175 protein-coding genes and 9 pseudogenes (2 of these 184 running past the window's edge) are annotated in these 230686 nt (G+C 58.3%); 61 read left to right on the top strand and 123 right to left on the bottom strand.

The window, feature by feature from the left end; all coding sequences use genetic code 11:
* The 5 genes from ACLH0J_RS19520 to ACLH0J_RS19500 form a co-directional block, all read right to left on the bottom strand.
* Positions 1-4413, bottom strand: the 5' portion of a protein-coding gene (locus tag ACLH0J_RS19520) for a hypothetical protein (RefSeq protein ID WP_411388590.1). 300 nt of this gene lie to the left of the window's left edge; only the first 4413 of its 4713 coding nucleotides appear in the window; its start codon is at positions 4411-4413; its stop codon lies beyond the left edge, outside the window.
* A gap of 141 nt (positions 4414-4554) precedes the next feature.
* Positions 4555-6225: an ATP-binding protein gene (locus tag ACLH0J_RS19515; protein WP_411388589.1), complete on the bottom strand. Its 1671-nt coding sequence runs from the start codon at positions 6223-6225 to the stop codon at positions 4555-4557.
* Positions 6222-7724: an ATPase domain-containing protein gene (locus ACLH0J_RS19510; protein WP_411388588.1), complete on the bottom strand. Its 1503-nt coding sequence runs from the start codon at positions 7722-7724 to the stop codon at positions 6222-6224. The genes ACLH0J_RS19515 and ACLH0J_RS19510 overlap by 4 nt, the downstream gene beginning before the upstream one ends.
* Positions 7725-7876: 152 nt before the next feature.
* Positions 7877-8935: a tetratricopeptide repeat protein gene (locus ACLH0J_RS19505; protein WP_411388587.1), complete on the bottom strand. Its 1059-nt coding sequence runs from the start codon at positions 8933-8935 to the stop codon at positions 7877-7879.
* A gap of 70 nt (positions 8936-9005) precedes the next feature.
* Positions 9006-9899, bottom strand: coding sequence for a bestrophin family protein (locus tag ACLH0J_RS19500; RefSeq protein WP_411392860.1), 894 nt, complete (start codon positions 9897-9899; stop codon positions 9006-9008).
* Between the two features lie 217 nt (positions 9900-10116).
* On the opposite strand from ACLH0J_RS19500, the gene ACLH0J_RS19495 reads away from it, so the two are divergent.
* Genes ACLH0J_RS19495 through ACLH0J_RS19480 form a run of 4 tightly spaced genes read left to right on the top strand, consistent with a single transcriptional unit; the run spans position 10117 to position 14005 of the window.
* Positions 10117-10884 (top strand): SDR family NAD(P)-dependent oxidoreductase, encoded by a 768-nt coding sequence (locus ACLH0J_RS19495; protein ID WP_411388586.1) that lies wholly within the window; start codon positions 10117-10119, stop codon positions 10882-10884.
* 11 nt (positions 10885-10895) lie between these two features.
* Positions 10896-12080: an acetyl-CoA C-acyltransferase gene (locus ACLH0J_RS19490; protein ID WP_411388585.1), complete on the top strand. Its 1185-nt coding sequence runs from the start codon at positions 10896-10898 to the stop codon at positions 12078-12080.
* Between the two features lie 12 nt (positions 12081-12092).
* Positions 12093-13220, top strand: coding sequence for an acyl-CoA dehydrogenase (locus ACLH0J_RS19485; RefSeq protein ID WP_411388584.1), 1128 nt, complete (start codon positions 12093-12095; stop codon positions 13218-13220).
* An 11-nt stretch (positions 13221-13231) separates the two neighbouring features.
* Positions 13232-14005, top strand: coding sequence for an enoyl-CoA hydratase (locus tag ACLH0J_RS19480; RefSeq protein WP_411388583.1), 774 nt, complete (start codon positions 13232-13234; stop codon positions 14003-14005).
* Between the two features lie 74 nt (positions 14006-14079).
* On the opposite strand, the gene ACLH0J_RS19475 is transcribed toward ACLH0J_RS19480, so the two are convergent.
* The 12 genes from ACLH0J_RS19475 to arnC form a co-directional block, all read right to left on the bottom strand.
* A complete protein-coding gene (locus ACLH0J_RS19475; RefSeq protein WP_411388582.1) occupies positions 14080-15231 on the bottom strand; it encodes an acyl-CoA dehydrogenase family protein in 1152 nt (383 codons plus the stop codon).
* Between the two features lie 3 nt (positions 15232-15234).
* Complete coding sequence (locus tag ACLH0J_RS19470; protein WP_411388581.1) at positions 15235-16338, bottom strand: enoyl-CoA hydratase/isomerase family protein; 1104 nt, start codon at positions 16336-16338, stop codon at positions 15235-15237.
* A 140-nt stretch (positions 16339-16478) separates the two neighbouring features.
* On the bottom strand, positions 16479-17189 hold the full coding sequence (locus ACLH0J_RS19465) for an HPP family protein (protein WP_411388580.1): 711 nt from the start codon (positions 17187-17189) through the stop codon (positions 16479-16481).
* A gap of 174 nt (positions 17190-17363) precedes the next feature.
* Entirely contained in the window at positions 17364-17531 is a 168-nt protein-coding gene (locus tag ACLH0J_RS19460; RefSeq protein WP_411388579.1) for a hypothetical protein, read from the bottom strand.
* A gap of 286 nt (positions 17532-17817) precedes the next feature.
* Positions 17818-19440: an ArnT family glycosyltransferase gene (locus tag ACLH0J_RS19455; protein WP_411388578.1), complete on the bottom strand. Its 1623-nt coding sequence runs from the start codon at positions 19438-19440 to the stop codon at positions 17818-17820.
* A gap of 1 nt (position 19441) precedes the next feature.
* Positions 19442-20821 (bottom strand): UDP-glucose dehydrogenase family protein, encoded by a 1380-nt coding sequence (locus ACLH0J_RS19450; RefSeq protein ID WP_411388577.1) that lies wholly within the window; start codon positions 20819-20821, stop codon positions 19442-19444.
* Positions 20818-21219: a 4-amino-4-deoxy-L-arabinose-phosphoundecaprenol flippase subunit ArnF gene (gene arnF, locus ACLH0J_RS19445; RefSeq protein ID WP_411388576.1), complete on the bottom strand. Its 402-nt coding sequence runs from the start codon at positions 21217-21219 to the stop codon at positions 20818-20820. The genes ACLH0J_RS19450 and arnF overlap by 4 nt, the downstream gene beginning before the upstream one ends.
* Positions 21216-21563 carry a 4-amino-4-deoxy-L-arabinose-phosphoundecaprenol flippase subunit ArnE gene (arnE, locus tag ACLH0J_RS19440; RefSeq protein WP_411388575.1) on the bottom strand — a complete coding sequence of 116 codons (348 nt, stop codon included), beginning with the start codon at positions 21561-21563 and terminating at the stop codon, positions 21216-21218. Before arnE ends, arnF begins: the two co-directional genes overlap by 4 nt.
* Positions 21560-23215, bottom strand: a complete 1656-nt coding sequence (gene arnT, locus ACLH0J_RS19435) for a lipid IV(A) 4-amino-4-deoxy-L-arabinosyltransferase (RefSeq protein WP_411388574.1) — start codon at positions 23213-23215, stop codon at positions 21560-21562. The genes arnE and arnT overlap by 4 nt, the downstream gene beginning before the upstream one ends.
* Complete coding sequence (gene arnD / locus ACLH0J_RS19430) at positions 23212-24096, bottom strand: 4-deoxy-4-formamido-L-arabinose-phosphoundecaprenol deformylase (RefSeq protein ID WP_411388573.1); 885 nt, start codon at positions 24094-24096, stop codon at positions 23212-23214. The genes arnT and arnD overlap by 4 nt, the downstream gene beginning before the upstream one ends.
* Complete coding sequence (arnA, locus tag ACLH0J_RS19425) at positions 24096-26087, bottom strand: bifunctional UDP-4-amino-4-deoxy-L-arabinose formyltransferase/UDP-glucuronic acid oxidase ArnA (protein ID WP_411388572.1); 1992 nt, start codon at positions 26085-26087, stop codon at positions 24096-24098. Before arnA ends, arnD begins: the two co-directional genes overlap by 1 nt.
* The gene (arnC, locus tag ACLH0J_RS19420) at positions 26084-27115 is read right to left on the bottom strand and encodes an undecaprenyl-phosphate 4-deoxy-4-formamido-L-arabinose transferase (protein WP_411388571.1); all 1032 of its coding nucleotides are present in this window, start codon (positions 27113-27115) and stop codon (positions 26084-26086) included. The genes arnA and arnC overlap by 4 nt, the downstream gene beginning before the upstream one ends.
* A gap of 414 nt (positions 27116-27529) precedes the next feature.
* Between arnC and ACLH0J_RS19415 the strand changes: the two genes are divergently transcribed.
* Entirely contained in the window at positions 27530-28342 is an 813-nt protein-coding gene (locus tag ACLH0J_RS19415; protein WP_411388570.1) for a M949_RS01915 family surface polysaccharide biosynthesis protein, read from the top strand.
* 108 nt (positions 28343-28450) lie between these two features.
* Positions 28451-29365: a tyrosine recombinase XerC gene (gene xerC, locus ACLH0J_RS19410; protein WP_411388569.1), complete on the top strand. Its 915-nt coding sequence runs from the start codon at positions 28451-28453 to the stop codon at positions 29363-29365.
* Between the two features lie 15 nt (positions 29366-29380).
* Here xerC and ACLH0J_RS19405 read toward each other — a convergent pair whose 3' ends face one another.
* Positions 29381-30589, bottom strand: a complete 1209-nt coding sequence (locus tag ACLH0J_RS19405) for a multidrug effflux MFS transporter (RefSeq protein WP_411388568.1) — start codon at positions 30587-30589, stop codon at positions 29381-29383.
* A 157-nt stretch (positions 30590-30746) separates the two neighbouring features.
* Between ACLH0J_RS19405 and ACLH0J_RS19400 the strand changes: the two genes are divergently transcribed.
* A complete protein-coding gene (locus tag ACLH0J_RS19400; protein WP_411388567.1) occupies positions 30747-32360 on the top strand; it encodes a methyl-accepting chemotaxis protein in 1614 nt (537 codons plus the stop codon).
* An 85-nt stretch (positions 32361-32445) separates the two neighbouring features.
* On the opposite strand, the pseudogene ACLH0J_RS19395 reads toward ACLH0J_RS19400, so the two are convergent.
* Together ACLH0J_RS19395 and ACLH0J_RS19390 are read right to left on the bottom strand one after the other, a co-directional pair.
* Positions 32446-33273 (bottom strand): annotated as a pseudogene (locus ACLH0J_RS19395) (DUF4238 domain-containing protein); the annotation flags it as partial.
* A gap of 21 nt (positions 33274-33294) precedes the next feature.
* Positions 33295-34457 (bottom strand): IS3 family transposase gene (locus ACLH0J_RS19390; protein ID WP_340135116.1). Its coding sequence is split into 2 segments (ribosomal slippage): positions 33295-34205 and positions 34205-34457, totalling 1164 coding nucleotides; the frame shifts between segments, so codons are not numbered across the junction.
* A gap of 567 nt (positions 34458-35024) precedes the next feature.
* Here ACLH0J_RS19390 and ACLH0J_RS19385 point away from each other — a divergent pair.
* Positions 35025-36152 (top strand): integrase, encoded by a 1128-nt coding sequence (locus ACLH0J_RS19385; RefSeq protein ID WP_073663301.1) that lies wholly within the window; start codon positions 35025-35027, stop codon positions 36150-36152.
* A gap of 277 nt (positions 36153-36429) precedes the next feature.
* Positions 36430-37722 carry a tyrosine-type recombinase/integrase gene (locus ACLH0J_RS19380; RefSeq protein ID WP_028688854.1) on the top strand — a complete coding sequence of 431 codons (1293 nt, stop codon included), beginning with the start codon at positions 36430-36432 and terminating at the stop codon, positions 37720-37722.
* Positions 37723-38500: 778 nt separating this feature from the next.
* On the opposite strand, the gene ACLH0J_RS19375 is transcribed toward ACLH0J_RS19380, so the two are convergent.
* Entirely contained in the window at positions 38501-39847 is a 1347-nt protein-coding gene (locus tag ACLH0J_RS19375; RefSeq protein WP_023629719.1) for an MFS transporter, read from the bottom strand.
* Positions 39848-39920: 73 nt separating this feature from the next.
* Positions 39921-41210: a salicylate 1-monooxygenase gene (salA, locus tag ACLH0J_RS19370; protein ID WP_024075419.1), complete on the bottom strand. Its 1290-nt coding sequence runs from the start codon at positions 41208-41210 to the stop codon at positions 39921-39923.
* Positions 41211-41337: 127 nt separating this feature from the next.
* Between salA and ACLH0J_RS19365 the strand changes: the two genes are divergently transcribed.
* On the top strand, positions 41338-42240 hold the full coding sequence (locus tag ACLH0J_RS19365) for a LysR family transcriptional regulator (RefSeq protein ID WP_023629248.1): 903 nt from the start codon (positions 41338-41340) through the stop codon (positions 42238-42240).
* Between the two features lie 73 nt (positions 42241-42313).
* Here the strand turns inward: ACLH0J_RS19365 and ACLH0J_RS19360 are convergent, their stop codons facing one another.
* Positions 42314-42541 carry a DUF2790 domain-containing protein gene (locus ACLH0J_RS19360; RefSeq protein WP_023629249.1) on the bottom strand — a complete coding sequence of 76 codons (228 nt, stop codon included), beginning with the start codon at positions 42539-42541 and terminating at the stop codon, positions 42314-42316.
* Positions 42542-42697: 156 nt separating this feature from the next.
* Complete coding sequence (locus tag ACLH0J_RS19355) at positions 42698-43633, bottom strand: LysR family transcriptional regulator (protein WP_023629250.1); 936 nt, start codon at positions 43631-43633, stop codon at positions 42698-42700.
* A gap of 147 nt (positions 43634-43780) precedes the next feature.
* Between ACLH0J_RS19355 and ACLH0J_RS19350 the strand changes: the two genes are divergently transcribed.
* Together ACLH0J_RS19350 and ACLH0J_RS19345 are read left to right on the top strand one after the other, a co-directional pair.
* Positions 43781-44842, top strand: a complete 1062-nt coding sequence (locus ACLH0J_RS19350) for an HlyD family secretion protein (protein ID WP_023663266.1) — start codon at positions 43781-43783, stop codon at positions 44840-44842.
* Positions 44832-45908 (top strand): DUF2955 domain-containing protein, encoded by a 1077-nt coding sequence (locus tag ACLH0J_RS19345; protein ID WP_078451698.1) that lies wholly within the window; start codon positions 44832-44834, stop codon positions 45906-45908. Before ACLH0J_RS19350 ends, ACLH0J_RS19345 begins: the two co-directional genes overlap by 11 nt.
* A gap of 222 nt (positions 45909-46130) precedes the next feature.
* Here ACLH0J_RS19345 and ACLH0J_RS19340 read toward each other — a convergent pair whose 3' ends face one another.
* The 10 genes and pseudogenes from ACLH0J_RS19340 to glaH form a co-directional block, all read right to left on the bottom strand.
* Entirely contained in the window at positions 46131-47582 is a 1452-nt protein-coding gene (locus tag ACLH0J_RS19340; RefSeq protein ID WP_023630205.1) for an aldehyde dehydrogenase, read from the bottom strand.
* Between the two features lie 368 nt (positions 47583-47950).
* Positions 47951-48343: pseudogene (locus ACLH0J_RS19335) on the bottom strand (methyl-accepting chemotaxis protein); the annotation flags it as partial.
* Positions 48344-48882: 539 nt separating this feature from the next.
* Complete coding sequence (locus ACLH0J_RS19330; RefSeq protein ID WP_024075421.1) at positions 48883-49599, bottom strand: ABC transporter ATP-binding protein; 717 nt, start codon at positions 49597-49599, stop codon at positions 48883-48885.
* Positions 49599-50357 carry an ABC transporter ATP-binding protein gene (locus ACLH0J_RS19325; RefSeq protein ID WP_023048108.1) on the bottom strand — a complete coding sequence of 253 codons (759 nt, stop codon included), beginning with the start codon at positions 50355-50357 and terminating at the stop codon, positions 49599-49601. Before ACLH0J_RS19325 ends, ACLH0J_RS19330 begins: the two co-directional genes overlap by 1 nt.
* Entirely contained in the window at positions 50354-51307 is a 954-nt protein-coding gene (locus ACLH0J_RS19320) for a branched-chain amino acid ABC transporter permease (protein WP_024075422.1), read from the bottom strand. Before ACLH0J_RS19320 ends, ACLH0J_RS19325 begins: the two co-directional genes overlap by 4 nt.
* Positions 51289-51600, bottom strand: a pseudogene (locus ACLH0J_RS19315) (endonuclease); the annotation flags it as partial. The pseudogene ACLH0J_RS19315 and the gene ACLH0J_RS19320, both read right to left, overlap by 19 nt.
* A 786-nt stretch (positions 51601-52386) precedes the next feature.
* Positions 52387-53838: an NADP-dependent succinate-semialdehyde dehydrogenase gene (gene gabD, locus ACLH0J_RS19310; RefSeq protein ID WP_024075423.1), complete on the bottom strand. Its 1452-nt coding sequence runs from the start codon at positions 53836-53838 to the stop codon at positions 52387-52389.
* A 109-nt stretch (positions 53839-53947) separates the two neighbouring features.
* Complete coding sequence (locus ACLH0J_RS19305; protein ID WP_023048105.1) at positions 53948-55315, bottom strand: aspartate aminotransferase family protein; 1368 nt, start codon at positions 55313-55315, stop codon at positions 53948-53950.
* Between the two features lie 238 nt (positions 55316-55553).
* A complete protein-coding gene (gene lhgO, locus ACLH0J_RS19300) occupies positions 55554-56783 on the bottom strand; it encodes an L-2-hydroxyglutarate oxidase (RefSeq protein WP_023048104.1) in 1230 nt (409 codons plus the stop codon).
* An 84-nt stretch (positions 56784-56867) separates the two neighbouring features.
* A complete protein-coding gene (gene glaH, locus ACLH0J_RS19295) occupies positions 56868-57845 on the bottom strand; it encodes a glutarate dioxygenase GlaH (RefSeq protein ID WP_023628647.1) in 978 nt (325 codons plus the stop codon).
* Between the two features lie 192 nt (positions 57846-58037).
* On the opposite strand from glaH, the gene csiR reads away from it, so the two are divergent.
* Positions 58038-58757: a DNA-binding transcriptional regulator CsiR gene (csiR, locus tag ACLH0J_RS19290; protein WP_023048102.1), complete on the top strand. Its 720-nt coding sequence runs from the start codon at positions 58038-58040 to the stop codon at positions 58755-58757.
* Positions 58758-59134: 377 nt separating this feature from the next.
* On the opposite strand, the gene ACLH0J_RS19285 is transcribed toward csiR, so the two are convergent.
* The 12 genes from ACLH0J_RS19285 to ACLH0J_RS19230 all read right to left on the bottom strand — a co-directional run bounded on the left by ACLH0J_RS19285 (position 59135) and on the right by ACLH0J_RS19230 (position 76144).
* Entirely contained in the window at positions 59135-60094 is a 960-nt protein-coding gene (locus ACLH0J_RS19285; RefSeq protein ID WP_411388566.1) for a helix-turn-helix domain-containing protein, read from the bottom strand.
* A 97-nt stretch (positions 60095-60191) separates the two neighbouring features.
* Positions 60192-62282, bottom strand: a complete 2091-nt coding sequence (locus ACLH0J_RS19280; protein ID WP_033902869.1) for a hydantoinase/oxoprolinase family protein — start codon at positions 62280-62282, stop codon at positions 60192-60194.
* A 35-nt stretch (positions 62283-62317) separates the two neighbouring features.
* Positions 62318-64063, bottom strand: a complete 1746-nt coding sequence (locus ACLH0J_RS19275; RefSeq protein ID WP_033902868.1) for a hydantoinase B/oxoprolinase family protein — start codon at positions 64061-64063, stop codon at positions 62318-62320.
* A gap of 300 nt (positions 64064-64363) precedes the next feature.
* Positions 64364-65737: a group II intron reverse transcriptase/maturase gene (gene ltrA / locus ACLH0J_RS19270; protein ID WP_049950174.1), complete on the bottom strand. Its 1374-nt coding sequence runs from the start codon at positions 65735-65737 to the stop codon at positions 64364-64366.
* Between the two features lie 499 nt (positions 65738-66236).
* On the bottom strand, positions 66237-67409 hold the full coding sequence (locus tag ACLH0J_RS19265; protein ID WP_031637015.1) for a porin: 1173 nt from the start codon (positions 67407-67409) through the stop codon (positions 66237-66239).
* A gap of 153 nt (positions 67410-67562) precedes the next feature.
* The gene (locus ACLH0J_RS19260) at positions 67563-68924 is read right to left on the bottom strand and encodes a purine-cytosine permease family protein (RefSeq protein WP_033902867.1); all 1362 of its coding nucleotides are present in this window, start codon (positions 68922-68924) and stop codon (positions 67563-67565) included.
* Between the two features lie 646 nt (positions 68925-69570).
* Positions 69571-70515 carry an electron transfer flavoprotein subunit alpha/FixB family protein gene (locus ACLH0J_RS19255; protein WP_023662939.1) on the bottom strand — a complete coding sequence of 315 codons (945 nt, stop codon included), beginning with the start codon at positions 70513-70515 and terminating at the stop codon, positions 69571-69573.
* On the bottom strand, positions 70516-71280 hold the full coding sequence (locus tag ACLH0J_RS19250; protein WP_023048095.1) for an electron transfer flavoprotein subunit beta/FixA family protein: 765 nt from the start codon (positions 71278-71280) through the stop codon (positions 70516-70518).
* 56 nt (positions 71281-71336) lie between these two features.
* A complete protein-coding gene (locus tag ACLH0J_RS19245; protein ID WP_023048094.1) occupies positions 71337-72575 on the bottom strand; it encodes a CaiB/BaiF CoA transferase family protein in 1239 nt (412 codons plus the stop codon).
* 26 nt (positions 72576-72601) lie between these two features.
* Complete coding sequence (locus ACLH0J_RS19240) at positions 72602-73804, bottom strand: 3-oxoadipyl-CoA thiolase (protein ID WP_023048093.1); 1203 nt, start codon at positions 73802-73804, stop codon at positions 72602-72604.
* Between the two features lie 9 nt (positions 73805-73813).
* Positions 73814-75355 carry a 3-hydroxyacyl-CoA dehydrogenase gene (locus tag ACLH0J_RS19235; RefSeq protein WP_023048092.1) on the bottom strand — a complete coding sequence of 514 codons (1542 nt, stop codon included), beginning with the start codon at positions 75353-75355 and terminating at the stop codon, positions 73814-73816.
* A 3-nt stretch (positions 75356-75358) separates the two neighbouring features.
* A complete protein-coding gene (locus ACLH0J_RS19230) occupies positions 75359-76144 on the bottom strand; it encodes an enoyl-CoA hydratase (RefSeq protein ID WP_023628973.1) in 786 nt (261 codons plus the stop codon).
* Positions 76145-76380: 236 nt separating this feature from the next.
* On the opposite strand from ACLH0J_RS19230, the gene ACLH0J_RS19225 reads away from it, so the two are divergent.
* The 4 genes and pseudogenes from ACLH0J_RS19225 to ACLH0J_RS19210 all read left to right on the top strand — a co-directional run bounded on the left by ACLH0J_RS19225 (position 76381) and on the right by ACLH0J_RS19210 (position 79564).
* The gene (locus tag ACLH0J_RS19225; RefSeq protein WP_023048090.1) at positions 76381-77247 is read left to right on the top strand and encodes an IclR family transcriptional regulator; all 867 of its coding nucleotides are present in this window, start codon (positions 76381-76383) and stop codon (positions 77245-77247) included.
* 61 nt (positions 77248-77308) lie between these two features.
* Positions 77309-78463 (top strand): acyl-CoA dehydrogenase family protein, encoded by a 1155-nt coding sequence (locus ACLH0J_RS19220; protein ID WP_023048089.1) that lies wholly within the window; start codon positions 77309-77311, stop codon positions 78461-78463.
* A gap of 214 nt (positions 78464-78677) precedes the next feature.
* Positions 78678-79133, top strand: a pseudogene (locus ACLH0J_RS19215) (IS5 family transposase); the annotation flags it as partial.
* 233 nt (positions 79134-79366) lie between these two features.
* The gene (locus ACLH0J_RS19210) at positions 79367-79564 is read left to right on the top strand and encodes a tautomerase family protein (RefSeq protein ID WP_023048087.1); all 198 of its coding nucleotides are present in this window, start codon (positions 79367-79369) and stop codon (positions 79562-79564) included.
* 39 nt (positions 79565-79603) lie between these two features.
* Here the strand turns inward: ACLH0J_RS19210 and ACLH0J_RS19205 are convergent, their stop codons facing one another.
* Positions 79604-80548: a LysR family transcriptional regulator gene (locus ACLH0J_RS19205; RefSeq protein ID WP_023048086.1), complete on the bottom strand. Its 945-nt coding sequence runs from the start codon at positions 80546-80548 to the stop codon at positions 79604-79606.
* A gap of 88 nt (positions 80549-80636) precedes the next feature.
* Here ACLH0J_RS19205 and ACLH0J_RS19200 point away from each other — a divergent pair.
* The 3 genes and pseudogenes from ACLH0J_RS19200 to ACLH0J_RS19190 form a co-directional block, all read left to right on the top strand.
* Positions 80637-81281: pseudogene (locus tag ACLH0J_RS19200) on the top strand (NADPH-dependent F420 reductase); the annotation flags it as partial.
* An 83-nt stretch (positions 81282-81364) separates the two neighbouring features.
* Positions 81365-81769, top strand: a complete 405-nt coding sequence (locus ACLH0J_RS19195; protein WP_023048084.1) for a DoxX family protein — start codon at positions 81365-81367, stop codon at positions 81767-81769.
* Between the two features lie 291 nt (positions 81770-82060).
* Positions 82061-82235 (top strand): annotated as a pseudogene (locus ACLH0J_RS19190) (transposase); the annotation flags it as partial.
* A gap of 308 nt (positions 82236-82543) precedes the next feature.
* Here ACLH0J_RS19190 and ACLH0J_RS19185 read toward each other — a convergent pair.
* A complete protein-coding gene (locus tag ACLH0J_RS19185) occupies positions 82544-83338 on the bottom strand; it encodes an SDR family NAD(P)-dependent oxidoreductase (protein ID WP_023628975.1) in 795 nt (264 codons plus the stop codon).
* Between the two features lie 94 nt (positions 83339-83432).
* Positions 83433-83789 (bottom strand): putative quinol monooxygenase, encoded by a 357-nt coding sequence (locus ACLH0J_RS19180; RefSeq protein WP_023048080.1) that lies wholly within the window; start codon positions 83787-83789, stop codon positions 83433-83435.
* A gap of 162 nt (positions 83790-83951) precedes the next feature.
* Between ACLH0J_RS19180 and ACLH0J_RS19175 the strand changes: the two genes are divergently transcribed.
* From ACLH0J_RS19175 to ACLH0J_RS19155, 5 genes are all read left to right on the top strand, one after another.
* Entirely contained in the window at positions 83952-84851 is a 900-nt protein-coding gene (locus tag ACLH0J_RS19175; protein ID WP_023048079.1) for a LysR substrate-binding domain-containing protein, read from the top strand.
* 462 nt (positions 84852-85313) lie between these two features.
* Positions 85314-86129, top strand: a complete 816-nt coding sequence (locus tag ACLH0J_RS19170; protein WP_023048078.1) for a DODA-type extradiol aromatic ring-opening family dioxygenase — start codon at positions 85314-85316, stop codon at positions 86127-86129.
* Positions 86126-86797 carry an alpha/beta hydrolase gene (locus ACLH0J_RS19165; protein ID WP_023048077.1) on the top strand — a complete coding sequence of 224 codons (672 nt, stop codon included), beginning with the start codon at positions 86126-86128 and terminating at the stop codon, positions 86795-86797. Before ACLH0J_RS19170 ends, ACLH0J_RS19165 begins: the two co-directional genes overlap by 4 nt.
* A 9-nt stretch (positions 86798-86806) precedes the next feature.
* Complete coding sequence (locus ACLH0J_RS19160; RefSeq protein ID WP_223194054.1) at positions 86807-87139, top strand: ArsR/SmtB family transcription factor; 333 nt, start codon at positions 86807-86809, stop codon at positions 87137-87139.
* Positions 87140-87149: 10 nt separating this feature from the next.
* A complete protein-coding gene (locus ACLH0J_RS19155) occupies positions 87150-87434 on the top strand; it encodes a LysR family transcriptional regulator (protein WP_071576115.1) in 285 nt (94 codons plus the stop codon).
* Between the two features lie 298 nt (positions 87435-87732).
* On the opposite strand, the gene ACLH0J_RS19150 is transcribed toward ACLH0J_RS19155, so the two are convergent.
* Complete coding sequence (locus ACLH0J_RS19150) at positions 87733-88722, bottom strand: site-specific integrase (RefSeq protein WP_023628979.1); 990 nt, start codon at positions 88720-88722, stop codon at positions 87733-87735.
* A 117-nt stretch (positions 88723-88839) separates the two neighbouring features.
* Between ACLH0J_RS19150 and ACLH0J_RS19145 the strand changes: the two genes are divergently transcribed.
* Positions 88840-89958, top strand: a complete 1119-nt coding sequence (locus tag ACLH0J_RS19145; protein ID WP_028688847.1) for a site-specific integrase — start codon at positions 88840-88842, stop codon at positions 89956-89958.
* 329 nt (positions 89959-90287) lie between these two features.
* Here the strand turns inward: ACLH0J_RS19145 and ACLH0J_RS19140 are convergent, their stop codons facing one another.
* From ACLH0J_RS19140 to ACLH0J_RS19125, 4 genes are all read right to left on the bottom strand, one after another.
* Positions 90288-90521, bottom strand: a complete 234-nt coding sequence (locus ACLH0J_RS19140) for a hypothetical protein (protein WP_023048074.1) — start codon at positions 90519-90521, stop codon at positions 90288-90290.
* 232 nt (positions 90522-90753) lie between these two features.
* The gene (locus ACLH0J_RS19135; protein ID WP_023628980.1) at positions 90754-91998 is read right to left on the bottom strand and encodes an ATP-binding protein; all 1245 of its coding nucleotides are present in this window, start codon (positions 91996-91998) and stop codon (positions 90754-90756) included.
* A gap of 240 nt (positions 91999-92238) precedes the next feature.
* Positions 92239-92439 (bottom strand): hypothetical protein, encoded by a 201-nt coding sequence (locus tag ACLH0J_RS19130; protein WP_370694611.1) that lies wholly within the window; start codon positions 92437-92439, stop codon positions 92239-92241.
* A gap of 401 nt (positions 92440-92840) precedes the next feature.
* Positions 92841-93278 (bottom strand): hypothetical protein, encoded by a 438-nt coding sequence (locus ACLH0J_RS19125; RefSeq protein ID WP_023628983.1) that lies wholly within the window; start codon positions 93276-93278, stop codon positions 92841-92843.
* 82 nt (positions 93279-93360) lie between these two features.
* Here ACLH0J_RS19125 and ACLH0J_RS19120 point away from each other — a divergent pair, with 82 nt between their 5' ends.
* Positions 93361-93651 (top strand): helix-turn-helix domain-containing protein, encoded by a 291-nt coding sequence (locus ACLH0J_RS19120; RefSeq protein ID WP_023628984.1) that lies wholly within the window; start codon positions 93361-93363, stop codon positions 93649-93651.
* Positions 93652-94548: 897 nt separating this feature from the next.
* Here ACLH0J_RS19120 and ACLH0J_RS19115 read toward each other — a convergent pair.
* The 10 genes from ACLH0J_RS19115 to ACLH0J_RS19070 form a co-directional block, all read right to left on the bottom strand.
* Positions 94549-94866, bottom strand: a complete 318-nt coding sequence (locus ACLH0J_RS19115; protein ID WP_024075430.1) for a DUF3325 family protein — start codon at positions 94864-94866, stop codon at positions 94549-94551.
* Between the two features lie 72 nt (positions 94867-94938).
* Positions 94939-96474, bottom strand: a complete 1536-nt coding sequence (tnpC, locus tag ACLH0J_RS19110; protein WP_033902866.1) for an IS66 family transposase — start codon at positions 96472-96474, stop codon at positions 94939-94941.
* 63 nt (positions 96475-96537) lie between these two features.
* On the bottom strand, positions 96538-96873 hold the full coding sequence (tnpB, locus tag ACLH0J_RS19105) for an IS66 family insertion sequence element accessory protein TnpB (protein WP_033902865.1): 336 nt from the start codon (positions 96871-96873) through the stop codon (positions 96538-96540).
* On the bottom strand, positions 96870-97190 hold the full coding sequence (tnpA, locus tag ACLH0J_RS19100; protein ID WP_071576116.1) for an IS66-like element accessory protein TnpA: 321 nt from the start codon (positions 97188-97190) through the stop codon (positions 96870-96872). The genes tnpB and tnpA overlap by 4 nt, the downstream gene beginning before the upstream one ends.
* Positions 97191-97353: 163 nt before the next feature.
* A complete protein-coding gene (locus ACLH0J_RS19095) occupies positions 97354-98184 on the bottom strand; it encodes a PepSY-associated TM helix domain-containing protein (RefSeq protein WP_196448527.1) in 831 nt (276 codons plus the stop codon).
* An 11-nt stretch (positions 98185-98195) separates the two neighbouring features.
* Positions 98196-98336, bottom strand: coding sequence for a PepSY domain-containing protein (locus ACLH0J_RS19090; RefSeq protein ID WP_196448528.1), 141 nt, complete (start codon positions 98334-98336; stop codon positions 98196-98198).
* Positions 98323-98712 (bottom strand): PepSY-associated TM helix domain-containing protein, encoded by a 390-nt coding sequence (locus tag ACLH0J_RS19085; protein ID WP_090515957.1) that lies wholly within the window; start codon positions 98710-98712, stop codon positions 98323-98325. The genes ACLH0J_RS19090 and ACLH0J_RS19085 overlap by 14 nt, the downstream gene beginning before the upstream one ends.
* A gap of 278 nt (positions 98713-98990) precedes the next feature.
* Positions 98991-99149: a TonB-dependent receptor gene (locus ACLH0J_RS19080; protein WP_023628987.1), complete on the bottom strand. Its 159-nt coding sequence runs from the start codon at positions 99147-99149 to the stop codon at positions 98991-98993.
* Positions 99150-100611: 1462 nt separating this feature from the next.
* Positions 100612-101472 (bottom strand): TniB family NTP-binding protein, encoded by an 861-nt coding sequence (locus ACLH0J_RS19075; RefSeq protein ID WP_024075431.1) that lies wholly within the window; start codon positions 101470-101472, stop codon positions 100612-100614.
* The gene (locus tag ACLH0J_RS19070) at positions 101469-103286 is read right to left on the bottom strand and encodes a Mu transposase C-terminal domain-containing protein (RefSeq protein ID WP_024075432.1); all 1818 of its coding nucleotides are present in this window, start codon (positions 103284-103286) and stop codon (positions 101469-101471) included. Before ACLH0J_RS19070 ends, ACLH0J_RS19075 begins: the two co-directional genes overlap by 4 nt.
* Positions 103287-103606: 320 nt before the next feature.
* On the opposite strand from ACLH0J_RS19070, the gene ACLH0J_RS19065 reads away from it, so the two are divergent.
* The 5 genes from ACLH0J_RS19065 to ACLH0J_RS19045 are packed head-to-tail and all read left to right on the top strand — an operon-like array spanning position 103607 to position 108877.
* Entirely contained in the window at positions 103607-104860 is a 1254-nt protein-coding gene (locus tag ACLH0J_RS19065; protein WP_176999818.1) for a tyrosine-type recombinase/integrase, read from the top strand.
* 11 nt (positions 104861-104871) lie between these two features.
* Positions 104872-106392 (top strand): tyrosine-type recombinase/integrase, encoded by a 1521-nt coding sequence (locus tag ACLH0J_RS19060; RefSeq protein ID WP_411388565.1) that lies wholly within the window; start codon positions 104872-104874, stop codon positions 106390-106392.
* A complete protein-coding gene (locus ACLH0J_RS19055) occupies positions 106379-107398 on the top strand; it encodes a hypothetical protein (RefSeq protein WP_411388564.1) in 1020 nt (339 codons plus the stop codon). The genes ACLH0J_RS19060 and ACLH0J_RS19055 overlap by 14 nt, the downstream gene beginning before the upstream one ends.
* Before the next feature lie 4 nt (positions 107399-107402).
* Positions 107403-108473 (top strand): hypothetical protein, encoded by a 1071-nt coding sequence (locus ACLH0J_RS19050; protein ID WP_411388563.1) that lies wholly within the window; start codon positions 107403-107405, stop codon positions 108471-108473.
* Between the two features lie 8 nt (positions 108474-108481).
* The gene (locus tag ACLH0J_RS19045) at positions 108482-108877 is read left to right on the top strand and encodes a hypothetical protein (RefSeq protein WP_411388562.1); all 396 of its coding nucleotides are present in this window, start codon (positions 108482-108484) and stop codon (positions 108875-108877) included.
* 105 nt (positions 108878-108982) lie between these two features.
* On the opposite strand, the gene ACLH0J_RS19040 is transcribed toward ACLH0J_RS19045, so the two are convergent.
* A complete protein-coding gene (locus ACLH0J_RS19040) occupies positions 108983-109432 on the bottom strand; it encodes a hypothetical protein (RefSeq protein ID WP_411388561.1) in 450 nt (149 codons plus the stop codon).
* Positions 109433-109517: 85 nt separating this feature from the next.
* Between ACLH0J_RS19040 and ACLH0J_RS19035 the strand changes: the two genes are divergently transcribed.
* Both ACLH0J_RS19035 and ACLH0J_RS19030 read left to right on the top strand, forming a co-directional pair.
* Positions 109518-109799, top strand: coding sequence for a helix-turn-helix domain-containing protein (locus tag ACLH0J_RS19035; protein WP_411388560.1), 282 nt, complete (start codon positions 109518-109520; stop codon positions 109797-109799).
* Positions 109800-109904: 105 nt separating this feature from the next.
* The gene (locus ACLH0J_RS19030; RefSeq protein ID WP_411388559.1) at positions 109905-110105 is read left to right on the top strand and encodes a hypothetical protein; all 201 of its coding nucleotides are present in this window, start codon (positions 109905-109907) and stop codon (positions 110103-110105) included.
* Between the two features lie 285 nt (positions 110106-110390).
* On the opposite strand, the gene ACLH0J_RS19025 is transcribed toward ACLH0J_RS19030, so the two are convergent.
* Positions 110391-114620, bottom strand: coding sequence for a radical SAM protein (locus ACLH0J_RS19025; RefSeq protein WP_411388558.1), 4230 nt, complete (start codon positions 114618-114620; stop codon positions 110391-110393).
* Positions 114621-115272: 652 nt separating this feature from the next.
* Here ACLH0J_RS19025 and ACLH0J_RS19020 point away from each other — a divergent pair.
* The 3 genes from ACLH0J_RS19020 (at position 115273) to ACLH0J_RS19010 (ending at position 120235) form a co-directional block, all read left to right on the top strand.
* Positions 115273-117618 carry a DEAD/DEAH box helicase gene (locus tag ACLH0J_RS19020; RefSeq protein ID WP_411388557.1) on the top strand — a complete coding sequence of 782 codons (2346 nt, stop codon included), beginning with the start codon at positions 115273-115275 and terminating at the stop codon, positions 117616-117618.
* Positions 117575-118546 carry a hypothetical protein gene (locus ACLH0J_RS19015; RefSeq protein ID WP_411388556.1) on the top strand — a complete coding sequence of 324 codons (972 nt, stop codon included), beginning with the start codon at positions 117575-117577 and terminating at the stop codon, positions 118544-118546. The genes ACLH0J_RS19020 and ACLH0J_RS19015 overlap by 44 nt, the downstream gene beginning before the upstream one ends.
* An 81-nt stretch (positions 118547-118627) precedes the next feature.
* Entirely contained in the window at positions 118628-120235 is a 1608-nt protein-coding gene (locus ACLH0J_RS19010; RefSeq protein ID WP_411388555.1) for an LA2681 family HEPN domain-containing protein, read from the top strand.
* Positions 120236-120610: 375 nt separating this feature from the next.
* Here ACLH0J_RS19010 and ACLH0J_RS19005 read toward each other — a convergent pair whose 3' ends face one another.
* The 3 genes from ACLH0J_RS19005 to ACLH0J_RS18995 all read right to left on the bottom strand — a co-directional run bounded on the left by ACLH0J_RS19005 (position 120611) and on the right by ACLH0J_RS18995 (position 124271).
* Positions 120611-121681 (bottom strand): UvrD-helicase domain-containing protein, encoded by a 1071-nt coding sequence (locus ACLH0J_RS19005; protein WP_411388554.1) that lies wholly within the window; start codon positions 121679-121681, stop codon positions 120611-120613.
* A complete protein-coding gene (locus ACLH0J_RS19000; protein WP_411388553.1) occupies positions 121674-123275 on the bottom strand; it encodes an ATP-dependent nuclease in 1602 nt (533 codons plus the stop codon). Before ACLH0J_RS19000 ends, ACLH0J_RS19005 begins: the two co-directional genes overlap by 8 nt.
* 411 nt (positions 123276-123686) lie before the next feature.
* Positions 123687-124271 carry a hypothetical protein gene (locus ACLH0J_RS18995; RefSeq protein ID WP_411388552.1) on the bottom strand — a complete coding sequence of 195 codons (585 nt, stop codon included), beginning with the start codon at positions 124269-124271 and terminating at the stop codon, positions 123687-123689.
* Between the two features lie 182 nt (positions 124272-124453).
* Here ACLH0J_RS18995 and ACLH0J_RS18990 point away from each other — a divergent pair.
* The 6 genes and pseudogenes from ACLH0J_RS18990 to ACLH0J_RS18965 all read left to right on the top strand — a co-directional run.
* Positions 124454-125616 (top strand): IS3 family transposase gene (locus tag ACLH0J_RS18990; protein ID WP_340135116.1). Its coding sequence is split into 2 segments (ribosomal slippage): positions 124454-124706 and positions 124706-125616, totalling 1164 coding nucleotides; the frame shifts between segments, so codons are not numbered across the junction.
* Between the two features lie 241 nt (positions 125617-125857).
* On the top strand, positions 125858-129676 hold the full coding sequence (locus ACLH0J_RS18985) for an NACHT domain-containing protein (protein ID WP_411388551.1): 3819 nt from the start codon (positions 125858-125860) through the stop codon (positions 129674-129676).
* On the top strand, positions 129663-131960 hold the full coding sequence (locus ACLH0J_RS18980) for an AAA family ATPase (RefSeq protein WP_411388550.1): 2298 nt from the start codon (positions 129663-129665) through the stop codon (positions 131958-131960). Before ACLH0J_RS18985 ends, ACLH0J_RS18980 begins: the two co-directional genes overlap by 14 nt.
* A 2-nt stretch (positions 131961-131962) precedes the next feature.
* Entirely contained in the window at positions 131963-132904 is a 942-nt protein-coding gene (locus ACLH0J_RS18975; protein WP_122711523.1) for an HNH endonuclease, read from the top strand.
* 230 nt (positions 132905-133134) lie between these two features.
* Positions 133135-134004 carry a hypothetical protein gene (locus tag ACLH0J_RS18970; RefSeq protein WP_122711522.1) on the top strand — a complete coding sequence of 290 codons (870 nt, stop codon included), beginning with the start codon at positions 133135-133137 and terminating at the stop codon, positions 134002-134004.
* Positions 134005-134391: 387 nt separating this feature from the next.
* Positions 134392-134753, top strand: a pseudogene (locus ACLH0J_RS18965) (IS3 family transposase); the annotation flags it as partial.
* An 86-nt stretch (positions 134754-134839) separates the two neighbouring features.
* Here ACLH0J_RS18965 and ACLH0J_RS18960 read toward each other — a convergent pair.
* The 5 genes from ACLH0J_RS18960 to ACLH0J_RS18940 form a co-directional block, all read right to left on the bottom strand.
* The gene (locus tag ACLH0J_RS18960) at positions 134840-137005 is read right to left on the bottom strand and encodes a hypothetical protein (RefSeq protein ID WP_122711521.1); all 2166 of its coding nucleotides are present in this window, start codon (positions 137003-137005) and stop codon (positions 134840-134842) included.
* Positions 137002-138186 (bottom strand): hypothetical protein, encoded by a 1185-nt coding sequence (locus ACLH0J_RS18955; protein WP_159957525.1) that lies wholly within the window; start codon positions 138184-138186, stop codon positions 137002-137004. Before ACLH0J_RS18955 ends, ACLH0J_RS18960 begins: the two co-directional genes overlap by 4 nt.
* 683 nt (positions 138187-138869) lie before the next feature.
* Complete coding sequence (locus ACLH0J_RS18950) at positions 138870-139868, bottom strand: hypothetical protein (protein ID WP_411388549.1); 999 nt, start codon at positions 139866-139868, stop codon at positions 138870-138872.
* Between the two features lie 3 nt (positions 139869-139871).
* Positions 139872-141836: a hypothetical protein gene (locus ACLH0J_RS18945; RefSeq protein ID WP_122711518.1), complete on the bottom strand. Its 1965-nt coding sequence runs from the start codon at positions 141834-141836 to the stop codon at positions 139872-139874.
* 1 nt (position 141837) lies between these two features.
* Positions 141838-144078 carry a sugar kinase gene (locus tag ACLH0J_RS18940; protein ID WP_411388548.1) on the bottom strand — a complete coding sequence of 747 codons (2241 nt, stop codon included), beginning with the start codon at positions 144076-144078 and terminating at the stop codon, positions 141838-141840.
* Between the two features lie 357 nt (positions 144079-144435).
* Here ACLH0J_RS18940 and ACLH0J_RS18935 point away from each other — a divergent pair, with 357 nt between their 5' ends.
* From ACLH0J_RS18935 to ACLH0J_RS18925, 3 genes are read left to right on the top strand one after another with little or no spacing between them, the layout of a single operon-like run.
* Positions 144436-145605 (top strand): PD-(D/E)XK nuclease family protein, encoded by a 1170-nt coding sequence (locus tag ACLH0J_RS18935; protein WP_122711516.1) that lies wholly within the window; start codon positions 144436-144438, stop codon positions 145603-145605.
* Between the two features lie 49 nt (positions 145606-145654).
* A complete protein-coding gene (locus ACLH0J_RS18930; RefSeq protein WP_411388547.1) occupies positions 145655-146470 on the top strand; it encodes a hypothetical protein in 816 nt (271 codons plus the stop codon).
* A 5-nt stretch (positions 146471-146475) separates the two neighbouring features.
* Entirely contained in the window at positions 146476-147093 is a 618-nt protein-coding gene (locus ACLH0J_RS18925; protein WP_122711514.1) for a hypothetical protein, read from the top strand.
* Between the two features lie 713 nt (positions 147094-147806).
* On the opposite strand, the pseudogene ACLH0J_RS18920 reads toward ACLH0J_RS18925, so the two are convergent.
* From ACLH0J_RS18920 to tssA, 25 genes and pseudogenes are all read right to left on the bottom strand, one after another.
* Positions 147807-148306: pseudogene (locus ACLH0J_RS18920) on the bottom strand (2-keto-4-pentenoate hydratase); the annotation flags it as partial.
* A 42-nt stretch (positions 148307-148348) separates the two neighbouring features.
* The gene (locus ACLH0J_RS18915; protein ID WP_411392919.1) at positions 148349-148492 is read right to left on the bottom strand and encodes a hypothetical protein; all 144 of its coding nucleotides are present in this window, start codon (positions 148490-148492) and stop codon (positions 148349-148351) included.
* 18 nt (positions 148493-148510) lie between these two features.
* Positions 148511-149296, bottom strand: coding sequence for a flagellar basal-body rod protein FlgG (gene flgG, locus ACLH0J_RS18910; RefSeq protein ID WP_411388546.1), 786 nt, complete (start codon positions 149294-149296; stop codon positions 148511-148513).
* A gap of 80 nt (positions 149297-149376) precedes the next feature.
* The gene (locus ACLH0J_RS18905; RefSeq protein ID WP_411388545.1) at positions 149377-150348 is read right to left on the bottom strand and encodes a flagellar hook protein FlgE; all 972 of its coding nucleotides are present in this window, start codon (positions 150346-150348) and stop codon (positions 149377-149379) included.
* Between the two features lie 373 nt (positions 150349-150721).
* On the bottom strand, positions 150722-151876 hold the full coding sequence (locus tag ACLH0J_RS18900; protein WP_411388544.1) for a DUF2235 domain-containing protein: 1155 nt from the start codon (positions 151874-151876) through the stop codon (positions 150722-150724).
* A gap of 116 nt (positions 151877-151992) precedes the next feature.
* Entirely contained in the window at positions 151993-152865 is an 873-nt protein-coding gene (locus ACLH0J_RS18895) for an ADP-polyphosphate phosphotransferase (RefSeq protein ID WP_411388543.1), read from the bottom strand.
* A 120-nt stretch (positions 152866-152985) separates the two neighbouring features.
* Positions 152986-153693: a response regulator gene (locus ACLH0J_RS18890; RefSeq protein ID WP_411388542.1), complete on the bottom strand. Its 708-nt coding sequence runs from the start codon at positions 153691-153693 to the stop codon at positions 152986-152988.
* Positions 153626-156796, bottom strand: a complete 3171-nt coding sequence (locus ACLH0J_RS18885) for a response regulator (RefSeq protein WP_411388541.1) — start codon at positions 156794-156796, stop codon at positions 153626-153628. Before ACLH0J_RS18885 ends, ACLH0J_RS18890 begins: the two co-directional genes overlap by 68 nt.
* A complete protein-coding gene (locus tag ACLH0J_RS18880; RefSeq protein ID WP_411388540.1) occupies positions 156793-160734 on the bottom strand; it encodes a type VI secretion protein IcmF/TssM N-terminal domain-containing protein in 3942 nt (1313 codons plus the stop codon). The genes ACLH0J_RS18885 and ACLH0J_RS18880 overlap by 4 nt, the downstream gene beginning before the upstream one ends.
* Entirely contained in the window at positions 160734-161402 is a 669-nt protein-coding gene (locus ACLH0J_RS18875; protein ID WP_411388539.1) for a DotU family type IV/VI secretion system protein, read from the bottom strand. Before ACLH0J_RS18875 ends, ACLH0J_RS18880 begins: the two co-directional genes overlap by 1 nt.
* Entirely contained in the window at positions 161399-162781 is a 1383-nt protein-coding gene (tssK, locus tag ACLH0J_RS18870) for a type VI secretion system baseplate subunit TssK (protein WP_411388538.1), read from the bottom strand. Before tssK ends, ACLH0J_RS18875 begins: the two co-directional genes overlap by 4 nt.
* Positions 162782-162844: 63 nt before the next feature.
* Complete coding sequence (gene tssJ / locus ACLH0J_RS18865; RefSeq protein ID WP_411388537.1) at positions 162845-163462, bottom strand: type VI secretion system lipoprotein TssJ; 618 nt, start codon at positions 163460-163462, stop codon at positions 162845-162847.
* Between the two features lie 195 nt (positions 163463-163657).
* Positions 163658-164065: a DUF4150 domain-containing protein gene (locus ACLH0J_RS18860; RefSeq protein ID WP_152740310.1), complete on the bottom strand. Its 408-nt coding sequence runs from the start codon at positions 164063-164065 to the stop codon at positions 163658-163660.
* 13 nt (positions 164066-164078) lie between these two features.
* Positions 164079-164726, bottom strand: a complete 648-nt coding sequence (locus ACLH0J_RS18855; RefSeq protein WP_152740309.1) for a DUF3540 domain-containing protein — start codon at positions 164724-164726, stop codon at positions 164079-164081.
* A gap of 9 nt (positions 164727-164735) precedes the next feature.
* Positions 164736-165686: a pentapeptide repeat-containing protein gene (locus ACLH0J_RS18850; RefSeq protein ID WP_152740308.1), complete on the bottom strand. Its 951-nt coding sequence runs from the start codon at positions 165684-165686 to the stop codon at positions 164736-164738.
* Positions 165679-168306: a DUF2169 domain-containing protein gene (locus tag ACLH0J_RS18845; RefSeq protein ID WP_411388536.1), complete on the bottom strand. Its 2628-nt coding sequence runs from the start codon at positions 168304-168306 to the stop codon at positions 165679-165681. The genes ACLH0J_RS18850 and ACLH0J_RS18845 overlap by 8 nt, the downstream gene beginning before the upstream one ends.
* Positions 168303-171002 carry a type VI secretion system Vgr family protein gene (locus tag ACLH0J_RS18840; RefSeq protein ID WP_411388535.1) on the bottom strand — a complete coding sequence of 900 codons (2700 nt, stop codon included), beginning with the start codon at positions 171000-171002 and terminating at the stop codon, positions 168303-168305. The genes ACLH0J_RS18845 and ACLH0J_RS18840 overlap by 4 nt, the downstream gene beginning before the upstream one ends.
* Positions 171003-171050: 48 nt before the next feature.
* The gene (gene tssH, locus ACLH0J_RS18835; protein ID WP_411388534.1) at positions 171051-173771 is read right to left on the bottom strand and encodes a type VI secretion system ATPase TssH; all 2721 of its coding nucleotides are present in this window, start codon (positions 173769-173771) and stop codon (positions 171051-171053) included.
* Positions 173772-174779: a type VI secretion system baseplate subunit TssG gene (tssG, locus tag ACLH0J_RS18830; RefSeq protein WP_411388533.1), complete on the bottom strand. Its 1008-nt coding sequence runs from the start codon at positions 174777-174779 to the stop codon at positions 173772-173774.
* Positions 174743-176458 carry a type VI secretion system baseplate subunit TssF gene (tssF, locus tag ACLH0J_RS18825; RefSeq protein WP_411388532.1) on the bottom strand — a complete coding sequence of 572 codons (1716 nt, stop codon included), beginning with the start codon at positions 176456-176458 and terminating at the stop codon, positions 174743-174745. Before tssF ends, tssG begins: the two co-directional genes overlap by 37 nt.
* A 3-nt stretch (positions 176459-176461) precedes the next feature.
* Positions 176462-176881 carry a type VI secretion system baseplate subunit TssE gene (tssE, locus tag ACLH0J_RS18820; RefSeq protein ID WP_231998145.1) on the bottom strand — a complete coding sequence of 140 codons (420 nt, stop codon included), beginning with the start codon at positions 176879-176881 and terminating at the stop codon, positions 176462-176464.
* 70 nt (positions 176882-176951) lie between these two features.
* The gene (locus ACLH0J_RS18815) at positions 176952-177440 is read right to left on the bottom strand and encodes an Hcp family type VI secretion system effector (protein WP_411388531.1); all 489 of its coding nucleotides are present in this window, start codon (positions 177438-177440) and stop codon (positions 176952-176954) included.
* Positions 177441-177599: 159 nt separating this feature from the next.
* Positions 177600-179084, bottom strand: a complete 1485-nt coding sequence (gene tssC / locus ACLH0J_RS18810; RefSeq protein WP_411388530.1) for a type VI secretion system contractile sheath large subunit — start codon at positions 179082-179084, stop codon at positions 177600-177602.
* Positions 179085-179087: 3 nt separating this feature from the next.
* Positions 179088-179585: a type VI secretion system contractile sheath small subunit gene (gene tssB / locus ACLH0J_RS18805; protein WP_411388529.1), complete on the bottom strand. Its 498-nt coding sequence runs from the start codon at positions 179583-179585 to the stop codon at positions 179088-179090.
* 98 nt (positions 179586-179683) lie between these two features.
* On the bottom strand, positions 179684-181234 hold the full coding sequence (gene tssA / locus ACLH0J_RS18800) for a type VI secretion system protein TssA (RefSeq protein ID WP_411388528.1): 1551 nt from the start codon (positions 181232-181234) through the stop codon (positions 179684-179686).
* A 62-nt stretch (positions 181235-181296) separates the two neighbouring features.
* On the opposite strand from tssA, the gene ACLH0J_RS18795 reads away from it, so the two are divergent.
* A complete protein-coding gene (locus ACLH0J_RS18795) occupies positions 181297-181620 on the top strand; it encodes a hypothetical protein (protein ID WP_411388527.1) in 324 nt (107 codons plus the stop codon).
* Positions 181621-181685: 65 nt separating this feature from the next.
* A complete protein-coding gene (locus ACLH0J_RS18790; protein WP_411388526.1) occupies positions 181686-182741 on the top strand; it encodes a helix-turn-helix domain-containing protein in 1056 nt (351 codons plus the stop codon).
* Here the strand turns inward: ACLH0J_RS18790 and ACLH0J_RS18785 are convergent.
* The 4 genes from ACLH0J_RS18785 to glgA all read right to left on the bottom strand — a co-directional run bounded on the left by ACLH0J_RS18785 (position 182735) and on the right by glgA (position 189795).
* Positions 182735-184012, bottom strand: coding sequence for an MFS transporter (locus ACLH0J_RS18785; protein WP_411388525.1), 1278 nt, complete (start codon positions 184010-184012; stop codon positions 182735-182737). The two genes, ACLH0J_RS18790 and ACLH0J_RS18785, sit on opposite strands and share 7 nt — an antisense overlap.
* Before the next feature lie 281 nt (positions 184013-184293).
* Entirely contained in the window at positions 184294-185616 is a 1323-nt protein-coding gene (locus tag ACLH0J_RS18780) for a chloride channel protein (protein ID WP_411388524.1), read from the bottom strand.
* Positions 185617-185776: 160 nt separating this feature from the next.
* Complete coding sequence (gene ppsA / locus ACLH0J_RS18775) at positions 185777-188215, bottom strand: phosphoenolpyruvate synthase (protein ID WP_411388523.1); 2439 nt, start codon at positions 188213-188215, stop codon at positions 185777-185779.
* Positions 188212-189795 (bottom strand): glycogen synthase GlgA, encoded by a 1584-nt coding sequence (glgA, locus tag ACLH0J_RS18770; protein WP_411388522.1) that lies wholly within the window; start codon positions 189793-189795, stop codon positions 188212-188214. The genes ppsA and glgA overlap by 4 nt, the downstream gene beginning before the upstream one ends.
* A gap of 446 nt (positions 189796-190241) precedes the next feature.
* Between glgA and ACLH0J_RS18765 the strand changes: the two genes are divergently transcribed.
* Positions 190242-192029: an EAL domain-containing protein gene (locus tag ACLH0J_RS18765; protein ID WP_411388521.1), complete on the top strand. Its 1788-nt coding sequence runs from the start codon at positions 190242-190244 to the stop codon at positions 192027-192029.
* Here the strand turns inward: ACLH0J_RS18765 and glgP are convergent.
* Positions 192026-194527, bottom strand: a complete 2502-nt coding sequence (gene glgP / locus ACLH0J_RS18760; RefSeq protein ID WP_411388520.1) for an alpha-glucan family phosphorylase — start codon at positions 194525-194527, stop codon at positions 192026-192028. The genes ACLH0J_RS18765 and glgP overlap by 4 nt on opposite strands.
* Positions 194528-194579: 52 nt before the next feature.
* Positions 194580-195791 carry an acetate/propionate family kinase gene (locus tag ACLH0J_RS18755; protein WP_411388519.1) on the bottom strand — a complete coding sequence of 404 codons (1212 nt, stop codon included), beginning with the start codon at positions 195789-195791 and terminating at the stop codon, positions 194580-194582.
* A 3-nt stretch (positions 195792-195794) separates the two neighbouring features.
* On the opposite strand from ACLH0J_RS18755, the gene ACLH0J_RS18750 reads away from it, so the two are divergent.
* The 3 genes from ACLH0J_RS18750 to ACLH0J_RS18740 all read left to right on the top strand — a co-directional run bounded on the left by ACLH0J_RS18750 (position 195795) and on the right by ACLH0J_RS18740 (position 198168).
* Positions 195795-195959 carry a hypothetical protein gene (locus ACLH0J_RS18750; RefSeq protein ID WP_411388518.1) on the top strand — a complete coding sequence of 55 codons (165 nt, stop codon included), beginning with the start codon at positions 195795-195797 and terminating at the stop codon, positions 195957-195959.
* A 97-nt stretch (positions 195960-196056) separates the two neighbouring features.
* A complete protein-coding gene (gene arcD, locus ACLH0J_RS18745) occupies positions 196057-197550 on the top strand; it encodes an arginine-ornithine antiporter (protein ID WP_411388517.1) in 1494 nt (497 codons plus the stop codon).
* A gap of 75 nt (positions 197551-197625) precedes the next feature.
* Positions 197626-198168: an Hsp20/alpha crystallin family protein gene (locus ACLH0J_RS18740; protein WP_411388516.1), complete on the top strand. Its 543-nt coding sequence runs from the start codon at positions 197626-197628 to the stop codon at positions 198166-198168.
* A gap of 234 nt (positions 198169-198402) precedes the next feature.
* Here ACLH0J_RS18740 and ACLH0J_RS18735 read toward each other — a convergent pair whose 3' ends face one another.
* Both ACLH0J_RS18735 and ACLH0J_RS18730 read right to left on the bottom strand, forming a co-directional pair.
* A complete protein-coding gene (locus tag ACLH0J_RS18735) occupies positions 198403-198657 on the bottom strand; it encodes an Lpp/OprI family alanine-zipper lipoprotein (RefSeq protein ID WP_411388515.1) in 255 nt (84 codons plus the stop codon).
* Positions 198658-198768: 111 nt separating this feature from the next.
* Entirely contained in the window at positions 198769-199428 is a 660-nt protein-coding gene (locus tag ACLH0J_RS18730) for a c-type cytochrome (protein ID WP_411388514.1), read from the bottom strand.
* Positions 199429-199576: 148 nt separating this feature from the next.
* Between ACLH0J_RS18730 and ACLH0J_RS18725 the strand changes: the two genes are divergently transcribed.
* Positions 199577-200944, top strand: coding sequence for an erythromycin esterase family protein (locus ACLH0J_RS18725; protein ID WP_411388513.1), 1368 nt, complete (start codon positions 199577-199579; stop codon positions 200942-200944).
* 5 nt (positions 200945-200949) lie between these two features.
* On the opposite strand, the gene ACLH0J_RS18720 is transcribed toward ACLH0J_RS18725, so the two are convergent.
* From ACLH0J_RS18720 to groL, 6 genes are all read right to left on the bottom strand, one after another.
* Entirely contained in the window at positions 200950-201645 is a 696-nt protein-coding gene (locus ACLH0J_RS18720; RefSeq protein WP_411388512.1) for a phosphoribosyltransferase, read from the bottom strand.
* A gap of 46 nt (positions 201646-201691) precedes the next feature.
* Positions 201692-202576: a universal stress protein gene (locus ACLH0J_RS18715; protein ID WP_411388511.1), complete on the bottom strand. Its 885-nt coding sequence runs from the start codon at positions 202574-202576 to the stop codon at positions 201692-201694.
* 37 nt (positions 202577-202613) lie between these two features.
* On the bottom strand, positions 202614-203000 hold the full coding sequence (locus tag ACLH0J_RS18710; RefSeq protein WP_411388510.1) for a hypothetical protein: 387 nt from the start codon (positions 202998-203000) through the stop codon (positions 202614-202616).
* 58 nt (positions 203001-203058) lie between these two features.
* The gene (locus ACLH0J_RS18705) at positions 203059-203610 is read right to left on the bottom strand and encodes a Spy/CpxP family protein refolding chaperone (RefSeq protein WP_411388509.1); all 552 of its coding nucleotides are present in this window, start codon (positions 203608-203610) and stop codon (positions 203059-203061) included.
* A 112-nt stretch (positions 203611-203722) separates the two neighbouring features.
* A complete protein-coding gene (locus ACLH0J_RS18700) occupies positions 203723-204283 on the bottom strand; it encodes a nitroreductase family protein (protein ID WP_411388508.1) in 561 nt (186 codons plus the stop codon).
* A 36-nt stretch (positions 204284-204319) separates the two neighbouring features.
* Positions 204320-205939, bottom strand: a complete 1620-nt coding sequence (gene groL, locus ACLH0J_RS18695) for a chaperonin GroEL (protein ID WP_411388507.1) — start codon at positions 205937-205939, stop codon at positions 204320-204322.
* Between the two features lie 222 nt (positions 205940-206161).
* Between groL and ACLH0J_RS18690 the strand changes: the two genes are divergently transcribed.
* Positions 206162-206659 carry a BCAM0308 family protein gene (locus tag ACLH0J_RS18690; protein ID WP_411388506.1) on the top strand — a complete coding sequence of 166 codons (498 nt, stop codon included), beginning with the start codon at positions 206162-206164 and terminating at the stop codon, positions 206657-206659.
* A 19-nt stretch (positions 206660-206678) separates the two neighbouring features.
* On the opposite strand, the gene mgtA is transcribed toward ACLH0J_RS18690, so the two are convergent.
* Entirely contained in the window at positions 206679-210269 is a 3591-nt protein-coding gene (gene mgtA, locus ACLH0J_RS18685; protein WP_411388505.1) for a magnesium-translocating P-type ATPase, read from the bottom strand.
* 159 nt (positions 210270-210428) lie between these two features.
* On the opposite strand from mgtA, the gene ACLH0J_RS18680 reads away from it, so the two are divergent.
* On the top strand, positions 210429-210992 hold the full coding sequence (locus ACLH0J_RS18680; protein ID WP_411388504.1) for a GNAT family N-acetyltransferase: 564 nt from the start codon (positions 210429-210431) through the stop codon (positions 210990-210992).
* A gap of 17 nt (positions 210993-211009) precedes the next feature.
* Here ACLH0J_RS18680 and ACLH0J_RS18675 read toward each other — a convergent pair whose 3' ends face one another.
* From ACLH0J_RS18675 to ACLH0J_RS18650, 6 genes are all read right to left on the bottom strand, one after another.
* The gene (locus tag ACLH0J_RS18675; RefSeq protein WP_411388503.1) at positions 211010-212698 is read right to left on the bottom strand and encodes an HAD-IIB family hydrolase; all 1689 of its coding nucleotides are present in this window, start codon (positions 212696-212698) and stop codon (positions 211010-211012) included.
* Positions 212686-213375: a dienelactone hydrolase family protein gene (locus ACLH0J_RS18670; RefSeq protein WP_411388502.1), complete on the bottom strand. Its 690-nt coding sequence runs from the start codon at positions 213373-213375 to the stop codon at positions 212686-212688. Before ACLH0J_RS18670 ends, ACLH0J_RS18675 begins: the two co-directional genes overlap by 13 nt.
* A gap of 246 nt (positions 213376-213621) precedes the next feature.
* Positions 213622-214701 carry an NAD(P)H-hydrate epimerase gene (locus ACLH0J_RS18665; protein WP_411388501.1) on the bottom strand — a complete coding sequence of 360 codons (1080 nt, stop codon included), beginning with the start codon at positions 214699-214701 and terminating at the stop codon, positions 213622-213624.
* A gap of 80 nt (positions 214702-214781) precedes the next feature.
* On the bottom strand, positions 214782-216209 hold the full coding sequence (locus ACLH0J_RS18660) for an NAD(P)(+) transhydrogenase (Re/Si-specific) subunit beta (RefSeq protein WP_411392859.1): 1428 nt from the start codon (positions 216207-216209) through the stop codon (positions 214782-214784).
* A gap of 18 nt (positions 216210-216227) precedes the next feature.
* The gene (locus ACLH0J_RS18655; protein WP_411388500.1) at positions 216228-216569 is read right to left on the bottom strand and encodes an NAD(P) transhydrogenase subunit alpha; all 342 of its coding nucleotides are present in this window, start codon (positions 216567-216569) and stop codon (positions 216228-216230) included.
* Positions 216566-217681 carry an NAD(P) transhydrogenase subunit alpha gene (locus ACLH0J_RS18650; protein ID WP_411388499.1) on the bottom strand — a complete coding sequence of 372 codons (1116 nt, stop codon included), beginning with the start codon at positions 217679-217681 and terminating at the stop codon, positions 216566-216568. Before ACLH0J_RS18650 ends, ACLH0J_RS18655 begins: the two co-directional genes overlap by 4 nt.
* Positions 217682-218119: 438 nt before the next feature.
* Here ACLH0J_RS18650 and ACLH0J_RS18645 point away from each other — a divergent pair, with 438 nt between their 5' ends.
* Positions 218120-219007 (top strand): response regulator transcription factor, encoded by an 888-nt coding sequence (locus tag ACLH0J_RS18645; protein WP_411388498.1) that lies wholly within the window; start codon positions 218120-218122, stop codon positions 219005-219007.
* Here the strand turns inward: ACLH0J_RS18645 and ACLH0J_RS18640 are convergent.
* Both ACLH0J_RS18640 and ACLH0J_RS18635 read right to left on the bottom strand, forming a co-directional pair.
* Positions 218979-219659 carry a BON domain-containing protein gene (locus tag ACLH0J_RS18640; protein ID WP_411388497.1) on the bottom strand — a complete coding sequence of 227 codons (681 nt, stop codon included), beginning with the start codon at positions 219657-219659 and terminating at the stop codon, positions 218979-218981. The two genes, ACLH0J_RS18645 and ACLH0J_RS18640, sit on opposite strands and share 29 nt — an antisense overlap.
* Before the next feature lie 115 nt (positions 219660-219774).
* Positions 219775-220695 carry a universal stress protein gene (locus tag ACLH0J_RS18635; protein WP_411388496.1) on the bottom strand — a complete coding sequence of 307 codons (921 nt, stop codon included), beginning with the start codon at positions 220693-220695 and terminating at the stop codon, positions 219775-219777.
* A gap of 293 nt (positions 220696-220988) precedes the next feature.
* Here ACLH0J_RS18635 and ACLH0J_RS18630 point away from each other — a divergent pair, with 293 nt between their 5' ends.
* Positions 220989-221636 (top strand): BON domain-containing protein, encoded by a 648-nt coding sequence (locus tag ACLH0J_RS18630; protein ID WP_411388495.1) that lies wholly within the window; start codon positions 220989-220991, stop codon positions 221634-221636.
* Between the two features lie 87 nt (positions 221637-221723).
* A complete protein-coding gene (gene ftsH / locus ACLH0J_RS18625) occupies positions 221724-223544 on the top strand; it encodes an ATP-dependent zinc metalloprotease FtsH (RefSeq protein WP_411388494.1) in 1821 nt (606 codons plus the stop codon).
* On the opposite strand, the gene ACLH0J_RS18620 is transcribed toward ftsH, so the two are convergent.
* On the bottom strand, positions 223545-225914 hold the full coding sequence (locus ACLH0J_RS18620) for a phosphoketolase (protein WP_411388493.1): 2370 nt from the start codon (positions 225912-225914) through the stop codon (positions 223545-223547). It lies immediately after the preceding gene.
* 255 nt (positions 225915-226169) lie between these two features.
* Between ACLH0J_RS18620 and ACLH0J_RS18615 the strand changes: the two are divergent.
* The 3 genes and pseudogenes from ACLH0J_RS18615 to ACLH0J_RS18605 all read left to right on the top strand — a co-directional run.
* Positions 226170-226460: pseudogene (locus ACLH0J_RS18615) on the top strand (cyclic nucleotide-binding domain-containing protein); the annotation flags it as partial.
* 85 nt (positions 226461-226545) lie between these two features.
* The gene (locus tag ACLH0J_RS18610) at positions 226546-228900 is read left to right on the top strand and encodes a site-specific integrase (RefSeq protein WP_058410473.1); all 2355 of its coding nucleotides are present in this window, start codon (positions 226546-226548) and stop codon (positions 228898-228900) included.
* Positions 228897-230686, top strand: partial view of a tyrosine-type recombinase/integrase gene (locus ACLH0J_RS18605; protein WP_033988177.1) — the 5' portion only. 313 nt of this gene lie beyond the right edge of the window; the window shows 1790 of its 2103 coding nt (coding positions 1-1790); its start codon is at positions 228897-228899; the stop codon falls past the right edge of the window. Before ACLH0J_RS18610 ends, ACLH0J_RS18605 begins: the two co-directional genes overlap by 4 nt.

Below are 230686 nucleotides of genomic sequence, written 5' to 3'. Positions count from 1 at the left end.
GCCAGACTCCGTAATGTCCGCAGTATTGAACGTGGCGTTGAGACTGTCCGGTTTGATTCCCATGATCTCCAGATAGCGTTGTGAATAATTTGTGCCGCCCCTACGGTTGGTGGTGGCTTGCACAGCGTCGAATACTGCAGGCGTAAAGGTTTTTTCCGCCTGGCCCACACGCAGCGAGGCCTCGTAACAGATCAGGCCTTGATTCTCAGGAACATTCCCCAAAGTGTCCCAATTCTTTATCAACTCAGCGTTAGACATCGGCGCTGCGCCGGATGGGGTAATGGGGGCGTCATACAGTGCGTTGACGTCGGTGCTGAACACGCTGTTTTTTTGTTGCCAGGCGTCGTCATGGTCAAAAACCTTAAACTCCAGTTTGTTGGGGTCGGTGCTGTGGGTTCTATATTGCGGCGTCAATTTTTTATCGCGGGTCAGTTTTTCCAGGCCTTTTTCCATGGCTTCGGCGCTTGGGAACTGGGCGAGGCCATGATTGGGGTCATAAAAGTAAAAGGTCTTGCGAGTGCCATCGACTCGTACGCCGGCCGCCATGGCGTGGGCGGGAGAGTCGATCATGACTGACTTGGAAACATCCGAATCGGCCAGTTCCTTGACCATCCCCTTCAACGACACCTGGCGTGTGGGTTGCCCGGCATGGAAGGCGGCCTGACTGCCAACTTGCGTCTGGATTTTGCTCAACCGGGCAATGAACGCTCTGGAGGCCGGGTCCGCTGGAAAGGCCGCCGCGGTGAACATGTTTTTGATCAGTACCTGCTCTTTCCCGTGTGCCATTGCGGTAGCCATGGCCCGTGAAAGCGCGGCGCACTGGCCGTCCGACAATTGCGCTGTCTGAGAAAGATAGATGACCTGTGGCATGGGGATGACCTCGCCGAAGCGCGGTTCGATCGCGTCGATAAACCTGGCGCTGCCACTGCGGCCGAATTCGTAGGCAATGTCATCGTATTTCTTGACCAGCATCCCGATCTGCTCGGCGGTGAGGTCTTGGTTGTTGGCCAGCTTCATGACGTCTTCGGCTTTCATATGCTTGGAAACCCCCTTGATCGTCTGAGGGTTTCCAGAGAGGTAGCCGCGTTCGAAGGCTTCCTTCTCAGGCCCGTTTCGATGGGCGTTCACGGTTTTTTTCCAGTGAGTGACAACGTCTCCAGACACTGTCGAAGCGGTGCCGTTCGCGGTGACCCACTTGCCCAACTCCTGCGAGTTGAGCTGCGCTGACGGCACAAAGTCCTTCAGCGCCGGGCCGTACGCTTGTCCTGTGATGGGGCTGTAGTGATGCCATTTCCCGTTTTGCAGCACCACAGGTCCCTCCAGAATCTCGTTGTTAACCTTGAAGGTTCCCATCGAGGAAGCATCGAAGCGTTTGCTGGCGTGCAACAGATCATAGCTGCCGGCCGAATGGGTCAGCTTCTTGAAGCCCTGGGAGGCTGCCTTGAAGCCGCTTCTCCCGACTTTCACAGCCCCTTTGACCAGGTCGGGGATGCCATCCACGGGGTTGAGGGCGCCGATTGCCGCACGTCCGAGAATCTTGGCGCCATGCACGACTTTGCTGAACGCCGAAGCCCCGACCGACAGCACCTTGGCACTCTTCGCGGCGGCGCCGGCCCCGATGACAAAGCCGAACACATCCAACGACAGATCCAGAATGCCCTCGCCGATATTGCCATTGCTGAAGTTGACGATCGCTGATCGGAGCGGAATCAGGTTAAGCATGAATTCGTATGCTTTTTTGTAAAACGGCGTTTCGGTATTGAAGGTGGTCTGCCCCATGGCCTCCTTTCGAAGTTCACTAATGTTCATATTTTTGACGTACGCATCCGCGAGGTATGAAGTCCTCTCGCTATTGAAGCTATCGGGTGTGGCGCTGCTTCCATTTCTCGCGTCGGTCACGCCGGATGAGTACTCGCCTGCCCCCCTGACTTCCACAAGCTTTCTGCCGGGATGGGTGTGATTGAGCGGGAATTTCCCAGGCCGAAAATCCCCCAGGTCAGTCCGCTCGACGATTCGATCCTGTTTAAGATCGACTTCGTACGTGTGAATCTGTCCGTCGTGCTCGGTCTTGATCAGCAGGTTGTTGTTTTCACGAGGCAGGGTACTGACCCTCAAGCTATAGGGGGTGTAAGTGAGCTGATCTTCACGAACGATCGTGACTTTGCCATATTCGAGGTTCCTGCGAATCTCGATCGGTTGTCGCGCGATCAAGTTTCTGAGTTGAACTGAAATACCGGTTTCAACGGAATCAACGTACTCGCGGAAGCTCTTTTTGAATTCGTCGGATATGTTTGGAAGGTGCTTTATCTTCGCGAGGACTGCGTCGATATCGACATCGGGGGACTCGGAGATAAAGCGACTGGCAGAAGGCCGGTCCGATGTTGTGCGAAAAAGCGCCGTATAGAAGGCGTCGTAATGCGGGGTGGGTGCGCCACTGGCGCTTCTGCCGTCCATATACAGGTCCAGCACCGAGTAAGGCCCGGGAAAATCCGCTACGGAGGGTTCCAGGGTGATGCAATGCTTCTCGAACAGTGCCGGGTCCATGTCCGGGAAGGCTTTTCTCAAATGTGCCAATGCCATCTCTTTGGCCACCGGCATCGGTGTTCTAAGCGCTTCGGATGCAGTTTTCAGCTTGGCGATACGCGCGTCGTACGCCTTGCTCACCTCAGCCATCTGTGCCTCGGTATGAGAAGGCATACCGTTCACGGCACCCCAATCCTTGAGTGCTTCCTGTTGTGCAGTGTATTCGATGGCGCGTTCACGGGCTGAGATCGGCGCAATAGAGGCTTGCAGCATCACTTGACTGTAACTCATCGTGGCGGTCGAGCCCGGCGCTTGTGCTTCCAGGCGCCTAACGGCGGTGGCAAGCGCCACCCAGCTGTGGGAGCCGAAGGTCACCTTGTTGGGGATATCCTTGACCAACAGTTCCGGCGCGCGGCTGGCCAGGAGTAGGTGGGTCAGAAGCCTGGCGGTTTCCGGCGAGGATGCTCTACCAGTCTCGTCCATATCACGGACGACTGCTTCAACGATGGCTGATGCGCTCTTGCCGTAGCTATAGGGTGTGCGCCACCACGGATACGACTCGATGTGGCTTTTTGAATCTCGTAGCGGCGATTTCATATCAACGTTCAATGCGGCCAGTAGCCAATCGTTGACGCTCCCTTTGACAGACTTTGCGTCGAAGCTGGCCTTGATCGCTTCGCCCAGCGCCTGGCCCCGTTGCGACTTGATCAACTGGTCGAGGGTCTGTCGTGGGTTTTGCACATCGGAAGGCTCCAGCTTCTCCCCTCCTATCAGGTAATCCAGCACGTTTTTGTAGGGGGCCAATTCAATGTCGCCAAACTTACCGAAACGAATATTGGCCTGCAGTTGCCGCTGGCTGGTGATGTCCAGCGGCACCGGCCATTTGAATGCACCGCCGTAGTTGCCAAACGTCGCGCTTTTCGGCGGTGGGGTGAACAGGGCGGCGGCGAGGTTATCCACCTCTGCACGCGTCTTGGGGATATCCAGGTCGTTTTCCTGCAGATACTGCATGAGGCTGGCCTCGCCCCAGTGGCTGAGGTGCTCGGTTGGAAAGGAGCTGTGGGGATCGACCTGCAGGGTGGGCTTTTGCAAATAGGAGTGAATCTCCTGTTCGTACAGGCTGCCGGTCTCCAGCCGGGTCGCCATTTGCTTGAACTCCCGCGCAGCAGTGAGCCGGGTATTTTTATCGCCGACGCTGTTCTTTTGCCTGAGGAGTTCCTCTTCGTTGCGCAGCGCCTTTTGCGCCGTTGGGATCGGCCAGAATGTGTTATGGCGCTCCAGTTCATCCGCATGGTCGCGGCTCTGTTGCGGGTTTTTGTATTCGGGCTGGTAGTAGAAATTCGTGATCACGTCCAGTGGCGCACTGGTGCTGTCTCCAGAAAGCGGTGGCTTGAAGAATGATGGGCCGCCACGTCCGTTGACGACTTTTCCTGCTTCGATGATCGGTCCACTCAATTGCGACCAGGCTTGGTCATTGGCGCGCAAGAGCGGGCCTGACGCCCGGAAGCGTTGGATGCCATCGGTGATTTCGCCACGCTCGGGAGAGATGAGCAGCGAGCTTTTATTCATGCTAGCGGACGTCAGCCACTCATTTACATCCTGGGATCGTATGGCACGCCCCAACTGAGCCCACCACTGGCCGAACGTTGAGTGTGGGGGGATGTTGTCGACCATGATCTCGCGGTCATGCTGGGGGTCGCCCGTCTTGCGCCGCAGGGCCTTGGTGTACAGCGATAGCAGTTCGCGGTCGCCGGCAGCACGGCTGGTGTCAGCCGGTGCGGTGGGGACGTCGGCGCTTTGCGCGTGGCGTGTTTCAGAGGGTCGCTGATCGACAGTTGAAGTCAGAGACGCAGGGCGTGGAGTATTTAAAACAGTGGCAGAATTAATCATCCTACAGCTCTTCAGGTCATTTTGAGGGGCGCCCGGGATAAACTTCGTCTCCCGATACATAGCCTTAATGTCTGAAAAGCGTTTAGCGATTCCAATTCGCCCCGTGTCCAATCGTGTCTGGATCAACCGCGCCGGATCAGTTCACGCCTGAATCATCTCCCTGACCTTCGCCGTCAACAAATCAAAGGTGAACGGCTTGGTGATCAACTGCATGCCAGGGTCGAGAAAACCACCCCGCACGGCGGCATGCTCGGCATATCCGGTGATGAACAACACCTTCAGGTCCGGCCGAAGCTGCCGGCCGATTTCCGCCAGTTGCCGACCGTTCATACCCGGCAGGCCGACGTCGCTGATCATCAGGTCGATACGCTGGTCGGACTCGATGATCGGCACGGCCGCATCGGCGTCGCCGGCCTCGACAAAGGCGTAGCCCAGTTCCTTGAGTACCGCACTGACCAGCACGCGCACAGCCGGGTCGTCCTCGACGATCAGCACGGTTTCGCCCGCATTGGCGAACGGCAGCAGCGCGGGGTTTACCGCCGCACCGGTGACGACTTCGCCGATGAAACGCGGGAGGAACAGGCTCACGGTGGTGCCTTTGCCCACTTCGCTGTGAATCGTGACATGACCACGGGACTGACGGGTGAAGCCGTAGATCATCGACAGCCCCAAACCGGTGCCCTGGCCGATGGGTTTGGTGGTGAAGAACGGGTCGAAGACACGGCCCATCACACTTTCCGGAATGCCGCAGCCAGTGTCGCTGACACTCAGTTCCACGTAATCGCCGGGGCTGAGGGTGCCGTAGGCAGCGGTGAAGACGCTGTCCAGATGGCGGTTGGTGGTCCCGACGGTGAGCTTGCCGCCACTGGGCATGGCGTCCCGTGCGTTGATCACCAGGTTGAGCAGGGCACTTTCCAGTTGGTTGGGGTCGGCCTCGGCGGTCCACAGTTGATCGGTGAGGCGCATCTCCAGGGTGATGCTTTCGTTGATGCTGCGTTGCAGCAGTTCGCCCATGGAGGTCACCAGTTGGTTGATCTCCACGGGTTTTGAATCCAGCGACTGGCGCCGGGAAAACGCCAGCAGGCGGTGGGTGAGGCCGGCGGCCCGGTTGGCCGAGGTCACGCCCAGGTCGATCAAACCGTCGAGGTCGTCGAGTTTGCCGCGAGCGATGCGCCTGCGCAGCAGCTCCAGGCTGCCGATAATCCCGGTGAGCATGTTGTTGAAGTCATGGGCGATGCCCCCCGTCAACTGGCCGACGGCTTCCATCTTCTGGGATTGGCGCAAGGCCTCTTCGTTACTGCGCAACTGGGCGGTGCGCTCTTCGACTTGCTGTTCAAGGGTTTCGAGGGTGCGCTGCAACCGTGCCTCGCTCTCGCTCAAGTCGACCAGCCGATCCCGCGCTTCATATTGCCGACGCCGACCGCGCAGGGCGGCGCTGATCAAGCTGATCAGGGTCACGGGATGGAAAGGCCGCTCCAGGAAGGTCACGTTGCCCAGCAAACCACTGAGGTGCGATGAGCCGTTCTGTTCGCTGCCGCCGTGATGGGTCATCAACACGATGGGCAGGTCGGACCAGGCGGGCTGTTGATGCAAATACTCGAGCAGCGGCTGAAGATCCTCGCCGCGCAAGGCTTCGGCGGCGATCAGGAGTAAGCCTGCACCGTTGCTCAACTCGTTACACAAGACCGCAAGGCTGCTGGCAACGACGCCGCTGTAGCCGGCTTCGTTGAGCATCATCAAGGCCAGCGCGCCGTCGCGGCCCATCGGCGCAAGGACAATGGCGCGCTCGGAGACCGGTGCCAGGGCCGTCACACGCCCTCATCCTTGAGCAAGGGCGAACCGGCGCCCATGTAGGTGGGAATGCCGCGCAGTACGCCCTGGAAGTTGTCGAGCGGCTCGCCGACCGTCATGCCGTTGCTGCCGATGCGGTATTCGCGAATGGTGGCTTCGTGGGCGCCTGTGCGTTTCTTGATGATCGAGATGGCGCGGCGCACCTTGCCCAAGGCCTCGAAGTAGCGCAGCAGGATCACGGTGTCCGCCAGGTAGGTGATGTCGACAGGCGCCTGCATATCGCCGACCAGCCCGTGCTGCGCGACCGTCATGAACGTCGCCGCGCCTCGTCGGTTGAGGTACAGCAGCAACTCGTGCATGTGCAGGATGAGCGCGTTTTCTTCCGGCATGGCGGCCTGGTAGCCGTTGATGCTGTCGATGACCACGGTCTTGATCCCGCGTTCGTCCACGCAGCGGCGTACACGGTGGGAGAATTCGCCGGGCGACAACTCGGCCGCGTCCACCTGTTCGATCAGCAGGTTGCCGGTGGCCTGCAGGGCGTCGAGGTCGATGCCCATGTTTTTCATGCGTTCGAATAGCAGGCCCAATTCTTCATCGAAGATAAACAGCGCGGCCTTTTCACCCCGCGCCACGGCGGCGGCGGCAAAAATCATCGAGATCAGCGATTTGCCGGTACCGGCCGGGCCGAGGATCAGGCTGCTGGAGCCGGTCTCGACACCGCCGCCCATCAAGGCGTCCAGTTCGCGAATGCCGCTGCTGAGGGTGTCGCGCACGTAGCCACCGCGATGCTCGGCCGCCACCAGGCGTGGGAACACGTGAATACCGTCCTGCATGATGCTGAAGTCGTGGAAACCGCCGCGGTACTTCTGGCCCCGGTACTTCACCACGCGCACCCGGCGACGTTCGGCGCCGTAGTTGGGGGTCAGTTCTTCCAGGCGAATCACCCCGTGGGCCACGCTGTGCACGGTTTTGTCGAGGGATTCGGTGGTCAGGTCATCCAGCAGCAACACGGTGGCGTCGTAGCGCACAAAGTAATGCTTGATCGCCAGGATCTGCCGGCGATAGCGCAGCGAGCTTTGCGCCAGCAGGCGGATTTCCGAGAGGCTGTCGATTACCACGCGTGTCGGCTTGACCCGCTCGACCACTTCGAAAATTTGCCGGGTGGCCTCGCCCAGCTCCAGGTCGGAGGAGTACAGCAGGCTTTGTTGGTGCTCGGCGTTGAGCAGGCTCTCCGGCGGCGTCAGTTCGAAAATATGGATATTGCCATCCAGATGCCAACCGTGGGACTCGGCGCCCTGACGCAATTCACGCTCGGTTTCGGACAGTGTGATGTACAGCGAGCGTTCACCGCTTTTCGCCCCGGCCTGCAGGAAATGCAAGGCTACGGTGGTTTTCCCGGTGCCGGGTTCGCCTTCCAGCAGGAACAGGTGGCTGCGCGATAGCCCCCCGGCAAGAATGTCGTCAAGGCCTTCAATGCCGGTGGCCGCTTTTTCGGTTAACTGCGCGTTGGATGTAGACAAGAAGTGCCCTCAGGTCACAAACGAATAGAGGATGCGCGGCGTTTATTACGGACGCGCCATGTTCTCTTGACCTTTGCGCTTGACGGCGGTTCAACCTGTTGCGGGATTAATGAGGCCGGCGGCACGCTTTGCAAAAAAGCTGCATGAACGACCTACAGGCCTTGTTGCAGGGCCGGATCGTCGGGGTTCAGTTGCTCCAGTTGCGCGAGCAACACCTGCACATTCTGCAACTGGCCGCTTTCTTTCCAATAGTTGACGAGCAGCACCCGCGCCTTGCGGTTGGCTGGGTGGCGCTGGACGATTTCCTCCAGTTGGCGCTGGGCGGCTTCCAATTCCTGCTGAGCATGCAGGGTGGTGGCCAGGTCGTAGCGATAATCCTGGTTGTCCGGCTCAAGCTCGACGGCTTTGGACAGGCCGAGCAGCGCGTAGGGCCGTTCGCCATGGTGCAGCAGCCACATGCCCAGGGCGTGTTGCAGGTAGGCCGATTCGGGATGCGCCGCCAATTGCCGCGCCAGCAGTTGGCGGGAGTCGTCGGTCTTGCCTTGTTTGTCCAGCAACTCGATCTGCGCCACCACGGCTTGCAGGTTGTCCGGTTGCAAGCGCATCGCCTGCTCCAGGGCATGTTGTGCGTCCGGCAACAGGGCGCTGTGGATGTACAGGCGTGCCAGTTGAATCCAGCCCTCGGCCGTTTCGGGCTGGGCTTTGAGCTTTTTCACGTACTCGTCGAGCACCTGCTGCAACGGCCCGAAGTACAGGCCCAAGGTGTCGGGGGACAGACCAAGCAAGGCATCGGCGGCGGCAAATCGTACGCTCTGTTCGGGATCGTCCAGTACCGGGCCGAGCAACAGCGTGCGCTGGCCGGTGGGAACCAGTCCCACAATGCTGCGAATGGCGGCCTCGCGGACCCGTGGTGATTCGTTGCTCAGGTCGTTATCCGCAAGTTTCAAGGCTTTGGGGCTGGGGTAGTTGGGCAATTCGACATGCAGGGCGGCGCGGCGCTCGGGGGACAGGTCCGGCCGGCCCAATTGCTGGTACAACACACGCGCCGCGCCCGGCTCGCCGTTATGCGCCTGTTTCAAGGCTTTGGCATAGCCATGGGCAATGGCGGGCGGCACGGCCTGCGGAGCGGAGCGGGAGACATACCAGGTGATCAGCGCAATAAACAGCAGGGCGCACAGGCCGACGATGGCGTAACGGCGTGACTTGGGCATTCAGGCGTCCGAAAGCGTGGGAAGCAAAGTGATCAGCTTCGGTCAGACCACGGTGAGTGTCAAACCCCTATCAGGTGAGCACGTATTCCACCGGTTCCAGCGCTGGTGGCAAGTCGGTTTCGCCAAGGGCAGCCAGCACCTCGCGCTCGACGGTGCGCAGGAGGGCATTGCAGGGTAGATCGTTTTCGTCGAAGCCGAAGGGGTCTTCCAGGTCATCGCCGATTTCATCCAGGCCGAAAAAGGTGTAGCTGACGATGGCGGTGAACACCGGCGTGAGCCAGCCCAGGGGTTCGGCCATGGCGAACGGCAAGAGAATGCAGAACAGGTAAATGGTGCGATGCAGCAGCAAGGTGTAGGGAAAGGGCAGCGGGGTGCCTTTGATGCGCTCGCATGAGGCCTGGACCTGGCTGAGGCTGACCAGGCGCGTTTCCAGTTGCGTATAGCGCCATTCGCTGAGCACGCCTTGCTCGGTCAGTTCGGACAACCGCGCGCCGACGTTTTGCAGCACGCGATCGGGCAGGTTGGGGTGGTTGGGTTGCACTGCGGTCCAGGGCGTTATCGCCTGGCGTTCATCCTCATGGCGCAAGCGTGCGATCAGGCCATGGGCAAACCCGCACACGCCGCGCAGCAGGCCCGCGCGCTCTATCGGGTCCTTGAGTACCTGGGTCTCACGGATCAGCGAGCGCACCTCGATGATCATCTGCCCCATCTGCTTGCGGCCTTCCCACCAGCGGTCATAGCAGGCGTTATTGCGAAAGCTCATGAAGATCGACAACGACAGCCCGAGCAACGTGAACGGCGTGGCGTTGACCTTGGAGAAGTACGCCGGGTGCAGCGTCTCCACCAGCACGATCACCGAGGCCAGCAAGGTGACAAGCAGGCTGCGCAGGGCGATGCGCTTGGCAATCGAGCCCTTGAGGGAAAACAGGATACCCAGGAGGTTGGGTTTGGGACGCACGATCATCGGGGCGGGGACTTCTTCGGTGGCGCAGGCCATCAGGTTAGAAGCTTGCGCGAATCACGTCCAATCGCTTGGGCCGACCGAGCGATCAGCGGGGTCGATGATTGGCCAAACCAGTCAGTCAGGTTGAAGGCTTTGACCATTGCTGCTGCCGCGCCGGGGAGCGACTATTTCGTCGATTGTGGACTGACTCGATGCGTGCTCTAAGGAAACAACAATAATGCAAATTGAGAACAAGGTTTTTCTGGTCAGTGGTGGGGCTTCCGGTCTCGGCGCGGCCACCGCTGAAATGCTGGTAGCCGCCGGCGCCAAGGTGATGCTGGTGGATCTGAACGCCGACGCTGTGGCGGCCAAGGCCAAACAGTTGGGCGACAACGCGCGCAGTGCCGTGGCGGATATCAGCCAGGAAGCCGCGGCCGAAGCGGCAGTGCAAGCCACCGTGGCGGCCTTCGGTGGCCTGCATGGGTTGGTGAACTGCGCCGGGGTGGTACGCGGTGAGAAAATCCTCGGCAAGAACGGTCCCCATGGACTGGCCAGTTTTGCCCAGGTGATCAACGTCAACCTGATCGGCAGCTTCAACCTGCTGCGTCTGGCGGCGGCGGCCATTGCTGAAACCGAGGCCAATGCCGATGGCGAGCGCGGCGTGATCATCAACACCGCCTCTGTCGCAGCCTTTGACGGGCAGATCGGCCAGGCCGCGTATGCGGCGTCCAAAGGCGCGATCGCCAGCCTTACGTTGCCCGCCGCCCGTGAGCTGGCGCGCTTTGGTATCCGCGTGATGACCATCGCTCCGGGCATTTTCGAGACGCCGATGATGGCGGGCATGACCCCGGAAGTGCGCGATTCTCTGGCCGCCGGCGTGCCATTCCCGCCACGTCTGGGCAAACCCACCGAATACGCCGCGCTGGTGCGGCACATCATTGAAAACAGCATGCTCAATGGCGAGGTGATCCGTCTCGACGGTGCCTTGCGCATGGCAGCCAAGTGAGGAGCACTCCCATGAACGACCCTATTGTGATTGTCAGTGCCGTGCGCACGCCCATGGGCGCCTTCCAGGGCGACCTCAAGGGCTTGACCGCGCCACAGCTCGGTTCGGCGGCGATCCGCGCGGCCGTCGAGCGGGCCGGCATCGCCAGCGACGCGGTGGATGAAGTGTTGTTCGGCTGTGTACTGCCTGCGGGTCTGGGCCAGGCGCCGGCGCGTCAAGCCGCCCTGGGGGCCGGGTTGGATAAGTCGACGCGCTGCGCCACGCTCAACAAAATGTGCGGCTCGGGCATGGAAGCGACGATCCTGGCCCATGACTCGCTGCTGGCAGGCAGCGTCGATGTGGTCATCGCCGGGGGTATGGAAAGCATGTCCAACGCGCCATACCTGCTGGACCGTGCCCGCAGCGGCTACCGCATGGGCCATGGCCGCGTACTCGACCACATGTTCCTCGACGGCCTGGAGGATGCGTATGACAAAGGCCGCCTGATGGGCACCTTTGCCGAAGATTGCGCCGCGAATAACGGCTTTACCCGCGAAGCCCAGGACGCGTTCGCCATCGCCTCCCTGACCCGTGCGCAGGAGGCGATCACCCAGGGCAACTTCGCCGCCGAGATCGTTCCTCTGCAGGTCACCGTGGGCAAGGAACAGCGCACCATCCTGCACGACGAACAACCGCCCAAGGCCAAGCCGGACAAGATCCCCAGCCTGAAACCGGCGTTCCGCGAAGGCGGTACCGTGACGGCAGCCAATTCCAGCTCGATCTCCGACGGTGCGGCCGCCTTGCTGTTGATGCGCGAGTCCGAGGCGCACAAGCGCGGGCTCACGCCGCTGGCGGTGATCAGTGGGCATGCGGCCTTCGCCGATGAGCCCGGATTCTTCCCGGAGGCGCCGGTGGGGGCGATTCGTCGATTGATGAGCAAGACCGGCTGGAGCGTCGATGAGGTCGATCTGTTCGAAATCAATGAAGCCTTCGCCGTGGTCAGCCTGGTGACCATGAACAAGCTGGACATCCCCCATGCCAAGGTCAATGTGCACGGTGGCGCCTGCGCCCTGGGCCACCCGATCGGTGCTTCTGGCGCACGGATTTTGGTGACCCTGCTCTCGGCCCTCCGCCAGAAAGGTCTCAAGCGCGGCGTCGCCGCCATCTGCATTGGCGGCGGTGAAGCCACGGCCATGGCCGTCGAATGCCTGTATTAAGGATGCTGCCCCATGCTGCCCAATGACGAACAGATGCAAATCAGCGAAGCCGCCCGGCAATTTGCTCAGGAGCGCCTCAAACCCTTCGCGGCCGACTGGGACCGCGAACACCGCTTTCCCAAGGAAGCCATCGCAGAAATGGCCGAACTGGGCTTTTTCGGCATGCTGGTGCCGGAACAGTGGGGTGGCAGTGACACCGGCTACCTGGCCTACGCCATGGCCCTGGAAGAAATCGCCGCTGGCGATGGGGCCTGCTCGACCATCATGAGCGTGCACAACTCGGTGGGCTGCGTGCCGATCCTCACGTTCGGCAACGATCAGCAGAAAGCGCAATTTCTTACCCCGCTGGCCAGCGGCGCCATGCTCGGCGCGTTTGCCCTGACCGAACCCCAGGCCGGCTCCGACGCCAGCAGCCTGAAAACCCGCGCCCGCCGTGAGGGCGATCACTACATATTGAACGGCTGCAAACAGTTCATCACTTCCGGGCAGAATGCCGGCGTCGTGATTGTGTTCGCCGTGACCGACCCAACCGCAGGCAAGCGCGGTATCAGCGCGTTTATCGTACCGACGGATTCGCCGGGCTACACGGTGGCGCGGGTCGAGGACAAGCTGGGCCAGCATGCGTCGGACACTTGCCAGATCCTCTTCGAAGACGTCAAGGTGCCGCTCGCCAACCGTCTGGGGGAGGAAGGCGAGGGCTACCGCATCGCCCTGGCCAACCTCGAAGGCGGGCGTGTCGGCATTGCCTCCCAATCGGTGGGCATGGCCCGCGCCGCCTTTGAAGCCGCGCGCGACTACGCGCGCGAGCGCGAAAGTTTTGGCAAGGCCTTGATCGAACACCAGGCCGTGGCCTTCCGCCTGGCGGACATGGCCACGCAAATCGCGGTGGCGCGGCAAATGGTGCAATACGCCGCCACCCTGCGTGACAGCGGCAAGCCGGCGCTGGTCGAGGCCTCCATGGCCAAGCTGTTCGCCTCGGAAATGGCCGAGAAAGTCTGTTCGGCCGCCTTGCAAACCCTGGGCGGTTACGGTTACCTGAGCGACTTTCCCCTGGAGCGGATCTACCGCGATGTGCGGGTCTGCCAGATTTACGAAGGCACCAGCGATATCCAACGCATGGTCATCTCACGCAATCTCTAAGGAGCTGTTACATGAGTTACGAAACCATTTTGCTTGAAGTCCAGGACCGTGTCGGTCTGATTACCCTTAATCGCCCCCAAGCCCTGAACGCCCTGAATGCGCAGCTGATCAGTGAGTTGAACCAGGCGCTGGACAGCCTCGAATCGAACCCGCACATCGGTTGCATCGTGCTGACCGGCTCGAAAAAAGCCTTTGCTGCTGGCGCCGATATCAAGGAAATGGCCGAGCTGACCTACCCGCAGATCTATATCGACGATTTGTTCAGCGATGCGGATCGCGTGGCCAACCGTCGCAAGCCGATCATCGCCGCTGTCAACGGCTTCGCCCTGGGGGGCGGCTGTGAACTGGCGCTGATGTGCGACTTTATCCTCGCCGGCGACAGCGCCAAGTTCGGCCAACCGGAAATCAACCTCGGGGTGCTGCCGGGCATGGGCGGTACCCAACGCCTGACCCGTGCGGTCGGCAAGGCCAAGGCCATGGAAATGTGCCTGAGCGGGCGCTTTATCGATGCGGTCGAAGCCGAGCGTTGCGGGATTGTGGCGCGCGTCGTGCCGGCCGATGAGCTGTTGGATGAGGCCTTGAAAGTCGCCACGGTGATTGCCGGTAAATCGGTGCCGATCAGCATGATGGTCAAGGAAAGTGTGAACCGCGCGTTTGAAGTGAGCCTGTCCGAAGGCGTGCGCTTTGAGCGCCGGGTGTTCCATGCGGCATTCGCGACACAGGATCAGAAGGAAGGCATGGCGGCGTTCGTGGCCAAGCGCGCGCCTGAGTTCAAGGATAAGTAAGCGATCTCCGCTCACCGAAGAGCTAAATGTAGGAGGGGGCTCGCTCCCTCCCACATGGGTTCTTGGCCTGTCAGTTATAGCTGATAATTTTTCAGTTCCCGCGCAATCACCATCCGCTGAATCTCGCTGGTCCCTTCATAGATTTGCGTGATCCGCGCATCCCGGTAGTAACGCTCCACCGGGTAATCCTCCAGATAGCCGTAGCCACCATGAATCTGCATGGCCGAGGAACAGACCTTTTCGGCCATTTCCGAGGCGAACAGCTTGGCCTGGGAGGCTTCCGACAGGCACGGTTTGCCGGCACTGCGCAGCCGTGCGGCATGCAGGATCAACAAGCGGGCGGCATTCAGGCGGGTTTGCATGTCCGCCAGCAGGTTGGCCACGCTCTGGTGCTCGATGATCGCCTTGTCGAATTGCACACGGTCTCGGGCATAGGCCAGCGCTGCTTCAAAGGCGGCTCGGGCGATGCCAAGTGCCTGGGCGGCAATACCGATGCGGCCGCCTTCCAGGTTCGACAGCGCGATCGCCAGGCCCTTGCCGCGTTCGCCCAACAGGTTGGCCTCGGGCACGCTGCAGTGGTTGAGGGTCACGGCGCAGGTGTCCGAGGCGCGAATGCCCATCTTGTGTTCAGTGCGGTCGACCACGAACCCCGGCGTGTCGGTGGGTACCAGGAACGCGGAAATGCCTTTCTTGCCCAAGTCTGGATCGGTCACGGCAAATACGATCGCCAGTTTGGCGCGCTTGCCGTTGCTGACAAACTGCTTGGCGCCATTGATCACCCATTGGCCGTCGCGCAACTCCGCGCGGGTGCGCAGGTTGTGGGCTTCGGAACCGGCCTGGGGTTCGGTCAGGCAGAAGCAGCCGATGGCCTGGCCGCTGGCGAGGTCAGCCAGCCAGGTCTGTTTCTGGGCGTGTGTGCCGTAGTTGAGGATCGGCCCGCAACCCACTGAATTATGGATACTCATCAGCGCGCCGGTAGCGCCGTCGCCGGCGGAAATTTCCTCCACGGCGAGGGCATAGGCGACGTAATCGACGTAGGTACCGCCCCATTCTTCCGGCACCACCATGCCCAGCAGGCCCAGTTCGCCCATCTTCGCCACGAGGGCGTCGTCGATCCAGCCAGCTTTTTCCCAGGCTTGGGCATGGGGGGCGATTTCACCTCGGGCGAAGTCGCGGGCCATGTCACGAATCATCACTTGTTCTTCTGTGTATTCAATGTCTTGCATGGGTTATTTACCAACCTGCTCGAAGTTATGGAAGAAGCTTTCGACATGGTTTTTGTCCAGTCCATGGAGCGTTGGCGGGTTCCAGTGCGGGGTTTTGTCCTTGTCGATGATCAGGGCGCGGACGCCCTCGATCAGGTCGCCGCGCTCGAACCACTGGCGGTCCAGGTGCAGTTCGAGGGCAAAGCAGCGCTCCAGGGGCAGGTGCCGGCCTCGGCGCAACATTGCCAGGGTCACGGCCATGGCCAGGGGCGAGCGGGTTTGCATGAGATTGGCGGTGGTCAGCGCCCACTCATGGCTGTCGGCAACGGTGACTTGTTGAAGTTGTTCGACGATGCTTTCAATGTCCGGCAGGGCGAAGAAGTGGTCGATGGCCGGGCGTAACGCCGCCAGCGGCGCGTCGGGCAATTGCTGCACGGCCAGCTTGGCCAGCACCCCTTGCAGGTCCTTGAGCGCAGAGTCTTGCCATTGCAGGCCATCGAGCTTCTGGTCCAGGTCGGCGAGCCTGGCGCTCTCCAGGTACCAGTCGGCCAGGCCGCAGTACAACGCGTCTGCCGCACGAATCTGTACGCCGGTGACGCCCAGGTAGATCCCCAGCTCGCCGGGGATACGCGGCAGGAAATAGCTGCCGCCCACATCGGGGAAATACCCGATGGCCACTTCCGGCATCGCCAGGCGGCTGCGTTCGGTGACGACGCGCAAATCCGCGCCTTGCACCAGGCCCATGCCGCCGCCCAGGACAAACCCGTCCATCAGCGCCAGTATGGGTTTGCGATAGTGGTGGATGGCCAGGTCCAGGGCGTATTCCTCGACGAAGAAATCCTCGTGCAGGGTGTCGCCGCTTTTAAAGCTGTCGTAGAGGGAGCGAATGTCGCCGCCGGCACAGAAGGCCTTTTCACCGGCGCCGCGCAACACCACGGCGTAGACCTCGGGATCTTCGGACCAGGTCTGCAGATGCTGCGCCAGGCTGCGGACCATGTTCAGGGTGATGGCATTCAAGCCGGCGGGACGGTTGAGGGTGAGGTGACCGATATGGTTGCGGATCTGGGCCACCACCTCTTCTTGATGTGTATCGGCGTGGCGTGCTTCGGTTGAAACCTGAGCAGTCATCTGTAACTCCCTGCTTTTATTGTTCTTTATCAAGATGTTCGCGGGCGAATCGTCTCGCGATCGTACCAGTGCAAATTTGCTCAGTACAACCCGGAATCCTGCAGGTCGTTCTTGCATTTATGCAGAGAGTCTACGCAGCCTCAGGGCACGCGGCTTGCCAGCACTTCGCCGATGCTGCGCCGCCGCGCGTGGGTTTCCGCTGCGTGAATCAATTGCTCCAGTTCCGTGGGCGCTACGTCGTAAAACTGTTCCATCTCGGCCAATGCCAGCTTGAGGTCGGCAGCCGTCACCGCAGGGTTTGGGCCGGCAGTGGGGCTCTTCAAGATCGTCACTGACGCCTCTGCGACGCCCTTGGGATAGCGCGTTCGCGTCGCATTGTTATAGGCCAGCGCAAACACCAGCAGGGTGCCGGCGCCGAGCAGCACCGCCCCCAGCTCCTGCCAGCCGAGGGCGGCGGAGGCCGGGTCGGCCAACACCAGGGTCATGGCCAGGCCACCGGCGGGTGGGTGCAGGCAGCGCAGCCAGCACATCAGGATCAACGCCATGCCGGCCGCCAGGCAGGCACTGCCCAGGGTCCGCTCGAGCACGCGCGCGACCAGCAACGCCACGACACCTGCGCACAAATAACTGCCGATGATCGACCAGGGTTGAGCCAGCGCACCGGACGACACGGCAAACAGCAAGACCGCCGAAGCCCCCAGCGGACCCAGCAGGTGCAAGGCCACCTCCATGCCAAACACTTGGGCACATAGCCAGACACTGAACAACGTACCCACTGCCATACCAAGGGCGGCACGGCCCCATTCGGTGGGACGGGTATTGATAGCGGCGGGGAACCAACGAGCGGACATTGAAGAGGAATCCATAAACGGCGGACAAAAAAAAGGCTTGTCTGGTTGCCCGGAAAAGCCCTTTGAACGTTCCAAAATCTGGGGGAGGAACGGGTGCAGTGTGCCGCGCGGGCCCGTGCGGTGCCAATGCATATTAATGAGGGTTTAATGCAAAATTAATGGATTCAACGCGTTTCAGCCAAAAGGGATCGAGCAGATCACGGAGGTGACCGGTATGTTCAACTCCCCCAGCACGCGGTTGTGTGTCTCTTCGTTGAACATCCGGTTGAGCAGGTTCGCTTGCAGCCCTGGATCGCTGGCCAACGGCCCTTTCAGCGCCACCAAGGCATCGCGCAGTTCCATCAGCCTGTCAAGGCGTGGGACGGGGATATAGCCCACATGTATTTCGTCGCGGCTATCACGTGAAACCTCATCTGGCACGGCTTTGTTCCTCTTATGAAATAGGCCGCGGTGGTGGCGGCGGCCTATAGCGTCCTTGTTGTTATCCATGACCCGTGGCGGTAAATCGTTACCGCATTTGGCTGTTGAGTTTACATTTGGGTTTCAGGCACGGGAAAGTGAAATGACACCAGTCATTACGCATAGATGTGTAGGAGTTTTCTGCGCCGCGAATGCAGGCGCAGGAGGATCAAGGCTTTGGCGTCTGGGCCAAGTGCAGCAACACGTAGGGGTTACGGTCGAACTCACCGGTCAGGGTTGGGGTGATGGAACGAAAGCGCGGGTCTTTCAAACTCTCGTAATCCGCCGCGCTCATCACCAGCCAGGCCGGGCCTTGCAGCGGGGTCAGGTCGGAGGGTTGCTGGGTAAACAACGGCACTTGGTCGCAGTCGAGGTTGACCATGAACTTGATGGCCTTGGCGTCTTTGCCCAGCCCGTGCAATACCACCGGTGCACGCTGTTGCGTGACCTGCTCATGCACCTGCAGCGTAAAGGTGCGGGTGTCGTAGATGCTGCGCTCCACCGGCTCGACCACGCCAATATAGGTGGCCCACACCGCCAGCACGCCTGCAAACGCCGGCCCCACCGGTCTTAGACGCGGCCTGAACAATGTCAGCAATGCAACCGCCTGCAGCGCCCCAAGCACGCCGATCATCAGCCCCAGGTGGCTCAATTGTTGCGGGTAGCGCCCTCGTGCGAACAGCAGCACGCCGATCAAGAGGGCCGGAAGCAGCGTCCATAGGCCCAGCATCAGCCCGCGCAACCACGCGAACAGTCGGCCCTGCGTGACCTGGAACGGGTAGGCCGCGATGATCGCCGCCATGGGCAACATCGGCAGCACATAACGGGCCTTCTTTGCCTGGGGAATCGACAGCCCCAGCATCACCAGCAAACCAGCGGCCGCGCAATACAACACCAATTGCAGGGCCGGCTGCGGCGCATGCCGTCCGCCCAGCGCCACTGCCAGCAATACCAGCAGCGCCACGGGATAAGCCAGGGCGTAATTGCCCAGCGAACTGGTGAAGTAATACAGCGCGCCGCTGGAGCCTTCGCTGCCATCCATGCGTCCGAGGAACTGCATGCGAATCACGTCCTGCATGAAACTTTCGCCGCCGCTGAGCTTGGCCATCAGCAACAGCAGGCCAACACAGGCCACCAGTAGCGCCAGGGCCAGCAAGCCGAAACTGAACAACTGGCGCCATTGCCGGTTAATCAGGTAGTAGCTGCACAGCATGCCCGTGGGGATGACTAGACCAATCGGTCCGCGAATCGCAAAGCCGATGATCAGTAGCAGGTACAGCCAGTGCAGGCGTTTACCCGCACCGAAATGGTCATGGGCATAGCCCAGGTAAAACACCGCCAGGGCGATGGCCGCGAGCATCTGGTCGAGGGACACCGCGCGGGTTTCGCTGATAAAGGTGCTGCTGAGCAACAGGATCGCAACGCTCAGCAGTCCCCAGCGCCGGGAGTAGGGCGCCGTCAGGCGGTACATCAGGGTGACGATCAGCGCGGATGCGATCGCCGTAGGCAGCCAGGCCGTGAGGCTGGTGACCTGCCCAAAAGGCCACGACAGCAGCCAGGTCAGCAGCGTCGAGGTGGCCAGGTAATCGGCATAGGGCTGCCCGTAGGTGGTGGGAAAAAAACTTGGCCCATGGCGCAGCATCTCCTTGGCAAACAGCACGAAGCGCGAGTCGAAGCCGATAATTGCCTGGTGCCAGTTGCCGGCGATAAACAGCAACAGCGCCAACAATCCCAAACCGAGGGATTGGCGGCGGATGGTTGCATTCAACAGAGGCGGTTGAACTTTGTTCACGTCAGGCTTCCACGACTCGTGGCACCCACTGTTGCTGGGGAATCGGCAACTGGCAGGAATCGCCGCGGCCCATCGGGAAATACTGGAAGCCTTTGCGCGCCAGGCGTTCGCCGTCATACAGGTTGCGGCCGTCGAAGATCACCGGGGTTTTCAGGCGCTGAAGGATGAGGTCAAAATCCGGCGCCTTGAACTGCTGCCATTCGGTGCAGACAATCAGCGCGTCGGCGCCCACCAAGGTGGATTCCGGCGTGCCCATCAGCATCAGTCGTGGCTCGTCGCCGTAGATGCGTTGGGTTTCCTGCATGGCTTCCGGGTCAAAGGCGCGTACGTTGGCGCCGGCGGCCCACAAGGCTTCCATCAGCACGCGGCTGGGCGCATCGCGCATGTCGTCGGTGTTGGGTTTGAAGGCCAGGCCCCACAAGGCGAACGTCTTGCCGTTGAGGTTGCCCTTGAAGAACGCATTGAGCCGTTCGAACAATTTGCTCTTTTGGCGCTGGTTGATGGCTTCCACGGCTTCCAGCAGGTCGCTGGAGCAGTTGGCCTGCTTGGCACTGTGGATCAGCGCGCGCATGTCTTTGGGGAAGCACGAACCGCCGTAGCCGCAACCGGGGTAGATGAAGTGATAGCCGATGCGCGAGTCGGCACCGATCCCCAGGCGCACGGCTTCGATGTCCGCGCCCAGGTGTTCGGCCAGTTCGGCGATCTGGTTGATGAAGCTGATCTTGGTCGCCAGCATGCAGTTGGCGGCGTATTTGGTCAGCTCCGCGCTGCGCAGGTCCATGAAGATGATGCGGTCATGGTTGCGGTTGAACGGCGCGTACAGGTCGCGCATCACCTCGCGCACCTCTTCACGCTCGCAGCCGATGATGATGCGGTCCGGGCGGCGGCAGTCCGAAACGGCGGAGCCTTCCTTGAGGAATTCCGGGTTGGAGACGATATCGAACTCCAGATGCCGACCAACCAGGTTGAGGGCTTTTTCGATATGGGCGCGCAGGGTGTCGCCAGTACCGACCGGTACGGTGGACTTCTCCACCAGGATCACCGGGTCGATGCGGTGACGGGCCACGGCATCGCCTACCGACAGCACGTATTTGAGATCGGCCGAGCCATCTTCATCCGACGGCGTGCCCACGGCGATGAACAGCACTTCACCGTGTTCGACGGCGAGTTTTTCATCGAACGTGAAGTGCAATCGACCGCTTTCCAGGTTTTCCTTGACCATCGCGGCCAGCCCAGGCTCGAAGATACTCACGTGGCCTTGCTGCAACAGCTTGACCTTGTTTTGATCGACGTCCATGCAGATGACATCGTGGCCGACTTCCGCCAACACAGTGGCCTGCACCAGACCGACGTAACCACTACCAAATACGCTGATTTTCATGGGGCTTTCCTGGGACTTGTAGCGCTAGCACGACGAGAGTTGATAACCAGTACACCGAGGATGACCAAGGCCACCCCCAGGGTTTTTGATACGGAAAAATGTTCGTTGAACACCGGCAGGCTGGCGGCGAGCAGGTACACCAGCGCGTAACTGATGCTCAGCAGCGAATAGGCGCGGCCCAGGGGCAGGTGCTTCAGCGCACCGAGCCAGCAGAGCATCGACAGGGCATAGGCAAGGATCGCCAGGATCACCACGCCGAGGGCGCTCAGGTCGATGTGGGCGCTGAGCCATTCGTTGGGCTGCGGCAAGCGCGTCATGCTCCAGCGCATGCCCAACTGGGCGGCGCTGACCAGGCCGACGCTGCCCAGGGCCAGTGCAAAGCCTCGGACTCGGCTCATACGTGGCGCCCCAGCAGCACGACACCGCCAATCACCAGCGCCACGCCAAGCCAGTGGCGGCGGTCGATGGGCTCATGGAAGACAAACCGTGCCACCAGCGTGACCAGTACAAAGTTCAGGCTGAGCATGGGGTAGGCAACGCCGACCTCCAGGCGTTGCAACACCAGCAGCCACACCAGCAGGCCCAGGCCCAGGCACACCAGCGCCGACCACAGCCAGGGCGAGCGCAGTTTTAACGCCCAGCCTTCAGGCAGGTCACGCCAGCTTTCCACCGCAAATTTTTGCGAGACCTGACCCATGCAGGTCAGCAGGCAGGCGGCCAATAACAGTAACAAGGTGATCAAGGTGTCACCTGCGCAAAAATCAGAATCACGATATTGCCTTGCTCGTAGTGCTGACCGTCATTGGGCAGCAAAGCAATTTCGGCCTTTTCATCGTCACCTTTAACGCGCATTACCACGCCAACCGGGCCTTTTTTGCGCGCTTCGCTCATCCACGCCTGGATTTGGGTGGTGTCGACCTTGTGATGGCTGGCATCCGGGTAAGCGAGGCCGTATTTCACTTCACCAACGGTGTTGTAGAGCGTCACGTCCGGGCGTTGCAGGCGCCACGCCAGCGCCGATGCGGCGCCCAGGTCGTTGCTCAGCAACGCCGTGGCCGGACGCAGCTCTGGCAGGTGGTCGATGATGAACTGATCCGGGGTCTTGTTATAGACCACCGAGTGCGGCAATGCGGCCGGCAGCAGGGCGACCATCAGCCAACTGCCGATGATTGGCGCCGCCCACAGCTTGGAAGGGCGCGCGGCCTGCAACAGGTTGACGAGAATCCAGCCGAACAGGAATGCAAATACCAGCACCAGGCTGAGGGTTTCCTGGCCGTGTTCATACACCGGTTTCTTCAGTTGGAGCCAGCTCAGCGCAAGCAATGCCACGATGCCGATGACCAGGTTCAGCCAGCCGTTGATGCGCAAGGCGCGGTCACGGCCCTGGGCCAGTTTGACGGCCAGGGTGTGGCCCATCAGCAAGGCCAGCGGCAACAGGCACGGCATGATGTAGGACGGCAACTTACCTTTGGCCAGGCTGAAGAACGCCAGGGGCATCAGCAGCCACAGCAAGATAAACCCGATTTTCGCACTGCGTTTTTCCAGCCACGCCTGCTTGAGGGTGGATGGCAGCAGCGCCACCCACGGCAGGCTGAAGGCGATCAGCAACGGCACGTAGTACCAGAACGGTTCGGCATGCTGCGCGTCGTCACCGGCGAAGCGCTGGATATGCTCGTGCCAGAAGAAGAAATGCCAGTAGTCCGGCTCTTGCAGGTGCACGGTCAGGGCCCACGGGGCACTGACGACGATGGCAACCACCACCGCAACCACGCCGTAGCCTACGAGCTCGCGAAAGCGTTTCTGCCACAGGGCGTAGGGCAGGGCGATCAACACCGGCAGCAGCAACGCCAGGAAACCCTTGGTCATGAAGCCCATGCCACAGGCAAATCCGAGCAGTGCCCACGACCACAACCGACCGCTGCGGTTGGTGCTGTCGAAGCAAAACCACAAGGCCACGCCCGTCAGGTTGACCCAGAAGGTGAACTGCGGATCGAGGTTGGCGTAACCGCCCAGGGCCGCCACGCTGACAAAACTCATGTACAGCACGGTGCTGATCAGGCTTTTTTGCGGGTCATTCCACAGTCGGCGCGACACCAGGTACACCAGCAGGATGCTCAGGCCGGTGCTCAAGGCTGAAGCGAAGCGCACACCGAACAGGTTCTGTCCGAAGATTGCCTGGCCCAGCGCGATCATCCAGTAACCCGCCGCCGGTTTTTCGAAATAGCGAATTCCCATGAAGTGCGGCGAGGCCCACTTGCCGGTCAGCAGCATTTCCTGGCTGATCTGCGCATAGCGGGTTTCATCTGGAATCCACAAGCCATGGGTGGTCAGCGGCAGCAGATAAAACAGCGCAAACGCCAGCAGCAGCAAGGGCTGCGCCCAACGGCCGATCATGCCTGCTGCACTCCGAGCCAACCCTCACGGCCGCTCAGGGCGCCACGCACCAGTTGTTGCTGGGGCAGGGTGGAAAGGTCCGCCGGCAGCAAGTCGCCCAGCGGTTTGAAGTCGATGCCGCGCTGCCCTGCCTGGGCTAGCAACTGGCGAAAATCGTTGGCCATCAGAATCCCTTCTACTTCTGCGTGGATCGTGTAGACGTTGAGCTTCGATTCGGTGAATCGGTCAAGAATGAAGCCATTGAAATCTTTGGCGGCCACCACCGGCCCGACGACTTCGTCGAAGGTCGGGAGGTCCACCGGAATTTGTGGGGTGCCCGCGCTGCCATCGGCCAGGGTCGGACGAAACAGGCTGGCGCCCCGGCAATCGCTGTTGTAGCGAAAGTTGAAACCTTGCTTGGCTTGCACCACACGTTCATCGGCGCGCCAACCGGCGGCCGCTGAACAGTCGATGCGTTCACCGAGGATGTCGCTCAGGGTGTCCACACCGCGTCGAATCTGCTCGATCAGTTGCGCGTCGCTCCAGCGTCCGGCGTTGGCCTGCCAGCCATGGTGATCCCAGGCGTGCAGGCCGACTTCATGCCCGGCAGCCTTGGCCTGGCGCATCAAGTGCCCCAGGTCGCGGCCGATCGGCTTGCCCGGCCAGGCGGTGCCGGCGAGCAAGATGTCCCAGCCATACAGGCCGGCGGCGTTGGAGCGCAGCATCTTCCACAGGAACTGCGGGCGGATCAGGCGCCACAAGTGGCGCCCCATATTGTCCGGCCCGACACTGAAGAAGAACGTCGCTTTTACCCCGGCTTCATCCAGGGACTCGAGCAACCGTGGCACGCCTTCACGGGTGCCTCGGTAGGTGTCGACGTCGATGCGAAGACCTGCCTGCATTAACGTTTGTCCGCGATTTCAAGCATGGCTTCACGCAGGAAGAAATCCAGCGTATTGCCAATGGTCTCGCTCATCTCCACGGTCGGCTCCCAGTTCAGCAGGCGCTTGGCGTTTTCGATGCTCGGTTTGCGGTGTGCCACGTCCTGGTAGCCGGTGCCGTAGAACGCCTTGCTTTCGACGTCGCGGAAACCGGCGAACGGCGGGAAGTTGCTGCGCAGCGGGTGAGCTTCGAACTGACGCAGCAGCTCTTCGCCCAACTGACGGATGCTGGCTTCGTTTTCCGGGTTGCCGATGTTGATGATCTGGCCGTTGCAGACGTCATTGTCGTTATCAATGATGCGTGCCAGGGCTTCGATGCCATCAGCGATGTCGGTGAAGCAGCGTTTCTGCTCGCCACCGTCGAACAGGCGGATCGGGGTGCCTTCCACCAGGTTCAGGATCAGTTGGGTGATTGCGCGTGAGCTGCCGATACGCGCCGAGTCCAGGCGGTCCAGGCGTGGGCCCATCCAGTTGAACGGACGGAACAGGGTGAAATTCAGGCCCTTGGCGCCGTAGGCCCAGATCACGCGGTCGAGCAGTTGCTTGGAGACCGAGTAGATCCAGCGTTGTTTGTTGACCGGGCCGACCACCAGGTTGGAGGTGTCTTCGTCGAAATACTGGTCCTGGCACATGCCATAGACTTCGGAGGTCGACGGGAAGATCACGCGCTTGTTGTACTTGACGCAGTAGCGCACCAGCTTGAGGTTTTCTTCGAAGTCCAGTTCGAACACACGCAGCGGGTTGCGGGTGTATTCGATCGGGGTGGCGATGGCCACCAGTGGCAGGACCACGTCGCACTTCTTGATGTGGTACTCGATCCACTCGGTGTGGATGCTGATATCGCCTTCGACGTAATGGAAGTTCGGGTGGCTGCGCAGACGCTCGATAGCGTCGGAGCCAATGTCCAGGCCGTAGACTTCGTAACGGTCGTCACGCAGCAGGCGCTCGGACAGGTGGTTACCGATAAAGCCATTCACACCCAGGATCAGCACGCGGGTGCTACGTGGCTTGCGGCCGGACTCGGCGCCGCGCAGCACGGAACCGTCGACCAGGCCCAGTTCGTTGGCCAGGGATGGGCCGGCCAGGTACAGGCCGTTGTCGTTGCGCTGCCCGAACTTGATCACCAGCGAGTCTTCACCGCACGCGATGCGCAGCGGGTTGACGCTGATCACACGGCCAGGCGCCAGGCCTTCGTTACCCTGGACCACTTCGGCTTGCCACACGATCAGCTTGTGCTCGCCCACGGCGCAGAAAGCGCCAGGGTACGGTTGCGTCACGGCGCGTACCAAGTTGAACAGCTCTTCAGCCGGTTTTTGCCATTCCAACTTGCCATCCGCTGGAGTGCGGCGGCCGAAATAAGTGGCCTTGCTCTCGTCCTGGGCGGTTTCCGCCAGTTTGCCCGCAGCCAGTTGTGGCAAAGCGTCGCGCAGCAGGCTGCTGGCGGCGTCACGCAGTTTGGCATGCAGGGTCAGGCCAGTGTCGGAACGCTCGATCACAACTTTTTGCTGGGCCAGGATCGCGCCGGCGTCGGCACGCTTGACCATACGGTGCAGGGTCACGCCGGTTTCGGTTTCGCCTTTGACCAGCACCCAGTTGGCCGGTGCGCGGCCACGGTATTTCGGCAGCAGCGAGCCGTGCAGGTTGAATGCGCCTTTGCTGGCGGTGGCCAGCAGGGCTTCGCTCAGCAGGTTGCGGTAGTAGAACGAGAAGATGAAGTCCGGGTTGAGCTTGGCGATTCGTTCGATCCACAGCGGGTGGTTGGCGTCTTCGGGCGCGTGGACTGGAATGCCATTGCGGGCACACAGTTGGGCAACAGAGCCGTAGAAGTTGTTTTCCTTGGGATCGTCGGCATGGGTGAACACGGCAGCGATGTCGTAACCTGCGTTGAGCAGCGCTTCAATCCCGGCACAACCAATATCGTGGTACGCGAATACAACAGCTTTTGAACTCATGAGTGGACCTGATCGGCAGAAGTGGAGGAATGAGAGGATGGCAGCCCGTCAACGACGACCACGGGTGCCGGTGCTGCCGGTTGGTTGCGCAGCACTTTTTCAATAAAAAAGCGCGGGCGTGCGCGCACATCGCTGTACATGCGGCCCAGGTATTCACCCAAGAGGCCCATGCCGATGAACTGGCCACCGGTGAACACGAACAGCACCGCGAACAGCACGAACATGCCATCGCCGGCCCATTGGGCGCCAAAGGCCAGGCGCAGGACGATCAAGGCGAAGGCGAACAGCATGCCCAGCGCCGCCAGGCTGAAGCCGACGATGGAGAGCAGGCGCAGTGGCGTGGTGGTCATGCAGGTCAGCAGATCGAACATCAGGCTGATCAGGCGCATCGCGCTGTACTTGGATTCGCCGTGTTCGCGCTCGGCGTGGTGCACCGGGATTTCCGTGGTGTGGCGAGCGAAACCGTTGGCCAGGATCGGGATAAAGGTGCTGCGCTCGCGGCAGGCGAGCATGGCGTCGACGATGGTGCGGCGGTAGGCGCGCAGCATGCAGCCGTAGTCCGTCATGGCCACGCCGGTGGAGCGTTGCACGGCCAGGTTGATCAGGCGCGACGGCCAGCGGCGAAAGGCCGAGTCCTGGCGGTTGTTGCGCACGGTGGCGACCACGTCATAGCCCAGGGCGGCTTGTTCCACCAGACGCGGGATTTCTTCCGGCGGGTTCTGCAGGTCGGCGTCCAGGGTGATCACCACGTCGCCGCGGCACTGTTCGAAACCGGCCATGATCGCCGCATGTTGGCCATAGTTGCGATTGAGGATCACCGCGACCACGTTGCTGCCGTCTTCGGCAGCGGCGTCTTCGAGCAACTGGGCGGATTTGTCGCGGCTACCGTCATCCACCAGGATGATTTCGTATTCGTAAGCCAGTTGCTGACACGCTGCACGCGTACGGCGCAGCAATTCAGGCAGGCTCTCTTGTTCGTTGTAGACCGGGATAACGATCGACACGCAATGAATAGGGTAGGGTTTCAAAGATTCATGACCTCAGGTTTAGAGCAACTAGGCGCTTGAAAACAACAGCAATCATTGGGCAAAAGCCTGGAACGCAGATGAGAAGAACGACGTTGAAGTGTTTGCATAATCAAAAGGTTAGACGGCTTAACAGGTTTTGGTCTGAAGTTCTGCGTTAAAGATTAAGCGTAAAAATGTTGTACCGATATGAAAGGCAGATGAAAAACTCGTTTATTTGACAGGTAGACAGCTAGGGTTCAGCAAAACAATTAGCGCATCAGCGGGTTAAGTTGGCGGGCGAAATAAGAACTGTTTCCCGGAGGGCTGAGTTCAACTTGGAGGCGCGCCGTCGGCCCCTGAATGTTATTGAAGAATCTTCTCTGCAATGCCCTCCAAGTGCCGGTAAAGTAAGCGCTCTCTTGCCAGGGTACTCGGATGAATAGCGTGCAGCTTTTACGCGGCCAGTTGCGGCCAGTGTTGATGGGGTTTTTGATGACCGTGGCGTGCGTCACGACGGTGCGGGCCGATGACGGAGTGGCACTGACCGACATTGACCAGGTGCCGGAGGGCGTTGAAGTGCGTGGCAAGCAGATCGCTGCGTATACCTGGGATGACCGCCAGGGCAAGAACCTGCTGGTGCTCGCCGAGCAGGTTGGCGAGCGGGACGATGACGGTACCCAGTCGGCGTTCGTGTATGCGGCCCAGTACTTGATCGACGGCAATCGCCCCAAGCGCGTGTGGATGCTCTACGACGATGTCCAGCATTGCGAATTCGATGCGTCCTTGCGCTTCGACAGGGCCGCGACAAAGGTCACCGACCTCGCTGGCGACGGCATCACCCAAGCCACCGTGGGCTATTCGCGGACCTGCACCAGCGATGTCAGCCCCAATGAATTCAAACTGATCATGCATGCCGGCAAGTCGCAGAAGTTCCGCTTGCGCGGCGTTGACCGCGTCGGTGCCAGTTGGTGGGACGAGGAGGCCGGGGCCCTGCGTGGCATGCCGTTGCCCAAGGACTGCAGCGTGGCCGGCCAGCAGGCGCTGGTCAGCCAGTACAAGGAACAGGGCACCGAGTTGCCCTTGCCGGGGTGCTATGGCGATGAGAAAGACTTTGCCAAGGCGCCGGAAGCCTACCTGACGTTCATGCGCCAGCACTGGTTCGCTCTGATGCAGAAACAGGACGCCGAGTGGAGTCAGACCCAGACCCAGCCGCCAGCGCCCACCGAGGATGACGATACCGCCCCGTGACTTTGTGCCAGGGCGGGTCCTGCGTTAGACTCGGCCCTCGCCAACTCACTAAATATCTCGATTAAACATATAGTTACTTGAGGTATTTAATCCAAAGGCTGATCTACCTTGACTGAGTCTATCCGCAACCCGCTGACCCTTTACCTCACCCGCCTGGCGCCCTCCAGCCAACTGACCATGCGCTATGTGCTGCAGGATGCCGCCGATCGCCTGGGCTTCGAGGACATCAACCTTGAAGAGATCGACTGGCACCAACTGCAGCCCGAACACGTCATTGCCCTGGTGGCCGCCTTGCGCGAGGACGGTTATGCGCCGAATACCTCGTCGTTGTATGTGAATGCGGTGCGCGGTGTGATGAACGAAGCCTGGCGGTTGAGCCTGATCAGCCAGGACCATTTGCTGCGCATGCGCACGGTCAAGGCCACGCCCGGCACGCGACTGGGCCAGGGGCGCAACCTGCGACGTACGTTGATCCGCGAAATGATGGACGTCTGCGCCGCCGACCCACGCCCCCAGGGCCTGCGGGATGCGGCGGTGATCGGCATTCTGTATGGCTCGGGCATGCGCAAGTCGGAATCGGTCAACCTCGACCTGGCGCAGATCGACTTCCAGGAGCGCAGCTTGCGCGTGATCGGCAAGGGCAATAAGGAGCTGATCAAGTACGCGCCGGATTGGGCCTTCGCCAAGTTGCAGGCGTGGCTGGCATTTCGGCGCGAACAGCTCAAGGACGGCGAGCAGGACGATAGCTTCCTGTTCAATCGCATCCGCCGTGGCAGCCATATCACCCGGGAACGCATCACCAAACACGCGATTTACTACATCGCCCGCCAGCGCGGTGAGCAAGTGGGGGTGAAGATCATGCCCCATGACTTTCGACGTTCGTTCATTACCCGGGTGATCGAAGAGCATGACCTGTCGATCGCGCAGAAACTGGCGCATCACACCAACATCCAGACCACCGCCAGCTATGACATGCGCGACGACAATGAACGGCGGCGGGCGGTGGATCGGTTTGATTTGTAGGCTCGGGGGCGACAATCAGGAGGAGGGCGGGGCGCTCGCCAGATGCGCCGGCAGGCGCCGCAACGTCCACATCACGGTCAGCATTGCCGCGACTGCACACAGTGCGATGCCGATCAGCATCGGTGCTGGCGTATGGTCGGCAAACACGCCGACCAGGGTCATGGACGCAGCGGCGGTGATCATCTGGATCGCGCCGAGCAAGGCCGATGCAGAGCCAGCCACTGCGCCATGATCCTCCAGAGACAGTACGCCGGCTGCCGGCAACAGCAAACCAAGAAAGCCGAAGCCGACAAACAGCAGCGTCATCATCGCCGGCAGGCTATCAATCCACAGTGTGGTCGCTGCCAGCAGGGCCATGATGGCGGCGACGGCTACCACCGACCAACGAATCAACGGCGCCAGGCCGAAGCGCGCGCTGAGGCGGGCGGTGAGTTGGCTCATGGCAAAAAACGACGCGGCATTGAGTGCAAAACCCAGGCTGAACTGCGTGGGGGTCAGGCCGTAATGCTCGATGTACACGAACGGCGCGCTACCGATAAACACGAAAAACGTCGCCAGGCCAAACCCGCTGACCAGCGACAGGCCGGTAAAAACCGGGTCGCGCAACAATGCGCCGTAGCTGCCGAATGCGCTGCCCAGGGTCTTGTTCAGGCGTCGTTCGGCCGGGTGGGTTTCGGGCAGTTGCAGGATGGTCATGACCAGGCAGGCGACGGCGACCACCGCGAGGACGGCAAACACTTCGCGCCAACTCCACAGTGAAATCACCAGGCTGCCGGCCAAGGGTGCGAGGATCGGCGAGACACTCATCACCAGCATCAGCAAGGCCATCAACCGCGCCGCCTCATGCCCGGTGTAGAGGTCGCGCACGATCGCCCGGGGAATCACCATGCCGGCGCACGCGCCAAATGCCTGCAGGGCGCGAAAGCCGATCAACACCTCGATGGTGGGGGCCAGCGCGCAACCCACACTGCCCACGGCAAAGATCACCAGCCCCGCATAGATCGGCGGCTTGCGCCCGAACACATCACTGATCGGCCCGTAAAACAGTTGGCACACACCGACGATCATGAAAAACACGGTCAGGCTCATTTGCACCGCCGCCGGCGAGGCCTGCAGGCTCGCGCCCAGGGTGGGCAGGGCGGGCAGGTAGATGTCGATGGCGAAGGGGCCAACGGCGGTGATCAACCCCAGCAGGAGAGCGAGGTGGGCAATGCTTCGAGGCATAAACGATTCCGGTCAGGATAAAAGTCGGACAGATTAAGGGAATCGCGCAGATTCCCAAACTTGGTCTTCACTAACAGGCAACTGTTGCCGATAACACAGCTAATGCCGCTCAAACGGTTGGGCGCCCAACGGGCAATCCAAGTACAGGGATACCAGTATGACGATCAAATTACGTTTGGTTCTGTTGATTGTGACTGGGCTGCTCACTGCTTTGGTCATGAGCCTAGCCAGTTACGTGGGTAATACGCGCATGAGCCAAGCCGTTCAGGCCAACGAGGTCAGCATGACGGTGCTGCGTAACCACATGGAAGCCGACATGATGCACGATGCCCTGCGCGCAGACGTGTTGTCGGCGCTGCTGGTGGGCTTGGGTAAAAGCACCAGCACCAGGGCCGAGGTCACCCGCTCGCTGCAGGAGCATGCCGAACACTTTCGGCAGGTATTAGACGAAAACCTCAAACTGCCGTTGGAAGTCACGCTCAAGACCAGCCTGGAAAAAATCAAACCCAGTCTGGATGTCTATATAAGTACCGGCGAGCGCATCGTCGCGCAGGCCTTGGACAATCCGGAAGCCGCCCGCGGGGAGTTGGAGACGTTCAATCAGGCATTCAGCCAATTGGAAGAACAGATGGCCAGCTTGAGTGAGCTGATCGAAACCAATAGCCAACAGACCGGTGAGGGCACACGGCACACTATCAGCAGCGCCAACTTCACTCTGGTTGCGGTACTGGTCGCCAGCCTTTTATTGCTGCTGACTCAGGGCCGCTGGGTGCTGTCGAGCATCATGGGGCCGCTGGGAACCGCCAGCCGGATAGCCGCCAGTATCGCGCGCGGAAACCTGAGCGAACCGATTGTCGAACCACGCGGCAAGGACGAGGCCAGCGCATTGATTCGCAGCCTCATCTCAATGCAGCGGGACCTGCGCAGCATGATCGAAGTGGTGCGCAGCAACGCCCATGAGGTCAATGGTATGAGCGAACAGCTGAGTCATGGTTGTCATGAAGTGGCAGGCAGCAGCCAACAACAAAGCGCTGCGGCCAACACCATGGCTGCTGCCGCGAGCGAAATGACCGCCAGCATTGAAGAAATCACTCAGCATGCCGCGCGGGCCCTGGATGTGGCCAACCAGGCTGAGGCCTTGGCCAAGGATGGCGGTCGAGTGATTCACCAAGTGGTCAATGATATGGATGGTATTGCCCGTTCAGCGCAGCGCTCGGCCCAAGTCATACGCACCCTGGACAAGGAGTCCGAGGCAATTTACAGCATTATCCAGGTGATCAAAGGGATCGCCGACCAAACCAATCTGCTGGCACTGAACGCCGCCATTGAAGCCGCCCGTGCCGGTGAACAAGGACGAGGCTTTGCCGTGGTTGCCGATGAAGTGCGCAGCCTGGCGGGACGTACCAGCGCGTCGACCCAGGAAATTGCCAGTATGGTTGGACGTATCCAGCAGAACACCCGAGAAGCCGTGACCAGCATGGAGGAGGGTGTCGCTCAAGTGGACAAGGGCATGACGGTGACCGCCGACGTCGAACGCGCAATCCAAGAAATTTTGCAGGCGACACTCAACACCACGGAGTTGGTGAACGACATTTCCCGCACGATCAGCGAGCAGAGCCTGGCAAGCAATGAAATCGCCCATCAGGTGGAGATGATTGCGAGTATGTCGCAAAGCAATAGCCGCGTGATTGAAGTGACCGCCTCGACGACAGACGAGTTGTCTCACTTGGCCGAAAAACTGTCGAAGTCTGTGGGGCGGTTTCAGCTTTGATTATTACGCTTAATTATAACTAAACTAAATGACTATTTAGAATAGTTATAATTAATAGGAATATACCCCGCAGGAGAGGGCATACTCAAAGAACATTCGGCAGGCTCGTGCCAGTCAGGATTCGGTTGTCTGGGCCTATGAATTCGAATTCATCGCTGTGAGCATAAATCTGTCTAGTCGCATCGCGGATAGTTCTGCTGTTAAAAGCGGCAACAGCTTCTCTGTCTAATGAAACCATTCTTTCTGTGGCCTCATAATCACCGATTACAGCAAGACTTTTATTCAGTGGAATAAATACTTTCACATCTTTTGACGCAAACCCAAGCCCCCAGCCATCGTCAATTCTAGATGCGTGAGGTATGAGGTGTACGGGGTAATCTGAGGTGATAAACCCTGGTGAATCATCGCCGGCTTTAAGAAAAATCCATTTTCGATCGAGCAGGCATTGATGAATATCTCCAATAATATTCAGCTCCAGTGACGCATGTTTAGATGTATTCATCTCTAACGCGGCAGCAGCCCCAGGTGATTTCAAGCCTTCCTGTCCCAGTGCCGAGATAATAAGTATCTGGTGAAGAGGTTGGACGCTCTCGGCAAATGACTGCCTATCACGTGGATTTCTAGTCGCGAAAAGGGAAAAAAGCAGCAGGACAGCCTTCCGATCCATCGCATTTGAAAAGTTACCGCATTCTAAAACTCGCTTGAGTGCAGCAAGCGAAGGTCCCTCAAGCTCGCTTGCATAGGCCTTCTCAAGAATATTGGGATCTGAATGGCCGTGTAACCGGTTAAAGTGATCCTCTCCAGCGACCTTTTTCACGTTTTGCGGAAATCCTTTTTTGGCATCAAGGTCAACGCAATGGACGACATCATGCTTGCCTGATTTCGCAAAACCTCTCAAATATCCAGCTGAAACATAGTGGTGGTAGTGTAGTGGTCAACTAATCCCGGACACGACGTTAAGTTTTTTCTCGGCCTGAGCCGGTGGCAGCCCACCATTAAATTGGTGCGGTCGAATCCAGTTGTACCGGTGCATCAAAAAATGGCTGATATCCCGCTGAGCTTGTTGGACGGTCGTGTAGCCCATGGTCGGTATCCACTCGGTTTTCAGGCTCCTGAACACCCGCTCCATCGGCGCGTTATCCCAACAATTTCCTCGCCGGCTCATGCTCTGACGCATGCGATATCGCCAAAGGCGCTGACGAAAACTCCGGCTTCCATATTGCGAGCCTTGGTCGGAGTGGAACAGCAAACCCTGAGGCTTCCCTCGCTGCTCGTAAGCCATGTCCAAGGCCTTGATGACCAAGTCGGCATCCGGCTTTCCCGACAATGCCCAGCCCACAACACGGCGGGCAAAAAGGTCCAGCACAACCGCCAGATACTGCCATTTCCCTTGAGCCCAGATGTAAGTGATATCGCCACACCAGACGTGGTCAGGAGCGGGCACATCAAACTCCCGGTTCAAAATATTAGGAATGTCGGGCCGCTCGACCGTCGCCTTTTTGTAAGCATGCGATCCCGGCTGTTTGCTGACCAACTCCAGCTCGCGCATCAGGCTGCGCACTTTGAATCGCCCGATCTGCTCGCCGTCGTCCTGCATCATGGCCATGATGCTACGGCTACCGGGAGCACTGCGGCCTTGGGTGAACAACTCGTTCACCCGACTGCGCAATCGAAGGCGTTCTACATCCGGTGTGCGGCGCCTGAGACGCCGAGCGTAGTAGCACGAGCGGGTCACTTCAAACACCATGCACAGCCAATCAACCGGCTCGTGGATGCTCAACTGGTCAATCAGCGCGAACGCTCGAGATCTTCCGACATCAAGAGCGCGGTAGCCTTTTTTAAGATCGATTTTTCCCGCTCAAGGCGAGCAATTCGGGCTTCCAGCTCTTGGATTTTCTGCTGCTCCGGGGTCAGCGCTTTGCTCTGCGGGGTGACGCCCGTGCGTTCTTGTTGCACCTGGTCGACCCATCGGCGCAAAGCCGACTCCCCGATACCAAGCGAGCGGCTGGCCTCAATGAAGCTGTAATCCTGCTTGAGAACGAGGTCGGCAGCCTCGCGTTTGAATTCAGGGGAAAAGGTACGGCGTTGTTTGGTCATCTGACACCTCGTTCTGGCGAGCATTCTCGCCTAAATGGATGTCCGGAATCATTAGACCACTACATAGATCGGTTCGTTCATATCAGACTCATGTTCGTTGCCATTCGATTTATTGAAGGTAACTCATGTGCCTGATTTTCGCGTCCGCGAAAACGACGGTAGCAGGCAGCGCCAGGCTTAAAATCTGACCGGCAGAGCCCCCCAGCTCCGTATAGGACGGTTCGCGTAATGTATATTATGTTAAACCAGATGCCATGTTAGAAATGTTCATGTGGCTCATAAGGTACTTGTGACGCCTGATGAAAAAGTAGAAAATGACTGATTAAAAAAAATACCAAGATATCAGTGAGATGCAGCATTCTCCGCTGTCAAGGTTTCCCTTGCCCCCCCTCGTTAACGGTTAAAAAAGGAGAATCCTGATGAGGCTTTTGCCTGTTTAAAAAGCCTAAAAAGAAGACTAAATACTGTGCTATTTTTCAAGAGTACTCGTGACTTCCTTTTAGACCAATGGGATCGTCAATGTCAAAAGTCATAGACCCTCGGCCTGTCCTTGCTGGTCCCGAAAGTATGTCTCTCGATCTCGGGCTGTACTACGCTCGCTACCCCTGCATCGAAGCCTTCCTCAGTAGTCTCTCCGCTAATCTTGATGTAGAAACGGACTTAAAATGCGCTATCCGCTTTCTTGCATATCATAGTCACCCGCTTGGAACCTTTAATAATTACCGAACATTCGTTGAACGTTTGCTCCTATGGAGCTGGATTGTCGCCGAAAAAACTGTACTGACACTAGATAAAGAGACGTTTACGAATTTTATTACTTTTTGCAAGATGCCACCTTCAAATTGGGTTGGATTTTCTACAACCGCTAGATTCGCTCAAGTCGATGGTAATTCGGTTTTCAATGAATCATGGCGGCCTTTCAATATTCGAGCATCTAAAGATGTAGGGGCGCGCAGCCCTAAAGTGGAAACCTTGCGTTTCATTCGTAGCGTTTGTAGTTCATTTTATGGTTTTCTCTGCGAGGAAGATGTGATAGCGATAAATCCAGCTATATCATCACGAACTTTCTATGGAAGAGGAATGCGCGCTACTTACCCTGTGGAACGATATTTAACTTCCGAGCAATTAGGTCAGGTTCTGCAAGCGCTAGAATTTCATGCGCTGGGTGATCCTGCTGGTGAGCGTGCTCTTTTTATAATAGCAGCAACGACTCTTATGTGTTTGCATGCTGCAGACCTTGCAAATGCTGATAACTACTGCCCATGCATGAATTGCTTTGTTCTAGACGATGCCAGATGGTGGTTGATACTAGAGGCGCCAGGTCGGCTGCTAAGGAAAGTTGAAGTCACTCCAGAGTTCCTGCCCTACTTGAGACGCTATCGAAAAAGCCGAGGACTACCCCCGTTCCCAGAGCAGAACGAAGAAATCCCTATCTTGGAGGCTAGTCACGGGCGCCCCGGTCTTTCCGTGCGACAAATACGAAGCATTGTTAAAGAAGCGCTTATGAAAGCTCATGCAAGCATTACTTCTACAGACAAAGGCGGTGAGCACTGGAATATCCTGCTTGGTGGCAGTATGCGTTTTTTGAAAGAAAGCGGCGCAAAGATTCGTGCGCAAAGCTTCCGCCCTGCCGAGTTGCAGAAATATCTAGGCATTTTCAGCTTGGCTTATACCTATGGAAGGTATTATGGTTGATAGAGCGTTCCCCGCTAGCTTAAATTCCTGGCCTATAAGCTTCTCTGGCGGGACGCCCGGCAGACTCATTTCTCCCATTTAAAAATCCGACTCCAATCGTAACTGCATGTTATTAAACGTATTATTTGTAAGGATCATGGGGTTACAGATTTTAAGAAGGACAGCGAGGATTGATCGGAGAAATCTAAGCAATATCCGATAATCACCAGACCCGGATATTGCTCTATACTACGCTGAAAGACCGATATAGACGCATTCGCCCAGGTTGAACCACTTCATGTCGCAGCATCCCCAGCCGCTTTTCGAGACCTTTGATCGCTTCCACGAACTCAACTTTCTTCACCTCAATGGCGAGCTTCCAGCGGTTCGGGACTTCCTCCATGGTTGTGCCGATGAGCTCCAGGCCGTCGAGGGCTATCGCGCCGTTCGGGGATTTCTGAAGTCCTACGCCGGCAACGAAGCCACGTTCAACTCCTATCGAACCCACGTCGAGCGGCTGCTGCTCTGGTCCCTACTGGTGGCTGTCAAGCCCCTTGTTGAACTGCGTCGCCGGGACGCCGAGGCCTTCATGGAGTTCTGCCTCAACCCGCCCGCCGACTGGATAGGTCCGGTCGTAAAGTCCCGCTTCCTGCGCGTGGGTGGTCGCAAGAAGCTCGACACGGACACCTACATCGTCAATTTGCAATGGCGACCTTTCAGTCACACTGTGGCCAAGCGCGAACGCAAGATTGCCGAAGAGGCCGTTGCCGCCCTTCCCTCCCGTCCCTACCGCTTGTCCCAGGGATCGGTGGCTCAGGTATTCGCAGTCTGCGGCAGCTTCTTCCAACACGCGATTGATGAGGGTCTCACCGAGGTGAACCCCTTCCGGGCGGTAAAACAGAAATCCATCTACAAGCAACGCAACACCTTGGATGTGGCGTCACGTTCCCTGACTCCGCTGCAGTGGAGCTACGTGATCGAGACTGCCGAGCAGATGGCCGCGACCGACCCGACACACGAACGCACTCTGTTCATCGTTGCGACTCTGTTCTCCATGTACCTGCGAGTCTCCGATCTGGTCGGGCGTGACAACTGGACGCCTACCATGGGCGACATCCGCCGCGATAGCATGGGCAACTGGTGGTTTCATGTGGTGGGCAAAGGCAACAAGGCCGCCAAGATCAGCATCCGCGACGAATACATCCAGAACTACCTGATACGCTATCGCCAGCATTTACAGCTCTCCCCCCAGCCATCTGCCCACGAGAAAACACCGTTGATCAGTTCCCTGAAGGGGCGTGGTGGGCTATCTGATCGACATATTCGCCTGCTGCTCCAAGGGCTATTTGATCGCGCTATGGGGCGTATGGCTGAGGAAGGCTGGAGCGATGACGAAATAGACCAGTTGCGTTCAGCTTCACTGCATTGGTTACGCCACACCTCCGCAACCTTTGATGCACCATATCGAGAGATGAAGGACCTCCAGGCTGACCTTCGTCACAATAGTCTCAGCACTACCCAAAATACGTACTACAACTCGCTGGACGAACAACGGGCACACTCGGTGAAAAGCCTTCCAATCAGACGTTAGACGCCCATTAAACACACACTTGTTTAGCCATCGCGCATAGCTTGAGAACGAGAAAATTTTCCTTGGCTCAGGTGATGGGTGAGTTATGCAACCAGCGCATGCTCGACCTCGACTCGCGGACATGCCATCTGCTTGCTGGCGCGTTTCTGCGCCAGCAAGAAATCAGGAGGTCGCGCTTCCGTCGTCATTGAAAAAGTCATCACGGGAGATGCGTCCGAAATCGCTGAGGTCTTGGTCTTACTGGTCTTCAGCGACCGTCTCGAAGATCGTCGATCATTGCAGCCTTCGTGCTGTACTTGGCTCCGAGATGTACCAGCCTCTCGATGTTCGCGGCAGTGAAGAACTGGTGGCCGGCAGCGATGACTCTCTGTGCTTTGATAATCCCGTGCAGGACTTCACCCACCCATTTCGCAGGCTGCGATCTTCAGGCGTTGGGGTTCGACAAGGCCCGGTCTCATCGTACGGGGCGTCCTGATTATGATCCGGCTAATCTGCTCAAGATCTGTCAGTACGGCTACGTGCAGCGCAACCGTCACGTTCATTGAAAAGTATGGATGTGATGACCGGCGCCTCAGCACCTGCTAACCATCGAGTTGGCAGCCGCTTCGAGTCTCAAGGCTTTCTCATGATCCAACGCCTAGCCTAGGATCCGACTACGCACAGCGGATCGGCATCTATAGCAGCCGAGACCATGGTGGTTCCATATGCCGGTTGCGAGCGGTCAACCAGAGCACCACACCCGACATGGGTGCGGTGCTCAGTTCCTGATAGCAGTGGATCAGCCGGCAGTCGATTCCAGAGGTTTCTCCATCAGCGTGCAGACCTGACCCGGCCGGTGCCAGAGAAAACCCATAATGGCGGCGGCGCCCACCAGCCCCGGCAGCGCGAACGCCAGAAAGCTCGCCTGCAACGGCAGTTGCGCGGCGTGCAAAGCTCCGCCCAGCAACGGGCCGATGATGGCGCCAATACGGCCAATTCCCATCGCCCAGCCCAGACCAGTGGAGCGGATATGCGCGGGGTAAAATTGCACGGCGCAGGCATTGGCGAGGATCTGCGTACCGATAGTGCAGGCCCCGGCCACGCCGATCAGCAGGTAGAGCACCGGCAGCGGTGACTTCAGCGCCAATAGACTCAGCGACAGCGCACCGGTGGCGAAGAACGCCAGGAGTACCCGACCCAGGCCTATGCGATCTCCCAGCCAGCCGCCGCCGATTGCCCCGAAGATGGCGCCGAAGTTCAGCACCAGCAGGAACGCCAGGCTGGAGTTGAGGCCGTAGCCGGCAGCGTTCATAAGCTTCGGCAGCCAGGAACTCAGGGCGTAGACCATCAGCAGGCAGCAGAAGAAGGCCACCCAGAGCATCAGCGTTTTCAGTGCGCGACCATCCTGGAACAACTGGGAGATGGCCACCTTGCCCGCCTGCCCCTTTGCCAGATTGAGCCGGTCGTGCATTTTGGGCACGTAGTCGGGCTCTGCCCTGGCCAGCAGCTCTTTGGCGCGTTCGACCTCCCCCTGGCGCAGCAGGAAGTTCAACGACTCCGGCAGCTGGCGCACCAGCAACGGCAGCACCAGCAGCGGTACAACCGCCACGAAGAACACCGATTGCCAGCCCCAGCTGGGCATCAACGCCATGCCCAGACCCGCAGAGAGCATGCCCCCCACCGAGTAACCGCTGAACATGATCGCCACCAGGGTGCTGCGGATTTTCTTCGGCGCGTACTCGTTCATCAGCGCCACCACATTGGGCATCACCCCACCGATACCAAGCCCGGCGAAAAAGCGGCAAATGGCAAACTCCTCGGGAGTGCGCGCGAATCCGTTGATCACGGTAAAACCGCTGAACAGGACCACACAGGTCATGATGGTCTTGCGGCGCCCGATCCGGTCCGACAGTGGGCCGAAGAACAGTGCACCGAGCATCATGCCCACCAATGCGCAGCTGCCTAGCAGACCGGCCTGCAGCGCAGAGAGGTTCCAGGCTTGCATCAGCGACGGCAGCACCACGCCGTAGATAACCAGATCATAGCCATCGAAGATAATGATCAGCGCGCACCAGAACAGCACGCGCCCGTGAAAGGTATTGAAGCGGGCCCCGTCAAGCAGGGCGGAAACGTCGATATCACGCATGGCATAGCTCTTCTTGTCATTGTTATAGAGCCGGAACCGGCATCGAGGCCGATTCCGGTAGAACGACGCGCAACTAGGCGCAGTGGCTCAGGGCTGTCCAACCTAGTCGAGCGCGGGCATCTCGCACGTCAGCGTCGAGGTCGTGGTTCCACAACCAGTCGAAGCGGCTAGCCAAGGTAGCTCCCAGCGCCTGTTTGTCATCACCCACTGCCGGGTCACGCAGTTCGTAAAGTTCACCGGCTTCCCAGGAGGTACGCTGCACGCGGCAGGCACGCGGGCGGCGCAAGGCGTCGTAGGCAGCCAGCAACTCATCGAGGTTGCCGCGACTCACCTGAACATCTCCCAGCAGGCGGGCGAGGAAGTAGGCGTCCTCGAGCCCCTGCCCTGCCCCGGCGCCCTGGTGCGGCAGCATCGCGTGGGCGGCATCGCCGATCAGCGCCACACGGCCGTGGACATAACCAGGTAGCTCGGCGAGGTCGTGCAGAGCCCAGTAGGTTGGCGAGGGAATGCACTCCAGCAGGATTCGCGCAGCATCGCCCCAGCCGACGAAGGCGTCGAGCATCTCACGCTGGCTGGCCTGACGAACCCAGGGCGAATTCTCGGGCCAGGTGGGCGCGGGCTGACTGCGGTCAGATACGAAGGCCACCACGTTGATGATGCGCCCCCGCTTAACCGGAAAGGTAAGGATGTGGCCATCCAGGCCCAGGTACATCTGCGGCACGTCCACCAAGTGCTCGTCAACGCCAGCGGCACGGTAGGCCTCGCGCAGGTGCAGGCTATCGATCATGCCACGGTAGGCGCAGGTACCACTGAAGCGCGGCACGGCGGGCGGGGCCCCGATACCCTCGAGGACATGGCCACGAATAGCCGATTTGATGCCATCGGCGGCGATCAGCAAGTCACCGCGATATTCACTACCGTCGGTAAAGCGCACACAGGCCTCATCGCCGTGCTGCTCCACGCCCACGGCGCGCTTATTGAATCGGGCAATGCCCTCCGGCAGTCGGCTGGCGAGCACGTCGAGGAAATCCGCCCGGTGCACCGAAGACTGCCCCACGCCAGGAGCCACGCTCGCGCCAATGTAACCGGCGTCGACGCTGCGGCGCCATTCGAACCACACGTCCTGCCAGGGCTCGGGGGTGCGATCGGCAACCTGGGCGTAAGGCTCTGCAATGCCGAGACCGGCAATGGCTCGCACCGCGTTAGCACCGAAGGAAACGCCCGCTCCCACCTCACCGAAGGCCGGTGCGGATTCGAAGAGCTGGACGTCGAGATGGGAATGGCGGCACAGATCCAGTGCCAGGGCGACGCCGGAAATACCGCCGCCGATGATGCCGATACGCAGGGCAGGCTTGGTGATCATGTTTGTACCCATGATGTTGTTGTTGGAGTGAAGTCATCATGGGCGCACGAGAAATATTGATAAATACCGCAGCCTGCATACAAACTATTTCAAACCTGAATATTCCTACCAACCTATGAGGCAGACCATGGACCTGCGCGACCTGGATCTGAACCTGCTAGTGGTGTTCAACCAGTTGCTGATCGACCGCCGCGTCTCCACCGCCGCGGAAAGCCTGGGTCTGACCCAGCCCACCGTGAGCAACGCCCTCAGGCGCCTGCGTACAGCCCTGCAGGACGACCTGTTCGTGCGTACCTATCAGGGTATGGAGCCTACCCCCTACGCCCAGCAACTTGCTGAGCCAGTGTCGCTGGCCATCCATACCCTGCGCGAGGCGCTGAGTCGCCAAGACAGTTTCGACCCGCTAACCAGCGAACGCACCTTCACCATCGCGATGACCGATATCGGTGAAATCTACTTCACCCCGCGCCTGATGGATGCCCTCTCCCGCCTGGCACCAGGCTGCCGCATCAGTACCGTGCGCAACACCTCCGTATCCCTGATCGAGGCGCTGCAGAGCGGCACCGTCGACCTCGCCGTAGGCCTGCTGCCACACCTGCAGGCAGGCTTCTTCACTCGCCGTCTGTTCCATCATCGTTACGTATGCATGTGTCGCAAGGACCACCCCGTCACCAGCGAGCCGCTCACGCTGGAGCGCTTCTGCGCTCACGGTCATGTGCGGGTCATCGCCGCCACCACCGGCCACGGCGAAGTGGACGCACACATGGCGCGTCTGGGGATAGAGCGGGACATCCGTCTCGAAGTGCCGCACTTCGTCGCTGTGGGCCATATTCTCCAGCGCACCGATCTGCTGGCCACGGTACCCGAGCGCTTTGCCGAGTGCTGCGTCCAGCCCTTCGGTTTGGTGGCCCTGCCCCACCCCGTGCAGCTACCGGAAATCGATATCAACCTGTTCTGGCACGCCAAGTATCACCGAGACTCCGCCAACCGCTGGCTCAGGCAACTGATGTTCGAGCTATTTGCGGACTGACGGCGCCCGAAGTGCCTGACAGCCCATTGCCTGCCATGAGGGATCGGGCTGACTGCCGAGTCCTGCGACGGACTCAATACACGCAGCTCTCGCCCTGGCGCAGATACACCAGGGTATGGATCTCGCCGTGTGAATCCTCATAGACCATGGTCGCCTCGCCCACCTCACAGCCCTGAGGCATCTCGATCGAAATGACCCTGGCGACATCCATGGCCTGGCCATAATGGTATGGCTGCGCATCGTCGGCGACTGCCCACTGAGCGACAAGTGTCACGCCGATCATCCAGTATCTTGCTTTCATGCTGCACCTCGTAATGACTCGATGAGCATCAGCTTAAGGAGTGGTTCCGGCAAGAAACAGCGAACTCCAGGCAAGGTAGTTTTGCCTTTAGCGTAATAATCGAAGAGCGCTAAGCGACAGGGCATCAACCCTGGCCACACCGGTTTGCTCCCAGGGTCACGCCCAATAGGTGGGGTTTTCCACCAGGGTTCGATTACCGCGGAATACCAGGGGTAATTGCTCCTTGAGGAACTCCACCCAGGTTCTCACCTTGGCATCGAGAAAGCGCCGCGACGGGTACAGCGCATAGATACCCCGCTCGTGCAGGCGATGTTCGGCCAGCAGGCGTACCAGTCGGCCCTGTGCGAAGGCCTTGGCCGCTATCAGGTCCGGCAGTACGCAAATACCCATACCCTCTCCTGCCGCCTGGGCCATCGCCTCGGCGACGTTGACCTGAAATGTTTCTCCCAGACGGATCGCCCGCTCGACGCCGTTGTCGGTAAAGGTCCAGCTGTCGCCAAAAACCGGGTCGAGCAGGCGCAGGCAGCGATGCTGGCTCAGCTCGTCGAGAGTCATCGGAATACCGTGCTGCCCCAGGTAGCTCGGCGCCGCACAGACCACGCTGTAGGTAGTGCCGAGCAGTTGAGCGACCAGTTCGGAGTCGGGCAACTCCCGGGCCAGAGTAATGACCACATCCTGCCCCTCCTCGAGCAGGTCAGGGTGGCGCTGGGAGAGCGTCAGCTCAAGGTTCACTTCCGGGTAGAGCTCGCTATAGCGGGCGGCCAAGGGTGCAAGTAGATGGGTGCCCAAACCGGTGATCGCGTGCACCCGCAGGCGCCCCCTGGGCATCAGGTAGGCACCACCGGCCTCGGCGCCAGCGTCTTCCAGCTCGCTGAGAATATGCCGACAGCGCTCCAGGTAACGGCTGCCTACCTCGGTCAGCCCCAGCCGGCGGGTGGTACGTTGCAGTAGGCGTGCCTGCAGATGACTTTCGAGTTCGGACACCTGCCGCGACACCTGCGCGGTGGACAAGCCCAGCGTCTGTGCAGCAGCCGTGAAGGTGCCCGCGTCCACCACGCGAGTAAACACCCGCATTGCCTGAAAAACATCCATCTGACTGTTACCTATTTAGTAAGTGTTCTTTGCATAAGACGGCTATTTTTGCATGAAAGCATGGGAAATATACTGCCGCCTTCGCGGGCCGGCCCGGACTTTCCAGCGTGCGCCCGTCCCCCGACGCTTTGCTTAACCGAGGTATTCATGACTCCCGATCAACGATTTGCCCGCTGGGTTCAAATCGCTATCTCGGCCCTAGCCTGTTGCTTCATCTACTTCCTAACCGCCGACCTGAGCATGCCGTTGACACCACAGGCGCAGTTGACCCGACCGGTACTGAAGGTCGCGCCGCGGGTCGCAGGCCAGGTCAGTGAGCTGGCGGTGAGCAATAACCAGTACGTACAACCTGGCCAGTTACTGTTTCGCCTCGATCCGCAGCCATTCGAGCTGGAGGTGCAGCGGGCCGAGTTGGCGCTCGAACAGGCACACCAGGACAACACTGAACTCGATGCCCTGCTGGCCGCCGCCCGTGCCGAGGTCAGCGCGGCCCAAGCCAAGTCGAACGAGTCGGGCGCTCAGGCCCTACGCCTGTCGCGCCTGCTCGAACGCCAGCATGTCTCGCGCCAGGCCTACGATGCGGCCGAAGCGCAGCATCTGATGGCCCAGGCCCAACTGCGTACGGCGCAGGCCAGAGTCCGTGAACTGCAGGCCCGTCGCGGCGGCGCCGACGGTGCCAATCTACGGCTACGCCAAGCCCGCAATGCACTGCTCCGGGCGCACCTGCAGCGGGACTACAGCGAGGTTCGCGCCGAACGTGGCGGCGTGCTCAGCAACCTGCAGCTCACCCCCGGCACCTTCGTCGCGGCAGGAACGCCGGTGGCCGCTCTGGTCGAGGACCGCCTGGACATCATCGCCGACTTCCGCGAGAAGTCCCTGCGCTACATCGGCGTCGACACCCCAGCCGTGGTCGTATTCGACGCCCGTCCAGGCGAGCTGTTCAGCGCCCGGGTCAGTCATTTCGACGCCGGAGTCCGGGAAGGCCAGATCGATGCCAACGGCGAGCTGGCAACGCCCGCGCAATCCGAGCGCTGGGTTCGCGACGCGCAACGACAACGCGTGCACCTGGCACTCGATGAAGAGCTGCCGTTCCTGCTGCCCACCGGGGCTAAGGCCACGGTTCAGCTGAAGCCCTTCGACAACCCGCTGGTGAACCTCGCCGCTACGCTGCAGATCCGCCTGATCAGTTGGTTGCACTATGTCTACTGAACCCTCCGCGGCGGCACACACACTTGCCGAAAGGGCCACAGCGCCCCGTTTGTCACTGGGCAAGAACGACCTGCGCCAGTGTCTGCGCATCGCCACTGGCGGCAGTCTGGCCTTTGTCCTGTGCAAGCTGTTCGACCTGCAGTACGGTGCCTTCTTCTGCGTCTATCCGATGCTACTGCTCGGCCTGGTGCCGCGCCTGACTGCCCACCTGATGCGCCAGTTCTTCACCCAGGGACTGGTCGTCAGCCTGGAGGTCGCGTTGCTCTACGGTCTGTTCGGCGGCCGACCGCTGCTGATGATTCCGCTGGTGTTCTTGCTGTTTCTCTACCGTTTCGCGCTGATGGCCAGCGGCCCGAACTTCCTGTTCGGCGCCCTCGGCGCAGTATTTCTGTCGATCCAGCTGAACTTCGCCAGCTACCCGCACACCGACGTCATCGCCATGCTTGGGAGCAATGGCCTGGCCATCGTGCTGGCCGCAGCGATCGCCGTGCTGATGTTCTACCTGTTTCCCGACTGCGAGCCGCGCCCCGCACGCACGCCGCCGCCCAAAGACCGCGCCAGTCGGCGCCACGAGGCACTGCTCGGGGCAACGGTGGCGACGCTGTCGTTCAGCGTATTCCAGTGCCTGGATCTGCAGGACTCGCTGTCGGCTCAGGTCGCCAGCATCCTGCTGTTGTTTCCCATGCACTGGAACGGCTCACGCTTCGCCGGCCGTACCCGTGCGCATGGCACCCTGCTCGGCTGCGTGATTGCCCTGCTGATCATGCTGCTGCTCTATGATCACCACGACCTACTGCCGCTGGTCGCCCTGCTGCTATGGATCGCCGCCATGGTCTGCGCGCGCTGGCACATGCTGGAAAAGGGGGTGCCCGGCGTCGGCTTCGGCGCTTTGACCACCCTGGCCATCCTGTTCGGCCAGTCGCTTACGCCCAGCCACGACATCATATTTGCGACCCTCTACCGGCTGAGTTCGGTGTGTGTCTCGGTGCTGTTGACCCTGTTCGTCGTGTTCATGGTGCACCGCTTGCTCAACCGCTTTGTCACTACTCGCCACAGCAGCCATTGAAGCCAACAGCTGCGGCCACGGCGATTGTCAGATCAGCGCGCGTTTTTCCTGCTCGTACACAAAGCCGGCGACCGCGCACCGCTACAATTTGTTATCACGCGTGCAACACTTTCGCGGCAAGACGCGCTTGGCCGTGGATCCGAGCGTTTTACGATCATCTGGGAGAAATGATGCGAACGCGCGTGAACCGGCGAATCCACTTGCTCCGCCGGCCCCGAAACATCAGAAGGGATAAGGCTGATCAGATGGCTCAACAGTGACCCACTTGATTTCTGTGAACTCGTCAATCACAGCGCTTCCATCGAAACGGCCGTATCCACTCTGCTTCATACCACCATAGGGGGCCTGCGCTTCGTTTTGTACGGTGGCGCCGTTGATGTGGACACAACCTGCATCCAACCGACTTGCCAGCTCAAGCGCTTTGGAGACATTGGCGCTGAAAATTGCAGATGAGAGGCCATAAGCCGTGTCATTGGCCACTTCCAACGCCTCCTCTGCCCCGTCGACACGAACGATCGTGGTAATAGGACCAAAGGTTTCCTCGTCGTAGATTTCCATGTCCTTGGTCACGCGGTCGACTAGCGTGGGCTGCATCAAGGCACTGTCGGCGATACCGCCCGCGGCGATGACAGCCCCTTTGCCGAGCGCATCTTCGATCAGATGGTTGATCCGCTTTACCGAGCCCTGGGCGATGACCGGTCCGACTACGCAGGTCGGAGATGCGGTGGGGTCGCCAAGCTCCAGTTTGCCGATTCGCTCGGAAAACTTACTCACGAATTCGTCGGCAACACGCTGATCGACCACGAAACGCTCGGTCGACATGCAGATTTGCCCTTGATACAGGAACGAGCCGAATACTGCGGCATTCACTGCGCCGTCGATATCGGCATCCTCCAGCACTACGAAAGGAGCCTTGCCACCCAACTCCAACAAACAGCGCTTGAGATGGGACGCACAGGTTTCGGCGATCATGCGGCCGACCTTGGTGGAGCCCGTGAAGTTGACCCGGCGCACGGTATCGTGGGCCACCAACGCTTCGGTGACAGCCGATGCGTCTTCGGGCGCGGTAATCAGGAAATTGAGCACACCCGCCGGCAGGCCTGCCTCAATGAAGGCATCGGCCACAAGGGCATGAGTGCGAGGACTGTTTTCCGAGCCTTTGAAGATCACGGTATTGCCGCACGCCAGCGGATACGCGATAGCGCGAGCCCCCAGGATCACCGGCCCATTCCACGGCACAATGCTCAGCACGGTGCCCACCGGCTGGCGAAGCGTCAACGAGAAAGCGCCAAGCTTATCGGTTGGAATCGTCTCACCCTTGATTTGAGTAGTGAGCGCTGCAGCCTCGCGCAGCAGATTCGCCGATGCACCTACGTTGAACTGCGCCCAGAGCTGCGATGCGCCAATTTCCTCAGCCATGATCCGGCAGAATTCCGACATCTTGGCCTCGAGGACATCCGCTGCTGCGAGCAGGAGACGACGCCGCTCGGTCGGTCCGGTCTTGGACCATTTGCGGAATGCTCGCTCGGATGAGGCCGCGAGCCGTTTTGCGTCTTCCAGGGTGCAGGCAGCCGCAGTGCTGACCAGTTTGGCGGACACAGGGTCAAGCCGTTGGATCGTCTTGCCTCCGGTAGCGTCCAGCTTGATATTGTCGATTACCAGTTGTGCACTCATTTCTAGACCTTTTAGACAGTAGGAAAATTGTGTGACGCGACCGCATTCAGTCGGCAGCTCCGGGCATACGCAGAATGGGACTGCGCTGCGCAGCTGCGTCAGTGATTGCGCGACTACGCGTAGCCGGATCTGCTACCCGGCTATTGAAGATGGGCGTTGTGCCCACCCTGCGAGCCAACTCCAGGCGAGAAGGCATCACGTCCACGGCAATGGCGGAGTCATGCGGCCAGGGCCGCTTTCCAGCCTAAACGGCTGTAGGCCAAGTTCAGGTCTTGCTGCAGATCGTGATTCCACAGCCAGTCGAATCGGCTGACGAAGACTGCGTCACAACGATGGGGTCGCAAGGTGCCCACTTCAGCGATAGCCCGCTAACCCAGCAGCTCGACCATGTCCTGGGTCAAGGTGCGCTGCTCATTCAGGCGCCGAACGATGCGCTCGACCGTCTCCAGCCGCACCGCGGCGCCGGCACGCATCTCTGCCATGGCGCCCAGGGCCGCGGCGGACTTCTCCAGGCCGGTGCTGGTGGACTGGCCGATGTGTTCGACTCCCGTCCGCGCCTCCTGCGCCGACTTCTGCAGGCTGCCGGCGATCTGCTGGATCTCGCCGCTGGACTCGTTGGCGCGCTGGGCCAGGTGACGCACTTCGTCGGCGACTACGGCGAAGCCGCGGCCATGCTCACCGGCGCGGGCCGCCTCGATGGCCGCGTTGAGCGCCAGCAGGTTGGTCTGCTTGGCGATGTCCTGGATGCTGCCGACGATGGCGCCGATGCGCATCGACTGTTGCGACAGTTCGTCGAATACCTGATCGATGGTGCCCATGTAGCCGGCCAGCTCGCGGATCGCCGCCTCGCAGGCCTGGATGCTGGCGGCGCTGAACTGCACCTTTTCTCCGCCCGCGCGCGCCAGTTCAGTGGCGAAGAGCATGTCCTGCTCGGTGCGCAGGATGCTCTCGAGCAACTTCGCCAGGGGTGCGCGTAGCGGCAGGCCAGGGTCGGAAGGCGGCTCGGGAGCAGGCGCCGCCAGCAGCACCGGCGGTTCAGGCTCAGGCGCCGGTGGCGGCGCTGGCGCTGGCGCTGGTGGCGGCAACTCGACCAGGATCGGCGGCAACCTGTGGTAGAGCAGGCCGGCCAGGGCGACGCCGGCCAGCGCCAGGGCCGCCAGTGGGCCGTGCAGGCCGCTGTCCAACAGCAGCAGGCCGGCTGCGGCCAGCGCCGCCGTCGCTTGCAGCAACGCCGCCAGCGGCTTCTGCCAGTTTCGGGCAGGGGCGTCGGTCTTCTCGTTCATCGTCAGTCTCCCCGGCGTCACAGGCCAATATGTTCCTGGAGGATCTGCGGCTGGCACTTCAGCTCGACGCTGGGCCCGTCGAACACCACCCGTCCCTTGACCATGATCATGCTGCGGTCGGTCAGGTCGAGCAGCACGTTGACGTTCTTGTCCACCACCAGAGTGGCGATACCGCTGGCCTTGATCAGGCGGATCACGTCCCAGATCTCCTTGCGGATCAAGGGCGCCAGGCCCTCGGTGGCCTCGTCGAGGATCATCAGTTCGGGGTTGGTCAGCAACGCGCGGCCGATGGCGACCATCTGCTGCTCGCCGCCGGAAAGGTTGCCGCTCAGGTGGGAGAAGCGCTCGGCCAGGCGCGGGAAGGTCGCCAGCACCCGCTCCAGGTTCCAGTCGCGGCGCCCGTCCAGGCCCGGGCGGGCGGCCATGATCAGGCTCTCGCGCACGCTCAGGTTGGGGAACATGCCGCGGCCCTCTGGCACATAGCCGATACCGCGGCGGATGATCTGGTGGGTGGCGCGGCCGCTGCAGCGCTCGCCGCGGATCAGCACCTCGCCGCGGCGCGCCGGCGTCAGGCCGAGCAACGAGCGAATGGTGGTGCTCTTGCCCATGCCGTTGCGGCCCATCAGCGCCAGGGTCTCGCCCGGCTGGATCTGCAGGTCGACGCCATGCAGCACATGACTGTTGCCGTAATAGGTGTGCAGGCCGGTGGCCTGCACCAGGGCTTGTGCGCTCATCAGAATTGCTCCTCGCCGTCGCCCAGATAGGCCTGCTGTACCGCCGGATCGTTGCGCACCTGGTCCAGCGGGCCACTGGCCAGCAGCTCGCCGTTGACCATCACGGTGAGACGGTGGGCGATGCTGAACACCGCATCCATGTCGTGCTCGACCAGGACCATGGCGTACTGCTGCGACAGTCTGGCGAGCAGTTCGACCACCCGCGCCGATTCGTCCTTGCCCATGCCGGCCATGGGTTCGTCGAGCAGCAGGAAGCTCGGCTCGGTGGCCAGTACCATGCCGATCTCCAGTTGGCGTTGCTCGCCATAACTCAGGGCATCGGCCAGGGTGTCGCGGTGGGCGGCCAGGCCGCAAAGCTCCAGCGCCCGTTCGGCGCGCTCGCGTACCTCGACATAGGCCTCGCAGCGGCGGAAGAAACGAAAGGAGTTCTTCAGCCGCGACTGCGCCGCCAGCCAGCAGTTTTCCAGGCAGGTGAAGCTGGGAAAGATGTTGGTGCGCTGGAAGCTGCGGCCGATGCCCAGGTGCGACACCCGGTTGGGCGCCAAGCCGGTGATGTCGCGGCCGTGAAAGAGGATCTGCCCGGCGCTGGGCTGAAGATGGCCGGACAGCAGATTGACCATGGTGCTCTTGCCGGCGCCGTTGGGGCCGATGATCGCGTGTACCTCGCAGGGCGCCACGCTCAGGGAAATGTCGTTGACCGCACGCAGGCCGCCGAAGGCCTTGCTCAGTCCGCGGGTTTCTAGAACATGGGCGGTCATACGCCGGCCTCCTTCTTCATCGCGTCGGGGGTGGATACCGTACTTGCGTCGCAGGCCGTGGCTGTGCGCCGGTCGCAGAGCTGCAGCAGCAACCCGGCGAGACCGCGCGGCAGCAACAGAACCATGGCGATGACCACCAGCCCCATGGGCAGCTCCCAGTGCGGGGTCAGGCCGGCGAACAGATGGTGCAGGCCCTCGAAGGCGAAGGCGCCGAAGATGGCGCCGAACAGGCTGCCCATGCCACCGAGGATGACCATCACCAGGGCGTGGGCCGAGAGCTGCCAGCCGACCTGGTCGGGGCTGACGAAACCGTATTGGGTGGCCGAGAGCATGCCGGCGTAGCCGGCGATGGTGCCGGCAATGACGAAGGCCGCCAGCTTGTAGAACAGCGGGTTGTAGCCCATGGAACGGACCCGTTCCTCGTTGTGCTTGATGCCCAGCAGCACCCGGCCGAACGGCGCGCGCAGGAAGGTGCGCAGCAGCAGATAGACCAGCACCAGGGAGCCGAGCACCAGGTAGAACAGGCTGCGCGGGTTCTCCAGGTCGAGCAGATGCACCCCGGCGATGGCCACCTCGGGCTTGAGGAACAGGTAGATGCCGTCCGAGCCGCCGGCGAAGGCCGAGTCGTGGAACAGGTAATAGAGCATCTGCGAGAAGGCGATGGTCGCCATGATGAAGAAGATGCCCGAGGTGCGGATGATCAGCAGGCCCATCAGCAGCGCAGCTGCGGCGCTGACGCCCAGGCACAGCAGCAGCGCCAGCCAGAAGTTCACCGCCTCGAACTCCGGGGCGAACAACACCAGGCTGTAGCCGGCGATGCCGAAGAAGGCCGCCTGGGCCAGGCTGACCATGCCGGTCACGCCCACCAACAGGTCGAGGCTGAGAGCGACCAGGGCGAGAATCATGATGTGGGTCAGTTGCTGCAGGTGGAAGGATACTGTCGATCCCAAGCCATAAGCAATTGCTGTTGCTGTTGCTGTTGCTGTTGCTGACAGGACATGGACATGCCATAGCGATCCTACGTGTAGAAGGTCGGGCAAGCGACCAAGCCTTTCACTTCATCACGCGGCACTGCTGCTCGCCCTACGAAATCAATGCGGGTACTACACGTTCCGTAATAAGGGACTGTGGCACCATGCCATAAAGGAAGTTGCTTCGCCTCACCGACTGACGGATAGCGGTTGGTCAGGTCAACTTTCATGGCACGGAAGACGGGGTCACCAGCTACGCAGTTCTTACGACCTTATGTGCCTCTGCTTGAAGATTTCTGCCAGTGGCTATTACGACTGGAGGGATCGTGATCCAAGCCCCGAATGCTCGCCTGATTGCGACCGAGCGAATTCAATGATGGTAAGTACGCCAACGGCCTGCTTTGCCAACTGCCCTACCCGACCGATGACACGCGTTTGATCATTGCAGCGGCACAGGAGGGAATCAAAAGGCTGTAACGAGAGGGTTTCAGCTATGCCAAAGCCCAAGTGTTGCTGCTAGACCTGTGTAAGCGTGATGAGTACACACAGGATCTATTCGCACAGGAACAGCCAGCTCGAACAGAAAAGCTAATGAGCACATTGGATGCAATCAACGGTCGCTGGGGCGCCTTAAATCATCGCACCAAACCATCTTAGAGAGAGTTCACCGTCGCCCCTAACATGGCATAGGTGATGGATATCACCTTTATCCATACCAGCAGGACTGGCTGTGAAGGCAGCATTACTTCGCCTAATCTAGCGCGGCGGGATTAAAAAGGCGCAGAGCCTAGGTGTAGGACTCCGCGCAACGCTCAATCGTTAGAAATGTTAGGCACCTAGCTCGAACAGGGGGCGCTGTCGACGCGGATACAGGCCTCCAGACTCTGGTTGCGCGGCAACAGCCGTGAGAAGTAGACGGTGACGTAGAAATAGCCCGCGTCAATCTTTGTCTGCGCCACAACCGATGTAGCATGCCCGGGTTTTATAGACCGGGCCAAGATTAATGATGCTCGCCAAGTGGGGCCTGAGCGAGAATCACGTGCCTATTCGCCGGGCTCTTAGATACCACCCAGGCAGAGGTACTTGATCTCCAGGTAATCCTCAATGCCGTACTTGGATCCTTCGCGACCCAGGCCGGATGCCTTGATACCACCGAAAGGCGCAACTTCATTGGAGATCAGCCCAGTATTGACGCCGACCATACCGTATTCTAGGGCTTCGGCCACACGGAACACGCGCCCCATATCGCGGGCATAGAAGTACGAGGCCAGGCCGAACTCGGTGTCATTGGACATCGCGATCACGTCGGCCTCGTCCTTAAAACGGAACAGCGGCGCCAGCGGACCGAAGGTTTCTTCCTTGGCTACGGCGGCGTTATTCGGTACGTCAATGAGGATGCTCGGCTCGAAGAAAGTGCCACCGAGGGCGTGCGGCTTACCACCAGCGAGTAGCTTGGCACCCTTGCTAATGGCGTCGGCAATGTGCTCCTGGACCTTGGCCACCGCCTTGGCATCGATCAGAGGGCCGGTGGTGATACCTTCGTCCAAACCGTTACCAATCTGCAACTTAGCTACCGCGATTTTCAGCTTCTCGGCGAAGGCATCGTATACGCCGTCTTGGATATACAGGCGGTTGGCGCACACGCAGGTCTGGCCATTGTTGCGGTATTTGGAGATCAGTGCGCCTTCCACTGCCTTATCAAGGTCGGCATCATCGAATACGATGAACGGCGCGTTTCCGCCCAGTTCTAGCGACACCTTTTTAATGTCCTTGGCACATTCGGCCATTAGCTGGCGACCAATTTCGGTGGAGCCAGTAAAGCTCAACTTGCGCACGATCGGGTTGCTAGTCAGTTCGCTGCCGACTTCGCCAGCACTGCCAGTGATTACACTGAACACGCCTTTGGGGATCCCGGCACGCTCGGCCAGCACTGCCAACGCCAGCGCCGAATAAGGCGTTTGCGACGCTGGCTTGAGCACCATGGTACAACCGGCGGCCAGGGCCGGGCCGGCTTTACGGGTGATCATGGCTGCCGGGAAGTTCCAGGGTGTAATCGCTGCCGTTACGCCGATGGGCTGTTTGATCACGATCAGGCGTTTGTCCGGTTGGTGGCCGGGAATTACGTCGCCATACACGCGCTTGGCTTCTTCGGCGAACCACTCAAGGAAGGACGCCGCGAAAGCAATTTCGCCCTTGGCTTCGGCAAGTGGCTTACCTTGCTCCATGGTCATGAGACGACCCAGGTCGTCCTGGTTTTCAATCATCAGTTCAAACCAGCGGCGCAGTTTGTTGGCGCGGTCTTTAGCTGTCAGTGCACGCCAGGCTGGCAGGGCATGATCTGCTGCTTCGATGGCTCGACGGGTTTCCGCTGCCCCCATCTTCGGCACACTACCCATAACTTCGTTGGTGGCCGGATTGGTGACCTGAATGGTCTGGCCGCTGTCCGCGTCCAACCAGGTTCCGTCGATATAAGCCTGTTGGCGGAACAATTGGGTATCTTTGAGTTGCATGGCGTGCTCCTTCGCAGACTGCATTCAGTGCTGCTCAGCTATTTTCCAAGCTATGAATTTAAGCCGAGGAGAGCCACATAAAAGCAATTCTCTCCTCCCCCGGATTGATCTAACCAACCCACTGAGTGGTGTCGTCCAGCGCCCTGGCAAAGCGCTCTACAATCATTCCGACTTCCTGTTCGTTGACGATTAACGGCGGGCAGAAGGCCACGGCATCACCCATGGCGCGAGTAATCATGCCGTGTTCCTGGGCTCTGCCGGCCATGTAGCGTCCGAGGGTGCCTAGCGCCTGATACGGCGCCTTGCTCACGCGATCGCCAACTAGTTCTACCGCAGCGATCAGTCCACAACCGCGAATTTCGCCCACCAAGGGATGATCGATGAAATGCTGTAGGCCGCTGCGCAACAACTGGCCCATTTGCGCCGCATGCTCGACCAGGCTCTCCTCTTCAATAATCTTCAGGTTCTCCAAGGCCACGGCAGTAGCTACCGGATGACCGCTGCCGGTGAACCCATGCCCAAGCGCGCCAAGCGCTTGGCTCTGATCAGCGATGCCCTCAAATACTGGGGCATTGATCAGAATCGCCGCTATCGGCTGATAAGAAGATGACAGTTGCTTGGATAACACCATGATGTCCGGCTGGATACCAAAGGTCTGGCTGCCAAACATCTGCCCGGTACGCCCAAATCCACAGATTACCTCATCGGCGATAACCAGGATGTCGTACTTACGGCAAACTTTCTGGATCTTCTCCCAGTAGGTACGAGGCGGCACTATGACACCGCCAGCGCCCATCAATGGCTCGCCAATGAACGCTGCGATAGTCTCCGGGCCTTCGGCGAGAATCTTCTGCTCGAGCTCGACGGCAAGGCGGTCAGCGAAATGCTCTTCACTTTCACCGGCAAGGGCGAAACGATAATGGTGCGGGCAGCCGACATGCAGGAAGCCTGGAAGCGGCAGGTCGAAACCGCGCTGGTTGCCTGGAAGGCCAGTCAAGCTTGCGCTGGCGACGGTGATGCCGTGGTAGCCGTTGACCCGACTGATGAACTTCTTCTTGGCTGGTTTGCCTAGAGCGTTATTGAGGTACCAGACCATCTTCACTACAGTATCGTTAGCCTCGGAACCGGAGTTGGTGAAGAACACCTTACTCATAGGCACCGGCGCCATCTCGATCAGCTTTTCGGCTAACTCGATACTCGGGCGATGCGATTTGTGACTGAACAGGTGATAAAACGGCAGGGTGTTGAATTGCTGCTCAGCTGCCTTGATCAGACGTTGATTGCTAAAGCCAAGCGCGGCGCTCCACAACCCAGCCATCGCCTCGATATAACCCTTGCCCTGATCGTCATAAACATAGATACCCTCCCCGCGCTCGATGATCAGCGGGCCAAGCTCCTGATGAAGGCGAGCATTGGTGTAGGGGTGCAGTTGATACTGAATGTCTTTTTCTGGCAGCGAGGATACTGACTGGTTCATGGGGCGCTCTCAATATGACTAACAAGCATGGTTTCTGGGAGTAGCCTTATAAGTAGGCATCCGGCTTTTGATCACAATCACACACTTCAATTCGGTAACGAGTTCAGTAACGATGACTTGGCTCGGGGACGTTAAGTGCACTAGCCGATAGCCTATTAGACTGAGCCGGTGCGGGGCTTGTCGTCTTGCGCACAGTCTTGTTCGTTCCAGTGCACTGCCGAATTCGCCCCGCACTGCCTCATGCGGGATGTTGGTTTTTTACAAACCTGGGTAGCCCCTGCAGCTGTGCATCAATCTGCTTGATGATGTAGGCGCCTATGGGAATTGCAGAGGTAGCCGCCGGCGATGGTGCATTGCAGACGTTGACGCTACGGCGGGTATTGCGGAACAGGAAGTCCTCGATCAACTTGCCGTCCGCTGAAACCGCTTGGGCGCGGACGCCGGCCGGGTAAGGCTTGAGATCCTGCAGCGTTAAGCTGGGGCAGTACTTGCGTACTTGCTGTAGATAACCACGCTTGAACAGCGAGTTTTTCATCTCGATCAGGCCGGGCCGCAGATTGTCCTTGAGCACTTTAAGAATGCCCGGATTGGTGAGCATTGCGAACGTGTCGGACAAAGATATGTCACGCTTGCGATAGCCCTCACGCTTGAGTGCCAGCACAGCATTGGGACCGACTGTCACACTGCCGTCGATCATTCGCGTCAGGTGCACGCCGAGGAACGGCATGGAGGGATCGGGAATCGGGTAGATCAGGTGATTGACGATCCGGTTGTGCTGCTCAGGCAGCAAATAGTATTCGCCACGGAACGGGCAAATGCTAAAGCCAGGATCTAAGCCCAGTAGACATACAATGCGGTCGGCCATCAGACCCGAGCAGGTCACCAAAAAGCGTGCAATGACTTCTTCATGCTGGGTTTTAACCCGCATCTCCGTGGCGCGCTCTTCCAGGCCGATGACTTCGCTGTCGTAGCGAATCTCGCCACCGTGCCTCTGGAACTCGCGAGCCATGGCAGCGGTGACCTCGGCATAGTTAACGATACCACTGGAGGGCACGAAGATCCCGCCGATTCCGGTGATGTTCGGTTCGCGTTCCTTCAGTTGCTCCGCAGACAGCCACTCGCGCTCCAGACCATTGGCTGCAGTGCGCTCCCAAAGCGCGCGCATGCGCTGCATTTCCACCTCATTGGTGGCGACCAGCAACTTACCGCACTCATCGTAGATAATGCCGTGCTCGTTACAGAACGATTTGGTAGCACGGTTGCCTTCCAGGCAGAACTTCGCCTTCAAGCTACCCGGCGTGTAGTAGACGCCGGCGTGGATGACCCCGCTATTGTGCCCCGTCTGATGCTTAGCTGGCCCGGACTCTTTCTCGAGCAACAAGATTTTCGACTCTGGGTAGGCCTTGATTAATTGCATGGCAGTCGACATGCCGATAATGCCGCCCCCGATGATCACAAAATCGTACACCGCTATCACCTCTACTCGATCTGTTTTGCCCCGTGGACAAACGACAAGGGCTAAACCGCGCAGCCCCTGTTCAATTAATGGCAATTATTGGCCTTGCTGATGGCCGAGTTTGGGGTAACTGAAGTAACCGCGCTGGCGCATCAGTTCACGGCGCAGCCCAGGGTGAGGGGTGAAACGATCGCGGCCATGCAGCCAATACAGGTTATTAATCAGCAGGAAGCAGCCAACTGGCACCGGCACGGAAAGCTTCTGTTTACTGCCCTCCAGGGAGATAGACAGGTCGGTCAGCCAGTTGCCCTCGTCGAAGTCTTTGGGCTGAACAAATTGATCGATATAGCGAATAGTCGGCCGCCCTTCGGCGTCGACATCAAAGATCGAATGGAACACGTCCGTATCGACCCTTTTACTCGGCGGCGCGGTCCAGCGCATGACGCGCCGTGCTAGCGGATGATGGAAGAAAGCATGGCGATCCTCCCAGTCGTCCAGATGCAGGATCAGCGAGTTGCCACCTTCGATATTCTGCTCATCGATCTTCATCATCAGCACGTAGTCGGTGATCTGATCGACGAAAGTACCATCGTTGTGCAACTCCATTACCCGGTGAGGTTGGCGCAGGTAGCTGTCCGAATTATCGACGTTCTCGACCACGAAGCGTGCGTAGAACTGGCCGCTCATCGCATCAAAGTTCGACCGCCCCAGCAGGTGGGCCACAGCAGTCGAGAATTTGACCATATCATCAGCTTGTGCCACATCATTCAGGGCCTCCTGCTTGATTAACAGCCCTCCGGTGGCACGATCCATTAGGGCGTTGAGTAGCACCGGGCGCAGGCTGTTACCGCAGAGATCGTCAAGAATTTTGGCGAAGCGAAATCGCAAGAAGGACTTGTATTCCAGCGCCTGCACCGGCCACTCGGCCACTGCTACACAGAAAGCCTCTATCGTCGCCTTAGTGAAGGTCAGCTCGAACAAACGGGGCGACTGAGCGGAGGGTGAAAGAGAAAACCCCTTAACGGCGGTCGGTAGCGGCATCACAAGATCTTTGAGCTGGGTAAAGGCATTCATGGCAGAGTCCTGACGAAAAAATTGTCTGTACGCCGCCCCGAGATTTACCAGAACAGCCGGACTAAAAATATAGCTATTTTATAAAAATGTCTACGCTTTTATAAAATAGCGACACTCGGCAACTGCATCTCCACTTAGTAAATATTTCTGCAGTTGCGTATGATGGATAAAACCCGTTGAGGAGCATGGTTTATGGATACGCTCGCCCCCCGCCAAAACTCAGCAGTCAGCGGCTATGAGTGGCTCAAGCGGGACATAATTCAGGGCATGTTCAAGCCCGGAGAAAAACTGCGAATGACTGCGCTTAAGGAGCGCTACGACCTAGGCGTAGGCCCTCTGCGTGAAGCGCTATCGCATCTGATTGCGGAAAATCTGGTAGTAGCTATCAGTCAGCGTGGCTACCGCGTCGCTCCTATGTCGCTGAGCGAAATGCAGGACATCTATGACGCACGGGCCAATCTCGAAGCGCTGGTACTTAAGCTCGCCATCGAACGCGGCGATGACGCCTGGGAGGCCCAGGTGTTGGCCTATTCGCATACATTGGCCAAGGTAATGGAGGTCAAGACCCAGGAGCAGATGCTGGAAATATGGGATGCCCGACACAAGGCCTTCCATACAGCTATAGCCTCCGGCTGTGGGTCTAGACACCTGCTGCAGGCGCGCGCCTATCTGTTCGATCAGGCCGAGCGCTATCGCCAGCTGTGGCTGCGGCGCACGGTGCTATCCGAGGAGGCCTTGTCCCTGAAACGTCAAGAGCACAGCGAACTGGTAGAAGCTATCCTTGCCCGTGACGCAACGCGAGCAAGCGCCATGATGCAGGCTCATCTGATGACACCAGTACCGATCATCGAAGGGATCATGCGCAACAGCAACCTGAGAGCATCCCAGTCCGCCCCTGAAATCATGGGATAGTTACCGTGTCTCGCCCTTAGAGGGGGTGCCTGCGGAATTTCAGCATGTTTTTTGCAGGACAGACCTGAAGCAATTACTACCCAACACCATAGCTTTGCACCTAGCATGGTTCCGTCTTACGCTTGTGAAGCCTGCGCCGCTCTCAGCCCGCTCGCGTGAACCTAAAACAATAAGCTTGGCTTGATCAGCAACACCAGCTACGCATGAGTTTGCCAATGCAGACGACAAAGGCTTACCCAAGTTAGCGCCCGTATGGAATATCAGACGCCGATATATAACTGGTACTCCCGCAACGGTGAAAAGGCGTGGAGCCTTTATGGGGAGCTACGCCGAGTGACTTCTAATCCCCCAGAGCACATTGACAATAAAGTAACCGGCTACGGCTTTAACGAAACGGCTCGGGCTTCACTGGCAGTACAACTAAAGTGCTGGCGAAAATGCCGGGAAAATTGTGCCTGATCACTGAACCCCCAACGATATGCCAGCTCACCGATTGATAGGTGGCAGTGGGGATCACGTAGGCGTTGATATACAGCCTCCAATCGTTTCAGGCGAATCCATTCACCGAGACTGTAGGGCGTACTGAAAAATAATTTATGCAAATAGCGAACCGATAAGCCGCAGGCCTGAGCAATATGCTGCGGGTTTAGTTCAGCTGAACACAAGTTTCGGTCGATGTAGGGCTCGATACGCTGCAAATGCAGGGCAGCTAGACTCGAACTCTCACTATTAAGGACGCGCTCATCTTGGCGCAGAGCCATTAACAACGTCGAAAGCACCTGTTCCAGCAGCATATGACGGGCATCCGCATCGCATTCGTCGAAGCGCGCGGCACACATCGCCAGTTGATCAACAAAAATTCGTCCCAATCCACGCCGAGCCTCGAAACAGAAACGGGTGTAGCGCTCGGCTCCACGTATCTGTCCATGTAGCGCGCGCTCAGGCAGCTTGAATACCCAAAGGTCGTTGTCGCAGGAGTAGTGAAAACGATAAGGCGCATCGCCTCGCTCGAAGATGAACCCACCTGGCTTACAATGGAGCTCACGACCGTCTTGCTCGAAGTGTACTTCGGTAAGGCGCGGCACTGTTACAAGGTAACAGGGTTCAGTATCTTCGCTAACCTGGCTCTCGCTGCGCGAATAGCCTAGCTGACTGGAGCGCAGGCGCGATAACGCCAACGGCGTACTGCCCGTTTTCCAAATTTTCAGGCTGCCTTGGAAAATGGCGCTGGAATTGAACTCCAACGACAATGGAAAATATGTATTGCCGATGGCTTCGGCCCAACGCGATTGCCTTTCTCCCTCAGGCCAATACCGCGTAGACAATTGATCTGTCATGAAAGGTCCTCAATTTGTAGTTATTATGAGGGCGGCACCAACGGTGAATGCCGTCGGTGCCGTTGTTACACAATCCTTTGTTAAAAATCCCTGACGGTCAATGACCGGGAGTCAGTTCATATGTGGCCGAGGGATCCAGACTGACCCGCCAGCCCGGTGGAACAACGATGTTTGTGGTCGCTTCCTCAATCACACAGGGACCTTGAATAATCTGCCCTACTTCTATGCGGTCGCCGTTGTACACAGGCGTGTCCTGCCAATCGTCTTGCGCATTGAACAGCATCGGACGATGACCAGCCGGAATCGCGGCCGTTGCCTTGAGCGGGGTTGCAAGTTCAGGCATTGGTGGACGCTGTAACCGCGCGATCACCGAGCACTCTAGATTAACTAGTTCGACCGGGCTGTTAGGCTCACTGAAGGAAAACAGCGCCTTGTGCCGCTGGTGGAAGGATTCGCGCAGGGCCGCCAGGCTGCTACGGTCGAGCCGGTCGCAGCTCAGTTCGACGCTGCACTCGTGGATCTGTCCGAGGTAACGAATCTCCAGGCTGTACTGGCATTCAATACGATTGTCACCACCGAAACCATCGTCTCGCAGGTTCGTCATACCACGCTCGCGTAACTGCTGCAGGGCCTGGTTTAGTTGCTCCAAATCGACGAACTCGTCATCCAAACGCATCGGCAAAGTAGTCAGCTGATCATAGCGGATGTCAGAGAGAATCTGGCCGAAGGCGCACAGCCCCGAAGCCACCTTGGGAATCAGCACAACCTTGCTGCCGATTTCCTCAGCTAGTCGCATCACGTGCATGCCCGCTGCACCACCGGCACCGATCAGGGCGAAGTCACGGGGATCATAACCACGCTCAATGGACACGCGGCGGATACCACTAACCATGCTCAGGTTAACCAGGGTAATGATACCGACGGCCGCGCGCTCGACACTGATACCCAGCGGTTCGGCAATTTTACTGCGGATCGCATCGATCGCGGCTTGTCGATTTAGACGGATGCTGCCACCGAGCAGTGCACCATCAGCCAGATAACCGAGCGCCAGGTTAGCATCGGTTACAGTCGGCTCGACCCCACCCTTTCCATAACACACAGGCCCGGGGTTAGCCCCGGCACTGCGTGGACCGACCTGGAGCATGCCGAAGTCGTCAAGGTGGGCGATCGAGCCACCGCCGGCGCCAAGGGATTCCACCTGAATCATTGGCACGCCGATACGGTAACGGAGGAAGTCGCTGTCTTTGCTGAAGTTGGTGCGACCGCCTTTGCTAAGAGTGATGTCGAACGAGGTACCACCCATATCGACGGTGATTACGTTGTCGATACCGAATGGCTGGGCCACGCACAAGCCGGCTTGCGGGGCAGATGCCGGACCGGAGTTGATCGCGTTGACCGCCCGCTCACGCATTACCACGCCAGGAGCCAGACCTCCGTTGGACTGGAAATAGCGGGTAGGCTGCTGCGCGCCCAGCTCCTCGAACAGCGCGTCGATGCGTTCGATATAACGACCCATCACTGGGCTAAGGTAGGCGTTGACCACGGTTGTCGAGGTGCGTGTGTATTCGCGAATCTGCGGGAACACCTCGTGGCCGCTGCAGACAAATACGTCAGGTAAAGCCGCACGCACCATAGCCATAGCGCGCTGCTCGTGACTAGGGTTGCGCACCGACCAGACGAAGGAGATCGCCACCGCCTGCACCTGTTGTTCGCGGAAGTAGTCGATGGCGGCATGAATCGCCGCCTCGTCTAGCGGGCTGAACTCGCTGCCGTCACTGATAATACGCCCGCCGATTGGACGGCGCAGGTGGCGCGGCACTAACATATGCGCCGGTGGATAAGTGGCGTCATAGCGATGGCCATCTTCTTTGTGGCCAAGGCGAATTTCCAGGCTGTCTTCATGGCCATCGGTACACAGCAGGCCCACCTTGACCCCGGTCTTTTCGATCAGTGCGTTGAGCGCCACAGTCGTCCCGTTGATGCACAGATCGCAGTCGGCAATGATCTCGGCTGGTGTACGGCCGAGGGCATCGGCGATTTGCGCCAGACCGTTGCGTATGGCCAGGGTGCCGTCATGTGGGGTGGACGGCGCCTTGAACAACTGCACGTTGCCCTGATGGTCGGCGAGGATGAAATCAGTGAAGGTGCCGCCGGCATCGATGCCCAGGCGATATTGTTGTTTGCTCATTTTCGAATTCTCTGCATTGCTCAAAGGGGCTGTGCTCAGTGCGCGGCTCGGTGTGCGTGGGTTGCGGCTTCATCGAGTTGGCCGTTGCCGTCAATCACTACGCCGTATTCAAGGCGCGCGCCGTCAATCGAGACCAAGCCGTTGCGCACATCGGCTAGAACCGTGGCCAGCGGACGACGTAGTGGGTCGCCATAGCCACCACCGCCCGGGTTGACGTTGATTACGCGCTCACCTGGTTGTGCGGTCAGCAGAGTGTTCTGGATGTAATGGTCTTCCTCACCGTCGACATGTCTATGGATCAAGCGGCCGAGCTTGGGCTCGAGCAGAACATTCTTCGCCCCTGCCGCACCGGCGGTAGGCAGCTGCCGGCCCTCACCGAAACCGACCACGGTCATGGCGTGCTTCAGCGGCTCGAGCTCCAGGCGAGTACCAGAGCCACCGCGGAATTCACCGGCGCCACCACTGTCGGTCATCAGGCTGTAGCGGTGTATCAGTACCGGATAGGAGTACTCAAGCAGTTCGATATCGCCGGACGTCAGCGCGCCGAAGCAGCACAGCGGGCCGCAAGCAGGCCAACCATCCATAGCCTTGTTAGCGCCAGCGCCGGAGATGACCGAGGCCAGCACCATGGTCACATATTCATCGTTGTTGTTGCGTGGGTCGTGCCCAGCGATATTGATCCCGCTGGCATGCCCCCAGGAGGCGGTCACACGCTCCGGAGCCGCCTGTTCAAGGGCCAGACGCACGGCATCGGCGAGGGTTTCCATCGGAGTAGTGGTGCAGTTGACGTGCGGTGCCGGCTCCTGGGCGTTGCACAGAGTACCGGACGGGCCAAGGTCTACACTCACGCAGCGATAGAGGCCTTCATTGTAGGGCGGTGGCACCTGGGCGAACATCATCAGTCCGAGGTAAACCCCGGAGATCGAATTGCCCGCGTAGGAGTTGATGAAGTAAGGCACCTGCGGCGGGCTCTCTATCAGAACGTGCGCCTCGTCGCCGCGAATTTCCACCTGGGCAGTGATCGACAATTCTCCCAGACCATGACCGGAGTCTTCGAGAATGGCAGTGCCGCTGTAGAAACCGTCTGGCACATCACGCAACAATGCGCGCATATGACGGTCTGCCATATCTTTCAGCTCGGTAATGCACGCTCGGACCTGGTCGACGCCATAGCGATCGAGCAACTCGATCAGGTGACGCTCGCCCACGCTGCAAGCACCGTACTGGGCATTCAGATCGCCTTCTTGATAGGCGCGGGCGCGCATGTTGGTCAGCAGCAGGTTGATTACGTCTTCCCGGCGCTGGCCCTGGGCCCACAACTTGACAGGCGGGATGCGCAGGCCCTCTGCGTAGATTTCTTTTGCGTCCGGGTTGTAGCCGGCCGGTACCGGGCCGCCAATATCGGTCAGGTGGCCCTTGCAGACCGTCCAGAACACCAGCTCGCCCTTATAGAACACCGGTTTGTACATGCAGCAGTCGAGGATATGACTGCCCATGTAGGCTGGATCGTTATGATAAATAACATCGCCCTCGGCAATCTCATCACCGAAGAAGCCAGCAACGCATTTCATCGCTGGGATAAGCGAACCGAGATGAATAGGAAGGTCCTGGCCTTGCAGGATCATTTCCGGGAGGTGATCGAAGAGTGCGTTGGAATAGTCGTGGGCGAGGTTGAACACGCTCGAGCGACTGGTCTTTTCCAGCGTCAGGGTCATTTCTCGCTGGGCTGTTTCGAGCGCACCGCGCACGACTGCCAGGGTGATCGGGTCTACTATGTTCATGGGTCACCACAAATCTTGTTTTTGTCTGGGGAGGCGTGACGGATGTCTTGCCCACATCGCTAAGCTACGCGCGGGCCTAGCGGCTGGCTTGTCTTCAAGCGCACCGTTTTTTGGCCTGAAGTGAACTGTTTCTACTGGTGCATCTACTCAAGATCTAATGCCGGGAGGCCGGAACGCTGCGATCGGGTAGGAGGCGGCCTCACGGCCGCCGTCCTCCCACACCACCGTGCGTACGGTTCCGTACACGGCGGTTCAGGCCATGCGGTTAAGCCGATTGATCGTATCCAGTATCGAGACCAGTCAAAGTCTGTCCCATAGCTTCTTCGGCAGCGCCTGATTCATATGCGGCGCTCCTGAGTTCCACCACGGGCCTCGGCCATTGAAGGCCGACTTGCAGGCACGCTCCTCGCTCAATCCCAGGCGCATCAGGTTGCGCGCCCTCGTAGAGGGCTGCTTCCATTGCCGCCAGATGACACAGCGAAGTTTGTGCCTGACCCAGCCATCCAGCTCTTCCAGTGGACGCTTGCTCTGGCTGAGCTTGAAGTAGCCTGCCCAGCCTCGCAGCACCGGGTTTACCCGCTCGATGACATTCGCCATCTTGTGGCCCCGCACCCCTCGCAGCAGTTCCCTGAGACGGTCGCGCACACGGCGCAGGCTCATGGTTGCCACTCGCAGTCTAGGCTGCGAGTGCCAACTCATCCCATACCCCAGGTAGTCGCATTTCCACGACCCAGCCACGCGACTCTTGTCCCGATTCAGTCTCAGTTTCAGACGGTGATTCAGGAACCGCTCGACACTGGCCAGCACTCGTTCGCCAGCACGCGGACTACGGACATAAATGTTCGCGTCATCGGCATAGCGCACGAAGCGATGGCCTCGCCGCTCCAACTCACGGTCGAGTTCATCGAGCAGGATGTTCGACAGCAGCGGCGAAAGCGGGCCGCCTTGCGGCGCCCCCTCCTGCCGATGGCTGACAACCCCGCCCGACATGACGCCCGCTTCGAGGTAACGGCGGATGAGTCTGAGCACCTGTTTGTCTTCGACATGGCGCTCAACACAGAACATCAGGATGTCGTGGTTGACCCGATCAAAGAACTTCTCCAGATCGAGTTCCACGCAACACCTATGACCCGCCGCCACATGGGTGCGGGCCATCTCGACAGCCTGGTGAGCGCTTCTGCCCGGACGGAAGCCGTAGCTATAGTCCGAGAACAGCGGATCGAAGATCGGCGTGAGCTGTTGCAGCAGGGCTTGCTGGATCAGGCGATCCACGACACTGGGAATGCCCAGTTGCCGCATACCGCCCTGCGGTTTGGGAATTTCGACCGCCCGCACTGCCTGGGGATGGTATTCACCTGCCAGCAGCCTGACCTTCAGGATGGGCCAATACTGTTTCACGTAGCCTGCCAAGTCGGCGACCGTCATGCCATCGGCACCCGGCGCCCCCTTGTTGCTGACCACGCGCTGATACGCACGCTTGAGATTGAGCGGCGCAAGCACCCGCTCCATCAGCGTGTCCGGCTCCGCGTTCATCCACGTCACCGACGCCGCCGATACCTCTGCGCTGTCAGGCGTCATCCTCGGCCTCTGGCCGGGACTCGGGGTGACAGTCTTCTCTTGGAGAAATTTCTGCATTTCGGTTATCGACGAGACGCTGACGCCTACTGGCGGCATGACCTGTTCGGCCCTTGATGGCGTGGTTGACCGCCACTTACTACGGCCTCGGCTGACTTCTGCACGCCCATCCCGTCGCCTCTCGACAATCGGTAGCACAATGGCAAGCGTACAGATCTCCCAGGGTAATTCGCGCGACCTTCCTGCTTATGCCTGTCGGATCTACGTCGCAGCGTTCCGTGCAAGTATCGGGCTTTGGCGATTATGGCCACCTCACCCCGCTGCGCCGCCTCATCCGCTTCCTGTTCGTCAGGCCAGCATTTTGTCTCGGGCTTCCTTCAGATTCGCAGTCGCCCGCGACACCCTTGCCTTCAGCTAACACTTCCCCTTGCCGGGTGTGTAGAGGACTTTCACCTCCAAGTCGCCAGGCTCACCACCACAGTGAACCCGACAGCGCCAGTCACGGCGCTACGCGCCATGCCTGGCGCACCATAAAAAAACGCCAGCACATGGCTGGCGAAAATAGGAGCGTGAGTGGTTGCTAGGGGCGCTTATTGCCTCAGAAGTAGTAACCGATATTGGTATACAACTGGTTTTCCCAGCGTTCGCTACCGCCGGCGCCCAGGCTCTGGGTGTAGCTACCGCCACCGATGTAGGGATCGTGCTTGCCGTGCAACCACTCGACGGCGATCCATAGGTCTTTCAGCGAGAAAGATGTGCCAAGGATGAAGCGCTGGGAATCCTCGAAGCTGGACTCATCCTTGTCGAACAGGCTGTAGTTACCGTAAACCTTGACACCAGAGAGCCACCCGAGTGAGCCAGGAATGTCATAGCTGAGGTCGGCTACATAGAGGTTACCCTTGGCGGCAACGTTAAAGGTGCCGTCGAAGCTGCCGAAGCTAACCAGCTTGTCTCTGCCGGGATTCTCCGGGCTCATGTCCTGGCGAGTGGCTTGCAGTTGCACGCCCCAGGGGCCATTCTTGCCCGAGTAGTGGACTGCTAGGGCATTTCGGCGGCCGCTATCACGACTGTCCTGGTTCTGCAGCGTCGAGGTCAATGCCGAGGCGCCGATCTCCGACTGCCAGCTCCCAAGCTTTAGGTTGCGGGCCAGACGCCCGACTAAGATGTCGCGCTCGTGGTTATCGCTGCCGTCGACGACGTAGTCATCTGCCGTAGCAACACTGGTTGCATAGGTCCGCCCGCCGCGGCTTGTACCTTGACCCTGATCAGCCGGGCTTAGGTAGTAAGCGAGTTGGAAGTTCCAGTCATCCTGCTGCTGGATGTATTTAACACCAAGGTTCGCAATGTCTTCCAGGCCGATCACGCTGCCCAAGGTCAAGAAGAAAGTGCTGCCGGCATAGGGCAGCAGGCCGAACGGAATCTTGTTTAGTCCCACCTGAATCTGACGCGACTCATCGAACTTGTAGCCGATCCATGCATATTCGGCGAAGGCGATGTCACCGATCTTGTCGGTATAGTCGAAAGGGTAAGCGTCGCCATAGAAACGGTATTTAGCCGCGCCGATCCAACTATCGGAGTTGTAGGTAGCGGTGAGAAAGGCAGTATCGAAACTCAGCTTCTCGATATCCCGGTCGGGGTCGTAGTCGATACGCGCACGCACGGCGCCGCCAATGTCCAAGTTGTCATTGATAGCCACCGCACCTGCGGGTAGCGCGAGCGATGCCAACAATGGAAGTAATATGAGAGTTGCTTGTGGGTGCAGGTTGATCATTTTCATGAATTGGCTCTTAGCATTGTTAGTCTTTTTTTCAGCTACGCAGCACTAAGCCGCTGCGGTGTTGCGGCTTAGTTTTGGATCGGGTTTGGTAGCTGCAGCAAGTTGCCGGAGCCGAATACATCGGCCCGGTGGGCGCCGATATTGGTTTCAGCTGCAGCTGGTGCGGACAAACCAGCTGCGTTTGGCGCTGTTGAGTAGCAGCCAGTAGCTGGCGAACGCGCAGACAAAGGTCACCGGCGCTGAGAAGGTCGCCAGCGTTGCTCCGCCGAAATTCAGCAGCACTATCCCCAGGCCAGCGGCAAAGAACCAGGCGATCAAGCCGCACGGGTTGAAGGCGTTGACTCGTTCGAGAGCGAATTCAATATTGCCCTCGAACAGCTGGGTATATTTCGGCGAGAAAATATGCGCCAAAGCGATCGCTACCCAAGCCACTACAAAGATGCTCTGGTATGCCAGGGCTTGCAGAATGTAGCTGAACACATTGAGCAACATCATTGTGTAGACCACGATGCCAACTACTACGGCCCATGCCATATAAGGCACAGCCGCCAAGCCAAAACGGCCGAAGAACGCATGCATGTTGCTAGCGGCCATGAAGAAATTTGCGGTATTGATACGGGTCTGGCTGACCCAAACGAACAACAACCCCCAGATACCCATCAGCTCGACAATGGCCAGCACCACCGAGACCTCAGACAGGCCGCCCTCTGCGGGAATGGTGGCGGCGAGAAAGATGCCGACCAGACCGTTAATAAGAAAGGTGAAGATATAGAATGGTAGGCCGAAGTTAAATTTAGCGTGGTAGCTGGCGTCCTGCTTACGACCGAAGCGTGCGTAGTCCCAGGTGTACATCATGAGAATCCACACTCCCATGAAATAGGTGAAACAGTCCCACCAGCCATTACTTACTGGCCCGCTCTCAGGCCCCATTTCCAACCAGGCAGAACTGTAGCCGTATTCACCGACGGCCATCGCTACTACGGCAATCAGACCAATCAGGTAGAGCGGCAGCAGCACGCCATTGAACTTATCCAGCCAGGTCTGCACGCTACCGAACACCAGTGGCACGCTGTATAGCACCACTATTAGGTAGGCTTGATTGAGCGTGATGTCGGACACGTAGTGTTGGATAGCAATGGCGATCACCGAGCCTTCAAACACGCTGTAGTAGATCGCCGTGGCGAAGAAAATCAGGGTGGCCAGTGCTGCGCCGGCGCGTCCGAATAGCACCCGGGAGAAGAGTGCGACCGATAATCCGGTCTTAATGGCGTAGCGGGCAATGACCCCGTTGATGGCCGCATAAGTTACGACCGACAAGAGTAAGCCGATTATGGCATTCATCGTACCAAAGCTCATTGCCAGGGTGGCGGACACCACCAGCCAAAACATAGCACTGCAGATGGCCCACCAAGCCATCGTCAGTGAGCCTTTGCTCATGCGGTGTTCTTCCGGAACCGCGACGGTGCTGTAGTCGATACTATCGACCTGTTTTTTGATGTTTCCGGCCATGGCTCTTCTCTTGTTTTTGTAATGAGTGGAGTCATGATCATAAGTACTTCAGGCGGGCGACCACTTGCTGCTGAGCGCACTCTCTTTTGTCATACCTGAAGCTTCTTGCTCTCTGGAAGATGGCCCACCCAGACGAAACTCCTCCAGCGGAAAGCGATGAGAAAATCTCTCAGGCTGTCCAAGTCAGAATAAAAGACCTCAATGACGCTATGGCTTACATCTCTTTCCGAGAGAGCGTTATTAGCGAGCGAGTCACCTAACAACACCTACACTCAGCGTGATAGCCAGACAGACAACATAGCGCTTAAACGTTTCAAGCCAGTAGGACTACAAGCAAAGCACTCAATGACGGGCTCGAGGCCGATTCAATCTCGGCACAACCACCCTAAGCCAGCAACCAGCACTACATGCTACAAGAAGTCAAAACCGGGTACAAAACCGGGTACAAAGAATAACGAAAACAACCAGAATGCCTAAGCTCAAACGCTCAAGCATCAGACTTACCGCATAACGTGTAAGTCAAAAAATTGTCTTTCCCGCACGTCAACTCTATGTTTCAAATGCATTAGCCCTGAAACCCGCACGCCACTTGAGTATGCACGCATAGCACAATTCTATAGGTATTGCAACACATTCCTTTAGGGCTTCAGATCACTTGCTGCAACTGCGGCACGACCTCGAACAAGTCACCCACTAGACCGTAATCCGCCACCTGAAAAATCGGCGCCTCTTCGTCCTTGTTGATTGCCACGATGACCTTGGAGTCTTTCATCCCGGCCAGGTGCTGGATGGCACCGCTGATGCCGACGGCGATGTACAGCTGCGGCGCGACGATCTTGCCGGTCTGGCCAACCTGCATGTCGTTGGGCACGAAACCGGCGTCGACCGCAGCGCGCGAAGCACCGACGGCGGCGCCGAGCTTGTCGGCCAGGGCATACAGGTGCTTGAAGTTGTCGCCGTTCTGCATGCCGCGACCGCCGGAGACGACGATCTTGGCCGCGGTCAGTTCCGGACGATCGGACTTGGCCAGCGCCTCAAAGACGAAGGCCGAGATGCCGGCGTCGCCGCCAACGGCCACGGCTTCCACGACAGCACTGCCGCCTTCGCCGGCCACCGGATCGAAACCGGTGGCACGCACGGTGATCACCTTCACCGCCGCCGAAGACTGCACGGTGGCGATGGCGTTACCGGCGTAGATCGGCCGCTTGAAAGTGTCGGCGCTTTCCACGGCGATGATTTCGGAGATCTGGTCGACGTCCAGCTGGGCGGCGACGCGCGGCAGGATGTTCTTGCCGTTGCTGGTGGCGGCGGCGAGGATGTGGCTGTAACCCTTGCCCCCTGCTTCTTGAACAAGAGCAGCTACCAGCGGCGCAACGTTTTCCGGCAGCTGATGGGCGAAGGCGGCGTTGTCGGCCACCAGCACCTTGGCCACGCCGGCGAGCTTGGCAGCCGCTTCGGCGGCGGCGCCACAGGCGGCACCGGCAACCAGGAGGTGGATGTCGCCACCGATCTTCTGCGCAGCGGCCACGGTGTTGAGAGTGGCCGGCGCCAGGGCGGCATTGGTGTGTTCAGCGATAACCAGGATAGTCATTTAGATTACCTTCGCCTCGTTCTTCAGTTTCTCGACCAGTTCCGCCACCGACTTGACCTTGATGCCGGCCTGGCGGGCAGCCGGCGCTTCGACTTTCAGGGTCTTCACGGTGGACGCGGTGGCAACGCCCAGGGCGTCCGGGGTGAGCACCTCCAGCGGCTTCTTCTTGGCCTTCATGATGTTCGGCAAGGAGGCGTAGCGCGGCTCGTTCAGACGCAGGTCGGTGGTGACGATCGCCGGCAGGTTCAACGCCACGGTCTGCAGGCCGCCGTCGATCTCGCGGGTCACGTTGACCTTGTCGCCCGCCACTTCGACCTTGGAGGCGAAGGTGCCTTGGCCGAAGCCGGTCAGCGCGCCGAGCATCTGGCCGGTCTGGTTGTTGTCGCTGTCGATGGCCTGCTTGCCGAGGATCACCAGCTGCGGCTGCTCCTTGTCGACCACGGCCTTGAGCAGCTTGGCCACGGCCAGGGAGTTCAGCTCGTCAGCACCCTCTTCCTTGACAGCCTCGACCAGGATGGCGCGGTCGGCACCGAGGGCCAAAGCAGTACGCAGCTGCTCTTGCGCCGCCGTCGGGCCGATCGACACCACGACGATTTCACTGGCAACGCCCTTCTCTTTCAGGCGTACGGCTTCTTCCACGGCGATTTCGCAGAAGGGGTTCATCGACATCTTAACGTTGGCGAGATCGACGCCGCTGTTGTCCGCCTTGACGCGAACCTTGACGTTGTAATCGACCACACGCTTGATCGCTACGAGGACTTTCATAAAGGCTCCATGGGAAAAATTGCCCCGGCAAGCTGGCTGGCCGGGGCATGGCAGGTTCAGCGTTCACCAAGCTGTTCGATGATGCCTTGTGCCTTCAACTCGGCCAGGCGCTCATCATCGAGACCCAACTGGCGCTTGAGCACCTCATCGGTATGCTCACCCAGCATCGGCGCGGGGCGCAGGTACTCGACCGGTGTGCGAGACAACTTGATCGGACTGCCGACCGTGACGAAGTCGGCTTTCAAGGGATGGGGAATGTTGACCAGCATGTTGCGCGCCAGTATCTGTGGTTCGTCCAGCGCCTGGGCAATGCTGTTGATGGCCCCTACCGGTACGCCCTGCGGGTGAATGCGCCCTACCCACTCATCGGCGAGCCCTCCGAGAAAGTGACGCGACAGGATGGCAACGATCTCCTCGCGGTTGCTGACTCGGTCGGCGTTGCGCGCGAAACGCGGATCTTTCGGCAGCTCTGGCAGGCCGATGGCGTCGCACAGTGCGACGAACTGTGAGTCGTTGCCGCAGGCAATGATGAAGTCGCGATCACTGGCGCGAAACACCTGGTACGGCACAATGTTGGCGTGGGCGTTGCCATAACGCCCGGGCGGCTTGCCGGAAGCCAGATAGTTCTGGCTCTGGTTGCACAGTGTGGCGACCTGAACATCCAGCAACGCCATATCGATATGTTGACCAAGCCCGGTCTTTTCTCGGCTGAGCAGCGCAGCTTGGATAGCCACCGTCGAGTACAGGCCGGTCATCAGGTCCGCGAAGGCAACGCCTACCTTTTGCGGGCCGCCACCGGGCAGATCGTCGCGCTCGCCGGTGATGCTCATCATTCCACCCATACCCTGAATGATGAAGTCGTAACCCGGTTCTGCGGCGCGCGGCCCGGTCTGGCCGAAACCCGTCACCGAGCAATACACCAGGCGTGGATTGAGCGCAGCGAGGCTAGCGTAATCCAGCCCGTACTTGGCCAAGGAACCGGCCTTGTAGTTCTCGATCAGTACGTCGCAACTGGTAGCCAGGGCCCGCACCATTTCCTGCCCCTCGGGGCTGGCGATGTTTAGCGCCACCGACAACTTGCCGCGATTGGTGGACTGGTAATAAGAAGCCTCGCCGGTGGACTCGGCGTTCTGCCCCTTCATCCATGGCGGCCCCCAGCCACGGGTGTCATCACCCGCGCCCGGCCGTTCGATTTTGATCACTTCGGCACCCAGATCGGCCAGAGTTTGGCCGCACCAGGGACCAGCCAGAATGCGGCTCAAGTCGAGCACGCGATACCCAGTCAAAGCACCCATTTCATTTCACCTTTGCTTGCGCGCACTTACACACGCTCCATCACCATGGCGAGGCCTTGGCCCACGCCGATGCATAGGCTCACCACAGCGTAGCGTTTGCCGCTCTGTTGCAGCGCGCGAGCGGTGCTCAGGGCCAGGCGCGCACCGGATGCACCTAATGGGTGGCCGACGGCGATGGCGCCACCGTGTGGGTTTACCCGCGGGTCGTTGAACGCAACACCCAGACCTTTCAGGCAGCCCAGCACCTGGCTGGCGAACGCTTCGTTGATCTCGATAATGTCCATATCCGCCAGGCTGAGCTGCGCGCGAGCCAATGCCTTATGAATAGCCTCCACCGGGCCGACGCCCATAATGCGCGGGGCCACACCCACGGCGGCGGCCGACAGAATGCGCGCCATCGGAACCAAGCCGTGCCGTTCGCCCGCCGCGGCCGAGCCAATCAGCAATGCCGCCGCGCCATCGTTGACGCCTGATGCGTTGCCGGCGGTAACCACACCACCTTCGGAGAGAGGATTCAGGCGAGCCAAAGCGATCAGGTCCGATTGCGGGCGCGGGTGCTCGTCCTGCTCCACCACATTGGGTGGCGTCTTGCGCCCGGTGGGCACGCTGACCGCGAGCAGTTCTTCCTGAAAGAAACCTGCGCTACGTGCGGCTTCATAACGGGCCTGAGAGCCGGCAGCAAAGACGTCGGCCTCAGCACGGGAGATGCCGTACTCCTGAGCCACGTTATCGCCCGTTTGCGGCATGCTGTCGTTGCCAAACTCGGCGACGATCTTCGGGTTGGGAAAACGGGCGCCAATGGTACTGTCGAACACCGTCAGTTCGCGGCTATAGGCCGCTTCTGCTTTAGCCATGACAAAGGGTGCACGGGACATACTCTCCACCCCGCCGGCGACAAACAGTTCGCCTTCGTTACAGGTCACTGCGCGGGCGGCATCGATCACCGCCGCCAGACCACTGGCGCACAGGCGGTTAACTGTCTGCCCAGGTACGGTCACGGGCAAGCCTGCAAGCAGTGCGGCGTGACGCGCGATGTTGCGGCTGTCCTCCCCTGCCTGGTTGGTATTGCCCAGAATCACGTCCTCGATGGCTTCGCCAGGGATGGCGTGGCGAGCGAGCAATTCGTGGATCACATGGGCGGCGAGGTCGTCTGGGCGTACCGAAGCGAGTGCGCCGCCGTGGCGGCCAAATGGCGTGCGCAGTCCCGCGAAGATGTAGGCGTCGAGCATGGGAAAATCCTAGCGTTGAGGTTCAGTCGGGAGTGGTTCGTTGTGACGCAATGAAAGGCCCAAGGCGGCCCGTCGCCGCAGCCAGGGACCCGGCCGATAACGGGGATCGCCCGTCAGTTCGGTCATGCGTTCAAGAGTGGTGAGCAAACGCTTGGGCCCGACACTATCGCCCCAGGCCAGCGGACCTTGCGGATAACCAAGACCACGGCGCACGCCTTCATCCAGGTCATCGACACTGGCGATACGCTGCTGAACGATATCGCCCGCCAGGTTGACGATCATGGCCAGTACCCTTTGGGCCACAAAGCCGACACTGTCATTGATCACACTGACGCCCACGCCATCGCGGCCCAACAGCGCATGGGCGGCATCGCGCATGTCGGCATGGGTAGCGGGATTTAGCATCAGCGTGCGGTAGCGGGCGATATCCAGCAGCGGGTCGATGCACACCGTGCGCTCAGGATCGGTGCCAAACAGGCCGACGGCGCCGGTGGCATCCAGACCGTAAGGTGCCAGCAAACACAGGGCCTCGCTGCTTGGGACCGTGCCCTCTTCGACCCGCGCGCCCACCTGCTGAAGAAGCTCGGTGAAACGTGCACGATCCTCGGGGTTTTCAGTGCCAAGCCAAACCGGCGGAAATGCTTCCAGCGCAGGTACTGCCTGTGCGGCGGGTGGATCGATCATCTGGCCGTCGGCGTATCGGTAAAACCCACGCCCGACCTTGCGCCCGACGTAGCCGGCATCCAGCATCTGGCGTGTTAGCGCTGCAGGCCGATACCGCGGTTCCTGGTAGAACTGGTTGTAGATCGACTCAATGACTGGATGGGAAACATCAAGAGCCGTCAGATCAAACAGCTCCAAGGGCCCCATGCGAAAACCCAGACCCTCGCGCAGGATACGGTCTACCTCGGCGGGTTCGGCTACGCCTTCCTTGAGAATTTGCAAAGCCTCAGTGCTATATGCACGGCCGGCGTGATTGATGATGAACCCTGGTGTGTCCTTCGCCCGAATACCCCTATGCCCCATGCGGGCAGCCAGGGCTCGGAGGCTGTCGCCTACCTGCGGGTCAGTCGCCAGACCATCGATGACTTCCACCACTTTCATCAGCGGCACAGGGTTAAAAAAATGAAAGCCAGCGATGCGTTGGGGAAGTCGGCAATTGCGAGCAATGCTGGTGACGGAGAGCGATGAGGTGTTGGTAGCCAGAATGCAGTCATCGGCAACCACGGCTTCCAACTCGGCGAGCAAGCCCTGCTTGGCGTCGAGGCGCTCGATAATGGCTTCCACTACCAGGTCGACGTCGCTCAGTTCCGTAAGGGCGCTCGCCACTTGCACGCGGGAGAGCGTGGCCAGCGCATCGGCGTTGGCAATCTTGCCTTTGTCGACCAGCTTGTCCAACGTGCCTTTCAAGCTTTCGCGGGCGCCCTGCGCAGCGCCTTCGCGACTATCAAACAGCGTGACGCGAATGCCCGCCTGAGCGGCGATCTGAGCAATACCTGTACCCATGACTCCGGCGCCAACAACCGCCATCCGGTTAATTTCACGTGTCATCGCTCATTCTCCTGAGAAGATCGCTTTGCGTTTTTCCAGGAAGGCTTGAGCGCCCTCTTTCTGGTCGCTCGAATCGAATAGCAATTGGAAGGCCTTGCGCTCCAACACCAGCGCGCTCTCCAGCGGCAGGTCAGCACCGGCCAGCATCACTTCTTTGATCTGCGCGACGGCTAGCGGCGGCAAGGCGGCGATTTCAGTGGCCAGCTCTAGTGCACGGACAATGGTCTGCTCGTCGCCCACCACTTCACTCAGCATGCCCATGGCCAAGGCTTGCTGGGCCGAGACCAAGCACCCGGTAAGGGCAATGCGCATTGCCTGGAACTTGCCGACCGCGCGGATCAGACGCTGAGTACCGCCGGCGCCCGGCATCAGGCCGAGTTTGACTTCTGGCTGGCCAAAGCGCGCCGACTCGCCGGCGACGATGATGTCGCAGTGCATGGCCAGCTCACAGCCGCCGCCAAGGGCGAAACCATTCACTGCAGCGATGACCGGCTTGGGGCAGCGGGAGATGGCTTCCCACAGCAGCTCGGTATGGCGCAGGTACATTTCAATCGGGCGCGCTTGGGCAAACTCGCGGATATCGGCTCCGGCCACAAAACAGGTGTCACCGCCGGTAAGTACAATCGCCCGCACCTGCCCATTGCGAGCCAGTGCCCGAAAGTGCTCGGCGAGTTGTTCACGCACCGCGCTATTGAGCGCGTTCTTGGCTTCTGGCCGGTCGATGCGTACGACGGCAACGCCGTCTTCTCGAATTTCCAGGTTCACTACAGATTCAGGTTCGTGACTCATACCCACCTCTAAACACGTTTCGCTATACGAAATTGCATTTCGTATTTACGAGATATCATAGGTAGGGTCGCGAATTCATGTAAATCAGAAATCTGAACTATTTTATTATTTCTTTATTAATCAATATATTATCTATCTAAAAATGAGCGTTTTGCATTTCATCTCGGCTCAAATATAATTTCGCCTGACGAAACGTACTTTTATTTGCTTGCAATTTCCAAAAATGAGGTTCTACCATGGCACGCAACAAAGCGGATCAGCAGAAGGCTGAGAGCAGCACTGGAGCGGATGAAATCGCTTTACTGAAGATGGGCATGCTCGACCCGGCCAGTGCGTCGAGTGAGGACGAAACCAGCGGCCAGTTCGTGACTGCGCTGGCACGTGGGCTGGAGCTGATGCGGTGCTTTACCCCGCGCGACAACGTGCTGGGCAATCAGGAACTGGCGCGGATGACCGGGCTACCCAAGCCGACCGTGACGCGCTTGACCAACACCCTGATGCGCCTTGGCTGCCTCAAGCGTGAGGTGCACTCGGGCAAGTACCAGCTGGATGTCGGTGTGCTGGGGTTCGGCTACGCCATGCTGTCGAATCTGTCGATTCGCTCGGTGGCGCACCCGCTGATGGAAGAGCTGGCCAATCACGCTCAAGCCGCAGTGGCAATGGCGGCCCGGGATCGCCTGCAGATGGTTTACCTGGACGTCGTTCAGGGCCAAGGCAATACCACGATGCGGCGGCAGATCGGCAGCTACTTGCCACTGGCGCAAAGCTCGGCGGGACGCGCATGCCTGGCGGCGATGCCAGAGAGCGAGCGAGAGTTTCTCCTCGACCACATGCGCCAACGCGAAGCAGCACAGTGGCCGGTGATCCGCAAGGGCCTGGATCGCGCGTTTCGCGATTACACCGATTACGGCTTTTGCCTATCGATCGGCGAGTGGCACCGCGACGTCAACTCAGTCGCCGTGCCGCTGTTACACCCGCAGTTCGGGTTACTGACCTTCAACTGCGGTGGACCGAGCTTCCAGCTTCCACGGGACAAGCTCACTGACGATATCGGGCCTCGCCTGATCAACATGGTTAACAACATCGGCGCCGCCGCTCGGTAACCCTTCAGGGTGACGGTGCACCGTACTACATCGGCCCACTTCCGGGCCCAGAGGAGCGCACATGATCCGTGATACCGAAACCCTGCAGATTCTGCTGGATTCTCTTCGCCAGTTCGTCGGTGAGGTACTGATTCCTCGGGAAAACGAGGTGGCTGAAACGGATGCGATCCCTAAGGACATCGTCGATCAGATGCGCGAGATGGGCCTGTTCGGGTTAACGATTCCGGAAGCCTATGGCGGCCTGGGCGTGACTATGGAGGAAGAGGTAAACATCGCCTTCGAGTTGGGTCGCACCTCACCGGCTTTCCGTTCCTACATCGGCACCAACAACGGCATTGGCTCAATCGGCATTTTGCTTGACGGTACAGAGGAGCAGCGCAACCAGTACCTGCCGCAACTGGCAAGCGGCGAGCTGCTCAGCTCGTTCTGCCTGACCGAGCCAGATGCCGGCTCCGATGCGGGCTCGTTGAAAACCAATGCTGTGCGTGACGCTGACAGCTACATCCTCAACGGTACCAAACGTTACATCACCAACGCGCCACACGCGGGCATTTACACGGTGATGGCCCGTACCAACCCGGAAATCAAAGGCGCCTCCGGTATCAGCGCCTTTATCGTTGAGCGCGGCACACCCGGCGTGTCGCTGGGCAAGACGGACCACAAGATGGGCCACAAAGGCGCCCATACCTGCGACGTGATCTTTGAAAATGCGCGAGTGCCCGCCAGCCAGTTGATAGGCGGCGTCGAAGGCGTTGGTTTCAAGACCGCGATGAAGGTGCTGGATAAGGGCCGCCTGCATATCGCTGCACTGAGTGTCGGCGCAGCCGAACGCATGCTGGACGATGCCCTGCACTATGCGCTGGACCGCAAACAGTTCGGCCAGCCCATCGCGGAGTTCCAACTGATCCAGGCGATGCTGGCTGATAGCAAAGCCGAAATCTACGCGGCCCGCTGCATGGTGCTGGATGCCGCGCGCAAGCGCGACGAGGGCAAGAACGTCAGTACCGAAGCCTCCTGCGCGAAGATGTTCTCCACCGAGATGTGCGGTCGTGTCGCCGACCGCTGCGTGCAGATCCACGGTGGCGCCGGCTACGTCAGCGAGTACGCCATTGAGCGCTTCTACCGTGACGTGCGGCTGTTCCGTATCTACGAAGGCACCACACAGATTCAGCAGGTGGTTATCGCCCGTAACATGATCCGCGAAGCGCAGCGGTGACACGGCACCTGCTCTGACACCAGTTGGGCTCCAGTCGCGCCGAGACTCAATAGCGCCACATCCTGGCTTCAAGGTAGTTGTTCGACATGAGTGCGTGTTCCACTGGTGTGGTCCCGAAAGCCTCAGCCTGCGAGCTTCCCGTCAACCTACCCCCAGATGAACTGCGGGGTAGCTGCACGAAACTGGAATTCCAACTACGCCACAGTAGGTCGCACAGCACAGTGCAGGCGCTGCCAGCGGCAACGATGAGGCTATAGGGAAAAGTCGAGCTGGCAATACCAGCAAGATTCACCTGGCGGTGGACGCCCACGGCTTGCCCATCGAGTTTGAAATCACAGGTGGCCAAATCAATGACTGCACTCAGGCACCCGCGTTGATTTCCAAGCTCCCGGCGGCAGAAACCATCGTCGCGGATAAGGGCTATGACAGCGAGAGAATCCGGGAGCAGGTTGAGCTACAAGGGGCCAAGGCCGTGATCCCGAGAAAGCGTAACTCCGTGAAAGGCAACGCGGATCTGGACAGAGGTCTTTACCGCAATCGGCACCTGGTGGAAAACGCCTTTGCCCGGCTGAAGCATTACCGGGCGGTGGCATCTCGATTCGACAAGCTCAAGAGAAATTACGAGAGCGTGGTGGCCATGGCCTGTGCCTTCCTATGGCTACCCATGTGAAATGGCAACAGCCCCTAGCGGTACTTAGCAACTGTTGATCGCCGGTGCGCCGGTAAATGGCGGGCTGATTGGAGAAATAATTTCTACATATAGGCGATTTACAGCGTGTTTATCGCCTTCTGTATCTCTCCTATTCTCTCTCGACTGCTCTGCTGCATTGATTGGCTGAGCCCGGACTGACCGCATGGTTAGCCCTAATCGCGCTAAACCCAACCTGAATAGAGGATCACTCCATGCCCGTTGTACGAGTCAGCTGGTTCGAAGGAAAAGACCACGCCGCGAAGGAAGCTGTCGCTGCAGAAATCACCCAGAGCATCGTGAAAAACACCGGTACCGATGCCAATTACATCTACGTCATTTTTGAAGACGTGGCGCCATCGGATTGGGCCGGTGCAGGCAAGCTGTTCGGCGACGATCCGAAGAAGACCTAAGGTCATTCGGCGTTAATGGCCAGTGGGCTGCAAGGAGTGTTACATCTTCTTTGCAGCCCGGGCTTGGCTCTTTTGTGCTGGGTAGCCGGACTCCCAGTCGACCTGCTCAAACTGTTCGACCAGAAAATTGATAAATGCCCGCACCTTGGATGCCAGGTGTTTGCGGGTTGGGTAGACGGCATAAATACCCAGTTCTACCGAGCGATACTCCGGTAGCAACTCCACCAGATCACCCCGCCGAAGATCCTCACTTACCATAAAGCTTGGCTGCAGCAAAATGCCGCCAGCAGTCAACGCAATAGATCGGCATGTATCACCGTTATTGCAGCGAATGACCGAACGCGTGTTGACCTTATGCTCGCCATCGGGCCCGGTAAAACTCCATTCGTTCCCACTGGAAAAGTTGCTATAGGCAATCACCCGGTGCTCGGCCAGGTCTTGCGGCACTTCTACTGGTGCATGGCTTTTGATGTAGCTCGGGGCTGCACACAGGCGCATCCGCGTGCTGGCAAACCGGCGCCCCACCAGTGAAGAGCTTTCCAACCGGGCGATGCGCACCGCGACGTCATACCCCTCCTCCACCAAATCGACCTGGCGATCGTTCAGGCTGATATCCAGCTCAATCTTCGGGTTTTGCTCCAAAAAGGCAGTCCACAGCGGCGCCAGGTGCAACACACCAAAACTCACCGGCGCATTGACCCGCAGCACGCCGGCAGGCTCATGGTTGCCCGAAGAAACAGCGCTTTCCGCCTCCCCCATCAACGCCAGCACTTCCCGCGCTTGCTGGTAGAAAACCCGTCCTTCTTCGGTCAGTGATAAGCGTCGCGTGGTGCGTTGCAGCAGGCGTACGCCCAGGCGTTCCTCCAGCGCATTTACATGCCTGGAAACGGCGGCCTTGGACATTTCCAGCGCATCGACGGCACCGACAAAGCTGCCCTTGTCGACCACGGCGCAAAACACCTGCATCTCCAACGCGCGATCCATTATTGCCTCACTTATCGGAACTATAAGTCACATTAAATCATGTTTATCTCGTAAATCGAATCTTTAAACTGGATCCCATCACACACAGCACGAGGCAAAAGACATGAACATTACCCTTATCGGTACCGGCAACATGGGCTCGGCTTTCGCTCAACAGTTGTCCCAGTTTGGACACCATGTTCGTATCACCGGCCGTGATCTGGACAAGGCGCACGCCCTCGCCGCGCAGCATCAAAACGTCGAAGCATTCGCCGCTGATCAGGCCCTTGGCCAGAACGAAGTGGTGATCGTCGCCACTGCTTACCAGGACGCCTTAACCGCGCTGAAAAGTCTGGGCAGTCTCGAAGGCAAAGTGGTCATCGACATCACCAACCCGCTGACAGCCGACTACATGGGTCTGACCATCGGCCACAGCACCAGTGCAGCGGAGGAAATCGCCAAGGCGCTGCCAGGTGTGGAGCTGGTCAAGGGCTTCAACACCCTGTTCGCCCAAGTGCTGGCCAGCGGTCCCACATTTGCCAACGAGCAGCAAGGCAGCGTGTTCCTGGCCAGCGATAGCGCACGAGCCAAACAAACCGCCGTTGCTCTTGCGCAAAGCCTGGGTTGGAAAACCGTGGATGCCGGCGGTTTGGTAAACGCGCGTTATCTGGAAGCGTTGGCCGGGTTGAACATCTACCTCGGCTATGGCGCAGGGCTCGGCACGCAGATCGCGCCGGTCTGGCTCAATCGTTAATTCCCACTTACCCAATGCCTGGCGCCACGGCCGAAACAGCTGTGGCCCCGGGCAACCCACACTCCCCGTATTGGAAAACACCCATGACCGCCGCTAGCCGCACCCTCCCCTATGCCGCCCTGGTACTACGCCTAATCCTTGGCGTGATGTTTCTCGCTCATGGCCTGACCAAGCTGCTGGTGTTCACCCCGGCCGGCACAGCAGGTTTCTTTGAGTCCGTTGGCTTCTCCGGCTTTCTTGCCTATCCGGTCATTGCCTTTGAAGTGGTCGGCGGCCTGTTCCTGATCCTTGGTGTACTCGCTCGCTGGGTAGCGGCCCTAGCCACCGTGCAACTGCTGGTGGCAGCAAGCGTGCACTTCGGTAATGGCTGGAGCTTCACCAACGCCAATGGTGGCTGGGAATACCCGGTCTTTCTGGCATTCACTGCACTGGCCTTGGCGCTGCTGGATGACGGAGCCTTCGCCTTGAAACGTTCAGCACGTAACTAACCGCTCGCTGCTTTCGGCCAGGTTGCCTTTGCCGGGTTCTCGCCAAACTTGGCAAGGGTAAAATCCAGAAAGCTTTTCAGCCTTGGTGTCATGCCCCGGTCCGGCGTACGCAGCACATGAAAGGGTCGAGTGGGCATGGGATATCGAGGCAGTTGGACGATCTATCCGCTTGGCTTTCAAGTCTTAAATAAACAAGGTAATCCCCCGGCTTAGCCGAGGGACTCCTTGAGGTTGACCGTGTGATGCGGTCATCAGGAACCTTCTATCTCGACCAAGAGATAGGGGTACCCAATGAGAGATTACCAAAGCCTTGCTCACACGAAGTGGGACTGTAAGTACCACGTTGTATTCATCCCGAAGAGGCGTAAGAAGGCGATCTTCGGAGCGATCCGCAAGCACCTGGGGGGAGGTGCTACATGAGTTGGCGAGGCAGCGTGAGTGCCGGATCGTGGAGGGTCACTTGATGCCAGAGCCGAGCCCGAACGATAATTTCAAGATGGAGCCGGACTAATGCGACGCGTCGTTCAGCCGACGCGTATCCGGACTTTCAATCCGTAATTCACTAACCCACCGACTTCAGTCGGTGGTTGTTTAGTGCTACCACCGGCGTAGACGAACTGATGATTGATGCGCGCATCTACGACCCGACGGCGCGTTGCCGTTCGTATCAACTGGCAGCGGAATCGATTGGAGATCTGCTCACTCACTGACAGCGTGCGCGCCGGTGACCTTCAGGTCACCCGTGCGGAACACACGTGCCAGGTAGTCAAGGGTTCAGAGGATATCGTCCACCACGCCGCCATCGACCCGCAGCGCAGCGCCGCTGGTGGCTGACGCCTGGGTGGAGCAGATATAGACGACCATATTGGCGACCTCATCGACCGTGGCCGCACGTTGAATCAACGAGGTGGGACGGTGGGTCATGACGAATTCGGCAGCGACGGCCTCCAAGGATTTGCCGGAGCGGGCAGACTCTCCTTTGAGCAGCTCAGCCAAGCCATCAGACAGTGTCGGGCCTGGCAGCACGCTGTTAACGGTTACGCCGCTGCCGGCCACACGTTTGGCCAAGCCACGCGACAACGCCAGTTGCGCCGTCTTGGTTACGCCGTAATGAACCATATCGGCCGGGATATTTCGGGCTGACTCCGAGGAGATAAACACCACCCTACCCCAACCTCGTTGGACCATGGCTGGAACCAACGCGCGGCTCAGGCGAACACCGGACATTACGTTAGTTTGCCAATAGTCTTCCCAGCAGTCGTCATCGGCCTCGAAGAAATCGGCCAAACCATAGATGCCGGCGTTGTTGACCAGAATGTCGATGGTGGGAAGCGCAGCTGTAAGAACGCCAACGCCGTCGGCATTGCCCAGATCAGCCGCGACTCCGCTGAAGGTGGCCTGCGGTACCGCTTCGCTCAAACGTGCCAGGGCTTTTTCGACCGAGCTGTCACTCCGCCCGTTGATGATCACGATAGCGCCGGTGAGCGCCAGGCCATGGGCAATGGCGAAGCCGATGCCGCCTGTGGAGGCAGTAACCAAAGCGGTCTTGCCGGCAAGATTGATGTGCATGCGTATTGACCCTCTAGCGCCAGGTAGTACCCGGCAGGTTAGATCGGTTGCTGAATAGTCAGCGGTCTTGTCCGCCGGCTACTGACTGGCGGTGTCAGGTCCGGGTAAACCCATCAAACGGATTCATGTACACCGCGCCAAAGGCATCCAGGTGCTTGCGCGTCGGCGCGTCTGGGTTGCCATAAACTAGCAGGCTGGTGATTTTCACCAGCTCGAGAAACTTTTCGCCGAACGGCGCGAAGGTTTCTTCAATATGGTTAACGACAGCATCGGCACGGTAACGCTCGATAATGTGCACCTCAGTGCGAGCCTCGTTGACGCTGTATTCGTACATCAAGGTGCCAGGCTCTTCGCTCGTAGCGGCGACAATCTTGGCAACCAGCGTTTTAAATTCAGGGAAGTCTTCCGGAGCCAGGCTTAGGGTAAAAATGCTGATGACTTCGTCTTTCATGGGGCGTCCTCACAGAAGTAAATGACCAACCCCATGCGATAGATGCAGAGGGTTGCTGAGTCAGCAGCCATGCTAAGGTAGAGCAGCAAGCTGATAAACAACCTTGAAATCACAGATAGGTAGCGTAATTTGCTACCAACTCTTGCGCCTAGGAAAACGGCAATGACCTCCGAAGATTCCTTCAGCGGCATCCATATTTTTCTCGCCACCGCCCGCTCTGCGACCTTCACAGAGGCAGCCGAGCGCCTGGGGCTGTCCAAGTCGGCCGTAGGTAAGGCGATTGCACGGCTGGAGGCACGGGTGGGTACCAGCCTGTTTTATCGCTCGACCCGCCGCTTGTCCCTGTCTCCGGATGGCGAGGCCTACTTCACCGTGTGGTCCAATGCGCTGGAGGAGATCAAGGCCACCGAGAGCAACCTCGGCAACAAGTTAGGCGTGCCCACAGGGCGCTTGCGGGTGGACATGCCGGTCGCGTTCGGTAAACAGGTGGTACTGCCGGTGCTACTGGAGATGAGCAAACGCTTCCCGCAGTTGCAACTGACCTTGACCTTTAGCGACCAACTGGTGGACCTGACGGAAGAAGGTATCGACCTGGCCATTCGTTTTGGCAGCGTCGACAACGTCCCCGGCCTGGTGGCCAGACGCCTGACGTCACACCGCTGGGTAACCTGTGCAGCGCCGGGTTATCTGGAAGAATATGGTACGCCGTTGACGCTCGAGGACATGGGCCAGCACCGCAGCATCGTCGGCTATCGCCGCGGCAGCCTAATGCCCTGGAAAATGGCCCAGGCCGGGCAATCCTTGAAGTTCTCGCCACCACCGACCTATCAGTTTGACGATGCCGAAGCGATGATTGAAGCCACGCGAGCCGGCCTCGGTATTTGCCAGATGCCGCTCTGTCTATTTGAAAAGGACATCGCCCAGCAGGTTGTTGTTACGGTACTCGAGCCCTTTGAACCGGCGCCTGTCGAGGTCCACGCACTATGGTCGAAGAGCAATCATCTGCGGCCCAAAATTCGTTACCTGGTCGACGAGTTATTGAAGCTGTATGGCCACAGCTAACGGCAGAACGGACAGCTACTGCGCGACCTTGGCGCGGGGTTGATCAACGCCAGCCCCATTAACTCAGGGTGCCACTCAGCAGCCATAGCGATGAGCGCGGACTGATCTGTAACAAAGCCAGGGAGCCCCCAAATACTAGAGCCCGCCGACCAGGGATCTACTCACCAACCTGCGTTCTGGCCAGGCGCAGGGGGCAATATTGGCACCTTGATGTGTAGCTCAGCGCTCCGGCTGGCAGCGGCCTGAAGAGTCGACAAGTGACCGCCAATTATCCCGGTTTTCGAGATAGTTATTCACCAATATCTGAGTTTATCTCCAAAATCGAATCTATAAACTTTGAGCCATCCCCAGCCAATCAGTGCGCTGTGGGTAGGCAGGTCAGTGAGCGGCGCACACGCTTTGCAACGCCGATCAGTCCACCTCTTGCTGCTGCGGCCCCAATATCTAAGCAGGATTTCAACCATGAGTCTGGCCTATCCAGTGTTGTTCGTGTCCCACGGAGCACCAACCTTTGCCATCGAACCCGGCCAGGCCGGGGCACGCCTGGCTGAGCTAGGCCGAGCGCTGCCACGGCCTAGCGCCATCGTAATCGTCTCTCCTCACTGGATGACCCGTGGGAGCGTGCGTGTAGGCAGCAGCAAGGCGCCGGAAACCATTCACGACTTCGGAGGCTTTCCGCAAGCACTGTATCGCCTGCAATACCCTGCAACCGGCAATCCTGCATTGGCCGAGCAAATCTGCAACCTGCTTTCCCGCAATGGGATTGCCGCAACTACCGAATCGAATCGAGGCCTGGACCACGGCGCCTGGGTGCCGTTGCTGCACCTATTGCCCACTGCGGATATCCCGGTGGTCCAAGTGTCCATGCCCCACCCGCTCAATCCATTGGGTGCCTGGCAGCTTGGCCAGGCACTCAAGCCGCTGCGCGATCAGGGCGTGCTGATCATTGGCTCCGGCAGTCTGACCCATAACCTTTATGAGTTCCGTAGCAACTACGGCGACCCGGCTGAGTACGTAGCGCGTTTTTCCGACTGGATCCGTGACGCCCTGCAAGCCGGTGACCTGCCAGCGCTGCTCGCCTACCGCCGCAATGCCCCGGAGGCCGAGCGTGCGCACCCCAGTGAAGAACATTTGTTGCCGCTATTTCTGGCGCTCGGTGCCGCAGGCGAGCACTACGCCGTGGATGTGCTAGAGGGCGGTGTCGCCGACGGCGTACTGGCTATGGACAGCTACCTGTTCAAAAGCCCAACCGCCACTCAGGAGATTACTCAAGCATGAACCTGCCACTAGCCATTTCAGAACTGCAGCAAGAACCGCAATCCGGCCTTGTCTATCGTCGGGTAATCCGTGCTGCTGCCCCTCGTGCACGTCTCCTGCTATTGCATGGTGTAGGCGGTAATGAAACCAATCTGGCAGGCCTTTCCGGCTTTATCCCAGAAGGAATTGAAATATTGCTGGTACGCAGCCGCCTGCAAATCGCAGCTGAGGGCTTTGCCTGGTTTCAGGTAAATTTCACCAACGAAGGCCCGGTGATCGTTGAAGAGCAAGCGGAAACCAGCCGCCAGAAACTAGTGGAGCTTGTAACTGCCTTACCACAAATGCCTACAGTGATAGCTGGCTTTAGCCAGGGCGGTATTCTCAGTGCAAGCGTCGGGCTTAGCGCCCCTCATTGCGTGCTAGGCTTTGGCTTGTTCAGCGGCAGAATTCTCCCTGAGCTGGCACCACACATTGCCAGCGCTCAAGCATTGAGTTCGCTATCGGCGTTTATTGCTCATGGCTATGGTGATAACAAGCTCCCCGTGTCTTGGGCACAAAAAGCGGATGCCTGGTTGCACCAACTGAACGTGCATCATGAAACATACCTGTACGACATGGGCCACGAAATCACCAATGAAGAAGTGGAAGATTTCATTCAGTGGCTGAAGCCTGTATTGAACATCGCCTGAGCGACCTTGATGGTGAACTCCCGCAGTAAACTTACGGAAGTGGATCTACTTCTTAAAGCGTTAGCCAGCCCCCAGCGCCGGTTGATCCTTGAGTGGCTCCGTGACCCAGAGAAACACTTTCCGCAGCAGGAACATGCATTCCTGCTCGGTGTGTGTGCCGGCCAGATTGAGCGCAAGTGCAAGTTGGCCCAATCGACCGTGTCCGATCACTTGCGCACGCTGCATCGCACAGGATTGATTACTTGCCAAAAGCTCGGCCCGATCCATTTTTTTCAAACGCTGCGAATACACCATCGAAATGCTGGTGAAAACATTGAAAGCGATGCTGTAAAGGGGATTTGAGAGCTCTGCCATGACTATTCGCGAGGACACATTTGCATCCATCGATCTCAATTTATTGGTGGTTTTTATGTGTATTTACAAGGAACAAAGTATAACGTTAGCAGCCAAGAGTCTTGGCGTAACACAGCCAGCCGTAAGCAATTCGCTGGTCAAGCTACGTGACAAATTTAATGATCCGCTCTTTACTCGTTCGGGCAGGGGTATTGTGGCAACACCGAAAGCGAAAAAAATTGCTTCTGAATTATGTCCAGCGATGAGACTGATTACAGCCACACTAGCATCGAACTTTAGATAATCCTCTTTGCAGCAGAGCACTATTGGCCTGCTCTAACCTCTCATGACTGGCGGTGTCAGGTGGACTGACAGATGACTGGAGTCTATGTCGCTGGTGGCATCATGTTATGCCGACGCAAGCTGAACATTCCTGTCTGTAATTGAGCAATCATCTGATGGCGAACTCTCATGGTTTACCGTCGCCCTTTCGATACGTATCAATAACACCAGCCACATCAAGGCCAAAGCCCAGCATTGGGTGTAATTGCTCCGCGGAAACAAAGCAGCCATCACCGGAAGTGCTGAATGGCTTGAGGCGGTCAACTGCCCGGCAGTGCAATTGGACGAGGCAAACTCGACAAAGCCTCCGCCTCCAGGCCTGGCACCATCGGCCGCAGTTGCCCGGGGAAAAAGCCGGTGCTGTCCACATAGAGCAGTACCGACTTGGCATCGCGCCAACCGACATAGCCCATCAACGCCTTCTGGTCCCAGCCACTGCGCGTGGCCCAGGTGGCAAAGCCACGGCGTAGGGAGTGGCTGCTATACAACTCGGCGGGCAATCCGGCCGCTTTCAGTACCGCCCGCAGCAGCGGGATGACGCTGTGCGGGTGCAGGCCCTGCTCGCGCAGGTGACCCCAGCGGTCAATGCCGCGGAACACCGGACCGCGGGCGATGCCGGCGACACAGATCCAGTCGTTGTAGGCCTGCACCGGGCAGAGGCGGGCCAGCGCCGGCGCACTGTAGGTCTGTCCCTGGTTGTCACGGTCGCCCTTGCTCCACGGCAGGAACAGCTGCATGCCCTCCCCCGGCCGTACCTGGATGTGCTCGACCTGCAGGCGGCACAGTTCGTCGCTGCGAAAGGCGCGCCAGAAGCCGATCAGCAGCAATGCGCGATTACGCCAGCAGCGCAACAGCTGCGGCAGGTCGCCCTCGTCCAGTGCTTTCTCGCCCGCCCGCTCCAGCCACGCCACGCACTGCTCCAGTTCGCGCAGCTGCAGCGGTTCGGCCTGCTTCTCCGGCTTCGGGTGCAAGGTACGAATGCCCTTGAGGATCTGACGAACCAGCGGGGTCTTGGTCGGATCCGGGAAGCCCTGGCTGACATGCCACTGCGCCAAGGCCGCCAGGCGCAGCTTGAGGGTGTTGCTGGACAACGTGGCGGCGTGATCGACCAAGTAACGCACGATGGCATCGCTGGTCGCCGGCAGAAAGCCGCCCCAGGCGACCTCGAAGTGCTCGAGCGCTTGCCGGTAGCTGCGCCGGGTGTTGGGGCGGGTACCGGCCTGCAGGTACCGCTCGATCTCGTGGCTCATCGACGCACATCCCCTTGATGTACTGGTGAGCGACTGCCAAACGACGAAAAAATCGCCTCACCTTGGATAATTAAAGATTATCCGACCTTATTTATTGGATAGTGGAAATATAATACGTTGGACGTATCATATATTACTGATCAGATGCCGTTGATCGACGAGCCCACCCTAGACCCCAGTAGATTGGCGTTGAAGGCTCAGGAGGCGGCCGCAGGCTTTGTTGCCAGCGGCACCGCCGAAAACACGGTACGGAGCTATCGCAGCGCCCTCGCCTACTGGTCGGCTTGGCTGCACCTGCGCTACGGCGTTGCGATGGGCGATGCGCCTGTACAGTCGACTGTAGTCATTCAGTTCGTGGTGGATCACCTGGCGCGCCCACTGGCAAATGGTGCATGGACCTATCTGCTACCGCCGACCATCGATGCCGCGTTAGTCGCGGCACGTGTGAAGGCAAAGCCGGGACCTCTGAGCTACAACACGGTATGTCATCGGCTTTCGGCACTGGGCAGGTGGCATCGCTTCAACAACTGGGAAAGCCCAACTGAAGCACTGGCAGTGAAAACGCTGCTGCGAGATGCGCGAAAAGCCCAGGCGCGCCAGGGGGTAGTTGTCCGCAAAAAGACGGCAGCTGTGGTGGAGGCTCTGGAGGCCATGTTGGCGACCTGTACGGATGGCATTCGCGGTACTCGTGATAGCGCCCTCCTCCTGATGGCGTGGAGTGGCGGCGGGCGTCGTCGATCCGAGGTGACCGGCCTGCAGGTCGACGATGTGCGCAAACTGGATGAAGACACTTGGCTCTATACGCTGGGCGTCACCAAAACAGACACCACGGGATCCCGTCGCGAAAAACCTCTGCTGGGTCGCGCTGCACACGCGTTGACGGCTTGGCTCATCGCCGCGCCCGCCGATACCGGTCCGCTTTTTCGGCGCCTCTACAAGGGCGGCAAAGTCAGCCCGTTCGGACTATCGTCTGATCAGGTAGCACGGATCGTTCAGCGCCGCGCCAAATTGGCTGGCCTCGACGGCGACTGGGCCGCGCACAGCTTACGCTCGGGCTTTGTAACGGAAGCGGGTCGCCAGGGGGCCCCATTGGGTGAAGTGATGGCCATGACTGAACATCGCAGTGTCGAAACCGTTATGGGCTACTTCCAAGCCGGAGTGCTGCTGAGCAGCCGCGCCTCGATGTTGCTTCAACCCCTGCCCGCCCCATCAGGCCCAACCAACCAGCCTGACTAGCGGTCGACGCACCGCGTCGGAAAATGCCGCGCACGCGTGTCCTATTGAGAGGTGGAGCTCCTGGTTATGAGTCCATTGCACGGTAGCGGAATTGATGCGCAACCCCAGCTGGGCACTCGCAACTCCGGGTGTAACCAATACATGACCGCATGGCGACGCCCAAGCAGCCAGCATCTCAGCATGCTTCGTCTACTCGGGTAGTTAAGCAAACAGCTGGCGGCCCTGCGCTAGACAGCGAAGGCTCCGTCGCAGGGGCAAGATAGTCAAGTGCTTACCAGTCGCTGTGGCCTGCGCTCGCCTTATGAATACGCCTGGTCGGCAGGTGCGCTTCAAATACCCACACTGAAAGTCTTACCAGACTCGACCCTGTGCTTGCTGCACAAGTCGCGAAGCTTTTTTTCCGAACCGTCAGGATGAATTTGTACGAGCACGCCATCCTTCGCCATTATCAGTGAATGCCCTGCGGCAACCGCACGCAGATACGCAGCATTAGTGGCGACGGCGGCCAGCTTAGGAATCATTGCCTCTAGTCGGTCTATTTCATCATCACTGAGTTCGCTCATGCTCTGTTCTCTGCTCCTGCCAGCCTGATGTCGATGCTGCCCGTAGAAAAGATATCCATGAGCGACCCTACGCCCCGATCACAGGTAAGTCGATCCCATTTTTGACGCACACAGTGAAGCCTCGACTTAGCCGCTCAGCACTCCACAGCGTACGTGCAAATTCGAGTCGATGTGACAGCAGCCTTGATGTGAACAAACCATCGTAGCCGTAGCAAGATGAGTGCATTCGCTTCTAAGCATCTGAGCCCTCTTCAGGTGGACAAAAAATGCCGTCAGCCCTTGGAAGGCTAGACCGCCAGCTGTCACCGGGCATGATCCGGCACATGTACAGATCGAACAGCGGCGCGGTAAAAGCGGCGCCGTTGTGGGGCGGCGACCAGATCATCCCTTTGCTAATCAGGGAGTTGCGAATTGAGGTGAGAGATCGGCTTGTACGGCCCAGGGATGCCGCAATGTCGCCCGAACGATGAGGCCCCTCCCCAAGCGAAGCCATGGCGCGCAAATAAATGTGTTCTGCCACGGTCATTCGGTCGAGTCTTACCCTAAAAAAACCTTCGTCCAGAGCAGCAATAACGTGCCCGGACGCCTTCTGGACGTCTGCAAGCGTGATGTGGTTATTCTGCCCTGCGTCCCAGACATGACTGCCCCACTCTTGAATGAAATAAGGGTAGCCGCGTGTGAGGTGAGCAACCATGTCGGCCGCTTCTGAGTCTACAGTCACGCCCTCGGCCTCCGCTGGTTTTACAAAGGCCAGACGCGTCTGGTGTGGCTCCAGCGAACCGACCTCTAGGTAGTCGAAGAGGCGCTTCGCGTGGTTTTTCACATGTCCAGCAGGGTGTCGGAGTTGTGGGAGGCCTGCACCGACGAGGGCAACCGGCAAGATCAATCGCGAGACGCGATGCAGCGCTGCGATAAGCGCGGCGAGCTGTTCTTCTGCTACGTTTTGCAGCTCATCCACGAAAATAACAAGGACGGTGTGAGCTGCTTTGGCGGCTTCACCGAGTTTAGTCAGCAGGGTTGTAAATTCCTCCTCGAGATCACCTTTGCCCGCCAGAGCTGCCTCGGCTTCGTAGTCAATACCGACCTTGAGATCGCTGAACTTCGGCTCCAAAGCCTTGGCAAAACCGGCTAAGGCTCGCAGTCCAGTTATCGCTGCGTTCTTGGCAGGTACGATACAGCTCAGCCGCAGCAAGGCGAGACGGAGCTGTGGCGCGAGTATCGCTGGCAGAGAGCGATACTCGGATGACTCAACGTAGACGGCGAGATTGCCCGAGGCTTCGGCATCTCGCAGCATCTGGTTCAACAGTACTGTTTTGCCGACACCCCGCACCCCAACCAGGATTACGCTTTTGGCAGGTCGGCCCACGCGAATTCCCCCGATCGACTGACGGACCCGCTCGCGCAGTTGATCGCGACCTGCCAGCTCAGGTGGAGGCGTACCAGCGCCAGGGGAGTACGGATTGCAGACGGGGTCCATATGCACCCGCGTTAATAGGAATAGCGAACAGCGGGAATGGGCCGATAAACAGCTAAATCCAAGCTTTTCACCCCGCCATCACCTGCATACCCGAGACTCGGCAAATGTTGGTCCAGCTGGAGTTACCTATCAAGCCAAGCTGCCTCCGTCATTGAAAAAAATCATCGCGAGCGACCCGTCCGAAATTGCCTAAGTCTTCGTCGACGTCGATGAACATGGTATTCACCATCCGCGCGCTCTTCAGGTCGGCCATTGTTCTGAAAAAAAGGGTTCGCAGAGATGGACCTCATAACGCTCACCATCATGAACCGAGCCGAATCCCCAACTGCCCTGAAGGGTCCCAAATTGCAACCCATATCCTTCAACACGCGTACTATCGCCGCAAACATCACAAAGGACGTCACTGACGCATTCGAACTGTTCCGCCGCTGTGATTTTCATTGAGAGGCTCCTTTGGGTCCAGTGAATCAGCTTGCTGCAGCGAGCCTGCGACCCGCCAGCATCACTCCGGTAACCGCCTGTACGGTCAGGCGTCGCCAACGCCTGGCACAGGCGGACCACAATGAGCCCGGATCCCGCCCTATCTCGCCATGCGTACCTTTCGGCATGGCCTGTTGTACGGTCGGCAGATCGAGTTAATGGCGGACGCCATTTTGTGCAGCATTTGCGGCGCAGATAAGACCGCACTTGGGGCAGTGCTGATCGGCGACAGACGATCCAAGCTATCCGTTCTGGACGAACTAGCAAATTGCATGTGCGCGATGCGCGCCACTGATGCCATGGCGCTGACGTGGGCGTCTTTAGCACTCCTTCAAGGCTTGCTCCAGTCAGCGACCCCTCCTTCAAACAAGACGCATCGAAGAGCAGTAAATTTGTTGCTTTGCTGCAGCCAAGGTGTGGCGGCAGTCTCTTTGAGAGTAGGTATGGCCCGAGGCCGTCTTAAAGTCGTAACCCATGACTCGCTCGTCCTGATCATAGACCCTAACGAGCTCTATGAGCATCTCCATCGTCCAATTACCGGATCCATTCAGCCGCGATGGCAACACCACCTGAACTGCCTCAATCAGTGTTCCTTCAGCGCGTTTCACTAGCATCTGCTCGAACTCATCCTCCGTTGGAATCAAGAGCATCGTCCTCCATGCGGCTGCCTTCTGGCGGCGGTTAATCATCACGTAAAACCAAGGGCGATGATCATCGAGCTCGACGAATCGCCACATCTGGGAGTCGTCTCCAAACAGCGCTGGATACATGATTTCAGCGCGCTTGTACGTAATAAACATCAGCACACCCTCTTTTAAGCTGTATATAGCATAGCTCCAGAAGCACTAAAAAGGCTTCATCGTTCCTTTTGCGAGACAGCAAATGGAACTGAATGAAGCGCTTGGTTTGGTGATCAGGAATCTACGTATTTCGAAGGATATGCCTCAGGAAGGGCTTGGGCCTAGTCAGAGCTATATCAGTGCGATCGAGCGCGGCAAATGGAAACCATCGATTGAAAAGGTTGAGCAGATTGCTGAGATCATTGGCATTCATCCCCTAACGCTTCTGTTCCTGGCTTATCAAAGGCAAACACCCGAACTAAAACCCGAAGACTTACTGAAAAAAATCCATCGAGAAATCACGAGCTTGAAGGGTTGCCTGAGACTTGAGTAGGTTCGACATGGAATCGAATCGGCAACCGATCCCAAAAAGCATTTGATCGCAACGTCGCCAGTTGCTCTGCTGCCCGGCGCGCGGGCTTTCTTGCTCGCAATCAACAGCGAGCATGAATTCAGTCGCGAATAGCCACTGCATGAATTCGAGTGATAGACCTCGCCCATCGCAACAAACATCGATGACACGTGCTTAGCGTGACGCAAGCCTTGAAGAGTCACGCCTCCACTGATCCGGCAAGGCTACTCCCCAAGGGACCTTCGGCAGGCGTTCCATGCTGTTCCGGAGGGCCTGTGCACATGCGATGTCTAACCCTTCGAGGGCGCCTGAGATAGCGACACGCCGACCATCTGCTCTTGATATGGGAAGTGTTCGGTACCGCCGTTCTGAATGGTAAGGTGTGATGTCGGCCATTTTGCCGCAGGGAACAGGGTATTGAACGGAACATTCTTTCCCGATTGCGGCGGGTGCTCCAGCAGGCAGATCTGCCCAAGGGACGCTCTGACGCCTACGAACACTTTTCACCGTAACAGTGATCCTACTGTCGGGCTAAATACCTCTAGCTTCCGCAAACGGCCAGAAGCGGACGGTACAACCCGGATTGCGACTTCAACACAGTTCCTGCCAGAATGTCGTTCGGCTCGACCTGCATCGCGTCTAGCGCCTTTAAACGTTGGGGGCGGGTGTTAGCCGGAAACGAACCGAGGTCAGCCAACTGTTGCCGACGCTAGAGCGCAAATACGTTGGTAAGAGTTCGCGTCGCTCGATCCTGCAAGCATCCCACAACGAGGTGACATGGGATGGTCGGCGTATCCAGTGTGAACAAGCTCGCCCGGTTTGAGGTGAGCAGTACGATCGGATCAACCACAATGTTGCAGATACAGAAGCCGCGCACTCTTATCGAGTGCGCAGAAATAACGGGCAAAACAGGCGCAGCAGCCCCAGCCGGTAGCTCAGCGTTATGGCCGTTGCTACGGCGGCGACCGGCAACAGGGTGAGCCAGACCAGCACCGCCATCGACGGATGGTCAGCCTTGAAGCAGCACACAGCCGATACCATCAGCGCCAGCCAGCCCAGGCTGCGTAGATAGTCCGGCGCAACCTCGTCGGCGCTGAACACCTGGCGCCAGTGCGCCGGCAGGGACAACGCCAACCAACTGGTCGCCAAGCCCATGCTGGCGGCGGCACCCAGCAACCACAGACCTGCATTACTCATAGGCCACCCCACCGATGCGAGTCCGGTCCGCGACCTCAACCGTAAGCGTCCGCCCAACTCACCTTGCGTAAGTTAGGCAGGCACCCACTGATGTGGCAGCAGCTGCCCGATCTCACTGGCCCTCTGTGTTGGCAACCGAGTCAGCACATCTTTGAGATAGGCATACGGATCATGCCCATTCATACGCGCCGACTGGATCAGGCTCATGATTGCCGCAGCCCGTTTACCACTGCGTAGCGACCCGGCAAACAGCCAGTTCGAGCGCCCGAGTGCCCAGGGCCGTATCTGGTTCTCGACTTGATTGTTGTCGATCGGCACAGCTCCATCGTCCAGGTAGCGCGTCAGCGCTACCCAGCGTTTCAGGCTGTAGTCGAGGGCTTTGGCCGTGGCTGATCCGTTGGGCACCAGGTCGCGCTGGGCCAACATCCAGTCATGCAGTTTTTTGAGGATCGGTACCGCCAGTTCCTGACGTATTCGCCACCGATCTTCATCACTCATTTCCCGCGCTTGGCGTTCGACTTCGTACAAGCCGCTGATCGAGTGCAGCGCTTGTTCGGCCAGCTGACTTTTGTTCGCCACGTGCAGATCGAAAAACTTGCGACGGGCGTGAGCCATGCAGCCGATTTCAGTGATGCCTTGCTCAAATCCGGCCTTGTAGCCAGCGAAGTCATCGCAAACCAGCTTACCGTTCCAGTCGCCCAGGAAGTTGCGTGCATGTTGTCCGGCACGGCTTGGGCTGAAGTCGTAAACCACCGCGTTGAGCGCCGAAAACGGCGTCGTGCTGTAGGCCCAGACGTAGGCCCGGTGGGTTTTCTTCTCGCCTGGCGCAAGCATTTGCACCGGTGTTTCATCGGCGTGAATCACACGCTGGTTCAACACCGCCTCACGCAGAGCATCAACTAGCGGTTGAAGTCTCACGCCAGTTTCTCCGACCCATTGCGCCAAGGTCGAGCGCGCAATTGCCAGTCCGGCGCGACCAAAGATTTTCTCCTGCCGGTACAGCGGCAAGTGATCGGCAAACTTGGCCACCATCACGTGGGCCAGTAGGCCTGCGGTCGGTATACCTTTGTCGATAACCTGCGCCGGCACCGGCGCCTGGATCAGGGTTTCGCACTGGCGACAGGCCCATTTGCCCCGCACATGTTGCTCGACGGTAAACACGCCCGGCGTGTAATCCAGCTTCTCGCTGACGTCTTCGCCGATGCGTTGAAGTTGACAGCCACAGGCGCACTGGGTGTTTTCGGGTTCGTGACGAATCACCGTGCGTGGAAACTGTGGCGGCAATGGCGCACGTTTCGGCGATTGCCGTGGTTCGACCTGTGGCGCAGCGGGAAGAAGCTGTTTCAGCTCGGCCTCGATAGCCTCAAGGTCGGTGTCGAGCAGGTCATCCAGCAAGCTGCTTTGCGCCGGGCTGATTTGTTCGCTGCGCTTGGCGAACTTGTGCCGTTTGAGCAGGGCGATTTCGAACATGAACTGTTCGATGAGGATTTCATCGTTCTGAATCTTCCTGCTCATCGCCTCGACCTGGGACTGCAACTGCAACGCCTGTGCCGCCAAGGCACGAAGCTGTTCCGGGGTCATCTGGTCGAGGCTGGGCGAGAAAGTCATGCCGCCAATTGTGCCAGAGCAGGCACGGGGCGACGACAAGCAGACCGGCCAAATGGCCGGCGTTTACAGCACGCTAATCACACCGCCTGCACCGACGCGCTGCCACGGCAGGCCCAGCACCAATGCCTGGAGTTGTTCGCTGTCGAGTTCGACCTCGCCGCCGTGGCGAATGCCGGGCCAATGGAACTTGCCTTGGTTCAGTCGTCTCGCTGCGAGCCAGACGCCGACGCCATCGTGCACCAGCACTTTCATTCGATTAGCCCGGCGATTGGCGAACAGATAAGCGCAGTGCGGCTTCGCCGCACCGAACACCGCAATCACCCGGGCTAATGCCGTCTCGGTGCCAGCGCGCATGTCCATCGGCTCGGTGGCCAGCCAGATGGCATCGATGCGGATCATTGAGCGACAGCCCGAATAAATTGCGCACAACCCTCGGGATCCGAGGCTGGCCATTTCACCGTAATCACTTGCCCGGCCACGGGCAACTCGATGATCACTGACGTTTCGACTGACCGTTTAGGTGGGGCTTTTAGCGGGACGAAAGCCGGTAGTGAAGCCGCTGCGGGCTGATCTCGATAGAGCGGCAGCCATTTGCGGATGACGTTGGCATTGATGCCGTGGCTGATGGCGACACTGGACACGGTTGCGCCAGGTTGCAGGCATTCCTGAACGACCTGGGCTTTGAATGGTTTGGGATAAGAGCTTCGTTGGCGCATGGAAATCCTGGCGATAAGGGTGATCGCGTCCGCTTAAAAATACGCGGACACCATCGCCCTTAATGCTGGAGTTCGGAAGGTGAGTTCGCCGGACGCTTACCCTCAACCGGCCTTGCCAGACGACGCGCGGTGAGTAGCGCTATCAGCGCGCAGGCCAACAGGCTCAGATCGACGCCGGCCACGGCCCAGTAGGGTTCAAGCAGCATCCTTTTGACCAGGTGGTCCCCCGTGGTGATCCAGTTGAGCAGCACCGCAGCGACGCAGAGCAGCGCCAGGCCGGATTGTGCCGCGCCTGGGCCACTGGTGCACTACGCAACAGCGCATGCAGCAAACTCAGCAGCCAGGCACCCCAGAACACCCACTTTTCCCATTCGCCACGGCCAGGCATGGGCTCAGGCAGCAGCCGGTTGGCCGCCAGCATGGCGACCGCTGCCAGCAGCATGCCGGTAACCGTGGTGACTGCCATGGCGTCAACCAACCGACAGCCCTGCAGCCCGAGTCGGGCGTGCTCCTGCTTGCGTATCTCGACGAAGAACACAAAACCGCTGGCGATGCACACACAGCCGAGCAGACCGCCCGCCACGTACAGCCAGCGCAGCGCCCAGTGTTCGAAGTGCTGCAGGTGCAAGCCGGTGAGAAATTGATTGACGGAACCAACCGGGTCACTCGGCGGGTCGTTGCGCAGTAGCTCGCCGGTACTGGCCTTGAAGTGAATGCCCTCCCCGACCAGCGCCACACGATCACTGCCGGCGCGGTAGATGCTGACGTAGCCGTTGGCGTCATTTAGATGCTCGATAGTCAGCAGCCCGACCTCTCCCGGCATATCGCGCGTAGCCCAGATGCGCTTGGCCTCGGCCACCATGGCATTGGCGGAGGCCATCTTCGCGGGCACACCGGCCTCATCATGGGGCAAGCCGGTATGCGCCGCCTCGATCACCTCATGCCGATTATGCAGCGGTTTGAGCAAGGTCCCGGAGACCGGGAAGTAGTACATCGACGCGAAGATCACCAACCGGTGAAGGCAAAAAAGAAGTGGAACGGCAACGCCACCACGCCAGTCATGTTATGCAGGTCCAGCGCGCTGCGCTGGGTCCGCTTGCGCGGACGGAAGGTGAAAAACTCCTTGAAGATCTTACGATTGATCATCCGCTGGGTCCTTTGGCTGGTTGGGGATACCAAACTCGCCACCAATGCTCAGCACGGGATCTCGGTGGGTGGTGTAGGCATAGAGCGAGACCATGGGCATGGTTTCCGGCGCCGGCAGGTCGCCGATTACCCGCCCTTTGGTTGCCGCCATATCCACCGGATGCGGTTTGAGATCGGCAAATACCTGTTTCAGCAGGTTGTTGTAGGACGGCATAGGCTGCGGCTCGAAGCGCGTATCGGGGATCGCCCAACGATCGATCTCGCGGTCGAACACCGACAGTGCACCGAAAAAGAAGACGACCATCAGCACGAAGCCCAGCACCAAACCGAACCAGGTGTGTACCCAGGCCATGGATTGGCGAAAGTTGTTCAGCATGGCTCTGCTCCTATCCGATGATCATGCGCTGCAGCTGCCAGGCAACAGCCAGCATCAAGACGCTGCCGAGCGCCAGTACCATCGAGACCCGCCACAGACTGGCTGCGGAAACAGCGCGAGATACAGGACGAAGGCCAGCATCATCATCGCCTGCTCGGCGGCATGGTAATCGACCCCAACCCCATTCAGCGCCGCCACGCCCTAGACGAATGCATAGCAGCCGAAGATCGCGGCCAGAACACGAGATACCACCACAACAGGAGCCATTACTGACAGGCTCACCAGCTGTAGCTCAGCTTGGCGGTGAGTTCTCGGCCCGGATTGTAGTAATCCGCAGTTCCGGAGCCCACGACATGCTGCTCATCCAAAAGATTACTGACATTGACCGCCAGATCCGTGTCCTTGGCAATCTGGTAATTGAAGGCTGCATCAAACAAGGTCGTCGCCTCGCTCTCGCCGGTGTCATTGAAATACCTTGAACTGAACCGTCAGCCCAAGCGAAAGAGCAGGATTGCGCTGTTCTGGAAATCCAGCCAAGCTCTTCTGAGGAAACGAATAGCTGCGGAGTCGTGGGTATGCCGTTCTCTCCAAAGCAGCCATCGCTTAGCACCCAAGCATGCAAAAAGATCAGCATAGACGCTCGCAGGTATGACGCAGGAGGGGCAAGGCGCAAATATATAAACTGCTTTATATCAATAATATACAGGTCTTATGTCCTGATTTTCCTTAATCTCGGCATAATCCTTACATTAACTAGCAGGAAATTAAATGTTAAAAGCCCTGCGTGCATCTAGCATGTGGAGTTTTTCTCCTTGCAGCCAGCCGGCAACGATAGGCATGCGCATTTAATAGCTCATTGTGAGTATCCGAATAGACGCTTGCCAAGGACACCATCTTGAACATACGAATGTTCTTGAAGTTGAAGATGGCGATCTAGCAACGGAAAATCTTTCCTAGGGAAACCCCCTAAAAAACGGTACAAGGTTTCATAGCCTGCCCTGTTGATATATGGAAAAATCGCTGCCTTATGCAGGTCTCTTGGGATCAGCATCCCGCCCCTTCTTTTCTCACACAGTTTAGTAAATATCAAAAACCTTGAGTAGGGGATAATCTCCAGTAGTGATGCGGTTAAGACCAAACTACCAAATCTACTTGATGGATCGGCCGTGGACGCCCCCAATAATATACTCTGCTCAAAAGAGCTTGCGTCGGGTGCTCGTGCATCTTTCCTCGTTTGCAAGTGGATTCTAGCGATTCCGCCTCTACTACCACGAAAGGGACATTGAAGGAAAATATTGAATAGCCTATAAAATAAATCGTGCAATGTAGGTTGTTGATTGTCTCTACTGATCAGAGCATGCTCAATCTTTGTGAAGGTACTTGAGCAAAAACGAAAGAATAGAGTTTCCTCTATGGAGGCATTGTTTGATATCGAATTGCAGCTTTGGACAAACGCATCCCATGCCCTTGAGTAACGCGGTGTATCAACTAGTCTCACCAACTCTCGATCATGGGCAGCGCAGACACAAGAATAAATGTAACACCAGTCCTTCCGCCATATAGGCAAACGACCATTCGCCACATCATCGCGTAAGCAATCAGGGCAAAAAAAACGGCGATACCTCCATTCGACTAATTTATCGCCTCGAAGGCAAAAAAAATTTCGTAATAGTTCAGGGGTAATGTCCCCGGCTACACAACTTAATCGCTGGCTGGCGGATAAGAATTCTGAGTCTGGGTCCGAATATTTGATCTCCACACCCTCCCACCAATACGCTGGGCGTTCTGTTGATGATAATCGAGGGAAGCCAGCGGCGTTTGGATTAATGCTGCATCGAAACAACCAAGATGAAAGTGTTTCTTCAGAACTTGGTGTTGGCAAGCCAGAGAAACTCACTACTAATAGCCCCAAGGATTCTTGTTTGCTCGCCGCAGCATATCAACATCCACCTTCTCCCCCCCCATTTTTATGGCATAACAGGCAGCCGCCCTTATCAATTCGAGTGTTTTGTCCATGCGCCCATTCGACATAGATAAAATAGTGCCTACCATCTCCTCAGAGTACAAATGTGATGGCTGTTTTAGCGGTAGGGACTCCTCTACCTCCAAGAGGAATGACCTGAACTCCTCACTCTCTATCCAGTCATCAAGAGCAACTTCGTGAAAACGTCTCTTAAATTCATAATTGGATTTAAGTGCGTTGCGCGCACTAGCAGTGCCAAAGCAAAATAGTTTCAATCCATATTCAGGGCCGAGCAGCTTTTTAAGAATAGACATGTTAAAACGCTGCTCTTGCTTCGAGCGTAGCAGTGCATCATGAAACTCGTCGATCACCAGCCCCCAAATTTGCCTCAGCCTAATAACCTCTCTAATCTCGCTTGGCAGGTCAGAGCTACTTCGGCGACTTGAGCCAGAGCCAACTGGTATTCCGAGCGCTAAAGCTATCTCATCTTTAAGGCTTTTTTTGGTATCTATTTCTGGGGATGCAGCCAAGGAGACAAAAATCAACCCTGCACTCCTTTTTACATGGTTTGGAATCTTAGATATTATAGCCGTCTTTCCAGAGCCACCTGGGCCAACCACAAGCAAAGCAGGCGCACTCATACGATCTGGTACATCCGCGATATTATTCATCATGCGAAAAACAGCTGCACTAGAGTTATTGTTCACCCATATTTCTTGATGAATTAAGGCTATTCGCGTATCAATATTAGAAGACAAATATTTTCTGATGTCCGACCGGACGTGCTCATCACTCATGACTCATCCCCAGGTCGAAATTTTTTTGGAGAGGCTGAATAATTTGGCTTGATATGTTCCCTGTCAGCGTTAAAGCTACTACTTCTAGGATTTGGATTTGCCTCAGTATAGACTTTTTCAGCGGCCTCTCGGCGTCTTTCCTTCTGCGTTAACTTTTTACTTTCCTCTTCAATTTTTTGCTTCCCTCTGTAGGCTTTTAACCCGCCATCACTATCTATGGCTCCGATGCGGACTGGGTGACGATAGAGCTTGCCGGCACGATATTCCTCATAGGTAGGAGCCTCAACGGTTACGTCAGACAGGTGTATTGGGCAAAATTGGCCATCCAATTTCACCCATACAACATTCATATCGTACGGGTCATATTTGACTATGACATTTCTAGTCCCCACATGAGACCCCAATATAGGATCCCAATAAACTTGGCCATGCAAATTAATGCCACCAGGATTAATTTTTCGGTCTTCTTGAGGCATGAACCAAATCTTTAATTGCTCGGAATTCAAGCCTGCCGGGGGGTAAGGAAGCCCTCCGTTGGGCGCGAAATAGTTTGTCCACGCTTGTCGCGGGCTACACTTTAATGCGCTATGAACTGTTGAGTGATAGACAACTACTTCGCGAGAGAACCAGCGAAAAAAATCAGAGAAGGTCATGGTTGCATTTCTTTCGCTGTTAAGTCCTCTGCGCGCAACAGAATTTGACATTGTAGTCCCCGGCAAGAAATGCACCTTAGTAGTCATGAACGTGCCTATCAGCCGTTCAACATGACCGCCAAAATGTTTTCTTCCTACAGGTCGGTATTCGGGGGAAATCCCAAAAGATTCACACCCTACTTTAAATTTTGGGCTGGTGAACTCTGCGGCATTGTCCATATGAAGGACTTCAGGCTTTCCATAGTAGGGGTAGTCTTCTGGATCCAAGCCAACACTTGCCGAAAAGTTTACTTTAGGAAGGACAGAATGACTAAGAGCGCAAGCCACTGAAACAGTAGACGGGACGTAAAGGCTAAGATAGTAACCAAGAATAACCCTGGTATAGACATCAATTACAATTGTCAGCCACGGGCGTCCAATAATATTTATGCGATCATCAGCCAACAGAATTATATCGACGAGGGTGTGATCCATCTGTACCCATTGCAGCGGCCTTTCAAGATTTTTTTTACCCGGGCGAGCTGAAAATTCTTGCGTCGCGGCATCAGGACCTTCTTTAATTCTCATTCTTGTTTTTTCTGAGAGGATTAAGCGTACACGCCTCAATACCGTATCTTTGGAAGGGCATGAAAAACCTTGCTCCTTACATGCAACATCCACCTCGCTCCACACTTTGCTGTAGCTGGCTCCTTTCGACTTGAATTTTTTAGCAGCCTTGAAAATTATGACCTCAACCGACTCATCCAGTCTCGTAACGCCTTTCTTGACACCCCGTGTCTGCGCAATTAAAGATAGTGGGCCTACGTCAGCGTCAAAAATTTTAGCCAAACGATAGAAGTAACTCTTTGATACACCCAGTAAAGAACAGTACTTAGTGACTACCCCTCCCTCAACCTTCCACTTTCTGATAATTTCAAAACGCTCAGCTGCCAATGAAAGTTGATCAACGGTGTAATCATTGACATTCAAACCCTCCCCATGATCACTACCATTAATTGCCGTAACACTAGGGATTCGCTGAATGTCGCGCGCCGACACCAGTATTACTTCACCAGAGTCGACAATTGTTACCCTTATCGTTTTGTCACTAAATACCTGTTTGACTTTCGCAACTTTTCCCTTGGCGACAATGAGTTCCCCAGGGGTTAGCTGATTTGCCATGGATGTACTCTCCACAACGCTAATCTAGGCGAAGTCTGCCGAGCGGCGACTTACATCAGTCTCTATCAACGATCGAAATTGGCTGCCGAACACGATACGACGTCACGTTCAAAAAATAGACTATTGCTAGCTTTTCTGCCGCGTCAGTCTATTTTTTAAAAGTTAATCAAGGTATGTGATTGATTATTAGAGATAAATGATATTCTTTTTTTTGATCGGGCATCACAGTACTGATTCGACAAACCCGCTTCTGACGTCCAATCTCTCAACGGGCCATGTCCTTCGTGTTCATGGCGAGTCCTTGAATGAGGTGGCTGCCGATGAAGCTGATTCAGTGCCGTTTCTCTTCAGGTCAGCGTGTGCCGCTGCTCGTGCAAGCTGGTCACGCAGCGCCGTTGCCCATACTCATTCCGTTCATCTACGTCCAACTCAAACTCAGGCACCGCGCTTACAACACGGCTGCGGCGCACCTGCGCGCGATCCAGGCTTTCTACACCTATGCCAAAAGCCGTGGCATCAATATTGATGACGCCATCTTGGCCTGCCACTTCGAGTCGATTCTGGCTTTACTCGACGGTTACGCCATCTGGCTCCAAAGCGGCCGTCAAGCCGACAACCTAGTTGCCCGAATCGGCAGAGCTGAAACGGTACCTTTTCTCCAGATCGATCCGCGCACCCGTGACCAGTACCTGCGGCTGTTAAAGCAGTACCTGTCCTGGTGTGTCACCCGATACATCCCGCGTGCTCGTCAAAACTCAACAAACCAGGCTAACATCGAGGTGGTATTTGCAGATGTCGCCGACGTCATTGAACGACGCTTTGAGAGCTATATCATCAATGTTCGTCCCGACCACGCTCGTTACCGCAGCCTGACAGATACACAACTCCAGATCATTCGCACATTGATTCGCCCGGGCGCTGCGGAGAATCCGTTTCCGGAGCGACTGCAGTTGCGCAATTGGCTAATGATTGAATTACTGCTGGAGACCGGTATCCGTCGCGGAGAGCTTCTGAAGCTCTACACCACGGATATCAATCAGGGATCTCAGCATGCCTATGTCAGTATCAATGATCGCGAACATGATCCCGGCGACCCACGAACTGAAGAGCCAGCGCTGAAAACACACGGACGGACAGTAGGTATTTCCGCGCAGTTGTATGAGGTCTACGAGCGTTATATCCAAGGAGAGCGACGCCCCCTGCGTAACGGCAAACCAATGAAATTGCTGTACCGCTATTTGTTCATCTCTGACCGAGGCCGTCCGCTGTCGATCCGCGCGTTGTCGAACGTCCTTGACCGGCTGTTTCTGACCATTGAACTGGCTCATCCGGGGTTGTTGCCTACACTTTCCGCGCATGACTTTCGCCACACATTTGCCGACCGGTTTTTGGCTTACCTGGTCGAGAAGCTTGGGCATGACCTCGAGCGGGCCACGGACGAACTCCGACGAGTCTGCGGTTGGTCTGACACTTCGATGATGCCACGCCGTTATGCAAGTCGTTATCTAGCCGAGTCGGCCAATCTCCACAATGCCCAGCGTGCCTCGGCAGCCTGGAGCCGGCTTGACAGTTAGGGAGGTTCGCCATGACCAAATCAGCCGATCAAGAACACGCGTTACCCTCCTCCTCTTTTCCGGCCTACGTGTTCGACGGGCCGGCTCAGGTTGCTATTCGAACTCGCACTGATGACCAACCCCGCTACGTCGATACCCGATTGAATGTCTGGGTATGGTACGACGGCGGAAAGGCTATGAAAATTGACTGGGACGCCCTCCATCTGAATCCCCATCTCCTACAAATCGCCAAAGCGTTCGTAGCCTATGCCTTGGAAAAGTATGCACCAGTAACTGTATTCAAAGCGTCCGGAGTGTTCGAGCGATTAGCTGAGAGCGACATTTCAGCCAAATTTCCTTGGACGCGACAAGAGGTGGTTACGACCATAAGTACTTGGACGAAATTTCGTGAGAGCACTATTTTCTTCAGAACGTTTTATCGCTGGGCCCTCAATCGAGGAATACTGGGCTTTGACAATGCAACATATCTAGCTCTCAAAGAAATCAAGACCAGTCGACTTGATCCTTATGAGCGTATATTTTTGTCTCAGTCCGGATTAGACCTTGATGAAGAGGTTCGATTACTCAAGCGAATAGAGCGTGATATTCAAGTGCAAAACTGGAATGAATTCCAGCTAAACATAATGCTTAACTTATGTTTCGAGTTGGGTCCTCGCTCGATCCAACTCCACTCGCTTGACATTGAAGATTTTGAGTTTATTGAAAGCGCTGATTATGAGAGGTACTACACCCTCTGGCTACCCATGGCCAAAAAGGTCGGCCAACGCAGACCTGAACGACGACCTCGTAAACTAACCACGAGACTGGGTGAAAAAATTTCAGAGCATATTTCTATAGTTCAACGACGCTTTGGCAGGGACTGTAAACCATTATTTGTAAACCTCAAAGGAAGGCGCCTCTCGGTGTCCGAAATCATTGCGGACCTTAAACAGGAGCTCCGTGAAGCTGGAATAGATAAACCAAACCAGGTAACAATGCTGCTGCGTCATCACCTCGGCCAAGGCCTGGCGGACCAAGGAACGCCAGCAGACATGATTGCCGAACTGCTCGGCCACAACAGCACTGTTGCGGCGCGTGCTTACGTAACGGCAACCCCCAACATTGCCCGGATCAAAGAGAAAGCACTTGGAAAGAGCCCGGCCTATCAACGCATCATGCGCAGCTTATTAACTGGCGAAATCGTCCAACGCCGCGATACTGTGCCGGAAAGAGCCATACGCGGCGTCATCGATACGCAGTACATAGGAGACATTGGTGCCTGTGCACTGCCGGTTCACACGCACTGCCCCTACAATCCCGTCTTCGCCTGCTACACCTGCAAGAAATTTCACCCCTTTGCTGACGGTCGCCATGAGCAGGTGAAAGAGGCGTTGCAACGGGAAGCGCAACGGTTCATTGATATGGCAGAACAAGTCGGTGACCTCATTCACAACCGGCCCCTCGCCCAGCATCAGACGACCATCCTGGCGGTAAGCGCTACGATCGAGCGCTGCCGGCAGCACACGGAGGATGCCGCAGATGACGCCCTCTAAGGCAAGGCAGAGTCTCAAAATCTTCATTAACCAGGAACAAGCGATTTTTCATTCATTACCAATTACAACTTCCTGGGGGGCAACGCTATGGGCGGTCGAGCGCTGGTTGCCTCAACGCGTGAAGCAACAGTCCATAACCTTCGAAACTCACCGACAATCGCTTGAAAAGAATGGCTATTCTGTTCCTCCTAAAGCTGCCCTCCCCTTGGATTTTCAGGATTTTAGCAAGGCATTAATCGTATATCTGCAACGCACCCGGAGCCTGAAGTTTTCGATGGTCGCGGCCTACAATATTGCAATACGCCGGCTTTACAATCCGTTGTTTGAACGACACGTATCCGACCCTACACAGTTGACGCGGGGTGATTTTGACCGCGTCGTAAGATTTCTACGCGAAAGTGGCTACAAGAACCTTTACGACGCGATCTCTCATCTTCAGGTGATAGCGGATACGATCGATAAATTACAATTAACCGAGACCGCCATCCACTTTGTACATGATGTAAAACCAGAAAATAGCCGCAACGAGTACATCTCATTGCACGATCCTGATCGTGCGGTAAAACAGCGTAAATCAGATGGTAGATTGCCCTCTCGTGAGGCGATGGAAGCATATGCCCTATGTTCGAATAACCCGCTCAGCGAAGGCGAAGAAATTTTGCTGCGCGTGATCGATTTATTGATAGCGACTGGACAACGAGGTAACGAAGTAGCAGTCATCCCCTATGATTGTTGGGTCGAGAGGCCGATCAAAGGGAGCACAGGAGAAGCCGTTGTAGATGCCAATGGTAAACCTCTGGTCGAATGCGGAATTAGGTACTTTGCGGAAAAGCAATTTCAATCCCGTGTTCATTGGCTCGCTGAAAGTGACATTCCATTGGCGAGGCGCGCTGTTGAACGGTTAAAAGCCTTAACTATCGACCAACGCAAGATAGCGCTGTGGCAAGAAAAAAAATCCAGGTCGCATTTGGGAGTACTTACCAAATACAATTTTGCCAGAAAATGAAGTCATGAAGTGGTTAGGCTTTCGCAACTTCAGAAACTTGGGACTTTACTTGGATCGCAACGGAGTGCATCCCGTGGGTTGGTCGGATGAAGGTGATGAAGAATATTGCTGTTATTCCGCCGGAGAGATTGAGTCACTTATTGTGCCAAAACTCAAGAATCATATAGCCCTAGCAGAATGTGGAAGCCCTGAACCTGACGTGATGCTAAGAACCAGTGAAACATTAGCCATTGCCTTCGACGGTCAATTTCGTTGCGGTGGACGTGAGGAAAATATATTTCGTGCAATTCCGCGTCGGGTGACCTTGCAAGATATCAACCGGGCTCTGGGCGCTGATCCGAGATACCCATCTATATTTTCCCGTCGATCGTTCGTTGAGTCCGATGGAAATCCGATTCGGTTAACCAGTCACCAACCTCGACATTGGCGAAACACTATTTACCATCTGACCGGCATGAGTGATGTTCAGCAAGCATTGGCCTTAGGGCGAAAACGCCTCGACCAAAATGTCTACTACCAGCATACGAGCATTGAGGAAAACACTGCTGCGCATCACGAGTTTTTGGCGTTCAATAGCCATCACGAGCGCATCGACTTTCTGCATAAAGGCATAAGAGATAAACGCATTCAGGGCGCGTTGACCGACAGTTACCATGCGTTACTGTCAGATAAAGGCACGACAACTGCAGAAGCATTCCTCACCGTACACGCCACGGCGCTACACGTAACGCCCTTCGGAGGCTGCATTCACGATTTCTCCCAAGCGCCCTGCCCTAAGCATCTTCAGTGCTGGAATGGCTGCTCACATCTCCATCTGATGGGCACTCCATCGGAGCGGGCCAACCTAGAGAAACAAGCCGAGAATCTGACGACGGCAATTACTATCATGCGCGATGCCGGCGCCGGAGAGGCAGGCAGCGATGTTTGGTTGGCGGACCAGGAGGACAAGCTCAACAATCTAAAATCCGTGCTCACGCGCGATACCAATGTAGGTGTGCAACACGTGTTTCCCAATGGGCATCCTATGACGGTTGCGGATACGGACAAACGGCACAGTTCGGTTTCGGATGATTAGAGGCGACCATGGCGCAACGACAGATCTTGAGGGGCGGCACCTTGGACGAGGCTATCGACGCCCTCCTCGCTCAAATGATTAGCTTAGGACTGGAGCTCGCGCCTATTTCACGCCCCGAAGTGCAGCGTCGATTGGGCCTGACTAGCCGAGCTACCTTAGTGGGGGACCGAGGGAGACGAATCGAGTCCGCCCGTATCGCACAACTCAAGGAGAGTGGCAGAGATCCAGATGGTGCCCGCCGCCGAAGAAGCCTCGAAGAACGTATTGCTAATCTTCAGGTGGAGAATGCTGACTTGATAGAGCAGCGAGACCAGCTCTATGAAGCACTTTCGGCAATTGCGCACAATTGTCTGCTGAAAGGACTGGATGTCGAAAACATACTGGCTCCATTGAGAAAGCGTTAAGAGGCAGAAAGGTTGCCAACGCCGCTAACTGACACGGCGACCAGGCAAGATTGCCTAACGCGCTAGCGTATCGAAGCTGCTGTTAACCGTTCGATCGTGTTGGTCTCATGCTCGCCGAGATACTGGTGTGGCCGAAAAAATGACACGAAGATTTTGTAGATCGGATGTGCTGGCCCCCAGAGCCTCAGTGTAAATATGCCCTCCCTCCAGGCTATACACGTAGGCCGCCTCCTTACTGAGGTCATCCACCGTTTCGCGCACCTCTACCAGTCTCTCCATCTTCCACCCATCACTTCCGTTCAGATAAGTCGGTGAAACCAACTGTACATCCAACACCCAGATGTCTGCTCCTTGTTCATTAAGTAACTGCTCAAGGGCTGAAATACTGGGGAGCATAACCATGCTAATCAACGCTTCACTGCCTTGTCGTCGACCGACTTTGACGTAAAACCAGGGGCAATGAGTGGTCTGCTCAACGTACTGCCAGCACTGGGTAGAGTCATCCCCCAGGTACGCGTCGAGGAAAATCTCCGCTTGTTTGTGAGTGATGAACATAGCGCCACCCCAAAAGTGAACACTATAGATTGTAGCCCTATAGAGCTCGCGAAGGCTTCATCGTTCCTTTTGCGAGGTCGGCAATATGGAACTGAAACAGGCATTTGGCGCGTCCCTGAAAAAGCTGAGATCGGAGAGGAAGCTTTCTCAGGAGGATTTTTCCGACGTCAGCAGTCGAACCTATCTGAGCACCCTAGAGCGCGGTCTGAAGAGCCCTACTATTGAGAAGGTAGACGAGCTGGCATCTGCAATGGACGTTCATCCGCTGACCATTCTCGTAGGCTGCTATCTACTTCAGGACAACTCAATCCCCCTTGACCAACTGTTTTCCCGAATTCGAACGGAACTGCCAAGCGAGATGAAATAGACATCTGATCGTTACGTTTCATAAGCAAAGGGGATCAACGTCAGACTCCGGGTTGTAAGGCTTGTGCTAGCATCCAATTTGATCCGAAGATCGAGGTCGGCAGCGATGAAGCACCCAGTTCAGCCGGAAAATAGTCTCTCTGAGATTTTGGAAGGTAAACAGAAACGCCGTGATGCGTTAATGCTTGCTGTTAGCCTTGCGTCGCCGCCTGAGTTAGAAGGACCTGCTAAGCGTTTGAAAGAGGTGATGAGAAAACCTGATGCATCGCGCCGTCAACGCATTCCGCCCCCAGAGTTCTCTCGTTAGATAAGAGTGGTTCCCTATCTCAAACTCCGACGCTCATTCAGTCTAGACTTACTTTGTATCTGGAAAAACATGTTGCGCCGACGGCGTACCGTAGTGATAGGTCAGTTAGCTGCCAAAATAATAGATAGCTAACTGTCCCAAAGTGGTTGCTCGGTCGTCAGCATACCCGCCAAGCAACGCGGGAACTGGCAGGCAAAATTTGCTGTTCCAGTACTCGTTGGATCACCGACGTTGTGGCGAAGGCGAAACTGCTTGGAATGAAGGCTCTGACTTCATATCTCCAGATTAGTAGCCGTGTGCCAGTAAAGCACTGTACGCATGAACGAAGGTCGGTCTTAAGTAAAATTGCCGGTAGGCTTGCTCAACAATTTCGAAATATTCCGACGGGGAGCTCCAAGTCATGGCACGTAGGAGATTACCGCCATCTGCGCCCTCATTGTGAAAGTCGTTGTACTTGACCAAGTCCGTAAACTGGAACCCCAGCGCTGCGAGCTGCTGGTAGCATTCAAGTTCCGCCGTAGTTATGGGGCCACTCGCCAAGGGGCAGTTCCCATTCGCGTCGTCATGGCTGTCTCGTGCATTGGCGAATGCTTGGTCCCAGTTGAGCGCCAGCTGATCGTAACAAATAAAGCCTTCGGCTTTGGGATCTCCAGCTTGTTGTTCCTTGCTCAGCACGCTCGCGGCTCTGGCGAAATCTTTGTACAGCGCGAAATACGCTAGTGTTACGCCACTTTGAATGGCAAATTCAATTGTCTGGTGTGCGGTCTCCCGCGTCTCCCATTGGCCGCCAAGCATGAAATAGGCCTTAGTAAGAATATCTGCAGACCTGAGACGGCGGAACAGATCGGTAATCTGGACATTGGTGACGACGCCACTCGCGACTTTGCTTTTTCTGCGCTGCTCCTCGCTCCCGTGCTCGACACCAAATGCGAGCATGCGACAGCCTGAACGTTGCAATCGGGCTATGAAGTCACCACCGGGGAGATCTCTCTCATAGGCAAAAAAGTCCTCAATTCGGAAGATCCCGCGCCAACCAAATGTATCGCCAGCCGTTTCCTTAATCTTTGCAAGACCGTCGAGAAAATCGCTGGCCCACGCGAGACCAGCATAATTGGCGGCGCCCTTCTTCGCACCGGACGCAATCTGCGGTAGCAAGTTATCGTCGATAAACTGGATTCGAAGATCCCGGTACTGCGAAGCCAGATTGCCAATCTCATCAAGCACATGTTCGACTTCGCGACGCTGCTCGCCTCCGCTTTTGTCCCTACGCTCGGTGCAGAAGACGCAGTTCCAGTCGCATCCCTGCGACATAACCACATGGGCCTCATGGAATTGCTGAGACTTCGACCTTGTTCGTGCCGGCTCGTATTGATATTGGCCGTTGCGATAGACACGACGATCAAGCACAAGATCTAACCATGCAGACTCTTGCGATTTTAGTGATAGTTGTTGCGGAAAATTTACAAGCGACACTTTGGATGATGGCTCTACTCCACGACCCACCACGTTCCAGCTCTGTGGATTAACAATGATGCCCGCCGCTGTTGGCCATGGTCCCGGGATTTTCAAACTCGCCACAAGTGCGGACAGGTTCTCGACTGCATCGGTCGCGATGGCAAAGTCCCAACTTGTCTGCGCGTCCTCCATGTGCACCGTAGAGAACTGCCAGGCATTGAGCTTGGCAGCCGGCCCACCAATTACCAGCGTCGTGCTTTGTGTCCGGTTGCGTATATCGACAAGCATATTCATTGTGGATCTAATGGTGGAAAACACCGTATTGAATCCAATCAAGTCGAAAGTTTGCGCCAAGCGCAGTACTTCAGTGCGCAGCTTCGGGAAGCGGTGACAGTCTGCAACCTGTACGTCGTGGCCTTGAGCCGCAAGATGGGATGCTAGCAGGCCAAGGCCTAGTGCTGGGGTGCTGGTTCGGGATGCACCTGACGCATCGTCGTCAATTTCGATGGGGGGCAACACGAGCAGTATGCGTTTCACAACCTGTAAGGTGTCGGTTCGCGTGATGGCAACTTCCGGGTGCGTCCGGCCGCGAAGTTTAGGCGCAGCCTCGCCCACAACCGGACCAATCAACCATCTGGCCACGGGAAAGTCCAAAACACTCAAAGGAGTTGGCTTCCCGATCTCCACTGGTGAAGAGCGCTCCTCCAAATAGTGACTCAAAAATTCCCGATGTAACCATGGATGGCCCGCGTCGGCGCGGACAGCCGTGTCCACAATGCCACCCAGCACCTCATTGAGGGGAGCATCTACAACGAGGCTCCCCGCAGCTACGGCAGCCTCTAGTCGTCGCCGCAGCGTGTGTGAGAATGCTAGATGCAATGCAGCCCAGCGGACGCTCTCATCTTCATCAACGGCCATGCAACGCAACACTTTCAGTAGCACCTGCGTCGAGAGACTTGCCGTGGCAAGCGCCGCAAATACGCGCTTGTCTCCACGCCAATGGCCCTCGACTTTGCCCGCGTTGGGATAATAGGTACGGAAAAAGGTAACCGTCTGATCGGCCACCTGTCGGGCGGGCTCTAAGTCCAAGGCCATTAACGCCAGCGACGTCGATGCTAGTCCCGGATCGTCAGCAATGGCTTGCGCAACGTCATGCGCCTGATGAGTTACCTGCAAACAGCGTACGCGTTCATCCGCGAATGCCTTGTCACTTTCAATTTTCGGAAAGAGCTGCGTGATTTCTGGATACTTGCTGGCAAGACGCGCGAGGCGAATAGAAAATGAGGCCGCCTCCCCAGGCAATTTGGCAGGTTCGAAGAACTTTGGAGCAATCTCACTTGCCTGATGCAAGAGTTCGTTAGCGAAGGCTGTGGTGTAATAAAACAACTCTTTCGTCAGAAACGTATCTTTCCAGATCACTTGCAGCATTGTCTCTGGAAAGGACTGCGAAAATTCCCGAAAGCTTGCGCATATGTTGGCGCACGCCGCCATGAAGCGCCAACAAACATCCATGCGTCCCGATTCCCTCGCGGTTTCGCCGATCGGACTCGCGACGGCCATACAGTCGCCGATTGCGCTGCCGATTGCGTGCAGTTTCTCCCGTAGTTCGGGTCTGTTCCGCAGATCGGCATTCTTGCCAGCATCACTCAGATTGTTGAATGCGGTGGTCAAATCGCCCCAGTCCTCTTCGAGATCCAGTTGATTTAGGTCGCCCAGGATACGCTCCAGTACCTGTTGGGATTCCACCTGCTTTCGTCCCGCGATCTGTCGGTTGGACCAATGCACTGACCCGGGAAAGTACCAGCCAGTGCCCTCGAGCAAATCACAAGCACAGCGCTTCCAGCTAAATTCACGCTTGAGCAAACGAGCAAGATCGATAGCGCACTGCTTGCGCGCTTCTAAGTCGAGCGTCATTTCGAGCAGTACGTCGGCGAATTTTCCAATATCCTCCGGAGTAGGTGTGCCTGCGGCCGTGCTACCTCCAATATTGAAGAACTCGACACTTCTGAATGGCACCTCTGGAAACTGTTGTTTCAGATCATCGAGTAGCATAGCGAGCCCTGACTGGCGCGAGCATAGGAGTGGAACTCCCGCGCACAGCGCTTCCCAGCCGCTTAGGCCAAAACCCTCGTGCCACGATGGCATGAGCGCTATATGACAACTCGCTAGGCGTTCGCGCAGTGCTACCTGGTCGTCGGAGAATGGCTCTGCGTGCAACTCAAACGCTGCTTCCTTACTACCTATCGCTTTCAACTGTTCTGTTACCGCTTGATCGGAATCCGGATCAACTCCCCAAGCGAAAAGTTGTCCCCGTGCAAGCCATGCAGAAGGATTGCTTTCACGTCCTCTCTGGTACGCTGCAGCCAGCGCGTGGATAGCCAAGACCGAGTTCTTGATCGGATCGTCGTCTCGATTAAGGCGTCCCGAGATAAATATTTGCAGGTCCACGCGTGGGTTATGAGTCTGCAATTTGACCTTCTCTACCCCAGGCACCAATGGTCTCACTGGCGATCTTGGACGGCGCATGGCACTTCGCGCCGACGCGAAATTGCGTTGCAGCAGCGGCCCCACAGCGAAGGCGCAATCTGCGGCCGCAATGACGTCTCGCTGCTTAGCGGAGCGTTCCGCTACCACATCCAAACTGAGGTTTTTTCTGAAGGCATATGCCGAGTAGTCCATGTGACCGATCACGGCTGATTTGACGTCGATTCCTTTGTCTAGTTGTGTACGGAGCTCGTTGGCGCAGTCGATAGCGGCTTGGCCTGTAACGATGTCGTGCCCCACCACGAGTACACCTTGCAAGGTTTCTGATTCAAACATTTTACATCGCGCGATTATGTCCTCCGCGAGCGCGGGGGAGGAAAACGTCTCATGCTTAACCAGCTCAATTGCTCCAGGAGGGCTGTCCGCAGTGGCCGGGAGCTGATTGACAAAACAGATCGTCTGGCTACCCCTTGGCATTGCCTGCGTCAAACCTTCTGCCAACCCTCTGTTGAAAACATTTAAGCCACCTAATTCGCTCCCCCAGCGGGTTGCAAGTAAAGCCACCACGTACGCCATTTCGGCTCCTAGATTTTTGCGATATTTCGGCGGTTAGCCGCGGTGCTTGGCGCACAATGCGTCGATGAATGACATTGAGGTAATCCAGTACGTTTTTGCAGTCACTGTTACAGCCCCCAATCTCGGAATCATTGCGCCTGGAGATTGTTTTCGTCCAAGGCAATTTCCGACGATCTGATGCTCGACATCGAATGGCCGAACTTGCCGAGAAACGACATTGATGAATGACAGGTTTCCCAAACAGACCGGTTTGGGCGAGCAGGAATGAGGCGATTTAACTTTCCCTAATCTAGCCTTCGACGTGAGGTCGGCACGCTGCGCAGCGCTTGCGCGAAGTGTCGTTGCCCAAAGCATCGTCTTGTTCATTGCCTATTTGCTGGTCGAGTACGGCCGGCATGGACTCTTGGGGGCATGCATGCGTTGCGTTCCTTCATCAACGAGTTATGGCCGATCGGCTGCAGCTCATCAGATTACTGGATTGGACAAATGAACACTATCCAATTGAGTCTCGAACATCTGGCGCCCTGCTCTAGCCCTACGTTGCCTATGGCTGACCACGCTAATCGAAATATTAAAGCCACTAATTTGCCACCAATCTTATAATCTTCAGCTTCACATCAACCCCATACGGTATTAATCAGGAAGGAACCAGATGGTTGAGCTACCGCCAGTGGTTTACGAGCAGAGCTGTTCCGTTGGAAAGATTCGCCATCAATTGCATCCGGCGGTCGTCACTCGAGTGACCAACGAGACGCTCATACCTATTTCTCCCAGAATCAGAGAGCGTTTGTGGTCGCTGGACAATGGCAGTCGTGTTTTGATCACAGAGCGCGCGAGTGTCGCGCTGCCTGAAGGGGTGGATGGGATCATTCAGCTCCGACAAAACAAGTATGTCTGGAGAGCTCATCGCCTCTTAAATGACCTCAAAATCAGGCTTGAAGAGTTGTCCTTGGCTGACTTGGCGAAGGAAGCAGCACACAGCTGGCAGAATCAGGTCTCGTACCGTGCTGAGCGGCGGGATGCTTCGGGGCATATACCTGAGGGTCAAGAAGGGCTGCGACCTCCGCAGTTAGGGGCTCTCTTCGCTATCGGGGCTCATTGGAGCCTCGATGCTCAGCCCGCGACAATCGTCATGCCTACGGGAACGGGCAAAACTGAAACGATGCTGGCCACACTGACAGCTCATGGTAAATCGCCGATCTTGGTGGTTGTGCCATGGGACTTGCTGCGTCTCCAGACTGCAAACAAATTCCAAGGGCTGGGGCTGCTGCGCAAACTTGGCGTAGTGCCCAACGACATCATCAACCCCGTGGTTGGAATCATCACCTCTAGGCCAAAAACGGAAGCAGACTTAGAGATGTTCACGCAATGTAACGTGGTGGTATCAACGATCGGTTCGCTGACGTTTGAACTTGACAGCCTCCTTCCCGCCGCTATCGCTCAGCGCTGTAAAGCACTGATCTTGGACGAAGCTCACCATGTGCCCGCCAAGACGTGGAGCGGATTGAAATCAGCCTTTCGATCGATTCCAACGCTCCAGTTCACGGCAACACCTTTTCGCCGGGACGGGGAATTGGTCGACGGTAAAGTGATCTTCAACTACCCACTCGCTGCCGCGCAAAGGGACGAATACTTCAAACCTATCCATTTCGAACCAATCTACCAGCCAAGCGGTGGAAGACAGGCAGACCAGGCGATAGCAGTGGCAGCAGTGCACAAACTCCGACAGAATCTTGAGGCAGGTCTCAATCACCTGCTGATGGCTCGCTGTAGCAGCATTGCACGAGCGACTGTTATCGAACATATCTACAGAGGCCTCGCGCCTGACCTTCGACCTGTACTCATACACTCAAAAATCAACGACACCGAGACTCGGCTCGCCAATCTGCGTTCAGGTGCTTCCCGGGTAGTGATTTGTGTCGACATGCTTGGTGAGGGGTTCGACCTGCCTCAATTGAAGATTGCGGCGCTTCATGACAGCCATCGAAGCTTGGCGATTCTGTTGCAATTCATTGGGAGATTTACTCGCGTTGCAGGGCAGGACATTGGTGAAGCAACAGTAGTAGCCAATATCGGAGACCAGGATGTGGCCTATTCGTTGGAGCGCCTCTACAGCGAAGACGCAGACTGGAACCAAGTGTTGAGCGAGCTCAGCTCGAATGCCGTGCGGGAACATAGCGAGCTTGTAGCCTTCCTCCGAGCCTCTAACCGCTTGGATGAGGAAGATGATGCAAACGTGGCGCTATCGCCTCAACTACTCCGACCAGTCTTCAGCACAGCGACCTACAGAGCTCAACAGTTCTTCCCCAACCGCTTCCATCATGGCCTGTCCTCGAAACTTCAGGTCAAAGGTGCTTGGCTTAACAGGGAGATGCGTACGCTCTATTTCGTTACCCGGGCCGAGGGACGAGTTCGCTGGACAAACGCCAAAGGCGTACTGGATCGTGAATGGACGTTGTTCGTGCTACACCACAACGAAGAGCTTGGTCTACTGTTCCTCTCTTCCACGGATCACAGCTCTCTGTTTCCGGAGCTAGCACAGCACGTTACAGGCCAAGCCGATCTGCTGCAGGGCGAACGGATGTTCCGAATGCTGGGGCAAATCAACCGCCTGGTGTTCCAGAACATGGGCGTAAAGAAACACGGGCGCAGAAATCTCAGCTATGCAATGTATACCGGCGCAGATGTTGCCGTTGCGCTTGGTCTGGCCGAGCGCAGTGGTTCTGTTAAAAATAATGTCAGCGGTACCGGATGGGAAAATGGCGAAAAAGTCTCAGTCGGTTGTTCGTACAAAGGCCGGGTCTGGTCGCGAGAGCAAGGCTCCATTCCAGAATTCGTACGTTGGTGTGCAGGGGTAGGCGCCAAGCTTCTGGACGATAGCATCGTGGTTGATGACATCATTGCGAACGTTCTGATTCCTACGGAAGTGACTGGGTTTCCGAAGGAGCAAGATCGTGCTCACAGTCGAATGGCCAGCCGAAATTATTGGCATTGCTGAAGACCGAGTCGTGCTGACCACCCCAGCCTTTCCGGCCGGCCTCCCCATCACCTTCGTCGACTTGCGCTACATCGATGTTGCGGCTGACAACATGAGGTTTTCGTTGTCCAGCGACGAAACGGGCGACTTCGCCGAGTTTACACTCACGGTCGGAGGCGAAAATGGTTACTCCGTAACGCAGACTGCTGGGGACACTGTCGAACTTACTATAGGTAGAGGTTCGGGGCCATTAAGCCAATACCTGAGCGAGTACCCTCCCCTGGTACGTTTCGTCGACCTGACCGAGTTGGACGGCAACATGCTCATCCAGCCCCAAGACCCAAGGCACCTGCAGATCGGAGAAGAACGATTCGAAGCCTGGGATTGGACAGGAGTCGACCTTACCAAGGAGTCTTACTGGAAGGATTATGTTTCCCGAGTCGACTCTGTCCAGTGGAAGGCCGCTCAACATTTCATCCAAGGTGGGTTTGACATTGTATTCGATGACGACGGGGCCGGAGAGGCAGCTGACCTGGTATGCCTCAAGGAAGAAAATGATCGCATCCGTCTCACCCTCATACACTGCAAGTACTCGGGTGGAAAGACTTCTGGCGAACGTGTGCAGGATGTCGTTGAGGTCTGCTCGCAGGCGATAAGGTCGGCGAAATGGAAGTGGCGTTTCTCCGAGCTTGGGAAACACATTCAAGGTCGTGAAGATCGACTGACGTCATTACAGCGTCCTACCCGTTATCTCGCGGGCAATGGATTGATGCTAAACGAGATGATCAAGATGGCACGATTCAAGCCAATCGAGGCGGAGATCGTGATCGTCCAGCCAGGCCTCTCGGTACGTGATCGTACCGCTGACCAGAATTTGGTGCTTGCCGCTGCGGTGGCCTATCTCAAAGAAACGATAGGGTGCGATATGGATATTGTGTGCAGTGAATGAGTCGTAAGACGTATACCTGTGCAGCATTGACGCCAGAGGCAAGGTAAGCTTGAGCACCTTTCCCCCTGGCGGTCACCCAAGATGCAGGACTTTCTCGAGCGCTTTACCACGAAGAGCTACGAGCCTAGGGCGGAAGACCGACATCTACTGTTGAAGGTTCTGGAGAGCCTCGCCGAAAGCAACGCATACCCGGCTCACCTTCGAAGCGTATTTGACTCCCTTGTGGACGCATCGGGCGATGCCAAGGATCCCGACCTTCTCCGGAGAGCCGTTGGTTTAGCTGACAATATTGCGCCCCTCTGTTCGCCAGCCGACGCGTGCCTTATTCAATATTCGTGTTCCAACGCCTGGGCTGAACTGCATTTGCTTGATGCTGAAGGAACTGACCCTTGGAGACTGGATCACCCTGCTCTGCTCAAGCAGCTTTACTTCCTGCACGCAGCGATCCAACACGAGGGATTCAAGGGGTTGGCTCCTGCACTTCGTGCGCGGATTTACTGCAACCTAGGCAATGCACTGAGTGTCTGCGGCCGATGGATTGAGGCGCTAGCTGAGTGGCGCAAAGCCTTGATCGAGCAGCCCATTCTCGGCATGGCGTTGGGCAACCTCGGGATGGGGCTGTGTCGTTATGGCGACGCGCTTTATGACCCTGGACATACCCACTGGTTCTTCGTCCATGCTCGGCGTCATCTTGAGTCTGCAATTGAAGGCGGTGTCGGCCGCGATGGTGCAACCTATCCTGAGGCGATTGAAGCGTTCCGGTGGTACCAGACAAAACTTGCTGAACAGGTCGAAGAGGACGATGACTCGCACCTGTTCGGACACAGCCTCGGCTCCTCCAAGGAGGAGCGGCGCTATCGTCAGTGGTGCTTGGATGCCCAGCTATTTCTAAACCCCATGAATGACCTGGGTGCCCTGCCCGTCGCCGCTTATGATGTCTTGAGACTGCCCAACCATGACGCGCAGGTTGGGATTACCTACCTGGCGTTTTTCAATCAAATGAAGCAGGAGTATGGCTTCGCCCGTCATTGCCTGTACCAGGGAGAGCATTCCCGATCGGTTCACCTTGCCGACAAGGGCTTGTCATTGGCTCACAATTACGACTATGCCCTTTATTCGATGGGACTAGAGCAGATTAAGACCGCATTCCGCAGCGCCTACTCGCTTTTGGATAAGATGGCTTACTTCATTAGTGCCTATTGGCAGTTAGGGATACCTGAACGCAGCGTGAGCTTTCGAACGCTCTGGTTTAAGCCTGTCAAAAAAGGTGCTCCTTCCGCCGAGGCATGGGCAATTCGCGATGAATTCAAATCCACAAAAAACTCTGCACTGCGCGGTCTATATTGGGTGTCACAAGACATCTACTCCAAGGTACTCAAGGACGTCGCCAGACCGGATGCCAAAGCGTTGGACGAGTTAAGAAACCACCTTGAGCACAAGTACGCCAAGATAGTGGACGCTTTTCATTGGATTTCAGGCGCATCGGAGCGCCAAGTCGATGATCTTGCATTCGTAATTGATAGGGATGAACTGGTTGCCAAGACGCATCTGATCATGGCGCTGTGCCGAGCAGCCCTGATCTACCTCTGCCTCGCCATGCACCATGAGGAGTCACAGAAGGCGCATGATGACGGAGCGCTCGTTTTGCAGCTTCCTGTGGATGATTATCCGGATGATTGGAAAATCTAACAGATTGTACACACGAAGCGTTCGGTCCCTTTAGAGATGCGGTTAGCCTTGGCGCAGCAGCTTCGGCCCAAGACTCACAGCCCCTCGCTTCAGGGGGGGCTCCGCATTTTCAACATCCTCGCCGTTACACTCTTCATCGCCATCACTACTACGCGCCAACTGCTTCCAAAAACGGTGATGCAAACATTGCGATCATTCGAAAAAGGCGAACACTTGATCTTGATGTGTGAACCTCTGAGGTCGAGGCGCCTGGGTAATGCCAGCGTTCAATCACACCTTGTTAACCGTGATGATATAAAGGTCTGTTTGTGCTCTGACACTAGTCATCTCAGCCAGGAACCTAGCTACCAACCATGACCTTTTCACGTTTGACGATCAAGGCACCCACAGTGGGATGGCAGATTCGCCCACCTCGTCTAACACGATCGCAACGCTTTGCTGTGCCCTCGTCACAGCTACGTAGAACGCTGCTGCCGGCCCAGGCTCCAATGCACTACCCCTTTGTAGGAATTTTGCAATGGGCCCCGTAGCGATGATAAGCACTCGCTCGTATGTGGCGCCTTTTGCAACCTTGAAGTTCACATAGTCCAGATCGAACTGTCTACCGGAGGCCGCACTGACGCGAAGGCAGCGCGGTTTAAAAAGTTCTACGTAGTCCATCACATGCCGTGGTGCGATTAGGTACATCCCATCATGGCCTGTCTCGGTAAAATTGAGCGACTCCGTAGGCGGAAACCCCCACTCAGAGTCGAAAATCGTGTCGGAGAACGCAGCGATGCCGGGGCAACAGCGCCAAGTTGTGGCTCGAAACTCGACCTCAATGCTTCCTTGCTTTTGCATCTCCACGAACCAGTCAATCGCCTGGCTGTAGGCGTACTGCTTGTTTTTTCTTGTCCTCGGGCTTGTTGACAGGACTGACTGCCTGACGTCGCCGACCATGCGAATATCAATCGGGGAGTCGAAAAGTCTTTTCAGAATATCCCAGTCCCAGCCGCTTAAGTCCTGTACTTCGTCCACGAGGATTTCGTCGTAAAGACTCTGCAGTCGAAACAGCAACGCGCCTTCGCTCAGGTCAATCAGGTCATGCGCTAACCTGCTTAGCTCGCTGGCGTACACCGCTCCGGATCGGTTGAAAAAACGTGTCCAGCCCTTCGAGAAGCGGGGCGGAAATCCTTCATAATCGAAACCCAGTACTTTTCTACCAGGAAACGCGAACGGCAGAAACGGCTTGGCGAAATGCCTCAGGAGCAGCGTGTACCACCCCATCACTTCTATATTGGTTTGCTGCCCGGCATAGGTAGAGAGTCGTTCATTCAGCTCGTGCTGATTCCGCTGGGTGAACGTCACCACCAGCACCCTCCTAGAGGTTGGCAGTGCGGCGCAATGCTCCACCAGCCCCTGAGTCTTCCGAGACCCCGCAACGGCCAAGGTGAGATGATTACCCATGAATAAACGCCGCCGCTTCAGCCATGTACTGAGGCGGAGTGATCACCGTTTCAGACGCTGCTATACGCAGGGCACCTTCAGTCTTCTCCCGCTGCATCCAGGTTGCCAGATCAGCATGCCCAGCTACTCCCAGAACTTCGCGAAGCACGGCTTCGCTGTTATGCGACACCAATTGAGGCTCGAGTGTGCGGCCAAGCGCTACATCGCCAATGAACAGCTGACGCCTATCACCATCCAGCCACTGGTTCACTGAGGCTCTGAGATCCGCCGGCTCTGTCCCGTCATTATCTCGAAGTACTGCTACAGGCTTGTTCAGGTTGGCGCAGAGCTCGAGACACCGCGCTAATGAAAGACTGCGCATACTGAGCACGTCGATGCCAAGGGCCATGGGACGCGCGCCGTACATATCGGTAAAGAAACGTTCGAAGACGATCTCATCTGACGGCCCTTCGACCAGCACCAGCTTCTCTGCCAATGCCATACGAAGCGTGTCGAAGCCGGGCAACTTCTGATAGTAGCCCACGGTCTCCGGGTCGAGCCCTGTAATGGTTGCTACGGAATCCCGGTTGATCAGGAGTAGGGAATTCAATCCCAGCCTATTGAGCACATAAGCACTATGGGTGCTAATGAATAACTGCTGTTGCTCGCCGGCCAAGCTTTCAATCCGATTTAGAAGAGTCACCAAGCTGGTATGGGAGAGGTGGTTCTCGGGCTCTTCGATCATGATCACCTTGGTTCTATCAGCATTTCGCCCCATGGCCAATGAAATTTTGACCGCGGCCTGTTGCCCTTGACCTGCTAGCGAAAAAGGAACCTCATCGATGTGGGGAGATATGGCGGTTTCCCAAGATGTCCTTGATGTCTGGTCCATCGCGAGTTTCAAAGGCTGTTGCTGCAGCGACGCCTCAAGGGTACCAAGTCGCTGATTGAGATCAGCCAGGGTACCGTCCGACATACCTGCTTTGGCTTCCCGATAGCGCAGAGAGATCAACGCTTTTTCCGGAGCTTCCAAATGATCGTTGAGAATCTGCCGTAAGTGGTAGTCAACACCGCCAGACGCCTTGATCGTGCGGGAGTCGATGATGGCAGTTGAAAGCTCCCGGGGCCGCCTAGTCAGCTCGTTCTCGCCAAAATCGCGCCATTCCACCTTGTAGTACTCTACGGGAAGCAGGGCCGAGGGCGTTGCCAGCCAGGCCTGCAGCTCCTCCTCATACTCCGGGTTTGGTACCACGCTCAGTTTGACACCCGGGCAAGCTAACGTCGGGATTGCGCTATTGTGCGCACCGCACAGACGCTGGAGCTCTGGTCTGTTGTCCAGGAAGAGCTCAATCGAGATGGTGGGCCATGCGGGTCGACGACCCACCTGAATATCGTTCAGAAACGCGCTGACCAAGGCGGTGTTAAACCAGTAAGGGTTCAGTTCTTCTGACGCTGCTCGCCCGCCAATACGGCCTGTAAGTCCAAGAGCTATCGCCTCCAGTAGTGACGATTTACCTGCGTCGTTACCACCGACGAGCAGATTCATTTTCGCTTCAGGTGTGAGCTCGAAGTCGCGGTGGATCCTGTAGCCCTTGATCTTGATTTTATTAATCATCGTACGTTCCTAGTACTGGGGGAGACACCCGCCGCGACCGAGGGCGGCTGGCGCAAGTGTGAAAGCACACGCGATTGATATGGCTGTGACGCATGACGACCGAGTCCCGGTATTAAGGTCTACCAAGGCCGGTATTCCTCTTGTATTTAGGCAAAAGCGATTTCAACTCTTCGACAAGGTAGGTGCACGGCCCGATCACCTGGCAGTCCAACGGTGTGTTCTTGGCGTCGGGTGTCACTTGAGAGAGCCGCCCCCTACCCGATCGTCTACCCAAATCTTGACCACCCGTGGTGAATTTCAGTGTCAGCCTGGGTCGATTTTCAATGGAGCCACCACAGTGGTCGGAACGTCGGATATGGCCACCTAATCGAGCCCATAACTCGGCGACAGCACCGTGGGTCTGCTTATTGGCTAGGGGCGTAAGAATGACTGAAATCTGATGTAGTTCCGAGCCAAGGTTGGTAAGTGGTGTAGGTAGGCCAGATAAAGCTTCAAGACCCTGGGAGCAGGAATGCTACGTTCCTCACCGCTTTGCAGTTGCACGCTCAGTCGCAGTCCGCAGATCAAGCGTATCTGCGACGTATATCGTGTCCAGAAACCGCTGTCGATGATCGGCTCAAGCGTGTCTTCAGGGTCGAACTTGAATGTAAGCCCTTGACCGGGTTGAATCGTTTGTCCTGAGGCGTCCGAGCCTTTGGCATCCCAATGCAACCGGTAGGCGGGAGCGCACCACTGGATTTTGTTGAGGTAGAGGATTCTGTTTTGACGATTTCCGATACGGAAAACGATCTCGGGGGCATGGATCATATTTAGTTTTAGGTCACCCACCCATTGAAAACCGAGTTGCAAATGAGGTTGCGCGGGTTGCGGAGCCGTTATCTCTCGATATTCGGCAATGTGTCTTTTGAGTTTGTTGATAGCACGCCCGGCGGTGACAACCGTTACAATCGCCCCCCCAATCGAAGCTGCGATCTTGATCAAAGCGCCCCAGTCCATTCCCAGCCTCCGCTAACCTTATCAAATGCAGACATTATCCTAGCGATGTAGGTGGGGCAATGATCACCAATGCGATCTACAGGAAGCTGAGTCAACGATAGGCACTTAAAGGATTTATTGTAGTGGTCTAATGATTCCGGACATCCATTTAGGCGAGAATGCTCGCCAGAACGAGGTGTCAGATGACCAAACAACGCCGTACCTTTTCCCCTGAATTCAAACGCGAGGCTGCCGACCTCGTTCTCAAGCAGGATTACAGCTTCATTGAGGCCAGCCGCTCGCTTGGTATCGGGGAGTCGGCTTTGCGCCGATGGGTCGACCAGGTGCAACAAGAACGCACGGGCGTCACCCCGCAGAGCAAAGCGCTGACCCCGGAGCAGCAGAAAATCCAAGAGCTGGAAGCCCGAATTGCTCGCCTTGAGCGGGAAAAATCGATCTTAAAAAAGGCTACCGCGCTCTTGATGTCGGAAGATCTCGAGCGTTCGCGCTGATTGACCAGTTGAGCATCCACGAGCCGGTTGATTGGCTGTGCATGGTGTTTGAAGTGACCCGCTCGTGCTACTACGCTCGGCGTCTCAGGCGCCGCACACCGGATGTAGAACGCCTTCGATTGCGCAGTCGGGTGAACGAGTTGTTCACCCAAGGCCGCAGTGCTCCCGGTAGCCGTAGCATCATGGCCATGATGCAGGACGACGGCGAGCAGATCGGGCGATTCAAAGTGCGCAGCCTGATGCGCGAGCTGGAGTTGGTCAGCAAACAGCCGGGATCGCATGCTTACAAAAAGGCGACGGTCGAGCGGCCCGACATTCCTAATATTTTGAACCGGGAGTTTGATGTGCCCGCTCCTGACCACGTCTGGTGTGGCGATATCACTTACATCTGGGCTCAAGGGAAATGGCAGTATCTGGCGGTTGTGCTGGACCTTTTTGCCCGCCGTGTTGTGGGCTGGGCATTGTCGGGAAAGCCGGATGCCGACTTGGTCATCAAGGCCTTGGACATGGCTTACGAGCAGCGAGGGAAGCCTCAGGGTTTGCTGTTCCACTCCGACCAAGGCTCGCAATATGGAAGCCGGAGTTTTCGTCAGCGCCTTTGGCGATATCGCATGCGTCAGAGCATGAGCCGGCGAGGAAATTGTTGGGATAACGCGCCGATGGAGCGGGTGTTCAGGAGCCTGAAAACCGAGTGGATACCGACCATGGGCTACACGACCGTCCAACAAGCTCAGCGGGATATCAGCCATTTTTTGATGCACCGGTACAACTGGATTCGACCGCACCAATTTAATGGTGGGCTGCCACCGGCTCAGGCCGAGAAAAAACTTAACGTCGTGTCCGGGATTAGTTGACCACTACATATAGACGTCAGGCCAGTTGTTTCTTAACCTCCGTCAAATCTGCTTTAAACTGTTTGAGTATCTGCTGGTCATCCTCCAAAGAGGTTGAGCCAGGACAGCAATATCAATACGATTTCCACATAAGTCCGACCAACACAAGTTTATATCCGCCGATAATAGGCAAAACAAGCAGTCTTAGCCCGCTTGCCGATCCCAATCAGCTGATTACCCAATTTTTTTGCAAGGACGCCAAATGTCTCCAGTACCGCTAACCCGGCATTTCCGTCTGATTCCAGAAGCCTATCAGAAAGAAGATCTACCTTTAGGCGAACTGTGGCTGGGATCTTCACACGGTGAAAATCAGACGTGGAAGACGCTCTTTACGGAGTACCGGGTGGTCATCCTCGCCGAGGCTGGAGCAGGTAAAACCTACGAGCTACAGTGGGCCGCAAACCTACTGCGAAACCAAGGCCAGGCGGCATTTTTCATCCGAATCGAAGACATAAGCGACCGCTTCGAGACAGCTTTCGAGATAGGCAGCGCAGAAGCATTCTCGGCCTGGCTATCAGGTACGGATGAAGCCTGGTTCTTTCTGGACTCCGTGGATGAGCTTCGCCTAACAGAAGCGAGAGCCTTTGAGCAGGCATTGCGATATTTCGCTGATCAGGTGGGGCCAGCCAGCCAACGCGCCCATGTGTATGTCTCAAGCCGGCCCTATGCCTGGCGGCCGCAACGTGACCGTGCCCTTTTGGAGGAGTTACTCCCCTTTGCGCCGCAGTCGACGTCGCTCGAAACTGATGGCATCGATGATCCCGCAGAAGACACCGAAGTTGCGGCTGAGCACTACACTACCCAAACAGCCGATGCCCCCCTATCCGCCCTGCGCCTTTATCAGTTAACCCCGCTGAGCATTAACGACATTAAGATTTTTGCCCAGCATAGTGGCGTCTCGGACGCGACTGTGTTTCTCGAAGAGCTGGAGCGCGGTCACCTGCTCACACTCGCGGGGCTTCCTTTTGATTTACGCGATTTGATCGGCACATGGAACGCTGAACATGCTCTTGCGAACAGGCTAACGATCCTGCAACAGAGTATCGCCCGACAGCTTGATCAAGCCGCCCGGGATTTGCCGACTCTCACTCGGTCTCGCCTCGAAGAGGGTGCCGAACTCTTGGCCATCGGGGTTGTATTGACAGGCATTTCGAGCCTGCGGGTACAAGAAACTGGCTCCGAGGCAGCTATCAGACCGGACACCTTACTCCAGGTATGGTCCTACGCTGAGCTCAATACCCTTTTGACATGCGGAATTTTTGGCGAGCCCGTCTATGGCGAGGTTCGGTTCCGCCATCGAGAAATAAGGGAATTGCTGGCAGCGCGCTGGATTAGCAAACATCTGGGAGTCGAGGCGAATCGCAGCGAAATTGAGTCATGGATATTTCGTCGGCAGTATGAGCAGACGGTACTGAGTGTACGCATGCGTCCCCTGCTGCCTTGGTTGATTCTGCTCGACGAGAGCATTCGAAACAGGGTCACCCGTGACTACCCTGATGTTGTGCTTGAAGGAGGGGATGCTGCAGTACTGCCTTTTGCAGCTCGAGCAGAGACATTGACGCGAGTGATTGAACAGATCACTGATGAAAATTCAGCGATTCGGGGACTGGACAATGACGCCATCATACGAATCGCAGGCCTAGATCTTGAAGCCCTGACCCTCGAGCTGATTGGCAAGCACGCGAAGCATGACGACGCGATTTTCATCCTGGGTCGTTTAGCCTGGCAGGGCAAGATGCTCCGATGCGTGGAGCCGCTGGCGAACATCGCTGTCGAGTCCGGCCGCGGCCTGTATGCTCGGATCGTGTCGGTGAGAGCGGTTGCAGCACTGAGTGATACTCAACGCTTCCTTCAGCTGTGGCAAGACATCTTGGCATGCAAAGTATCGGTTCCGCGAGGCGTCTTCTCGGAACTGGTTTCGTATGCACCCAGCAAACAGGAGTCGAGCGAGCTCATCCTGCAGACCCTTACTCGATCAGGAAAGCATGACGGATATGACGCAAGCGGACTCACTTCCAGCTTGGCCGATTTCGTTAAACGGCTGACCTTGAGCGGTAAGTCAAACGCAATTGAGCTACTCCATGGGTTTGCCGAGGGCTTGCTTGGACTTCTGAAAAAGACGCCGCATATAGAACGGGGTGACTGCGCTGTTTCGAAAGAGTATCAGTGGCTGATGCCCACCGCCTTGCTCTGCGTCGAACACTTAATTGCTGTGCGCGCTCCGGCCGCTTTGTCCTCGACATCATTGGCCCTCCTCTCGGCGGTACCTGCCCTTCTCCACTGGCACGGAGCCGAGCTTCAAGAAGCGCGGAAGACGTTCGACATGCTAGTACCCCAATGGACCGAATTGAATGACGCGTTGTTTTGGTGGACTGTCGCCGAATGCCGGAAACAGACGAAGAGGTCTGGCCAACCGCTCAGGGATGATTGGCCGGTGACCTGGCCAGGGCATTTCTGGTCGTTCGATGAAGCCAGTTTTCCCAGAACATTGGCGTGGGTAAATCAGCGAGCTCAGGAAGATGACCGTTACGTAGCCCTTGCCCGCGCTTTTCGGACCTATAGGGAAAATAGCCAGCCGAAGTGCTGGTTGGATCAGTTGCTTGTCGCTACGCACGACCATACTGGGCTAAAGGCCACCCTTCAGGCGTGGTTCAACCCTCCACCAGACCCGGCAACCTTGAACCTCCAAGCACGAGAGCGTAAGCACCAGCAGCTCTACGCACGGCGTAAAAAAAAGCGGAGTAAGGACTGGGACGCCTTCATCGCTCGAGTGAAGGATAACCCGCAGATTGTACGTCACCCACCGGGTCTCAAAGCGAACGAATTGAGCCAAATCCAGTATCACTTGATGGAACATATCCGAGCAGGCACTGGCATATATAAGCGATCTGAGGGAGCTAACTGGAGTGCACTGATCCCGGAGTTCGGCGACGAGGTAGCCGGGGCTTACCGCGATGCAGCGATTGCGTTCTGGCGTGCTTACCAACCAGATACTCGTTCAGAAGGCGCCGCGCCGAATAGCATCCCCGTGGCGGTGATGTTTGGCCTGGCCGGCCTTGAAATTGAATTTGAAAGCGAGAGCGCCATTGCTCACTTGACTAACGCGGAAGCGGAAGCTGCACTGCGATACGCACTTTGGGAGATCAATGGTTTTCCGCAATGGTTTGAACCGTTATGCCGGCTGTATCCCCTTGCGGTGACGAACGTCTTGCACCCGGAAATTCAATGGGAGCTGCAGAGTAGCCTGCCCGAGCAAAACTCCTACTATGTGTTACACAACTTGGTGTACTACGCTTCAGGGATGCATGGTGCTTTAGCTCCGACAATCTATGAGTGGATATCGAAGCATCAGGTCGTGAACCATGACTGCTTGAACTACTGCCGACTGATCATGACCGCCGGGGACATATCAGCTACGCAGATAGCAGGATTGGCGGCAGCTAAGGTTAGCGACCCTTCTACCCCCCCTCAACTACTGCCGGTCTGGCACGCCGTCCGAGTGCACGCCGACCCCTATCTGGCGTTACCACCTCTTAAGCATTTATTCCGCTCGCTTTCCGCGACAAAGGCTGAGCGCTTCGGCGAAGTCTTCAGTGTAGCGCTGCTGGGCGGAAGACGTGAGACGGTCAAAGGTAACGGCAGATTCCAGACACCGAGTATCCTGAAGGAGTTGTATTTGCTGGTGCATCGCGTGGTCCGCGCCAGAGATGACCTCAATCGGGCTAACACCGGTGTGTACTCCCCAACGCTGCGTGATGATGCACAGGATGCCAGGGAGCGCCTGTTCGGCCTGCTTAGCGAATTACCTAAAGAGGCAACTTACCGAACCATTCTCGAGCTTGCCGTTGCGCACCCTGATCCCCGTTTTCGTGCTTATATGCGCGCATCTGCTCTGCAGCGCGCTACGGTAGATGGGGATCTAGTATTGTGGAGTGAAGATGAGGTCGCCAATGTTGCGCATCGTCTGACAGTGATTAACGCCGTCGACACTTCGCCGGAGACCCCCCGTGCAGTACTTTGAGCGGCCAAGCCAGCCTCCCGCGATTCTGAAGTCAACGCTAACTCAAGCATCGCGCAAATCGATGCTGGAATACTGGCTGATAGAGCCCGGACGACGATCGCAAACCAGTGTCCCCATCATTAACGTCAATGAAGACGAACACCTCCTGCGTGAAGCGTTGGCAAACCTGAATAGGCAGCGATGCGCGTTTTGTGAGGCCAGCGATCGGCTAGAAGTGCATCGCTTCCGGCCCGCAGGTAATGCCTTGCCCATGTCTCGGTCCAGTGACGCCCACCTTTTCTACCTCTGGCTAGCGGATGCCTGGCAAAACCTTTTCCCCATCTGCCCCGGCTGTGTACCGATTGAGCCCCAATTTGCAGTGCGAGGACGTCGTTGCCCGCTACCGGCCCGTGAACAGGTTGAGGCCTATGTGAACAGCGGAGATGGTCTCTGGCAGTTTGACATGCCTAGCGAAAAAGCCATGCTCCTCGATCCCACGGAAGTACGCCAGTTCGCCGGCCACCTCATTCCGGCTTTGGATGGTGGTTTACTGCCCGGCTCGACACGGGGTGCGTACACCATTGCCCATTTCGACCTGAATCGGGGGGAACGACGTCACCAGCGCTATATCACCTACCAGCAGCGCCTGGAGGAGCTTCGCAGCTGCACCACACCCTCAGACCTGTCCAGGATCGATCGACTAGTAGACTTTGCAACTCTTGAGTTTGGCGGGACGTGGTACCTGCTGCTCCGACGGCTACTCAACCATCTTCCTGTCAATGGAATCGTGCGTAACCCGACGCCCAAGCAGGTTGGCCCCGCGCTTCATCGATGGGCGAAAGCCACGGACGCGGCGGCGCTCTTGGCGCAAGCACACCATATGCTGCAACGCGAAGATGCAAGGCTGCACGCAAGCGACATACAGGCGATGGCGCCAGAGCCGGTCGTCGAATCGATCACCGCCATCCACATCCGCAATTTCAAAGCAATCGAGCAGCTTGATCTTAAGCTCAAGGAGGCACCGGCGCGGTCGCTCGCGCGCAGTGAGCCTCTGGCCCCTGCCTTAGTGATTCTGGGAGAAAATGCCACCGGTAAGAGCTCCATACTTGAAGCTGTCGCCCTGACGCTGGTCCCTGCAGCAGTTCGGAACGCACTCAACATATCGTTGGCTGAGTTAGTCATGGATCCTGCCCAGCTCGGCGTGGAAGGAGGTGATCAGGCAACTCGTGCACAGATTCGTATCGAGCTATCCAATCAACACTGGGTTGAGCTGACCATCGACCAGCAAGCCCACAGCCACTCCAGCAACTTAGATAACCAGCAAGTCCCTGTGTTTGCCTATGGCGCGTTTCGTAGATTCACCCGAGCCAGCCAGCGAACAAGCCCGCATGCCCATGTCCGCAATCTGTTCGACGGCAACGTGCTGTCAAATCCTGAGCCTTGGCTAAGTAAGCTTAGACAAGATCGATTCGACATGGTGATTCGTACCCTACGCGAAGTGCTCGCAATAGATGGCGATTTCGATGTAATCCAACGCGCTCAGGAGAGCAATATCCTGTACATGGTGACGGCCATCAGCGAACCGGACGGCGCGCTCCGCTTCAATCGTACCCCGCTGCACGCTGTGTCTTCCGGGTATCGCTCTATGCTGGCAATGATCTGTGACATCCTCAAAGGGCTCATGAACGCAACTATTTACCCCGGTTTCGAGAGCTTTCAATCGGCCCGAGGGGTAGTACTGATCGACGAAATCGAGGCGCACCTGCACCCACGCTGGAAGGTCCAAGTCATGTCTCGTTTACGTGCAGCCCTGCCAAGCATGACATTTATCGTCACCACCCATGATCCGTTGTGCCTGCGGGGTATGGAGCAAGGAGAAGTGGTGGTACTGCAGCGCATCGCTAGCGCTGACAGCCAGGCGCAGCGTCAGATGCCGATTACCATTGAAAGCATGGCCGACCTGCCCCCGGTGGCCGATCTGAGGCTTGAGCAACTGCTCACCTCTGACTTCTTCCAGATGCTATCTACCGATGATGCGCATGCTGACCGTCGCTTAGCGAGAATCGCCGATCTGATGGCTGCACACGCTAATGGTGAGTTGAGCGCGGAGGATGAGCGAGTGTTGCAGGACTTTAATGAAGATATCACTAACGCCCTTCCAATTGGCTCGAGCGAAGTCCATCAAATTGTCCAACTGGCTGTGGGGGAATACCTGGCAAAACGCCGTGCCGCCAGTAGCCAGCGATTGCGTAATTTGCGACGGGCAGCCAAGGATCAAATTCTGTCTGCCCTAGAGAGGCTTTGAATATGCGTCGTGTTGACCGATTTTCAGTGCCTCCCCCCTCCTCGCTGTTAGCGGGTGGCGCTGGACCTCTGGAGTTAGATGATGTCCGCAGCCACCGCGCCACTGCGCCGGTCCCAGGCACAAAAAAGAAGGAATTTAAGTACAAGGCTTACAAAGGCGCCGATGTGCGACAGGCCTTGGAGAAACTGTTCCACGGCAAGTGTGCCTACTGCGAGACCTACTATGCGGCCTCTGCCCCAGTAGATATCGAGCATTACCGGCCCAAAGGTGCGGTGGCGGATGATGTCGCGCATGGTGGTTATTGGTGGATTGCCATGCAGTGGGAAAATCTGCTGCCGTCGTGCATTGACTGCAACCGCAAACGGGGTCAGGTTCTGGCTGATGCATCGAATAGCCTTGTAGTGCTGGCGGGCACGGCTGCGACAAGGATCCGACAAGCAGGCAAGAAAGATAGCTTCCCGCTCGCGGACACGGGCGTGCGCGCCACGGCAGAGACCACCAACTTTTCCAGAGAATTGCCGCTACTCATCAATCCTTGCGAAGATGATCCTGCCACGTATTTAGCGCATAGCGTCGATCCACAGCTGCCCACGGGTTTGATCGTGGCCGTAGGCAATGCGCAACAGCAAGCGCGCGCCAATTCTTCTATTTACGTATATGGGCTGAACCGCCTGAAGCTGTTCCAAGATCGCAACCGCGTGTTACGGAAATTACAATTCCTCGGTGATCTGGTCACTGAACTGGCTGAGTCGATCGCCGCACTGGAGGAGCCCGCCATACAGCGCATATTGGATGGTACGCCTGCGGCAGGTGTCACCACACGTCTTCGCCTTCTCCAAGATCGCTTGCTCACCGAATTGAAGGCTGCCACCGCGCCGGAAGCTCCTTATGCGTCAATGTCCAGCGCCTGGCTTGCACAGTTCACGGAAGAGCTACTCTTATAAAACTTTAAAAATCCGCTGTCAACTACCGAGCCGAATATTAGTGTCACTTCTAGTTTATCTACAACCAACTAGCGAGCGATCTTTCCACTGTTGCTCGGCAGCAGGTTTAACCACCGAGGTTAGTTTCAGGCAGAAGCAATAATGGTTCTTCAAGTGTTCCCGAGGCGAGCCACGCACGCCCCTCAACTATCAACATTTGTGCGGATTTCCAAGAGCGAGTAATCGGTATCATGCAGGACTGGATTCAACGCAAATACAACGAAATATCCGCGTCTAACCTCTTTTATATTTTTTCCATGACGACCTTCTTACTCGGAATGGTAATGTCACACTGGCTCGGCGCCCTTGCGATGGATATTGCTGTAATAATTGGATCAGTCGGAGTTGTAGGAGGTTTCATTTCGTGGTGTATGCCAGCGGTTCAATGGATCAGCGCTGTATGGGAAAGTACGCTGGGGAAAACCGCCGTGGCCCTTCTTCATTTTGTAGTCCTTCTGATCGCCACGGTGATGGCTCGGTCGCTTGTTTCCGAGTCGTTAGGTTTACCGCCACAAAGCTTTGACGTAACAGTCGGTTTTCTCATCGTCGCCTTTTACATCCCGGCACTGATGGCCGTTGCGTCCATAGCGCTCCTTTTCTTTGCGCTCGTGATGGTCATAGTCGGATTTATCCAGACGATGACACTTAATTCGATACAGATGCTCGCCCCCGTATTGGAAGTGGTGGGCCTAAAAAAGAAAATCCCCAGACCCACAGCAACTGCAATGCTCCATTCGTTTGGTTCGCTGATGATGGCGGTTGTGCTGGTGAGCGGCAGTTCATATATGACGGGCCAACATGGTTCATGGGTGCATACAGCAGTAAAAGTGATGGCAGTTCTAAGCGATTTTCAACAGGCAGTTAATTACCCCGGAGGAGAAAACGATGTGCGAGTTCATCCTTTAGAGAACGGATTGGTAGCCTTTGCCAAGGTTGAAGATGACCGTAGCATTTCTATTCACATTAGAAAGCAGGGAGACGAAATCGGCTCGCATCAGATCGGCACCTCGATTCCTTCCATCAAACAGATGATTAGCCCTTTGATTGAAAGCCTACGTTGAGCAACGTCTTGGTGATGGAGAACAGTACGTCCCGAAAGTCCGGATACAAACAGAAGGCGCTCTCCATTACAGTCGGGACAAAACCTCTAGTTTGCTGCCCAGCTCCAAACTGCCGGAAATTCTGAATCATGAGCGCTGACAAATATATCCGTGTTTTCCTGTCGCAAAAGGTTTTGGCACGATACGCGCACTCAGTGGTACGGGGGAATAGTAGTGGAAACGGTGTTCCTTTCGTTCGTGTGTCTGACTGGTGTTCGATGTGCTGAGTGTGACGGGCCAAGAGGGTAGGAACGCTGCTGCGGAATGCCCTAATATTTCCATACGCGCCACCGTGCATTCACATAGGTGTTTCTTTCTTGAATTGGACATAAAGGCTTCCAGCCAACTATTGATGCACTGCTGATGGCAGTATGGAGGCGTAAGCCGACACGGGAGGTAGTGGTTCACTCTGATCAGGGCAGCCAGTACAGCAGCTTTGATTAGCGCAGCTTGTTAAAGGCCAACAGCCTGGTCGGTAGCATGAGCTGTCGAGGTAGCTGCCACGACAACGCCGTAGCTGAGATTTTTTCCAGATGCTAAAGCGGGAACGAATCAAGAGAAAAATCTACATCACTCGGCAAGATGCTCAAGGGGATGTATTCGATTACATCGAGATGTTTTACAACCCAAAACGACGTCATGGTTTCAACGATCAGGTGTCACCGGTAGAGTTTGAAAAGCGTAACACCGCGAGCTTGAAGAGTGTCTAGAAAATCAGGGGCGATTCACCACGCGAGGTTCATCAGTTGCATAAAGCATCTTAAGCCCTGTATCAGCCGGGCTTGAGATACTAAAATCAATCCTTACAAGGCAGCTGTTTTGACAACTGATTCAAAAGCAGTCCCATGTCGTCACTCACTTCAAGCAATTTAGCTCTTGAAAGCAACTCTCTTAAGTGTTCGGTATTGATACGGAGGTGACCAAGACACATAGCCATCAGGAACTCAAGCGCCCCCTCACCTTGCGCCTCAGCTGATCCTTCAATTACCGAAATCAGAAAGTCCATCATCTTCAGACTAAAATCATCACTAACTGAGTAGTTCAACTCTGATGCCGTAGCCGCCCTGAGAAGACATGCTTGAATTACTCCATCATTGTATCTATCGAAGCACGCCGGGCTTATAACTGTTGAATGATAGATGCTAGCCAAACCTGCGCCATTAGGCTTTATCCTCATATCATGCAAAATCGCTTGAATCGTCCAATATACATCAGCCTGAGTAGATGTCGTATGATCTATTTCCAAGCCTGACCAGAAGGCAAACGTATCCCTCAACTTAAGAACTTCACCTGAAGGCGAAGGCAAGAATAGATCATCTGAGTCAAATTCATTCTGCTCGAATTTCCCAAGGCGCACTTTAAGAGCGTCGGATAATTCAACTGGATCTTCGGATAAATCATCGCTAATTTCCCTCAGAAAATCACACTCCGCGTCCCACGACGTTCTCGTACTTCCGATGACACGAGGCATATGACATTCGCTCAGTACGATCAGAGTACGCCCGCCTAACTCCAAGTCCTTACGGAGTTGCTCGTATGCATCCTTGCTAGGAATTTTTGAGAATCCAACCAAATAAAGTATAGAGGATTGATCACTGATACAGCGCAGCTTCCTGGAAGCGTCGAGCAATTTTCTACCAGATGTGATTGCCCCAGCAATTACTACCACTGATGAAGAACCTTTAAGCAGATCCTCGTCAACTTCAGACATGCTCTGCCAGACAACTCCAGGTTCACCAATAATCTTCTTGACCTCTTCCATCAAAGAAATTGAGCCAGGATCATCAAGCGCAATTATCTTTTCAGCATCTCTAGAGATATACTTTTTAACTGATCGATGGAGCTTTTCCGAAAACCCCTTGGGCATTCCTTTCAAGTAATTCTCAACATCGATAAAAAAGTGCTCCCTTGATTCAGCACCCAGGTCGGAAGCCACACGCCATTGCAAAAGGTTTTTTGCAGCGAACTCCTCAAAGAACTTCCGTCGATCAGCTGTAAAATCTGTCTTCTTGATTACTACTTGACCATGACTAGGAGTCTCGGGCAAAAATTGATCGCCCGCGATCTTGATGACTTTACTTCCCTTCAAGCAATCAGAACAGTCTTCAGGAGCAAAAGATTTTATGCTTTCAGAGACCAAGCAAGCCACATCAAAAATACCGTATTGAGCGGGCTTCAACTTACTATAGAAAAGTGTGACAACCTGCTCCGCGGTGAAATTATTTTTCTTAAGAATCTCTGCAGCAAGCCCGCCGCTTGTGGTTGCAGAGATAATCACCAAACTGCTTGCTGCCTCCACAAAGTCGAAGCTTTTCTTAAGCGCAGTGTAAGATTCAAAACTCTCAATTAATGGCAACCGTTCGCTGTAGCGACCGGACATCAAAGCAGCAACACTCACCAAGTAAGAAATCGACGACGTATCAACATAGATCCGATCAGGAGCCTCAGAAAAGTAAGGAAGTAAAGATATAGCAAGGAATGCTACCTCTTCACCAGCCACTAACAAATTCGAAGCTCGTATGAATCCGCTGCAGTGATCACCTGAAGGTTTCGAGAAATGGAAGCTTGACGAGGATGTGATAAGCCCTTGTCTGCGCTCGAAAATATCAAGCATACCCTGACAGATCATCGCGTCGCGAAGGCCCTTTTCGATTTTTAAATCGTTTTTGGCACGTGTTATTACTCCACAACTGTCGTATAACAGAGGAACAAGTCGTTCATCTACATCCCCTACGAATGATTCAAATTCCTCTTTAAATGAATCATTACTGAAGAGACTTACAAAATCATCTCTATGGCCGGTCGGCCCTATCAAATAAACACGATCCGGAAGCAAATTATTTTCGACATCTGCTTTTATTGACTTAACGATCTCATCTGAAGACACAGTCGTATTACAGCAAATCACGAGAGCAGGCCTTACGGACTCATGTTGGAAACGAAACGCAAAGCCGGCACTCATTGCTTAGGCTCCAGAGGAATTAAGAATGTTATTGCTACACCAGAAACCCAACCTAATTGGGTGAGGGATTCATTGGCAGGAAGCCCGGTAACCCAATCGGAAAAGTCACACGAATCGCCTGGAGCATAAGGTTGAGCAATAAAATTCCTATATAGAGAGAGACGCCCACTCCTAACTTTCATGAAACCGTTGAGTTTAGTTAAGCGATCCATGACGACGGGAAGGCCAAGACCCTTGTTATCCTTACCGGATGAAGTCTGACGCGCGCTGAAACATTTCTTGATGATCGAATACTCGTAACCGAGATCATCCTCAGGGGCCGACTCGTTCTTGTCAGCACACCAGCGCTCAAAAAACCCAAGCCCAGAATCAATAATGCTTATTTCGATGAATCTGGTTTTTTCAACCTCATCTACTCGATGCGTTTGCAAATAGGTTGAAAGTCCGCGTTCTCGCTGGGTGCGTTTTTCAAGTGCTTTATCAAAAAGACTTATTCCATTGCTATAAATTACACGTTGCCCAGGCCTCAGCCATACGTCCCGACTATGACCTCTTGAGCCATGCTCATGCGTATTCAAAAACAGCTCGAAAAATATACGACCAAGATGCTGCATGTCATCACTTGATAACTTTTGCGCAGCACCAAGAACACCAATGGATTTCTCCACCATTGATTTTATTATATTTTCTATCTGAGAAATCTGCCTGGGAATAGCTCCCCCTTCGGAAGATTGTGTGTAAAAGTTCTTATCGAAACCTTTCGAGCTGTGGTCGACAAAAGAAAACCAACATAGTGCACCTCTTTGCTGGCCATGTTTGTTTCCTGCTTGACTCTCAATAGCACCCCTCGCAGCAATATTCACATCCTTGCGGATGTCTGCCCCTGTACTCGAGAGCACTATCTTCTTCGCCAGCATCGCCGCATTAAACTTGTGCGGGCGATTCACTACTTCATCCTTATATTCTTGAGCTTCTTCGGAATTCCCTCCGAGAACTATTTCTCGGGAACTAGACAACCGCCCCCACGTATTAATCGCTTGAATTGCAGCGGCCACCCCACCAAACAGGGCATTGTTAAACTCAGAGGGAAGATAGAGCGCCTCACTTGGGCTGGCTTCCTCCAAGCCATTTACAAATGCCTCACAACTATCAATTGTAAGATCCGTAGGAAAATTTATCACCGTCTAATCCTTACATTTATTGGGTGGCCTTTCGTACAAATTACATATACAACGCATCATAAAATGTAAAACTTACCGCCTAAAGTGTTTAATAACTTAGGCTAGCTCCTGTTAGCCTCATCGGGCTGCGAAGGAATACTAAAATACACCATTCAAGCTAGTAGAAACCAAGCAGACAGCGAAGAAATGTTGATCCTCTAAACGTCGTGGGGGGATCGAGGAGGCTCACCAGATGGCGGGTCAAACAAATTCAACACCTTAGCTGTCTCTAGCCCTCGCTGTCTTACCCAATCAAACTTAGATAGCCGCATAGCCACGTACCATCATGCTCAGTCGGTTCAGGAGATCTCTACTACCAAAGGCAGTAGCTCATCACAGTACAGCCATACAGAGACACGCTCTCAGCGCCTCCGAAGCTGCCAGATTGAATCGCCCCGGATTTTCTAGACACCTTGCTAGCTCATTATCAGTGGTCATATGCGACTTCATTGACCAGTCAACGACCTGACGAGAAAACAGATCCAGCACCACAGTCAGATAGAGGGTCATTCAGGCGCAAACCGAAGCCGCTTCGCGGCAAGGCTTAATTCAGGTGTTAGCAAGTGCTTTTGGCCGCGAGCAGCCCTCCGCGGAGCGCTACTTCGGGTCCAAAGGGTCGCTTTTTGCTATTGCTGCCTGCTAAATCAGAGCAAATTCCGCCAGATGTCATACCCCACATACAGCAGCATCGATCCGAAAAACACACCCGTGATGACTATCAGTCTTTTCACAGGACGCTGGCTGGATGAGAGCTGCGCAGCTAGGCCCGCATTCTGCTGGTTCAGCAGCGCGACCAGTGCGGTTTGCTCGCCCGTGGCCGCTGCCGAGAGCTGTTGCACAAAGCGTTGGTTTTCAGCCGACACGGCCTCGACCTGCGTCGACAGCTGGGTGAATAAACCTGCCACGTCCGTGCCCAGGGTAGTGACTTGCGCCGCCAAGGCCGAGTTTATCCTCTTGCTGAATTCCCGGTTCAACGCAATTTCTTTCAAGACTTTTTCCACCACCTCGGCGTGCTCGATCTTGGTTGCTTGGTCTTCACACCGGAGGGCTTCCAGCCCTGCCAGGAGGATTTCCTGCGAAGCTTGCTGCTGCTGGGCGATGCGAACGCCAAGGCCAACGATCGCTGCCTCGAAATCAGTGACACTTGAGCTATGCGATGACGACAACTGGCGCGACACTTCAGCGGCCGAGCTTTCGATGTGCGGACGCAGCGCTTCGATCGACCGCGCCAGCTCCCCCTGCTGCCGGGTCGCCCCAGCGAGCACTTCGAGCAGCACGGCCTCAGTCGAGCGCACGCTAGATGTGTGGACGGCCGTAGATTGCTCGAGCAAGGCCTCAACTGCACGAGCGTCACTTGCGCTCTGGTCGGTGATGTGTTTCTGAAGCTTGGTGAGCAACGAAGGGACGTCTTCTTCGCGAATTTTGCGCAACGCCTGCAGCAACGACTTCGTGGCTTTTTCCCCATCGTCCGCGGAGGCGCCCAAGGTGTCGTTGATCTCGGTGATAGAATCTCGTGTGTCCGCAAGGTCTCCACTCAGTGCCTTGATCGAGGTTTCGAGTGGGCTGAGCGGCTCCTTCAGGATCTTAACCATCAACTCGGCAAGGGTCTTTTCTTTGTTTTGAATCTCTGTAGCTGTACTCATTTTTCAGGCCCGGCCATCTTGGCTTAGTCTCATCAGTTCTACCCGCTGGTTGCTCAACTGCGTACAGGCCAGCAGTTGCAGTAACGCGTCACAATCATCTTGCTCATTCATCGCCAAGCTCATCCGCTGGCTGAGTTCGGCAAGGTATTCCTCGTCGAGCAAGTCAACGAAGCGTTTGCACCGATCGAGGTCTTGTTGCGAGGTTTGGGCAATGCGCTTCAACTCGCCGTGCTTGAGGGCGATCTCGTGCTCGACTCGCTCGCGCTGCTTGATCAGAAGCATCTGCTCGTGCCGCTGCAGTTCGAGGCTGGCTTCGAGCGCCTTCATGTCACGTTTGAACTCTTGGTCAAGCGCGGTCAATGCCCCGAGCCAATGTCTTTTCCACAAGCGGACCAATTCGTGCCGGGCTTCGCTGCCTGCGCTGTGAACCTTCCTCAAGTCTTTTTGATAGTTTGGTGGAAATAGATAGGTATCGAAGGTGTAGTCCGCGAGTGTGTAGCGAATGGAACTGAACGCGTCGTCGATAATATCCTCGATCACCCGCAAGCCAGGCTCATTCACGAGCCTGCGCACGCCTTCCCAATACGCGCACGACTTCGACAATCGGGGATTGCCCTTGACCTCCAGGCGCATCCCCTTGAGTAGCCTGTAATAGTCATTAACCAACGTCCTGAGCGTCTGGCAGTCAGACTTGATCGCACCCTCCTTGGGAGGATAGCTACCGGAGACAATGAACACTGGGCTCGAGGCAGCGTGCTCGATCAACTCCATGCCATCTACCAATGTATTGGTATGCAAGTCTTGTAATGCCGTCCCCAACTTATCCTGCGCTTTCTTGATCGCTGCGGTCCAGATGGCGATCTCGCTCAAAAGCGTGGTGTTTTTGCTTTCCAGCCGCTCAATGGTCAGCTGAACCGCCTCGGTCTTCTTCTTCTGGATATACCCGACGCCCAAGTGACTATCGAGCGTACTACGCAGGCGGCCAACCGGACTTGTGGACTGCGAGATCTGATCCAGCAACTCGCTGCGCAGTCCGGCAATCAACGGAGCGATCCGGGCATGCAGTTCCGGCTCACTATTTTGCATGCTCATCCAACTGGTGCCGAACTCCAGTGGAAAATACAGGTGCTCATCCTGGGCCTGGTCGCTCAGACGACCAAAAAGCTCGATCTGCTGGATGAGACGGCGCCGAGACTTCGAAGCATCGAACTTCGCATCCTTGCGAGCAGCGTCTTTGATCGACTGTGCGAAGTACGAATAGGTTGTGACAATGCGAAAACGGTGCGGCATGGCCTGCCAGTCTTCGATTCCAGGCAGCGTCAGCGCCTCAGGCCGCAGGAAGCCTAGATCATCGCCCCGGCCAACCAGCAACACCAGGTCAGCGAAGGGCAGATAAGTCTTCGCCATATGGTTCACATGTGCCTGCTCTGCAGCGTTGGCAGGGTTGTCGCCTGGTAGGTCCAGAATACGGATGCTCGGCCCCTCGGCGGCCCGGCTGGCAAAGAATGACGATGGGATATGCACCACACAGGGCGAATCGGCAACCAGTCGCCCGGCCTCCATGTCTTCCCTGAGCCGGCCAAGCGCCCGGGTAACGTCGGCTTCAGCCTCAAACCAGCGCGTTTTCGAGCGCAGAGTCAGTCCCCAGCGGCCGTTGGCTGAGCGGCAATACTCCATGGCGGTGGCCGTCGCCGACTTGCCCACCTCGCGCCCGCCACGCATGATCTGCGAGATCCTCCCCAACTGGGCCGGGTCGATGCCCATCAGGTCGAGCAGCAGCGTGGTCTTGCCGACCTGGGTCTTGCCGAATATGACCACGTAGGGCTCGGCCACTTCCTCCTTGAGCTGCAGCTTTTCCTGGACGTCCTTGCTCAACGTCTTGATCAACCGCGCATAGGCACGAAACGCCCAGTCCGACTGATGTGCCTGCAGAGCGTGCCAATGGTCCATGACGGCTTGCTTGGCCATGTCAGACACCACGGTCAGAGATGAACAGTTGCAAGCCAGAAGCCGACGAGTCCAACTCGTAGCGCAAGTCACTGGTGATCGAGGTGACATCGGCGATGGCTTTGGCAAGCCGGTCCTTGCGCATCAGCAGTTCGTCCATGCGGTAGCGGGCACGCAGCCTCGTGCAGACGCGCGCGCGCGCCACGGCCATGGTCTCATCGAAGGACGTGCGAAGATTTTCAACATGGTGGTCATGGACGGTGCCGAGCATGACCCTCGCCTGGGCGCTTGCTGCTTTCTCGATGCTGCGAATCCGTGTTACCGCCACGCCTGTCAGATACGCAGCCGCGACGACTGCGGTGGCCGCCACTGCAGCAGGGTGCAGCGTGAGCGGCATCGGAAGCTTGGTCTCCGATCCTGAATCGCCTGCATCAGCCGCATCCCCCGCATCCCCCGCATCCGCGCCAGCCGTCTTGCCGAAGAGCGCGCCCAGTATGTCGGAGTCTCCATCGCTGACCACGTCTACCGCCAACACGGTGGCGAGCGAACGAATAGCAGTCTTGCCAAGCTCGACGCCTGTCCTGAGGTTCTCGACACTCGCTGAGACGGCATTGGCGCCAGACGTGCTGTCGATGGGTACGAAGTCCTGCTTGACGCCAACGACCTCAGGCACAGCGAAGAGAAGCCGGGTGTATTCTAGCGACATCGCAGGGATCAGTTCGGCACTGGCACCCACCTGTTTGCTGACATCCTGATTACCCTGCCAGTCCTCCCGGTGGCCATTGCCCAGAAGGATGCTGATATCACTGAGCGCTTCAGGGGTTAGCTTCTCGAAACGAACGGGTTGACCCGATGCGTGCACAAAGCCCATCTCGATCAGTTTATGGGATTTCGCCTGTGGCAACCGCGCGGGAGAGCCCTCCCCCGATTTCTCTACGGGCACTCGCTCAAGTTTGCTCGCCGTTAACGACGATACGCCTTGCGAGTACTTGTGAAAAAACGCCGGCGCCGCTTCTCGCCAAGATCCCTGGACCAGATCCTGCATCTTCATTCTGGTCTGGCTGGTGGTATCGAAGGCATTCGACAACCAGTTGCCGAAGCCCTCGTGATCGGCAATGAGCCGAGCACTCATTGAATCGGACGCTTTGGAAAAGGCCTCCCCAGCCAGCTCGCTCACAAGCTGATGATGCTGGCTCCGAAGCTCCGCTGCTGCCTCATCGAACCTGCCCAAAACCTCTTCCAGCACTTCAACGCCATCAATCCCGCTCGCCTTGTCGCTGGTGAAATACAGCCGCGCCTTGCTGCGGATCGCATTCAACACCCGTGTCAAATCTTTGCCCACGATTTCAGAGAGATGACTCATCTGGAAGTGTCGATCCGATTCCCCGGTGAAGTTGAGGTCGTCTATGGCGCGACGCAGGTGGGGCATCCACTGTTCAATGTACTCGGCGTCGTCGGTGCCGCTCAGAATGATATTTCTTTCGGCCAACTCGGGCGCCACCTGGAACGTCGCCTGGGCGCTTGAGCGCAGATCGGCCTGCCGCTTGGGATCGTTGCGATGGGCCTCGGTCTTGGAGATCACGATGTACGGCTTACAGCCCTTGAGCTCGTTCTCCAGCATATCCCGGACGATCTCGAGTTGCTGCTGGTTGGCCATGCGCGTCTCGTCGGTCACGATGATGCAGCCACCTGCCGCGATCATCGCCTGGCGCATCAGTTCTTGCCAAGCGCGGTTTTCGCGCTCCTGCTTCTCGTACCCCGGAAGCAGCAACCACGCCTGGTTATTGCGCTTGAAGTAGCGGCGAGGCACTTTCAGGACCGGCAGCAGATCCTCGGCATTGGGATCGCAGATGGCGCGCTGGAACTCCGGAACGTCCACCTCGAAGTCATCCAGCCTGTAGCCCTGCGACGCCGCGTCCGGAACCAGCCTGCGAACGTATCCCTGCGCACGCTCGAGGCTCTCTATCTCAAGGATGAGTACCGGCATTTTCTCGCCACGGCCCTCATTGCTCTGCAGCCACCTCGGCCCATCACCGCGCAGGTCATAGATGCTCGCCATCAGCGTCGTCTTGCCCGCACCCTGAGAGCCGCCCATCACAACGATCCAGGTATTTCCCAGTACCTCGGCGAGTAGCAGGCGGCGCATCACCTCAAGCAGTTTCTCGTCGACTTCCTCGTTACCAAGGTCGGTGCAGGCACCGCGTAGACGACGCAGTGCCTTGTTCAGATCGGTCAGCAGGAGCGCAGGTGATTCCATCGCCATTGTTTCTTCCTCGGTTCATCTTTCAAGTTAGACGCCATACCCTTGCGGCGGACATATGTCTGCCGCAAGGGTATCGGCAGACTCGCGAGAAGCTTGATTGGCAGAAGCTCCGAATCATAAAGGTGTGAGCTTGTACATTACGCAGGTCTCGTTCAACGCTTCGTTCCCATCAGGCACCCATAAATCTGCCCAGGGAGAGCACTATCACAATACTGGCTATCTGCCTCAGGGCGCGGCAGGATTCTACTGCTTGCTCTGCTCCAGTAGTCAACCGGCGTCATTTGCACGAAGACACATTGGTATTGCCAGCGCAGGCAAGTCGGACTGCACAAGCCTTATTTATAGAGAAAAATCGACATGGACGCCCCTGAACATCTAGCAGCAATGTCCGCATCTGAAGCGTTTACTACCCTGACGGGCTATACCAAGGCTTTTGATCTTTTCAAAGCCATGGGCGTGAGCACAAGAGAGCTGGTCCACTCAAACATCATTGCCTCGCTCTTGAACGATCGGGAAGCCCATGGCATGGGCGGCGCCTTCAGAGATGATTATGTAAGGTCGCTTCTCGGCTGCCGTTGCGATCGCAATGCCCTCCCGGAAGCCGTACTTTCAAGCACTGCTGACGTGCGCGCGAACGTGACGCGGGAACTTGAACATATCGATATCTTGCTCGATTACCCGTCCCTCAAACTGGTGATTGCAATCGAAAACAAGATATGGGCCTTGGACCAGAGCCGTCAGGTCGCCCGCTACCAGGCAGCATTGCAGAACCTGTTCCCCCACTATACCCATAGGGCGCTGGTGTACCTGACGCCCAAAGGCCGGGCCTCTCCGACGATCGATCCAGACTCCCAGACCCCGGTCTACTATCAATCCTATGGACAACTGGCCGAGCTGCTACGTCAGCAGACAGGCGTAGATCCGAAAGCCGTCCCGTTTATCCATCAGTTTGTCACTCACATCGAGAAGACCATGTCGGGAAACACCGAGCTCAAACAGCTGTGCTGGGAGATCTTCCAGCAAAACGAAGAGGCGTATGGTCATATCCACGACCATTTCGTTTATTGCCAGAATCGCAAGCTGCAAGAGCGCTTCCAATGGCTGGAAACCGAGGTTAAAACCGCGCCTATGTTTGCCGACTGGGCCGGCAGGATCGAAACGAGGCCGATATGTAATGTCGACAAAAAGCGATATGACTTGGACGTGCGGGTAAAAGAATGGCCCGACGGTCTCTGGATCAAACTCTACAAGCACACCTGGCTTGGTGTTTTTCCTTACTTCCTTGCCGCTGATACCACCGAGTTGGCAAGGCACCTACCCGACTTCACCTCAAGCCCGCGGGAGGTTCCTGACTGGGCTGGGCATTATTTGGCTTCAAGCGGCTACCAGATTAAACATGAACGGTGCATTTTTGACCTGGGTGACAAGGCGACGGATGCGCATTACAACCAGGCGCTGAGCAAAATCCGGGACTGCCTTGAAGAGATCGATCGGGCTCTAGACCCTACCCTACCGGGATCGCGCTGATGCTCACATCGCACGATGAAACCCCTTGGCGCTTCAGGCTGGAGATAACATGCTCGCTGCAATATTGAACGGCAAGCGCCGAGGTAGCGGCGTTGAAGGTAGGCATTCAAGCCTGGGAGATGCCACCGGAGCGGAAGACATCCTTACCGTCACCATAGTCGAGCGACTGATTTACCTACCCGAATCTGTGCGTGATAGCTTCTTCGTTCAATTGTTGGGACCAGACAGATCAATAGGCACCTTGGAGGATTTCGAGTTCTGGCCATCATGGTGGCTGGACGAACGACGTGTCGAACCCGATGTGGTGCTGTACGGGTCGGAGCGTACGCTGCTGATTGAGGCCAAGCGCCACGACGATCTCCAACAGCAATACGCTGTACAACTGGCAAATGAGTTGCGGGCTGGTTGGGCAGGCAAACACCTGGGTGAAGGCTCGATACTCCTCACCATTGGTGGCCTTCAAAATTACACGCAGAAAAGCACATCTGAGCTGGAGTCACAAATCGAGAGAGAACTGTCCGGGGCAGGCTCAGATTACGAGTTGGCGTGCTGCAGTTGGTATCAGTTGTTCCAGGCTCTAGAGGCAGCGATTTCCAACGCATCGACGGACTCATCTCCAGGCCTTCAGCGTCTGCTGGATGACATTGCCGCCGCTTACGAATGGCATGGGCTGCGTATTCTTCCCCGGCGCTGGTTAGGTCAACTGGCCCCGGTATCGATCGACTCCACGCGCTCCCCTATCTTCGCGCCCGCAACCGTTAGCGCCAAGCGAGTCCCGAGCCGCGTAGCGACATCCCGCTTCCTATCAGACCTTTCTGCACCTTCTATTCAAATTACCCAATTCCCCATTGCACGTTGGAGCTGACTAACTTGACCACTGCAACCTCAATCGACAGCGCGCTTCTGGATGTGCGCAAGGCCTATCGCCTGCTGGCGGATTATCAACAGCGCATTCTTGAGCTACTGGGCTTTATACGTGAGGAGCTGGGCGCCGATTACTACTATCAGATACCGCGAAATCGTGTGCCCCGGAGCCTGGATGGGCTAGAGGTCAGCAACAGCGCAGGGCAACGTTTTCTGCCGTTCAACGACATATCCGTGCTATGGCTTCGTAACGGCGGGCAGGAGGATCCCGTGCATTGCCATGAGAAGGGTGATCTGTTGTTCGACGTTTGGGTCCGGAACGACACGGGCAATGGTGAAGACGCCGAAGAAGCATCAATCGTCGAGAACAGCCGAAGCGAGTTGCGCATCTATATCTTCCAATGCCTGGAACCCCACAAAGGGCCATACAACTGGCGTAGCCAGGTCTGGGAACTGACGTACTATCCAGCAATGGGAGAGGTACTCGAATGTGATGGCAATCCTGGCTATCGCGCCTACGCAGAGGCTTTGGACTTATCTGTATGCACCGATGAGAACGCCATCCGCACCGCCTTGAACGGGCTGAGAAAGCGCGCGTCGGAGAAGCTTGATCAGCAAATTTGATTTCTGAGCTTGGGCTAATTGAACCCTACCCTCCCGATATTCTCCGTTGAAGCCGAAACGTACGAAGGTCGGAACGGCTGCGGTTACGCAAAAACACCAGCAGGAAGCTAGTTGAATGAACGCACCGAAAAATCCCCACGGGCTCAACAACGGGTTATCCATTGAACGAGCCCCCTTGAAAGACAGGACACCGTTCCCCCCTTTGAGATAAGGGATAGGCAAACGGGTATGTTGAATCGCTCTTAGTTTCGTAGACACTTCACTTCCGTACCCCATGGATACGATCTGCCGGAAGCCCGCCGTTTTGAGGCGCTGCACCTTGCTTCGGTTCGTTTCAAGTGAGCAGGCGAATGACCGCTATTAGTCCAATCGATGCAGCGGTGGCGCTGCAACAAAATCCAATAGCGGCTATATGACATATTCGATCACGAAACACCAAGCAAGCGCATCCCGTGCCGCCGTCGAGCATCCCTCCACCATCACTGGATGGACGGATAAAGCTCGGGGTGATGAGAATAATGACGGGAAAGCTAGGTCTATGAACACCAAGCGATGAACAGTTGCGTTCATTTCAGGGGTACTGAGCCAGTATTATTGGGCTGCTGATCTGCTTATGAACATCTGACATCGCCCACTTGTTAAAGACAGGACGTTCCGTAAGCGTTGCATTTCCACCCACCGGCTAACTAAGGCGCAGGTTGCGCAGGTACTCCAAGCACCACCCGCCCGGCCTCCACCGGCTGACCGTCGGCCAGCAGCCGGCGTATCAGCCAACACAGATTGGTCAGCGGTGGATCCTCCCGGCCCTCGGTATCGCCTTCGCCACAGAGCCCTCCGGCACATTCGAGGTGGTACGCCACATTGGCGTGCTCGACCGGGTCGAAAACGATTCTGGGCCCCAGGCAATGATCTCCAGCTTGGGGTGGATCAACCGCGAAAGCGCTACTGCCGTGTTCGGCTGTACACGCATCTGGTCGGTCAGGCCGCCGTACACCGGTTGGTCAATGCCGAAGCGCCGTTGCGCGGCGGTGCCGGCAAAGGCGATCTTCCAACCGCTCAGTTGTTCGCCCGAGGCCACGCGCAAAGCGAGCGCCTGGCGTTGCAGCGCGTACCCGGCGCCCAGGTCCAGCGCCTCGGGTGCCAGCGGCGCGATCGCTTGCACCCTACGCGTGGCCTGGTCCAATTGACTCAATACGGCGTTATCGACACTCATGACAGTTGCCCCGCTAATGCGCGCAATACGGCGTCAAGCCGCTCAGGCGTGGTACTTGGCTTGACCTCGGCAAAACAACACACCACGGGCGTTGTAATAGCGCAGCGGCACGTCGCAGATCATGTCGCGCACCGCCAATTGTGCGATGCCAATACTTTGCAGCACGCGCAGCGCTTCATCGTCCATGCTCAAATCCAACAACAATCAGAGCTTCTGCGACAGGGTGCTCAGCATCCCGTCAGCCGTTTTGATCACCTTGGCGTTCATTTCGTATGCACGTTGCGTCGTGATCATGTTGACCATTTCTTCAACCGTGCTGACGTTGGACGTTTCCAGGTTGTTTTGCAAAATGGTGCCCAAACCATTCAGGCCAGGCGTAGCGACCTGCGGGGCCGAGCTGGCAGCCGTTTCGAGAAAGAGATTGCCGCCGATAGCCTGCAGACCCGCCGGATTGATGAAGTCAGCAGTTTGGATATTGCCGATGACCTGGGTCGCCGGGTTCCCGGCAATACTGATGGAAACCGTACCATCGCGGCCAACAGTGAAGGTCTGGGCGTTGGCTGGAACCACAATGGCGGGCTCAAGCGCAAAGCCGTTCGCATTCACGATGCGGCCATTGGCGTCCAGGTGGAAAGTGCCGTCGCGCGTATAGGACGTCGTGCCGTCCGGCTGCTGGATCTGGAAAAAACCGCGACCGTTGATCGCCATATCCAAGGGTTGTCCGGTGGTCTGCAGACCGCCTGCCGAGAAATTTTTCTGCGTGCCCACAATGCGTACGCCGGTGCCCGTTTGCAGGCCTGAGGGCAATTCACTGTTTTGTGTGGACTGTGCTCCGGGCTGTCGCTGAGTCTGGTACAACAAGTCCTGAAACTCAGCGCGGTCACGCTTGAAACCTGTCGTCGAGACATTCGCAAGGTTATTGGAAATCGTAATGAGGTTAGTGTCCTGGGCGGACAGACCCGTCTTGGCTACGTAGAGGGCTGGAAGCATGTTGACTCCTGAGTGCGCGACTCGGCGCACACTAGCTGACTGATTCATGGGGATTCGGATCGGCACGACTGGCGATCGAGTTACTTCATCTGGATAACGGTCTGGAGCAATTTGCTCTGGGTCGCCAGGGTCGCTGCAAACGAAGTGATCTTGCCAAAATCAAGCGCTATGCCCGACCCAGCCCCGAGAGCGCCATTAAGACCCCAGCTCGGCGGATTACCACTGACGTTGTTCATCACGCCTGGTCGCCACCCCGTCAAAGTCAGCGTGTTTGCGGTTTTGCTCCATCCTGTTCCCGCCGTCAGAGAGCTGAGGGTGCCATTGGCGTTAAACGTGAGGTCAGCTTTCAGACCCACGGGGGGGTGCTGAGCAGGATCTGCTGGACTGCGTCCATCGACGAAGGTGTGTACCGCCCATGAGTTGGCGAGCGGAAGTTTGACGTAATACTGCTCCATGGTGTGCCGGTTGCCTTGTGAGTCGTAAACAGGCGTGGACACCGTGTGGTTGTAACTATTGGGATCTGCGGGATTAAATGTCGCCACGCTAGGAAAGCGTTGCGCTGAATTTAGATTCAATGCCTGTTCGACGCGCGTGGTGGCGTGAGGTGCAAGGTGGGACTTGTCGATCTTCAGATCAGCCAGCACACCCTTGGCGATGTTGCCGTTGATATCCGCGCTATAGCCTTGAAGACGGTTGCCGGTGTTGTCGACCACAAAATTCTCGGCATTGACTTTGAACGCGCCTGCGCGCGAGTAACTCAGTGATCCATTGTCGGCTAACACAAAAAAGCCACTCCCTTGAATGCTGAGATCAAGGGCACTACCGGTATTTTTAAGGTCGCCTTGGTTGAACTGTTGGGAGGTATTCGCCAAGCGCATGCCACGGCCTATCGCACTACTGACCGTCCCCAGCAGCGTTGTTGAATAAACATCGGCGAATTCAGCGCGGGACGATTTGAACGCCGTGGTTGCCACGTTTGCGATGTTGTTGCCAGCCACGTCCAGTTGCTTATTGGCTGCGTTAATACCGCTAAGACCGATAGTGAAAGACATGAGCCACTCCTTTGTGTAAGGAGCGATTTTACGGATGGGTTGTGGAGAGTCAGCCGAGGGAGTGTGGAGGAACGGTGGAGGTCGCGTTTTCTTCCAAGGGGTCATTACAGGCAGGCGTTGGGTGTGGAGCCACAGCTCAAAGATGGCTCCACGACCGGCGCATCGCTAAGATCTTGTGCTTTCCAGACCCAGCCAAAGCGTGGCCTCTTTCCAGGCGCCAACGGTCACAAGATTCTCCAGCGTCTCCAACAGAATTTTTTCCCAACTCAACGCCAGCCCCCTTGATTTGGGAGTTCGGTGGGCGTGTTGGCTGTTCGCTTACGGTGTGCGGCACGCACGAAAGTACGTGTCTTCTGGAGTGGGCCTTAGCTACTCAGGCAGGGACAACCGTATCCGGAAAGTTCGCCATAACCGAACCCACAATCAGTCCAGGATCCACCCCAGCCCGCGCAGCCCATATAGCCAAGTTCCTGGGGCGGTAGTCGGCTAACTTGCGCCAGCGATCAAACACCGAAGCATCAATGGTCTCGTTGATCGTAGTGGTCGTCGAGTCTCCGTTGTCCACCGCCGGTGTACCGATGGATCGGTAGTAGTGTTTTCCGAACGTCACAACCGCATAAAGTCCGTGAGCCATTTCTGCGTACGAGTCACGAACCTGGCAAGTGGATTCATCGCCATCAAGCTCGACGTTATCGTTGAATACCAAACCGTGAGCGACAGCTTTACCAATTAGCCATTTCAGCGGAACTTGCGCCAGCAGGTCATTCTCATAACCCCCTCCGACGTTGGCATGGGCGCCGACAAACCAGCGTTGTTCAACATGGCCAAGATCGCGGGGCGCAAAGGTATCGCCTTGCTTGGGTGTGGTTTTCACCCAGAGTGTTGGCGCAAACGCTTCACGATGCTCGTCGATCGCCAAGGCGTGGTACGCATGCGTGTCGTTGATTCGCAGATCGGTTTCCAGAAAAGCAAAATCGCCTTTACTGACATGCGGGATCCAGGGCCCAGGAACACCCAACGCACCGACGGTATCCCATACCCCTTGAAACCAAACCGGGATCGACCGTGAGTATCGTTTCTGCCAAATGTCCTCTTGCGAAAGCGTGCTGTCGTCTAAGTGCGACAGCGCGAGGATCGAGTGCTTCGTCTTGCCGTTGCGATACCGCTCGTAAACCTGCTTCAACGAGATGGGCGATCCAGGCTTGAGCAGGCCACAAATGGAGATAAAGCCTGCGAGGCTTCTGGCGGTGAATGCCCCACGGCTGAAACCGAAAATGAAGATCTTCGCATCAGGCTCATAGTGATCAACCAGCCACTCGTAGGCGCTCAGTACTTCCTCGTTGATGCCGATGCCGAACATGCCGCCACTGAGGTGCTCACCCTTCTGAGTGCCCACCCCTGCGCTGTAATAGCAGAGTTGTTCGGGCGATTTGTTGCATAGCGATTTGGCGCGGTAGACGTTGGTGTTGTCATCAACGTTATTCCAAGTGCCGTCCAGAAAAAGAGCAATACGCTTCACATCAGACATCCTTAGCTCTTGCTTCGCCTGTTGTAATGAGGTCTCGGGTAATGGTGGGGATAGCGCCGAGGCGTTCGGTTTCGTACGAGCCTACCGCCTGCGAAAAGCCCATTCGCGCCGCTCAATTATTCTTCCAGCAATTGCTTGCGGATATTCAGCAGTGCTTGATGGCGCTCTTCACTGGTCTTTGGATAGGACATTTTCAGTTCATCCAGCACATCCGAAAATATCTGAGATACGATCAGTCGGGCATTTTTCTTGTCATCGGCAGGCACCACATACCAAGGCGTCTCGCGCGTACTGGTCGCACTGAGGCATTTTTCGTAGGCCCGCATATAGTCTTTCCAATACTGACGTTCCTCGATATCCGCAGCGCTGAATTTCCAGTTTTTTTCCGGCGTGTCGATGCGGTCGATAAAGCGCTTTCGTTGCTCATCTTTAGAGAGATGGAGAAAAAACTTGATGATGCGCGTCCCGTTACTTGAAAGGTGTCGCTCCAGATTGGAGATCGAACGATATCGCTCGTTCCAGACCGTACGACTGTTTTCAACAGCATCCGGGAGCCCCTCGCTGCGGAGAATCTCCGGATGGACGCGGGCTATCAGCACCTCTTCATAGTACGAGCGGTTGAATATGCCAATCCGCCCGCGCTCCGGGAGATTGCGTGTGCTTCGCCACAGAAAGTCGTGCTCCAATTCAGCCGCGCTGGGATGCTTGAAGCTGAAGACCTGGCAACCCTGCGGATTCACACCGGACATCACATGCTTGATGGCGCCATCTTTTCCTGCCGCATCCATCGCCTGGAAAATCAGCAGAATGGAATAGCGATTGGACGCATAAAGAAGCTGTTGCTGCGCGCTCAATTGCGCAACATGGGCTTTCAGAAGCTTGCGATATTGCTGTTTTGACTTGTAGAAAAGCTCCACCTTGGTCGGCCACTTGTGGAGATTGACCTTGTCACCTTCCCGTACTCTAAAATCCGCCGAATTGATTTTCATCAGGCACTCGCTATCTGATCAACACAACGTTCAAAGATGCAAGGAATCACCCTAACATAAACCTGATTACGTCTGCCCGGGTGACCAACCCCCTGCCCCGCCGCCGTTATCCAAATCAGGTTATTGATCCCCGCCAAGCAGACCGAGCCGATAGGCCCATTGGGTCATATCGGCGGCGTTGTGGGCGTCCAGTTTCCTCATCAGGTTGAGCCGATGGGTCTCTACGGTTTTGAGGCCTATGCACAAGATTTCGGCAACATCTCGATTACGGGCACCTTCGGCGACCAGCTTCAAGACCTGGCGCTCTCGCCCGGTCAGGCTGACACCACTGGCCGTTAGCCCTCCTCCGCGCAGGGCCAGGACTTGGGCGGCATCGAGGCCGGAATCGATATAGATTCTGCCCAAACGCACCTGGGCAATGGCCTGGAGCAGATCCTCCCGCCGGCTTCGTTTGAGCACATAACCGACCGCGCCGGCCTCCAATGCCAGCGCGGCGTTATGTTCGGAGACTGTGGAAGTCAGGGCGATGATGAGGATGGCGGGCCAGCGCCTGGCGATCAAGGTCAGGGCCGAGACGCCATCGAGCAACGGCATATTCAGGTCCATCAACACCAGATCGGGCTGCAAGGCGCGGCACAGGGCAACGGCTTGCTGACCGTCTTCGGCCTCGCCAGCCACGGTCAGTTCCGGCACATCGGCGAGCAAAGCACACAACCCCTCGCGAATCATTGCGTGATCATCAACCAGCAGCAAACGGCACTCAGGCATCGTCGGGGTTTCCAGGTTTTCCAGAGGGGCCTGGCTGACGCGCAGCCAGGATTGAACCATGCATTTCCAGTTGCAGCAGCGCAGCGACCATCGTGGCGACGTCCGAGTCAACCGCAGCCCGTTCCATCAACGCAGCCGACGCTTCCAAAGCCGCTTCACCGAATTGCCCGGCGCTGCCCTTGAGGCTATGGGCGATACGCGCGGACTCCGCATGATCGACCTGCGCCACCGACTCCCTGAGCCGAAGCAGCAAGGCCTGGCAGTCCGCCAGGAACAAACGCTGCAGACGCGGTGCACGCAGTGGGTCCTGTTCATCGAGCGGCATCAGGATGGGCATGGGCGCTGCCGGGCACGGTAGCGAAGGCCCTGGGCTGCGCAACTCCATCCCCCGCGCCTGCTGCCGCACGATCACTCGCGTGATCGCGTCGAACAACTGCATCGGTAACACCGGTTTGGCGAGATAGTCATTGGCGCCGGCTTCGATGAAGCGTTCACGGTCACCGCTCATGGCGTTGGCGGTCAAGGCGATGACGTACACCTCCTCATCGAGCACGGCGCACGCTCCCGAGCGCACTTGACGAACGGCTTCCATACCATCCATTCGTGGCATTTGGCCGTCCATCAACACCGCATCGAAGACCTTCCGGCCGAGTATTTCCAGGGCTTCGACGCCGTCACGGGCGTGAACGACGCGATGGCCGAAACGCTCCAGGAACAACTGGGTAATCTCCCGATTGGTGGCGATGTCATCGACCACCAGGACGTCCAGGCTGAAGTCATGCCGCTCCAGACTGCGCAACGGCGACGGTGTTTCGCTGAGCGTCGGCGTTGCGCCGCTCTGCACCTCGCACAAGGTCCGATAGAAAAGCTGCCGACGCAGGGGCCTGACCACGCAAGCCGCGAGGCCATGGGCACGCAGTTCATCGGCAGACGGCAGTGATTCCACCTGCGAAGCCATCAGCACGATGCGCGTGGTCGCCAATGTCGGGGCTGCACGGCACAGGTCGGCGAACTCGACGCCATCGACCATCGGCAGGCGCCAATTGACCAATACCAAGTCGAACATGACCCCCAACTGTGCCTGCTCGCGCATCAGGTTCAAGGCTTCTTCGGCTGACGCCGCGCCCTGGCACAGCATCTGCCACTGGCCGAGCATCTCCATCAATGCCCCACGTTCATCGGCGTGCTCATCGACCACCAGGGTTCGCAGCCCCCACAACCGTGGAGCATCGGCCGCCCGCGCCGGGCATTGCGGCAAGGGCAAGGTCAGCGTGAAGGCAGACCCCACAGCCACTTGGCTTTGCAACTCGATCCCCCCGCCCATCAACCGCGCCAGGCGTTGGCTGATGGACAAGCCCAATCCGGTACCGCCGTAGTTTCGGGTGGTGGAGGCATCGGCCTGCAGAAATGCCTCGAACACCGAGCACTGTGCCGACGGCGCGATGCCGATGCCGGTATCGATCACCTGAAAGCCGAGCCGGTCGCCATCCGCCCGCCAGACCAGCAGGCGAATCGAGCCACTGGCCGTGAACTTCACAGCATTACTCAGCAGATTGAGCAGAATCTGCCGCAGTCGCCACGGATCGCCGGTCACATGCCCCGGTACATTGGTGGCAATATGGCAGATCATGCGCACGCCCTTCTCCGCCGCGCGCGGCGCCAGCAGTTCGGTGACATCTTCCAGCACTTCGGTCAGATCGAACTCGACCTGCTCGATATTCAGGTTGCCCGATTCGATTTTGGAGAAGTCCAGGATGTCGCTGATCAGCGCCAACAGGGCTTCGGAGTTTTCGCGGATGGCCGTGACAAAATGCTGTTGTTGAGGCGTGAGCGGCGTATCCGCCAGCAAATGATTCATGCCAATGACGGCATTCATCGGGGTACGGATTTCATGGCTCATATTGGCCAGGAACTGGCCCTTGAGCTGGTTGGCCTGGTCGGCGATATCTCGGGCGCCCTGCAGCTCCTGTGTGCGCACCGCCACCAGGTTCTCCAGCCCGGCCTGCTGGGCCTGCAACGCATCGAGCAAGCGGTTGTAAGCCCTGGCGAAGCGGCCCAGTTCATCCGCGCGCGCCTCTGGCAAGCGACGGGACAGGTCGTCGCCACGCGCGGTCTCTTCGATTTCCCGCGCAAACCGTGCCAGCGGCCGCGCCAACTCGCGATGCAAGACCCAAAGCAAACCCAGGGCCAACAGGATAAAGCCGACAATCGCAAAAGGGACCTCGGCGAGAATCAGCCCCAACGCGCCTGCGCGCAGCTGTGCTTGCGGATACAGCGTCAACAGATACCAATCCGGTTGCCCCAGGTGAGCGACGACCATCGGCGTGTCGGCGTCGAAGCGACCGATCTGTGGGAAGCCGGCCGCAACAGGCAAATCCGCGATCAATTGCTTGAGCCTGTCGTGGGAAACCGCCTCCAGCGTATTGCCGGAAAGATCGGCAATGCGCTGGCCTTGTGCATCGAGCAACAGGGTCGGATAGCCATTGAGCAACTGCCCGATGCGGGCCAAACGCTCATCCAGCTTCAGTTCATAGCCCGTCATGAACAAGGGGTTGCCCGACGCATCCCGGGCGACCACTGCAACGCTGATCAACTGGCGGCCCAGCGACGGCTCGTAGTAGGGCCCGTCCCAGACAACCTGGCGTCCATCTGCCGACAATCCGTCGAACAGCGCGCGCAAATGAGTCGCTCGGGCCTGAGCGAAGCCCGAAGGAATATCGACTTGCGTGGAGAATGCCGCCCCAGCGTCGGGGAAATAGAAAAACGTATCGACCGTCATCGCCTGGCCGGCCGTACCGAAGGCTTCGGCGGCGGACGCGGCGCGGGACAAGCGTTCCGTGGCCGAGGCGTTTTGTACGGCCGGATTGAGCACCCAATCCATGGTGCTGCGCTGGAAAATGTTGCCACCAAACTCGTTTGCCGCGCCGCTGTTCCAGCGCGTCATCAGTCGTCTGGCGCCCTCCTGTGCGTCGCGAAAATCGTCATTGTCGACACTGGAGAGCAACGCCAGGCGCTGACTCAGGTCCTCCAGCGCCTGGCCTTGCAGTTGTTCATACGTACGCCAGGCGCTGAGCCCGGCGGCCACGCACCAACTCAACGCCAGCACCAGCGCCAGGACAGCGGTAATGCGCAGCGCCAGTGACGCGCGCCACCCCTTCGTCACAGGTCGACCTTGCTGGCAGCCGTGCTGTCGAGTGTGGCGGCCACGCCCATTTTGCGCACGATCTCACGAATCGCCCGTTGCGCGGCCGCATCGTCACGCAGCGCCACCACCAGCAACCGTGTCGCCTTGTCACCCGTTATCGACTGCGTGGCTTCGCGGCGGCTGGTCAAACCCAAGATGCGCAGCTGCGCCTCAAGGTTCTTCAAGCGCGTCTCGTTGCCATAGGTGCCAAGGTCCAACCGCAACCCTTCACCGGCTGACAGACCTGTGGCGACGGGCCGGGGCGTCCAGCACCAGGCGATCTGGGTCGGCGGTTGAATACTGGCGACCCCTTGCTCGGTGGGCGAACCGAGGGCGGCCAGACGGACATTCGTTGCGGCCGCCTGGGCATCCATTGCGGTCAACTGTTCGGCGATACCGTTCAACTGTGCATCGATGAGGGTGGCCTGGCGCTGCAATTGGTCGGCCTGGGCATACTTGTCCAGCAACGCCTGTTCGCCTTCCTGGCGGTAAGTCAGTTGAATGCCGACCAGATTCTCGCTGCCCATCACGTTACGCTGGCTCGGAAAATCATCGACGCCAAAGGTGTGTTGCCCACCGTTGAACAATCGCAGGAAGTCCACGAATGCGCGGTCGCCGGTCCAGTGCCGGGTCAGCTTGAAGTTGGCGAAGCTGATCTCCAGGATGACATCCGCACAGGCCCCCGGTGCCCAGACGAAGCTGGCGCTGGTGGGAAAGTTGAAGTTATCCAGCACCGTCGAGCGGCCACTGCATTGCAGTGTCAGGCGCGTTTGCTGGGGCAGCGAACGGGCGCCGAGGTTGACCTGTGACGGCGCGGCGGACAATTCCACCACCGCCGCGGTGGCCTGCAATAGGGCAATGCTCTGCTTGAGCTCGGCCCGTTGCGCCACAAGGCCTTTCTGCTCGGCTTCCAGTGCCTGCCGGCTTTGCTGCTCCGTGGCCTGCTGAGCCTGACTCTGGCGCTCGGCACCGAGCAGATCGTTGCGCGCATGCTGCATACGACTGACATAGGCGTAGAACGCACCGGTCAGCGGAATTTGCACACCCAGCGCTTCCCGTCCGCTGTAGCGCTGCACATCGCGTTGCACGAAGGTTTTCACCGCCCCACTCATAAACGCCGGCAGTTGACCGCGCTCGCCATACAGCAGCTCGTTGAGCATGACCGGGTCCTGCACGCCCTGGATCGAACTGAGCAACTGCCCGCTCCAGTCACTTTGCAGGCGGCAGGCCGCCACTTCAGAGACATAGTGCGAGGAAAAATCCAGCTGGCCGGTCGCCAACGACCAGACCACATCTTCACGCGGATCAGGCCCCTTCAGCGCCTGGATCAAGGCGCTGCGCACGCTATCGGCTTCCCACAACGGCGCGGACTTCACCGAAGGATCGGCGCCGAAGCCCCAGGTGTCCATGGCCACCTGGAACGCCTGTGCATCGCTTTTCTGCAGATCGGCCACTACACCTTTCATCAACATCTGAAACCTGGCCAATGCACGGGCCTGGGCCAACTCGTCACGCAAGCCGTTGACGCCACTCTCGATCGAACCGCCACTGGCCACGCCCTTGAGCACATCGCCGCCCAGGGCATTGGTGATTTTCAGACTGCTCAGCGCGCCTGCTTCGGCATGCAGATCATTGTTGCTGGCCAGTTCAAGCAAACGATCCAGCGACACCGCGCGGCTCGCCCAAGGTGCCCGCTGCTCGGGCGGGATCAGGGCGAACCGTTCGGCACTGCGGTGCAGCAGCTTGAGGAACGGATCGTTGGGCGTACCGACCACACTCAGGGCCAATTGCCAATCACTGCGCGTCTTCAAACGTGTCTGCGCACTGAGCAGGCTGCCCTGGATGAACTGATACCAGGCATCCTGGGTATCGCTTTGGTACTGATCGAGGAACTTCACCCGCTGCGTCTTCCACAGCGCGCTGTCACGGCTGGCGAGGCCGAGTTCATCCATGAACGCAAAAATCGCACCGTGCCCTTGCGACGTGTAGGCCCCGGAAAGACTCAGGTCAGGGTTACCGCTATCGTTCCAGTATTCCGACAGCCGGATCGGCTGCAGATTGCCCTGCAGTTCGGCCCAGGCTTTCAGCCATGTCAGAGGGCGGCCTTCAAGCCCCATGCTTTCCAACTGGCCCAGCAAGGCCGCGCGCTGGCCCTGCATCTGCGCCAGATCGGTTTGCCACTCCAGATAGGAGCGATAGCTGCTCCCCAGGGTGACCAGTTGCCCGGCGCTGATCGCTTGCTTGGAGCCGTAGGTCAAGTTCAGGAAACCCACCTCGGAGCCGGGCAACGGCAAGTCATCCAGCGACTGATTATTCAGGCGGGCATCGAGCAGGTTGATCCGCCGCACGAGGAATTCGGCATACGCGGCAATCAGCCGTGGATCGCCGCTGTTCAACGCGCCGCGCAGGTTTTGCGAAATGAAACCGTCGAAGACCGGCGTGCGTATTTCGCTGTCGAACAGCCTGACGTAGTCGGAGCGATAGTGCGCCTGGACTTGGTCGATATGGCGTGAGAACGGCAGCAAACCATGCCAGCCGCCCTGCTGCTGGGCAGACAGGCTGATCAACGCTTGGCGGAAGCGACGCAGCGCATCCAGATCGGTCTCCAACCCACCGTCGAAATCCTCGGCCGCCGGCGGCTCGTCAAGCGCGTCGGTGAGCACGGCCTGGGTGTGCTGGTCGGCATACACCAGCAAGGCGCCAAAGCCGACACACAGTGCCAGCCAGCCGATGACGGCAGCATGGGCCAACAGCCTGCGCCAGCGATGCCAGCTATCGATGGGTTGATAGGCGTGGCGTTGCGCGGGCAACAACTGTCCCAACAGCTCATGACTGAACCAGCCTTCGCTTGTACCGTCTGCCTCTTGCCCTTGCGCCGTCACGAACAGCCCGCTGAGCAGCGGCAACTCGCTGTAGGGGTTGGCATCAAATGCCGGCAACAACAGATGCTCAAGACGCGCGCGTAAGTCGACGATGCGCTCTGGCAGGCTGAAAGCATCTTGATCCGGCAGGCCACGCACGCCCAACTCGATGCGCAAGTCGAACAGGCGCTGGCCAAGCCCGCTGAACATTTCTTCGAGAAACACCTGCGCCGCCCCCGTGCGCTGTCGGCTGAGCAGGCCAAACGGTTGCTCGCGTTGCGGCGGCGTGAGGGCCGAAGCCCATTGGGTGAAGCCCGGCAAGGCTTCGGCACCGGTAATGATGAAATACACCGGCAGACGGGCCCCAAACACCTTCACCAAGTCGTCAATACGGCGGCGCAGATTGTGCCCTTGCTCGGCCAGGCTCGCATCGGAGTCGTTCAACAAACGCTGGCAGTCGATCACCAGCAGTACACCGTTGAGGGGTTCGCGGCGTCGCGAACGCAGCAACCAGTACAGCAACCGCCGCCATTCGGGGCCCGCGTCGCTGTTGCCCTCGGCCATGCGCGCGGCGGGCTCAATGATCACGCCACGCTCAAGGAACCACCACTCCAGGGTCCCGGTCGAAGCCGCCGGCTTTCCACCGCGGGTCGAACGCAAGGCCGAGGTCAACCCGCTGTTGCCCAGCAACGTGCGGGTGCCGCTGCCACTTTCGCCCAGCATCAGGAACCAGGGCAGCACATACAGCGGTGAACCCAATCGACTCAGGCGCGACTGGCGCAACATCTGCACGCCGCTGTTCCAGTCCTGATCGAGCGCCGGCGCTTCATCGCGACGACGCTGGGGCAACTCGCTGTTCATCCGCCGACGCAAGCGCCAGGCATACCAGCGTCGCCCGATCCCACGCAGGCACAAAACCACCAACAGCGTAACGACGCAAATCACCGGCACGTACCACAATGGCCAGCTTTCGTAGAGCGCCAGGCCCCAGAGCAGCAGCACAATGCAGACCAACAGCAGCAACCCGAGCAACAACACCCCTGCTTTTTTCAACATCAGCGCATCTCCAGCAGTTGGCTGACTTGTCGACCCAGGGAGAGATCGAGACTGATGTAAAGCACGGTCAACACAATCAAGGGCACCCCGATCAGCAGCAGCAACGAAAGACCGGGCAAGCCCCGGCGCACCGCACGCAGACGTGTCGGCAGGTGGTCCTCGGGTTGTTCGAAGAGATGGCTGTCGGCATCCAGCGGCACCATCTGCCGATCGAGAATGATCCGCTCCAGGCAGAGCCGACGGTATTGCATCAGTTCACCCCCAGGACGCGTCGCGTAGCGCCCCTGGAAGCCAGCGAGCAAGGCCAGGCCGAAGACCTCACGGGCACCGACCGCTGCCTCGGGCAACGCCTCCAGGCGCTGGAAGAACTCGACACCGGCACGGCTGGTGGAAAAATAGTGGCGCTGCAACGGCGCCCGCCGCCATTCGGCCGCTCCGGGCCATTCGCCGGACATCGCCGCCTCATCAACCCAGGCAACCACCGCGAACAACGCCTCACGCACTTCGGCTTCGGCAAAACGCAGTTCGCGGGCCCGATTGGCGGCGCCATCGAGCCGCACGATGAGGGCCGGTGCCAGCGTCTCATAGGCCTGCGCCGGATCAACGAAGCCGCGCTTGGCCGCTTCGAAACTCGACATCCAGCAGTCAGCCAGGCGGGGATTGATCATGTGCGCACCGCCACCAGGTCGATACTCAAGTCAGCCGGCGGCTGCGGCAGGAAGAACGCGGCCTGACGCTCTTGCAGCAGCGTTTCCCAACCCTCGCTCAGCGTTTCGAGACGGAAGTACAACGCGCCGGCCACCCGTGGCAGCCCCTGGGGCGGCACTTGCAGGTAGATCAACTCAATACCGGGCAGCGCGCGGTTGACCAGGCCTTGCATGACGCTGAGGGCGCCCAGCTTGCCATCCAACGGCAGGCTCTCGGCCAGCCACACCGGATCGACCAGACTGCGCGCCACCAGATAGTAACGATGGCGCGGGCCGAAAAACGCGTCCGGCAACGGTGCCTGATAAAAGCCTTCCTGCAGTTGCAGGTGAACCAGCAACTCCGAACCGATGCTGATTTCATTCAGTTGCTGGCCGATCAGGGCCACCAGTGCAATCGTCGCGGCCCCCGCGTCCTCATGTTTGTAGGGCGGTACCAACTGACGGCCATCCGGGGTCTCGCCGAGCATGTCACAGATATCGGAAAACAGACTCAACTCACCGACCAGTTGGCGCAGGGTGCCGTAAAGCTGCCACGGCGAAACCTGCGGTGTTTCCAGCAAATGCGTGAGCAACGGGCCATAACGATTCAGTACCGCCAGGGCCATCAGATGATTGACCTGGGCCGCATCGAGATCGCCGCGCCGCGACTCGCCCGGCTGCTTGTACACCGACAACTGCCGCGCCCGCCCGACCAGTTCGTCACGGACTTCACGCAAGGTTTGCAGGAGCATCGGCGATGCCGCCAGATTGACCGATGGCGGCACGTAGCGCTGAGCCGGCCGCAGGCGATCACCGTCCAGCTCAAGACGCGCAATCGGCAGCAACTCGTAGGCGCTCAAATGCTCCAGCTCATCGTCCCAGAACAGCCGCAACACATAGGACATCGGGCGCACCCGCGCTTCCGGGGAATCGCCGAGACGGTCACCGATCACTTCCGGGTCAGCCGCCACGATAAAACGCGCTTCGGCCCGGGAACCCGCCGACAGCGTCTCGAACACCTGCGCGTTGGCGTCGCCCGGCAGCAGGCGGCGCAAGCCGACAAACAGCGTGCGGCCACCACTGAACTCGCCCAGGTCAAGGCTGCGCGACTCCAGCATCGCATTGCCGGGATACTCGGCCAGCGTGCCTTCGGCGAAGCGCACCGACAATTGCTCCAGCAGGCACTGTTTGGCAACCAGCGCGGGCTCGTTGATCTTCAGCGAGATCAAACCCCACGGGTACGGATGGTTCAATTCTGTGGTCCGGGTCAGACGATGCTCGATACGCGCATCGTTCTGTTGAAAATGCTGAGGCTGGAGGAACAAGCCCTGGTGCCAATACAACAACTGATCGATATTCATAGGGCTCGGTTTCAGGCAAAAAATTGAAAAAACGTGGTCGCTGCAACGCTCACGACAAACAGGTCAGCCCTGTGCCCCCGGCAGGCGCACCTCGCCCTCTCGGGGCTGCACCGGCTTGGGCAACGCCAGGCGACTCTCCTTGCCACGCAACAGCGCATCGGGCCCGACAAGCAGGTCAATGGCGATGGGGCGTGGCGTGGCGGTCCAGGTCTTGCTGAAGAACCCCGTCGACGTCACGTCGACGCCGATCTGATAGAGCTTGACGCTGCGCGTCGGGTCCAGGTGCGCGTAACCGACCGCGACGCCGACCATCTTCGCGCCCTCAAGTCGCGGCAGGCTTAACGTGCGGGTCTGACCCGGCTCGATAAACAGCCGCGTCAGCCCGATCATCCCGGGCGGCGCGCTGTTCATCAGCAGCAGGCTGCTCAGTTGCTGGGAGCTGCCGGTGTAGGCGGAAAACGCACTGATCTGATCGAACTGCGTGACCACCACCAACAGGTTGTGCGCCTGGCCGTCGTACTGATTGAGGTCGTTATCGGCGGTGAAGCTCAACTCGATGGCGTTTTCGGTGTAGTCCCATTTGAGCGCGGTGAGGGCCTTTTGCTCGGGGGTGAGGTCCTGGGAGCTGCAGGCGGTGAGCAGCAGACAGAGCGTGAGCAGTATCGCGAATACCTTAATCATTCGAGCACCCGTACGAGTATCGGCGTTTTGCACCTTCCGAAAGCAGTGAGACCGTTTTGCACGGCTGCATTTTTAAGCATCATCACACCTACCCTTAACCCAATTTATTCATTCGCCGTCGGGCGGCTTTAACTTCACCGCTTATAACCGGGATGTGGAGCGCTGCCTGCTTATTGCCTGGCACCGCTTCCTTGATCAGGACATGACCATGACCATGGTCTGGCTTGGAGCGCTGACCATACCCATGGTGTTGGGCGGGGTTCCGTTGTGAGCTGTCTGCGAGGTGAGCCGCACGGCGGGCATACCGCCCACCATGACCGTGGCGCTGCCATCAATAAAAGCCATCGAACCCATTATTTTTCCGCTCACCACGCCGCCCGCTGCGCCAGCCTGGTCGCCGTTGCTCAACAAAACCTTGCTCATGAGATTCATTGCAGGCAAACCACAGACCAAAACCATCATTACCAAGCCACCGGGATCAGCCATGGATGTATCAGCCGTATTGGGATAAGGCATTGGCACCGGTCCAGCAGGCGTAGGCGTTTTGCAGATATCAGGCACTGTCGAACTTGCGGTCGCGCCACCATTGTTGAGCATGTACATAGCTACTTCTCTCTTAGCCCAGTTTGATTCGTTCACCGCTTACGGCAACGGTGACTTCGGCAAACAAATCCAGCGTCTCGCCGCGCAGGCTCCAGCCTTTGTCGACTCGCTGGCGCAGCGACCCCGAGGTGAGCTCCTCATGGCCTTTGACTTCACGGCGGCTCTGACTGTAGTTCGCGGTATGTCGCACCGCTTTTTCGCAATGCCTGATTGCGCTGTCGTTGCGCTCGCTCCAGTAGTGATCAGAACGTTCTCCCGTGACGCTAAGCGTGGTGACGCCAACTTGAGCCTCAGCGAAATGCGCCACCGTCTGATCGGCACGCAATGCAAGCATGGTGCCCGCATCCACCGAAAGGCCGTCTCGGGCTTCAATGCTCAATGCGCCGCTGGGCAGGTTGAAATGCACGTCACCCTCTACACGCAGTTGAGCCGGTTGCGGTTGAGTACGCTCCAGAACGCTAAGGATGTAGCCGTCTTCCCCCGCCAGAGTAATTAGTACCGTATCGCCGACGGCAGGCTGAAGCAGGCACCCCATGGCCGGTTTCAACCAGTAGCGATGGCCTTGGGTGCTGACGACGCCGAAACGTTCGCCGCTGACCGCATTGATCTGCGCATGGCGCAATACGGCAGGAGTATCGATAAAGTTCAGGGCTTCTTGCATCGCTGGTTCCTATAGGGCTGGTAGCCAGCGTTGCGCCGCCAGGCGCTCGCTGTCTTCGGGACGGATGGCGTCTAAGTTGGCACCGCGCCAGTCACAATGGGCGAGGTCGGCACCGTGAAAATCGGCGCCGTTGAGGTTGGCGTCGATGAAGCTTGCCTTCGGCGCATGAAGCTCCTCGCACAGCGCATACTCAAGTGAAGCCCTGGACAACATTGCATCGGATAAATCGGCGTTATTGAGACACGCCATGTTCAGGCTGGCCCCAGTAAAATTGGCACCTGACATCTGCGCATTGGAAAAAATAGCGTTGTCCAGGCGTGCACCTTTGAACACCACACGTTGACCCTGGCTCTGGTAGAAAGACGCTGACTGGGCATCGCACCCCGTGAAATCCGCATCCGTCAGCGTCGAACGATCAAAGGCGCACTGATGGAGGACAATTGCGACGAAACGCGCCCGCTCCAACAGACAATTGATAAAGCGTGCCTGTGACCAGCGAGTTTGAGCGGTTTGCAGATCAGTCAGGGTGCACGTATCCCACTGACTGGACTCCATGCTTGCCTCGATGAAACGCGCGCGGGCAAACACGCTCTCTATCACCGACAAGCCCTTGATGCGGGTCTTGCGCAAATCCAAGTCATTGCCACTGCAGCGCAGCCATAGACCATGATCCAGCCGGGCACCTAGCAGGCTCGCACCGTTTAACGTGCAATCGGTCAGCATTACGTCCGTAAACGTACAATCGTCGAATTGCGCTGCGGACAATTCGCTGGATATCCACGAACAGCCTTCAAGCTGCGCCTGTGAAAAGATTGCGCCACGCGCATTGACGCGCTCAAAACGGGCATTGCGAAGATCAATTGCGCAGTAGTTTCCACCTTCCAGATCAAGGCCCACTAACGGTTCATGCTCCGCGACCAGCATTTGCAACTGATCGGCTGTCAATGTTTGCTCAGACATGGGCGAGATCCTCTTTCAGGCGGCACCGTCCTAGCAGGACTCGATCCAATACAACGTCCTTGCCCCGGACCGCTTCGGTCACGGCACCGAATAGGTTGCTCCCGGTTAGATCCGCTGCATCCAGTTGCACTTTACGTAACCGCGCCTCCATCAGGTTTGCACCTTGCCAACGGACCTGCCTGAGATCACTGCCGGTGAAGTCAGCCTGTACCGCGTTCAGGTGGTAACCGTCGCTGTCTCGCAGATCGCAGCGACTGATAAGCGCCTGCTTGAGTGTCGTGCCTTTTAAACTGGCCCCCCGTAGATTCGCGCCTTGAAAACTGGCCCGCTGTAATTGCGCAGCATCCAGACAGATACCGGGCAACTGGCAACTTTGATCAAGGCGAAAATTAACGGCCTTCGCGCCTTTGGCATCCACTGCAGTGCCGGTCACTTGCGACCAGGACGCTTGCTCAAGATCGGCGCCAGAAACCTTCAAACAGTCCACCTTGCAGGCATCCAGGCTGGATTTTGACAGGTCGACTTCAACGGCACTCACCGCGGTCAGCGTACAGTTGCGAAAGCTTGCACCGGCCAGTCCGGCGCGGGTGAAGTCGGCGTTGTCCAATGCACAGTCGACGAACTGTGCTTGAGGCAGGATGGCCGCTGTAAATTGTGTTCGCAGGAGGCTGCATCCGGTGGCATAGACATCAGCCACCAGTGCACCGCTGAGATTGGCATCGTCCAGACAGCAACGCTGGAAAAAAACCGAGGACAACTGCCCTTCATGCAAATCCGCCTGTGCCAAATCACAGTCGATAAAGACACCCTGATGGATGGCGGCGGCGGTCAGCACGGAGCCCGTTAACGTGCACTTTTCAAATGAGCTACCCATCAAGCTGGCGCCACTTAAATTGATGCCTGATAGATCAAGTCCTGTGAATTTTTGATTTTCCAGAGTTTGCGAAGCCGCATATGCCGATTCAATGAGTTCACGGGTCCAGTCAACCTTAGGCACGGTCAACCCGGCCGCTGGCAGGAGCGCAGTAGTTGCCAAAATTTGCTCGGTCAACGCAGCGATCTCGGTAGCGATATGTGTTTCAACCGACACGGCTTGCGTGAAAACATCCTCGATTCTGGCTTGATACTCAGCTTTTCTGGCTGCCGGCAGCGGTAATTTATCCACCATGGAGGCGGCATTAAATGATGGCGCCGGGCGTGCAGCCTTTAGTTCGGCGGCCTGGCCATAAATGGATTCAGCGGTACGATCAAAACGCTTGGCTATTTGCGCTACATAGTGATGCCCCTCCGCCTCAGATTCGGCAACAGCAGCGCGAATGTTTACCTCTAGCGCAGCAGGATCAAAGGGTACGTCTGCCGCCAGATCCGTGACGTTGCGTTGCGCAATCGCTTCAGCGAAATCAACACGTGAAGGTGGCGGAAACTTGGATATATCGAACGGATTGCCGATGCGTGCGGCCATTTTTTGCGCGGCCTGCAAGGCTTCCTGGTGAGCCTCCACAACTCGTGCGTGGATTTGATCCGCCTGCGCTTGCAGATCGCGCAACATCTGCTCGCTGTCAAAGGTGGGTATTTCAAATGCAGCCGCCGTGACTGGTTCGACAGTTTCTTGGGCCCACAGTTTGTCAATCCAGGCTTGGGCACTCAGGACCGGATCATCCCGCTGCTCACACACCACGCCCAATGCAGCGATATCTTCAGCATCGGTTTCATTGACCGGTATTTGCGCGCGATAAAGCAGCAGCAGGTGCTCGTCGTTCGGAAACAGCCACACCGTATCCAGGTCCAAAGGCTGCTCGACAATGGCCGAGATACCTTCAATGCGTTCCACAAATAGTCGAGGACGCAGGCCAGGCAAGTTGCCGGACAACTGCGCATGCTGTGGATGCATGCCGCTTACCGACCAGAGTTCATCACCGCGCCAGTAGTGCGCCTGGCACTGATCTTCAGCCACTTCATTGAACCATCGCGGATCGGTATCGGCTGGTAACCAGGGTGCGGTTTGCTTCAGCCAGGACTCGTCCAGCGTACCCATGAATACCTTTCGTTCGACACACTGCGGCGGCATAGGCAAAAAGCTGGCTGGCGATGGACGATCCATTGGACTGCGCAACGGTGCACCAGGGTGCTCTATCTGTGGCAGAGCAATCTGTTGCCGTGGGTCAGGGTTATCGACATAGCCCACACCCTCCGGATTGTCCGCATAGCCGTCACCACCAAATGCATGCTGAAAATCCAGCGCAACCGATTCCAAGCTACCGCTGGAGACTGCATTCCAGCCACTCAGCCCGTAATGCCAACGTCGCGGCGCGAAGGCATGCAAGGTTTTCTCGCATGAACCCACCTGTACATGGACAGGCATTGCTGTTCGTTGTTGCTCATTGAGCGCGAATGCCTGTCCATGTAACGCAAAGGTGCCAAAGCTTTTCTTCAGGCCTCGATCGAAAGCCACACCGCAAAATCGAGAAGAAATCCAGTCCCAGCTGTCTTTGGCGGGTATCGTCCTGCCCGTCTGAAGATTCATCAGAAAACCAATAGTCGCCACCAAGTATTTCGAAGATAGGGACTGGTGACGGGCAATCAGTAGCAAACTGTTTTCATCAAGTTTGTAGTTTTTCATACAACACCTGCTACCTCTCGTACAGTTTGCGCGACTGTATTCAGCTGGTCTGCTGTCCGGTTCACCACACTGGCTACAGTGACCGCTTGAGCTTTGACTTCAACGCTTGCATCCATTGCAAAGATCATTGCTTTCTCGACGGCGACCATGGTCGGGGCAACGACAGTACCCAAAATGGGCTGCGTTGATTTAATGATGGTCGACTCCAGTTTGTTGGTACTGAGTGCCATGCCAGCCTTGATATTCATGATCGCGGTCAGGTTGTTGGTGATCGTATCGCCACTAACAACAAGTTGGCCGCTGACATGGACGTCTCCGTGCAAGGTGATGGGCGTCACAGGTGAAGAGATAGCAATTCCGGCGGGCGTCAATGAGATGCTATGCGGTCCACAAACAATCTTCGTCAGGGCTGTCGTACTGTGAATATAGGTGCCGGTGTTCACAACCTTATTGATGATCTCATCTGTATCGGTCATGTGTTTTTTCTTCGAGTTAAGACATTCCGACAGTTGAGTACCCAAGGTCGACTTGTACCCTAGCTTGAATTCCCGGCCACCCGGACTCATCGAGTATGTCGTTTTGGGGCCGGCAATACTGACGGCAATCTCCCATCCCATGACATTCAAGCTTTGCTTCAGCAAGCCTATCGACGCAGAGGTCTGCTCCAGCGTCGCCTCCATTTTTATCGACCAGGACGGCGTAAATGTCGCAGTCGGAGCGATCTGATAATCCTGGAATCTCCCTGTGTGCGAAAAAGTAGGAAAGACGGTATGTGATTTTTTCGCCGCCGCCGCTGGCGTCGTTGACGCAGGTTCAGATGCGGGTGCGGGTGCGGGAGTAGGTGTGGGTGCGGGTGTAGGCGTGGGCGTGGGCGTGGGCGTGGGTGCCGGAGCGGGATCAGCCGCGGGTGGGTCCTGACTGTCCTCACTGTTCACGCCATTGGACGAAATGCCGATTCCGCCTCCCATGCTATGGGAGTACATGTCGGAAACCTCGTGCTTGTACGAGTTGGATGCCAACTGCATATGATTGTCGGTTTGAAGATGCGCGCCGCTGATGTTGCCCTCCCCCAGGGTCAATTTCGTATTGCCCACGGGGGCGCCCATTCGCATCATCGGGCCTGATGCACTGTCTTCCATCGCCAGATAATGGCCGCCCGGGGTATTGATACCGCTCTGTGTCGCATTATCCATCGCGACTCGCGCCGGATTTTCCGAGTTGGGTACGCTGCCGGTGATGACGGGGCGGTCAGGATCCCCGCCGAGAAAAGACACCAGCACTTCCGTGCCCTTGAGCAGTGGAAATGCCATGCCATGGCTTGAGCCATTGGAGACTGTCGCCATACGCAACCAGGCCGAACCACGCGCCGCATTCTTTTCACCGCAAATGAACGGGAAACTCACCTTGTAGCAACCATGCTCATTGAGCAGCGGCCGACCGGTATCTTCATCACCATCCACTACCGCACTGAGCACGCCCTGCACATACGGCCGAGGGGTCACACAGGGGGCACGGTACTGCACGTCGCCCGGCAAGGCGATAAACCGCGTGTTGATCCCCTGCCCCGGCCCTTCCCCCTCCGCGCCCAGCCCTGGCAACGGCTGATAACCGTCATGGTGGACTTCAATGACCTGATAACCGGCATTGAACAGCGGACGCGGGTGGCCGACCAACAGCATCGGATAACCCGCGCGCAACCCGGTGGCTCGACCGCTGCCATGAAACTCCCGTTGACGGCACCCGATGGCCTGGGCGCGGCGATCCGCCAACCATTGCCCCTGTTCGAGCGAACCGAAGTGCTCGCCATACAAGCCTTGCTTGCCGATAAATACTGGCGAATTCGCTAGCGCCGAGCGTTGTTCGAGCGAAGCATGTGCCCCGAGGCTGGCGCTTGCCACCGAGGCATTGACCTCAAGCTTCAACTGCGCGTTGCTCGCGGAAAAGTCCTGGAGCGTGACCTGTGCCGCTTGCCGCACCAGCTTACGCTCGAAGGTGCGTGCCACCGCCAGGACCCGGCCTACATCCAGTTCCGAATCTTGGCGGCGATAGGTCAGCAGACTGGGGAGTTGTGGCTGGTAGCGTTGGTCGCCACAGAGCACCAGCGCCTCGCCGTCAGGCCCCTGTTCAAAGAAGTAATACACGCCAAAATATTCAAGAAGACGTGAAATGAACGCGAAACTGGTTTCCTCGAACTGGCAGGTGAACGTCGCCAGGGTCAGCCGATCATCGGCCAGCGGCAGGCGAATATCGAAGTCATACGCCGAACCGGGCAACCCGCTCATACCCGGCCCTTCGACAGTCAGGTGAGCCAAATTGAGCACGTCGCGAATCAGCTCCGGCAGACTTTTATCCAACCAGATTTCCGAAAAGCGGAAATGACGCAACTGTACAAAGCGCGGTTCCAGCACCACGCGGTAGTAGAAATACAGGGCATCGGCGTCGAGATAATCCACCTCCGTGACCACGCCCTGATAGGGATGCGGTTGCCCCAACGCATCGCTCAGGGTCAATACCGCTCGGTTGCCCAGCAGTGCTTCGTCGTCGAACAACGGATTGATCGTGGCCAGCCGAACCTCGAAGCGATAGGGCTGAGAGAGCTTTTCCTCGCCCTGCCACTGCTGCACCCATAATGTTTCGAGCAGCAGCGAGGGTGCCAGGCTGACGAAAGTGCAGAGCGCGTGATCATTGAGAGCCATCAATCAATCCTTGTTCTTCAATCGGTAAACGAGCGGTCACTCTAGGGGTTAAAGCAGCGCTTCACGCTCGGGTAAAGACCTGATCCCATCGGTGTCTTGCTGGGTGATGATCCACTCGCCGCGCGCATCCACTGCCACATGCAAGCCGGCCAGCGGACGCTGATCGGCAATCGCCCCGAGCAAGACGTCAGACAGACGCGGCGTCAGGCTTTTACGCAAAATGAAATCGATATTGCGCGCGCCGCTCTCCACTTCCGTGCAGCGCGCGGCGATGGCGTCGGCGACCTCTTCTGCAAACGTCAGGCGCACTTTCGACGACGCCAGCAGGCGCTCGCTGAGCCGGCCCAGCTTGAGGCGCACGATGCCCGCCAGTTGCTCGCCACCCAGGGTGAAGAACGGCACGATGGTCATGCGCGCCAGCAACGCCGGTTTGAAATGCCGGGACAGGGTCGGACGGATCTTTTCCGCCAGGGTGTCCGGATCGGGACGCCCGTCGACGCACAGGTTCTGGATCTCTTCGGTGGCCAGGTTGCTGGTCAGCAGCACCACGGTGTTGGAGAAATCGATCTGCCGCCCTTCGCCGTCGGACAGGCTGCCCTTGTCGAAGACCTGATAGAAAATGTTCACCACGTCCAGGTGGGCTTTCTCCACTTCATCGAGCAGCACCACCGAATACGGACGCTTGCGCACCGCCTCGGTCAACATGCCGCCCTCGCCGAAGCCGACATAGCCGGCGGGCGAGCCCACCAGACGGCTGACAGTGTGCTTCTCCTGGTACTCGCTCATGTTCACCGAAATCATCGCCTGCTCGCCGCCGAACAAATGTTCGGCCACGGCCAGGGCGGTTTCGGTCTTGCCGACCCCCGAGGGCCCGACCAGCAGGAACACGCCCAACGGCTGTTGCGGATCGCGCAGGCCGGATTGCGCGGCCTTGAGGATCTCCGCGATCTGCTCGACGGCGGTGTCCTGACCGCGAATGCGCAGCTTGAGGTTGTCGGCCAGGGCCAATACGCCGCCCGCCGCATCGCGCAGCACTTTGCCCAGCGGCACGCCGGTCCAGTCGGAAACCACCTGGGCAATCGCATCGGGGCTGACTTCGGTAAACAGCAGCGGCGCGTCACCTTGCAGCGCGGCCAGGGCTTCGCGGGCCTGATCCAGCTCGGCCTGGCGTTCCTCCACGCAGGCCAGTACCTGGGCAACCTCGCCTTCGGCCGGAACCGGCAGGTCCTGTGCTTGCAGGGTCAGTTGCTTGCGCGCTTCAAGCACACGCAGCGCCGCGTCGCGCTCGGCCAGCCAGCGGACTTCCAGCGCAGCACGACGCGCGTCAATGTCAGCCTGTTCGTCGGCGATATCCATCAGGCGCTGGTCTTCCACGGGGAAACCATTGCCACGGTCGCGCTCCAGGGCGCTGAGTTCACGCGCCAGCCCGGACAACTGCCGCTCCATGCGTTCCAACTCGGCAGGCTTGATGCCCAGGCCGATGCGTACCCGGGCGCTGGCGGTGTCGAGCAAGTCCACGGCCTTGTCCGGCAGCAAGCGCCCGGTGATGTAGCGATCGGACAATTCGGCGGCGGCGACGATGGCGTCGTCACGCACGCTGATCCCGTGGACTTTTTCGTAGTGGCCCTTGAGCCCGCGCAGGATCAGCACCGCCGTCTTGACGCTTGGCTCGTCCAGCTTGACCAGTTGGAAACGGCGCGCCAGGGCCGGGTCTTTCTCGAAGTATTTCTTGTACTCCGACCAGGTCGTGGCGGCGATGGTGCGCAGCTCGCCACGGGCCAATGCGGGTTTGAGCAGGTTGGCCGCATCCGAGCCACCCGCCGCGCCGCCGGCGCCGATCAGCATGTGCGCCTCGTCGATGAACAGGATCACCGGCGTGGTGGAGGCCTTGATCTCTTCGATGACGCCACGCAGGCGGTTTTCGAACTCGCCCTTGACGCTGGCGCCCGCTTCCAGTGCACCGAGGTCCAGGCTGAGTAAACGCGTGTTTTTGAGGAAGTCGGGGACTTCGTTCTGGCTGATCAACAACGCCAGGCCCTCGACCACGGCAGACTTGCCCACACCCGGCTCGCCCACGGCGATGGGGTTGTTTTTACGCCGCCGGGCAAGGATGTCGATCATCTGGCGAATCTCATCATCGCGCCCGAAAATCGGGTCGATGCGCCCCGCCGCTGCCTTGGCGGTCAGGTCCTCGCAGAAGCGCGCGATAGTGTCTTCGGCGGCGGGCGCATTGCCGCCGGCGCCGGCCAACGAAGCGGAAGCCGAACCGGTTTGCAGGCTGTCCAGCGGCCCTTCGCTGGAGCCGCCCAACAACTGAGCGAACTCGGCCGTCAGGGCATCGGTGGAAATCGGCTTGAGCAGTTCGCCGTAACGGGTGCCGGCGGTGTAGTAACCCAGGCGCGATACCAACGCCAACAGCAGCGAACCGCCACGGATGCGCCCGCTGCCGACCACCAGCGAGGCAATCAGCCAGGCGTCCTGGATCCACTCGGTGAGCAGGCCGGCGAACACCGGACGTCCGGGGTTGCCGTTTTTCAGTTGCGCCAGGCCCTCATCCAGCAGCGCACGCAGGCGCATCGGATCGATTTCGAAGCGCGCGAGGATGCGCGTGGTATCGGCATCCGGATCTTCCAGCAACTGGCGCAACAGGTGCTCCAGGGAAATCTCGTAGTGAGCCCGCGCCAGGGTCTGGCCCGCCGCGTTCTCCAGGGCCTTGGTGCTGTACACATTGAGCCGTGCGAACAGCGGTTTGAGTTCTACCTGAATCATCTAGCGAGCCCTCTCTTCGAGCATTGGTCCGTGTTCGGCCGTCAGCATGAATACAACGTCGTCCTGTGTGTCACCGTCACCGAGCCAGGTATCCAGGCCCAGTCGCTGCCAGCCGCCGCCCAACGAAGCGCACTGTTGTTTATTGGCCGCAAGGCGCATGACCAGGCGGCTGCGTAATGGCGTCTGCAGGTACAACGCCACCAAGCGTTCGAGCTGTTGATACAGCGCCTGCCCCGGCAGTAACCCGTGAAAGCGCGCGGTACTCAGGGACGTCAGGCGGATATCCAGCGTGCCGCTGCGGTCCATGACTTCACGACCGAGCAGGCTGTCTTCGCCCAACACCCCGCACTGCATGCCCAGGTACGTGCGGGCCGTGCGGTCGATCCGCAGGCGCGTCTCGACACACGGCACCACTTCCACGGTCACATCGCTGAGTACCGCCTTGACCAACTGCTGCAGCCCCAGGGCCGAGCGAGGGTACTGGTTGAATAACCCGGCATAACGCAGCAAATCGTTGGATTGATCGCGCTGCTCGGGACGCGCATCCGCAATGCCGATCAGCGCCTGCAGTTGGCGCAGGCTCTTGACGTCGCGCCGCTCGGTAATGTCGATCCAGATCCGATGCTTTTCCCAGGCGCGAAACAGCAACGGATAGAGCGAGGCATGCAGGATGTCGAGAAAGTCGCGTCCCGCAGAGTGGCCTTGCAGTTGCTCGTCAATCAGGTCTTCGGTGTAGAACGTCGGCAACGGCGACGTCACGCCATACAGGCCGAAAAAGTTCGCCTCGATCCGATAGCGACCGTCTTCGTCCTGCTCGATTCCCTCGATATCCCGCAGTGGAAACCCGAGCCCCAGCCGCGGCCGGACCCGCACGTTGTCGACGAAGTCTTTTTCGCTCGGGAACCGCAGGCGCAACAGGCGCAAGGCCTGGAAAAATCCGAACTCGCCGCCGTCATCGAGCAGCGGATCGATCACAACAGGCGTTGGTGCCCGATCTTCGCTGGCCATTTCAAGGTCTCGTGGTTGACGCTGTCGAACAGCGTGAAAGCGGTAAAGCTGTTGATGGCCGTACAGCCGGCGAAAAACTCATCGAGCACACACCCGAACAGGTAAAAATTGCCGGGGCTGAGGAAATAGTCGCCCCGGCACTCGACCCGGACCACACTGCCTTCGATCGGCAGCCCACGAATAAAACGCCGTTCGTGGCTGACGGTGACTTTTTCGATGGCATCGATGCGCCGCTGGTTGGCGTCCTGGGCTCCTTCGCCGACACCGGGCAGATACAGCGCGAGCAGGCCGCGCAGGTAATCGCGATCGGCCAGGCGGAAGTGGTTGGCATTGAGCTGCGAGAGCATGCGCCACAGCAACTTGTCGTCGAATTTGGGCGGCTGGCACGGTGTGATGCCACGAATACTCTTGAACTCGACCCTGGGCGGCGTGTTGTCGGTCGGCTGGTTCAAATCCCCCAGGCGCAGGCTTTCCGGCAACTTGCCATTGGTGCAGAGCAGTCCGATGGACAAGGTCATCTCGCCCGGCACTTTGCCTTCGCTGTAGGGCAGGCTCAGATAGTGGTCATAGCCTTGGGCGTCGATGCTCGAAGCGCGGATGCGCAGGTTATAGGTGTCGCGCTGCGAAAAGGTATTGAACGGCTCCAGCAGCCGCTCCCCGCCTCCGGCGGAATACGCACTGACCCTGAGCACCGAATGAATCCGCATGCTCATGCGTTGGCCATGGTCGGCAGGCTGGATGCGGTAGTCGACTTGCTTGTGGTCGATGCGCAGCGGGTGCGCGTCCTGGGCGAATAGATTGATCGCCGGTGTCACGCCCAGCAGGAAGCTGTTGGCCGACAGATTCGGTGTCCAGTCCGGCAGATTCTCGAACATCAGACGCACGCTGAAGCGCCCGTCTGCGCCTCTTGCTCGCCACTGTTTGAAGCCGCGAAGCTCGACGAAGAGAAACTTCTCGGGCAACGCGAAGTATTCCTGAAGGCAACGGTAGGCCGGGTGCGCGGTATCGGGAAACGGCAGCAAGGTGTTGCTCGCATCGAATCCCAGGCCGCGCAAATGGCTGGCCGGCAATACGGTCATGGGCTGCTCTTGCGCGGTGATACGAATCTCACGCAGGTTGAGCTGCAATAGACGCAGCAACTTGGAGCCATCGACCAGGCCATCGCCCAGATAGAAACGCAGGCTGTCGGCCGCCCAACTCTTCGGATCGGCGGTGGTGAACACGAAGTCCAGGACCAGGCTGCGTTCTTCACCGGCAGCGCCGTCCCAGCGGCTGCCGACCAGTTGCAACGGCTCCAGATCGACCGCCACGGTACTGCGAAAGCGCACGCGCTGGCCATCGACCGGCACCGAGGCAATTTCGCATCCGGCCTCGATACGCGAGACCTCTTGCAAGGCCGCACGCGGCTGAAATTGCAGCAGTGTCAGGCAGGGTACGGGTTGCAGGTAATGGGGATAGAGCAGTTGCGCCAGCTCTTGAATGAACTCGGGAAACTCGTCGTCCAACCGCTGGCGAACCATCCCGGTAAGAAACGCCACGCCCTCGAGCAAACGCTCGACATCCGGGTCATTGGCCGAGTCCACCCCCAGCAGCGGCGCCAGGGCCGGGTTGCGGCGGGCAAACTCATCGGCCAGACGGCGCAGTTGGTTGAGTTCATTTTGATAATGGCTGTTGAGCATGACTTAGTGCATCGCCAGGGACACGCGACCGTCCGAAGACACCCGTGTTGCCAGGTGGATGGGAATGTCTCGATCGTCGATCGACACCACGCCCTCAAGGCTGAAACTCAGCGACAACACTTCCTGGGCACCTTCGGCGACCAGGATGCGCGGCGATTTCAAGCGAGGCTCATAGCGGGCGATCATGCGAGTCATGTTCTCGATTATTTGCGTGGTCTCGCCGGTCGCAAACGAACCGGCCAGATTGGTGAAGTCGGGTACGCCAAACTCGGCGTCAATCGGCACGCTGCCGCGCCGGGTGTTCAAGATGCGTTGCAGATGCTGGACGATCGACTGCGTCAACACTTGCGCCTGGGTCAGATGCGTACGATCGGTCTCGACCTGCAGGCTTGTGATGCGCTCCAGCAATCGCTTTTCTCTCAACGCGGTGTACCTTCTGCAATGGCAAGAACACCGCCCTGGACCAGGGCGGCATTGAACAGTCGAGCCTGGCTTACGCTTTTGGCGCCAACCACGAGTCTTCGGCTTCGATGCCGTCCGGCACCCAGGTCCAGACGATTTTTTCGTAGGTGATGCCGATGTCTTCCATATGGCCCATTTGCTTGAACTCAGGGCTCAACACGTTCGGCACCCAGGTGCGGGCCGAAACGAGCACGGCATTGCTCAGGGTGATGGTGTAGTACTTTTCTTCGGTGCCTTTAGGCGAGATCCGATAGAACTCCAGCACAACAGACTTGAGCTGCTCGCCGGAAGTCAGGGCCTGCAGCAACTTTGGAGAAGACTTGTCGATTTCCTTGGTCAGGGTCATGCCCTGATGAACACGCTTGCCGGCCGGCAGGCCGGTCTGTGGGTTCTTGGGAATATCGATCAGGTGTTCGACGGCCTGAACAAGGATCATTCCTTCATGACCGGTAACGGTGCAGGAACCTTCGATCTTGCCTTGGTTCTGGCCTTCGATACTCAAGTAGCATGGCATTGGCATAACGTGTACTCCGGGGTTAATCAGTGAGTTTTCAGGCATCGATCAGCGCCTCTGGCCCTGTCTCGCTGCGTTGAATCCATCTTATGGAAACGCCGAGGCAATGACCCTCGGGTGAACACCTGAATGGGCAACGGCTGCGTTGCCCATTCGCGCGACCGATCAGCTCTTGTCGAGCTTGCCCACCAGCGACAGCGTGAAAGACGCGCCCATGTACTTGAAGTGCGGACGGACTTTCAAACCGACGCGGTACCAGCCTGGATCGCCGTCGACGTCGCTGACGGTAATTTCTGCCTGACGCAGTGGACGACGGCTGCGCACGCCGGCGGCGGGGTTATCCATGTCGGCCACGTACTGGCGAATCCAGGTGTTGAGTTCCGATTCCAGGTCGCCACGCTCTTTCCAGGTGCCGATGTTTTCGCGCTGGATGACCTTGATGTAATGGGCCAGGCGACTCACCACAAAGATGTACGGCAGTTGGGTGCCCAGCTTGTAGTTCAGCTCGGCTTCCTTGCCTTCTTTGTCATTGCCGAAAAACTTGGGCTTCTGGCACGAGTTGGCGGAGAAGAACGCCGCGTTATCGGTGTTCTTGCGCATGGTCAGCGCGATAAACCCCTGCTCGGCCAGCTCGAACTCGCGGCGCTCGGAAATCAGCACTTCGGTCGGGATCTTGGTCTGGGTTTCGCCCATGGCCTCGTAGTTGTAGATCGGCAAATCACCGACGGTGCCGCCGCCCTGTGGGCCAATGACGTTGGCGCACCAGCGGTACTGGGCAAAGCTGTCGGACAGGCGACTGGCGAAGGCAAACGCAGCGTTGCCCCACAGGAAGTCCTGGTTACCGCCACCGACGTTTTCGTTGTAGCGGAACGTCTTGGCGGGAATCGTGTCTTCGCCATAGGGCGTGCGCAGCAGGAAGTGCGGCAATGTCAGGCCAACGAAACGCGCGTCGTCACTTTCACGAAAGGCATTCCATTTGGTGAACTGCGGGCCCTCGAAGACGGCTTGCAGATCCTTGAGATTGGGCAGGTCGGCAAAGCTGTCGATGCCGAAGAACTGCGGGCCGGCCGCTGCGATGAAAGGCGTGTGGGACATGGCCGAAATGGCCGCGACCGACTGCAGCAACTTCATGTCCTGCGGGCCCGGATTGAACTCGTAGTTACCGATGATCGAGCCGAATGGCTGGCCGCCGAACTGGCCGAACTCGGCGGTGTACACCGCCTTGTACAGACCCGAACGGGTGATCTCCGGCGCGTCCTCGAAATCTTCGAGCAGCTTCTCTTTGGAAACGCTGAGGATTTCCAGCTTGTTGTTCTCGCGAAAATCCGTGCGGTCGACCAGAAATTTCAGCGAGCGCCAGGATGACTCCAGCTTCTGAAACTGCTGGTGGTGAATGATCGCGTCGACCTGCCGGCACAGCTTGGCATCCAGCGTGGCGATCATGTCGTCGATCAATCCGGCGCTGACCTTCTCGGACTGGCGGGCCGGCTCGAGCAGTTCGGTGACAAAGGCTTCGAGGCCCTGGCGGGTGACGGCATACGCCTCGTCGCCCGGCTTGACGCGCGTGGCTTCGACCAACTGATCCAACAGGGACACCGACTCGACCGCCTGGCCGGTCGTGCTCGCTGCCTGACTTTTTTCTTCGCTCATGGGTTATTCCTTGTCCTTTACGCCGAGTTCCGAAAGCAAGCGCTCGCGGGCGCCGTCATCGTTCATCAGGGCCTGAAGCTGCTTGCGAAATTCCGGCAAATTACCCATCGGCCCTTTCAAGGCCTTGAGCGAATCGCGCAGGGCGATCAGTTGCTGCAATTCGGGAACCTGGGCGACGATGGCATCCGGTTCAAAGTCGCGAATGGACTGGAAGGTCAGCGAGACCGGGATCTGCTCGTCCTCCGGCGCGTTTTCCGCCAGACGATTGGGCACCGCCAACTGCAGGCTCAGGTTCTGGCCCTTGAGCACATCGGTGAAGTTGTCTTTGTCGACGCGGATCGGTTTGAGGTCCTCAACCGGCGTATTGTCTTCACGCAAGGTGAAATCGCCGATCACCAGTTGCTTGAGCGGCAGCTCGACCTGCTCCTGCGCGCCGCCGGTGTCAGAGCTGTACACAATATTGACGCGCTCTTTAGGCGCGACCGAACCTTCACTAGCCATTAAATCTCACTCCTGTTTACCGGATTCGTTCAACGCAGCCGTTAGAAAACTCACGGCATGGATATGCACATGCCTGCCAGGTGTTGCCTGTTGCCCATTCAACTTGCCTGCGGGCTGGCCAACCGCCAGAAAGCCGGCAAATCCATCGCCGCCAGGCGTTGCGCCCACACCGCACTCGAACCACCGTCGTCATGCGCCAGTGCCAGCTCCAACAACGGCCGGACCAGCTCCGGCTCCCAGCGATCCAGGCCCTGCTCCGTGGCTTCCTGGAGCAACACATCCAAGGCCACACGCAACTGAGCGCGCGGGTCGAAACGCTGTAGCAAATGGCATTGGGCCGCGCGCAGGCGAAACCGCTCGCGGCCGCTGCCCGCCTCTCCCACGGCGACCTGCAAGCGCGCCAACGCGTCGTTCAATCGTCCATCTGCGGCATCGCGCCCGACCTCGTCGATCAGCGCCTGCCGCGCATCGGTGGCGCCGCCGTGTGCCGCCGGTGCCAACCCTTCAAGCCAACTGCGGGTCGCGCCATCGGCGAAGGGCTGGCCATCGGCGAACGTCAGCTCGACCAACGACGGCAGGCGTGCCAGGAAATGACGGGTTTCCAGGGCCAGGCTGGCCGCACCGGCCATTGCCTGCGACCCCAGCCGTAAGAGCGCCGCATGGCTGGCGCGATTGAGGTCCAGCCAAAAGGGATAGCTCGTCAGCCGACCCTCGCAAAAACGCACGATGTCCAGCGGCTCACCCATGCTTTGCAAGCGACTGAACGCCTCACGCTCAGCCTCCGAAGGCGGTGGCAGACGCGTCGTGCAGCCTTGCGCCGGCGGTGCCTGCTCCAGTGTCGTCCAAGCCGATTGGCGATTGAGGCGAAACAGCAACGGCAAGGTTGTGCGGGATTCCAGACAAAACCCCAGCAGCGGTGCCAGCGCGGCAAATACCGTATTGACCGCGTTTTCGATGGCCTCATCGCTGTCAAGGCCGCCCAATGGCTGAACCGGCGCCAGCACCGGGGGCGCCGCCGGGGCCACGTGCGCAACCGGCGTCGGGATCGCCACAGCCGCCTGGACGGCCGGTGCAACCTCCTGCGGCGCCGCGGCTATCGGTTCGGCACTGGCTTGCACCGGTAGCTGCGATAGACGACGCCGCAAGGCAAAAAAGCTCGGGCCATCGGCGTCGCGGTCCCGCCACTGGCTGTCGATGGCGTCCCAGTCTTCGAGCAAGCCCGCCAGTTGTTCGCCGGGCACCGCGTCGAAGTTGCCTTCAAGCTTCGCTGTAAGCCACTCGAGCATCCACTCGGCCTGGTTGCGCCGGGCACGCAATCGCGCCGGCGGCGGGGTCAGGGTCTCCCAATACAACTCAAGCATTTCGCGCACGATGTGCACGCCGTTCGCCAGGCCGGACACGCCTTGCAGGGTGGTCCAGGCACATAACAACCAGACCGCGGCATTGAAGTCCTTGCCCTCTTCTCGCAGCACTTTTACGCACGCATCGGCGACTTTCTGCCAATCCACCCCGGACTCGGCGTGGATGTTGTTCAATTTGTCCACTTCGACTTGCGCGAGGGAAAACGCCGCGCCGTCTCGAGGGTTGGCGCCAGCAGGGTGAGTCAAACTGATCGCAAACGAACCTACTTCCCGGTCGAGGCAACTCATCCGTTACTCCTGATACTTCAATAGGTTCAAAGGTGTCGCTCACTCAACTGCCGGATAAGCGTGTGCCAGCCAAGACCTCGGGACCATCAGGTGAACACCTGAAGTACTTGCCCGTTGAACTGTTCGCGACGCCAACGCACACGTTCAAGGCGTGGAAACACGTCGACGCGGTGAAATTCGAATGTCAGCCAATCTATCAAGCGCGTTACACGTGGCTTGACCCTGCGTCGCAACTTTTAAATTATTTTCCGGCGCAGAGGCCCGTGCTTGACGACGCCTGGGCGTGCGCAGGCAGGCAGCCGAAGAAGGATTGCCATTACTTTCATGGAGAAAGCGGCTATAAGGAGACCCATAGAGAATGGCTGCCGGTTGGCGGCGTGAACTGATGCTGGGTAGATGCCGTGCCTGTTCACGGCTCGATAACATAGGCGTTGCGGACAGTAGTGAACTCATGAACCAACCCGCTTCAGTCATATACGCCCCTAGACACGTCGGCTCCCGGCATGCCCATGATCGCTTTGAAGTCAGCGCCGAGCCGGTTGCCAACCAACTGCTGGCGTGGCGTGATCGGGTCGGACACGTCATTGACGTCCTGCCGACATCCCACGCAACCACCACGCCGTTCAACGCAAGCATTGACCGCTACAAATTCGCTGATCGGGTTTTTACCGACTGCTCAAGCGACGCGTTGTTGCTGGACCGTTCGATCGCGCGCATCTCCACCGACAACGTCCGGGACTATGTGTTTCAGGTGTTCACCCAGGGCGCCATGGAATCCATTCGGGGCGGCTCACAGGACAGCGGCACATCCGCCAGGGCGAGCATCGTTGCCATGGACATGAACCAGCCGATCAGAATGAGCCGGGGGGGTTGCCGCGTATTGACCTTCTTCGTGTCGCGCCCGGTCGTGGAGGCGGCGCTGCCCCATGCCGAATCGATCCACGGGCGTGTCTTCGAGAATACGACGCCTGTGACCCAGTTGATGATCGAGCATGTCGCAGCGTTTTCAAGAAAACTGTCGGGCCTGTCCAGCGCCGAGGCGGCGGCGTCATTCGATACCGCCGTTCAACTCATGCTCGCGGCATTCTCGAAACAGGCCAAGCTCGGCGGGCACGTGCGGGCGGCAGCGCGCAGTGCAATGTTCGATAAAGCCAGGCGTTATGTGCAAAACAACCTGTACCAACCGTGGTTGACGCCCGAGTACGTGCTGATGGCCATGCAACTGCCGCGTGCCACGCTCTACCGCCTGTTCCAGCATGAGGGCGGCCTGGGGCGCTATATCCTCAACTGCCGGTTGCGCGAAGCCGCGGATGAACTGGTGCGCTATCCAGACCGGCAAGTCATCGAGATCGCGTACAGCCTGGGGTTTAACAGCGCATCGGCCTTTACCCGCGCGTTTCGTCGCCGCTATGACCTGGCTCCGCAGGACCATCGCCTGATGGCGGCACAGCGGATCGGCAAAACCACCCAGGGCAACCGTAACCTCGCTGGCCGAATCGATCAGTGAGCCGGCTGGTCGGCGGGAAACCTGACCAATGCGAACAGGCTGACCAATAGCGCGCCCAGCAGATACCAGGACGGCGCCATCGGGTTCTGGGTGACGCCGATCAACCACGTCACCAAAAACGGGCAGAACGCCCCGAATATCGTCACGCCGAAACTGTAGACCATCGACATCCCCGTGGCCCGATGATGCGCCGGAAAAGCCTCCATGATCATCACGGTGCTGACACCGTTGTTGCCCATCGCGACAGCCGAATAGACGCCGATAATCAGCAACGAAGTCAGCTCGCCCACACCCTGGGTCAAGGCGAGAAACACCGGATAGACCAACAGGATGCTGAGGATCATCGTCACGTACTGGGTGGGTTTGCGTCGCGGCAGCCGATCGGCGAGCCGGGCAAACACTGGCGCGGCGACGAACAGCATCGCACTGGAAATGCACGCCGAAAGCAAACTCATGCTCGGCGACAGGCCTAACGTGCGGACCAGATAGGTCGGCATATAGAGCACCATCAGGTAGATGCTTGCGGTGGGCGTTGCCATCATCAGAATCCCCAGCAATAACTGGGGACGGTGGCTGTTGAGCAAGACACGCAGCGACGGTGAATGGGGACCGCGCCGGGTGGTCTCCACCATATTGCGACGAATGAACCAGCCAAACGGTGCAATCAACAGCCCCAGCACGAAAGGAATACGCCAGCCCCAGGCCAGCAATTGCTCGGGCGTCAGCAACACGGTCGTGGCGGCACCGACGGCAGCGCCTACCAACGCCGCGGCAGCCTGGCTGGCAGAGCGCCAACTGACCAGATAGCAGCGTTGATCGCGGGGCGCCAGTTCCATCAGCACCACAGACGACACCCCTATCTCGCCCCCGGTTGCGAACCCCTGCAGCAACCGCGAGAGCACCAGTAACACCGTTGCGGTGACGCCGATAGAGGCATGCGTCGGCATGAACGCGATCAAGGCAGTGCCGGTTGCCATCAATAAATTGCTGACATTCAAGCCGGCTTTTCGCCCTTTGCGGTCAGCCAGGTTGCCAATCACGATTGCGCCCAGCGGGCGCATCGCGAAACCGATGCCAAACGTCAGCAACGCCATCAGCAACGAGGCGAAGGCACTGTCCGATGGGAAAAACAGCTTGCCGATGATCACGGCAGAAAAGCTGTACACCGTGAAGTCGTAGATCACCAGGCCGTTGCCAATGACGGTCGCCAGTATCACCTTCTTCGATTGCCTGAAAGTCACCGGACATTCGCCGGATTCAAGGTTCGCCATTTAAGCGCAGGTCCCGTCGAGTCAATCAAAGCGCGCTGGGTAGCGAACATGTGCACCAAAAAGGCCCTTTATGGGCATGTACTTCGCTAACCGCTCGATAGACTGGCTATTGGGGGGAGCGCCGTCCTGGCGGGTGCATCCTACGGAACAATGCCAGGCTTGTATGTACCCGTTTACGGAGGGCGCTGAGTGGACCTTCGGCCACACAAAAGACGCCATCAAGGATAAATTGCCGGAAGGTTTACCTGCGCGGCCTGGTATTAGCGTTGCGCTGACCCCGCCTATGGCTTGGCTTTTTGCGTGGCGGCGTCACTGCCCTGCGCCTGTAGAAAGCCGCGTGCCAATTGTTGATAGAGCTCAGGCCCCATCCTGGCACTGACCGCTTTGGCAATCAGCGCAACAGCCATCAGACTGATCACCATGCCATGGCTGTCGATCATCTCCATCACGATGATCGCGGACGTGATCGGCGATTGCGTGACAGCCGCCAGAAAACCAACCATGCACAATGCAATGATGGGCTGTGCCGCCAAAGCGAAAAATTCAGCAACGTTGGCCCCTACCGCAGCCCCTACCGCCAGAGACGGAGCAAAGATGCCGCCCGGGATGCCGGAAAAATAAGTCACTACGGTCGCGAGAAAACGCGTGATCGGTGCGTGCCATGGCAGACCGATATCGGACACGATGATCTGGGATGTAATCCCGTAGCCGCTGCCAAAGGACATCCCTCCACTGAGCCAACCCAGAATAGCCACGATCATCCCGCAGCCACCTGCGAACCAGACGGGGTGCAGGCGACGCCATTCCCATACGAAAAATCGCTGATGCCGCTGTGGCCACAGGAGCATCCGACTGAACAGCCCTCCCATAAGACCGCAGCCAATACCAATCGCGAGGACCGGCACGATGATATCGAGGTGGGCGTCTTGCACGTCGAAATGCCCGAAATAGTTGTAGTTGCCCTGCAAAGCGATCGAGACCATCCCCGACAAGATGATGGTACTGAGCAAAACCCCGCTGGTACGGGTTTCCAACTTGCGCCCCAACTCCTCTACCGCAAATGCCACACCGGCCAAAGGTGTGTTGAACGCAGCGGCAATACCCGCTGCACCGCCAGCCAGAATGAGGTCTTCGGGGCGGATAATTCGCGCGTTGGGCAGGTAACGGTGAAAGAAGTGCATGATCGAGGCGGCGACTTGAACGGACGGGCCTTCGCGCCCGGCAGAAAAACCACCGGTCAACGCCAGGGTTCCCAAACCTATCTTGGCAACAGCAAGGCGCAAGGACACCAACTTATCCACGGGCTTACCTTGGTAGGCCAACCGTGTAGCCGCGATGACCTGGGGAATACCGCTGCCCTGTGCCCCGACGAAAAAGCGGGTGGTCATCCATACGACAAACATGCCGACCAAGGGCGTGTAGATAAATGGCAGCCATGGCCGGCTGCCGGTCTGTTGAACGAACTGCATCAGCGCCAGGTCGGCCAGCCGTGCGAACAGCACAACCAGTAGGCCGGCGAGGGTAGCAGCAACCCAGAGCGTTACACGAGTGCGCCATCGGATTGAGGCAAAGCGACGACGTATGAGTAATATCGGTTTGATCACCCGAGCGGATTCCCATTGTTGAGGTTCAATAAAACCCAGAAAACAAGAGTACCGGGTTAAACCGTCAGGTCCAGCCAGCAGCGACTAAAGAGTTATAACCACCATGCTCCCCCGTTACGCATTCCGGCGTCGTAGATCTTGGGCAACGGAGCCATCCCACCTACGCACGACGATCCCCATCGGATAGCCGCTTCTGCACCGCCAGCACATGCCGAATCGTCGCCAGCACCGCATCCGGGCTGAGGCTCATTGAGTCGATGCCAATCGACACCAGGTATTCGGCCATCTCGGGATAATCCGACGGCGCCTGCCCACAGATTCCCGAGTGGCGGCCGTTACGCTTGGCGCCTTCCACCGCCAGGCGAATCATCTGTTTGACGCCGGGGTCGCGCTCATCGAAATCGAAGGCGACGATTTCCGAGTCGCGGTCCACGCCGAGCGTCAACTGGGTCAGGTCGTTGGAGCCGATCGAGAAGCCGTCGAACAGTTGGGCGAAGGCGTCGATCTGGATCACGTTGTTGGGTATTTCGCACATGAGGTAGACCTCCAGCCCGTTTTCGCCGCGCTGCAGACCATGGCTGGCCATGGTCGCCAATACCCGTTCGCCCTCCGCCACGGTGCGGCAAAACGGGATCATCAACTTGATGTTGGTGAGGCCGATGTGTTCACGCGCCCATTTCATCGCCGCGCACTCCAGCGCGAATCCTTCGGCATAGGCCGGGTGGCTGTAGCGGGACGCTCCGCGAAAGCCGATCATGGGGTTGTGTTCTGCCGGCTCGAAATACTCGCCGCCCAGCAGGGTCGCGTATTCATTGCTTTTGAAGTCGCTCATGCGCACGACGCACGGTTTTGGATACACCGCTGCGGCGATGGTGGCGACGCCTTCGGCCAAGGTCTTGATGAAAAAGTCCGTCGGGTCTTTATGCGCGGTACTCAGCGCGGCGATCTTGTCACGGGTAGCGTCGTCCAGCTTTTCCGGGTGGACGAGGGCCATCGGGTGGACCTTGATGCATTCGTTGATGATGAACTCCATGCGCGCCAGACCGATGCCGTCGACCGGCAGCGAGGCAAGGCTGAATGCCTGATCGGGGTTGGCCAGGTTCATCATGATGTGGGTGTCGGGATGCCCCAGTTGGCTGAGGTCGGTTTCCTCGACCTCAAAATCCAGGATGCCGGCGTAGACCGTTCCGGTTTCGCCTTCGGCACAACTGACGGTCAGCAACGTGCCGGTGTCGATCAGCGCTGCCGCATTGGCGGCCCCTACGATCGCAGGAATACCCAGCTCCCGCGCCACGATGGCCGCGTGGCAGGTTCGCCCGCCGCGGTTGGTCACGATCGCTGCGGCGGTTTTCATCACCGGTTCCCAATCCGGTGTCGTGGCCTCGGAGACCAGCACTTCACCCGGTTGAAACGCGCTGAGCTGTTTCACATCGTTGATGACACGGGCCATGCCCGCACCGATGCGGGTGCCGACCGCCTTGCCCCTCAGCAGGACTGGCGAGCGTTGCTTGAGGTGATAGATCTGCAGCACGCTGCCTTTTTTCTGCGAAGCCACCGTTTCGGGGCGCGCCTGGACCATATAGAGCTGGCCATCGATGCCGTCCTTCGCCCATTCCATATCCATGGGTCTGTAGCAACCGGCGTTGTTCGAGTAGTGGTTTTCAACCTTGATGGCGTAGTCGGCCAGCACCATGACGTCGGCGTCAGAGAGGCAAAAGCGCATCTGTTCTTCACTGGGGGTTTCGATATTCGCGGTGTATTCCTGGGCGATGGTGCCGGTAGTGAGAGTGTCGGTAAACACCATCTTCTTTTCCTTGCTGCCCAGGCTGCGCTTCAGCACGGCGCGATAACCCGCGACGAAACTGGGTTTGTGCACGTAGAAACTGTCCGGGGCGACCGTGCCCTGCACCACATTTTCCCCCAGCCCCCACGTGGCGTTGATGAACACCACGTCCTTGAAGCCGGTTTCGGTGTCCAGGGAAAACAACACGCCACTGGCCCCCAGGTCACTGCGCACCATTTTCATGACGACGACGGCCAGGTCGACTTTGAAGCAATCAAAACCGTTGTCGTATTTGTAATGGATCGAGCGATCGGTGAAGTTGGACGCCAGACAGCGCTTGTAGGCATCGAGCAGCGCCTCTTCACCGGCGATGTTCAGATAGGTCTCGTTCTGCCCGGCAAACGAGGCCTGCGGCGAATCCTCCGCGGTCGCCGAAGAACGCACGGCCAGCGACAGGCTGTCGCCGTATTCGTGTTTGAGTTGGGCGTAGCTATGCAGTATCGCCGCCTTCAAGTCGTCCGGCAGGGTACAGCCATAGACCACCGCCCTCGCCCGTTTGCCGCGGGCTTGCAAGTCTTTGATGTCATCCGGGTCAAGGCCGTCAAGCGCCGCATGCAACGGCGCCCAGGCCTTATTGTGCTCAAGCACATAACGGTAGGCTTGGGAGGTAACGGCAAACCCGTTGGGTACCCGGATGCCCTCGCCGGTCAGCTTCTGGTACATCTCCCCCAGCGAGGCGTTCTTGCCGCCGACCTGCGCGACATCGTTGAGACCCAACGCCTTGAACCAACGAATATGGGGCTGTAAGTCGGTCACGATGTCTCTCCATCGAGTGTGGGGGCCATGTTCCTGCTGGTGTTCAGCAATCGCAGATACAGGCGGCTGTAAGGCTTTATGGCTTGCTGCCAAGTGAACGGCGCACGCATGGCACGGCAGCGCATCGCATTGAGCAACTCAGGGTTGGCGAACACGTTGATAGCCCGGGTCAGCGCCGCCGTGTAGCTGTCCAGGGTCGGTTCGTCGAACAGAAAACCGCTCACGCCATCTTCGATGGTGTCGGCCAACCCACCGGTTTTGCGCGCGACCGGCAAGGAGCCGAAGCACTGGGCATACATCTGGCTCAGGCCGCACGGCTCATAACGCGATGGCATGAGCAGGAAATCACTGCCGGCAAACATGCGCCGCGCCTCCGTTTCGTTGAAGCCGACGCGCACACCGACCTGGCCCGGAAAACGCAGGGCCAACTCCCGAACGGCCTGTTCTTCCTCAGGCTCGCCACGGCCGATGACGACGATCTGCCCGCCCTGACTGACAATCTGCGCCGCAACGCCGATAGTCAGGTCCAGGCCTTTCTGAAACACCAGACGCGAGACCACGGCGAATAACGGCCCGGTCGACGGTTTGAGATCGAACAACCGGCGCACGTATTCAGCGTTCATGGCCTTGCCGGCCCAATCGTTGGCGGCAAACCCGCAAATCAAATGTTCATCGGTCTGCGGGTCCCAACTGGCGTCGATGCCATTGGCAATGCCGGTGAGCAGGCCTTGTTCGGCTTTGCTGTGCAGAAAACCGTCCAAGCCGCAGCCGAAACCCGGTGTGGTGATTTCCCGGGCGTAGGTCGCGCTGACGGTGGTGATGTGGTCGGCGTAGGCCATGCCGGCCTTGAGCAACGAGAGCTTGCCGTGGAACTCCATGCCCTCCAGGCCCAGCGCGTGCTCGGGAATCCCCAGTTCGCGGCGCGAAGCGCAACTGACCATGCCTTGATAGGCCAGGTTGTGGATGGTGAACACGCTCGGTGTGGCCTGCCCGCGCCAACGCATGTAAGCGGGTGCCAGGCCTGCCGGCCAATCGTGGGCATGCACCAGCTCCGGTCGCCACAGCGGCGTGACCGCTCCCGCCGCGAAGTCAGCGGCGGCCAGGCCAAGACGGGCGAAACGGATATGGTTGTCGGGCCAGTCGCGGCCGTGCTCATCCACGTAGGGCGTACCCTCGCGCTCGTACAGTTCAGGGCAGATCACCACGTAGATGACCAGGCCGTCCTTCATGTCCATGCGCCCGATCTTGCACGCTGGCAGCGCCGCATGGCCATCCAGCTCGCCGACGATATGCACCGGGTTTCCACTGTTGAGGACTTGCGGATAACCGGGCATCAGTACGCGCACATCGTGAAGGGCGTGCAAGGCCCGTGGCAATGCAGCCGATACATCGCCTAAGCCGCCGGTTTTCACCAGGTCGGCCAATTCGGAGGTCACGAACAGAACCTTAGCTCTGATTGCCGCACCGATACCGGGCTGCGAAACCGGCAGTTGCGGCAATGGATCGGCAGTCAACGTGACCCGCTCGCTGACAGCCAGGTCGAAACGCTCTCCCCGTGGGGAAACAGCGGCTACGCCCATGATTTTTTCCTTCCTGTTGAGTCCATAGAGCAGGGAGAGGCTGGAGTGACTCCGGTGAGTATCTGGGGTTGCTCCCTGGGGCTGCTGATCTTTATCAACAAATGCGCATGGCCACCGGCCTGAGACAGCCGCCGCGACAATGGACGACATCCGGCTGCGCCTGCGCCGGACATTGTTGATTTAGCTCAATGCATTTACGTGGCCTTGGCCTAGAAAACATGGATTGAGGGCGCGCGCGGGCTGGTGCAAGCCGCCGTGGTTTATCGGGTGGCGATTGCCTTGCACGTGGAAATCCGTTGGGAACGGATGCCCGGCTGGCCGCCAGGCTTTACCACGGTCTGGCTCGCTGACAGACGGTCATGGAATCGGGCGAATTTAAAATAACATCATAATGATGGCACTGTCTGATACGGTGTGAACAATACCCAGCCACTCAGAGGAATATCATGGGTAAAGGTGCTCCCCTTCCATCCAACGAAACTCAACGTCTGGCAGAGGTCGCGAGATTTTGTAGCGTCAACAGCGACCAGGATGAAGTCTTCGACAAAATCGTTGCGATGACCTCGGCCTACTTCAACGTGCCCATCACACTGATCTCGATTGTCGAAAAACATCGCCAATGGTTCCGTGCGCGCGTCGGCCTCGAGGCAACCCAGACGCCCAGAGAGGTGTCCTTTTGCGCCTACACGACGCTGGACAATTTAATGCTGGAGGTGTTGGACGCCTCCCTCGATCCACGTTTCAAGGACAACGCCCTGGTCACGGGCGCCCCGCATATTTGTTATTACGCCGGCGCGCCGTTGCTGACAGCGGACGGTTTCACCCTGGGCACCCTCTGCATCATCGACACGGTCGCCCGTGCGCCCATGAGCGAACGTGACAGGGCAATGCTCAAGAGTTTTGCCGAGCTGGTCATGATGCACATCGAAGGGGTCAGGTCTCGAAACTTCGTGGACCAACCCACCGGGTTGTTCAACCGCCTACGGTTTGAGGAAGATATCCGCCAGGCCCTGCAGTTGAACGGCGCGTGCCAGATTTATGCGGTGGACGTCATCTCACCGACATTCCTCAACGATATCGTCAAGGCGCTGGGCTACAGTTTTGCAGCCGACCTTATCCAGGCCATAAAGTCCCGCCTGCAAACGCTGTTACCCCAAGACTGCCTGCTTTATAAAATCAGCCCGACCCGGTTCGGCTTCATTCTGAATGACGGTCAGAGCGCCGAGCAGATTTGCCACCGCATCCTGTACCACTTCAAACACCCGGTCGAATGCCAGGGCATCCCCATCCCCATGCAAGTGGGGATAGGTGTACTGCCGCTCCTGGACACGGAGGATCCCCATCGGGACTGGTTGCGCCTGGTCATCAGCGCCGCGGACGAAGCCCGTGACCGTCAGTTGGGCTGGTCTCTCTACGAGCCGCAATTCGACGCGGCGCAACGGCGCGCCTTGATGCTATTGAGTTCGCTGCCCGAAGCAATCAACGCCAAGGCCCAGTTCAGCCTGGTCTACCAACCCAAGATCAATCTAGCGTCGGGACGCAGCGATTGCGTGGAAGCGTTGCTCCGTTGGCATCATCCGCTGCTCGGCAGCATCAGCCCTGCTGAGTTCATACCGCTGGCGGAGAAGACCGCGCTGATGCCGGCGATCGGGTTATGGGTGCTCCATGCCATTGTCCAGCAAGCCATTGCTTGGAAGGCGCGAGGGTTGCGCCTGCGCATCGCCATGAACATTACCGTCACCGACCTGGAAAACGCCGGGTTCGTGGACGCCATGCTGCATGAAATTCACCACCACGACCTGGACCCCGAAGGTTTTGAACTGGAATTTACCGAAAGCATGCGGATCACCAAGCCCGCCGAGGTCATCCGCCAATTGCAGCGGGTCCGGCAGCGTGGCATCGAGGTGGCTGTCGATGACTTCGGCACCGGCTACAGCAACTGGGCGTATTTGAAGGAACTCCCGGCCAATACCGTCAAGCTTGACCAGTCACTGATCAGCGGGCTGAGCACCAATCAAAATGACAAGCACCTGGTCAGAACCCTGATAGGCCTGGCCAAGGGCCTTGGCTATTGCGTCGTTGCCGAAGGCGTGGAAAACCAGGAAACCCTGAGCCTGTTAATCCAATGGGGCTGCTCGCAAGCCCAGGGTTACCTGATCGCCAGACCGATGCCCGCCGCCGCGTTGGAAGACTGGATCGAGCAAGGACATTACGTGGCCTTGGTCAAGCCTTAGCGCTGCCACGCAATCAACGGGTTTTCCGCCGGCAGGAAGGCGTCCGGGTGCCACGCGCGCACCCGTGGGGTGTAGTGATCCATCGGGCGATCAGCCGCCACCGTGGCGCAAAAAATGTAGCCCTGGGTGGCGCCGGGCATTTTGTCGACCGCTTCCATCGCCAGGCACACGTCGGGGAACCCGTCGCACGCGTGGGCATAAAGTTCCACCTTGACCCATTGCGCCGCGATCTCACCCAGATAGATCGGCACCCTGACATACCGCCAATCGCCATCGCGCCGCGATTCAACCTGACCGAAATGAATCGAGTCCCATCCTGCCGCCAGCGCCTTGTGCCAGGCCTGGAGTGTGCGGGCGAGTTCGCCCTTATCCTTGCCACGGCGACGAAACGCCTGGATGGCGGGCTGGTAATACTGCTCCAGGTAGTCGTGCAGCATGCGATTGCTGCTGAACTGCGGCCCCAACTGCGACATGCTGGCGCGCATGCGTTGTACCCATTCCCGTGGAATGCCCTGGCTGTCGCGCGCATAGAACAGCGGCACCACTTCGTCTTCGAGCAGCGCGTACAAGCGCTCGGCGTCGACGTCATCGTCGCTGGGCGCATCGCTGCCGATGGCCCAGCCGTACGCCGGTTGATACGCCTGGGCCCACCAGCCGTCCAGTTCCGACAGGTTCAAACCGCCATTGACCAGCACCTTCATGCCGCTGGTGCCGCACGCCTCCCAGGGCCTGCGCGGGGTGTTGATCCAGACATCGACGCCCTGCACCAGATACTGGGCCATCTCGATGTCGTAATCCTCCAGAAACACCACATGCCTGCGCAGCCCCGGAAGGTGCACGAAGTCCATCCATGCCTGGATCAGTTGCTTGCCCTGCTCGTCGGCGGGATGGGCCTTGCCGGCGATGATCAACTGCACAGGATGATGTTCATGGGTGAGCAGGCGCTTCAAACGCTCCAGATCGCGCAGCAGCAGGTTCGGACGTTTGTAGTCGGTGAAGCGCCGCGCGAAGCCGAGGGTCAGGCAGTTGGGATCGAGCACCCGTGCCGCCTCCTCCACCTGCTGCGGCGACTCGTCGCGCTGGCTCAACTGCCCGGCCAGGCGCTGGCGAGCATAGTTGACCAGGTCGTGGCGTTGTTCGGCCGCCATCGCCCACAAGGCTTTGTCATCCGTGTCGGCGAGCGTCTCGGCCAGCGTTTCCACGGTGCCGAGCCAGCGTTCCTTGCCGCAGGAACGGGTCCATAGGTGGTCGGACCACGCCGAGTCCCACGACGGTACATGCACGCCATTGGTGACATACCCCACCGGCACCTCCTCATAAGGCCAGCGCGCGTACAGGTCACTGAACAGTCGGCGGCTGACCTCGCCATGCAAACGGCTCACTGCATTGGATTGGGCGCACCCGCGCAATGCGAGAAAAGCCATATTGAAGGGCTCGTCATCGTCCATCGGATCGCGTCGGCCCAACGCCAGCAGCTCCTGTGACGACAGCTGGCAATCGTCCAGATAGCCGCGCGCGTACTTGAGCACCAGTGCTGCGGGAAATACATCGAAGCCCGCCGCCACCGGCGTATGCGTGGTGAAGACATTGCCGGCGCGCGTCGCCCACCAGGCTTGCTGGAACGATGTGCCCGTCTGATGCATGAAGCGCCGGGCCCGTTCGAGCACCAGCAGCGCGGCATGCCCTTCGTTGAGGTGGCACACGTCGACGTGAATCCCCAAGGCATCGAGGGTGGCCCAGCCGCCAATGCCCAAGACCACTTCCTGCAGCAAGCGCATTTCCGACCCGCCGGCATACAGCTTTGACGTGATCCCACGATCAGCGGCGCCGTTGAGCAGGTCATTGCTGTCGAGCAGGTACAGGCGCGTACGCCCGACGATGACCTGCCACACGCGCAAGAACAGGGTGCGACCGGGCAACGGTAGCGCGACTTTCAGCCAGGCGCCGTCGCGCCCGAACGCCGGCTGGATCGGCAGGCTGGTGGGATCGTTATGGGGATAGGCTTCTTGCTGGCGGCCGGCGGCATCGATGGACTGTCGAAAATAGCCTTCGTGATAGAGCAGACCGACGCCCAGGATCGGTACGCCCATGTCGCTCGCGGTCTTGAGGTAGTCGCCCGCCAGCACCCCGAGGCCACCGGCATAGAGGGCCAATGCCTCGCTCAGCCCGAACTCCATGCTGAAGTACGCGACCTGTGCCGCATCGTTGGCCGGTCGCTGCCCCGCATACCAGCCGGGCTCGTCCAGGTAGCGCCGGTGCTCTTCGATGGCGCGGGCGAGGGTTTGCGAAAACGTGGCGTCCTGGCAGAGCGCTTTGAGGCGCTGCGGCGCGGTGTTCTGCAGGATCAACCAAGGGTTGTGCGTGCGCGCCCAGAGTGCCGGGTCGATGGCTTTCCACAACTCGTCGAGCGCGTGGTTCCAGGTCCAGCGCAGGTTAAGGGCCAGTTCGGTCAAATCGTGCAACTGTTTGGGCAGCTTACGTGGCAAGAATGCGTACACGACAACACCTCACGGTCATTCCAGGTCTACCGGCAGCCACGGCCGCCAACGGCTAAAGTGTCATGCGCGGCGCCGGCCGGCCCAGCAAGGCCAGGCTGTGGCGCGCGATGACGGCGTTCTCATCGGTGGCGATCATCCAGGCCGAGACGCTGCTGCCCGGCATCGTCAGGCAGGCCGACGGACCGCAGCCACGGGCTGCGTCGCGGACCACGCCCAACCAGGCGCACCCCGCGAGAATTCCATCGCGGACCTCGTGCGCATGCTCGCCAATGCCACCGGTCAACACCAGGCTGTCGACACCGCCGAGCAAGGCCGCCAGCGCGCCGATCTCCTTGATGACGCGGCGCACGAACAGCGCGACCGCCTGTTTGGCCAACGGCGCCGGGCTGGCCAGCAGCGTGCGCATGTCACTGGACAGCCCGCCCGATACGCCGAGCAAGCCGCATTCGTGATACAGCAAATGTTCGACCGCCTGCACGCTCATGCCGTCCTCGCGCAGCAGGTACAGCACTACGCCGGGGTCCAGGTTGCCCGGCCGGGTGCCCATCAATAGCCCGTCGAGGGTGGAAAACCCCATGGTCGTGCCCCGGCTGATGCGGTTATGCATGGCACACAAACTGGCACCGTTGCCCAAGTGGGCGACAATCGTTCGTCCGCTCGCCGCCCGTGGGTCGTATTCCGCCAGGACACCGGCGATGAATTCATACGACAGGCCATGGAAACCGTAGCGGCGCAGGCCTTTTTCGCTCAGCGCGCGCGGCAGTCCGTATTGGGTTTCCAGCGGATCGAGGGTGTGGTGGAACGCAGTATCAAAACACGCCACCTGGGGCATGTCGGGATGTTCCCGGGCCAAATGCAGGATCGGCGCCAGGCACAGCGGCTGGTGCAAAGGCGCGATGGGGATCAGCGCCTGCAGTTCAGCGATCAATGCGGCGTCGACCCGTGCGGCCACCTCACGGCGGCTGCCGCCATGCACCACGCGATGCGCCGCCCCGGCCATGTGTATATCGGGTTGGCGGGCGATCCAGTGCAACAGCCGGTTCAACGAGGTTTCGTCCAGGCAGCTATCGCTCGACCATTGCTCACGGTGTTCAGCCTCGAGCCCGCAGCCTTGATACACCAGGCTGGCCTGGCCCTCGCGCACCTCGATGCTGCCGCTGCCCAGGCACGGCGCGGTCGCTGCGGTCGCGGGGTAAAGGGAGAACTTGAGTGTCGAGGACCCCGCATTCAGCACCAGCAGCACCGGGCAAGAGGTATTCGTCATGGCGTGGCCCTGCTCCCTTGTGCAGTGGTCGAGGCGGCGTGGCGATGGTCCCGCGCTGGAGGAAGTCTGCACCGCGCGCCGGATGACGAGTTGACCTTCCTCAACAAACCCGCGCCTGCCCTGCTCGCCGCCTCCCTGGCGAGACTGTTTGGCGGCTTTCTGATCTAAATCAATCAGGGCCCCGGCCTTCACGCAGAAATTAATGGCAGCAGTCGCCCCCTCACCTCCGAGGGATGCAGACCCAATCATTTCGTGGAGGCTCGTCATGGCAACGCATGTGCAAGGCACCCAACCAGTCATCCCGCCATCTTCTGCGCACCCCCTTGTAGGCAGTGTGCGCAAGGTCGAACCCAAGCGTTTATCGCTGAGTCTGCTGATTGCCCTGGTGGTCGGTTCGATGATCGGCAGCGGTATTTTCAGCCTGCCGCAAAACATGGCCGCGAGTGCCGGCGCCGGCGCGATCCTGATCGGTTGGTTGATCACTGGCGTTGGCATGCTGTCCCTGGCCTTGGTTTATCAGACCTTGTCCAACCGCCAGCCCGCGCTGGATAACGGCGTGTTTGCCTACGCCCGCGCACTGGGCGGTGAATACCTGAGTTTCAACTCGGCGTGGGGTTACTGGATCAGTGCCTGGATCGGCAACGTCAGTTACCTGGTGATCCTGTTCGCGGCCCTGAGCTACTTCTTCCCGCTGTTCGGCGAAGGCAACAACAAGGCCGCCATCGCCGGGGCCTCCGTGGTGCTGTGGGCGTTGCACTGGATGATCCTGCGGGGCATGCGCACGGCGGCGCGGGCCAATGCGTTGACAACGGTGGCGAAGATCGTCCCGCTGCTGCTGTTTATCGGTCTGGTGATCGCCGCGTTTCAGCGTGAGACGTTCAGTGTCGACTTCTGGGGCGCACCGGCATTGGGCAGCACCCTGGACCAAGTCAAAAGCACCATGCTGGTCACCGTTTGGGTGTTTATCGGCATCGAGGGCGCCAACGTGTTTTCTGCGCGTGCGGCGGAGCGCGCCAATGTCGGGCGCGCCACGGTGATCGGCTTTGTGATCACCCTGTTGCTGCTGATTGCGGTGTCGCTGTTGTCCCTGGGCGTGCTCAAACAACCGGAACTGGCCGCGTTGAAAAACCCATCGATGGCGGGTGTGCTTGAAGTCGCCGCCGGCCCCTGGGGCGCGGTGTTGATCAGCATCGGCCTGATCATTTCGGTGGGCGGCGCCCTACTCGCCTGGACGCTGCTGGCGGCCGAGTCGGTGTTCACCCCGGCCAAGGAAAAGGTCATGCCCGGTGCGCTGGCAGTGGAAAACACCCAAGGCGTGCCCGCCAATGCGCTGTGGCTGACCAATGGCTGCATTCAAGTGTTCCTGCTGCTGACCCTGTATTCGAGCGCGACCTATCTGGCGCTGATCTCCTTGGCCACCTCGATGATCCTGCTGCCGTACCTGTTCAGCGGCCTGTATGCCTTGAAACTGAGCTGGAAGGGTGAAACCTACGCTGGCCACCGCGCCCTGCAACTGCGCGACATGGCCATCGCCGCTGTCGCCACGCTGTACTGCATGTGGTTGCTGTATGCCGCCGGGCCCAAATACATGCTGCTCAGCGCCCTTCTCTATGCCCCAGGCTCGTTGATCTACCTGGGCACCATGAAGGCCCGTCAGGGCCAGTCGCTCAGCGGTCCTGAAACCGGGCTGTTGATCATCATCTGGGCCGCCGCCGCGTATGCCGCATGGATGCTGTGGAGCGGGACGCTGACCCTGTAACCCATCGAACTGTCCTGGCAGCCCGCGCTGAAGAAGTTCGCAGGCTGCCTCCAATCTGAAGAGGAGTACCGAGAGATGAGCAATTCCGCAAAAAAAATGCCGGTCACTACCGAACACACCGCCGACCAGCATCCCGCCACGACCGAACTGTGGCGGCCGCTGGAAAAACTGCGCCAACAGGTTGATCACCTGTTTGACGACTTCAATCGCGGTTCCAGCCTGTCACCCTTCGGCCGTGGCCTGTTCGATGTCGAACCGTTCTGGCGGCGCGAGCTGATGGGCCATGGCATGCCGGCCGTGGACATCGTCGAGAAAGACAAAAGCTACGAAATCACCGCCGAAGTACCCGGCATGGATCAGAAAAACATCGAGATCAAACTGTCCAACGGCAGCCTGATCATCAAGGGCGAAAAACACGAAGACAAGGAAGAAAAACACAAGGGCTACCACCTCAGCGAGCGCCATTACGGCTCCTTCGAGCGGGTATTCAACCTGCCCAAAGGGATTGATGCCGACAAGATCGACGCGAGCTTCAGCAAGGGCGTGCTGAGCATTTCATTGCCGAAGAAACCCGAAGCCATGAAAGCGGATAAAGTCGTACCGATCAAAGGCGAGTAAATCCCGGGCTGCACTGCCCCTTGTCGGGAAACCGGCAAGGGGATTTTTTTGCCCGGCGACCGGCAGCACCTGGCCGAACGCCCACGGCACCTTGATAGGCGAGCCATGGATTAGCATCTGGGTATAGGGGCTGGACAAATCGAGGGGGGAAGTGGGAAGAACACGACTGATGCCGGGCGCAGGGGCCAAGCCTTGCAGCAAACCCGACAATATGCCGGGTGCTGCAACCGTTCACTACTTGCGTGTGGCTTTTTCGAGCATCCGGCTCGCACGGTCATTGGCTTGATCGGCCGTGCTTTGCGCCTGACTGGCCGCTGCCGCCGCCTGCTCCGCTTTCGCATACGCTTGGTCAGCCCTGGCCTGTGCCGACAAGGCATTGCTTTGGGCGGAGTCCAGGCGAGCATCGACTTCTTTGGTGTGCTTGCTGCTGCAACCGGCCGACAACGCCAGAAGGACGCTGAGCAGGACAACGGATACGCGCTTATTCATGGGTATTCTCCTTGAGAGTCACAGTAGGAAAGAGCCTGCTGCCATTCAAGTATCCGGCGCCGGGGATGGGAGGCACTGATCTTTGTCAAAGATCCACCACTCAGCCGCCAGTCATGGGGTTGACGGTGCACGCCCCAGCCTTGCCATGTATTGCGCGACCGATTCGGCATCGGCATCGGCATCGGACAGCGTATGCGCGATCTCGCTGCTCAGGTCGCCACGCTGACGCAGGTCGGCCTGTTGAAAGACGTTGAGCTGGCTGACCATATAGGCTGCGTGCTGGCCGGCCACACGCGGCGTCTGGCCCTGCCCCTGGCCCTGCGCACCATGGCAGGCGCTGCACTGGGCAATGCCGGCTGCGGGCACGCCACGGCGGAAGATCAGCTCACCCCTCGCATCAGACGTTTGGGCCGGTGCTTGCATAGGCGGCTGTGCGGCAAAGTAGTCCGCCAGTTCAGCGATCTGCGTGTCCGTCAAATGGGTAAACCCCCACATGTACTCGGTCGCGGCCTTGTCCATGCGCGAGTGGGCTTTGAACTGCATCAACTGCGCCTTCAGATAGTCTTTTTGCTGACCGGCCAGCTTGGGAATCATCGGCGAAACGGACTCCCCCGTCAGCCCATGGCACAGCGCGCAGACGTTATCGACCAGGGCGAGCGTGGGCATGTTCGAGATGGCCTTCGATGGGCGCTCGCTGGTGTGGGAACAGCCCATCAGCAGCGCCGCACAGAGGGCAAGCGTCAGTGGGGATCGTTGGATAGCGCCGCTCATAGCTCATGCCTCAATGATCCGCGGCGCTGGCCGGCGCCTATCGGGTTCAGACACCTTCGCCCAACGCCGTGCAGGCTTTATTGATAAACCTCAAGGATTCGCTTGGGCCAGGGTGTAGGAATGAACAAACCGCCCGAGGACGACGATGATGAGCACCCCTTCCCAGGACTGGCTGGATAACTGCTATGGCACGGCCCGGTGCCTCGACACGGCGGCGATCGCCCCGCTCCTGCGCCAGTATGCCGAGCCGCTGCCGGCGCTGGAGTCGCCGGCCTTCGGTGAGTTGTTCGACCGCTACGCCGATGCGCGGGTGGTCCTGATCGGCGAGGCCAGCCATGGCACCCATGATTTCTATCGAACCCGCGCGGCCATTACCCAGCGCTTGATTGAGCACCACGGCTTCAATGTGGTGGCGGTCGAAGCCGACTGGCCAGATGCCGGGCATGTCGACCGCTATGTGCGCGGATTGGCCCCGTCGGCCTGGAAGCGCCATATCTTCAGCCGCTTCCCCACCTGGATGTGGCGCAACGCCGAGGTCAAGGCCTTCGCCCATTGGCTGCATCGGTTCAACCATCAGCGCGCCCCTGAAGGCCGCGTCGAATTCCGTGGCCTGGACGTCTACAGCCTGCGCAACTCGATTCATGAGGTGCTGCACTACCTGGATGGTGTGGACCCCCATCTGGCCAAGGAAGCACGGCGCCGCTACAGCTGCCTGACACCCTGGCAGGATGATCCGGCCGCGTACGGTCCCTTCGTCGAACGCAACGGTGTGATGCCCTGTGAACACCAGGTGGTCGAGCAGCTCCACATCATGCTCGCCGAGCAATTGACCGGGCTCATCAAGGATGACGAAGGTTTTTTCAACGCCACGCAAAACGCCCGGGTGGTGCAGGCGGCGGAACAGTATTACCGCGCGATTTATCGCGGCTCGACGGCGTCCTGGAACCTGCGCGACCGGCACATGTTCGACACCCTGCACGCGCTGCTGGAGCATCGTGGCCCGCAGGCCAAGGCCGTGGTCTGGGCGCACAACTCCCATATCGGCAATGCGGCCGCGACGCAGATGGGCTGGAAGGGGCAGTTCAATATCGGCCAACTGTGCCGCAGTGCCTACGGGCGCGACGCGGTGCTGATCGGCATGAGCACCGACCACGGCCAAGTGGCGGCGGCCGATGACTGGGACGGTGCGATGTTCATCAAGGACGTCCGCCCTGCCCTGCCGGACAGTTGGGAGCATCAGTTCCTCAAGGCCGGCGTGCCGGCGTCCTTGACCGACTGGCGCGACCCGCAGCGCACCGAGCTGCGCCATGCGTTGTCCGGCACCTTGCTGGAGCGCGCCATTGGCGTAATTTACCGCCCGGAAACCGAACGTCAGAGCCACTACTTCGAAGCGGTCCTGGCCGAGCAGTTCGATGCCATGGTCTGGATCGAACAGACGCAACCGGTGACAGCCCTGGCCCTGCCAAAAGGCCAGGCGCTGGAACCGGAAGACGAGACCTTTCCGTTCGGCGTTTAGCGGTATCAGGCGCCGCGCGTGCCGGCCTCGGCGGATTCGCGCTGCCAGGCGCGGTGCAATAAGTCGATGACCTGCGGGTCCGTCGTCTGGGGAAAGTGCTCGTACCAGTAGCCGATGGAGGTCATCCACTCGGGGATCAGCGTGCACACCACTTCATTGGCGACGCAACGCAAGGTTTCCACGGTTTCCAGCGGCGCCACCGGCACCGCCACGACGATACGCGCCGGCGCCTGCAACTGCACCGCGTGGATCGCGGCGGTCATCGAGGCGCCGGTGGCCAGGCCATCGTCGATCAGGATGACCACCTGATCCTTGAGTTGCAGCGGCGCACGGTCGCCGCGGTAAACCCGCTCGCGACGCGCCAGTTCCAGGGTTTCCTGTACGACGACCGTGTCATAGCTGTGGGAATCAATCGAATACGCCTCCAGCACTTTCTCGTTGCGAATCTGTATCCCGCCACTGGCAATCGCGCCCATGGCGAATTCCGGGTGGGACGGCACGCCGAGCTTGCGCACCACCAGCAGGTCCAGGCGCACTTGCAGCGCGGTGGCCACTTCGTAGGCCACCGGCACGCCGCCACGGGGCAAGGCCAGGATGATGACCTCGGGGCGCCGTGCGTATTTGAGCAACGGCTCCACCAGGCTTTGACCGGCCACCGACCGGTCCTGCCAGAGCGTTTGCAAGGAAGGGCTTTGCGTCATGGCTCACCTCATCAGGCGCGCACGCCTGTGGTTTTACGAGATCGGATCAGACCGCCAGAATGCTGCTCGGCACCTGGTACAGGATGTGTTCGGTGGTGCTGCCCAGCAGCTTTTCTATACCGCGATAGCGAACCCGGCCCATCACGATCACATCCACCTGATACTGCGTCGCGAACTGGGTCAACGCCGTGACGGGACTGCCCAGGACAAAGTGGTGACGATCTGCGGGGACGCCATAGCGCTGGGCCAGTTCGAAGAACCGGTCTTTCTCGGTGCTCTGCAGGTCTTCCATCAGATCGGTAACGGCCAGGCCGCCCATGTCGGTCATGTAGAGCGCGGAGATATCGCAGGCATACAGCAAGTGCAGGTCGGCGTCGCATTGCAGCGCCAGGGTGTTGGCCTGCTCGACGATGCGATCGTTCAGGTCGCTGTTGGCCGGCTGAGTATCCGAGGCATCGACCGCCGCCACGATGATGCGCGGCAAGGCATGCCCGCCAGCGCCGATCAGGTAGACCGGCACCGGACACTCGCGCAGCAACTGCCAGTCCAGCGGCGTGAAGAACGCGCGTTTCAATGCGGACTCGTGCTCCACTTGCTTGATCAACAGATCAGGCTGCATCTCTGTGACGTAATCCAGGATGTCTTGCTTGAGGTCGTCGGCCCATTCCACCTGCGTCGTGACATTGAGCCCGAGCGCACGAAGATTGTTGTCCTGTTGCGTCAACCAGTCGCGATGATCCTGAAGGTAGGCGGCCCGGGCTTTTTCGCGCACGTCTTTGTCCAGCAACGGGAAGATCTTCAACGGCGTTGCCAGCGCAGCGATATGCAAGGTCGCGCCGCTGGCTTTGGCCAGGGCCGCCGCATGGGGGATCGCCGGGGAATCGCGCAAGGCGGGGTTGATGATCAGTAACAAGCAGGTGTATTGGCTCATGATTCGACTCCAGAAAAATTGAAAACAGCCCGCGCCCTCAGCGGACGGGGCCAGGCGGCGTGGCGGGAACGAGACGCCAGGCTTCGGGACACTGACGTACCGTCGGGTAATAGCCTCTGGCGGATTCGCAGTAATACCAATTGGGTACCGATTGGGCGGGCGGCGTTGCGCCAGCCGGAGCCGGTTCGATCACCACCGCCGGCGGGTTGGCCGGGTAATAGTTGTAAACCGGCGCGGGGTAGTAATAGACCGGGTACGCAGGGTAGTAGTAATACGGGTTGGCGATACGCGCCGCCTCCCACCCCAAGCCCAGGCCGAGCCCGATCCCCCACCAGCCCGGCCCGCCACCATGCCCGCCGCCGTGAGGCCCGGCATGGGCCGGCAATATAACCCCCGTGGCCAGCAGGATGAGTCCTGTCAGCACATAACGCTTTACCGAATGGATGTTCATGATGCTTACCCCATGGAACCGCAAAGACGGTTTACGGCTGGCTTGGCCCGGACATGTGCATCGGCATCTGCCAGCCTTCATGGCCGGCGAACCGGTGATGCATCACGGTCCAGAACAGGTCGAAGATGGTTTTCTGTTGAGGGTCCAGGGCGTCGTAGAAGGTTTGCGTGCGCGCCTGGGCCGCGTCCAGGCGCACCAGTTGCGCCTGTATCCAGTTGGCCTGCGTACGCAGGCGCGCTATGCCTTTGGCCATTCGCTCGGGCGTGGTTTCATCCTTCAGGACTTTTTCGGCGGGCTCGCGTTCACTGTCGGCGGCGTTGCTCTTTTCCTGCTGATTGGCATCGGCGATAACCCCCTTGGCCCAGGTCTCCCAGGCGGGCAGTTGCTCCGGCTTGAGATTGAGCTTGCCCTTGAGGTCGTCCAGGGTCTGTTGGGTGTGTTTGATCCAGTCGAAATCCGCCGCGTGATGGAACATGCCGCCTGGCGTCGACATCATGGTGCCGGCGAATGCACCGCTGGCCGGTAGCAGCAAAACGCTGGCGGCGACCCACAAGCATCGGCCAATCAAACGGTGTCTGTTCATGTGAGTTCATCTCAACGCAGGGGGAGTCAGGTCGAGCATAGGAGTCACCACAGCGGGGTCTCTGATCCACGTCAAAAAACCCACACACAAGCACCGCATACCGCTCGTGGGGTCAGCCTATCCAATGAATCTCGGGGGCCTTGTGCGCGACGGGCACCGCCGTCGACAGTGGATGCCCGACGATAATCGGCGCCACCGGCATCCACTCGGCGGGCAGGCCGAGCATATGCTTGCCTTCCGGCGTATTGAGAAAGCCCTGGGCGAAGCCGATCCAGCAGGTGCCCAACCCTTCGGCGTACGCTGCCAGCATCAGGTTCTGGGCCGCCAGGGCGCAGTCTGCGACCATCCACTGACTGGACTCATTCCCCGAGATCAGCACCAGCACCGGAGCGTGGTAGAAGAGCTGAAAACTGTCTTCGCTGAGCAGCGACTGGAAGTGGCTGGAGTGCGAGCCCACGGGCGTGGTGGCGAGCATGCAGGCCTTGGCCTCGCGGGAGATCCGCTCCAGCAGCGCCTGGTCACGGATCACGGTGAACGTCCATGGTTGCTGGTTCATGGCGCTCGGCGCCTGCGTGGCGGCGTCGATCAAACGCAAAATCACTTTTTCATCGACGGGTTCGGCCGTGTAGTCACGGGTCGAGCGCCGACCGGAAATGGCTTTGTTCAGGTTCATGGTTGCATGCCTTGATGGAGAGGATTCTTCACCCCGTCAGCCCTCGGGAAACGGTGATGGGGCCGGCGCTGGCGGTTCTGGAATATCGGTGATGCTCGCTTCGGTGAGGAGCAGGATGCTGGCAACGGAAACAGCATTCTCAAGGGCGATCCGCACGACTTTGGTGGGGTCGATGATGCCGGCTTCGTACAGGTCGACATAGGTATTGGTGGAGGCATCGAAGCCTGTGTTTCCAGGCTCGGCGAGCATGCGTGCAACGACGACGCCGGCGTCCACCGCCGAGTTTTCCGCGATGAGTCGGGTCGGGGCTTCCAGGGCGCGACGCAGTATCTGCAGACCGGTGCGCACATCGCCCTCCTGGCGGGCTTCCTCGGCGACAATCGCCGGCACCGCCTTGAGCAGCGCCAGCCCGCCGCCGGGCACGGTCCCTTCGGTTATCGCCGCACGGGTCGCGGCGATGGCGTCATCCAACGCATCCTTGCGCGCCTTCATTTCCGCTTCGGACGGCGCGCCCACGCGAATCACGGCGACGCCACCGGACAGCCTGGCCAGGCGTTCCTGAAGCTTTTCGCGGTCGTAATCGCTGGTGGTGGTCGCCATTTGCGCGCGGATCTGTTGCAGGCGCGCGTCGATGGCTTCGCGGGTACCGGCGCCGCCGATCAGCGCGGTGCTGTCCTTTTGCACCACGACCCGATGCGCCCGCCCCAGTTGCTTGAGTTCCACCTGTTCGAGGGCGATGCCCAGTTCGTTGGAAATCACCGTGCCACCGGTCAGCACGGCCATGTCCTGCAGCATGTCCTTGCACCGATCACCAAAGCCGGGGGCCTTGATCGCCACCGCTTTAAGCACGCCCCGTATGTGGTTGACGACCAGGGTGCTCAGGGCTTCGCCTTCGATGTCATCGGCGATCAGCACCAGGGGCTGTCCGCTTTTGGCGACCAGCTCCAGCAACGGCAGCAGGTCTTTGAGGATGCCGATCTTATGGTCGCAGAGCAGCAGCCAGGCATCCTCGAACTCGACCTGCATCTTCTCGGCATCGGTGACGAAATACGGCGAGACATAGCCGCGGTCGAAGCGCATCCCCTCCATGACCTCCACCACCGTTTCGGTGGTCTTGGACTCTTCGACGCTGACCACGCCCTCAACACCGACCTTCTCCAGGGCGTCTGCCACCAGTTGGCCGATGACGCTGTCGTTATGCGCCGACAGCGTCGCGACCTGGGCCTTTTCCCTCGGTGTACTGACGGGCCGCGATTGCGCCGCCAGCGACTCGATCACCAAGGCCAGGCCACGGTCCAGGCCACGCTTGAGATCGATCGCGCTGGCCCCCGCCACCACATTGCGGATGCCATCGGCCAGGATCGCGTGGGCCAGCACCGTTGAGGTACTGGTGCCGTCGCCGACCGCCTCGCCGGTGCGCTCGGCGGCCTGGCGCAGCATTTGCGCGCCGAGGTTTTCCTCGGGGTCGAGCAGGTCGATGCGTTTGGCAATGGTCACGCCGTCGTTGCAGACGGTCGGGTTGCCCCACGTGTTCTGAATCAGCACCGATTTGGATTTGGGCCCCAGCGTGACGCGCACCGCATCCGCCAATTGGGTCGCGCCGCTGAGGATCTTTTCGCGAGCCGCCGCACGAAACACGATTTTGCTGTGAGCCATCGGGGTGCTCTCCTGTCAGGTCTGCCATGCATCAGGCTTGCAGCTTCTACGATGTGGCCGCGCCAGCCTTGACTTTTATCAACAAAATCCCAGGCACGCAGACGCCCGTCACCGACTGTCGCCTGGCGGCCGGGAGTTGACAAAAATCAACGCGCCCGGCCGAAAACAGCGCCCCAATCAACGGGTGAAATCCCGCAGCCCGGAGCCCCCAGGAGAACGACCATGGACAAATATCAACACAGCCAGAAAAACCAACTGTTCAAGCAGGCCCCCCACGATCCCTATTGCTTGCCGAAGGTGGAAGGTGCGGCTATCTGCCCACAGTGCGATGCGGTGTATCAGGCAGGCAACTGGACGTGGAACCACCCCGAAAACACGCTGGTCCCCGACGCGCAGAGCGTGACCTGCCCCGCCTGCCGGCGCATTGCCGACAACGCCGCAGCCGGCACGCTGACCCTGTCGGGCAGTTTCTGGCCGCAGCACCGCGATGAAATCGTGCACCTGTTCGAACACACCGAAAAACGCGAAAAGGCCGAGCACGCGCTGGAGCGCATCATTCACCTGACCGACACGGTGGACGAGCTGACGGTGACCACCACCGGGGTGCATCTCGCCAACTGCCTGGGGCATGCGCTCGAAGCCGCCTACAAAGGCCAGGCGCAGTACCACTACGACGATAACCAATGCAGCGTGACCATCCGTTGGACACGCGAGCGATAGCCTCCCGGCGCTCGGTTCATCACACCGCGCCGGGCGCAGGACTTGCGCGGCGCAAGCGCTGGCGGCGGTAAAAAACCCGCTTCACCCCTTCCGCCGCTGCCATGTAGACCAGGCTGATAGCCAGCACCGTCAACAGGATCGGCAAGGGCAACGGCACCAGGCCGAACCAGGCCGCCAGCGGGCTGTAAGGCAACGCGACGGCCAGCACGCCGATGAGCGACGCGCTGACCAGCAGCAGTGTCGCTGAACGGCTTCGGTAGAACGGTCGGTAAGTGCGCACGATGAAGATGGTCAGCAGTTGGGTCAGCAGCGACTCCACGAACCAGCCGCTGCGGAACAGTTCGGGACCCTTTTCCGCCAGCAGGTACAGGGCCCCGAAGGTGAGGATATCGAACAGCGAACTGACCAGCCCGAACACCACCATGAAGTTGCGGATTTCGCTGATGTTCCAGCGATGCGGGGTGTTTTCCCATTCGCGGTCGACGTTGTCATTGGAAATCCCCATGGAGGGGATATCGGACAGGAAGTTGTTGAGCAGGATCTGCTTGGCCAGCATCGGCAGGAACGGCAGCACCAGGGACGCCAGGGCCATGCTGATCATGTTGCCGAAATTGGCGCTGGAGACGATCGAGATGTACTTCAAGGTATTGGCAAAGGTATGCCGGCCCTCTTCGATGCCTTCGCGCAGCACGTTCAGGTCGTGTTCCAGCAACACGAAGTCGGCGGCCTGCTTGGCCACGTCGGCGGCGTTATCCACGGAAATGCCGATATCGGCCACTTGCAGCGCCGGCGCATCGTTGATGCCGTCGCCCATGTACCCGACGACATGCCCGGTCTTTTGCAGGGCGCGGATGATGCGCTCTTTCTGGTTGGGGTCGACCTCGGCAAACAGCGTCGTCAGCGGCGCCAGGTGCATCAAGGCTTCGTCTTTCATCGCGGCCAGTTCGGCACCGGTGATGATGCGCTCGACGGGCAGGCCCACGGCCTCGCCGACATGGCGCGCGACCAGGTGGCTGTCGCCACTGATGATTTTTACCTGCACGCCGAGCCGCGCGAGGCTGGCCAGGGTGTCCTTGACCCCAGGCTCGGGCGGGTCGAAGAACAACAGAAAGCCGCGAAAGGTCATGCCCTGTTCTTCGTCGCGGCCATAGTGCGGCTGGTCCGGCAATATTCGCGTGGCCAGGCCGAGCACGCGAAAGCCCTGCTCGCTCCAGTCGGCGAAACGCTGCCGGATCGCCGCCTGTTCCTTTGCGTCCAGCGCCAATGACTGTTCGCCGCGGCGCACCCGGGTGCAGACCTCCAGCACGTTATCCAGCGCACCCTTGGTCACCATCAGCCGGTTGGCCTCGGGCGCATTGGCCAGCACCACGCTCAGGCGCTTGCGCACGAAGTCGTAGGGCACCTCATCGAATTTGGTCACGTCGGGGCATGGCGCCAGGTCTTTGCCGGCCACGCTGATGGCGTCGTCCATCGCATTGCGCATGCCAGTCTGCAAACTCGCGTTGAACACCGCCAACTGCAAAATAGCCGGATCGACCTGGCCGTCGGTATCCATGGCGCCGTCCAGAATCACCACGCCACGGGTCAACGTGCCGGTCTTGTCGGTGCACAGGATGTCCATGGCGCCGAGGTTTTCGATGGCATTGAGGTGCCGCACGATCACGCCTTTGGCCGCCATGCGTTGGGCGCCTTTGGACAGGGTGATGCTCAGGATCGCCGGTAACAGCTCCGGCGACAGGCCGATGGACAATGCGATGGCAAACAACAGGGTGTCGAGGGCTGGGCGGTGCAGCAAAATATTGATGCCGAACACCACGATGGTGATCACCAGCATCACCCGCAACAGCAAACCGCCGAAGCGCCGCAGGCCACGCTCGAACTCGGTTTCGGGCGGTCGCAGCGCCAGGGTCTTGGCGATCTGCCCGATTTCGCTCTCCTGGGCATAGCGTGTGACCAGCACTTCGGCGGTGCCGCTGCGCACCGAGGTGCCCATAAACACGCAGTTGTGACGTTGCCCCAGGGTGGCATCGGCAGCGCACTCGCCCGGTGACTTTTCCACCGGGAAGGTTTCGCCCGTGAGCAGGCTCTCGCCGATAAAACAGTCGAGCGCCTGCAGGATGCGGCCATCTGCAGCGATCAGGCTGCCGGCGCTGAGCAGCAGGATATCCCCCGGCACCACGTCGCTGGCGGCAACGTCTACGGGCTTGCCGTCGCGACGCACGGTGGCGCGCAGCGCGATCTTGCGCCGCAGTTGCTCCACGGCATGACTGGCGCGGCTTTCATACCAGGCGCTGAGTACCGCGCTGATCAGCACGATGCAGCCGACAATCGCCGCATCCAGCCAGTCGCCCACGGCCACGGCCACCAGTGCGCCGACGATCAGAATCAGCACCAGCGGCGTGCGCATTTGCTCCAGCACCAACCTGGCCAACCCCCGTGGCCGGTCCTTGGCCTGGGCCGGCGCGGCGCGCATTCGCACGCCAGCCTGGGCCTGGCTCAAGCCGTGCGGCGAGCTGTGCACGCTGCTGAACACCTGGCTCACCGGCGGGCTCCAGTAATCGGCGTTGACCAGCCGCGCGGGATGCTTGGCGCTGGATTGCCATTCCCGATGGGCCAGCCACAGGCCGGGCAGCATCGGTATCCAGAACGTCAGGCCACGAAACAACAAGGTGGCGGACAGCGCCACGGCAATGTTCACCCCCACCCAATGCAGGGTCACCACCGCCGCCGCCTCGAAGGCGCCCAGGCCGCCCGGCACAATGCCGATGCTGCGCAGCACACTGGCCAGCATAAACCCGGCGAACAGCCCCAACGGCGGCGCCGAGACGCCCAGCGCGCGCACCAGCACCCATAACGTGGCACTGTCGAGCAGGATGATCGCCAGCTCCAGCAAGGTAATCCGCCATAACAGGCCGCGACTGCGGACCAGTTGGCTGTCCGCGCCCGTCAGCAATGAAACGGTTCTGGCGACAATCGCAAAACGCTGCCCCGGTATATGCACCGCCAGGTGCGAATTGCCCGCAAGCCGTGGCGTGACGACGGCCAGGATCAGGCTGACCGCCACGAACACCAGGCACGCGGTCACCACCACGGGCGTCGCATGCCCCTGGACGATCACCACCGCCAACGCCACGCCGACCGACAGCGCATACGCCAGGAAGTACCCGGACAAATCCAGCACCAGGCTTGCCAGCACCAGCGGTTTGGCGAACCCCAGGCGCACGAACGAGGCCACCACCGCAAAGGCCCCGCTGATCCCGGAGGATGGCAGGGCCTGATCGACAAACAGCTTCATCACGCTGAGCTTGCCCGCTTCCCAGAGTGACAGTGGTTGCGCCCCGGCCTTGAGCACGACGCGAAACACCTGGCCCTGGGCCGTATAGGTCAGGGCTTGCAAGGCCAGGGCGCCCACCAGCCACAGGGGCTCGGCCTCGGTGAGCAAACGGGTGAAGGATTCGACGTCGGTGAACTGCAGCGCCACGCCGACCACCGTGGCGAACATCGCCGCGCCCAGCAGCCAGGTCAGCCACAGCGCCGGGCGATTGTAGTGTTGCCCTTCTTCAAGCACCGGCGCGGGGAGGACAGCTGGAATGGGCGGTTCAACAGACATGCCGTGTCCCTGAGCGATTGAGCAAAGCTCGATTCTGAGCCGCTCGGTCTGTGTGCTGTTTGACTTTAATCAATAAGCCCGACCCGCCCAGCCCGCAGTGTGATCGAGTTGGTCGTTCGCCCCTCTGATCTGAACGCCTGCCCCGCGCTGGAGAGACCCATGTTCGCTAATCCACACACCGCCGCCCTGATCGCCGAAATGGATAAGACAGCGCCTTCGGAGCATTGGCTGGACACCCTGCACGACGGCACCCACGTGCTGATTCGTCCGCTGTCGATGGAAGACCGCCTGCGCCTGCTGGTGTTTTTCCAGCGTTTGTCGCCGCTGTCATTGCGATTCCGCTTTTTGGGCGCGGTCAGTCATGTCGACGAGCGCATCATCGATTCGCTGCTGAGCGTCTCCGAGGATGTCAGCCGAGGCTACCTGGCGCTGATACACAACGACGGTGAATTGCAGGTCATCGGCGTCAGTCGCTATACGCGGCTCGAAGAAAATCGCGGCGAGTGCGCGGTGGCCGTTGCCGAAGCGTGGCAGCGCAAGGGCCTGGGACGGTTATTGCTGGGGCATCTGATCGTTGCCGCCAGGCGCGAGGGCTTGCACACCCTGTGCTCGACCAACCTGTCGACCGATTACCCGATCCATGGGCTGTACAAGCAACAGGGCTTCACCTCGGTGTACCTGGGGCGCGATTTCGACCGCCTGGTCCATGAACTGCAACTCTGAACGAAGGCACGCGCATATCACAGGTCGTCCAGGTGGTAGCGCGCTTGCACAAGGTCAGTGATCTGCGCCAGCGCCACCTGGCGCGACACCGATTCGTCTGACTCGATCAGCCGGGTTTTGTTGGCCAGCACGTCGTCGCGTATCACCTCGCGGAACCAGTTGGAAAAATCCCGGGCGTCGCTATGTTCACGAAACCCGTGGTCGTCCAGGCGCGCCAGCGCGGACAGGAACTCGCTCAGGTTTGAGGCACTCTGGCCCAGCGCGGGAAAGTAGAACGCGTGCCAGGCCCCCACATCCCCCACGGCATATTTGCCGCTGTGGCGGTGATGGGCCTGATCGGGCCGTTGTTGCTCCAGCAGGACCACCCGCTCAGCGTCGTGCAGGTCCCACAGACACACCTGGTCCAGCCCTGGCGAGCTGGCCGGAAAGATCGGCACCCGGCGTTGCGTGCGCGTGGCGAACCGGTTGACCAACTCCCTGGCCGTGCTGCCCAGCGTCACCAGTACGTCGACGCCCTCAAGCAACGCGGGGCAGACCTCATCGAAATCCAGGGCGACGATGACCGCCCCCATGTTGGCGAGAAACCCCTGCGGCCACACCGCGCAGTGCGGCAGCATGTAGTGGGCCTCGTCGACGATCAGCCAGGCCGGTCGGCCGGTGGTGCTGCGCAGGCGTTGGATGAACGGCAGCAGTTCGCCGAACAGTTGCACCCGTTGCGTTGCGTCCAGAGCCAGGGTGCTCACCACGACGTTAAGCCGTGCCTGCAATAAATGATGCAGCGACTCTTCGGTGGTCGGCGGAACCGTCAGGCCGCCGACCGTGACCGCGCCCGCCAGCGACAGATAGTCGCCTTCGGGGTCGATGACGCAGAAACCCTGATGGGCGTGGATCATGCGTTCCGTCAGCCAGGTCACGTAGTTCGATTTGCCGGAGCCTGAGTTGCCGAGCACCAGCAGCACCGATTCGGCCGCCAACCATATCGGCCGCGCGTCGTCGGTCTGGCCCAGTGGCAGGCCGATGCGCTCGACGGGCACCAGCGCGGCGTCCTTTTGCAGCAGCAGGTCGATCAGTTCGCAGACACCGCGGCCGTGGTCCTGAGTGAGACAGATGTCCGCACGGGCTTTGATCGACGCGATGGCATTGCTCACCGCCGCCGCGCAGCCACAACTGGCCAGAAACGCGTGATCGTTTTCGGCATCGCCCACCCCGACCACGTTCAACTCGCAGATCCCCAGCCTCAACAACGCGGCACTCAGGCCCGAAGCCTTGTTCACCGACGGCGGCAAGACCATGATCGCGTCTTTGTTGAAGGTGATATGCAGTTCCAGGCCCAGTTCGCGGATGCTGCTGATCACCGCGTCCTCGAACGGATGCCAAGTGGCGATGACAGACCTGCCGACCGACAACGGCGACACGCCCTTGTCGCGCAGGCGCCCCACCAGCTCGGTCGACGCAGGGTCGGCGATGAGTTCCTCGGTGTCCGTGGCCGGGTCGTACAACAGCGCGCCGTTTTCCGCGACGACCAGGTCAAACAGGTCCAACCGGGAAAACTGGTGCTTGAGCGCCTGCAACTCGCGACCGGTAATCAGCAGCAACTTGCGACCGCTGTTTTTCAGGGTGAGCAACGCTTCACAGACTTCGCCCGGAACATTGCCGTGTTCGGCGATGGTGCCGTCGAAGTCCACTGCCAAGGCTAAGAAGTGCATGTGTGCTCCCTGTGCAAGTGCTGCTCGAACCAGTTACCGGTGAGCCGCGCAACGTCTGCCAGGGCGCCGGGTTCTTTGAACAGATGGGTCGCGCCCTTGATCACCTCCAGGCGGTGCTCGCAGTGCAATGTCTGACCGGTCTGCGCATTCAGGCGCAGGATCATCGGGTCCTCGGCGCCCACCACTTGCAAGGTCGGCGCGCTGACCAGGGGCAATGCCTGGGCCGCCAGATCGGTGCGCCCGCCGCGACTGACGACGGCCTGCACAGCGGGCGAGCGGGCAGCGGCCACCAGCACGGCGGCGGCGCCGGTACTGGCGCCGAACAGGCCCATGCCGAGCTTGCGTAATTGCGCGTCGCGGGACGTCGCGTCGATGACCTGGGTCAGTCGATCAGCGAGCAACGGGATATCGAAACGCAGCACACCGGTCAGGTTGTCCCAGCGTTGCTCTGTGCGCGTCAGCAGGTCCACCACCAGGGTGCCCATCCCATGGCGCGCCAGGTACTCGGCGATGTAGTGGTTGCGCGGGTTCGCACGGCCTCCGCCACTGCTGTGAACCAGGATGACCAAGCAGTCAGTCCCCACTGGCAAGCGCAAATCGCCCGCCAGTTCAAAGCCGGAAAAGTTGAACTTTCTGTATTGCAGCTCGGAACCTGAAACGCCAAAAGGAGAAGCCATTAGTTGAATACCTTCGTGTGTAACCTTCTCGGGATGCAAGGTACTGGTGCAGTGGCTTCATCTTCTTTTTTGATCTTTCATCAGGTCGTTTGATCGAGCATGCATACCTGTCACGTTAAAACCGAAAAAACCCGGCGTCGTCCGTCGAGTACAAGACACTGACCTGAAGCCTCTGCGGGCTAAACTGCCTTTTTCCGGCGGTCGGCACTTGATAAAAATCAAACCCACGCCGATCCGGCGCGCAAATCAGGCGTACAGCCGTGGCAGCAGTTGCGCCACATCCTCTGAGCGCAACCCCGGGCCACTCTCGACAACGGCGGCGTCGTGCAGCCATACGCCCGCCGCCGCCGCCGAAAACGCCGGCATGCCCTGGGCCAGCAAGCGCTGGATAATTGCATTCAACACATCATCGGTGTCGGTGGTCGACGGCCCAGGGGTGTGGAGGATGGCCCGGCCATCGGGCGCGGCGATGAGTGTGTCGCGGCCTTGAACCACCATCACCGTCGAACGGTCGCGGGCAGCGGCTCGCGTGCGGCTCAGCGTGTCGCCCGTATACGCCACTGGCGCCTCGTGAACGATTAGCACGCCAGGGCCCTGCAATGCACGCTCCTGCGCATCGGCGCGCGGCAAATCGGCCCGCCACAACGCAGGATGATTCTCGAAGGCCAAGGGTTCGAGGGTGTCGAACACCGTGTCGGGGGTGCCGATGTCAGCCACGATGACCTCGCCGCACAGCCCTCGGCCCGGGGACAGCAAATGCCCCGGTTTTTTTCGCAAAAACGTCACCGTCACTGCCGCCGCCACGGCCCCCAGGGCTTCGCCGGTATCGCCCATTACGCCGCTGGGCGTGTCGATCGCGATAATCGGCGCCTGGCCACGGCCGGCGGCGGCCAGGGTGTCGAGCACCACGCCCTCCAGCGCTCGGCTGAGACCGGCGCCGAACAGCGCATCGACGATCAACTGCGCGCCGTCCAGCACTGCGGGGCTCAGGGCTTGGACCTTGCCCTGCCAACGCTGCGCATGGCGCCCCGCTTCACCTTTGAGGGCGTTGGGATCGCCCCACATGGCCAGCCTCACCGGCCAGCCCGCCTCGGCCAACCGATGGGCGGTGACAAACCCGTCGCCGCCGTTGTTGCCCGGTCCGCACAGCACCACCAGCGGTCGGGGTGTCCAGCGCCGCTCGATTTCACGGGCCACCGCCGCACCGGCGTTGCTCATCAACGCGAACGACGATACACCGGCAACCACCGACAACCGGTCGGCCTCCGCCATCTCGCGCACCGTCAACACGGCGTTCTGCCGCCAGCCTGCCTCAACCTTAGCCATGGGGTTCACGTCCTCAATCGACATTCAAATCAATCACTACCGGCGAGGGTACATCGCCGTGCCCAGGCCTGGATAAAGGGTTAACCCAGACCTCTGACCGCCTCGATCATTTTGACCAGGACCGCCTGGGCATCGCCGTACACCATGTTGCAGTTCTCGGCGTAAAACAGCTGATTCTGGATCCCGGCATAGCCCTTGCCTTCGCCCCGCTTGACCACGTACACATGGTGCGCCTTGTCCACATCCAGGATCGGCATGCCGTAGATCGGCGAGGCTTTGTCGTTGCGCGCCGCCGGGTTGACCACATCGTTGGCACCGATCACCAGCACCACATCGGTGTCGGGGAAGTCGGTATTGATGTCGTCCAGTTGGAAAATCAGGTCGTAGGGCACCCCCGCCTCGGCCAGTAACACGTCCATTTGCCCCGGCATGCGCCCCGCCACCGGGTGCACTGCGAAGCGCACCAGCACACCGTGGGCCTGCAACAACTTGACGAATTCATACAGCTTTTGCTGGCCCTGCGCGACCGCCAGGCCGTAGCCCGGCACGATGATGACTTTATTCGCATAACGCATGGCCACGCCCGCATCACTCGCAGCCATCGGCTTGAGCTCGCCCACGATCGCCGCACCTTTGCGGGTGGGCTGATCGCCGAACCGCGCAAACAGCACATGGGCCACCGAGCGATTCATGGCTTTGGCCATCAGCAAGGTGAGCAACACGCCCGCCGCGCCCACCAGCATCCCGGCAATCATCATCGCCGGGACCTGCAACACAAAGCCTTCAAGGCCCACCGCCAGGCCGGTAAAGGCGTTGTAGATGGAGATCACCACGGGCATGTCGGCGCCACCGATGGGCAACGTCATCAGCACGCCGAACAGCAATGCACAGCCGAAGAACAGCGCGATCAACCACAGCAACGGGCCCGATGCACCCTCGGCGGCCTGCAGGGCGACCGTCAGCCAGGCTCCGGCGCCGAGCGTGACCAGCATCAGCAGTGCGTTGATCAGTTGCAGGCCCTTCAGGCGCAAGGGTTTGTCGAGGCGCCCGTCCAACTTGGCCCAGGCGATCAAGGAGCCCGATAACGACACCGCGCCGATCAACGCGCCGAGTAGCGTCCCGACCAATGCCGGCAGGTCGACAATCCGCCCGCCGAACAGCTCCATGGCGGCAATCGCGGCGGCGGCGCCCCCGCCCATGCCGTTATAGAGCGCGACCATCTGCGGCATGGCGGTCATCGCCGCTTTACGCCCACTCCACCAGGCGGCGCCACCGCCCAGCAACAACGCCAGCAGCGCCAGACTGAGATTGACCGGCAAGTGCGGGCGCGCCGTCTCACTCACGGAAAACACATACAGGAAGCTCACCGCCACGGCCCCGGCCATGCCCCATCCCGCGACATGAATGCCCCCGGACGCGGTGACGGGCGACGACATTCGCCACAACCCGTAAATCAGCAAAAAAGCCGCGCATAAATACACCAGCCCTATCAACCCGTGCGACGTCATGATCAGCATGCTCGAACCTCAGGCCTTCTCAGGCTTTCTGGTGGCGGAGTGATGGGCTTTACGCCGTTTGGGTTCCGGTGCGCTGGGCTGGAACATCGCGAGCATCCGACCGGTGACCGCATACCCACCCGCCGCATTCCCCGCCCCCAGCAATACCGCGACAAACCCCGCCACCTGTTCGGGCAACGTGGCCGCATCGAGTAAGCCGATCAGCCCACCGATCACCACGATACCGTGGATGAAATTGGAGCCCGACATCAACGGCGTGTGCAGAATGGCCGGGACCCGGCCGATGATGACCCAGCCGGCAAACGCGGCGAGCATGAAAATATAAAGCCCGAGCAACCCGAGACTGTTCATGAGGCGGTTTCCTGTGAAGACACGAGTTTGCCGGCGTGCGTGAGTGCCGTCTGCGCCAGGATCTGATCGTCCCAATCGATGCTGATCACGTTGTTTTTCAACATCAGCGCCAACAGGTTGAACTGGTTTTTCGCATACAGCAGGCTGGCGTCCTGGCTCAACGATGAGGGCAGGTTCAACGGCGCCATCAGCGTTACCTGGCCGACCATGACGGTCTGGCCGGGCACGCAGCCTTCGCAGTTACCGCCGCCTTCAGCGCCCAGGTCGACAATCACCGCGCCGGGTTTCATCCCGGCAAGCTGTGCGGCACTGACCAGGCGCGGCGACGGTCGTCCCGGCACCGCCGCCGTGGTGATCACCAGATCCGCCTGCTGGAGATGCTCGGTGAGCACCTGTGCGACCTGGTGTTTTTCGGCGTCGGTCAACTCCCGTGCATACCCGCCTTTGCCACGGGCATCGACGCCGACATCGACGAAACTCGCGCCCAGGGACCTGGCCTGCTCGGCGGTTTCCGGGCGCACGTCATACCCCTCGACCACGGCCCCCAGGCGGTGCGCGGTGGCAATGGCCTCGAGTCCCGCCACGCCCAACCCCAGCACCAGGACCCGCGCGGGCCCGACGATGCCCGCAGCGGTGGTGACCTTCGGCAGTATGCGAGACATGTGCACCGAGCCCAATTGCACCGCGTAGTAACCGGACAACGCCGATTGACTGGAGAGCGCATCCATCGACTGCGCCCGCGTGGTGCGCGGCAGGCGCTCCATGGCAAAACAGGTGACCTGGCGCTCCAGCAAACGCTGGACCAGGGCCGGATTCTTCTGCGCATACACAAAACACAGGAGCACCGCGCCGGGTTTCATCTTGCCCACCACCTCCAGGGACGGCGCCTGCACCGCCAGGACCACATCGGCCTCATGCAGCCATGGCCCGCCGCCCGCCACGAACACCGTGTCCGGGTAAGCGGTGTCCGGCAGAAAACTGGCCTCGCCGGCCCCCGATTGCATGTGCAGTCTTGCGCCCAAGGCACACAACTTCGCGCACAGGCTCGGCACCAGTGCCACACGCCGCTCGTGCGGGTGGGTTTCCTTCATTACCGCCACATTGACGTACATCGCGCGCTCCGTTTGAGGTGCCGGCCGCATTGCGCGAGCAACTCGCCGTTGTATGGATTGATCGTCGTATAAGCCATCACGGTTGCCATCCAATGAAAGTGACTCATTCAACGCACAACGGACGTCCCGCATCCGCCATGCCCCTCGAAACCAGCCTTACGTTGGCCTCAATGCACGCGGGTGACCAGCGTCGGAATCTACTCATGCCTCACGCCGGCATCGCGCACCGCAAAAGTGCGAAAAACGGCCATCGAACCCCACAGCCACGGCAATCGAGGCTCCCAGCGGGATCGGCCGGTTCTATCGGCAAAGGGGCCCGTCGAACGGGGCGCCCCGGCGCTCGGTAAATACTTACATAGATCAATGAACCCGCCAGGAAACGGCCTAGGATTGCGTCGCAGGTCCTGGAAAATCGCATTTTTGTCGGGAGGGTGAATCATGCACGTGAACCAATCCACGTCGCACAGCGCTGAGCGGTTGCACAGCATTGATCGAATGCTGCGCCAGACCGCGCAATTGGTCTCGCTCATCGTCGGACAGCTCGAGGTCAACCAACGCCATCCCACCGCCCCTGTGCGCGAAGCGCTTGGGCAACTGGATGACACCGTGGAGAAATTGAACCTGCTGCGCGTTACCCTCGACAGCGCGCTGAGCGCGCAAGCGACAGCACACCACACCGGCCCCCTGCCCGCTTCGCTCGGGTCGGTGGTGCATGTGGTGGACGACGATGCGGTGCTGCGCGGCCACTTGTGCAGCGCATTGGCATGCGAGGGTTATGGGGTACGCGAGTACGCCAGCGGCGAAGGGTTTCTGGAGCGTTATAGAGGTGAACAACCGGGCTGCCTGATCATCGATGCCGGCCCTCCGGGTATCGGTGGGATTGAGCTGGCGCGGCGTCTCAGGGCTCGCGGCGACGAGTTACCGATCATCATGATCAGTGGCAACAGCCGGGTCGCCGAAGTCGTCGCGGCGATGAAGGCCGGTGTGTGCGACGTTATCGAAAAGCCGTTCCGTTATCGCCAGCTATTGACCAGCGTGGCCGCCGCCCTGGCCGGTCAAACCGAAACCGAGGACGGCAAGGCACTGCGCAAGGCCGCCATCGACCATATCAATCACCTGACGGCGCGGCAGCGGCAGATCCTGGCGATGGTCCTGGATGGTCACCCCAGCAAAAACATTGCCGTGGACCTGGGCATCAGCCAGCGCACGGTCGAAAAGCACCGAGCGTCGATCATGAGCAGGACCGAAGCCCGATCGATTCCCGAACTGGCGCGCATCGCCCTGGCCGCCGGCGACGTCAGGCCGAATCACTCGTCGGCTGGCTAGCCGGCGACACCACCAGGTTATCGACCACTTTGAGCACGCCAGCCGTGCCCGATGCCGTCGAGCGCGCCATCTCCCGTTCGGGGAGCGAGCCGACAACGCCGGTTAATGTGACATCCCCGCCTTCCACGCGCACATCGATACCGTGGGCATCGATGATGGCTTTGCGGCGGAATGCGGACTCGATGTCGTTCTTGATCGTTGCCGCTGAGGCATGGGTCTTGACCACGATATCGTTGCTGACCCCCTTGATCCCCTGCAGATAGCGCACGGCGTAGCCGGCGGTCTGGCGTTGATGGTCGGAATCGACCTCGCCGCTGAGCACCAGCCAGCCATCCTTGACGCTGACTTTGACGCGGTGGTCGGCCAATGAGGTATTCCATTGCAATGCCGACACTGCGGCCGCCATGAGGTCGCTGTCGGTACGCACATGACTGGACGGCAGGACCACATCGATGTCATTGATCAGGTCCACCACGCCGGCGACATGGGCCACCGCCTGTTCGGCATGCCAGCGTTCGGCATGACTGGCGACATCGCCGGAGAGCGTCACGACACCATCGCTGGCTTGAACCAGAATCTGATCGGCTTTCAAGGCCAGGTCCCAGTTCAGCTCTTCCATCACCCGCTGCCTAAGCTGTTCATCGGTATTCATACAAGCGCTCCATCAGCGTGCGAAAAGTCTCGATCGGCCAGAGCGTATCTGGTTGTGGCACTCTCCAGCAGGTCGGAAAGTACTTATCTTCAGGCAAACGCCCGGACGGCCTGTTTCACTCAAGCCTGGGTAACGGTTTGACGATCATCAAGCTGCACGAGGTGTGATTCAGCACGCTCTCGGCGGTGCTGCCAATCATCCGGTCGAGCCCGTGGCGATGGGCTGTCCCCAGCACCACCATGTCAAAGCCATTGCGCCCGGCGAACTGGCTGATCACCTTGTGCGGAACACCGGTCAGCACATGCTGGTGGTCCTTCTCGATGTCATAGCGTTCGGCGAGGGCGTCAAATGCTTCTGCCTGTGCGTCGTTGACCGCTTCGCTCAAGCTGCTGTCCAGGCTCTGGGTGGGCACGCTCGTCACGGTATCCCCCATCACCGACCAGTTGCTCACATTCAGCAGGTGCAAGTGCGCATCGCAGGTCCGCGCCAGGGTCGAGGCGAGCTCGAGGATTCGCTCGTTGAGCCCATAGGTCAGTTCTTCAAGATGGGACAGGTCGATGGCCGCCAGCACCTTCAAGGGCTTGGGATGCCGAGCGTCGGTCACCCAGTGCAGGCAGGCCGGACAATCGCGCAGCAGCAGCCAATCCAACGGGCGATGGAAGGTGCGATCAAGCACCGAAATATGCTGCACGTCCTTGACCACCAGGTCGGGCTGGAAATCGTTCACATACGCCAGCACCTGCTCCGGGCTCTGTTTGGCCCACACCACCTCACAGGTGATCTGCAGCCCCGCGCGCCGTTGAAAGCGCGCTTGCTGTTCAAGCCAGTGGCGGTGGATCTGCAGGTAGCCCTCGCGGGCCTGGGCCATCGCGTCATGGTCGAACAGGCCTGCCAACTCCAGGGGCGTCACGTAGTCGAACGCGACAATATGCAGCAACGCTCCAGAGGCCAGAGCCAGCGACTGAGCCCGACCAAAGGCCGGGGTGCGGGTCATCTCGGAAGGTGCAATCAATAAAATCCGCTTGAGTTGGAGCATTACATACCTCGGCCTGGGCTCGCATTGGCGCGTGACTGCAGCCCAACTGTCTGTCGAGCACTATGCCCCCTTCATTCCGATTGATACATCGTCGTTGCAGTATCTGACGCGACCAGGGCCGCGCTCTGATCTTTATCAACTTAAAGCAGGCTTTCATGCAGCGAGCGAATCGACGTCGGATTCACTCGGTCCTTGTTGATGTAGCTCAATGATTTTTCGTGGGTCGGGCGTAGAAACCAGTGACCGGCTATTCGTGGCCCGTCATCCGTAACGTTTCGACAGAGGACACCATCATGAGCAATTTGAGTTTGCGTGACACCATCCTGGATGAACTTGAATTTCAACCCCATATCAACGCGGCCAACATTGGTGTGGCCGTGGAAAACGGCGTGGTCACGCTCACCGGACACGTCGATAGCTACGATCAGAAAATCAGCGCCGAGCGCGCGGTAAAAAGCATCAAAGGCGTGCGCGCGGTGGCCGAGGAGATCCAGGTCCGCCTGCAAAAAGGCGCCGGTACGGCGGACGACACCATCGCCAGCCGTGCCCTGCACATCATCGATTGGAGCGCCGACGTTCCCGACAACGCGGTTAAAGTCATCGTGCAGAAAGGCTGGGTCACCCTCGAAGGCGAAGTGGACTGGCAGTACCAGAAAGAAGCCGTCGAGCGCGCGGTGCGCAAGCTGTCCGGCGTAATCGGCGTGGACAATCGCCTGACCCTCAGCCCGCGAGTGGACATCGTCGATATCCGCAAACGTATCGAAAAAGCGCTCAAGCGCAGTGCCGAAGTGGACGCCAAGGATGTTCACGTGCGGGTCGACGGTAACGTGGTCAGGCTCGACGGCAAGGTTCACCTGTGGCGCGAACGCAACGTCGTCGAACGGGCGGCCTGGTCGGTGCCCGGTGTGATGAAGGTCGAGGACCACTTGCTGCTTGCCTGAGGTGACGAATGCCCCGCAGGGTGTGCCGGTGTCGCGGGGCATTCAACGAATTTGCGTGCGCGCCATGGAGTTTTTCGAGTCGATGTTATGAAAAAAAACCATCAATGGAACCTGTCTTACTTTCTTGTGGCGTTTGTCGTGTTCTCCCTTGTGCAGTTTTTCTGGGCGCAACACAACGTGGTGCAAAACATCCCCTACAGTCAGTTTCTGCAACTGCTCAACCAGCAGAAGGTCAGCGACCTGAAGGTCGAAAAAGATCAGATCAGCGGCAAACTGCAAGAGCCCATCGACGGCCACAGCCTGTTCGCCACGGTGCGGGTCGATCCGGCGCTGGCCGCCAACCTTGCGCAGTCGGGGGCCAGCTTCAGCGGGGTGAATGACAATACTTTCTTGGGCGGCCTATTGGGCTGGCTGCTGCCGTTCATGCTGATCATGGTGGTCTGGCATTTTCTGTTTCGTGGCATGGCGGAAAAACAAGGCCTGGGCGGGCTGATGAACATCGGCAAGTCGCGGGCGAAGGTGTTTGTCCAGCGCGACACCGGCATCACCTTCGCGGATGTCGCCGGCATCGACGAGGCCAAGGCCGAGCTGGTGGAAATCGTCTCGTTCCTCAAGGACAAGGCCAAGTACGCCCGGCTGGGCGCGCATATTCCCAAAGGCACGCTGCTGGTGGGGCCGCCGGGCACCGGTAAGACCCTGGTGGCCAAAGCCATCGCGGGTGAGGCCGGCGTGCCGTTTTTCTCGATTTCGGGTTCGGAGTTCGTCGAGATGTTTGTCGGCGTCGGCGCGGCGCGGGTACACGACCTGTTCGAGCAGGCGCGCCAGGCCGCGCCGTGCATCATTTTCATCGATGAGCTGGATGCCCTGGGCAAAATGCGCGGCGTCGGCGTATTGGGTGGCAATGACGAAAAGGAACAGACCCTCAACCAACTGCTGGCAGAACTGGACGGCTTCGATCCGCGCGAAGGCGTGGTGCTGCTGGCGGCGACCAACCGCCCGGAAGTGCTCGACCCGGCGCTGCTTCGCGCTGGCCGGATCGACCGCCAGGTGCTGATCGACCGCCCGGATCGCAGGGGCCGCCAGGCGATTCTCAAGGTCCACCTGCAGAAAATCACCGTGTCGCCGACCCTGGACAGCGAGCGGATCGCCGACATCACCACCGGTTTTACCGGCGCCGACCTGGCGAACCTGGTCAACGAAGCGGCGATTGTCGCCACCCGCCGTGGCGCCGATACGGTCGACCTGGACGATTTCACCGCCGCCGTGGAACGCCTGGTGGCGGGCCTCGAACGCAAGAGCAGTGTGCTGCGCGCCGAGGAACGCCAGGTGGTGGCTTACCACGAGATGGGCCATGCCCTGGCGGCGAGCCATCTGCCGGCCATGGACCCGGTGCACAAAGTGTCCATCGTGCCGCGTGCCATTGGCGCCCTGGGCTACACCTTGCAGCGGCCGACCGAGGATCACTTTCTGATCAGCCACCAGATGCTCAAGGACCGCATCGTCGTGTTGATGGCCGGGCGCGCCGCCGAATTTCTGATTTACGGGCAGACCTCCACCGGCGCCGCCGACGACCTGGCCCGCGCCACGGACATCGCCCGGCAGTTGATCACGCGCTTCGGCATGAGCGCCGAACTGGGGCAAGCGGTGCTGGAGCGGCAAAGCACCACCTACCTGGGCGAACAGATGCAGAGCAGTGGCGCCAAGGATTATTCGGAGCAGACGGCCAGGGAGGTCGACCTGTGTATCCGCGCCCTGCTCGATGAAGCCTATGGGCGCGCCAAGACCTTGCTCGATTCGCTTCGCGCCGACCTGGAGGCCGGCGCGCGTCTGTTGATGGAAAAGGAAAGCCTGACCCCCGAAGAGTTCGCGCCGTTGCTGCCTCTCAAGCCAGCAAGCACGCCTGACTAGCTAGGACGCAGGCGTCCATTGCCAGTTGAGCACCTCGGGCAAGTCTTCGCCGTGTTCGATCAGGTAAAGCTTGTGTTTCTCCATCATCGCCCAGTACCGCGCTTGCGCGGCGTGGCGCTGGTCTTGCAGGCGCGGTACACGTTCGACGACATCCAGTGCCAATTGGTAGCGATCCAGGTGGTTGATCACCGCCATGTCGAACGGGGTGGTCGTGGCGCCCTCCTCCCTGAAGCCGCGCACATGGAAGTTGTCGTGGTTGGTGCGCTTGTACAGCAGCCGATGCACCAGCGCCGGGTAGCCATGGAAGGCGAAGATCACCGGTTTGTCGGGGGTGAACAGTTCATCGAAGGCGGCATCCGCAAGACCGTGGGGATGCTGCGAAGACGACTGCAACACCATCAGGTCCACCACATTGATCACCCGCACCCGCAGATCCGGCACGTACTCGCGCAACAAGGTCACGGCGGCGAGGGTTTCCAGGGTCGGCACGTCGCCGGCGCAGGCCATCACCACGTCCGGCTCCTGATCGTCGTGGCAGGCCCAGTCCCAGCGGCCGATGCCCGCCATGCAATGGCGTATGGCCGCGTCCTTGTCCAGCCATTGCCACTCCGGCTGTTTGCCCACCACGATGACATTCACGTAATTGCGGCTGCGCAGGCAATGGTCGGCCACCGACAGCAGGCAGTTGGCATCCGGCGGCAGGTAGATGCGCGCGACATCGGCGGTCTTGTTCGCCACCAGGTCGATGAACCCCGGATCCTGGTGCGAAAAGCCATTGTGGTCCTGACGCCAGACGTGGGAAGTCAGCAACAGGTTGAGTGACGCCACCGGCTTGCGCCAGGGTATGCCGGCGGCGGTTTTCAACCATTTGGCGTGCTGGTTGACCATCGAATCGACGATATGGATAAACGCCTCATAACACGACAGCAGGCCATGGCGACCGGTCAGCAAATACCCTTCGAGCCAGCCCTCGCACACGTGCTCGCTGAGAATCTCCATAACCCGGCCGTCCATCGCCAGGTTCAGGTCGTCGGCCTCCAGCGGGTCCATCCAGGCCTTGGCGGTGACCTCGTAGACGGCGTCCAGGCGATTGGACGCGGTTTCATCCGGGCCGAACAGGCGGAAGTTGGCGGCGCCACGGGCGTTTTTCATCACGTCGCGCAAAAAGTGCCCCAGGACCCGGGTCGCCTCGGCGCGCTGGCTGCCGGGGGTCGGCAGGTCCACGGCATAGTCCGCATAGCGCGGCAAGTCCAGTGCACGCAGTAACAGGCCGCCGTTGGCGTGGGGGTTGGCGCTCATGCGCCGGTGGCCGGTGGGGGCCAGGGCGGCGATGTCGGGCAGCAAGGCGCCGTCGGCATCGAACAGCTCCTCGGGGCGATAGCTCTTGAGCCATTCTTCCAGTTGCTGCACATGCCCCGGCGCCTGGAAGTTGGCCAAGGGCACCTGATGGGCGCGCCACGTGCCTTCGACCCGACAGCCATCGACGAACTTCGGCCCGGTCCAGCCTTTTGGCGTGCGCAGTACCAGCACCGGCCATAGCTGGCGCTGGGGCGCCTCGTTGCGCGAGGGCTGGCGCGCGGCGTGTTGAATCTCGCGAATTTTCAGGACCAGGGTGTTCAGGGTCTGGGCCAGGGCTTGATGGACCTGCTCCGGCTCGTCGCCTTCGACGAAATACGCATCGTAGCCATACCCATACAGCAGGGCCGACAGCTCATCCTCGCTGATTCTGGACAGCACCGTGGGGTTGGCGATCTTGTAACCGTTGAGGTGCAGGATCGGCAGCACCGCGCCGTCGCGCGCCGGGTTGAGGAATTTGTTCGAGTGCCAACTGGCGGCCAGCGGACCGGTCTCGGCTTCGCCGTCGCCGATCACGCAGGCGACGATCAGGTCCGGGTTATCGAAGGCCGCGCCATAGGCGTGGGCCAGGCAGTAGCCCAGTTCGCCGCCCTCATGGATCGACCCGGGGATCTGCGCCGAGACGTGGCTGGAAATCCCATAGGGCCAGGAAAACTGCCGAAACAGCCGCAGCAGCCCGTTGCTGTTGCGCTCCACCGACGGGTAGCACTCGGTGTAGGTGCCTTCCAGATAGGTCTGCGCCACCACGGCCGGCCCGCCATGCCCGGGGCCTGCGACGAAGAGCATGTTCAGGTCGTACTGGTTGATCAGCCGATTGAGGTGCGTGTAGATCAGGTTGAGCCCCGGCGTGGTGCCCCAATGTCCCAGCAGGCGTGGCTTGATGTCCGCCAGGCTCAGCGGCGTCTCCAGCAACGGGTTGCGCTTGAGGTAAATCTGCCCGACCGCCAGGTAATTGGAGGCGCGCCAATACGCGTCCAGCCCTTCCAGTTCTTGCGCCGTCAAAAAATCGCCCATAAACCCCTCCGTCAAGGCTCGACCCGTGGAATGTCATTCGTCGATTCTGGAAGCCTGAACTGCCGGAGACTTGATATACGTCAAGTCTTCGCGCGAGGGCTCAAGCTCAATAGAAACAGGGATCGGGGATGTCCAGAGAAGGCGCAGGCGACGCAGTTTCCCGCTCGTTCATTACCCAGGCGCAAGCTTGAATGGAGCGTATGCATGACAGCCCATCATCGGTATCCGATCGATCACTCGACGGTGTTACATCTCATGCCAGAGCCTCGCTCACAGCCGGCCCGCCCGCTCAAGGCAACGTGTTCCCACTGCAGCGTGTCGTCACTGTGCCTGGCAATCGGCCTCGACGATCACGAGATGGCGCACTTCGACAAGCTGGTCGCGCAACGGCTCAAAATCAAAAAAGGCGCGGCGTTGTACCGCTGCGCCGACCCGCTGCGCTCGCTCTACGCGGTAAGAACCGGATCATTCAAGACCTGCCTGGTGTCGGTCGATGGCCGCGAACAAGTCACCGGTTTTCAAATCCCTGGGGATATGCTCGGCCTGTTATCGTCGAAACAAAAATGTATGGCCAGACTGTCTAGTGATGCTTGATATTGCTGGCTAAAGACCCAATCCAATTGGAGGTCAGATGCCACGCAAACCCTTCTCCAAGTCTGCCCTTGAGTCGAGTGAACGACCGCTCCTCCAGCGCAAGCTGCCAGAAAACACCCCCCAAGCAATCCAAAAAAGAAGCACTGCAAGGGGACAAGTGGATGTTTCAGCTCAAGGGTTGCTTGTCCGAAACAAGACCACTGGCACCAAGGACTTCGTCCGTGACTTCACCGATTTTGTCAATGAGTATCCGCACCATAAATTAATTGTTCAGCAGTTACTCATAGGTGCGCAGCTCCATGCCGCAAAAAGATTGATCACGTATCAATCCCATCAAGACATCTATTACTCAATCCAAGAGTTTGTGCTGTTTCTAAATAGCGCTGAGCCGATCAATAAATCAGTCAAAGGTGTTGCTGATGTCGATGGGCAGGTATGCATGAATTTTAGGTCATTTTTAATTCGTTCGTATCCAGGCCGCACCGTAAATAGAAAAAGATACGGTGCATTAAAAAATATATTCATCTCGTTGAAAAATAAATATAAAGGGCAGGGCTGGGTCGGCAAAGAGTTTCAATGGCCACTTGGACCGGCGATGAACGAGCAAGTAACAGAAGGATATAGCAGGGAGATTCATAATAAGCTTGTAGAGGGATGCCTGGTTGATATTAAGTTTATTATGAAGTGGATGGAGAGTTACAAAGGTCTAGTGAAAGACGGGCAACCAATGCTGGAATACGATCTTTCATTAGAAAACTTGATGTTTGATCTAGTTATGAATGAGCAGGCCAAAAGATCCAATGGGTCGATCAAGGCGACACATGTTAAGGGGTTTGAGTGGGTCATACGCATCACTGGAGATGTTAAATATTACATACGGGAAAATGGAATAAGTATAGAGAAGTTTCTGGGCATTTACCGAGCCCGCGCCCATGAACTGGCGGCTAAAGGTCGCCCTGTAGTTGGTACTGAGGTCAGTGAACGGGGGATGGTGTATGGCTGTGATCGAGAAGAATCTGGGCGAATTGCAACTGCAAATGTAGGAAGACTTTATCCTGATTGGCCTATGCAAGTGAGCTTCGAGGAAGCTGGACATCTCTTTTCCTCTGAGTGGAGTAAAAACACCGCTCACGGAACAAACAAAAAATATTCTACGCTGGAAAAAAGATTACGGTCGGCCTTGATGTATATGAGGGTCGGGCCAGAGCACCTACCCTATGAAGTAGGTCAAATGGCATACTTCAGCAGAGTAGCTTTCACAATGGGAACTATATTCCCATTCTTTCTCTTCGTGATGTTGCAGACGGGCTGGAACTTTGAGGTTGTGGTATCGATAAGCGATAACCTAGACGACCACATTGAGGAGGACCTTCTGGATGATGACTATGTGATTATTTATGGGTACAAGGGACGGTCCGACAAAAGCCAAATGCATAGATCAAACAAGCGAGATAAGTTTGGCGCGTATCAGGTCTTGCGCTTTGTTGCCGCTGAAGTAACCAAGCATTTGTCGTCGCCTCATTATTTAAAGGGTAAATTATTCCAGTGTGTCATTTCGAAGAATCTTTGGAATAAGTTTGGTCGCTTATGCGCGCCCGTAACCACTACGAATTTTGGGCACGCTTCAACGGAGTTTCTACTTCGCCACGGCATAAAATTGGATACGGATACCAAGTCCCCCAGAATTGAAACGAAACGTCTTCGAACTACCTATGAAACTCGACGGAGAGAACAGGGTTTAGATATTGACGAGGTTTCGGCAATGATGGGGCATTCGAATCTCGATACCACAGTAAATCATTATGATAGTGACTGGGGGGCGGCAGAAATATTAAATGGTCGTCTAAGGAAGATTCAGAGAAAACATGAAGAAGATTTTAGAAGTTACTCAGCAAATCTTCTTACAGATGTGTCTTTGGTTGAGCTGCGTGAAGCCACTCTACGTTGCGGTAGCAAAGAAGAACTAAGGTCAGTTGTTGCACCATTAGTCGGTAGGCTGAATTCTTCTGAAGATGCGGTAATACAGTTGCTTTCTCCGGAAGGTCAGACATTCATTGCAAGTTGTCTAAACTCAAGGCGACCAGATTGGCCAGGCGCTGAAAGTTTTCTTAGGACGGATACGCCGTGCAACTACTTCAATCGTTGTCCGTTATGCTCACAGTGTGTGATCTTCAAAGAAGCATTACCTTTTATTGCAAGAAGAATTTCCGACCTTGACGGTCTGAGGGAGCGGTTAAATCCCTTAGAATGGGAGAAAAGCTATCGGGCTGAGTATTTAGGGTGGAAGGGGGTTATAGAGGGCTGGGGGGACCCGATTGAGATTGCGGAGGCAATAGATCAATCGAAACATCACTGCTATGCACTGCCATTGACAATGATAGGGCTCTCATGACAACTCCAACACGTGACCAATTAAAAGCAGTTTTAGAAGAAATAAGAAGTGGACTGGGTTATTACGAGGAAGAGTCAGAGCCTATCTCTGCTGAAGAAGATGATGAGGCTCTGAGTGGCGACTCTTCACTTGGGCTCATTTTCGATAATGTAAATATACTCAATCTTTCAAAAATAGATAAGAGCGAGTGGAGTTATATTAGGGTAAGTCCTAGAAGCTCTTTCGGCGATCCGGTTTGGGATTTTGGGGATTACCCCTCACCCTATGGATACCCCATACGAATCAATTTTGATTATGATAATATGTATGGTGTGAATGTTTGTGGCGTAGGGCACGAACATTGGGTGAATATTGCTAGGGCGCTGCTATTTTACCGTGTACCGCATTTCGGAATTCATGGTCGTGTTAATGCTTATACATCTCTAGAGACAGATAAAACTAAAGTATTAAGACTTGTCGGGTTGTTTCATGCCGAGGGTCTATATTTAGGTTCTGATAATTCACCAGATTATAGGACGGTGAATGATTTGGCCAAGTCGAGTGTGGAGCACTATATAGAGTCGCTTCCCACCTCTGGAATTAAGTGGGAGTTCTGTTACTTAATGTCCTTCTGGCAGGGCATGTCATCGATGGGTATGCTTCCGCCAGAGTACTCACTATACGATTCATACGTAACTAAAGATCTTGTCGCCAAATATAGAAGAGAATACGACGAGTCCTCTCGACCTTTCGAACCAATTCCGCTCGATGACTATGCAGAAATATTTAAATACTGCGTGGGATTTGTTGAAAACTATAGCGCTGATGTCCTATGGTTGTATAAAAACTTTGCACCAACGATAGTAGGCGCTTTTGAGACTCCCGAAAAGCTTGCCGCGATTAATTTTGGTGTTTCAACGGCGTCCGTTGAGGGGGTTGAAAGATTTAGGGATTATAAGCCAAAGTTGCTAGATAACGGTATGCCCTGGTGGGGAATAGTAATCAAAGAAAGAACGCATGAGAATGATGAGGGGCAGTATTTAAATCAAGCAGCTGTAATTAGCGTCGTTGTAGCTCTGATAGATGCGTGTATCGTACTTCTTCTTTGTCTGACTGGCATGCGTCGATCAGAGGTCATTGGACTTAAGGTGGATTGTCTTTCATTTAAGGCTGATGGATATTGGCTTACTTATACTGTTTTCAAAACTTCGATTTCTTCACAGGGCGATATTAAAACAATACCTATTCCGAAAATTGCTGCGGACGCAATTGAAGTCGTAGTAGAAATGGGACGTGATGCTCGTGCTTATGGTAAGCACGACTATCTGTTTGCCAAGATACCAAAGTTCAGTTTTGGAAACATTCCGCAGACCACTGGGATTGAGCGATCTTGCAATCGAGTGGCAGGCAACCTAGGTATTCAATATAGAGTACACCCACATCGTTTTCGGAAGTCTCTAGCCCTTTATATAATTCATCAAGACTCGCGTAATCTAGAAATTATTAAACGCCTTTTTTCTCACCGTAGCTTAAAAATGACGCTAAAGTACATCCTTTCTTTACCTGGCGTGAACGATGAAGTCAAAGCTACCTTGATTGAGGAAAATACGGAGATTCTTGTCGAAGTTTTGCAAGGAGTCATTTCTGGTCAAATTGGGGGCATTGGCGGGAAAAGGTTGGCCAAGACTGCTAATTCTTCTCCAATACTCAGGGCTAAATTGCAAAACGCGGGGAAAGAAAGCTTAAGTCAGTATGTCGCATCTTTGCTTGATGAAGGTGTGAAGCTTTTGCATAGAACGAATCTTGC

The organism is Pseudomonas sp. MPB23 (assembly GCF_046605395.1).
GTDB lineage: Bacteria > Pseudomonadota > Gammaproteobacteria > Pseudomonadales > Pseudomonadaceae > Aquipseudomonas.
This window is presented reverse-complemented; position numbering and strand designations above follow the sequence as displayed.

Coding starts and splice junctions, on each gene's coding strand:
- ACLH0J_RS19505 (WP_411388587.1), bottom strand. CDS start 8,935: ATGCCCAAGTCACGCCGTTACGCCATCGTCGGCCTGTGCGCCCTGCTG.
- ACLH0J_RS19500 (WP_411392860.1), bottom strand. CDS start 9,899: ATGATCGTGCGTCCCAAACCCAACCTCCTGGGTATCCTGTTTTCCCTC.
- ACLH0J_RS19495 (WP_411388586.1), top strand. CDS start 10,117: ATGCAAATTGAGAACAAGGTTTTTCTGGTCAGTGGTGGGGCTTCCGGT.
- ACLH0J_RS19490 (WP_411388585.1), top strand. CDS start 10,896: ATGAACGACCCTATTGTGATTGTCAGTGCCGTGCGCACGCCCATGGGC.
- ACLH0J_RS19485 (WP_411388584.1), top strand. CDS start 12,093: ATGCTGCCCAATGACGAACAGATGCAAATCAGCGAAGCCGCCCGGCAA.
- ACLH0J_RS19480 (WP_411388583.1), top strand. CDS start 13,232: ATGAGTTACGAAACCATTTTGCTTGAAGTCCAGGACCGTGTCGGTCTG.
- ACLH0J_RS19475 (WP_411388582.1), bottom strand. CDS start 15,231: ATGCAAGACATTGAATACACAGAAGAACAAGTGATGATTCGTGACATG.
- ACLH0J_RS19470 (WP_411388581.1), bottom strand. CDS start 16,338: ATGACTGCTCAGGTTTCAACCGAAGCACGCCACGCCGATACACATCAA.
- ACLH0J_RS19465 (WP_411388580.1), bottom strand. CDS start 17,189: ATGTCCGCTCGTTGGTTCCCCGCCGCTATCAATACCCGTCCCACCGAA.
- ACLH0J_RS19460 (WP_411388579.1), bottom strand. CDS start 17,531: ATGGAACTGCGCGATGCCTTGGTGGCGCTGAAAGGGCCGTTGGCCAGC.
- ACLH0J_RS19450 (WP_411388577.1), bottom strand. CDS start 20,821: ATGAAAATCAGCGTATTTGGTAGTGGTTACGTCGGTCTGGTGCAGGCC.
- arnF (WP_411388576.1), bottom strand. CDS start 21,219: ATGAGCCGAGTCCGAGGCTTTGCACTGGCCCTGGGCAGCGTCGGCCTG.
- arnT (WP_411388574.1), bottom strand. CDS start 23,215: ATGATCGGCCGTTGGGCGCAGCCCTTGCTGCTGCTGGCGTTTGCGCTG.
- arnD (WP_411388573.1), bottom strand. CDS start 24,096: ATGCAGGCAGGTCTTCGCATCGACGTCGACACCTACCGAGGCACCCGT.
- arnA (WP_411388572.1), bottom strand. CDS start 26,087: ATGAGTTCAAAAGCTGTTGTATTCGCGTACCACGATATTGGTTGTGCC.
- ACLH0J_RS19415 (WP_411388570.1), top strand. CDS start 27,530: ATGAATAGCGTGCAGCTTTTACGCGGCCAGTTGCGGCCAGTGTTGATG.
- ACLH0J_RS19405 (WP_411388568.1), bottom strand. CDS start 30,589: ATGCCTCGAAGCATTGCCCACCTCGCTCTCCTGCTGGGGTTGATCACC.
- ACLH0J_RS19400 (WP_411388567.1), top strand. CDS start 30,747: ATGACGATCAAATTACGTTTGGTTCTGTTGATTGTGACTGGGCTGCTC.
- ACLH0J_RS19385 (WP_073663301.1), top strand. CDS start 35,025: ATGTCTCTCGATCTCGGGCTGTACTACGCTCGCTACCCCTGCATCGAA.
- ACLH0J_RS19380 (WP_028688854.1), top strand. CDS start 36,430: ATGTCGCAGCATCCCCAGCCGCTTTTCGAGACCTTTGATCGCTTCCAC.
- ACLH0J_RS19375 (WP_023629719.1), bottom strand. CDS start 39,847: ATGCGTGATATCGACGTTTCCGCCCTGCTTGACGGGGCCCGCTTCAAT.
- salA (WP_024075419.1), bottom strand. CDS start 41,210: ATGATCACCAAGCCTGCCCTGCGTATCGGCATCATCGGCGGCGGTATT.
- ACLH0J_RS19365 (WP_023629248.1), top strand. CDS start 41,338: ATGGACCTGCGCGACCTGGATCTGAACCTGCTAGTGGTGTTCAACCAG.
- ACLH0J_RS19360 (WP_023629249.1), bottom strand. CDS start 42,541: ATGAAAGCAAGATACTGGATGATCGGCGTGACACTTGTCGCTCAGTGG.
- ACLH0J_RS19355 (WP_023629250.1), bottom strand. CDS start 43,633: ATGGATGTTTTTCAGGCAATGCGGGTGTTTACTCGCGTGGTGGACGCG.
- ACLH0J_RS19350 (WP_023663266.1), top strand. CDS start 43,781: ATGACTCCCGATCAACGATTTGCCCGCTGGGTTCAAATCGCTATCTCG.
- ACLH0J_RS19345 (WP_078451698.1), top strand. CDS start 44,832: ATGTCTACTGAACCCTCCGCGGCGGCACACACACTTGCCGAAAGGGCC.
- ACLH0J_RS19340 (WP_023630205.1), bottom strand. CDS start 47,582: ATGAGTGCACAACTGGTAATCGACAATATCAAGCTGGACGCTACCGGA.
- ACLH0J_RS19330 (WP_024075421.1), bottom strand. CDS start 49,599: ATGAGCGCACAAGCCCTGGTGCAGGCCACCGGCCTGCACACCTATTAC.
- ACLH0J_RS19325 (WP_023048108.1), bottom strand. CDS start 50,357: ATGACCGCCCATGTTCTAGAAACCCGCGGACTGAGCAAGGCCTTCGGC.
- gabD (WP_024075423.1), bottom strand. CDS start 53,838: ATGCAACTCAAAGATACCCAATTGTTCCGCCAACAGGCTTATATCGAC.
- ACLH0J_RS19305 (WP_023048105.1), bottom strand. CDS start 55,315: ATGAACCAGTCAGTATCCTCGCTGCCAGAAAAAGACATTCAGTATCAA.
- glaH (WP_023628647.1), bottom strand. CDS start 57,845: ATGAATGCCTTTACCCAGCTCAAAGATCTTGTGATGCCGCTACCGACC.
- csiR (WP_023048102.1), top strand. CDS start 58,038: ATGGATACGCTCGCCCCCCGCCAAAACTCAGCAGTCAGCGGCTATGAG.
- ACLH0J_RS19285 (WP_411388566.1), bottom strand. CDS start 60,094: ATGACAGATCAATTGTCTACGCGGTATTGGCCTGAGGGAGAAAGGCAA.
- ACLH0J_RS19280 (WP_033902869.1), bottom strand. CDS start 62,282: ATGAGCAAACAACAATATCGCCTGGGCATCGATGCCGGCGGCACCTTC.
- ACLH0J_RS19275 (WP_033902868.1), bottom strand. CDS start 64,063: ATGAACATAGTAGACCCGATCACCCTGGCAGTCGTGCGCGGTGCGCTC.
- ltrA (WP_049950174.1), bottom strand. CDS start 65,737: ATGCCGCCAGTAGGCGTCAGCGTCTCGTCGATAACCGAAATGCAGAAA.
- ACLH0J_RS19265 (WP_031637015.1), bottom strand. CDS start 67,409: ATGATCAACCTGCACCCACAAGCAACTCTCATATTACTTCCATTGTTG.
- ACLH0J_RS19260 (WP_033902867.1), bottom strand. CDS start 68,924: ATGGCCGGAAACATCAAAAAACAGGTCGATAGTATCGACTACAGCACC.
- ACLH0J_RS19255 (WP_023662939.1), bottom strand. CDS start 70,515: ATGACTATCCTGGTTATCGCTGAACACACCAATGCCGCCCTGGCGCCG.
- ACLH0J_RS19250 (WP_023048095.1), bottom strand. CDS start 71,280: ATGAAAGTCCTCGTAGCGATCAAGCGTGTGGTCGATTACAACGTCAAG.
- ACLH0J_RS19245 (WP_023048094.1), bottom strand. CDS start 72,575: ATGGGTGCTTTGACTGGGTATCGCGTGCTCGACTTGAGCCGCATTCTG.
- ACLH0J_RS19240 (WP_023048093.1), bottom strand. CDS start 73,804: ATGCTCGACGCCTACATCTTCGCGGGACTGCGCACGCCATTTGGCCGC.
- ACLH0J_RS19235 (WP_023048092.1), bottom strand. CDS start 75,355: ATGACACGTGAAATTAACCGGATGGCGGTTGTTGGCGCCGGAGTCATG.
- ACLH0J_RS19230 (WP_023628973.1), bottom strand. CDS start 76,144: ATGAGTCACGAACCTGAATCTGTAGTGAACCTGGAAATTCGAGAAGAC.
- ACLH0J_RS19225 (WP_023048090.1), top strand. CDS start 76,381: ATGGCACGCAACAAAGCGGATCAGCAGAAGGCTGAGAGCAGCACTGGA.
- ACLH0J_RS19220 (WP_023048089.1), top strand. CDS start 77,309: ATGATCCGTGATACCGAAACCCTGCAGATTCTGCTGGATTCTCTTCGC.
- ACLH0J_RS19210 (WP_023048087.1), top strand. CDS start 79,367: ATGCCCGTTGTACGAGTCAGCTGGTTCGAAGGAAAAGACCACGCCGCG.
- ACLH0J_RS19205 (WP_023048086.1), bottom strand. CDS start 80,548: ATGGATCGCGCGTTGGAGATGCAGGTGTTTTGCGCCGTGGTCGACAAG.
- ACLH0J_RS19195 (WP_023048084.1), top strand. CDS start 81,365: ATGACCGCCGCTAGCCGCACCCTCCCCTATGCCGCCCTGGTACTACGC.
- ACLH0J_RS19185 (WP_023628975.1), bottom strand. CDS start 83,338: ATGCACATCAATCTTGCCGGCAAGACCGCTTTGGTTACTGCCTCCACA.
- ACLH0J_RS19180 (WP_023048080.1), bottom strand. CDS start 83,789: ATGAAAGACGAAGTCATCAGCATTTTTACCCTAAGCCTGGCTCCGGAA.
- ACLH0J_RS19175 (WP_023048079.1), top strand. CDS start 83,952: ATGACCTCCGAAGATTCCTTCAGCGGCATCCATATTTTTCTCGCCACC.
- ACLH0J_RS19170 (WP_023048078.1), top strand. CDS start 85,314: ATGAGTCTGGCCTATCCAGTGTTGTTCGTGTCCCACGGAGCACCAACC.
- ACLH0J_RS19165 (WP_023048077.1), top strand. CDS start 86,126: ATGAACCTGCCACTAGCCATTTCAGAACTGCAGCAAGAACCGCAATCC.
- ACLH0J_RS19160 (WP_223194054.1), top strand. CDS start 86,807: ATGGTGAACTCCCGCAGTAAACTTACGGAAGTGGATCTACTTCTTAAA.
- ACLH0J_RS19155 (WP_071576115.1), top strand. CDS start 87,150: ATGACTATTCGCGAGGACACATTTGCATCCATCGATCTCAATTTATTG.
- ACLH0J_RS19150 (WP_023628979.1), bottom strand. CDS start 88,722: ATGAGCCACGAGATCGAGCGGTACCTGCAGGCCGGTACCCGCCCCAAC.
- ACLH0J_RS19140 (WP_023048074.1), bottom strand. CDS start 90,521: ATGAGCGAACTCAGTGATGATGAAATAGACCGACTAGAGGCAATGATT.
- ACLH0J_RS19135 (WP_023628980.1), bottom strand. CDS start 91,998: ATGGACCCCGTCTGCAATCCGTACTCCCCTGGCGCTGGTACGCCTCCA.
- ACLH0J_RS19130 (WP_370694611.1), bottom strand. CDS start 92,439: ATGAAAATCACAGCGGCGGAACAGTTCGAATGCGTCAGTGACGTCCTT.
- ACLH0J_RS19125 (WP_023628983.1), bottom strand. CDS start 93,278: ATGTTTATTACGTACAAGCGCGCTGAAATCATGTATCCAGCGCTGTTT.
- ACLH0J_RS19120 (WP_023628984.1), top strand. CDS start 93,361: ATGGAACTGAATGAAGCGCTTGGTTTGGTGATCAGGAATCTACGTATT.
- ACLH0J_RS19115 (WP_024075430.1), bottom strand. CDS start 94,866: ATGAGTAATGCAGGTCTGTGGTTGCTGGGTGCCGCCGCCAGCATGGGC.
- tnpC (WP_033902866.1), bottom strand. CDS start 96,474: ATGACTTTCTCGCCCAGCCTCGACCAGATGACCCCGGAACAGCTTCGT.
- tnpB (WP_033902865.1), bottom strand. CDS start 96,873: ATGATCCGCATCGATGCCATCTGGCTGGCCACCGAGCCGATGGACATG.
- tnpA (WP_071576116.1), bottom strand. CDS start 97,190: ATGCGCCAACGAAGCTCTTATCCCAAACCATTCAAAGCCCAGGTCGTT.
- ACLH0J_RS19095 (WP_196448527.1), bottom strand. CDS start 98,184: ATGTACTACTTCCCGGTCTCCGGGACCTTGCTCAAACCGCTGCATAAT.
- ACLH0J_RS19090 (WP_196448528.1), bottom strand. CDS start 98,336: ATGATCAATCGTAAGATCTTCAAGGAGTTTTTCACCTTCCGTCCGCGC.
- ACLH0J_RS19085 (WP_090515957.1), bottom strand. CDS start 98,712: ATGCTGAACAACTTTCGCCAATCCATGGCCTGGGTACACACCTGGTTC.
- ACLH0J_RS19075 (WP_024075431.1), bottom strand. CDS start 101,472: ATGAGTGATGAGCACGTCCGGTCGGACATCAGAAAATATTTGTCTTCT.
- ACLH0J_RS19070 (WP_024075432.1), bottom strand. CDS start 103,286: ATGGCAAATCAGCTAACCCCTGGGGAACTCATTGTCGCCAAGGGAAAA.
- ACLH0J_RS19065 (WP_176999818.1), top strand. CDS start 103,607: ATGAAGCTGATTCAGTGCCGTTTCTCTTCAGGTCAGCGTGTGCCGCTG.
- ACLH0J_RS19060 (WP_411388565.1), top strand. CDS start 104,872: ATGACCAAATCAGCCGATCAAGAACACGCGTTACCCTCCTCCTCTTTT.
- ACLH0J_RS19055 (WP_411388564.1), top strand. CDS start 106,379: ATGACGCCCTCTAAGGCAAGGCAGAGTCTCAAAATCTTCATTAACCAG.
- ACLH0J_RS19050 (WP_411388563.1), top strand. CDS start 107,403: ATGAAGTGGTTAGGCTTTCGCAACTTCAGAAACTTGGGACTTTACTTG.
- ACLH0J_RS19045 (WP_411388562.1), top strand. CDS start 108,482: ATGGCGCAACGACAGATCTTGAGGGGCGGCACCTTGGACGAGGCTATC.
- ACLH0J_RS19040 (WP_411388561.1), bottom strand. CDS start 109,432: ATGTTCATCACTCACAAACAAGCGGAGATTTTCCTCGACGCGTACCTG.
- ACLH0J_RS19035 (WP_411388560.1), top strand. CDS start 109,518: ATGGAACTGAAACAGGCATTTGGCGCGTCCCTGAAAAAGCTGAGATCG.
- ACLH0J_RS19030 (WP_411388559.1), top strand. CDS start 109,905: ATGAAGCACCCAGTTCAGCCGGAAAATAGTCTCTCTGAGATTTTGGAA.
- ACLH0J_RS19025 (WP_411388558.1), bottom strand. CDS start 114,620: ATGGCGTACGTGGTGGCTTTACTTGCAACCCGCTGGGGGAGCGAATTA.
- ACLH0J_RS19020 (WP_411388557.1), top strand. CDS start 115,273: ATGGTTGAGCTACCGCCAGTGGTTTACGAGCAGAGCTGTTCCGTTGGA.
- ACLH0J_RS19010 (WP_411388555.1), top strand. CDS start 118,628: ATGCAGGACTTTCTCGAGCGCTTTACCACGAAGAGCTACGAGCCTAGG.
- ACLH0J_RS19005 (WP_411388554.1), bottom strand. CDS start 121,681: ATGGGTAATCATCTCACCTTGGCCGTTGCGGGGTCTCGGAAGACTCAG.
- ACLH0J_RS19000 (WP_411388553.1), bottom strand. CDS start 123,275: ATGATTAATAAAATCAAGATCAAGGGCTACAGGATCCACCGCGACTTC.
- ACLH0J_RS18995 (WP_411388552.1), bottom strand. CDS start 124,271: ATGGACTGGGGCGCTTTGATCAAGATCGCAGCTTCGATTGGGGGGGCG.
- ACLH0J_RS18985 (WP_411388551.1), top strand. CDS start 125,858: ATGTCTCCAGTACCGCTAACCCGGCATTTCCGTCTGATTCCAGAAGCC.
- ACLH0J_RS18975 (WP_122711523.1), top strand. CDS start 131,963: ATGCGTCGTGTTGACCGATTTTCAGTGCCTCCCCCCTCCTCGCTGTTA.
- ACLH0J_RS18970 (WP_122711522.1), top strand. CDS start 133,135: ATGCAGGACTGGATTCAACGCAAATACAACGAAATATCCGCGTCTAAC.
- ACLH0J_RS18960 (WP_122711521.1), bottom strand. CDS start 137,005: ATGAGTGCCGGCTTTGCGTTTCGTTTCCAACATGAGTCCGTAAGGCCT.
- ACLH0J_RS18950 (WP_411388549.1), bottom strand. CDS start 139,868: ATGAGTACAGCTACAGAGATTCAAAACAAAGAAAAGACCCTTGCCGAG.
- ACLH0J_RS18945 (WP_122711518.1), bottom strand. CDS start 141,836: ATGGCCAAGCAAGCCGTCATGGACCATTGGCACGCTCTGCAGGCACAT.
- ACLH0J_RS18940 (WP_411388548.1), bottom strand. CDS start 144,078: ATGGCGATGGAATCACCTGCGCTCCTGCTGACCGATCTGAACAAGGCA.
- ACLH0J_RS18935 (WP_122711516.1), top strand. CDS start 144,436: ATGGACGCCCCTGAACATCTAGCAGCAATGTCCGCATCTGAAGCGTTT.
- ACLH0J_RS18930 (WP_411388547.1), top strand. CDS start 145,655: ATGCTCGCTGCAATATTGAACGGCAAGCGCCGAGGTAGCGGCGTTGAA.
- ACLH0J_RS18915 (WP_411392919.1), bottom strand. CDS start 148,492: ATGGACGATGAAGCGCTGCGCGTGCTGCAAAGTATTGGCATCGCACAA.
- flgG (WP_411388546.1), bottom strand. CDS start 149,296: ATGCTTCCAGCCCTCTACGTAGCCAAGACGGGTCTGTCCGCCCAGGAC.
- ACLH0J_RS18905 (WP_411388545.1), bottom strand. CDS start 150,348: ATGTCTTTCACTATCGGTCTTAGCGGTATTAACGCAGCCAATAAGCAA.
- ACLH0J_RS18900 (WP_411388544.1), bottom strand. CDS start 151,876: ATGTCTGATGTGAAGCGTATTGCTCTTTTTCTGGACGGCACTTGGAAT.
- ACLH0J_RS18895 (WP_411388543.1), bottom strand. CDS start 152,865: ATGAAAATCAATTCGGCGGATTTTAGAGTACGGGAAGGTGACAAGGTC.
- ACLH0J_RS18890 (WP_411388542.1), bottom strand. CDS start 153,693: ATGGTTCAATCCTGGCTGCGCGTCAGCCAGGCCCCTCTGGAAAACCTG.
- ACLH0J_RS18880 (WP_411388540.1), bottom strand. CDS start 160,734: ATGTTGAAAAAAGCAGGGGTGTTGTTGCTCGGGTTGCTGCTGTTGGTC.
- ACLH0J_RS18875 (WP_411388539.1), bottom strand. CDS start 161,402: ATGATCAATCCCCGCCTGGCTGACTGCTGGATGTCGAGTTTCGAAGCG.
- tssK (WP_411388538.1), bottom strand. CDS start 162,781: ATGAATATCGATCAGTTGTTGTATTGGCACCAGGGCTTGTTCCTCCAG.
- tssJ (WP_411388537.1), bottom strand. CDS start 163,462: ATGATTAAGGTATTCGCGATACTGCTCACGCTCTGTCTGCTGCTCACC.
- ACLH0J_RS18860 (WP_152740310.1), bottom strand. CDS start 164,065: ATGTACATGCTCAACAATGGTGGCGCGACCGCAAGTTCGACAGTGCCT.
- ACLH0J_RS18855 (WP_152740309.1), bottom strand. CDS start 164,726: ATGCAAGAAGCCCTGAACTTTATCGATACTCCTGCCGTATTGCGCCAT.
- ACLH0J_RS18850 (WP_152740308.1), bottom strand. CDS start 165,686: ATGTCTGAGCAAACATTGACAGCCGATCAGTTGCAAATGCTGGTCGCG.
- ACLH0J_RS18845 (WP_411388536.1), bottom strand. CDS start 168,306: ATGAAAAACTACAAACTTGATGAAAACAGTTTGCTACTGATTGCCCGT.
- ACLH0J_RS18840 (WP_411388535.1), bottom strand. CDS start 171,002: ATGGCTCTCAATGATCACGCGCTCTGCACTTTCGTCAGCCTGGCACCC.
- tssH (WP_411388534.1), bottom strand. CDS start 173,771: ATGATTCAGGTAGAACTCAAACCGCTGTTCGCACGGCTCAATGTGTAC.
- tssG (WP_411388533.1), bottom strand. CDS start 174,779: ATGGCCAGCGAAGATCGGGCACCAACGCCTGTTGTGATCGATCCGCTG.
- tssF (WP_411388532.1), bottom strand. CDS start 176,458: ATGCTCAACAGCCATTATCAAAATGAACTCAACCAACTGCGCCGTCTG.
- ACLH0J_RS18815 (WP_411388531.1), bottom strand. CDS start 177,440: ATGCCAATGCCATGCTACTTGAGTATCGAAGGCCAGAACCAAGGCAAG.
- tssC (WP_411388530.1), bottom strand. CDS start 179,084: ATGAGCGAAGAAAAAAGTCAGGCAGCGAGCACGACCGGCCAGGCGGTC.
- tssB (WP_411388529.1), bottom strand. CDS start 179,585: ATGGCTAGTGAAGGTTCGGTCGCGCCTAAAGAGCGCGTCAATATTGTG.
- tssA (WP_411388528.1), bottom strand. CDS start 181,234: ATGAGTTGCCTCGACCGGGAAGTAGGTTCGTTTGCGATCAGTTTGACT.
- ACLH0J_RS18790 (WP_411388526.1), top strand. CDS start 181,686: ATGAACCAACCCGCTTCAGTCATATACGCCCCTAGACACGTCGGCTCC.
- ACLH0J_RS18785 (WP_411388525.1), bottom strand. CDS start 184,012: ATGGCGAACCTTGAATCCGGCGAATGTCCGGTGACTTTCAGGCAATCG.
- glgA (WP_411388522.1), bottom strand. CDS start 189,795: ATGGGCGTAGCCGCTGTTTCCCCACGGGGAGAGCGTTTCGACCTGGCT.
- ACLH0J_RS18765 (WP_411388521.1), top strand. CDS start 190,242: ATGGGTAAAGGTGCTCCCCTTCCATCCAACGAAACTCAACGTCTGGCA.
- ACLH0J_RS18755 (WP_411388519.1), bottom strand. CDS start 195,791: ATGACGAATACCTCTTGCCCGGTGCTGCTGGTGCTGAATGCGGGGTCC.
- arcD (WP_411388517.1), top strand. CDS start 196,057: ATGGCAACGCATGTGCAAGGCACCCAACCAGTCATCCCGCCATCTTCT.
- ACLH0J_RS18740 (WP_411388516.1), top strand. CDS start 197,626: ATGAGCAATTCCGCAAAAAAAATGCCGGTCACTACCGAACACACCGCC.
- ACLH0J_RS18735 (WP_411388515.1), bottom strand. CDS start 198,657: ATGAATAAGCGCGTATCCGTTGTCCTGCTCAGCGTCCTTCTGGCGTTG.
- ACLH0J_RS18730 (WP_411388514.1), bottom strand. CDS start 199,428: ATGAGCGGCGCTATCCAACGATCCCCACTGACGCTTGCCCTCTGTGCG.
- ACLH0J_RS18725 (WP_411388513.1), top strand. CDS start 199,577: ATGAGCACCCCTTCCCAGGACTGGCTGGATAACTGCTATGGCACGGCC.
- ACLH0J_RS18720 (WP_411388512.1), bottom strand. CDS start 201,645: ATGACGCAAAGCCCTTCCTTGCAAACGCTCTGGCAGGACCGGTCGGTG.
- ACLH0J_RS18715 (WP_411388511.1), bottom strand. CDS start 202,576: ATGAGCCAATACACCTGCTTGTTACTGATCATCAACCCCGCCTTGCGC.
- ACLH0J_RS18705 (WP_411388509.1), bottom strand. CDS start 203,610: ATGAACAGACACCGTTTGATTGGCCGATGCTTGTGGGTCGCCGCCAGC.
- ACLH0J_RS18700 (WP_411388508.1), bottom strand. CDS start 204,283: ATGAACCTGAACAAAGCCATTTCCGGTCGGCGCTCGACCCGTGACTAC.
- groL (WP_411388507.1), bottom strand. CDS start 205,939: ATGGCTCACAGCAAAATCGTGTTTCGTGCGGCGGCTCGCGAAAAGATC.
- ACLH0J_RS18690 (WP_411388506.1), top strand. CDS start 206,162: ATGGACAAATATCAACACAGCCAGAAAAACCAACTGTTCAAGCAGGCC.
- mgtA (WP_411388505.1), bottom strand. CDS start 210,269: ATGTCTGTTGAACCGCCCATTCCAGCTGTCCTCCCCGCGCCGGTGCTT.
- ACLH0J_RS18680 (WP_411388504.1), top strand. CDS start 210,429: ATGTTCGCTAATCCACACACCGCCGCCCTGATCGCCGAAATGGATAAG.
- ACLH0J_RS18675 (WP_411388503.1), bottom strand. CDS start 212,698: ATGCACTTCTTAGCCTTGGCAGTGGACTTCGACGGCACCATCGCCGAA.
- ACLH0J_RS18670 (WP_411388502.1), bottom strand. CDS start 213,375: ATGGCTTCTCCTTTTGGCGTTTCAGGTTCCGAGCTGCAATACAGAAAG.
- ACLH0J_RS18665 (WP_411388501.1), bottom strand. CDS start 214,701: ATGGCTAAGGTTGAGGCAGGCTGGCGGCAGAACGCCGTGTTGACGGTG.
- ACLH0J_RS18660 (WP_411392859.1), bottom strand. CDS start 216,209: ATGACGTCGCACGGGTTGATAGGGCTGGTGTATTTATGCGCGGCTTTT.
- ACLH0J_RS18655 (WP_411388500.1), bottom strand. CDS start 216,569: ATGAACAGTCTCGGGTTGCTCGGGCTTTATATTTTCATGCTCGCCGCG.
- ACLH0J_RS18650 (WP_411388499.1), bottom strand. CDS start 217,681: ATGTACGTCAATGTGGCGGTAATGAAGGAAACCCACCCGCACGAGCGG.
- ACLH0J_RS18645 (WP_411388498.1), top strand. CDS start 218,120: ATGCACGTGAACCAATCCACGTCGCACAGCGCTGAGCGGTTGCACAGC.
- ACLH0J_RS18640 (WP_411388497.1), bottom strand. CDS start 219,659: ATGAATACCGATGAACAGCTTAGGCAGCGGGTGATGGAAGAGCTGAAC.
- ACLH0J_RS18635 (WP_411388496.1), bottom strand. CDS start 220,695: ATGCTCCAACTCAAGCGGATTTTATTGATTGCACCTTCCGAGATGACC.
- ACLH0J_RS18630 (WP_411388495.1), top strand. CDS start 220,989: ATGAGCAATTTGAGTTTGCGTGACACCATCCTGGATGAACTTGAATTT.
- ftsH (WP_411388494.1), top strand. CDS start 221,724: ATGAAAAAAAACCATCAATGGAACCTGTCTTACTTTCTTGTGGCGTTT.
- ACLH0J_RS18620 (WP_411388493.1), bottom strand. CDS start 225,914: ATGGGCGATTTTTTGACGGCGCAAGAACTGGAAGGGCTGGACGCGTAT.
- ACLH0J_RS18610 (WP_058410473.1), top strand. CDS start 226,546: ATGCCACGCAAACCCTTCTCCAAGTCTGCCCTTGAGTCGAGTGAACGA.